Raw genomic sequence first — 182,283 nt, forward strand, 5'->3', positions numbered from 1 at the left:
GCACTCGCGCGCATAAGATCATGACGTTGCTGCTGCGTGACAAAGTCCTGGTAAAGCTTACGGACGAACTGGTCTTCCATCGCGATGCGCTGGATGGCTTGCGCCAGCAGATGGCGCTGGAGAAGGCGAAATCGGCAAAGATCGACGTCGCCCGATTCAAGGACATGACGGGAGTTACTCGCAAATACGCGATCCCCCTGCTCGAATACCTGGATCGCGAGAAGGTGACGCGCCGAGTGGGTGATGAGCGGGTGATTCTCTAGCGAGGGTGATCCTCAATTCAACAGCAGATGCTTCGCTTCGCTCAGCATGAAGCTTTTGTTACTTTTGACGCCTGTTGTTTGTGAGCTTCTGAGTTTTCGTTCTTAATGTTTCTGAGGTTCAGGTCTAACGTGTTGTCCTCCTGAGCAAGGGCGCAAGACAATCTCTTTGGACCGATATAATCAAGGTAGTTCCGTTCATCTCTGAACAAAGAAATCGCGCACGAGAAGACAAAATGCTAAAGATCCGTCCGGCGACGAGCGACGATGTCGCCCTAATTTTGCAGTTCATCCGCGACCTTGCCGAGTATGAGCGCGAGCCGCAAGCTGCGGTTGCGACCGAGCAGGACATTCTGCGCGACGGCTTTGGGCCGGAGCCGAAATTCCGCTGCGTCATCGCCGAGTGGGAAGGCAAGCCGGCGGGATTTGCGTTCTTCTTTTACAACTATTCGACCTGGCAGGGACGACCGGGCTTGTACCTCGAGGACCTATTTGTGAAGCCGGAGTTTCGCGGCAAAGGGATCGGCAAGGCGCTGCTGCTTTATCTCGCGAAGAAGGCGGTTAGCGAGAACTGCGGTCGCTTCCAGTGGCAGGTGCTCGACTGGAACACGCCGGCAATCGATTTCTACAAGTCGCTTGGGGCGGAAATTATGACCACGTGGCTGACGATGCGCGTGGAAGGCGAAGCACTCGACAGGCTCGCCGGCATGGCGGAGAAGACAGCGAAGTAGATGGCACAGCGAATCAAGATCATCGGTGGAGGTCTTGCGGGGCCGGAGGCAGCGTGGCAGTGTGCGCGACGGGGACTCGCGGTCGAGTTGTACGAGATGCGTCCTGTGCGCAAGACGGCGGCGCATGAGACGCCCGACTTCGCCGAATTGGTCTGCTCGAATTCGCTCAAGAGCGATAGTGAAAATACCGCGCCGTGGCTGCTCAAGGAAGAGATGCGGCGCTCTGGATCGCTGCTGATGGAAGTTGCTCGCGAAACCGCCGTGCCTGCCGGTCACGCGCTGGCCGTGGATCGCGAGATGTTTGCGCGGAAGGTAACGGAGGCTATCGAGCGCGAGCCTCTGATCACGGTGCGGCGCGAGGAAGTGACGCGCATCGATGAGCAGAACGAATTGACGGTTATCGCGACAGGGCCGCTGACCTCGGACGCGCTGGCGCAGGAGATTGCGCGGCTGACTTCGACCAACGCGGCAGACTCCACCTGTGCGGGCAACGACGCGCAACTGTACTTCTACGATTCCATCAGCCCGATTGTGGAGGCCGACTCCATCGACGAGTCGAAGGTGTATAGGGCCGCACGCTACAACAAGGGCACGGCGGACTACATCAATTGTCCGATGAACGCCGAGGAGTACAACCGATTTATCGACGCCCTCACAGAAGCGCAGTCGGTTGATGGACACGAGTGGGAGAAGCTGAACTATTTCGAAGGCTGCCTGCCGATCGAGGAGATAGCACGGCGCGGGCGCGACACTTTGCGCTTTGGGCCGATGAAACCCGTTGGACTTGACGATCCGCGCACGGGCAGGTGGCCCTACGCGGTCGTGCAACTACGACAAGAAAATCTGCGCGCCGATTCCTATAACCTCGTCGGATTTCAGAACCACCTGAAGTTCGGCGAGCAGGCACGCATCCTGCGCATGATTCCCGGCCTGGAGAACGCAAAGTTCGTTCGCTACGGACAGATCCATCGCAATACGTACATCAACGCGCCGGCGTTGCTGCGCGAGACGCTACAGATGAAAGAGCATCCGCGCGTGCTTTTCGCGGGCCAGATCTCGGGCGTGGAAGGTTACGTTGAGTCAATTGCTACGGGCTTGCTGGCAGGCGTGGCCGCGGCGGTGCTGGCGAAGGGCGACGAGCCTGTTGCCGCTCCGCGGGCAACGGCATTCGGTTCGCTGATGAACTACATTTGTCATGCTGAGTCGAAGCACTTCCAGCCGGCAAACATCACGTTTGACCTGCTGCAACCGCTGGACGAGGCCACTCGCCGGCGCGTGCGCGACAAAAAAGAGCGGCATCGGATGGTTTGCGAGCGCGCCCTGCAAGAGCTTGATGGATGGCTCTCAGCAGTCGGTGATTAGAAACTTGCACCTTCCCCTAAACTATCCAGACCTGGATTGCGTATCTAACCTCTGATGCCTTGCTGCGTCTGATACGAGTACGTGGGGATAGTTCGCTTATGGTCCTTCGTGATTTGATTTCGGATGTCTTTGGCACGCTTTGGTCAAACAAGCTGCGCACGGCGCTGACGATGTTTGGGATCGCCTGGGGTGTGGTGTCGATCGTGCTGATGGTCGCCGCCGGCGAGGGCATGCGCGTAGGCCAGCAGAAGCAGCAACAGAGTTTTGCGAAGGACCTGATGATTGTTTTTGCAGGGCGCACGAGCATGCAGGCGGGTGGCACTCGCGCGGGCCATCGTGTCGTCTTCGAGGCTGGCGACGTTCCTCTGGTCCAGGAACAATCACCCAGTTGCCGGTATGTAATGCCCGAACTCGGCCAGGGCAATATGCCCATCCGCAGCAATTTCAATAACGCTTCGCTGATCGTCACCGGCGCGTATCCGGAGTTCTCGGAAATCCGCAGCATCGATGTGAGCGAGGGCCGATGGTACTCGTGGCAGGACATGGAGGAGAAACGCCGTGTCGCGTTCATCGGCAGCGATGTAAGGAAGCAGCTTTTCCCTGGACGACCCGCGGTTGGGGAAACGATCTACATCGCCGACGTGCCTTATTCCGTGATCGGCGTGATGCGCGAGAAAGAGCAGGGCTCGAGTTACGACGGACGGGACATCAACAAGGTGTTCATTCCGTTCAGCATCATGTTGCAGGATCTCCCGAACGCGCCGCCGCAGACGCCGCGCAGCGTTGACCGCCTGTTAGTTACGCCCCGCTCGGTGGCACTGCATGAAGCTTGCAAAGCAGAAATACTGGGCTCGCTGGCGAGGCTGCACGGCTTCGATCCGCAGGACAAGGAAGCGGCCAACGTCTGGGACACCGTGAAGGAGGCGAAGGCCTTTCAACGCATGACCGACGGAATGAAGTACTTCCTGGGCGCGGTTGGGATTACGACATTGTTCCTGGGCGGCATCGGCGTCATGAACGTGATGCTGGTCGCGGTTCGCGAACGCACTCGCGAGATTGGCGTGCGTAAAGCCGTGGGCGCTCCGGCCCACCTGATCCTGCGACAGTTCTTTCTGGAAACGGTGGTCATCGTGACCCTGAGCGGAGGAATAGGTTTATCAATCGCCTATGGCATCTGTGCGCTGGTAAACCTGCTGCCTATGCCCGACTTCTTTGCCGGCCTGTTGCCGACGTGGCAGTCAGGTGCGCTTGCGATTGCACTGCTGGGCGCGACGGCCATTCTGGCCGCCATGTATCCGGCGCGACGAGCGGCGTCCATCGATCCGATTGAAGCGCTGCGGTACGAGGCCGGAGGCTAGAGCGCATGTTCAAAGAAATCGTCTTCGAAGCGTGGTTCGCGTTGCGGCGGAGTCCCACGAGGAGTTTCCTCACGATGCTGGGCATTGTGTGGGGCATCGTGTCCGTCACGTTGCTGATTGCTTATGGCGGCAGCTTCCGCAGCGTACTGGTGTCCAGCTTTGAAGCGTTCGGGCGCGGTGCCGTAGTCTGCTGGCCGCAGCAGACGAGCACACAATCCGGCGGACAGCGCGCGGGCAAGCGCGTGCGCTTCGAACAGGCCGACGTCGACTTCATCAAACAAACTGCGAACATGGTGAAGCATGTCTGCTTGGAAACCGTAAAGGGTCTGCCCATGGGATATGGCGAGCGCGTGGTGAATCCGGCGGTACGCGGCGTGTGTCCAGAATATGGCGAGATGCGAAACGAGGTGCCGAGCGATGGACGCTGGATTACGGCCGCCGACATGGTGGAGCGGCGGCGGGTAGTCTTCGTCGGCAGCAGGGTGAAAGAGCAGTTATTCAGCGGACGCAACGCGGTCGGCGAAACGGTGCTGATCGGCGGCATGCGATTCACCGTCATCGGCGTTATGGATCGCAAGATGCAGATGAACAACTACTTCATGCCCGACGACCGCTCGGTGTGGATTCCCTACTCGACGGCCGGTGACTTGTGGAACACGCGCTACGGCGGGGTGATCGTCTTCCAACCGATTGCCCCGCAATTCGAGAAGCGCGCAGAAGCGCAGGTGCTGGCCGCCGTCGCCGAGCGCCAGGGATTCTCGCCAACCGACAAAAAGGCGATTCAGATGCACGGTCAGGAAGAATTTCGGCCTGTGATCGACGGCATCACGATTGGCTTACAGGTTCTGCTGCTGTTCATTGGTGCGCTGACGCTGGGAATCGGCGGCGTCGGCGTGATGAATATCATGCTGGTATCGGTCGATGAACGCATTCGCGAGATAGGTCTGCGTCGCGCTCTGGGCGCGAAGAAGAGCCACATACGCTTTCAGATGCTGGCAGAGACGCTGGTACTAATGCTGATGGGTGGCGCGATTGGAATCGCCCTGTCGTATGCAATTTCGGCCGCCGTCGGAACACTGCCGATGCTTGGGCCGATGTTCGAAGACGAGAGCGGCAAGGGCGATATTCACCTGCACATCTCGGCCTTCACGGTACTGCTCTCCACTATCGTGCTGCTGCTGGTAGGCGTGGTTAGCGGAATGGTGCCTGCAATCAAGGCGGCGAAACTCGACCCGGTCGACGCGCTGCGTTATGAGTAGGTGAGTCGCTCAATAGTTCCTGATCGCAGCGATTAGCAGTTCTTGTCCTCCTGAGCGCAGCGACGAAGTCGCGCAGTCGAAGGACTCCTTTCGGAACCTCAAGTCCGACGAGAACAGTCCGTAGGGCTCCCTCGACTCGGGCTTAGGCCCTCGCTCAGGGGACAAACGACTTTACGTTGTGTCTATCCCCACTGCCGCGACCGCCTAATCCCTCTTGTTCGGGATGAAGTCGCGGCGTTGGCGCGCCCTGAGTTTGATCCAGATGGGCGTGCCGAGGAATTTAAACTCGTCGCGAATCTGGTTCTCAAGAAACCGCTGATACGAGAAGTGCAGTTTTACGTCGCGGTCGGTGAAGAGAATGAACGTCGGCGGCGAGACGTTGGACTGCGTCATGTAGTAAACCTTGACGCGGTTTTTGGCAGGAACCGAGGCACGCTCGAAATCGATCTTTCGCAGGAAGCGGTTCATTTCGCCGGTGCTGATGCGCTTGCGACGCTCGGCGGCTACGAGTTCCAGCTTCGAGAACACTTTGTCCACGTTCTTGCCGGTTGCGGCGGAGATGAAGATTATGGGCGCATAGTCGAGGAACTTGAGGTGGCGTCGCGCCTGCTCCTCGTAGATGGCGCGGTCGGCAGGCGGCTTTCCGTCGGTGCGCTCCGTCGTAATGAGGTCCCACTTGTTGATGACGATGATGATGGAGCGTCCGCTCTCGTGAGCGTAGCCGGCGATGTTGGCGTCATTGGCGGTGACGCCCTCTGTGGCATCGATGACCATGATGGCTATGTCGGCGGCCTCGAGATGCTTTCGAGCCATGACGACCGATAGCTTTTCGGCCATGAGCCTGGTCTTGCCCTTGCGCCGAATTCCCGCGGTATCGATGAAGCGGAACTTTTTGCCGTCGCGCTCGACAAGTTCATCGATGGCGTCGCGCGTGGTTCCGGCAATCGGCGAAACGATGGCGCGAGAAGTACCAGTAAGCTTGTTAAGCAACGTGGACTTGCCGACATTCGGACGGCCGATGATAGCGATTTTGACTTCGGCGGGCTGTGCTTCTTCGGCTATCTCGGCGGCGTCGGCAGCGTCTTCAGCCAGAAGCTCATCGTCAGAGACGGATGCATCTTCGGCTGAGATCTCCGGCAGGTCCGGATCGTTGAAGGTCTCCGGCACGCTGGGAACAACTCTCAACAGTTCTTCAATAAGCTCTGCGACGCCGTTGGAATGTTCGGCGGAGACGGGGAGCATATTGCGGATTCCCAGGCGGCGGAACTCTTCGACCTGCAAGTCGAGCTTAGGCGAGTCGATTTTGTTTACGGCGAGAAATAGCGGCTTGCCTGTGCGCTGCAACAAGCGCGCGAGTTCCATGTCCGGCGAGGCAAGTTCGCTACGGCCATCGACGACCATCACGATCGCATCGGCCTCATCGAAGGCAACGCGAGCCTGTCGGAAGATTTCCGCCGGGATAAGGTCTTTGTCGTCCGGGACGATGCCGCCGGTATCGACCACGCGAAAGCAGCGGCCGTTCCACTGAACCTCGCCGTAAAGGCGGTCGCGCGTGATGCCCGGTTCGTCGCCAACAATGGCGCGGCGCCGGCCCACCAACCGGTTGAACAGCGTGGACTTGCCGACGTTTGGACGGCCAACGATGGCCAGCAGGCCACCGCGTTCCGCGTTCGTAGCTAAAAAAGAATTCGTCAAACCGAAGCACCGTCCGTGAGATGCGCGTGCGTGCGCGAATATGGTCAGGGTGTGCGCATAGCGAACCGCGCAAGCTGTGCCCAATACAGCTATTATAGGGTTTCGTGTCGTCCACATCCCAACCCGGTTCTTCTGCCGCGCCTGCCGCTGCCTCTTCCGAGGCTCGAAAGCCTTCGCTGCACCAGTTCTTCGGGCCGGGAGGGCTGCTGTCACGCACACACCCGCAGTACGAGTTTCGTCGTGGGCAGTTGACCATGGCGCAGGCCGTGGAGGAGGCGCTGGAAGAACGTCGCCACCTCATCGTGGAGGCAGGCACCGGCACGGGAAAGACGATGGCATATCTGTTGCCGGTGCTGCGCGCGGGCAAGCGCGTCATCATCTCCACCGGCACCAAGACGCTGCAAGAACAGCTCTATTACAAAGACATCCCGTTTCTGGAAGCGCAGCTTGGCAAGTTGCGCGTTTGTTATCTGAAGGGGCGCAACAACTATCTTTGCAAAAAGAAGCTGTACGACCTGGCGGAGAGGCCGGTGCTCTCCGGACTCGAAGAGATTGAGCAGTACCGCGCCATCTCCGAGTGGGACAAGGGCACGGGGACCGGCGATAGGGCGGAAATCGCTACACTGCCGGAATCCAGCCAGCTATGGACGAAGCTGGATGCGCGAGTAGAAAGCTGCATCGGCTCGAAGTGCACGCTATATGACAAGTGCTTCGTAACCGAAGCGAGGCGGCGAGCGTTCGAGAGCGACATCGTCATCGTGAACCATCATCTGTACTTTGCCGACCTGGCGATCAAGCAGGCAACGGACGCGAGTGAGGGCGTACTGCCGGAAGCCGGCGCCGTCATCTTCGACGAAGCGCATGAGTTGGAAGAAGTAGCGTCGCAGTATTTTGGGATTAGCGTGAGCAATCTGCGCGTTGCCGACCTGGCATACGACATCGATGCCATGCTGCGGCAGAGCGTGATTTCCTCGGCGGGGCTGACGAATGCCGTGGCGCGAATGCGCGAACGCTCGCAGTTCTTTTTCGCGCTGATGCCGCCGGGCGATGGACGCTTCGCCTTCGAGAACCGCCGCGATTTCCTGGAAGAGAATGGCGATGAATACCTCGCCCTCCAGAATGCATTCGCGCAGATCATCTCCGAATTCAAGTTGATGACGAACAAGCCGGACGAGGCTTTCAACCTGATGCGCCGCGCGGAAGAGTTGCGGGTGCAGTTGGAGTTCGTCATGGAGTCTGAAGACCCGAACACGGTTTTCTGGATCGAGCGGCGCAGCGACCGCGGATTCCGCAGCTCGCAGCAGAATGTGTTTTTGCACGCGACGCCAATCGACGTATCCGCGATCTTGCGGCGCGTACTCTTTTCGGAGCTTGAGACGGCGGTGCTGACCTCGGCGACGCTGGCGGTGAGCAACGGATTCGACTACATACGCGGGCGGCTCGGCATCGATAACGCGCGCGAGTTGGTGGTCGCCTCGCATTTCGACTACGAGAGCCAGTCGGTGATGTACGTGCCCCCGGACTTGCCCGATCCGCGCGAGCAGAGCTTTACGGAAAAGGCTGCGGCGCGCATACGGCAGTTGCTTGAAATCACGCGTGGCCGCGCGTTCTGCCTTTTCACCAGCTATTCGCAGATGAATCAAGTGTACGAGCGGCTACTCGGAGAGCTTGAGTATCCGATGCTGCTGCAAGGCTCTGCTCCGAAGAACGCTCTACTGGAGGAGTTCCGGACAACGCCGAATGCTGTGTTGTTCGCGACAGCATCTTTCTGGCAAGGCGTAGACGTGCAGGGCGAGCAACTGAGTTGCGTCATTATCGACCGCCTGCCGTTCGCGGTACCGAACGACCCTGTGATCGCGGCGCGCATACGAGCCATCGACAACGACGGCGGGAATGCGTTTTTTCAATATCAAGTACCGTCGGCGGTCATCACCCTAAAGCAGGGCTTTGGGCGACTGATCCGTTCTCTGCATGACCGCGGCCTGCTGGTCCTGCTGGACAACCGCATTCTGAAGAAGCAGTACGGACGGGTGTTTCTGAACAGTCTCCCGAACTACGCTAAGACCACAGACCTGCGGAAGGTGGAAGAGTTCTTCGGAGGGTAGGTGGGTTCTGGTTTCGGACGCAATTACGGCAATGACGTACCGCCGTAGCCGAGGGAACGCCACACGCAGGGCTTCACGGTACAATATCTGGTTGCACATCCCCTTGTGATATCGGCCGTTCTCGGCTGTTCCTGTATGCCTGGAACCTTTCGTATCGCCAACAAAGGGGAGCCGGAGCGCGCCTTCGGACTGCGCCCCAATAAAAAAGAGGAACGATGTACGAAGTCACAGTTGAAGACACATTTGCGGCGGGTCACTACCTGCGCGACTACAAGGGCAAGTGCGAAAATCCGCATGGCCACAACTACCGGGTGCGTATCACGCTCTCAGGCAAGGAACTGGATAAGGCCGGCTTGCTTGTTGACTTCAAGGACTTGAAGCAGGTGATGAAGCACGTTGTCGACTATCTTGATCACCAGATGATGAACGACATTGAGCCGTTCACGCGCATCAATCCGTCCGCCGAGAACCTGGCAAAGTATTTCTACGACGAGACGAACAAGAAGCTGAACGACGGAACCGGCGGACGCGTCAACGTTTCTCGCGTGACCATCTGGGAGACGGACACTTCGATTGCAACGTATTTCGAGTAAGCTTTTAAGCTACTGAGCTTCTTAGCGAGTAAGGTGCTAAGCCAAACGTCTTCGGCGCAGCGACTCAGCGACTTAGCAGTTCAGCGACTTAGAGGCTTAGTAGCTTTTCTCCCATGCACATCATCGAGATCTACAAATCGTTGCAGGGCGAGTCGTCCTTTGCCGGACTGCCGTGCGTTTTCGTGCGGCTGGCTGGGTGCAACCTGCGATGCTCGTGGTGCGACAGCGAGTACACCTTCCATGGCGGCCACAAGATGTCGCTTGAAGAGGTGGAGGCCGAGGTCCGGCGAGCGTCGCCAAACGGCGGGCTGGTCGAGATTACGGGCGGAGAACCGCTGTTGCAGGAACGCGAAGTCGTGCCGCTGATGCAGGATTTGCTGGATGGCGGTTACGAGTTGCTGATCGAAACCAGTGGCGAGCGTCCGCTTACGGCGGTGCCGGCGGCCGTCCACAAGATTGTGGACGTGAAGTGTCCGGCGTCGGGCGAAGGCGGCACATTCCGCCCGGAGAACCTTGCGGCGCTTACTTTGGCCGACGAGGTGAAGTTCGTGATCGCCAGCCGCGAGGATTATGAATTCGCACGCGAATTCACCCGGCAGCATGGGCTTGAAACGCGCGTTGCAAGCGTGATTGTTTCTCCGGCGTTCCGCAAGGATGCCGCAGGTTCGCGTGGCGTGGAACACTGCTTGGTCGATCCGAGGGATTTGGCGGAGTGGATATTGGCGGACGGCCTGAGAGTGCGGCTTGGATTGCAAATCCACAAGTTCATCTGGGAGCCGCAGCTAAAGGGGGTCTAGGGACGCCCCGGCCCAGGCAAGGCGAAACACTGAGCAGTGTGACGCGGGTCCGCGCACAAGGAAGTTCGAACATGCTGGAATAGAAAGGCTTTCGGGGCAAAGTCGAGGCAGCTAAATCAGCCGGAGTACCATCGTAAGTAGCAGCAACCATAAAATAGTATGGCCGAAGTAACGAGTGCCGGTGTCAATACTGGTGTAATCGTCGTGTTGAGCGGCGGTATGGATTCGTCTGTTTGCGCTACCCTTGCGGTACATGAGCATGGCGCCGAGCACGTAGCCGCGCTGCACGTCAGCTACGGCCAGCGCACGGAGAAGCGCGAGCAGCAGGCTTTTCTGGATATCTGTGAGCGGCTCGGCATCAAGCGGCGACTCATGGTGCGCAATGATTCGCTGCGCTCCATCGGCGGTTCGGCGCTGACGGACAGCGCCATCGAGGTACCCGAAGCAGGCCCGGAGATCGGGCGTGTCGTTCCTGTCACCTATGTGCCTTTCCGCAACGCTCACTTCCTGGCGGTAGCGGTGAGCTGGGCCGAGGTGATATCCGCGGAGAAGATTTATATCGGCGCGGTACAGCAGGATAGCTCCGGCTACCCTGATTGCCGGCCTGAGTACTACCGTGCGTTTAACGACTTAGTGCGTGCGGGTACCAGAGAGGGGCGCATAGAGATTCTGACTCCGTTGATCGACATGAAGAAGGCGGAGATCGTGAACCTTGGCCTTGAACTTGCGGCGCCATTCGATTTAACGTGGTCCTGTTATAGCCGGGAAGACCGTGCCTGCGGAATTTGCGAGAGCTGCGCACTTAGACTGCGCGCGTTCAGCACCGCGGGAACTAGCGATCCCATCGCATACATGCCGCAAGCCGCGCGACAGTAGCGGAGCAGGACTGATGAGAGCTGTAGGGCGGCAAACTTCTACTGCATTCGTAAAGCAGGATTCGCTGGAGGCGGGAAATGAAAAAGCAGATCGTAATGATGATGGCGTTGGTGCTGCTCGTCGGGATGCTGGCCACCTCGTCCGTGGCTCAGATGACGGGCAAGATCCGCGGTGTGGTGAAGGACGAAAGCGGCAAACCGATCGTGGATGCGCAAGTCACGTTGACCACCGTCGATAGCGGGCGCAAAGCCACCTACAAGACAGACAAGAACGGCGAGTACTTCAGCCTCGGCTTCCAGCCGGGCACGTACAACATTGTCGTAACGAAGAACGGCCAGACCCTCGCGCAGATCAACAAGGTTCCGTTGACCAAGTTTGGCGATGAGAACGTCTTCAACATCGATCTTGCCAAGGAGCGTGCGGCGCAGGGCGCGCAGATGAGCGAAGAAGACAAGAAGCGCATGGCCGCCGCCGTGGCGGAACGGGAAAAGGTGAAGGGCCTGAACCAGATGCTGGCGCAAGCGCAGGCAGCGAAGGACGCAGGCAACTGCGAACAGGCAGTTCAAATCATGCAACCGGCCGCAACACCCGACCAGACGAAGGAGCAGATCTGGGCCGCGCTGGCCGAGTACCAGGTGTGCGCCAAGCAGTACACCCCAGCGATCGAGTCTTACAAAAAGGCAATCAGCCTCGCACCGCAGAATGGCGGATATCATAACAATCTGGGCCAGGCGTATTTGAAGAACAACCAGATTGATGAAGCGATCGCCGAGTACAACACCTCCGCCCAGATTGATCCCACAAATGCGGGTATGTACTATTTCAATCTCGGTGCCGTGCTGACGAACAAGGGCAAGGTGGACGAAGCGATCGCAGTGTTTGACAAGGCAATTGCTGCCGATCCGGCGAAGGCTGACGCTTACTACTGGAAGGGCGTCAATATGCTCGGCAAAGCCACGGTGGACAAGACGGGGAAGATGACCGCGCCTCCAGGCACCGCAGAAGCGCTGAACAAGTACCTGGAACTGGCTCCGGAAGGACCGAATGCACAGGCGGCAAAAGATCTGCTGGCCAGCATAGGCGCTTCTGTACAGACCTCGTTCGGCAAGGGCAAGACCAAGAAGTAATTCGAAAGTTCTGAAGAGAAGGGCGGCCGCGGCCGCCCTTTTTGATTGCCGAGACTCGAACCTGGCCACACCACAGCTTACGGTTGGAGCGATACAATGCGGCGAGCACGATGACCAATCTAAACACACACTCGGCTGTTGTTGATTTCCGGACGGCGCGGAGGATGGTGGATGAGTACGCACAGGGACTGCGACCCACCGGCCTCGAACGTATTCCGCTGCTGCAATCCACGGGACGTGTACTAGCCGAGGCGATCCGGGCCGACCGCGACCTGCCGCCGTTCTCGCGCGCTACCCGCGACGGCTTCGCCTTACGCGCCGCAGATGTGCAGCATCCTCCTGTCGAACTTCATGTCATCGCCGAAATCCGTGCCGGCGCTCTTTCGCCGGAGTCCCTGCCGCAGGTTAAGCCGGGCGAGGCAGTCGAGATCATGACCGGTGCTCCGGTGCCGCCCGGCGCCGACGCCGTGCTGATGGTTGAGTACACCCAGCGGCAGGGTGCTAAGGTGAGCGCGCTTCGCACGGTTTCCCCGGGCGAGAACATTGTGCCGCGAGCTGCGGAAGCCCAATCGGGCGCGGTGCTACTGCCGGCTGGTATGCGCCTCGATTACGCTGCCATCGCTGTGGCGGCTTCGGTTGGCATCTGCGAACCGGCAGTTTACAGGCGCCCGCGCGTATGCGTTATCTCCACCGGCGATGAAGTAGTAGAGATAAGTGTGCAGCCCGGCCCCCACCAGATACGCAACTCCAACAGTTACTCGCTAGCCGCACAGATTCTCGCGGCTGGCGGAGAGCCGCAGATTCTGTCCATCGCTCCAGACGAGCCGAAGCGCCTGCATGAACTCCTCGCGCAAGGACTCGACTCCGACCTGCTGTTGCTGAGCGGCGGAGTTTCCATGGGCAAATACGACGTGGTCGAACAGGCGCTCGCCAAATTCGGTGCGCGTTTCCAGTTCACAGGCGTCTTGATGCAACCGGGCAAGCCGCTCGTCTTCGGCGATGCGGCACGACCGGGCGCAGGCGACGCGCGCGAACGGCGCACGTCCGTGCGAACACCGTTCTTTGGCTTACCCGGAAATCCGGTTTCGACGATGGTGACGTTCGAAATTTTCGCACGGCCGGTCATAGCCGCCCTTTCGGGAGCTTTGCCCGGGACTCTGAGGTTGACCTTTGGGAAGCTCAACTCGCCGATCAAAACCAAGACCGGCCTAACGCGCTTCCTGCCCGCAGTGCTTTCTGGGGCGTTCAACGAATGCGTGGTTGAACTCGCTCCTTGGCACGGCTCCGGCGATATAGTGGCGACGGCGCGCGCGAATTGCTACATTGTTGTGCCGCCCGACCGCGAGCATATCGCTGACGGCGAGTACGTGGCGGTCATGCTGCGTGGAGTCGAAATCTAAATTGGCTGGCAAACTTACGCATTACGACAAGTCGGGCCGCGCGTCGATGGTGGACGTGAGCGCAAAGAAAATCACGCGTCGCACCGCCGAGGCCAGAGCCTTTGTCGCCATGAAGCCTGAGGTGCTCGCGGCGCTGCCACAGAACCCGAAAGGTGATCCGCTGGAAGTAGCACGAGTGGCGGGAATCATGGCCTGCAAACGCACTTCCGAGCTAATACCGATGTGTCATCCGGTCGCCGTCTCGCACGTTGATGTGCATATGGAGCTATGCGAGAATGGCGTCGCAATCAGCTCACAAGTGACAACAACATCTGTTACCGGCGTTGAGATGGAAGCACTTGTCGCAGCCAGTATCGCCGCGCTTACCGTGTACGACATGTGCAAGGCCTTGGACAAGGGCATAGAGATTCGCGACGTAATGCTGCAACGGAAGACGGGCGGCAAGTCAGGCGACTATCGCCGCAAACCCAACACTGTCGCAAAGACTGCGCGGGATAAGAGCGCGCGAGATAAAGGGAAGTAGGCATCATCGATGGCCGGCGAAATCAAAGTCCTGCTGGTTGACGACAATCCGATGGTGCTGGCCATGCTACGGACGGCCCTGTCTCCGCTGGCAACCGTTCGAACCGCCGTAGGCGGCGAACCTGCACTGGCGATGGCGGCAGAAGATGCTCCCGACCTGGTGGTTACCGATTACCAGATGGCCGGTACCGATGGCCGTCAACTCATTAAGGCCTTGAAGTCGAAGTCTGCGTCTGCGCACATACCGATAATCCTGCTGGCCAGCAAAAGTCACATTCACGAGAAACTGAAGATGCTTCAGGACGATGTTGAGGATTTCATCGAGAAGCCATTCTTTGTGAAAGAGGCGACGGCGCGCATCAAGCGCGTGCTCGACAAGATCGCGCTGGAGAAGATGGCGCGTGAAGCGCCGGGAGAAAGCACCCTTCGTGGAACACTGGCGCAGATGAACGTGATCGACTTGCTGCAATCGCTGGAACTCGGACGCAAGACTTGCCTGCTGAGCTTCACGAGCAATGGCGACCGCTGCGAGATGTACTTCAACGAAGGCCAGATCAACCATGCCACTTACGGAGCCGTGGTCGGAGATGAAGCCGTGTTCAAGGTGCTGACATGGCAGACGGGAAACTTCCAGATTGATTTCACGGGCGGCAGCGCCGAGCAAAGCATCTCGCGCTCCACACAGGGCCTGCTGATGGAAGGACTGCGATTGCTGGATGAGGCCGGACGCGACGCTGAACAGGACAATGTGCTCGATGCGTAGGGCCGTCGTGATCACCGTCAGCGATTCGTGCGCAAGGGGCGAGCGCCAGGACCAGTCGGGACCGGCGGTCGTGCGGACGCTGCGCGCCAATGGCTTCGACGTGACCGCAACCCAGATCGTTCCTGACGATTTCGAAACCATCCAGCGCGCATTGATCTCGTCGTGTGACGCTGCCAACCTGGTGGTGACGACCGGCGGCACCGGCATCGCCGAACGCGACGTGACGCCCGATGCCACGCGAGGCGTGTGCCCACGCATGATCGATGGCCTGGCGGAGCGCATGCGCCAGCAGGGCTCGAAGCAAACGCCATTCGCGGCACTCAGCCGCGGAGTGTGTGGAATCCGCGGGTGCTCGCTGATTGTGAACCTGCCCGGAAGCCCGAAGGCCGCGACGGAGTCGCTGGCGGCAATCGTCGATCTGCTGCCCCACGCGCTCGACCTGCTCGCCGGAAAAACACAACACGAAGCCGAACAGAAGTAGCACGGCTCTGGCTTTCCTGTTCAGGTAACGATTTGCGGCTATTATTTTGAAGCGACTGCCACCCGCTTCAGCCTGTGATTGAATGTATTCACAATTTCGACCCTGAGCGCTGCTACAAGGTCAGCACCCTTGGCTGCTCTATCAGTCTCACCGAATCTCACGTAAATCGGCCTGACGATACTTAAAGCCCTTTCAAACACTGTTTCGGGAATCGAACCGACATCTATTTGAGCTATAGTGCCTGCGCTGGCTCTTGGTCTTCTGAGATGCAAACTCACGGTAGCCATCATGACGTAAAAAAGCAGGTTGTTGCGATGGCGCCTGTCGGTCTCCGCTTTACGTAGATATGCCTCTGTTGCTTTTCGAACATGCGCACACACGCTATACAAGCCGATATCAAACTTTGTGTTAAATACTTTGTGGTAATTTGCTTTTTGGAAATATCGGGCTGGGCGAGCGCGGGCGTGATCTGGTTCTTGTAATAGAATCGCTGCTACCGCTTGCGCCAGCTCAGTTATGCCAACGACACGAGCAAGTGGCTCGTTCCTCCGGCGCCAAGAATTCTTGCGCCTGTCATAGTACAGTCCAGAAGACTTGAACACTCGCTCGATGTCCCTATGAATTGACTCCGTTGCCCACAGCGAGGCGGCGGGAATGCTAGTTTGGCTGTTTGTTGCTCGGATGATGGAATCGTGGACATCGCTGTTTGACGACCCAATAACACGTACCACCAACTCACGGTCGTCTGTCTTTTTCGCCTCTGGGTGTGACCGAAAGTAGTTGAAGATTTCTTGAGACGTTTGAAGCCCGTTGACAATCTGAGGGTCTTCGAAAATCAACTGTTTCGTGGTCGGAGTAAGTTTCTCAGCAACGATGGTAATACCATTGTTGAGCCACCAAAATTCGTTCGCACCATGGTGCTCTAGAGTTGACTTGATTCCTTCATTCACGGAAACGTCGCCTTGATAATCTCGAACATTCGATTCGAAAAGGTACGACAACAGTTCGCCAGTGTTCTCGTCGGTAATGAACCGGAGATAGTCAGACAACTTAACGAGTGCGATGGCCCCTAAACCGCACTTATCCGAAGCGACTGAGTCAGAGCATTTAAGGTCGAATGACGACTTCGGGGGCTTGTGCGCAATTTCAATTAGCTGTCGTGCACCAATAAATTTGAACGTGGCCTCGGTTATGGTCGGCAGCAATGACTTTGAGTCATTTTCTATCTCGCAGGCTTTGTCATTTATTAGTGGCGCGATTGATTGAACGTCACCTCTGGACACGTAAACATAAGAGAGGGTGAATTTCGGGAACTTCGTGCTCAACACTTTATGAGCGATCCGAAATCGGCCAATTACGTCAAGCAACGCCTCATTGTATGTCTCGGAAAAATGTTTAGGTTCAAGGTCAAGAGATAAGATTGCAGAACAAGTGTCTTTGAGTCGCAGGAGGCGCTGTAGCACGAAACTTGTTTCTCTGGTCGCCTGTATCACTATCAGGTCAACTTGAATGTTCTGTTTCAATGTCCGTAGCGCCTGCGCCTGTTCCTCATCACGAATCAATCGCCCGTTCACCAGAAGATAGATTGCATCAATTCCACCATCGGAGCCGCCTTCGCCTCGCCCTGTGATGCCGTACTGAACTTCTTCATTGTCTAGCTGCTTGTCTCTAAGGACTTGCTGGGCGGCAAAGAGTTCAAAGTAGTCATCCTCTTTCATTTCTGGCGCGAATTGAGTTCGGCTCTCAGCGAGAATATCGTCTAGAACTTTCAAATCAGTCGTAGTCATATTTTTCCGTCGCAATGCAGGCTGGATTCGGCCAACATCTTGGACTTCTCGACGCACGCAGTCAATCGTGAATTGATGGTCGGAATCCGGCACCTCGGAAGCACAACGTAAACCGAAGTCCCTCCCCGCAACACAAGCGGATCCACCTTACCTAGGACTGACTTCATGGGCTCAGGAGTGCCGCCCCTTCGGGCGGTCCGCAACGAGGTTAGCTTCCATCTTTTGACTTGCGACGGGGTGAAGTGCACACAAAAAAAAGGCGGTCCGCCCGGATATTGCGAGCTGGACCGCCCCTTTGTTAAAGCGAAAGCGTGTTCTTACTCTGTCGCGAGCTGCCAACCCTTCTTGCCGACGACGAGCTTGACGGTGGTCGATGCCGGTGCGGCGTGGTAATAATCCGCTCCGTGCTTCTGGATCACCGTAGCGCGTTGCCATGAAGAAAGTGCCTGCAACTCTTTGCCGGACGCATCGAAGAGCTCGCCCATGCTATTGGGCTCCCACTTCCATGAGTACTGCACGAAGGCGACGTTCGGACCCTGCATCGTTACCTTCTGCACTTCAAGGAGCTTGCGCGCCGCCAGCGGAACCGTGTATTCGGCAGTGCCGTCCGCATCTTTCTGCGGCGGAAATTCCGGGAAAGCGGCCAATGCCTGTTCGCCCTTCGGCGTCAGCTTAATCTGCTTGCGGGCATTTGCATCCGGCTTGCCGATGGTGACAAATCCGGCTTTTTCCAACACGGTGTAATGCGGCTCTGTTGCCGTGCTCCAGCCGATCAGCCCGGTCTGGAACGCAGTTGTCGCGGGGCCTTTGGCCTTCAGAGTTTGCTCGATGACCTGGGCAGCGTCTTCCGGCTTTAGAGTTTTCTTCGATTGGAAAATAATGTACCCGAGTCCGCCGACCACGATGAGAACCAGTGCGGCGATCATGACTACAGGACCAAGGGAGGATGACTTCTTTTCCAGAGCAATTTCTTCTTCAAACATCGGTATCCCTCCTGTGAGAGTACCAACGGCGGCCGTCTTCTTCCGTCCGATACCTTTATGATAGGCCCGGTGAATACCCTCTTCCAAGCGCTTTTCAGCCGCTGGACATTACTTTGGAGGGACGGCCCCGGCCCGGACATGTTCCAATACGAGCGTTCGAAAGGTGAGTAGCCGGTGCGCAAGGCCGTCCTGATCTACAACCCATTCGCCGGGGGCGGGCGCGGCGAGCGCCAAAATGCGATCGAAGCCGTTGCGTCCGTGCTGCGTGCGGGTGGCATAGATGCTGCGCTGGCGCCCACGCGTGCCGCTGGATCAGCCCCGGAGCAGGTGCGCGAGGCGCTGCGCGAAGGCTGCGATATGGTCGTCGCCTGCGGAGGCGACGGCACCGTTCACGAGGTGTTGCAGGGCTTGGCGGAGACGTCAAGCAATGCGTCGCTCGGCTTGATTCCCCTGGGTACCGGGAATGTATTGGCGAAGGACCTTGGGCTTCCTGCAAATCCAATTGCCGCAGCACGCTCGCTGTTGCAGTTCCGGCCGAAGCGAATCGCCGCGGGAAAGCTGTGCTACTGCAACGCTGCCGGCGAGGCCGTGGCGCGCTACTTCACAGTAGCGGCCGGCGTTGGCGCGCATGCGCAACTGATCTATGCGGCCAATGCCAACGTGAAGCAGCAGCGCGGCCTGGTTGCGTACTACACAAAGGGATTCCATGTGTTGTTCACGCATCCGTTTGCACCCTTCGAGGCGGAGGTAACGCGCGTGGACGGTGAGACCATGCGCGGCACGGTGCAGGAGATCGTCGCCATGCGCGTTCGTTCCTTCGGTGGGATGCTAAAGCGCTGGATGCCGGGTGGTGCGCTGGAGCACGACTATCTGCAACTGGTCGTAATTCGTGATGCGTCGCGTCGCGGATTGGTGCCCTACACGGCGGCAACCATACTTGGGTCGAAATGGAGACCGGCGGGAGTGGAGATCATGCCGGCGGCACGCGTTCTCTGCAAGCCTGCTGCGTGCCCCATCGGCGAGACGGCGCGCATCCACGTGCAGGCCGATGGTGAAATTATCGGGCAGATGCCGCTGGAAATTTCCATTGTGCCGAATGCCTTTACGCTGCTGATGCCGAGAGCGTAGAGTCCAAGAAGGATTGTGCGCCGGATCAATAGCGCGTGCATCCAAAGTCAATTGCGTCTAATTCCGACGGGGACCGAATAAATTGGAACCAGTCACACACTTCTTGACCGGGGCCTGTATGGCCCGCGCCGGATTCACGCGCAAAACCGCGCTGGCAACCGCGACCATGGTGCTCGCCGCCGAAGCCCCAGATATCGACATGCTGTGGTACCTCGGAGGAAGCAGCGTCGGCTTTGTCCATCATCGCGGCTTCACCCATACCCTCATTGGCATACCCGTTCTTTCCGCCTTGGTGGTCGTTTTGATGTATGCGTGGCATCGCTGGCGAAGTCGAGGCGAAGGCCCGTTTCCAAGGCCGGCTGGAGAGGCCGGGCCGCTGGCTCCGCGCTGGGGTGTGCTGTTCGCGCTTGCGTGCCTCGCCGGCTATGCCCACCTCCTGCTAGATTTCACCAACAACTACGGAGTGAGACCGTTCTTTCCGTTCAATGCGAAGTGGTATTCGTGGGACATCGTTTACATTATCGAACCGGTGATTCTGGTCGTGCTGTTAGTGGGACTCGTGCTCCCCATGTTGTTCTCGCTGGTCAATGAGGAGATCGGCGCACAGCGCACAACATCACGCGGACGCGGAGGTGCCATCTTCGCGCTGGTTGCGCTGCTGATGATCTGGGGATTCCGCGACTTTCAGCATCGCCGGGCAGTAGAGGCGCTGCGCTCGATGGTTTACCAGAACGAGCCGCCATTGCGAGTATCCGCTTACCCCTACCATACCAATCCGTTCGCCTGGCACGGGGTGGTGGAGACGGACACGTTCTACGAAACGGTTCACGTGGATTCGTCGCGTCCGGAAGTGGACCCGAATGGGCGTGCGCTGGTTTACTACAAGCCCGAGGAGACCGCCGCTATTCGTGCAGCGAAGGATTCGTATCTCGGACGTGGATATTTCGACTGGTCGGTGTACCCGGTGATCGAACAAGAGAAGCGCAACCCGGAAGGTGGCTACGTCGTGCGCTTCCGTGATCTGCGCTTTGCGACTCCGGAGCGCCGATTTACGCCGCTGAGCGCCTATGTGCTGCTGGATGAGAATCTAAAGGTGATGGACGCGGGCTTCCGTTCCAGGAACCCTGTTCGCGACCGCTTGGAAAGCGACGCGCCTCCCGAGAACGGCGGAACGCGCTGAGCTGAATACTGAGAACCGCGCCGACGTGACGTAGACGCTTGACGTAGCGGTACGGTCGTTGACAGAATCAATGTTCACAAACACGAGGTGACCATGCTGGCGTACCTGTTCGTTGTTGCTGCAATCGCACTCCGCTTCCTGCCCCACCCGCTGAGCTTCACTCCTGTTGCTGCCTCGCTGTTGTTCTTTGGCGCCAGGATGCCTCGCAAGCATGCCTGGATTCCGCTTGCGATGCTGGCTGCGAGCGACGTGATCTTGACCAAGGTTATGTACGGCTATCCGCTTACTGCCGACCACGTCCTGACGTGGGCGTGGTATGCCGCAATCCTCGGTCTGGGCTCGTTGCTGGCCAACAATGGCAGCGCGCTACGCATTGCCGGCGCTTCGTTGACGGCTTCTATCTCATTCTTCGTGGTCAGTAACTTTGCCGTGTGGATGGTCTGGGACATGTATCCGAAGACGCTGAGCGGCCTGATGACCTCCTACGTTGCCGCGGTTCCCTACTTCCGCAATACGTTAGCGTCTGACCTGCTGTTCACGGCGGTCGTGTTCAGCATCGGTATTGCCGTCGAAGCGTTTTCCGGCAAGACCGCGAACCGCTCGGCCACAGCATAGTTGCAGTAGAAAACCTGGCCGGGCTATCGACCCGAAAGTTGATAGCTGGACCAGTTGGAAATCGAAAAGCCGGAGGTTAGGGATCCGGCCCAGAGTGCTGATGAACCCCGCCGTTTTTTAGCGGGGTTCGATGTTTACGGAGTTAATTTAAATTTCGGGTGGATGGGTGGTTGCGACCCCCGTGGTTAGCCGTGCGATAACCGATAACCGCGTAGATGATCGCTCTCAACATTCTCTCTGCAGATACGAACTCTCTGCAGATACGAAGTCCTCGCAAGACGCGAGGACTTTGTGAAGTACTTGTCAGCGATCCGGGAGCGCCAGCAGTGACGGCGTTTGTAGTGCTCTTTCCAGATTCTGCGCAACCGATCGCAGTGGCAGCGTGCTTACCGCACGTCAACCTTCAAATTGATGCGCGCTTCGGCGCGGCTATCGAATGCGCTTAGCGTTTTGGAATCGCTCGCCTTGCCGTTCACTTCGGCGTGGACTTCATAATCCACATTGGGCGAGAGCGCGTGAAAACGGTAGCCGCCTTCGCTATCGGCGATGAAGGTTTTCACTGTCAGTGTTTTCGTGTTCTTCAGGTATACGATGGCACTCGGCAGAGGTCGATCGCCTTTGTCGGTTACCTGGCCAACGAGCGAGCGCATCCGCTGTTGGGCAACCTCAACCGAATCGCGCGCACCTCCGATCTGACCGGTTGCCATGGCAACAGCGGCCAGCAGCAGCACACTTACGGCGAGAGTCTTTTTCACCGTTACCCTCCAACTTTGTATTCCTTAGTCTACTCTGTTAGATGCAGGCCGACATCCTGGCGCTCATCATTCTCGATGCGCACCTCCAGTTGCGGTTGGGCCTTTCCCTTGGTCTTTACATCGGCCCACACGATATACGAAGCCTTGCCGGCCGGGACACGTTGCGCGAATTCGCCGCGGCGGTCGGAGATACGCTCCCAACGCGCTTTCTTCTCGTCTGTGCGCCGTATCTTGATGCGCACGCCGGAAGCGGGCCGATTGTCTGGCGTCCACACTGTGCCATAAATCAGGGCGTAGGGCTCTAGTTGCTTGTCCGCAGAAAACGCGGGCATTGCCGGCCCCGCAAGCACAAGGCCGAGCACAGCCAGCAGGAGTATCCGCCGGGCAGCGAAGGACGCTGCGGAACGTCGTGCGCTCCGCTCAGAAGTCACTTTCTTCCTCTTCTTCCACGGTGTCCGTCTCGTCCTTGACCTTCGTGAGTTCGAGAGGGCCGACACCGACGACTTCGAAATCGCAGCCGCACTCCAGGCACGACACGATTTCCCCCTCGTCTAGTTCGCTCTCTTCAACATCGAGATCACTTTCACATTCTGGACATAAAACCATGATTGCCTCCCAAGATCGACGCACCACCCGGTTCGACCTTATTGCCGAAGTGAAGCCGCAAAGAACCCGGGCGTCGCCGCACTTTTATATTTAGAATCACTTTCCGGCAGCGTCAAGTGCCGGCTGCAGACAAATGTACAAATTCACTTCGCCTTCAAAAGACTTTCTTTGCCAAGGAAGGGGACTCATGAATCACAGATACAGCTTTCTTTGGGTGGCCGTTCTGATGATGTCGACCGGAGTCGCGGTTGCCCAGCAGAAATCGGATGCTGCTTCCAGCACGAACCGTCCCGATGCCGCCGTTCGGAAGGCGATTACCCAAGTCGAAGCCGCGAACCTCAGGAACACTGTAGATAAGCTGGTCTCGTTCCACACACGCCACACTCTCTCCGTCGATATGCCGCCCGCTTCGGGCAAAGGCATCGCTGCCGCGCGCGATTGGATCAGGTCCGAATTCGAGCGTTACAGCAAGGATTGCGGCGGCTGTCTCGACGTGCGCCTGGACTCGTTCACCGAAGCGCCCACCGAGCGCATCCCGAAGCCGACAGAACTTTCCAATGTTTATGCGGTTCTCCGTGGTACTGATGCGGCGAATGCGAAGCGAGTTTACCTCATCACAGGGCATTACGATACTCGCGCGTCCGAGACCAACGACTTTGAAAGTGCATCGCCGGGCGCGAATGACGATGGTAGCGGCGTCGCCGTCGTGCTGGAATCGGCGCGCGTGTTGAGCAAGTCGAAGTTCCCGGCCACCATTGTCTTCATGGCCGTGGCTGGCGAAGAGCAGGGATTGAACGGCGCACGTCACTTCGCGAAGATGGCGAAGGCGGAAGGGTGGAATGTCGAAGCCGTACTCAACGATGACACGGTTGGCGGCGACAAATCCGATCCCAGGCAGGACCGCACGATCGTTCGCGTCTTCTCCGAGGGGATTCCACTTTCGGCAAATCCGCAGCAGATTCGGGCGATTCGCGCCACCGGCTCAGAGAGCGACTCCAGCTCGCGGCAACTCGCGCGGTACATCGTCGATGTCGGACGCCAGTATCTGCCGGCGCGTGGCCTCCAACCGAAGATGATCTTCCGCAGCGACCGCTTCCTGCGCGGTGGCGACCACACGGCATTCAACGAACAGGGTTATGCTGCCGTCCGGTTCACCGAGTACCGGGAGAACTACAATCATCAACACCAGAACCCTCGGACGGAAAATGGCATCGAATATGGTGACCTGCCTAAGTTTGTCGATTTCGATTATGCGGCAAACGTGGCGCGCCTGAATGTCGCGACGCTGGCTTCTCTGGCCTCGGCTCCCGCGCCGCCATCACAGGTCCGGCTCCTCACGAAGAACTTGGAGAACGACAGCACTCTACGCTGGGAAGCGGCGCCAGGTGGCCTCGCGACCGCATACGAAGTGCTCTGGCGCACGACGACCTCGCCCACTTGGGACAACGTCGAGAGGGTTGGCAGTGCGACTATGGCCACGATTCCGCGCTCCAAGGACAACGTGATCTTTGCCGTACGCTCAGTCGATTCGAAGGGGCATCGCAGCCTTCCGGTCATCCCGGTTCCGGAACGCTGATCGGCCAAGAGGTAACGCATGGCACGCATTGGTAGCACGATGTCATTAAGTTTCCCGCGCTTCACAGGCGCGGTGAAGAAGCTCGTAATTATCAATGCCGCCGTCTTCCTGCTGATGGCTTTGCTGCGGGGACTTGCGCCCGGCATTTACAGGTCAATACTACTTTTCGGCGCACTCGTTCCCGACAGCGTAGCGCACGGCTGGATTTGGCAGCTCGTCACATATTCATTCATTCACGCGGGCGTGTTGCACCTTCTGTTCAACATGCTCGCGTTGTGGATGTTCGGCTCGCAGTTCGAATCCGACTGGGGACGCAGACAGTTCCTTGAGTTCTACTTCTTTTGCGTCATCGGCGCAGCGCTCACGACCATCACCATAGGCTATCTCGGAGTCGCACTCTTCAACGCTTCGCCTGCGACGCCATTCTTCGGGACGCTTGCCAGGATTGTAGGCACGGCGACCGTCGGCGCTTCAGGAGGTATTTACGGCCTGCTGATCGCTTTTGGCATGTTGCACGGCGACCGCGAGATATTCATGTTCCCGCTGCCTTTCACCATCAAGGCGCGGTACATGGTGATGATCTGGATTTTTCTAGCCGCTGCGGGAGCGTTGCAGGAGGCGGGGGGAGTGGCGAGTTTCGCCCACCTTGGCGGCGCGCTGTTCGGCTGGTTCTACCTGCGATTCCTGCCCAGGCGAGGACTGCAATTCGCAACCTCGGAAAGCTACTACGGAATCCGGAATCGCTATTACAAATGGAAGCGTCGGCGCGCTGGCCGCAAGTTCGAGGTGTATATGAATAAGCATAAGCGCGAGGACTACTTCGATGAGTATGGGAATTTCAAAGACCCTGGCGGCAAGAATCGCGGAGATGACAAACCGCGTCCGCCCTGGGTCAATTGACCTTAGTTGAGCTGTTTGGCGGGGGAGTGTACTCGAGAGCTGCGCGCAAGTGGCGCACACGATGATCTCGGGTACAGGTCCCCCATTTCGGAGCGCATCACAGTTTCACTAAGATGGCACGCGAGTTAGGAATGTTGACAGTTCGCCGGAAGGAAAATGACAAAAGGGCTGCCGAATCGGTAGCCCTCTTGTTTTGCTGACAAATTGGATTTGCGGCTGCAAGACAAAAGATTTCTGTCCTCCTGAGCGAGGGCGTAAGCCTGAGTCGAAGGATCATCCCTTTTGCCAGCTCAGTGCTGATCAAGGGAGTCCTTCGACTTCGGCGGCTTTGTCAGGGAGACAACGAAACCCGACAGCTCAGGAACCACTTTGTGTATCAGCTTGAAGGGCACGCCTTCAGGCGTGCCTTGAGTCGCATTGCACGTAAGTTGCTGAAGAACATGGCTTGCTCCGTCAACTCCGGGCGGGCGAGGTGCATCTATAATGGTTTGCGCGAGGAGATTATGAAAACCCAAAGCAAACTCGCAATTCTCGCCCCGACCCCACGTCCCTGTGTGTTCTCCCTGCCTGACTATTAGGGTCGCCACACGTTGTCTGCAATTCCTCTAAGACTTGGAATCCGTTGAGTACGGCAGACGCGTGCTACAGGTACGACTCCGTCTGAGGCCCCGGCGCCGAAAAGCGCACCGGCAACCTTCGAGCGATGCCTCCCGGTGGGGTTTCAAAGGCAGGCGCTCCGGCTGGGTACTGGGCGAAAGCCATCGGTTCAATCATTTTGTTCGTACCGGAAAGAAGTTTTGTATGTGCTGGGTGTGGTTGGTTCTGGCAATTCTGCTGGAAGTGGCCGCAACAGTTTTCATGAAATTGAGTGATGGATTCACGAAGATGGCTCCAACACTCTTGATGACCCTGTTGTATGGCTTGAGCTTTATTCCGCTGGCGCTGGCGTTGAAGCGCATGGAAATCGGAACGGCCTACGCGGTGTGGTCGGCGCTGGGGACAGTGCTCGTAACCGCCGCCGGCGTCGTGCTCTTCAAAGAGAGCATAAGTCCACAGAAGGTTGCGTCGATCGGAGTGATCATCATCGGAGTTGTGTTCCTGAGTCTGACAACGAACACAGAAAAGCGGCAGCCCCGCGAAGCTGAGAACCGTGTCTCCGGCCCGGAGCCAGGCGGCAGCGCCGCTGCAAACAGATCAGCATGGAACGCTGGCGTGACAGAGGCTGCGGCAGCGAAGCAACCTACTACGGATGCGACATCACACCCGTGATCTGGATTCGGGAGACTGGTGATTCCAGCCCTGCGTCACGCGATTACTCGCGACGACTTACTCGCCCGCTACGGTCATTCCATCGATACGCAGCGTGGGACACGCCAAGGCGCCGCGGAATTCCAGATCGTTTCCGATTTCGGAGACGTTGTTCAGCATTTCCTTGAGATTCCCGGCGACAGTGATTTCTTCGACAGGGAAAGTCAGCTCACCGTTTTCGATCCAGAGGCCGCTCGCGCCGCGCGAGAAGTCGCCGGTTACGAGATTCACGCCAAAGCCGAGGAACTCAGTTACGTACAGGCCGTCCTTAACATCAGCGATGATGTCCTTCGGAGACTTGGAGCCGGGCTCGAGAAAGAAGTTACCAGCGCCGATTCCGGGCGTGCCGGCCAGTCCTCGCGACGCGTTCCCCGTAGTTTGCAGTCCGAGCTTCTTCGCCGTGTAGGTGTTCAAGAGGTAAGACTTGAGCACGCCGTTCTCAACAACCGTGGTGCGTCGGGTAGGGACACCCTCGCCGTCAAAGGGCGAACTGCCGAAGCCTCCGCGGATGGTGCCGTCGTCCACGACCGTGATGTTTGACCCGGCAATTTGCTCACCGAGTTTGTCGGCCAGGAACGAGGCATGGCGATAGATGCTGTCGCCGGTCACGGCTTCGAAGATGTGTTCGAGCAGTGCGCGAGAGACCTGCGGATCAAAGATGATTGGCACGCGCGCGGTCTTTACTTTCCGTGCGCCGATGCGGCGCAACGTTCGCATCGCCGCCGCCTTTCCGACCGACTCTGGCGACTCGAGTTTCTGCAGCGTTCGCGCCACCGAGAACCAGTAATCGCGCTGCATGTTGCCGTTTTCGTCCTGCGCAATCGGGACGGCCGAAACAGAGCAGTACGAACGGTTGTATTCGCCGACAAAGCCATGCGAATTCGCCAGAACCTTCGACCCGACGGCGGCGTCGAAGGTGCCACCTTCGGAGTTCGAGATGCGCGGGTCTGCCTCCATCGCTGCTTTCTCAGCCCGCCGCGCGTAGTCTATGCGGTCTTCGGTGGAGAGCGAGTAAACGTCGTCGTAATAGAGATCGAGGTCGGCGTCGATGGAACCAAGCTGCGACGGCTCAGGTATTCCGGCGAACGGATCTTCCGAAGTGACCTTAGCGAGCGCAATCGCGGAGCTAACCATCTGCGCGACGCCTTCCGCGGAGAGATCGCTGGTCCAGGTGCTTGCCGCGCGCTGGCCGGCGAAGACGCGAATGCCTAGCGCGCGACTGCCGGATTCTTTCAAGGTCTCGACATTGCCGAGGCGAACGACCGTAGAGAATTCGCTACCTTCGGTTACGACGGCTTCAGCGGCGGTAGCGCCGGATTCCATTGCGCGGTGGACAACGTCTGAAGCGAGTTGCTTGAGATTGAGTGCTGGTGCGGTTTCTGTGGTCATCGAACCTCAGCGGATGAGCCGCTACTTTGTTGTGCTGGCTGAGCGCTCGGCACCAGCCGTACCCTCCAGCAGATTACGATTTTTACGAATTCAACTCTCGCAAGCTATTCGGCGCTTCCGGTCCCGCCGACGGTGAGGCGGTCAATCTTCAGCGTCGGAATGCCCACGCCGACAGGAACCGACTGGCCATCTTTGCCGCAGGTGCCAACGCCTTCATCCAGTTGCAGGTCGCTGCCAACCATGCTGACACGCGTGAGAACGTCAGGGCCGTTGCCAATCAGAGTCACGTTTTTCAGTGGCGCGGTGATCTTTCCGTCTTCGATCAGATACGCCTCGGAGGCGGAGAAAACGAACTTGCCATTCGTGATGTCTACCTGCCCGCCGCCGAAGTTGGCAGCATAGACGCCCTTTTTAACCGAACGGATGATGTCTTCTGGCGCGTCCTCACCGGCGAGCATGTAGGTGTTCGTCATGCGCGGCATGGGAATGTGCTCGTAGCTTTCGCGACGTCCGTTGCCGGTATTCGGCATATCCATGAGCTTGGAAGACAGCTTGTCGCTCAGGTAGCCCTTGAGAATCCCGTTCTCGATGAGCACCGTGTTCGACGTGGGATTGCCTTCATCATCCACATTGAGCGAGCCCCGGCGATTTGGAACCGTGCCGTTATCGACGACGGTGCACTTGTCGCTGGCGACGCGGCGTCCGAGCAAGCCGGCGAAGGCTGACGTCTTCTTGCGGTTGAAGTCTGCTTCGAGCCCGTGGCCGATGGCTTCATGGAGAAGGATGCCGGGCCAGCCGGGGCCAAGCACAACTTCCATTTCGCCGGCGGGAGCTTCGCGAGCGTCTAGCTGGATTATGGCCTGACGCGCGGCTTCGGTGGCGAAGTGCTCGGGCGTCTTGTCGGTTTGGAAAATGTCTAGGCCGACGCGCCCGCCGCCGCCGGCGCTTCCGCGCGAGGACTGCGAATCATCCCGGGCAATGACGCCTATGCTCATGCGCGCCAGTGGCTGCACGTCCTCCGCAAATGTTCCGTCAGAACCGACGACGAGGATGCGGCGCAGCTCGTCTGCGTAGCTGGCGCGGACTTCCTTAATGCGCGGATCGTAGCCGCGAGCGGCTTTATCGGCGCGGAAAACAAGCTCCAGCTTTTCAGAAATCTCGGCATTCACGGAAGGCAGCGGGACCGGGTAGAGGTTATGCCGCTGATTCTCTTTCAAGTTGACGACCGGGTTCTGTGCCGGCCCCGTCGCGATCAGAGCCGCAGTGCGGGCAGCATGCAGAATCTTTGCGGGCGCAAGGTCGTCCGTGTAGGCGTAGCCGGTACGCTCGCCGGTTATGACGCGCACACCGCATCCGGCGGAAATGCCCTGCGAGGCAGACTTGACCATTGACTCGTCAAGGCCGAGCGCTGTGGAAGTCATGTATTCGAAATAGAGGTCGGCGTACTCGCCGCCGGCCGAAAGGGCGGCGGCAAGATAGCTCTCGACGTCCTTTTCGTTCAGGCCATATTTCGAGAAGAAGAAATGCTTTTCTGGATTCACGATACTCACGCCTTATTGGATGCTCGTGGTGGTCTGAATGGAGCAGAACAGAGGACTTAGCCCTTTATTATCCCACCTGCATGGGCAAGGCGTCTGCACACGAGACGCGTTGGTTCGTCGAGCATCCGAGGCGATCCGTCGCCTTATAGATAAAGCAGAGCCGTCCGTCGGCTTTGAGCAGCCTGTTAAGCTGCGCGGGGATCTGTATCGGCAGGACCGATCTGCGAAGCATCAATCACGGTGTCGATAACCGGGCAATCGCCTAGAACCGGAGCGCAGCCGGGGTCGGTCATCGCATTCTTTTCACGCTCATCGAAGCCATCCTGCGTGAACTGCTCCTCCTCCGTGGACCCACGCAGCGCAGTCACAGACGACGTGCTGCCCGCGATCGTCCGCGTGACTTCGTCGAAGTAGCCAGTGCCGACAAATTGCTGATGCTTCACAGCCTTGTAGTCGAAGTGGTGCTCGCGGCTGAATTCTTTTTCCTGCAAACGCGCATAGGCCGTCATGCCCGACTGAGCGTAACCGCGCGCGAGTTCGAACATGCTCAGGTTCAGGGCGTGGAAGCCTGCCAGGGTGATGAACTGGAACTTGTAGCCCATTGCGCCCAGTTCGCGCTGAAATCTCGCGATGGTTGCGTCGTCCAGCTTCCTCTTCCAGTTGAACGACGGGGAGCAGTTGTACGCCAGCATCTTTCCTGGGAACTTGTCGTGAACAGCATCGGCAAAGCGCCGAGCTTCTTCAAGGCTGGGCTCGGACGTTTCGCACCACAGCAGATCGGAATACGGAGCGTATGCAAGGCCGCGAGCGATTGCGGATTCAAGCCCGCCCTTGATGCGATAAAAGCCTTCAACGGTGCGAGCTTCACCTGTGAGGAATGGGTGGTCGTAAGGGTCGGCGTCCGTCGTGAGCAGATGCGCGCTGTTCGCATCGGTACGCGCAATTACCAGGGCGGGAACGCCCATAACATCCGCCGCAAGCCGCGCCGCCACCAATTTCTGCACAGCTTCAGCAGTGGAAACCAACACCTTGCCGCCCATGTGCCCACACTTTTTCGCCGATGAAAGCTGATCCTCGAAGTGGACTCCCGCGGCACCCGCCTCGATCATGGCCTTCATCAACTCGAATGCGTTCAGCGTTCCGCCGAAGCCGGCCTCGGCGTCGGCGACCAGCGGCACAAACCAGTTCACGCCGTTGCTGCCCTGCGCATGATGTATCTGGTCCGCACGCATCAGTGCGTTGTTGATGCGACGCACCATCGCCGGAACGCTGTCGGCCGGATAAAGGCTCTGATCGGGATACATCTGTCCGGCGGTGTTCGCGTCGCCCGCAACCTGCCATCCGCTGACGTAGATCGCCTCTAGCCCGGCCTGCACCATCTGCACAGCCTGGTTGCCGCTCATCGCGCCGAGGGCAGCCACGTAGCCGTCGGACGACATCATTTCCCAGAGGCGTTCAGCGCCCATGCGGGCCAGCGTGTGTTCAATGTGTACAGATCCGCGCAGGCGCTCGACGTCTTCCTTTCCATATGGCCGCTCGATGCCGCTCCAGCGGGAGTCGGTCGCCCAAATCTCCGTGATATCGAAGTCTCTTCTGCCATTGACTGTCACGTTAGTTCCCCTTTCGAGCAAACTTCAGAACGGATCAAACTCCTCGTTGCGAACCATCGCCTCGCTGATTCGTCTCGCTTCGCGGAACGTTTCCGGCGAACCCAAATCCTTTCCGGGATGGGCGATCAGTTTCCCCAACTCTTCATCAAACAGGCGTGCAATGTATTCCGGCGTATGTGCAACTGCTTGGCTGTTATCGCTCAAGATCGCCACGCGGTCGGAGTGGCGCATGCGTTGCGCAAGCATCAGGCGGTAGATGCGGTCGGTCGCCAGGTCTTCCATGTATCCATCCAGCAGGGACGCGCCCTTTCCGTTCAGCACGCCATTGCGATAGCGAATGACGGTGCGGATCGCTGCGCGTGTTCCCGCAAGCGTTCGCTGTCCGACGCCATCCGGCACCGGACGCAGGTTCGGATATCGCTCGAAATGTTCGCGCCGCGCATGGAGTTGGTTCGGCACGGGAAACTGGTCCACCGCAATCTGGTTCTGGTCCGGATGTCCAGTCCACGCGCCGTCCATCAGGCTGTTGGACTCGTTGCGCTTATCTTTCTCCAGCACAGAGAGTGCGCGTGCGTTCAACTCGGGATCTTCGCGGCTGGGGTACAAGGCCGTCATGCCGCCGATGGCGAGTGCTCCGTGCCTGTGACAAAGCCTTGGCAGCAGTTCGCGTACGCCCTGGAAGAAAGGCACATCGTGAGGAATGGTGTTGCGGTCGGGAAGCACCCACGCGGGGTCGCTCAGGTTGAAGTTGATGAGCGAGGCCATATAATCCCACCGCCCGAGGTTCAGACCAAGGATGTGGTCGCGCAGGTTGTAGAGGAACTCTTCTATCTGGTAGGCCAGCGGATGCGATTCCACCAGCGCCATGCACTTGATGTAGTTTTTCGGCCATCCGCGCGCTTTTGCAATCGCCTGGAAGACATCGCGCCACCACAGCGCCTCCTCGGCGGACTCCGATTTCGGAATGTAGATCGAAAGCGGATGCTTCAGCTCTTCGGGCTTCACCCGATAGGCAAGGTTCGCCAGGTCGAAGAGCGAAGCTGACGTGAGGTCGTCGGGGAATATGCCGCCCTGGTTCAGATGAAGTCCGCGCACGCGCAGCCAGATCACGGTTTTGCTCGGATTGATGCCGGCTTCTTTGTGGCGCTTCTGATCGTAGAAGCTCAGCTCACCGCGCAGCGCCTTCATGATGTTCTCGACACCGAGCATCTGGTGATCCCAATCGTTCACCGTAGAGTCTTCAAGGTCGAGCATCACGCCGGGCGCGCCGGAGTTCAGCATCTTGACGACCAGCTCGGCATCGTCCGCCGGGCCAGTCATCTGGTTCCGCTGGTCGGCACACCACTCCGGCAACTCAATGCTCCAATCCATGGTCGTCGCCTCCGAGGGAGGCAGATGGTTTGGCTTGTCGCCCGCGAGCGAACGCTTCAGCACCATCTTGCGTTTCGAAACTAACTCGCGCTGTCGCGGAGTAAAGCGCTCATGCAGCGGCGACAAAAATTCCATGAATTCCAGCGGAAATGTCTTTTGCAAATCGTGACCTGCGGGGGCAGAGTTGAGATGAAACCCAACCGTGTGCGCGACGTTGACTGTGGAAACGGCCATGCGTCTCCTTTCGCTGAGGCATCGAGATCAGGAACGCTCGGCTTTGTTCGGTACAGGAGCCGAACGCGGCTATGCAGCGTGAAAAACTTACGGAGGATTCAGCCCAACTTGGACCGGGGCAAGTCCAGTAAAACGGTTGGGGTAATAGAACTCAAAGCTCAGGCGGCGCGACGGCCGTCTTCGTAGCGTTTAGAAGCCATGCCTAAGTATCTGGTTTGCTGAGAAGTTGTAGCGATCACGTGCGTCATTCCGGCGCTCTGCAACATATCCCAGGGCTGAACAGGCGTGGGTACGTTCGGCCGCAACGTGGGATGTAACGCCTTTGAGCCCGGTTATCCGTCGTTTTCCACAGTTTCCTCTTAATTCCACAGCTTCTGCACAATCGCCTTAGGGTTTGGACTTGCTTCGCCCTACCCTCGTGGCGCAAAGTCCAACTATGCAGGAAGAGCCTACTCCGACGACTGCCGCAACCGACGTGTGTCTCACCTGCTCCGGTTCCGGCTGGAAGATGGTTGCCGCGCTCGACCAGGCTGGCCGGGAAGTGCAGAAGGCCGTCCGGTGCGACTGCCACCTGCGTGCTCGCGGCTTGCGCCTGCTCGAACAGGCCCGAATTCCCAAGCGCTACGAACAGTGCGAACTTTCCAATTTCGATTTCGAAGGGCCGCACCGCTCCCTCGCTCCTGCGCGAATGGCCTCCTATCGCTTCGTCGAGGAGTTTCCGATGGAGCGCGCCGGACTTCTCCTTATCGGGCCAATCGGAGCCGGCAAGACGCATCTGGCAGTTGGCATCGTCAAGGAACTCATCTCGCAGAAGGGAATCCCGTGCCTCTTCTACGACTATCGCGAACTGCTCAAGGCAATCCAGAACTCCTATAACTCAACGGTTCAGACCACAGAGATGGAGATTCTGCGGCCCATCTTCGAAGCCGAAGTCCTGGTCCTCGACGAGCTAGGGGCTGTAAAGCCGACCGAGTGGGTATGGGACACCGTCTCGCACATTTTGAACACGCGCTACAACGATAAGCGCACGACGATCATCACCACGAACTATCAGGACCTGCCACCTGGCGGAGCCGCCGACGAGGGGCGAAGCTACTCGGCTGCTGCCCGCGCTGCACGCGAGGAAACTCTCGGCGACCGCATTGGCGAACGAATGCGTTCACGGCTCCACGAAATGTGCAGGATCATCCGCGTGGAAGGCGACGACTACCGCATGAAGTTGAAGAGCGCGAGCTTTCGGTAGCTTGTACTCTGCTCCGTTTGCGCCCTCCATCCATGCTTGTCCTTCGAAACTGCTATAAACTTTCCCCGTGCTCTCTATTCGACTTGAGTTCTCGCCCGCCTCTGACGCGGAATTCTTTGCTGCGCTGCCGGCCTCTCCGGCTGTGTTTCTATTGCGCGGCGATGACGCGAACTCGGAACCCTACATAACGAAAACAGCAAGCCTTCGCCGGCGTCTGCTGCGCCTGCTCGGTCCCGCCGACTCGGCGTCGAAGCGTCTGAACCTGCGCGAGCGCGTTCGCAACATTGAGTACTCTCCGACTGCGTCCGACTTCGAATCCGGATTTCTGCTCTACAAGGTTCTGCGCGAAACGTTTCCGCAATCGTATGCCGATCGCCTGCGCTTGCGTCCCGCTCCGCTGATCAAGCTCATTCTCGATAATGCTTATCCCCGCGTTACCGTCACATCGCGCATCAGTAGCATCCGCGCGGGTAACGCGTATTTCGGGCCGTTTCCGACGCGTACGGCGGCCGAGAAGTTTGCAAACGATGCGCTCGACTTCTTCGGGATGAGACGCTGTACCGACGACCTTGCGCCCGATCCCACTTTTCCGGGGTGCGTGTATTCCGAGATGAAGATGTGTCTTGCGCCGTGCTTCAAGGGTTGCAGCGACGAGAGATACGCGGAAGAGGTTGCTCGCGTTCGCGCGTTCCTCGAATCCGGCGGACGCACGCTCACGCACGAACTCTCCGCCGAGCGCGATCGCGCCAGCGAATCTCTCGACTTCGAGAACGCTGCCGCATTGCACTCGAAGATTGAGAAGCTTCGCGGCGTATGCCAGCAACTGCCCGAAATCGTTCGCGCTATTGATCGCCTCGACGGCGTTCTCATTCAGCCTTCAAGCGAAACCGATTGCGTGCGCCTGTTCAAGATCGTCGCCGGACGCATCGCCGACCCTGTTGACTTGAAACTCGGAGCACGCCAGGCATTGGCGGAGAATGTTGCGCCGCAACCGGGTCGGTCGCGCATCCCGCAGTCGATGGAGTCGCGCATTGCCGAGGCTCTAGCGTCTGCACCTGCGCCCCTGGCGCAATCAGCGCAAGAGTGGATGGAGCACCTCGCCATGCTCAAGCGCTGGTATTACCGCACTTCGAAAGTTGGGGAAATATTTCTCGCGGACGAAAAAGGCGATCTACCTATGCGCCGTGTGGTGCGCGGCGTCTCGCGAGTATTCAAGGGAGAAAAGCCTCAGGCGGACCTAAGCGAATCGGCCCGCGATTACTGGATCAATCGCGGGAGGGAAGCTCAGCTTGATTCCTGACTCGTACTCGCGGTGCTGCTATTCCTCTCCGACGGCCTTGTCGAACGCCGTTTTCCCCGCTTTCCTGCCAGCCTCGCCAGCCATTTCGCGGCCACGTTCCTTGCCTCGGCTCTTCATCTCTTCTACCTTGTTGGCGATCCGGTGTCGTGTTTCTTCGCCGCGTGAAGGCGCAATAACCAGGCCCACTCCGATACCTATCATCAACCCCAGTATGAAGTTCATTCCATCTTCCCCCGCGCATTAAACGAAGCGTCATCAAATGAGCGAAACTTTGTCCAACGAATCTGATGCCGCAGCGAGGGTCAGGGCTTGCCAGCTTCGGCCGCGTTGCCGTGTTCCCTGCTGTGCTTTCTGAAGATCACGCGCACACCGTCACGCCAGTGTTCGTCGAGTCCCAGCAGTTTCCATTCGATCTCCGGAGACAAGTAGCGCAGCAGAGTATCGGTTGTTGGATGGACGTGCAGCGACGGCGCGGCCATGATGAGTAGCGGACGCTCGCTCGACAACTCGCGTCCGGCGAAGTATCCAAACTTCTGAAATTCTCCGCGCTCGTGATGCCAGCGCACTCGCGCCCAGTAGTCCAGGCCTTGAAGCGGAAGGTGCAGATCTTCATCGGCCTTGAGTTCAATGACGGCGAGCCGTCCCTCGCGCGTGACCGTCAGCACGTCGATCATCGCGCGGTCACCGCCCGAAAAGGCCGGAACCTGCGAATACACGCGGTGCGAATCCAGGCGCTCATCCAGAGCGTTCACGTCGCGCATCACCATCGACTCCAGCCAGCGCTCGGGCTGAATCCTGTAGAGAGTCTCGGTGCGGTTGCGTAGCGCACGCTCGTGCCATAGACGCTGCCAAAGCTCTCGGAAGATCGGCATCGTCTCGTCGCTCAAAGGAATCTCAGCCGCGCCCGGACCGAAGAATATCTGCTCGCCCATGCGAAAGCTTCCGGGCATCGGCTCAACACGCGCACGCGCAAACTCCAGACCATGCAAACGAAAGCTGATTTCTGCTGCGGATGCGATGACTACTTCTACACGTGGACATATCTGCTGGATTTGTTCGATGGACGCTGCGAACCTGGAACGCGCTGCGTTCAGATCCGGAGCGTGAACCAGCCGTGTCGCGATGTTTCCGGTGTCGCTGGTGTCAATCTCCTCTATGCGCTCTACGGCTTCGTCGAGTTCGAAAAGCTGCCACTTCGCCGCCGAGCGGTTCAGGTGAGCCATTCGCATTCGCACCGCGGCCGAGCGGCCTGCGGGTAAGAACATCCGCAATCCCTCGACGTGGAGCTTGCCGGCCAGTCGCTCGCGGCAATCGTCCATCCATAGAATTCCGGTAGAGAGCGCGCCGTCCACATTCGCCTGCGACTCCTGCGCGTTCACTCCCACGATGGCGAAGGCAGAATTTCCGTGTCGCACCAACCCGCGTACCACCGTTGGACCAAACGAATGCTCCAGGGCTGGAGCCGACGTCAGCTTCTCTAAGCGCCAGCCAGAGAAGTCCCGGTCGATCATGCGCGTGAGCAAACGGAGATATGTTGCACGCGCAGCCTTTTTTGCGGAAGGCGTACGCCGGTCGGCGTCGGCGCAGAACTCCAGCTTTGAGGGCTTCGCTTGCCCGAAGCGCATGACCGCGAGTTTTAGCACGCCGGCTCTCGATTCCGCACTTACCACGCGCCGAACGATGTTGCGCTCTTCCGACCAGATTTGCAGAACGCATTTGTCGTTATCCGGCGCGAGCGAGTAGTGCGCAGACGAGAAGTCGAACAGCGCGTGCCCATCTTCAACGACGACGGCGTGCGGCGCGTCGGCGAGAAAGCGCTCGATCTGTTCGGAAAGCCGCTGGGCGAGAGAGCCTGTCGTCATAGAGGCCGTGGGGCGAAACACGCTGAAAGCGAGAAGCGGTGATGTTACATCAGGGCTAACCTTCGACCAAACTCGTTGTCAACGAGAGACGAATCAACGGGCAACAGGCCAGTCTATTCGAAAAAGATGTGGTCATGAAGTCGCCCCTATCGTACTTCCTGCGTCACTGGATCATAGAGCGAATAAAAGGCGACTTAAGCGTCAAATGCCGGTGCTCTCTTCGACAAGCTGCAGGCATCCAACAATTGCGGCTTTAATTCCTGCGCGCCAGCAATTCTATGGACCGCTATCTCTGTATTCATTGCCACTTCTATCAGCCGCCGCGTGAGAACCCATGGCTCGAAGCGGTTGAGCTTCAAGACTCGGCCGCGCCCTACCACGACTGGAACGAGCGCATAACCGCCGAATGTTATGCGCCGAATTCGGCGGCTCGCATTCTGGATGGGAAGGGCCGCATACGCCGCATCATCAACAACTACGCCAATATCAGCTTCAACTTCGGACCTACGCTGCTTTCCTGGTTGGAAGAGAAGGCACCCGACACGTACGAGGCAATTCTCAGGGCAGACGACGACAGCAAAAAACGTTTGTCTGGACATGGAAATGCTCTGGCTCAGGCATATAACCACATGATCCTGCCGCTCTCATCGCGACATGATAAATACACGCAAGCGTTGTGGGGCATACGCGATTTTGAACACCGCTTCCGTCGCCCGCCGGAAGGCATGTGGCTGCCGGAGACCGCGGCTGACACGGAGAGTCTCGAAGTGCTGGCCGACCTCGGCATCAAGTTCACCATTCTCGCGCCGCACCAGGGGCGGCAAGTCGAGAAACTCGGCACCGCTCGCAGGCGCAACGTGGAGGGAGGCAAGATCGATCCCACCCAGGCCTATGCCTGCCTGCTGCCTTCTGGACGAACGATCACTCTCTTTTTCTACGATGGACCGATCTCTCGCGCCGTAGCCTTCGAGGGACTACTGTCGAATGGCGACAACTTCGCCAACCGCCTCGTTGGCGGGTTCAATGAACATCGCAAGTGGCCGCAGCTGGTGCACATCGCAACTGATGGCGAAACCTACGGGCACCACCATCGACATGGCGAGATGGCTGTTGCGTACGCGCTACACCAGATCGAGTCCAATGGTCTCGCGAGGATTTCTAATTACGGCGAATACCTTGAGAAGTATCCGGCGACGAATGAGGTCGAGATTATCGACAACACTTCATGGAGTTGCGCGCATGGCGTAGAACGCTGGCGCAGCAATTGTGGATGCAACACCGGCATGAAGCTGGGGTGGGAACAGGAGTGGCGAGGACCGTTACGCGCGGCGCTCGATTCACTTCGCGACAATCTATCTGAGGTTTATGACCGCCTCGCAGGCGAAGTGCTGGATGAGCCCTGGGCGGCACGCGACAACTACGTTGACGTTGTGCTCGATCGCTCGGCGGAAAACGTTGCGCGGTTCTTCGAGAGTTTCGCGAAAGAACCACTCAGCTTGCAACAGAAGGTGCAAGCCCTCAAGCTGCTGGAAATGCAGCGACACGCAATGCTGATGTACACGAGTTGCGGATGGTTCTTCGACGAACTCTCCGGTATAGAAACCGTGCAGGTCATCATGTACGCGGGGCGCGCCCTACAGCTTGCGCAGGAGTTGACTGGCGACCATCTGGAAGAACGATTCCTTGCAATGCTGGCGCAGGCGCACAGCAACATCACCGACATCGGCAATGGCGCGAACGTCTACAACCGCTGGGTGAAGCCGGCGCAAGTTGACCTGCTGAAGGTGGCGGCTCACTACGCCATCAGTTCCGTGTTCTATGAATACGCCAAGGAGAGCACGATCTTCTGCTACGAGGTAAAACTGCACGACCACCATCGAACAGACTCCGGACGCGCACGGCTCGCCATTGGTCATGCGGAGGTTGCTTCGCGGATTACCTTGGAGTCGCAGCAAATCAGCTTTGGCGTGCTGCACTTTGGCGATCACAACGTCAGCGCCGGTGTTCGAACTTTCCGCAACTTGGAGAACTACGCTGTCCTGATGAGCGATGCCGAGGCCGCCTTCACGGCAGTCGATCTTCCCGGCACCATTCGATCTCTTGATCGTAGCTTCGACGGAATCACATACTCGTTAAGATCTCTCTTTCGCGACGAGCAGCGACGCGTGCTCCGCCATATTCTTCGTTCCGCAATGCTCGAGGCCGAAGCCAGCTATCGCCAGCTATACGAACACCACGCGCCGTTGATGAACTTCCTCAGTGACATCAACTCCCCGATGCCTCGCGTGTTGGGCGTCACGGCCGAGTTTGTTCTGAATGCCCTGCTGCGCCGCGCTTTCGCCGAAGGTGATCTGCACGTGGAACGAGTTGCGACCATACTGGAAACAGCGAAGCGTGAAAAGGTGCCGCTTGACGTCGATGACTTGAGCTTTACGCTGAAGCGACGGCTGGATAGCATGGCTGGCGAATTGGCGGTGAATCCGCGCGAGCAGACGCTGGCGCAATTCAATGCCGCTATCGCGCTCGTGCGCACGCTGCCGTTCGAGGTCGATCTCTGGAAATTGCAAAACGTGTATTACCACCTGCTGCGATCCGTCTATCCGGAGATGCGTTTGCACGAAGGCGATGGCTCTCGCGCTTGGTCGCAGGAGTTCGAGGAGCTGGGCGTGCAGTTGGGGATCGAGGTAGAGTCGCCGACGACGGAGGAGTTACCTAATGCCGCGTGAATATGCCGAGTGTGCCGGCAGCGCGGACTCCTTGGTTCTGGTTCGTAGAACCTGCTTGACATTGGCCTGAATCGGTAGCTAAATGCTTGCCGCCAGGTAGAACCTGCCAGGAGCGAGCATGAACAAAGCCGATTTAATCGACAAAATCGCGGCCTCTTCAGGCATCAGCAAATCACACGCCGCCACCGCGATCGACTCCATGATTGACGGTGTAACCGCTGCCCTTAAAAAGGGCGACCGCGTGACGCTGGTGGGCTTTGGAACCTTTTCCGTATCACAGCGCAAGGCGCGTAATGGACGGAACCCGCAAACAGGAAGCGTGATTAAGATTGCTGCACGCAAAGTCGCAAAGTTCACGCCCGGAATCGATTTGAAGAAGGCCGTGAATAAGAAATAGCTGCACGATTTTGTGCCGGCCCAGGTTCGAGCGGCGGTCACCCCGCCGCTTTTGTTGTGCCCCGAAAACGTTGTGCCCAAAAATGTCTTGCCCGAAAACGCGACTGGAGAGCGCTTCCCGTAGATGGCGTAACGTACTGCACCGACCGTATCTGTGGCTCCGCTATGGCTGCGGGGTTGCGTAGAAGGGCTGATTCCGGTAGAATCAGTGTTTCGCGTAGAGGTTTTATTGAGTTATGAAAGCAGCCACCCATCCGACGTACGACGAAATCCGCGTGCATTGCGCTTGCGGCAACGTGTTCCTGACCCGCTCGACACATAAGGGCGACATCCACGTGGAAATCTGCTCCGCCTGCCACCCGTTCTTCACGGGCAAGCAAAAGGTGATGGACACCGCAGGCCGTATCGAGCGCTTCCGCCGGAAGTACGCAAAGAACGAAGCCGCGAAGAACGAACCCGCAAAGCCTGAAGGCGAGACCAAGTAGGCTTCTACTTCTAGCGCGAAAAGCTCAGGCCTCCGCTTCGGCGGAGGCTTTGTTTTTGCGTGGCGAAAGTATCACCCTGCCAAAGGTAAAATAGAGTCGTGGGGAAACAGTTCGACAATTTGGTCCAACGCATCGCTCCTAGAGGCGCGCGCGTACCTGCTTCCTATGAGGTGGGCGGCGTGAAGATCGCCCCTGCGACGGTACTGGCACCCATGGCTGGCGTGACCGATACGGTCTTCAGGCGCTTCATTCGCCAGATGGGCGGGTGTGGCCTGCTGATGACCGAGTTCACTTCTGCCGACGGCGTTCTTCGAGGCAAGGACAAGAAGGCAAAGCGCTACTTGCATTTCTACGAAGACGAGCACCCCATCGCGGCCCAGCTCTTTGGCTCCAATCCGGAGACGCTGAGGGAGGCGGCGAAGATGATCGAGGGACTTGGCTTCGACATGGTGGACCTGAACCTGGGTTGTCCTGCGAAGAAAGTCGTGAAGTGCAATGGCGGCTCCGGATTGCTGCGCGATCTGCCGCTCATTCGTCAGATATTCGAGAGCGTTCGCGCGGCTGTGAAGATTCCGTTTACGGTAAAGTTTCGCGCCGGATGGAATGAAAAGGAACTCGTTTTCCTGGACCTTGCACGCATAGCTGAAGACTGCGGGTTGAACGGTGTCGCCATTCATGCGCGCACTCGCGAGCAGGGCTACAGCGGCAATGCGAATTGGGACTGGATTCGTGATCTGAAACAGGCGGTGAAGATTCCTGTCGTCGGTAATGGCGACATCCGCACGCCCGAGGACGCGGCGGCCATGGTGGCGCACACGGGTTGTGACGCGGTGATGATCGGTCGCTCGGCAGCTTCGAATCCCTGGATATTCCGGCAAATCGAGGCGTACACCGCGACCGGCAAATATGAAGTGGCAAGCGAGGCTGATCGCTACGACATGATTGGTCGCTACTTCCGGATGTTGATCGAAGAAGGATACAGGGACGCGCCCGGCAAGATGAAGCAGTTCGCCTCCTGGTTCACGCATGGCGTGTACAACGGCAGCCATTTGCGTAAAGCCATATACGAAGCGAAGGACGAACACGAAATTCTCTTGGAAGTCGAAAAGTTCTTTGAGAGTTCGCTGGCAGCGCAGCGCCCGGTTGCGTCCGCAGCAGCGGCGATAGAGCCCTTGCCCAACATGATCGACTGCGGCTGATTCGATCTTGGGCGATTCCACTCCTGAATTACCGACGTAATTTGTCTCGTTCCCCAGTTGTGCTACATTTGCTTACCCATCCCCCAGAAGACCCTGTATGGAAAACGGAAGCGAGTACTCCCAGGTGCGTCAGTGGGCGCGCGTTCAACTGGAACTGCGCGTCAAGATCAGCTACAGCCGGCACAACGTTCTGCAGAGCACACATGGCCGGTCACACGATATCGGAGAAGGTGGCTTTTCGATTTACGTACCCTGCGAACTGATAGAAGGCGAGCACGTCGAACTGGAATTCACGCTACCGGCCTCTCGCACCCCCATTCGCGCACGAGCAACGGTACGTAATCGCGAGGGATTTCGCTACGGCATCGAGTTCGTCACGCTCACTAAAGCACAGCGCGACGATATCGCGCGGCTCTCCAAGGCTTACCCTGCACTCACAAGAAATACAGGTGCAGCTTCATAGCTGCCCACAGAAATCACAACTTCACTGAGAACGCGTGTCATCCTAAGGCCGCGCTCGTTTTGGCACGCCGAAGAACCTGCTTCTATTTCAGCAGTGACATGAAAGCTTTACGCCGTTACAGCCTCGCGTACTGGCTTTGCCGCGAGCCTTCCCTGTTCATCTGCCCCAACGAACGCCCATGGAATCTTAGGATCGTGCGTGAAAATCGTAAGCCAGCGCTGCGGCAGAGCGTCGTCGTAATAGCGATGCCGGCTCTCGATCGTCTCCAGCGGAAACAGGTCGTAGGCCATCACCCACGTTGGGTGCAGGTGCGCCGCGGTGGGAATCAGGTCGCCGATATAACAAGCAGTGTGTCCTCCGCTTTTGAAGATGACGGCCTGGTGATTGCGCGTATGCCCCGGAAAGACGCGCACCGATACGCCGGGGACAATCTCCTGGTCGCCTCGCAACAGCTGCATCTGACCGTTCTCAACCAGCGGGTTGTAGTTGTCGCTTATGTAGCTGATACGATCGCGCTCGTGCTGCATATTGGCGTGGCGGAGCTCACCTTCTTGCGCGTAGTACTTCGCTTTGGGAAACGTGGCAACAACTTTCCCGCCGCGCAAGAAGGTGTTCCATCCACAATGATCGAAATGTAAATGCGTGTTAATAACAACGTCGATCTCGTCCGGCGCGATCTTTGCTTCTTCCAGCGCGTTCAGCAGGCGAGCTTCATTCTCGTAGATGCGCAGCAACTTGTCCGGCAGCTTGTTGCCAATGCCGGTTTCCACCAGCACCGTGTGCTTGCCCGTGCGAACAACAAGCGTGTTGAGACCCAATCGCAGGCGGTTGAACTGGTCGGGAGCAAATTTCTTCTCCCACATAGGCTTTGGGACGACGCCGAACATCGAACCGCCATCCAGATAATAGCCACCGTCAGAAATCAGGATCAGTTCAAAATCGCCTAGCGTAGTTCGGTGCAATGTCGCTGTCTCCTTCAGAATTCACTACATCAGATGCAGCGAACCACGTCGTGGCTCCACCAGTTTTGGATCTGCCACAAAGTCTGCAAGGGCGTCCGACGCGAAGCACGACGAAGCTGCCTGGCACGACATGGGATGCTGCGAACGTAATGAAACGGTGCGGGAAGGCGCCGTTCCCCTTGAACACATGAATATCTATATATATAAATCTATTGGCGAGGTACCATATCTGATTGGCACGAGCCGTATCAGGTACGTTCGCCTACGGCCCCCGCGCACATTCCAGATATACACTGCACCAGAGCTGGCAGGAGCGCCAAAGCTGGGTGGAGCAGGCCTTCAGGCCTGCTCCACTTTAGTGGAAGGAAGCGGCTTTAGCCGCTGAGGTATGCTCGACACCGCGCTCCAGCGCGCGCCTCAGCGGCTAAAGCCGCATTACATTCAGTGCGACTTACGGCACGCCTGAAGGCGTGCCCCTTCAAGGAATTTCTGCAGCTTGTAAAGCCGCTCCAAATCCCACTGCAGACCTGGAAGGCGCAATGTTTTCCGCACACCTCTCATGGAGCCTAACCGGGATCGCTGTTGCTGTTGCTGCGAGAGAGATGTTCCACGTGGAACATCTTGACAACGACACCAGGATCACAAGGAAAAGGGCCGGATGATCTCTCCCCCGGCCCTTCCGATCTAGCTCGAAACTAACGCTTCGCCCCAAGCACCTCGACGATACGGTCGAAATCTTCAAGCGAGGCGTACTCGAGCATTATCTTGCCCTTACCCTTCTTGTCTGTGATTGTGACCCTCACGCCAAGCGAGCGCTCAAGCTCGCGTTCGGCCTCGCGCACATTCGGGTCCAACGGACGCTCCGGCTTCGACTGCTTCTCAGCCGGGTGCATCAGGTTGTAAACCGCCCCTTCGGTCTGGCGAACCGACATTGAGAGCGTAACTACCCTCTGCGCCAGTTTCTCCATCGCGTCGGGCGAGTCCAAGGTCATTAGCGCCTTGGCATGGCCAAAACTGAGCTTTTCGGCCTCGACCAACTCCTGGACCGTAGGCGGCAGCTTCAGCAATCGCACAAAGTTAGCGACCGATGAGCGATCCTTGCCAGTGCGCTGCGCCATCTGCTCTTGTGTAAGCCCGAATTCGCGGCCCAGACGCTCGTAAGCCCTTGCCTGCTCCATTGCATTGAGATCCTCGCGCTGAAGGTTTTCGACGATGGTCATTTCCATCGCCTGCTCGTTCGAAACCTGGCGAATAATCGCGGGTACCGTCGTTTTCCCGGCCCGTTGCGAAGCCAGCCAGCGCCGTTCTCCGGCGATCAACTGGAAGCGTCCATCCTTCTGCGGCCGCACGACGATGGGCTGAACCACGCCGGACGCCCTGATCGACGCCGCTAGTTCGTTCAGCGCCTCTTCCCCGAACTTGGTGCGTGTCTGGTATGGATTGCGGTCGATTTGCTCGACTGGGACTTCCCGCACGAGATCGCCAGACATTGCGGTTGCTGGCGCCGCTCCGGGTGCCGGAGCCGTTGCACGCGATGCGGGCAGCAGAGTTTCAAGTCCACGGCCGAGTACCTTCTTCTTGTCATTCATTTTGCGATTCCTGCATCGGTCTGTACGCCGACGGTTGTAACTTCCAAGGGAGTAGTTGAGTGCGACATTCCGCGTTCCATAATTTCCTTCGCCAAACGTATATAGCTTTCAGCCCCTCGCGAGCGCGGATCGTAGAGGAGTGCCGGTTTTCCGTGACTTGGGGCTTCAGCCAAACGCACATTGCGCGGGATAGCCGTCTTGCAGAGCGTGTCGCCGAAGTACTTTTGCAACTCCGAGGTGACACTCTGGGCCAGATTTGTCCGTTCGTCGTACATCGTTAGCACCACGCCTTCGACGCTGAGTCGGCTGTTCAGGCTCTGGCGTATTCGGTCAATGGTATCAAGCAACTCGGAGACGCCTTCCAGGGCAAAATATTCGGCCTGCATAGGAATCAGCACCGAATCCGCCGCGACTAAGGCGTTCAGAGTGAGCAGATCGAGGGCGGGCGGGCAGTCCAACACGATGAACTCGAAACGCGGACGAACCTGCTCAAGAGCATGCCTGAGCCGATATTCCCGGTACTCAGCACCGACGAGTTCGATGTTGGCGCCGATGAGATTTTTGCTGGACGGGATAACCCAGAGGTTCTCGACCGCAGTCTGCAGCATCACCTGGTCGGCCGACGCATCGCCCATAATGTATTCATAGACGCTCAGGCGCTCCGGGTCTTTAACGAAACCGACTCCGCTGGACGAGTTGGACTGGGGATCGCAATCCACGAGCAGCGTCGGAACCTCGGCTGCCGCAAAGGATGCGGCCAGGTTGATGGAGGTCGTGGTTTTACCTACGCCACCCTTCTGATTGGCGACTGCTATGACGCGAGCCATGGGACCCTTTCGTGGTGAGAGTTGAGCCTACAAGACGCGTCGGTCGATAGCAACGGTGACTTGCTGTGCAGAGCTGTGGATTCGGTGGATAACGGGAAATAAAAGCCGGAATTCGTCAGCGCTGGGCAATGTTCCACGTGGAACACGTCGGCAAAGCAACAAACCAGCCAGTAAACGTACAACCCAATTGTTCCACGTGGAACATCACGAGGCGAGCTTTGGCCGACAAACCGCCAGCACTCGCGCCGCCGACCCCGGCACCATGATTGGAAGCTGCCACGCTCCGGGCACAAACTGGTGAGCCGCCTGAACCTGCGCGGAACCAATCAGCATCGCGAGTCTCCCGCCGGGCGACACCAGGCGCGCAGCGGTGGGCGCGATGGATTCAAACTTCTCGACAGCGCGAAAAGTGACTAGCTCCGCCCTAAGCCCAACTTTCTCGGCCCGTACATTCAGAACCTCAACGTCGCTCAAAGACAGTTGCCGAACGATTTCCTTCAGGAACGTAGCCTTCTTGTTTTGCGATTCGACCAACATTAGTGACAGCCCTGGTGCGAAGATCTTTAGCACCAGGCCGGGAAAGCCGGCTCCGGAACCGACATCTATGACCGAGCAGCGCGAGTCAGCCGAGAGCAGATGGCGAGCGGCGAAGAGCGACTCGCCGAAATGACGCGAGATCATCTCGTCACGCGTACGCACGGCCGTTAGATTCATGCGCGCATTCCACTTCATCAGTATATTTACATATGTGGATATATTCTCGGCCTGCTCCGAGGTCAATGTGTTGGCATCGCCTAGATATGGCGCAACCAGCTCGACGATGTGTGCTGTATCCACGCCTGGAAAGATTATCTCAGCGGCCGCTCAGCGCGGCAGATAAAAGCGACCGACAAAGCGGTTACTAATTCCACCACTAAGATTCAGTTGAGCCGCGCGCGTTGGAGTCGTTATCATTGCATAGCCGCGCGCGTGGGGCGTTCGGCCATAACTTCCTTCAACACGACTACGACAAGCATGAGCGAAGCGACTGTTTCCACCTATGTCACGATCACGGGCCTGCCTCTGACGATCGAACTGGCCTGGCCTTTTCACCACTCAACCTCCGGCGCGGATTTCGAGGTACTGCATGGCATCCTGTGCGTTGCGGACGGAAGCGGGCTGCATGCGGATGTCTCCGTGCATGTTTCGCAAACAGTCCGCGAGGCACTCCCCTCTCTGGAGCCGAGAGATGCTCACGCCGTCGTGATCAATGCGCTGCGAAAGGAGGTGGACGTAAAGCAGCTAGAGTTTCTGAAATCTGGCAAGCGTCAACCAGTGCCACTTTCTACGCGCTTCATGCACTTCCGCACGCGGCGTTGGCAGTTCAGTTCCGCGCCGGAGACTGCGATTGCGCTCATGCTGCGCGACCGTGTGTATTGGGCGGCGCACAAGATGGGTGCCGGGCACGTGAAGGTGATCGATGCATGCGAGGCGATGTACGTGGGCTCCACCATCGAGACGATCGCGGAGGTAGCGCGCGGCCTCGCCCGGCAGGAGTTGATCGCGCTAGACGGCGAACACGCCCTGGCAACCGATAGTCTCATCGCCCTCGGCGCTGAGATCGAGCGCCGGAAAGAAAATGCGCTTGCTTCACTCCAGCAGAAGCATGAGTACGAACAATCGAAGACGTAGGCCGGGCTGTGCATCCCCGAAGTTGTCAGAGGTCAGGCGTTCCTTTGGAGCGAACGCCAATCCAGAGCACGCGTCATTTTCGCTCAGCAGCTTAGCAGCTCCCAGTGCCTAGCAGCTCAGAGTCCCGGGTGCGAAGCCTGATTTGCGCTGGGTACGAGTTGCATGTAGAGGTCGCGCGGTATGTCGGTATCCCAATACCCGGCTGTCTTGGCGAATCCGACGAGTCCTAAGAACACGAGCGCGATTCCCGCGGCGAGCGCCACGGGAGAAAGCCTGCGCTGTGGCTTTGGCGCTATCAATGGAACTCCGACTGCAATCTGCAACGCGCCTTCCGCCGGGCACACCGCCACGCATTCCAGACAAGCCGTGCACTCTGCCGAGCGTATCTGCACCAGCTTATCCACCGGAAGCTGCGACGGGCACGCTTTCGCGCACTTGCCGCAATCTATACAAGGCTCTGCATTGCGATGAATTCGCGCCGGGCTGAACAAAGCGGCGAGCCCCATGAGCGCACCATACGGACACAAATAGCGGCACCAGAAGTTCTGCACAAAGAACGACAGCACGATGATGACGCCAACCACAACTGCAGCCGTGGTGCTCATGAAGCGAAAGAAGTTGAGCATCTTAACGTCGGCGATCAGTCCATAAGGCGCAGAAAGGAATTCGGCGATTGCCTCCACCGACATTGCTCCGATGACGTACACGAAGAAGCCGAGCAGGAGGTACTTCAGTCCGCGCAAAGGAATATCGGCCCACCGCGGCAGGCTGAAGTTGCGACGAAATGTGCGGCGACCGAGCTTCCACAGATACTCGGAGATCGTGCCGATTGGGCATAGCCAGCTACAGAAAGACTTGCGGAAGACCAGCGATATCCCCAGGAACGCCACAAGCAGAAACATTCCCGCCGGATGGATGCTCGGCACGTGTCCGGTCAAAACCAGATACTTGAGGTTCATCAGGGCTGCGATCGGCAGCCATCCCTCAACCCCGGCCGGTCGCTCGACAAAACGCGTCGCGCCAGCGGATTCGAAATGACGAACCCACATATAGAACAACACGCCAACATAGGCGTTGAGTACGAGGAATGCGATCTGGAAGTAGCGGCGCAGTTGCTGTGAACGATCTGCGTCGGTCCGGCGAATCAGCTTCTTCTTTGTCTTAGGACTTTCGGGATGAATGCTCCCCGCACTGAGCGTGCCCTGATCCGTGATGTTTGGCTGAGCCGACATATTCTTTTCCTGAAGTAAGGATAGAAATGCGGGTGCCTGCCTACCTATGACTTTGGTCACAAACACAGGGATATCAGCAGATTTCCTACTGAACGGCTTTTTCGGCCTGACTGCGCCGGCGCGCCTGTATCTCTATGTACACGTTAATCAGCGAGATGGCTGCGGGAGTGACGCCGGGGATTCGGCTGGCCTGACCGAGGGTGACGGGTCGCACGCGACGGAGTTTCTCGTTCATCTCGCGCGAAAGTCCGCTTACCGAAGAGTAGTCAAACCATGCGGGGATGGACTTCTCTTCGGACTTCTTTAAACGCAAGATTGCCTTCTCTTGCTGATCGAGATAGCCTGCGTACTTTATCTCCGTTTCCACCGACTTCAGTTCATTGCGAACCGCCGACGACAAACCCACGCCAGCGGACGCCGAGGATTCCCGCTCGAAGAAATCCGGCAACAGCACCACGAGCGCTGGGACGAAATCTTCGATGATGACTTCGGGACGCTTTAATAACTGGGCATACGTTGAGCCGGTCACGATACCGACTTTGGCGGCAAGGGCGCAAGGCAGTTCGCCATCGACGCGCGTGTTCTCCAGCAGCTGCTTTAAGGCCTCCATGCGCTGCTGCTTCGCAAGATGTTCACGCCAGGCTTCGTCGTCGATGAGACCTACGCGTCGTCCGTAGGGAGTGAGGCGACGGTCCGCATTGTCTATGCGCAGGTGCAGCCGAAATTCAGCGCGCGACGTGAACATTCGGTAAGGCTCGTTCGTGCCCTTGCTGATGAGGTCGTCGATGAGAATGGCCGTGTACGCCTCTGTGCGGTCGAGCACCAGAGGCGGCTCGTTTTTAATGGCGAGCGCGGCGTTGATGCCAGCCATCAGTCCCTGGCACGCTGCCTCTTCGTAACCGCTGGTTCCGTTGATCTGCCCTGCGAGATACAGGCGCGCAATCTTCTTTGTCTCGAGCGTGCGCTGTAACTCCGTCGGATCGATCGCGTCGTACTCAATGGCATAGCCGGGGCGCAGCATCTCGGCCTTCTCAAGGCCCGGAACTGACTTGATCATCGCGAGTTGAACATCGACAGGCATCGATGTACTCATGCCATTTACATAAATCTCGTGCGTGTGCAGACCCTCGGGCTCGAGATAGAGCTGGTGCGTTTCCTTGTCGGGGAACTTCACGAACTTATCTTCAATCGATGGACAATACCGCGGTCCGATGGACTGTATCTGGCCGCTGTACATTGGCGAGCGATGAACATTCGCGCGGATGATGCGGCCCGTCTCTTCGGTTGTGAACGCGATGTAGCAGGGAACCTGCGCTTGGGTAATCTTCTTTGTGCGAAAGCTGAAGGGAGTTGGGTCGGCGTCGCCGGGCTGCTCTTGGAACTTGCTCCAGTCAATCGTGCGACCATCGAGGCGCGGAGGTGTGCCCGTCTTCAGACGGCATCCACGAAGGCCGAGCCTCTTCAGTGCCTCGCCGAGCAGATGAGAAGGCGGCTCACCGCTGCGTCCTGCGGGATAGGTCTTCTCCCCGCAGTGAATCAACCCGTTCAGGAAAGTCCCGGTCGTAATAACGATGGCCTCGGCGCCTACGGTTCGGCCATCGCGAAGACGAATACCGCGCACTCGCCGGCCGAGATTCGAGTCGCCATCACCGTCCTCAACAATCAGCTCAGACACTTCCGCCTGTTTGACGGTGAGGTTCGGCTGAGACTCCAGTAGCTCGCGCATTTTCACGCGGTACTGCTGCTTATCGCACTGTGCGCGCGGAGACCACACGGCCGGGCCCCGCGAGGTGTTCAGAAGCCGGAACTGAATGCCAACGGCATCGGTGACTTCGCCCATGATGCCGCCCAGCGCATCCACTTCGCGTACGAGATGGCCCTTCGCGATTCCACCCACGGCAGGGTTGCAGGACATTTGCGCGATCAGGTCGATGTTCAGCGTGAACAAAGCGGTCTTCAGGCCCATGCGCGCCGCCGCCACGCCAGCCTCGCATCCGGCATGGCCAGCACCCACGACCGCGACATCGTATTGTTCGCTAAAGTTTTGTCCCGTAATGGCGGAACTCACGCTGCAATCCTCTGACGGCGCCCACACGCGTCGAAACTCCATTTTAGCAAGGGATTGAAAGTACCCGGTTCGGAGGGAGGGCTTTGAAGCTGCTCAAAAACTCGAAAGCAAGCGGGGGTCATCCTGAGCGTAGCGAAGGATCCGCTGTTCACAACAAAGGCAGATCCTTCGTGCGCGCACAAGTGACCTCAGGATGACTCGATATAGCTTTTTCAGCAGCCTGTTCAGCCGCCGGGGTAAGCCGTTCCCCCCTGTGCCCCATTCAAAGACCCGAGCTCTGCTCTACTGCGCCGCGTTTGCTTCGCGAAAGTTTTGTCGCACGGAGGCGATGAAATCCCGCGCCTGCGGCGGAGCAGGAACCTTGCCGGTCAGCAACGTTCGGAAATCGTAGTCCTGTTTGTAGAACGCCCGCGTTGAGTCGTCGTCCTGACGCATATTCGCGCCGCTCAGGGTCAAGCCGGCGAAGACACCGCGTGTGCGAGAGTAAGTGAGTACTTGCGCTCGCAGTTTCCAGTCGGTGGATGCTGCGGCTTCACGACCGACGGGACCTGCTGCGATTGCTCCCTCACCGCCGAATTTCCAGTTGGCGCTTAGAAGCTGGTTCATCCCTGCCTCATTCATAACTAGCAAGACAAGATCGACGGACTCGGCCCCGATCTGCGCGCCCCAGCTACCGCCGGTCAACGTGAAGAATGCGGGAGCAGACCAGCCGTTAGCATTGCGGCACGTTGCCACGCCACGTCCGTGCTGGCCGCCAATGACGAAGCCTCCCTTAACCATGTCGGGCACGATGGCGACGCACTTAGCTTCTTTCAAAACGTTCTCCGGAATGCCCTTATCCGGGGCAGCCGTCAATTCGTTCAGAACTTTGCCGGAGTCGGTGAGCCGGTTCAGCACTTCTGAGCGCTCCTGGGAGACCGGCTGTCCAGCAGCATTGACTCGTGTGGGCTGTTCATGCCGGGAGCAGCCTACGGCCACAAACATCAGCACCAAAGCGACCAGCAGCAATATCAACTTTCTCATGTTGTAATTCCCTCCCCGTGCGACGTCCGTGAATTCTGCACTTAGGTTTCAGGTAGTTGGAGGGTGATTTCGCAGCAGGGGTTTGCAGAGGAAGTCAAGATTTGGCGAGGTTCTTGCTGAGCCCGGCCCCGCGGAACAGTGCTGCTGGGCGACGTTCAGCGGCAACCGGCAGGAACTTAGAACCAGCCTTTTCGGCGGAAGTACCAGAGGATGAGCAGCGTCGATATTCCCATTAGACCAACGGCGTAAAGAGCGCCGTGCGGATTGCTCGTCCAGGGTAGATGCAGGTTCATCCCAAAGAAGCCCGTGATGATGACCATCGGCAAGGCAACCGTGCCATAGACCGTAAGTACCTTCATCACCTCGTTGGTGCGATTAGCCACGGCCGACAGGTAAATGTCCAGCGAGCCGGTCAGCAGATCACGATAGGTCTCAATGAGATCCACGGTCCGGACCAGGTGATCGTAGATGTCCCGGAAGTAGGGATCGAGGTCATCGCCCATCAAGCCGCCTTCGCGGCGTATGACAGAGTTCACCACCTCGCGCATGCCGCTCGCAATGCGCCGGAAATCAATCAGCTTGCGCTTCAGGACGAAAATGCGCCGGAGCGTTGGGGGATCCGGCGTCTCCAGTACATCGGTCTCAAGCTCGGATGTTTCCTCGGCAATCCCGTCGAGCACCGGCATGTATCCGTCAACGACCGTGTCTAACAATATGTAGAACACGCGATCTAGACGCTGAACATTGTCTTGTATCGCCCGTTGTCGCACTTTTTCGACAAAGGAGGAATCCTGACTGCTTACGCTGATGACGAAATCGCGCCCGAGAAAGACATCGAGGTCATCGAAGTTAAGGCCGTCATTCGCGTGCAGGTGTTTCAGGACGAAAAAGATATAGCCTGCGTGCTCTTCTGATTTCGCACGCTGCGGGCGATGCCGGCAATCTTCGATCTGCAGTTCGTGGAGATGAAAACGGAGTGCCAGTTCGTCAAGCGCCGGCGACGAAGGGTCGTCGATGTGGTACCACTCGAGCGACGGGATCGGCTGCGCGGCAGTGCTCAGGGCGTGGCGCATGGCTTACGCCGGCTTCTTTCCCTTCGCGCCGTCCGGCGTCTGCCAGGGTCGCATTGGGCGGTCCACCTGAGGCTTGTCGCGATCCCTGACGCGATCGTAGACGTAGGTTTCGCTTACCGAACCCAGCGACTCGTTATACAAACTGGTCGCACCGATGGCTTCCTTAAGCTCCTCAGAGAACCGGTGCAACGCTCGCAGATGGTCCTCCGTCGCGGCGATCTCAAGCTTGCTGGTCCGCAGAAACTTCTGGTAGCCACGATCGACGAGCTTGGAAATCTCTCCGCCGACGAGGCAGCCCGGATAGGCAAAGAACTTTGCCGTACCGTCTTCCGCTTTTTCAATCGCTGCGGAACAGTTGTACTTCTTCAGGAAAACGCGGTTAGCTGTGCCGGGAGCTTCCAGCACCTCAAAACCATGGTCGCGTAGCCATGCCAGCGAATCTTCGTAACTCTTCTGCTTGATCGTCTTTGCCATTTCCCCTACTTCTGATGCGTCGCAGGCGCACAGGGCTACTCACCCGCCCCGCCGCTCTGACCTTGCGGAGCAGAGAGCGCAATCAATCTGCCCGGCATCGAAACACTTCTAGACTATAAGGCCATTGAGTCGATAACTTTCGCACATTGCAATCTAATACAGCAACTCAGGTGTTACAACGGGCAGTGCATATGCTTGTGATAGGCAAGGCTGAATACGAAGACATCCGTTGCCACGGCGAGGAGCGCTATCCTCACGAATGCTGCGGCGTGCTGCTGGGTGCAATCAGCGGCAATCGCAAAATCGTGAGCCGCGTCGTTCGCTGCACGAACACCCGAGGACAGGCTGCGCGCACGCGATACAACATCGACCCGCGCGAGTTGATCGATATCCAGCGACAGGCGCGGGAGCACGGCGAGAGCATTCTCGGCTTTTACCACTCGCACCCCGACGCGCCCCCGCACTGGTCACGCACCGATCTGGACCAGGCCTACTGGCCGGATTGCTCCTACATTATCGTCAGCGTTCTGGCAGGCAACGCCTCGGAGATGACTTCCTTTGTGCTTGAAGGCGCCGATGCTGATCGTCGCTTCCTCACGGAATTGTTGGAAGTGGTGGAACACGACCGACGTGAGCGGAGCGCCATCATTGATTACAATCAGTGACTACAGTCTGTGCACTGACGAAGTAACTGCGCGGAAGGATCTCACGACTTGTGATGGAAGTGAAGGAAGTGAAGAAAGTTCGTTTGACGGAGACGGTCAAGGCTGCGGGTTGAGCCAGCAAGCTCAGTCCGGCGGCGCTGGACTCGGTGCTTGGGAAATTAGCCCGGCAACAAGACCCTAACGTCCTCGTCGGCTTCGATAAAGCCGATGACGCGGGTGTGTATCAACTCACGCCAGAGCTGGCGCTCGTTCAGACGGTCGACTTCTTTACGCCCATCGTGGACGATCCCTACGTCTTCGGACAGATTGCGGCGACCAACGCGCTGAGCGATGTGTATGCCATGGGCGGACGCCCGCTGAGTTCGCTCGCGATGGTCTGCTTCCCCGAAAAGGGCGACCTATCAATCCTCCAGGAGATTCTTGCGGGCGGTCTTAGCAAGATGACGGAGGCTGGCTGCGCCGTCATTGGCGGACATTCCATTCGCGATCCCGAAATCAAGTTCGGCTACTCAGTTACCGGAACGATCAATCCTCGGCGCGTGCTCACGAATTCAGGGGCAAAAGCGGGCGACCACCTCGTGCTCACGAAGGGCCTTGGCACGGGCGTCATCTCAACGGCGATCAAGCGGGGCGAAGCGAAGCCGGAGTGGATTGAGGTGGCAACGCGCTCCATGACGACCCTCAACAAGACAGCAGCCGAGATAGCGCAGAGCTACGATGTCCACGGCATGACGGACATCACCGGCTTTGGCCTGATCGGCCATGCGCGGGAGATGGCGTTGGGTAGCGACGTCAGCCTCATCATCTTCAGCTCGGAGCTTCCGCTGCTAAATGGCGCACTCGACTGCATTCGCGCCGGATTTGTCCCGGGAGGACTGAAGGCGAACCGCGAATTCGCCGAATGCGCAGTCGAGTACGACGGCAACGTTTCAGAAGAACTGCGCACCGTGCTCTTTGATCCGCAAACTGCGGGTGGCTTGCTTATCTCGATCGAAGCCGCGCAGGCGCAGAAACTTGCCGAGGAACTTCGTGCCGCCGCCCTGCCCGCCCGCATCATCGGCCGAGTCATCGCCGAGAAGAAACCGCTCATTAGCATCTCCTGAGAGCTCATCGCATCGCCTTAGTTTGATGACAGAGCCAATTCAAAGCAAACGTTATGGCGTCTACGCTTCGCGCCTTCGGCGCGCGGTCGACATGACGCTCTATTTGTAAGCAAACAAAGGCGACCCGAAGGCCGCCTTTGTTCTCCCATAAATCTGGATTATCTCAACCGATACTCAACCACCCGTGATCACGCTTGCGCCGGCCGTTCGCCGGGATTCCTGACTGGCTGGCGATTCGGCTCGGGCTTGAGCACCTGCTGCACATTGCCACCATCGTTGTCAGACGAAGGCGTAACGCGAGCAGCAAGCTGTTTGCCTTCGATGATCGCCTGGAGTTCGTTGGCGTCGAGCACCTCACGCTCCAGCAGCGCCTTGGCAATGTTGTGCATCACCTCGTGGTTCGAGTTCAGAATCTCGTACGCGCTCTGGTAGCCGTTGTTGACGAAGCGCTTGACCTCTTCGTCGATCTGGATTGCAGTCGCCTCGCTGAAGTCGCGATGCTGGCTGATCTCGCGGCCAAGGAATATCTGCTCTTCCTTCTTGCCGAACGTTATGGGCCCCATCTTGCTCATGCCGAACTCGCACACCATCTTGCGCGCCAGTTCAGACGCCTGCTCGATGTCGTTCCCGGCTCCGGTGGTCATCGTCGTCAGGAACAGCTCCTCGGCGATGCGGCCGCCCATCATGATGGCCAGACGCGTCTCGAGATAGTCACGCGTGTACGTGTGTTTGTCGTCGATCGGGAGTTGCATGGTGACGCCCAGCGCCATACCGCGCGGGATGATGGTCACCTTGTGCAGTGGGTCCGAATGTTTCATCTTGACCGCAACCAGCGCGTGCCCAGCTTCGTGATACGCCGTGACGCGCTTCTCCTCGTCCGAGAGAATCATGGACTTGCGCTCGGCGCCCATCAGGACCTTGTCCTTTGCGAGCTCAAAGTCGTACATCAGAACCGTCTTGCGGTTCTGGCGCGCGGCATTCAGAGCAGCTTCGTTAACCATGTTGGCCAGGTCGGCACCGGAAAAACCCGGTGTGCCACGAGCCAGGACGGAAAGATCAACGTCGTCGTTCATCGGAATCTTGCGCGTGTGTACGCGCAGGATTTCTTCACGCCCACGAACGTCTGGACGGGAGACAACCACGCGGCGATCGAAGCGGCCGGGGCGCAGGAGCGCCGGGTCCAGCACGTCAGGACGGTTCGTCGCAGCGATAAGGATGACGCCTTCGTTCGATTCGAAGCCGTCCATTTCGACCAGCAACTGGTTCAGTGTCTGCTCGCGCTCGTCGTGTCCGCCGCCGAGGCCTGCGCCACGATGACGTCCAACGGCGTCGATTTCGTCGATGAAGATGATGCAGGGAGCATTCTTCTTGCCCTGTTCGAACAGGTCACGAACGCGGCTTGCGCCCACGCCTACGAACATTTCGACAAAGTCAGAACCAGAAATACTGAAGAAAGGCACGTTGGCTTCGCCGGCAACCGCACGCGCAAGAAGGGTCTTGCCCGTTCCCGGAGGTCCGACCAGCAACACGCCTTTCGGAATGCGTCCGCCCAGCTTCTGGAATTTCTGCGCCTCGCGCAGGAACTCGATGATCTCGCGCAGTTCTTCCTTAGCCTCGTCTACGCCGGCAACGTCCTTAAACGTCACCTTCTTCTGCTGCATGGAGAGCAGGCGAGCGCGGCTCTTGCCGAAGGAAAGCGCCTTGTTTCCGCCGGTCTGCATCTGGCGAATCATGATGAACCAGAGAGCGCCCAGCAGAATGAGCGGTGCGAGATTGAGCAGCCAGGTGCCGTAGCCGCCAGTGCTGTTATCGCGAACCGTGATGTTGACGCCCTTTTCCGACAACTCTTTGTACATCTCAGGGTAGTTGTTCGGCGGGACCGTGGTGTGGAATGTGGCTTTTTCGTCGCGATACGTACCGCGAACTTCGGAGCCCTGAACGACCACGCTCTGAACCTTGCCCTGGTTCACCTGTGACCGGTACTCCGAGAAGTTGATTTCCTTTTCCTTAACGCCAGATCCACCCGCCTTGACGACCTGCCAGAGCAGGACGCCAGACAGTACAATCACCAGCCAGAACACGACCTGTTTAACCGTCGAATTCACAGAAGCTCCTAATATTTGAGGGCGACCGTATCAATACGCAAGCACCCAGCAGTTTAGATGCCTGCCAAGCTGCTCGGATTTACGGAATTTGCTCCCCTTATAGATTGTAACCGTTTTGGAGGGAAAACAACGCGCAGAAGCCTTCAAATAGAGGGCTGCAGGTCTTCATCGGCAGAGGCAAGATAAGCCAGATTCCGGCCAAGCAGGGGCCCTCCCAGGCCATATCCGATCACATAGCCCTCGTCGATCAGGAAGCCAAAATAGTCCGGTTGCAGCAGCACCCTGCGCTGTGATGGGCGATCCACCATTACCGCCAGTCTGACCGAGGCCGCGCCACGGGCAGTGAGATTTCTAATCAGGAACTCGGTCGTGATCCCCGACTGCATCAGGCCCTCAACCAGGAGGACGTGCTTGTCTCTGACTTCCAATTCTGGAGCAAAGAAGATTTCCGTCGTGGCGATGTTGCCTTGCAGCATCTCCCGGAAGTACGGCTTTACAAAGTTGCAGACCAGAGAAAGGTCAAGAGCGCGAATGAGGTCAGCCATAAAAACAAAGCCGTTCTCCAGGACGCCGATGACGTGCAGTTCCTTTCCTTCGTAGTCGCTCGAAATCTGCCGGCCGATGTCCCGGATGCGCTTCTGCATCTGTTCGGCAGTAACTACGGTCTTCATGCTGTGGGGCAGTCCTGTTTCCTTGGTCAAATGAACCTCATTCCGAGAGTTCTTCGATAAGTACCGCCTGCCCCGTCTGCTGCCGGAAAGCGTGCTGCACGGCAACCGGGAACCCGCGAACCCAAACGATCGAATCGCCGCTCACCACAACCGGCCACAAAGCCTTGTCCGGCTTTAGCACCTTCTTCTCCTGAAGGAGGCGCTTGAGTTTCTCCGGCGACCTGCTGCGCACGGGATGAAAACGGTCTCCCGCTTTCCAGTTGCGCACAACAAGCACAGACGCCAGCGAGCCTGGATTGAGCAGCGCTGCGGGATTATACCCCTCACAGCTTCCGGTGACGGTAACCAATCGCGTCCGGAGCCGTAATCCAGCTTCCCGTACCACCACCTCGCCGGGAACACCTAGGTGATACTCGTAGTCTTCGACCACGACTGTAGGAACACGCGGCTTGATAACCAGTTCTCCGCCTCGCCGCTCCGCAAAATAGCCATTCGGCAGCACACACCTTGACGTAGTCCTCTCCGCGACGGACAGCAGTTCTTCGATATGATGGAAATCAAGGGCAAGACCGGCCTGCTCGGCAGCGAAACGGATGAGGCGACGTCGCAGCGCCAAGGGATGATGTGCGAGCGCAGAAATGCCGACCGCCGCTCGACTCTCGCCCGAAGTAATGACATCAACAGAGAGGCTACGAACTTCAGCGTCCCAGAAATCTTCCTCCGCACGCGCGATTTCGGCAGACTCACTCAGCACCCTGCGGATCGAAGGGTTGTAATCGCGCTCCAGCAGCGGGAGCAGTTCGTGGCGTACGCGGTTGCGAAGATACCGGCGGTCGCGGTTGGTGGCGTCTTCGCACCAGCGCTGGCCGATGCTCTCCAAATACTGCTCAACCTCGTTCCGAGAAATCGACAGCAGAGGCCGGACAACTCCCGACTCCTCTCGTTCGCCCAATGACAAGCGGGGGTAGATTCCCGCCAGGCCACGCGAACCTGCTCCGCGCATCGTGCGCAAGAGCACGGTCTCAGCCTGGTCGTCTGCCGTGTGCGCAGTCGCGACTTTGTCGAGCAGATTGCGGCGAATGAGCGACTCGAAGAACTGGTAACGAAGCTTGCGGCCTGCGGCTTCCACGCCCATCGCGTGCTCGCCGGCGTACGCAGGAACGTCAACGCTCTGCTGATGACACTCCAGTTCATGCTCAAGGGCCAGGTCGCATACGAACTGCGCGTCGGCATCGGCCTGCGCGCCCCTGATGCCATGGTGCAGGTGTACGACGGAGAGAACGGCGCCAAATTCCGTTCGCAACTCAAGCAGCGCCCGCAGCAGTGCCACCGAGTCCGCTCCGCCCGACACCGCTACACCCACGCGGTCGCCCGGGCGCACCAGGTAAAGTTCACGCACATAGGCCAGCAGCTTGGTCAGCACCCGCTTATGGTACATCGACCGCCGCCGCCAACGGTCGAGCAGGTTCACCAGCGCGTGTAGATGCGCTCGTTACCCCTGTGCTCGCCACGAGCACTACTGCCAAGGGACGGCAGCACCGCGAATGCGCCGGACGCGATCATCGCGGCGAAAAACAGAAGCGTGAGCGCAGCGGGAAGAAAGAACTCGATACTTGTTAGCCAGAGCAAGGCAAAGATGGTGAATACGATCCACATAGGGAACGATCCTGGGCCTGGGCAGACCTGGAGCGTTGGAGAGTAGCTGGCGGCGTTTGGTTGCCGCGCGCGCGACGAGTTCACGGTCGAAAAACAAAAGGCCCGGAATTTTCTCCGGGCCTCTCAACTTCGCAGCCAAGGATGGCTGCTCAACGCGCCACTTTTACTGAAGTAACGTCGGGTCTTCTTTCTCTTGCTCTTCCGAGGGGATAACGACAGCGGCTGCAACCTTGTCGCCGCCTTCCAGGCTTAGCAGGCGAACGCCCTGTGTGGCACGTCCCGCTTCGCGAATGGAATCCGTACCCATGCGGATGATCTTGCCGAATTGCGAAATCAGCATGGCCTCGTTCTCTTCCGTGACCAGCAAGATGCCGACAACTTTGCCGTTCTTCTCGCGGGTCTTGACGTTAATCACGCCCTTGCCGCCGCGCGTCTGCAGACGATATTCGTCAACCGGCGTGCGTTTGCCGTAGCCGTTCTCTGTCACGGTGAGGATCAGGTTCGGTTCCGGCTTCTCACCGTCTGCGTCTTTGCGTCCCTTGGCCTTGCCGTTAGTCTTGCCATTGGCTTGCGGCGCATCCTTCGGCGTTACCGCCATCCCGACGATGTAATCCTTCTTATCGAGGTCCATGCCGCGAACGCCGAATGCCGGACGCCCCATCGTGCGAACGTTGTCCTCGTCGAAGCGGATCGCCATGCCGTCATGCGTTGCGAGGAACACAATCTGCTGGCCGTCCGTGCAGGCGGCTGCAACCAGCTCGTCTTCGTCCTCGATGCCGATAGCGATAATGCCGCGCGACATTACGTTCGAGAAGTCCTTCAGCGCGGTCTTCTTTACCGTACCCTTGCGCGTGACGAAGAATACGTACCGGTTCTCTTCTTCCAGATCGCGCACTGGCAGCATGGCTCGCACCGATTCGCCGGGTTGCAGCGAGACCAGGTTGCCGATGTGCTTGCCTTTACCGGCAGCGCCGACGTCCGGAATCTCGTACACCTTCAGCCAGTACACGCGACCGGTGCTCGTAAACACCAGGATGTAGGCATGAGTGGAGGCGATGAACAGCTTCTCCACGAAATCCTCTTCGCGCGTCGTCATGCCCTTGCGCCCTGTTCCGCCACGCCGCTGCTGACGATAGGTCGAGATCGGCGTGCGCTTCAGATATCCCGAGTGCGATACCGTTACCGCTACCTGCTCGTCTGCGATTAAGTCTTCGAGCTGAATCTCTTTCGCCTCGTCCACGATCACCGTGCGGCGCTTGTCCGCGTAATCCTTGCGAACCTGCGCCAAATCCTTCACGATCACGTCGCGAAGTTTCTTTTCCGATACGAGAATCGATTCGTACTCCGCAATCCGGTCGCGAATTTCCTTCAACTCGTTCAGAATCTCGTCGATGGAAAGCCGTGTCAGGCGGTGCAATTGCAGTTCGAGAATCGCATCTGCCTGCCGTACGCTGAACGGCTTCCCCGGGTTGATTTCCGGCGGAGCGCCTGTGGTGTTGATCGTGATCTTCTTGCCACCGAAGTATGCGACCAGGTTCTCGCGCGCTTCATTGCGGTTCGCGCTGCCGCGAATGATGGCTATCACGTTGTCTAGATGATCGAGCGCCGCCTGGTAGCCCTCAAGGATGTGCTCGCGGTCGCGTGCCTTGTTCAGCAGGAAAGCCGTTCGCCGGCGCACCACATCGATGCGGTGATCGATGAAGTAGCGCAGCGCCTGGATCAAGCCCATTTCTTTCGGCTGGCCGTTGGCAACGGCCAGGAAGATCATGCTGAAGCTCTCCTGCATCGACGTATGCTTATAGAGCTGGTTCAGTACGATCTCCGGCTGCGCCCCACGCTTCAATTCGATTACGATGCGCATGCCGTCGCGATCGCTCTCGTCCCGGATATCGCTGATTTCTTCGATCACCTTCTCGTTCACCAGACTGGCGATGCGCTCGATCAGCCGCGCCTTGTTCACCTGGTAAGGGATCTCGGTGATGATGATGGCTTCGCGCTCCTTGGTAATGTGCTCCACTGCGGCCTTCGACCGCATGAGGAAGCGCCCACGCCCAGTGCGATATGCCTCGTAAATTCCCTTCTTGCCGTAAATAAAAGCACCCGTTGGGAAGTCCGGTCCCTGCACCACCTGCAAAACCTCTTCGAGCGTGGTCTCAGGCTTATTCACCAGCATGATCGCGGCGTCCACAATCTCCCCAAGGTTGTGCGGCGGGATGTTGGTGGCCATACCCACGGCGATACCGTTCGATCCGTTGACGAGGAGGTTCGGAATCTTCGCGGGAAGAATAGTCGGCTCGACCGAGGTGTCGTCAAAATTAGGAGCAAAGTCGACTGTGTCTTTATCGATGTCGGCGAGCATTTCTTCCGCGATAGCGGTGATACGTGCCTCAGTGTATCGATAGGCTGCCGCCGGGTCGCCATCAACCGAGCCAAAGTTGCCCTGCCCATCCACCATTGGATAACGCAAGGAGAAGCTCTGCGCCATGCGCACCATCGCGTCGTAAACCGCGGTATCACCGTGCGGGTGATAGGAGCCGAGCACGGCGCCGACGACTTTGGCGCACTTCACGTGCTTGCGGTTATGCAGTAAGCCCATTTCGTTCATCGCGTACAGAATGCGCCGATGCACTGGCTTCAATCCGTCGCGCACGTCGGGCAGTGCACGGCCGATGATCACCGACATTGAATAGTCGAGATAGGAACGCTTCATCTCCTCTTCAATGTTGATGGGCTGCACGTTGGCGGCGCCGGGTATTCCGGAGTCGCCCAAAGGAAGTTTCGGATTCGTATCGTCTACCATAAGAAACTTGGTCTCAGTCCTGCGCGCTCAGTCCCTCATCGCAGAGGGTTGAGTCGGCTGCGATTGCTCTCTGTTCTCCAGCAGCAAAGGTGATTTGCGAACGCACGTCGTGCTCGGCAACTGCCTCGCGCGCCTCAGCGAATCACACGTAAACAACTGCAAATACAGGAATTTAGCCGGAAGATGAGCAATCTCGATTATACCACGATGGAGGTCTGCTGGAGTCCGTAACAGGCTGAGGTTACAAGCGTTTACAAGCTGCCGACAGGTTACTTTGACTTTGCCGACGGGACGTGGAAGCTCAGACCGCGGAGTTCGTTGGCCTCGCGCGTCGCCACAAGGTCAAGTTCACTAAGAGGAATTTTAGAGTGCTCCCCCGAGAGGACGAACAGGGTCGAGCCCATGATGGCGTAGTTCGCGACCTCGCTCTCGTGGCCGTCGCGGAAAACGAGCACCGTCGGCGTGATCTCCTCTACCGGCTGTGGGCCAGCATCCTTCGCTGCTTCTGCGGGCGCGCTTGGCTCGGGTGCCTGAGCTCTCTGCGCCTCTTCCCGGACAACTTCGCGCGCAGCCTCACGAGCGGCTTCGCGTGCGACTTCTCGCGAGTCGGAATAGTAGCCGTCGTCAGATGCCCCGCGATCAAACGTGCCCGCACCTTCCACCGATTCGCCCGGAGGAATCACCGCCATTGGATAGTACGGGTAATAACCCATGGAATAGGAGGGCACGAAAACGGGAACGACCTGCGTTTGACCAAAGCCGAAGCCCCCGAAGCGGCGACCCCCGAAACCGCCAAAACGACGGCCACCAAAGCCCACCTGAAAGCGCGGATTGTGTCCGAAGCCGCCGCCGAACTTGACGCCGAATCCACCGCCGAAGCCGTTGAATCCGCCAAATCCGTTGCGACAGCATGGGAATCCGGAGAAGATGCTCGCGCCCGGCGCACCGAGATGTGTCCCGCCACCGGAGAAGATAGACGCCGGTGGCGCCAATTGTGCTGCCGCTCGCACCGGCAACATCACTGCTGAACTAGCGGCAACGATCACCGCAATCAACGCGACTTTGAACCCGTGCCGCATCACGACAATGATAACCCCGAAACGGTCCGGAAGTAGCGGTCCCTCGGCGGCCGAATCACCGCAGACCGCGAGTCAACTGTACAAGTCCATAGATGCTAAGAACTGCCTGTGTGGCCAGCACGCCGGCGACAATACCGAGCGCAACGCTCGCTCGCGGCGTCTCCAACAGGTCGGCGAAAACACCTGAAGCAAAAACGATGAGGAACGGCAAGGCTGCGAACAAGAACAGCAGTCCGGCAACGTGCGCCATCAGAATGCCGAGCACGACGAGAGTTGCGGCCACGATCAGTGGAACAGAGTTTCCGAAAAACCGCGCTCGTTTCCAGCGCAGATACGTGGTGAATGCGATCAGCGCCATCAGCGCAGTCGCCGCGGCATCTCGCACAAAGAAGCCGCCGAGCAAACCGTAGATCGCCTGGCTGGCAAACATCCTTGGTACAAAGCCCAGCCATTGTGCCCGCGCCAATCCATCGATAAGCACGCCCACACGGAAGCCGTACACACCCCACAACAGCACGAGTGCCACCAACGTCGAGGAGGTGAGGATCAGCAGGGCCGCCCCGCGGCGATGCGGTACCGCCCACCACATGAACCCAAGAGCCAGCAACAGCAGCCATACCAGAGAGAACTGTGCGCCCACGGTCAGGAAGATGCAGAAGCCGAGCAGCAGAATGCGTCGCCAGTTCCACAGCACCACTTCGCGAGGCGCGTACAACGTATGCGACACCGCGATCGCCGTGAATATCGTCCCAAACAATCCCCACGTCGCGATGATCTCCGGTGTCGCCATCGAGCTCCGAATCACAATTCCGGGAGAGAATGCGTAAAGTCCCAGGGCAATATATCCGCCCGCGTTGCCGTATAGCCTTCGAGCTACGTACCACAGCGAGGCGCCAAGCAGCAGGCCCGCCAGCACAAACGGCGCGCGGATCAACCAGCGGTAGCGATCCAGATACGATGAATCCCAGGCTGAAAACGAAGTCGGCGCGCTGCCTAGCTCCGCGTCAGCGTTTGTCATGCGCCAGCGCATCAGCATCTCGGCTGGCGCTCCTGCCAGCATCGGTACAAGAGGCGAATGCATTTGACGGCCCGCTACTTCAGCGCGACCCGCTCCGGGACGCAGCGCCATCCAGCCAGCCTGTATGTAGTTGGCCTCCACCTGCGTGAGCGGCACGCGCGAGATGAACCACGCGCACTGACCGAGAAAAAGCAGCAGCAACACGACTGCGATGACCTGCGGCGTACCGTAACGCTCACGCGTGAATAGCTTAGATTTGGGGGCGAAGGACATTCGAGCAAAGTTGTACCACGACAGGGCAGCTTTTCGCCGTGCCAACTGGGTTCCGGCTTTGCAAGTTCATCATCCCGAGGGAAAGCTAAAACTCGAGGAGGAAGTAAAGCCCCCAAAGTAAAAGCCCCTCTACAGCGAGGGGCTTGATTGCTACAAACAACATCGCAGATTTAGATGTCGAGGTTCTTCACATCCAGCGCATTGTCTTCGATGAATTTTCGGCGGGCTTCGACGTTTTCGCCCATTAGCGTTGAGAAGATGTTTTCCGTCTCCGCAATGTCTTCCAGTTTCACCGAGAGCAGCGTACGGCGCTCGGGATCCATGGTCGTAGCCCAGAGCTGCTCGGCTGACATTTCGCCAAGACCTTTGTAGCGCTGCACGCTGTAGTCCTTACGTCCTTCGTTCAGTACATGCTCGAAGAGTTCGCGCAGGTTCTGCTTCTCGACAACTTCCACTTCGCCGGAGCGGCGCTTTGGAGCGGCCACCTTTACGTTCTTCTTCTCGGCTTTTTCCTGATCGGCTTTCTCGGTGTCGCTCAGTTCTTCCTGCTGTCCGTTGGTTGCAACGCCGCGCGACTCCACGATGTAGGGTGGCTGTGCGAACTCGCGAATCTGGGCGTACTTCGACATCATCTGCCGATACTCCGGAGTGGCCACCAGTTCCCAATTCAGCCGATGCTCGGCACCCTGCGCGTTCACAAGGTGCACGAACCACAATTCGTGCTCTTCGTCGAACCTTAATTCCACTTCCCTGAACTCGTGTTCTTTCGCGATTGCCTTCATCTGCTTCTCGAGTTCGATCAGCTTCTTTGAAGCTTTGCCGTCTGCGCCCTCGAAGTCCACGCGCTTGGAGATATCCAGCTTCGGCATCATCTCGCTGACCTGCTCGTCGCGTATCCGCTTATCGACCTTGTCGAAGAATCCGAGGTACTCGTTCAGCCGCGTCATGAACTGCGTCAGCGGAGCGCCTTCCAGCCGCGCCGCGCCTTCGCCGTAGCGTATGACAATGCCCTCGGCTGCGCGCTTCACCATCAGGCGAACAAACTCGCGCTCGTCTTTTACATACTGCTCGAACTTCCCCTTCTTGATGCGATACAGCGGGGGTTGCGCAATGAACACGTTGCCGCGCTTGATCAGTTCCTGCATGTGGCGGAAGAAGAACGTCAGCAGCAGTGTGCGAATGTGCGATCCGTCCACGTCGGCGTCCGTCATCAGGATGATCTTGCCATAACGCAGTTTGGAGATGTCGAAGTCGTCTTTACCGATGCCGGTGCCCACTGCGGTAATCAAGGCTCGAATTTCTTCTTGACCCAGCATCTTGTCGTAACGGGCTTTCTCTACGTTGAGAATCTTGCCCCTCAACGGGAGAATCGCCTGGTAACGACGATCGCGCCCGCCCTTGGCGGTGCCGCCGGCGGACTCGCCTTCGACCAGGTAAACCTCGCAGCGTTCCGGTTGGCGTTCGGAGCAGTCGGCCAATTTCCCCGGCAGCCCGCCGCCATCCAGCGCGCCCTTGCGACGCGTCAGGTCGCGCGCCTTGCGTGCAGCTTCACGCGCGCGAGAGGCATCGATTGCTTTGTTGATAATCTTCCGTGCCACCGGTTGATTCTGTTCGAAGAACGCGCCCAGGCGCTCGTTGACGAATGCCTGTACCTGTCCGGCAATGTCCGAATTCAGCTTACCCTTGGTCTGCCCTTCGAACTGCGGCTGCGGCAACTTCACGCTGACCACGGCGACCAGGCCTTCGCGGACGTCGTCGCCCGAGAGGTTTTCCTTCACGTCCTTAAATAACCCGAGTTGCTGGCCCGCGTTGTTGATGGTGCGTGTCAGCGCTGTCCGGAAGCCAGATAGATGCGAGCCGCCATCAACAGTGTTGATGTTGTTGGCGAAGCTGAAAACGGTTTCAGAGTAGGCGTCGTTATACTGCAACCCAATCTCTAAGGCGAGACCATCCCGCTCCGCTTCCATGTAGATCGGCTTGTCGTGCAGCACAGCCTTGCCGCGATTCAAATGCTTAATGAATTCTGCAATGCCGCCGTTGAACTTGAACTCGACAGTCTTCGGTTCGCCGGTCTTTGGATCTGTAGTGCGCTCGTCGGTCAGCGTAATGAGCAGACCTTTGTTCAGGAAAGCCAACTCGCGCAGACGCTGCGCCAGGGTGTCGAAGTTGTATTCCGTCGCGGTGAAGATTTCGTTGTCAGGGACGAAATGAACCTTGGTGCCGCGCCTCTTGGTCGGCCCGGTCCGCTTTAGCTTCGTCTGCGGCTCGCCCTTGGAGTACGTTTGCTCCCACACGGATCCGTCGCGCCAGATCTCAAGTTCCAGCAAATGCGAGAGCGCATTGACGCAGCTCACGCCGACGCCATGCAGTCCGCCGGATACTTTGTACGTGGAGGAATCGAACTTGCCGCCTGCGTGCAACACGGTCATGACGACCTGCGCTGCGGGCACTCGTTCCCCATCCATGTCCATCTCGTCCACGGGAATGCCGCGGCCGTTGTCGACGACGCTGATCGAGTTGTCGATGTGTATCGACACATCAATCTTGTCAGCGTACCCGGCGAGCGCCTCGTCAACGGAGTTGTCCACCACTTCGTACACGAGGTGGTGAAGGCCCAGGTCACCGGTCGAACCGATATACATGGCCGGACGTTTGCGAACAGCCTCCATGCCGCCAAGCACTTTGATGGAATCGGCGTTGTAATCGCCGTTTCCGTCGGAAGCATTACCATTCTTTTCGTTTTTGCCGTTTTTCAGTTCAGCTTCCACTTTGCCGTTCTTCTCTTTTTCCAAGGCGATTGCGGTACCTGACTGGGTTTCTTTGGGGGCCATCCTGCTCCGTTCGTAAGACGACGCGACCGCGAATGCGTTGCCGCGTGCCGTCGCGTTGTAAAGACCTTTGCCCCGCGCAAACCGCGTAGACGAAAGGCATATATCGAGCGCGAGAAGAGCCTGGAACGACTCGCCGCAAGTGACTTCAACCACTTGAAATTCAGTCACTTAGTTGCTACTCGAGTTGTTATGATTTTAACACAGGTGAGCCGCTTCCGGCAGCCCCTAAGATCTATTTAAATGCACGCCGCTCAATAACATACACAGACCCAGCAAGATCCCTTTATGGAGGGTCGGCAGAGCGTCTCAATCGAAACTCCAAGCCTGCTTCGACCTCTGATATCGGCTCGCTACAAGGTCCTGAGTTCCTGAATCCGCGTCATCCGGGCCGAGTCACGTTGCCTACTTGATCGTTACGTAGATCGTTTGCTTGAAGGTAAGCCCGGAACTGTCTTTTGCTTGCACGGTCACTCTGCGGGTACCAACAGCCATACTAAGATTGGTATCGAGCGACGACGCATATACCTGGTACTTCTTTACGCCATCAACGTAAACCTGTAAATAGCTGATGGAGTTTGTCGAGCGCGCCGCGGCGGCGATGTGTACCGGGTTAGAGATTGCAGCGTTATTAGCCGGCGTGCAGATGTTCACGGAGGACGCCGTGCTCGCCGTGCAGGTTGTTGTTGACGATCCGGCATTGACGTAAATCGTTCTCTTGAATATCACCCCTGCGTCGTCCTTCGCCTGCACCGTGAGTTTCCGCGTGCCGCTGGCCATGGTGATGTTTGTGTCCAACATCGGACTGTACGCGGTGTACTGCTTCACGCCATCGACGTACACCTGCACATAATCCACGCCCTTGGAAGACGTCGTTCCGGCAACAACACGAACAGGCGACGTGACGGTTGCATTATTCGCGGGCGTGCAGATGGTCACCGAAGGATCTGTCGTGCTCAACGGGCAGGGTGCGCTGGTCGAGGGCACCGGGTAGAAATCCGTCTGCTGTGAATACCCGGCGTTCACTTTAACGCCGCTCCGGGTCTGGCTGACATAGCCAGACGCAGTCACGGTCACGTCATTCGAGTCAGGCAGCAGCGATTGCAACCGGAAGCGCCCAGAGGCGTCACTGGTGGCGGTTGTCGTTCCGGCGGTTACTGTTGCTCCGGCCACTGCAGTGCACGAACTTGTGCGGACTTTCCCTTCGATTGCGCCCGTGATCTGGGTGTTGCTGTCGTTCGTAAGCGGCAGAGAGAACTGGTACGCCGAAGTCGTCAGCCAGGAGTTCAGGTAGGGCGAATACGTTGTCACGTCCACGCGGTTCTGTGACGGATGGAAAGCGAGCAGTCGCAAGTAGCCTTGCCCGCCGCTCGGCCAGTTCTGGAAGTTCGTAAATATCTGGTTGACCACGTTGCCATTCACGCCGAGGTCCGTGCGATGCGCAGAACTTGTGGCGACGAGGTGCCCACTGACCGCCAGCATCGCGTTTCGCTTCTGGCTGAGGAACTTCAGCCACGACGACTGAGCATTGTTGCCCGTGGTACCGCTCATGTCATGGGTGTCGCACTTGTCGCCGCGAGTACCATCCGTGTACAGAAAGCTGTGCGTTACCAGCATGATCTTGGCGTCCGGGTTAGCGTCGATCACCGATGAGGCCCACGTGAGGATTGCATCGCGCGGATAATACTCCAGCGCCAGCACCATGTAGCGCTGCGTCCCGACTGTTAAGAACGTGTAGAAGTTCTCGTTGCTGCCGTTGTAGTTGCCGCCATACCACGAGTATCCCTGGTATCGCGACGGCCCAAAGTGCTGATTGAAGGCGATGGCGCTGCGCTTCGCGGGCTCTACTCCCTCATAATCGTGGTTGCCAATCGCCATCGCATAGGGCACCTTGCCGTCCAGGACGTTCACGGCTGCCTCCGCGTTATCCCACTCGGTCGGCGAGCCGGGGTTATTGACCATGTCGCCTTCGCCAATCACGAACCTGATATTGCGCGCCTGCGCGTTATTCACGATCCATCGCGTCTGTTGCTTGAAAATCGCCGGATAGAACTGGGAGTAGTTCTGGGGATCAGGGATGAGCGCTACAGTGAAGTCCTGTTCAGTGGTTTGAGCCGCGGCAAGAGCCGTAATCGCGATCTCGAAGAGCAGAAGAATGAGGAGAAAACAGCCGTCCCGTCGGCCTCGAATCGTAGAAATGGAGTGCAACATACTCTCGCCCCGCTCTCACGCCTCGCTGCACTCAGGATTCCAGCATCACCGTTCAACTCACGAATATCTACGCCAATAGTTACTAATCCATCAACTACTTACGGAATTGTTCCTCCCGAGACCTAACTTCGGCTCGATCGGCATTGAGCTTGCAGGCCATTATGCGGCACTCGCCTGCCACTCCGTTCCAGCCAAGTTCCACTTGCTTGAAACTAAAATCGCCCGAAACCGTTGTCAGACGCGGCTTTCCACGGAACGGCCCAGTTGAGCCGTACAGTACGCACAACGCGCAGCGCCGATCGGAATCTCACTCAGACACTCGGGACACTTCATCGTCGTAGGCTCGGCAACAGGGGCGCGCTGGACGCGGCTTAACAACGCATTCACAGGGACAACCACGAAGAAGTACACCGCGCCAGCGACCAGCACGAACGACAACAGTGCGTTCACGAAGTTTCCGTACATGAACTTCGAGCTGTTCACCTCGAAGTAGAGAGCGGAGAAGTCGGGCTTGCCAACCAGAGCGGCGATCAACGGCGTGAGTAGATCCTTCGTGAAAGACGCAACGACAGCGCCAAACGCAGCGCCGACGACAACACCTACCGCAAGATCGACAACATTACCGCGAAGTAAGAACTGGCGAAATCCTTTGAACATGGCACCCCTCCATAACGTTTGTGGCAATGTAGTCTCGTCAGAAACTCACGTCAAATGCGTAAAACCTTGCTGCTTCTGGTCTTCGATTAAAAAGTAATTTCTCAAAACAAAAAGCACCCCGCAGGGTGCTCTTGCCCGAAACCAACTACTCAGATCCTCATCGGCATGACGACGTACCTGTACTTGAACTCGTCCGCTGCGTCCTCCGGGCGCAGTTGACCGGCTGACTGAGCATCCTTGAATTCCAGGCGAACCTCGTTACCGTCGGCGGCCTTAAGGAAATCAATGAGGTATTGCGAGTTGAAGCCGATCGTCATCTGATCGCCTTCGTAGGCCGTCTCAATCGAATCTTCCGACTCCCCCGTCTCCGTCGAAGAAGAAGAGAGTTTCAATTCGTTCTTGTCCAGGCGGAACCGAATCGCACCCGACCGCTCGTCCGCGAACTGCGCCACGCGCTGAATAGCCGAGCTGAGTTCATCGCAACGGATGATGATGAACTTCGTGTTCTCCTTCGGCAGAACGGCTTCGTAATTCGGGAACTGGCCCGTCAGTTGACGCGAGGTCAGCAGGCGTCCGCCGATGCGGAAGAACAGGGTGGATTCGTCTTTCGCAAATTCAATGTGCTCGAAGTCGACGTTCCCCAGGAGCGACGACAGTTCAGCCATCGCTTTCTTTGGCACGAGAGTCTTCAGTTCGCCAGATACTTCGAATTGCGTGTTCGGCCGCTCTATATGCGCCAGACGATGACCATCGGTCGCGACCATCGTGATCGACTCCGGCTTCAACACCATCAGAGCGCCATTCAGTGTGTAGCGCGACTCTTCATTGGAAATCGCAAAGATCGTCTTTCCGATCATCTTCCGCAACGCTTCGGCGGGAACCTTCACCACGCCGGCAGCGGGGAACATGGGCAGACTTGGAAAGTTCGACCGCGCCATGCCTACCATCTTGGTATTCGAGCGCCCCGAACGAATATTCACCCAGTGGTTCTCAAGCAACTTGATGGAGATTTCGCCATCGGGCAGCAGCTTCACGTAATCGTAAAGTTTGCGTGCCGGGATGGTGCAGGAACCTTCCTTCTTTACCTTAGCCGGGCAAGACGTGCGCAGGCTTAGGTCAAGGTCTGTCGCCGTGATGGACAGCTTGTCTCCCGCCGCTTCGAAAAGGAAGTTCGACAGGATGGGAATCGTCGTTTTGCGTTCTACGACGCCCTGCGTTGCAGTGAGTTCTCTCAGCAGATCGAACTTGCTGACTGTGATCTCCATAGCCGTCCCCTGCGCAATGCCTGCTTCAGCTGCCATATTCACCTGTATTGGCTCTTGGCCATTCGTAGTTACGTACGGCCAGAGCCTGCAGAACTAGGGTCCCTATTCTGCTCTGTCTTATATCAAATGAAAAACAATCAATACCAGTAGTAACAGTAGGCGCTCTGGAAAAGTGGAAAACGGCGTTGAAACCCCAATTCCACTGCTCCCTCCCCTGATTCTACCGCTGCAAATCTACCCGGCACCGCCGGCCGGCCGGTGCAAGATTTTGGGGCGTTCTTCCCGAACCCGATTTCTTCCACCGCTTGCACAAGCTTCCCACAAGCTGTTTCAAGAAAACCCGTCACAGCAGTGGAAATCGAAACGCAAACCGCGTTCTAGCTGCTCAAAGTCTCAGTCAACTTGTTCAGAAGCCTGTTCAAATCTTTATCGCTCTTCCGCGCCTCTTCGATCTTATCGACCGAGTGCAGAACCGTCGTGTGGTGCTTCCCGCCGAATTGCCGTCCAATCTCAGGCAGCGACGCTTCCGTCAGATGTTTGGACAGGAACATCGCGATCTGTCGAGGATAAACAATGGAGCGCGAGTTGTTCTTAGCCTTGATCTCATTCGAGCGAAGCCCGAACTGTTCCGCCACGGCCTTCTGGATCGCTTCGATCGATACCTTACGGGTCTGCTGATCGATGAACTGCTTCAGGCACTGTTGCGCCGTAGACAGGCTGATGTCGGCGCCAGTCAGCGAAGCGTAGGCAACCAGGCGAATGAGCGCACCTTCCAGTTCGCGCACGTTGCTGCGGATGTTGGAGGCGATAAAGAGAGCAACGTCGGTCGGCAACGCCACGTGTTCGTTGTCGGCTTTCTTTTGCAGGATAGCGACCTTCGTCTCCAGGTCCGGCGGCTGAATGTCGGCGATCAAGCCCCACTCGAAGCGGCTGCGCAGGCGGTCTTCCATCTCCGCGAGCTCCTTAGGCGGACGATCGCTGGCGATTACGATCTGCTTCATCGACTCATGCAGAGCATTGAACGTATGGAAGAACTCTTCCTGAGTGCGTTCCTTCTGGGCGAGGAACTGGATGTCATCGATCAGCAGCACGTCCACGGTCCGGAAGCGGTCACGGAAGCTCGTCATGCGGTCGTACTTGATCGAATTGATCATCTCGTTCGTAAACTTTTCGCTGGAGACGTAGCAGATCGCAGCCTCGGGGTGATGCTTCTTCACCTCATGGCCGATGGCCTGCATCAGGTGCGTCTTGCCCATTCCAACCCCGCCGTAGAGGAACAGTGGGTTGTACGCCTTCGAAGGCCGCTCGGCAACGGCGCGTGCCGCTGCGTGAGCGAACTGGTTTCCGCTGCCAATGACAAAGGCGTCGAACGTGTAACGGATGTTTAGCTGTGCCGCGCCGTCCCAATCGAAGCGCGACTGCGAAGCGCGGGCGCCGCCGTTGGCCGGAGTCGCCGAAACCGAAGCTGAACCGAACCCGCCATCATGCCGCACGGGAGTGTTCGCCGGGTTCTCTTCCGCCGTGACGAACTGAACATCGTCATATTCCAGTCCAAGGTTTTCAATGGCTTCCTGGATGAGGTCGGCGTATTTCTCCCCGACGTGGCAGAACTCGGAGGTGGGAACGCGAATGAACAGCACGGCACCTTGCGAGTGGCTGAAGCGAGTCGGCTTCAACCAAGTGTCGTAGGAATGGCGATTGATCTTTTTTTCCAGCGCATCAAGAATGCGCACCCACGGATTCGCGGAAGCAGTTGCAATAGAAGCGGACATGACCAACCATGTTTGGCCCCCGGGAAAGCACACGGCGACCAGAATCTTTCATAAGAAAAACTGTACCGAGCGTGTGGAAAAGCATTGCATTTCCACAGACGGCAAACTTTCAACTCAATGAATCGAGCGCCGATGCGGCACCATTGGAGCTATGCACTGAAACTTGGGCAACTTATATTTATGCGACTTCAGGGATACTAGCACGAAAAATTCACGCTCGGGGAAGAGTAGAGAATAAGAAAAAGGCCGCATGGAATCAGCGCTTTTACGCATCTATCCCCCTGCTGTCAAGTGGCGAATTGTTAACTGCAACGCGAGTTGTGCAACAAACGACGGACACAAAAATCGGGACCGAGGCTTTCTCGACAAAACGCAACTTTGAAAGTCCGGCCGGCGACACGGGAGCCCTACATCTGCACAAAACTTTATCTCGGTCATCCGGAGGTCACGCCGTTGCACGTGGTTTCGACTTTTCAGCCGATTGTAGGCCGCTAAGGCTTGCCGTCGCGAGCGCCTGCATTGCCGCATCTGCTGAGTTCGTTTATACTTTTCGTTTGCTCAGACATTATTTTCACAGTTAGGAGCGCAGTTCTCGAATGCCAAAGCGCACATTCCAACCGAACCGTCGTCACCGCTCGAAGACGCACGGATTCCGCACTCGTATGAAGACCAAGAGCGGACAGGCCGTACTCTCGCGTCGTCGCGCCAAGGGCCGCAAGCGCGTGTCCGTCAGCGCTGGTTTCCGCGATAAGTAAACGCTACCACTTCAAAGAGGCTGATCTGGCGTCTGTTATGCGATTAGGCTCGAGTCTTGGCGCCGGAAGGGCGCCGGCAACGGTCAGCGTCGCTGGATCGGATAAGCCGTGAGCGGCACTCCAAAGCTCAAGTTTCCGAAGTCGGCGCACCTGCTCAAGCATGCTGATTTCAAAAGCGTGTATGAAAAGGGAAAGCGTCATTTTTCGGCGAATCTGACTGTCTTTTATCTTTGTCGCGATTCTTCCGCGACGGACGCCATGGGACCGCAGTTCACCGCGCCACCTCGTGGCGCCGTACGTATTGGGTTTACCGTGGGGCGAGTTTTAGGGGGCGCCGTCGTTCGCAATCGCATTCGTCGCCGCACCCGTGAAGTCGTGCGCCAACACTTTTCCATGCTGCACGGCGGAGTGTCTGTCGATGTCGTCATACATCCCAAGAAATCGGTGATGACGCTCGATCACGGTATTTTGACCGAAGAGATCGTGCGCGCTTTCACCGTCATACGCCAGCGCACGCAGGGCGAACGCAATTCGAAAGCGGCGCAAGAAGGAACCAGGTCGGCATGAAGTCGTTGCTCATTGGCGCACTCGGCGGATACAAGCGGCTGATATCGCCCATGCTGCCTCATGCCTGCCGGTTTGTGCCCACATGCTCGGAATATGCCATAGAGGCCGTCGATCGCCATGGCGCGCTGCGCGGCGCCGGTCTAGCTTTTTGGCGTCTGCTGCGTTGCAATCCGTTCGGCCGCAGCGGGTTCGATCCTGTCCCTGGTACTTCGGCCCCTTTGCACCATATCGACATCGATGTAACGGACGGGGCGCTCAGGCACTCTTGTCCTACTTCCAAGTGATCACCGCTGGGCGGTCAACGCCGGCGATTTCGGATCGGTAAAAAGCTTTGAGCGAGTTCCATAATCCACAGCAAGAACCAGGCACCGAGAAGAGGCTCATCCTCGTCTTCGTCCTGACCTTCATTGTCATCATCCTGAGCCAGCAACTGCTCTTTAAGAACAAGACTGGTTCGCAACAGCAGCCTGCGGAGAAGCAGCAGCAACAGCAGCCTGCCGCCGCTCAGACCTCAGCGGTCTCGTCCGCGCCGGCACAACCCGCCATTCCGATGGCGGAGGGTACAAAGGTTGCAAGCGCCGAATCTGAAACCGTTATTGAGAATGACCTCTACCGCATAGCGTTCACAAATCGCGGCGGTCAGGTACGCTCCTGGATTCTGAAGAAGTACAAGGACAATCAGGGCAAACCGCTCGAGTTGGTGCATCAACAGGCTGCCGCGCAGTACGGATACCCGCTCTCACTGTGGACCTGGGATGAGCAACTTCGCAACAAGCTCAACTCAGCGCTGTATGTCCCCAGCACGACCGGCAATGTCGCGGTCCCGAATGAACTGACCTTCGAGTATTCCGACCAGGACATCTCCGTGCGCAAGACCTTCCGCTTCGACCACTCGTACACGGTGCAGATGCAGACGGCTGTAGCGCATGGCGGCAACTACGTCTCGGCGCTCCCGGCGTGGCCGGGCGGCTTCGGAGACCAGATGGTTCCCTCCGCCTATGCTACGTCCAGCGTCGATTACCAGGTGGCCGATAAGATCAACCGCCTGAAGGCCAAGAAAGTCAGCGGCGGCAACACGGTTCGCGGCCCATTCCACTGGGCCGGAACGCTGGACCAGTATTTCGCCGCCATCTTCCTGCCGGACGATCCTGATAATGCCGCTCTCGTCACTCTCCAGGGGCAGGTTGATGTCCCCAAGAGTGCGAGCAAGCCCGATCCTAAAGATACGGTCAAGGAGCCGGTGCTCGGTGCAGCCGTCGGCAGCTTGACAGGCATTACGAATCAGCGCCTCTTCGTCGGGCCTCTCGACATAGACGTGCTCGATGGTGTGCACGCGGTCGCCAGCGGCGGCACGGAGGGACCGAATCTCCGTGGGGTCGTTGACTTCGGCATGTTCGGCTTTATCGCACGGCCGTTGTTCATGTGGCTCAAGTGGACGCATGAGCACTGGGTCAGCAACTGGGGATGGGCGATTGTTATTCTGACCCTCATCATCAATCTCGCGCTGCTGCCGTTGCGCGTCATGAGCATGAAGTCGGCGCTCAAGATGCAGCGCATCGCTCCGCAGATCAAGGCCGTGCAGGAGAAGTACAAGAAGTACGGTATGCGCGATCCGCGCAAGGCGGAGATGAACACGGAAATCGCGGCTCTCTATAAGCAGCACAAGGTGAACCCCGCGGGCGGGTGCTTCCCCTTGCTCATACAGATGCCGTTTCTGTTCGCGTTCTATGCCATGCTGCAAGTGGCAATTGAGCTTCGCCACGCGCCATGGCTCTGGGTATCCGATCTTGCTGCGCCGGATCGCATGATGATTCTGCCCATCGGCATCGTTCTCACGACGGTGTTCGTGCAGAAGATGACGCCTCAGGCCGGCATGGATCCTGCCCAGCAGCGCATGTTCACCTTCATGATGCCGGTCTTCCTCGGCTTCATGAGCTGGTCGCTGGCCGCCGGATTGAGCCTCTACTGGACAATCGGAAACCTGATCGCCATCGCCCAGCAGTGGGTCATGAACCGCACCGAGCTGGGGCGCGAAATGCGAGCACAGATGGAGAAGCGCGAACGCAAAAAGCAGTTGAAGTAATATCGTGGGCGGCCCTGCGCTAAGATCAAGCGGGGCCGCCGCTGCATCACAGGTTTAACAAGACAGACTTGACCCGAACCGCCGCAACCGAGTTACAAAAGCAGAGTCGCTACAACCTATGCCTATCCAAGACAAGATCGCGACCGCAAAGAAGATTAGCGAGCTCCTCAATCAGATAATCCAGCACGGCGCTTTTCGGTTGAAATACAAGATCACCGTGGACCCGCCGATTCCGGACAGCCGGGATTGGGAGAAGCCCGTCATCCTGGTCGAGCTCTCCGGAGCCGACAGCCCGCTGATGCTGGAGCGTGGCGCGGAAGTGCTGCGCGCCCTCGAGTGCATCGTCATGGAGTCGCTGCGCCTCTCGTCGGAAGACCACGACAAAGTCGCTTTCGATTGCATGAACTTCCGCCAGGCGCGCATCGAAGAACTCCGGCTCGCCGCATCCGTAGCAGCCGAAAAGGTCCGCCACACCAAGGAGCCCTACTCTTTCGCGCCCATGTCGTCGCGCGAACGCCGCGTGCTTCACCTGGCTCTGCGCGACGAAGCCGACCTGCGCACGGAGAGTGCCGGCGAAGGCCCACAGCGGCACCTCATTCTTTACCCCAAGGACTACAAGGGCAAAGCCGTCGCCGCGCCGACCATGCGCCGCCGCCGCTAGCTGCATCAGAGTTCATTGGAGCCCCAGCCAACCCCGCGCTGGGGTTTTCTATTGTGCGCCGCTTTCGAAGCTCAGGCCTCTTGGCCACAAAGCCCAGACCTTTTGACCGGCAGTTTGTGGTTAAATCCTTCCAGTGAACCTTGACGACACGATCGTTGCGATTGCGACGCCTCCCGGCCGAGGCGGCATCGGCGTCGTGCGTCTCTCTGGACCCGATGCTGTGGCGATCGCGCGCCCCACGCTTAACCTCGGAGGCCATCGCCAGCTTGAAGCAGGCCGCGCTCTCTTCGGTGAACTCGTCGAGCCCGACACGGACGAGCGAATAGACGAGGTCGTCGCCACCTACTTCGCCAAGCCGCACTCCTACACCACAGATGACGTCGTGGAAATCTCCTGCCACGGAGCACCTGTCGTTCTGCGTCACGTCGTAGAAATCGCGCTAGGCCGAGGTGCGCGGCTTGCGGAACCAGGCGAGTTCACCATGCGCGCCTTCCTTAACGGACGCATCGATCTCACGCAGGCCGAGGCCGTGCGCGACCTTATCGAATCGCAGACGCTTTACCAGGCAAAGGTTGCGGCGCAGCAGCTAGAGGGCGCGCTCTCACATCGGCTTCAACCTATCAAGCAGAAGCTCGTCAACCTGATCGCAATGCTTGAGGCCGGCATAGACTTCGCCGAAGACGACGTATCGATCATGACGGGCGAGCAGATACTAGCGCGCATCGCCGTCACTCGCGTGGCGCTTGGGCAACTCCTGGCTACGTTCGAATATGGCAAGGTCGTCCATGAAGGCCTGACGCTCGCAATCGTCGGCCGTCCCAACGTCGGGAAATCAAGCCTCTTCAACTGCCTGGTCGAACGCGAGCGCGCCATTGTCACCGCGACACCGGGCACCACCCGAGACCTCGTCACCGAAACAGTCGCTCTCGGCGGCATCCCCGTGCGCCTCGTCGATACCGCCGGAATCCGTAAGGCCCTCGACGAAGCGGAAAGCATCGGCATTCGTAAATCTATGGAAGCCCTCGCCGACGCCGACCTTGTTCTTGTAGTGCTGGACGCTTCGCAGTCTCTGGAGAAAGTTGATTACGAGTTACTGGAACAGGTGCACAGCCGCAAGGCGATCCTGGCGCTGAACAAGAGCGATATGGGTTCACGCGTCGGGCTCACGTCCAGCTTCCCTACGCTGAAAACCTCGGCGACAACAGGTGAGGGCATCGCCGAGCTGCGCAGCGAAATCCTGCGCCATATCGGTGGTGAGAACGGAACGCAACAGGAGAGCGGCTTCCTAACCAACGTCCGCCAGCAGGACCTTGTAACGAAGGCCATCGCGGCCCTGAACTCCGCGAGCGCAGCCGCGTCCGCGAACATTCCGCACGAAATGCTCCTGCTAGACCTCTACGGAGCACTCCGCCCACTAGACGAAATCACCGGCGCAACCGCCGCCGACGACATTCTCAACCTGATCTTTAGTAATTTCTGCATCGGCAAATAACCGGCCTTCCAGCGACGTCCGATGATGTCTATCAACCTTCGACAATTTCCGGCGGAGTAGCTAACCCCCGACAGTGTGAGAGAAGCGAGATACTTTGAGCGTAAAGCGTCTTCCGTTTCCGGACTTCCAGCCGACAAAGCCATCGAAGTGATACGTAAACACATTAAAAAGACGGCCAAAAAGGAGGCGCACTAATATGCTCACTCGAGTTCGCTATCGAGTAGTTTCCGCCTTGGCTGTCATTTCTTTCCTGATCTCGTCTCCGACATCTAATACCATATGTACTTTGAAACTAAGAAACCTTATGAAAACAACAATACTGCGTCTTCTAGTCTTGATTGGACTTCTAGGAAGTCCGGTTTTCACCAGCACCGCGCTTACACTTGCACAGCAAGCAACCGAAGATAAGGGATGGCAGCAGACACCAAAACCAGCCGCAAGTGCACGCCCTGTTAGTGAGGCGGTACGTCAGGCGAGGGACCAACACTTCGCGCCCTACTCGTCTCCCACACCACTTGACGACCCTGAAGAGCGTAGTAGCAGCACGAATAGCGCCATAATTGGTGGCACCTTAAGCGAACCGCGGATTATCAAAGGATTGCCCGTATGCCAAGTTGCAAACATATTTGTAGCCACGATAACAGACTTTCAGCCTTTCCTGTCGAATTCTCGGACCGCACTCTACACTGAGATGTATTTTCGGGTTGATCAAATTATCAAGAGCCCTAGCACTGACAGTACTGACAACAAGCTTTCAGTCGGAAGTGAAATAACTACATTGCTGCCAGGCGGAAGTTTTGCATTACCTAACGGCCGCATCATCACTCCTCGCCAACCACAGAAAAGAAGCCGTTTACAGTCTGGTCAAACCTACGTTTTCTTCGGGGACTACGTACCCAGCACAGAATCGTATTCACCTCTGAAACTATGGGAAGTCGAGCGTGGTTTAATGAAGCCAGTAAGTGAAGACGATACTCTATCCGAACAACAAGGACGCTCACATCATGCGGGCTCTACCCTAGCCGAGTTCCTGGACATCATAGAAAGCCAGCGTAATCTATGTGACAAATAGTGATAACAAGGGCCAGCTTAGTCGACTTCATATCTTCTATTCTTTGGCTGCAAGATAGGGCCAACTTTGAATAAAATCACCTACTATGCTCTCTTGCTTGTAGTCGCTGTATTGCCGAGATTACTCCTAGGCCAAACTCCCTGCCCTCCAATACTTCAATGTTCGGATTCAGGGTGCAGGCTGTCCGGCGCCTGGTTGGGTATGCCGGGCCGGGCGTGTCTGTTGGAATCCCGGCGGCACCGGGTAGCCAGGCTTGCCGAACTGGTCCATGGGGAAGTTCTTGAAGCCAAGCGCCAGTGCGGGCGATCCCGCTTTGACGGTGTAGTCACCCTTCGCAGCGTTCGCGAACTGCGGATCAGCCGTAACCGAATGCTGATCCAGCTTGTACTTATCCCACGTCTCCCTGGCGATGATTTCACCACCGACGCCACTGTCGATCAGGAGCGTCACTGGGCCGCCATTGTTCCAGAACACATTGTTGTCGATCATCCCCGTGTTCGGCATGAAGTCCCTGGTCCTGCAGTAGTACGGAGTCTTGCTGACGATAATGTTGTTGGCAACGGTCTTCCGCATATCCGGCAAATTCCACTGGTGGAAGACAGGCCGCGAATTGATGATGATGTTGTTCGTGATCGTGTGGTCGAAACCGTGTTGCGACTTCACTGAGCAGTTCACGAGGAGGTTGTTGTAGACAAGGTAGTTGGTCGATCCGTCGTCCAGGTCGATGCCGAACAGAAGTCGACGCTCCTGCCCGGGTGCCTCGTTATCTTTCGCGGGCCCCCGTCCTCCATCCTGCGTGGCGCCCTCGCTGGTACCTACCATCTGGGGCAATTCCACCGGTTCCATGTGGAAACGGTTGTTGCGGATCGTATTCGGTTGGACCATATCAAGCATTGCGTACTTCCGGGCATCGGCACCGCTCATTCTTCTCCACCAACGGTCTCTTCCCCACGAGTTAAAAGGCCCGTGGTCGCCCGTCTCTCGCACCTGATCGAAGACGTCGTTGTACTCAATCACATGGCCGCCAAACGTGCCGTCCTCGATATTGATTCCCGCTCTTGGCCCGTGATGCGCGGTGCAATGGCTCACCGTAACCCCCTGGCTGATGGAGATTAGCACCGCAGAGGTCTGCTTCTCGAACATGCCGTTGTCGTACATATAGCAGTAGCTGACGGTGATGTTCTTCGGATAGTTTTCAGTGGCTGGGCCAGGAGTCAGATTCGTCGGCGCCTGCTTGTCATTGCTCCAGTTGCAGTAGTACCAGGTCGAACTGGGCAGGCCTGCTATGGCGACCGCCGTCGCTCCGACATGGACGAAGTCGCAGCCGGTCACAACGTTGTCCAGATTGTGGCCGCTCATGAATATGCCGTTGCCGCCCAGGTTCGTGAAATTGCAGTTCCGGATCTCGATGTTCTCCGAATCCTGCAGATACATCGCTCCTGCTCGGACAATGGTCCAGTCTCCCTGCGAGAGACCTTCGTACGGTCTGGTGAACAGTGTCCTGTGAGTGTGAGCCAGATTGAAGCCGCAAAATTTCAGATACTTCACATTTGCATTCGGCTTGCCAACCACACGGATCAGTTCTTCCTGGGTCGCTCCCACCAGGTAACTCGAAGAAAGGTTGGCTCCGGCGGGAGGATAGACGTAAAGCTTCCCCTTCGCTTTGTCATAAAACCATTCTCCCGGCGCATCGAGTTCTTCGAAGATGTTCTCCGCCACCTGCTCCTTCGGATTCACAGTGCTTCCGCGATTGTTGTCGCCCACCCACTCCAGATCCAGTTTCGTCCCGTTCTTGCCCTTGATCCTGAACGATTCTCCACCCCATTCGCTGCGGTGCAGAGCGCGGATGAATCCTCCCTCCGGATTACTCCAGTTGGCAACGCGTTCGGAATAGTCGGCGCATCCCTGCAGCGGCAATTTCGTCGGGTCGTAATTAGGATAGCGAGCCAGTGTGAGCAGCCTATCTCCACCGAGGAACAACATGTCAAAGTCGTAGCCGGTCCCGATCGTGGCCACCTTGATGCCCCCCGAATAGTTCGACCAGGTGGGATTTAGTACCACTCCGCCACTGAGGATCACGGTCTCATTGGGATACGCTGAATAGGTGATTGGCGCCTTCGCTGAACCACTGTCCTCCGGCCCGAATACAAGCGGTTGGGCCAGATAGTAGGTTCCGCCCCGTACCCAAACTGTGATGGGTTTACTAACCGGCTGCAAAGCCCGCACAGCAGCCTGAGCCTTTGCCAGCGTTTTGAAGGGGGCTACCCGCGTACCGGCGCCGTCGTCATCTCCGTTAATCGCAACATACAGGTCCGTTGCTTTGGGGCGGAGATTGCCGCCACGCTGCAGCGGAGGTTCAGCAGCATGCGCCAGGGGTGAAAGTCCACCGAGCAGGTCGCCCGCTGCAATGCTGGATCCGGCGAGCGTCATAAGCTTCAAAAACTTGCGACGGGACGTGGGGTGCGCGCAGACAAATTCTGGAACGCGTAGCATAGGCTCTATTCCTGAGTACGAGAATAATGCTGCTCATTATAGCGATAAAGGCCCAGCTATTTCGGTCCGTTCCCAATAAGGATTGTTCCATCGCGGAGTAAGAGACGAACCATGAAGAGACTCGCCGTGCAGTGTTGATCAGCGCCGTCCGGAAATTACTCTGTACAAGTGACATCGGAAGCGCTTTCAGTGGTTCGGCGCTTTTAACTGCGTTCGGCTGCGGACTTGCCGCCTGGTTCGTCTCTGGCATCGATTCCCAGAGTCGTCTCGGCGCTTCGCTCGGCTAACCTAGTCACCCGAGCAGTGAAACCTTTAGCTGCTCAGTCGTATAAAGCAGTGGCGGCCGACACGGCTGGAATCACATTCAGCGCACCATAAGAGACTACTCGATTGCGTCCCGCTTTCTTCGCGGCATACAGCGCCAGGTCGGCGCGCGCGAGAGCAGGGTCGACGATAGCCTCTCCCGCCAGAACTTCCGACACTCCGATGCTAATGGTCATCGGCGTCGGGAGTCTGTCAATCGTCAGGCTTTCGACCGCCGCTCGCAACCGTTCCGCCAGCGCCAGCGCACTCGACGTACTCGTTTCGGGCAATAAGATACCGAACTCCTCGCCGCCCAGTCTGGCCACGATATCTTCGTGCCGGATCATATTTCGGCACAGCTCGGCAAATGCCCTAAGGGCCAAGTCACCGACCTCATGGCCGTGCGTGTCGTTGATGCGCTTGAAAAAGTCTATGTCGATCATGAACAAGGCGAGCGGCCGCTTGTACCGTGCAGCTCGATTGATCTCCTCCGACGCAGCGGTGAAGAAGCGGGCGCGGTTCGGCAATCCGCTCAAGGAGTCGGTGGTAGCCAGCAGTTTCATAGTCGCTTCGACTTCCTTGCGGCTGGTGATGTCGACAAGGATCATCAGAATGGCTTCCTGACCAGCGACTCCTACGGTCGTTGCCTCCAACAGCACATCTCTCACGGAGTCGTCCGGAAAATAAATCCGAGTCTCAAATCCGGAAGCCTGCCCTTCTGCACGCAGTTTCAGGGCTAGTGCTGGCCAATGGCGGTGATCAATATGGCTTTCGATTCGAAATGGGTCTCTCAGAAGATCGGCCCCGAAATAATCCCGGGCAGCGTCATTGGCCTGAATAAGTTTGCCGCTGTTTTTAGCTGTGATAATCAGTGGCGCAGGAATGGCCTTCAGCATTTTCCGTAAACTGTCGCGATGTTCGGCCAGCTCCGCGTTCGCCACACGCTCCGACTGTGCTGCGGCCCATTCAAGCCTCCGCAGCCTGTTCGATTGGCTGAGCACCAGGATTAAAACAACGTTGCTCATCAGCATTCCCGCCAGTAGGCCAAGACTGTTTCTGCCGAACGCACTGGGAGACATATATGCTGCCAATGTCGCCGCACTGGAGCCTGCCCCGAAGGCCAACGCCAATCGAAAAGACACCGGAAAAATCAGGTAGAAAATGACGGGCAGGATAAACGTCGCAAGCAGGGCAATGTCGGTACCAGGGAATACCAATACCGCACCTGCAGCAATGACCGGACAAAACCACGCCACACAGACGAACTGAAGATGACGGAAGCTGCTAACCTTGGCAACAACCGCAAGACACACAAGAGACACTCCCACGATTACACCGCGGGCTGATATCGCGAAGTAGAAGTGTGGATGACCAAAAAATCTCCAATCACTGAAAAGAAACACCAGGTTGAGAAAGATCGCATATCGAAAGCTCAATCGGGCCTGTCGAATGTACTCTGGCAAGCGCTCCGCCCGATACTGTGCTTCGCGCGCTTGCTCAATGAATTCGCCACTGCAGGAAGAAACACCTGATTGCATGGCAAGAATTATAGAAGAACAGAGAAGAACCCTCTCCGCACCCCAAACCAGAGCGGCAGGACAGGCACAAGACTCCGGGGGAACTCGTCAAAAAATTCAATTGTGATGCTGGGCATAGGTTCCGTTCTCGCCGCTCGCGACGACATCCGCATCGCTCCACGCGCTTCACGCGATTAGTCAGCAACCTGCCTTTCTGAACGACGAAGATGCCAATTCTGGGCAGCAGACTGCCATGCGGCCGGAGCTGAAATTCTTGCAAGCTCCTGAGCCTCAGCCAAGTTCAACAAGGGCACGAAATGTGCAGCAACAAGGGGGAACAAAAGGGGAGTGGAAAGAGTTCGGTCTTCAAGAGCCAAGTAGCTCGTGTTCGCAACTCGCGGTTTCAGTTTCAAGTGTTTCCCGCTTTTCTTCGCACTGATCTTGGTCGGGGAGGCAGCAAATGAGGAACACTATCTACTTGGGGCTCGTTCTCGCGCTGCTCGTGTGCAACCTGGTTGCGCAGCAGAATACAGCACAACTCAACGGCACGGTTCAAGACGCATCCGGTGCAGTCATTCCTGGAGCCACCGTATCGGTCTCCAGCGCTGACACCGGGTTCCTCCGAACTACGCAGACGAATGAGAGGGGAGCCTACACGCTGCCCTTCCTGCGTCCGGGAACATACAGCCTGAAAGTGGAAGCAAAGGGATTCTCTACCGTTCTCCGCCCGAAGGTAGAGTTGGCCGTAGGACGGTTTGCTACGGTAAACGTGACGGTCCAGCCAGGATCGGAGACTCAGGTCCTGAACGTAACCGGAGAAGCGCCCCTGGTCGATACCTCACGATCGGAGATTGCCGGCAATGTCTCGCCTCTCGAAGTGCGTGAGTTGCCGATATCTGACCGAAACTTCTCGGGACTTATGTCACTGGTTCCGGGTGTGCGGCCTGCCGAAGGATTCGATCCGACAAAAACGCGATCGGGCAATGTGTCGGTGAACGGAAGCGACGGACGCTCAATCGATTACAACGTCGATGGCGGGGACAATAAGGACAACGTGATCGGGGGCATTGTCCAGAACTTCACCATGGAGGGAATTCAGGAGTTTGGTGTCGTCGTCAATCGCTACTCGGCTGAGGCCGGACGGGCATCGTCAGCAGTAGTGAACGTCGTCAGCAAGTCTGGTACGAACGCGGTTCACGGCACTGCTTTCGGCCAATTCCAAAACAGTGCTCTCAACAAGAACAATTTCTTCCGCTTGCAGAATTGCAAGGATCTGAGCATCGCTGAGGACAATTGCCCTAAACCTCTGTTCCATCGTTATCACTTCGGAGGTTCCATCGGCGGGCCGATCGTCAAGGACAAGTTCTTCTTCTTTGGCGCGTACGAACAAAAGCGAGAGCCGGGTAAAATTCCGGTCGACAACGACGCGTTCAGTGAACTCAGTCTCTTCCCGCTGGCCGAGCCGGTCCGCCAAGTGCCCTTCCCGTATATCGATCACTTGCTGACGGTCAAATTGGATTACCACATCAGCAATCAGCAGACGGCATACATTCGGTACGGCAGGGAGAAATGGACCAACCCCAACGATCAACTTGGTAACCCGATCGTGACGGACATCAGCCAGGCGAACTCCGATACGAATCAGTTCCATGATTTGGCGATCGGGCACAACTTCACCTTCGCCACAAACAAGGTGAATTCGCTCACGCTTCACTTTCAGGACTTTGTGAATGCCATTCTCGCTGCCCCAGGCCGCACGTTTACGTATCCAATCGCAGGCGGTGGCGAGGCAACGAACCCAGAGATCTGTTTCATCCCGGATCAAGGGTGCGGAAGCGGCACGGCACCTGAAATCGGCCAGAACGTAAACGTCCCCCAGCAAACTCTAATCCGGAAGTATCAGGTCCGCGATGATTTCAGTTGGACCGTAGGACGACACAACCAGAAGTTTGGAGTGAACTGGATCTACCTGGCGAAACTGGGCGGCTTCTTCTTCTTCGGAGCCAACGGCTACCAGATCACGTTCTTTGACAAGCCGAGCGACATTCTGGGGAACACGGCGAAGTATCCGCAGGGATTCGCTACGCCGGGAGCGGTGCAGTCCATCCTGTTCAGCGGCGGAAGTGGTTCCACCGCGCAACCGCCAGCCCATTCGATTGCTCTGTACTATCAGGATGACATCAAAGTCACACCCAAACTAACCCTGAACCTCGGAATTCGCTGGGATGCGAATCCACGCTTCCTCGTGCCCCAACTTGGCAACTCGTTAACAAACACCAATCGCGCGATCGATATTCTGCGCACAGTGGTTGCGGCGAATCCTTCCAGTGCCGCAGCACAGGATGGACTTGCGCGCGCCCGCTTCTTGGCCGGGGATGACGAACTTCTGCGCAAACGGCAGACGAGTTGGAAGGAGTTCCAACCGCGTATCGGCTTTGCGTACAATCCAACCGGATCGGGAAAGATCGTGATTCGCGGCGGATATGGCATCAGCCGTGACCAGGTCTTCCAGAACCTTACGCTGTTCGCGATTCAGCAGACGCAGCCTACGATCTATCAGACCGTCATCGATCTTGAGGCGTCACATGCGCCCCCTTCCTGCGCGGGCGACCCATTCGTTTGCAGCTTCCGCTTCGGCATCGATCCCTTGCCTGCACCGGCTCCGGGAGTTACCGACCTTGCAGTGGGCGCAACAGGGCGCATCCTCGAACCGCGTATCACCGATCCCTGGTCACAGCAGGCGTCCATCGGCACGGCCATTCAGTTCGGAGAGGATCTAGCCGCTTCCGTCGACTACTACCATGTGCTCGGGACGCATGAACCCCGCGTCCTGCAAATGAACCCAATAATTCGGCCAATCTGCGACCCAGCTTTCCCGGGTTCCAACCCGTCGGATGCGCGTTGCGTCGCCGGGGCCGACACCCGGTTGCTCGACGCCGCCTTCGTGGCAGCAGGACTGGGCGCTAATCGAATCTCCGAGCTCAGAGCGTACGGTACGAACAACCGCTCAATCTTCGATAGCGTCAACTTCCAACTGCAAAAACGGATGTCCCACAACTTTACCTTCCAGGCAAGCTACGTGCTCTCCTGGTCCAGGTCATGGGGCGGACGACCGACATCTTCGTACTCCGGCAGTGGAATCGTCATCACGCCAGAACAAGAGTTCAGGCCGGAGGAGTTCGGGCCGACCATCTTCGACGAACGTCACCGCTTTGTGGTCAGTGGGGTTTTGCAGCTTCCCGCCGGATTTGTAATAGCGCCCATCTTCCAGGCGTCCTCCGCTAGACCCTACTCATTCAATGCCTCAACGGACATTGATGGAGATGGCAGAAGCACCATCGATCGTGTGTGCGAGGGAAGCACGCCGCAGAATCCAATTACCACTACGGGATGCACACAGGTGAAGCCGAACTCTCTCCGGGGCGATCCGTATGTCAACCTCGACCTGAGAACATCGAAGGCTTTCAAATTCACCGAACGTGCGCAATTGACAGTGTTTTGGGAGTTTTTCAATCTCTTCAACCGGGATAACTTCTGCAACGATTTCTCCGGCAGCGCATCGGAAGTCGCACTGCGACAGCCGCAGGGCTATTGCGGTGGACAGGGATTTGGGCCGGCATTCGGTAGCCAGTTCAAATCGCAGTACGGATTCCGCTTCGCATTCTAGAACTGGAGAACAGCGGGCCGTCCCGTTTATATCCACTGTCGACCGATTCACCGCCCAGCCGGGTGGTGACAAGAGTGGGGAACTTAGCGCTTCTACTGTTGCACGTTCCAGAACATCGCAAAAAACCACCCCATGCAAGCAAGGCTTGCATGGGGTGGTTTGCACTGCGTGTTTTGCTGCCTAGCGTTCGGCGTTTGCTCGGACCATGCGAATTCCAAAGACGGTGGAAATTGCAGTTCCATTCGTCGCTTCGAAGCGCACAGTTACTTTCTTCTTGTCTTTGACGAGGTCCGCAGGGAGCGAGTATTCGACATCGAAGAAACGCACCTCCTGTTCAGGACTGCGCCTCTCGCCTGTCTGCTCTCCCACTTTCTTGCCGTCCACCAGAATGTCGAATGTGTTCTTCCGGCGTCCATCGTTGCTGTAGGTGATAAACAGAGTCATCGGGTGAGCGGGATCGACGGGAATATCGAAGGAGAACCATTTCGTTCCCTGTCGCCCGAAACGTCCCGCCAGTTGGACCGGCGTAGTATCTTCGCCCTGCTGTGCGAAATCGCGCTCCGACTGCATTTGGCCGGGTTGCGCGAAGGCAACTGTCGCCGCTTCGAGTTTCTTCTTTTTCTCCTGCTCGGCCGCGTATGCTTCGGACTTCTTCTGCCACTCCTGTGGAGTGAACATGTCCCAGTAGATAGCGTATCTGCGCCGTGGCAGCTGGTAGAACGGAACGAAATCTACGTCCGTAGCCAGGCTGACACCAGTGGTGCGGAACGTTCCCGGCTTGTTAGCGGCGGGCTTCAACCACTTCTCTATCGGCTGTTCCGGAGCTATAAACACAGGCGCGGCTGCGGCATTGGCGGCATTGCGGCGGTTTTCCCGGTCCAGCTCCGGCCCCAAGTCTCCGGCCAGCACCAGCGGACCCCACATCAAAGCCATGCGATTCGGGTTGTCGGGCAGCGGCTCCTTGCGGAGTGTCTTTGGCAGTACCAATTCCACTTTGTCGCCGGTCTTCCACGTGCGTGTGATCTCGACGTACGAGTCGGCTTTGGGAAGAGCCTTAAGGGCGCGACCATTCACTTTGACGCTGAAGCCTGTGCCTGCCCAGTAGGGCCGACGCAAAGCCAAAGTAAATTTCTTCGGCGACTTGGAAGTGATCTTCAGCGAGGCCGTTTGGCCAATCGGAAAGTCAGTGCTCGTTTCCAGTTTCACTCCGGCCGCTTCCCAGTCCGCGGTGGAGGGGGCATAGATGCTTACCCAAAGTTTGTCCCCGGATTCGTAGTAGATGCCGTATCCGTGAAGGGCGTGGCTTTCCATGGCAGAGCCGACGCAGCAGGTGAAGTCCTCGAACTTGTCCTGATACTCGTGCTGCACGCCACGGCCAACGGGCAACATATAGCTGACCCGGCCATCATCGGGATCCTGAGACGCCAGGATGTGATTGAACAATGCGCGCTCGTGGAAGTCGGCATAGCGAATATCCGGCTCGATAGAGAAGAGAGTGCGCGCCATCTTGATCATGTTGTAGACGTTGCAGGTTTCGGCCGTGCGTCCGTCCACCATGTCGTTCAACTTGTCGGGGACGCCAAAGTACTCGTTCTTGCCGTGTCCGCCGGTAGCAAAGGTATGATGTTGCGTAACCCGGTCGAAGAAAAACTTTGCGACCGTGCCATCGCTTTCATCGCCCGTGTAGACGTATCGCATCAGAGATCCCAGGACCTTGGGGACCTGCGTGTTTCCGTGCGTGCCGGAGAGGATGTCTTTCTTGGCGGCCAGCGGATCGATGATCGCGTGGTGCTGAAACTTGTCGGAGAGCGTCAGCCATCGCTTATCGCCCGTATCTGCGTAGAGATCGGCCAGGACCTCGTTCATCCCGCCAAACTCGGTGGCCAGCATCCGCTGTATCTCTTCGTCGCTGAGCTTGGAAAGAATTCCCTCGGCCCAGGCGGAGAACTTGATTTCCACATCCAGGGCCGTGCGGTTACCGGTGTAACGGTAAGCGTCCCGCAGTCCGGCATAGATCTTGTGCTGGACGTACCACGGCGACCATAGGCCATTCAAATCGAAGCCGCCCGATTTGATAACGCCTTTGCTCAGGTTCTGGAACTGAACCTTGCCATCAACGCCGTCCTTGTCCATGAGCGCGCCGAGGTAGCCATCGCCTTGCGCGTCCTGGATCTTCTTCATCTCGTTCACAATGTAGTCGGCACGATCCTTGAAGCGGGCGTCACCGGTGGCGGCCCACGCAAGGCTCACGGCCGAGAGATAGTGTCCGGCAATGTGACCTGTCAGTTGCCGTCCGCCGCCGTCCCACCCGCCGTAGCCCTTGGCTTTAGGTTCCAACCCGGCACGCTGGCGCATGAAGGCCAACATGCGGTCGGGTTCAAGTTCAAGCAGATACTTGGCATCCAGGTCCTGTGCGTTTTTAAGAGGACCGCCAAGCAACCGAACGCTGCTCAGAGGCAGGGGTCGGGCTTTAATCATCTTCGCTTCGGAAGCTTTTGCTGCGTTCTGTGTCTGTGCAAAACCAAGACCTGCAAAAAGCAGAATCAATGCAACCAAGCCGTAAATAGGTTTTTTCACAAGCGTCTCCTGGAGCCTCGGATAAAATATACAATCCCGGAGTAGCCGTTGTCCCTATCGAAAATCCCCTATATTCACTAAGGGGGGCTTTACAACCGCGAATGCCAAAACGGCGATCGGCGGCCAGATTGGCCGCCGATTCGTTTTCCTCTCGGGTTGCAAACTGTTGTTCGCCGGAAACTACAATGCGCGCTTCCAAAAAGCGAGCATCGCGTTGTCTAAGTGAATGCGCGCAGGCTTATCGGAGAAGCCGTGCTTGCGCATAGGGTACACGAGACTTTCGTATGGCTTGCCGGCCTTGATGAGTGCATCCATAAATGCCTGTTCGTTCTGCGGATGCACGTTGTCGTCATATGTTCCGTAGATGATCAGAAGCGATCCGTGCAGGTCGCCGGCACGTTTCACAAGCGAAGTGCGATCGTAAACGGCGGGGTTGTCCTGCGGTGTTTTGACGAGCGCCTCCGCCCACTTCGAGTCGTAGTAGCGCCAGTCTGTGACGGGTGCTCCGCTGATGCCGGCCTTGAATTCCTGCGACCGGGTCATACAGTTGAGCGTATTCGTGCCGCCGCCGCTCCAGCCATAGACGCCGAACCGGTCGGGGTCCGCCCATGTTTGTTTCTTCAACCATCGAATGCCGGCCACGAGGTCGGCGGTTTCTGAGGCGGACGGATTTTCTACAAGCGTGTTCTCCAGCTTCTTGCTGATTGCCGTGGCCGCTCGGTTATCGATCGCCGCGACGACGAAGCCGTTGTCGGCTAGCACGTTATAGAAGAGCATGTCGCGCTGCCATGAATTGCTAACGGTTGGCGCTGACGGCCCACCGTAGATGTGCAATATCACGGGGTATTTCCTGGCAGGGTCGAAGTTCTTCGGCTTCAGGATCTCTGCCGGCAGGGGGAACCCGTCCTCCGCCGGTATGGTGAGCAGCTCGGGAAACTGCATTCCCGACGGCAATAGCTCCGGACGGGGTTCGGCCAAAATAGAGACCCGCTTGCCATCGGAAGTGTGCAGCGCCAGGGATGGAAGCGTGCGGATATTCGAGAAGCTGTCGAAGTAGAAGCGCGTATCCGGCGACATCGCTATGCGATGTGTGCCGTTTTCGGATGACACCTTCGTCAAACCCGTTCCATCCATGTTCACGCGATATAACTGCCGCTCGGTGGAGACATCCTTCAGCGTGGTGAAGTAGATCCAGCCATTCTTTTCGTCGATGCCGGTAACGGCTTGTCGTACCCAGAAGACGCTGCCAGACGAGGCCATGGCCCAGTCGCCCTTCGTGAGTTCGTTCACGAGGGTGCCGTCCATCCGGTAGCGGTACAGATGCATGTAGCCAGTGCGTTCCGATGCCCACAGAAAACTCTGACCATCTTTAAGAAAGTAAAGGTCGTCTTGAACGTTGATAAAGCCGGGATCGGTCTCTGTGATGATGCGCTTGGACGCGCCGGTGTTCGCGTCGGCAAAGTGCAGCCTGAGTTCTGTCTGCAAGCGGTTAAGCGTTTGAACCGCGACCCGCTTTGAATCCGGCAGCCACTTCACACGCAGAAGCCATTCGTAGGGGTCGCTGATGGCGATCCACCGAGTTTTCGGGTGCCCAACGCCGACAAGGCCGACACGGACGCTCGGGTTCTTATTTCCGGGCTTGGGATAGACCTGGCGAATGGTGCGCGGAGTTTGCGGCTGGAAATCTACAAAGGTATCTACGGGAACTCCGGAGACGTTGGTCTGCAAGTACGCGATGGATTTTGAGTCGGGTGACCACCAGTAGGCAATGTCTTTGCGTCCGAAGACTTCTTCCCAATAAACCCAGGTAAGCGTTCCGTTAAGAATGTTCTCTGAGCCGTCACTCGTCAGGCGCGTTTCCTTGTTCGCGCTGATGTCGTACACATAAAGGTCGTTATCGCGCACGTACGCCAGCAAGCGGCCGTCAGGCGAGAAGTGAGGGGACTTCTCTTCGGCAGCCGACTTTGTGACACGGGTGAAGGTCGCCGAAGGCAGGTCAAGCAGGAAAACGTCGTCGCTGAACAGATACACGGCCTTGCTCGCCGTCGAATCGAACTCTTCCGGCCATGCGAGAACTCTCTTGTCGTCGTCCGCCTCAGCCTCGGGTTTTTGTGGCGAGGGCTCCAGCTTGCGGAGCGATGCCAGTGCCTGCGCCATGTTCAGGATGGATCGCCGCGTTCCCGTCGCGGGATCAAAGCGCTCGAACGTACGCTGCGCTTCCGGTGTGCGTCCATCATAGATCAGGGCGGAGTTATCGGGCAGCCATTCTACTTTCGGTACCCTGGCGGCGTTGCCGACCTGGTCGCTATGGATCTGATCGATGGTGATCTGAGGGCTTTGCGCAACACAGATAGAGGCGAAAAGCAAAAGACAGGCAACGCGTAATGTGATAGCCGGAGATCGCATCGTAACGAGCCCTCCTGGGCCGCAGATTTGGATAGCATTCTAGTGGGCACCGCCCAGAAGAATACTGGCAAAGCCAGTCAATGATCGTACGTCATCCTGAGATAGCGCCATTATTGACACGAGTTTGTCAGCAAACTGACTGGGCCTGCGGCCCAGAACGTCCGCGGTCCGCCTTTGCCTTCCGCCTTCTACTTCCACGGACTGCTGCCAGCGATTTCTGTCGCGATGACCTCGAACACTCCGCCTAACTCGCTGGCGTCATCCTTGTCGGCCGTAAACTTCGCAAATTGCTTTTCGCCGGACTCGTACGGATCGAGTAGCGTCAGCTCTTTGATTTCCATTGTCTTCTGCCCAGTGGGGTAGATGTATTCGTCCCACAAAGCGGCTTGCGGAACGTAGGCGTGGCCGCGCCAATAAAGAATGTAAGGACGACCTAGCGCGAGCGGCACCAGCACGCGATCGCTCGTTCCGGGAGCAGATTCCTGCCAGCGCACTTCGAGGCGGAACTTGCGGCCATCTTCCAATACATACTCGCCTTCCACCACGCGCGCCAGCGATTCCAAAGTGCCGGCGCTATTGAGGCAGAGCGCACCGCCGTTCGCCTTGTCGACCCAGAACTTTTGTCCAAGGGGGACGCCCTGCTTCAGTAAAGACATCTCCAGCGCCGCGGCCCACGCCCAGTTCTCACATTTTTGCAGAGCCGTTACGGAAGGGATATTGCGAATTTGTGCCGTCTGGTCAGGCACCTGTTTCAGGCTGAAGGGAGGGCTTTTCTTTTTACTACCGGCGTTCGCCGCAACCGCGCAAACGAGCAGAACGCTCCAGAGAAGAATAACGATAGTCCGGCGCAAGGCTGGATGCATGGGAATACTCTAATCCAAGTTACCCGTCTCTCAAGACAGTTGCAGCTCCATCTAATTACTTAGCAAGTACTGCCATAGCTTGCCGGAATAGCTGATCGAACGTGCCGTTCTCGTTCGCGCGACGCGCAAACGTGAGCGCCTGTTCGGCCGACGCACGCTGATATCCAAGATTCATCAATGCCGAAAGCACATCCTCGTCCATGGGAGAGAGTCCGGCGGTCGCTGGCATGGCGGCCTTCACCGCACCGAACTCCTCCAGCTTGTCTTTCAACTCCAACACCATGCGCTCGGCCGTCTTTTTCCCGATGCCGGGAATCTTCGTCAGCTTGGCGACTTCGCTTGCGCGGATTGCGCCGACCATATCTGAAACGGGCATTCCGCTCAGTATTGTTATCGCCAGCTTCGGACCAATTCCGCTTACGCTGATCAGCCGCTCGAACAAGCGCTTCTCCTCCGGATGCAGAAATCCGAATAGCGCAAGCTGATCTTCGCGAACGTGCGTATGAATGTGCAGCGCGACTTCCGCGCCAGCCTCCGGCATATCGCTGAAGGTCGGCACGGTAATGACGACGTCGTAGCCGACGCCGCCACATTCCACAATGGCTTGATTGGGATGCTTGGTAACGAGCTTTCCGCGAAGATGGGCGATCACGAGTGCATTGTATCGGCCCGACCGCCCACTTCAACAGACAAACTCGACTACATTCCGCTGCTCACGCCTTGCGCCTTGGATTGTTCGCCTGCGGGCGTTCCCAGTTGCTCGAACACGGCCACGAACTTCGGCTTGCGGCCCTGCGTATAGAGAACGTAGCAGGCGCCGAAAAGTGCGAAACCGATCGTGAACAGGCCGTTGCCGCCTTCTTTCTCAATCTCGACCAGGTTCTTCACAATGGCCCAAACAATGCCGGTGCTGAAAGCCAGTCCTTCAGACTTCATCACCGACAGCGTAAAAAAGATTACGTCGCCGAAGACAACGCTGGCGACCGTCAACGCCAGCACCAGTGCCTGTCCGGTCCTGTTGATCTTTCCAATGCCGGCGAACACCGCTTTGGCAACGATCCACCCTATGCCGACGGCACCCCAGAGGAAGATTCGTTCGATTGCATAGGCGACGCCGCCCCACGCTACGCTTCCAGCGAGAGCAGCAGCAACGCCAAAGAGAACTCCGCGTGGCAGATTTGTTTCTTTCGCGTCGTACTCCTGCGACACGGTCTGCTGCTGGTACTGCGCCTGGGACTGGCAACTCGCGCAGTAGTAGCCGGGCACTCCGTTGTAAAGCATCAACTCGGAGCAAGCGGTGCTTGCGCACATGTCACATCGCGTTTCAAGCGGCGACGCAACGCTCTTGATGGCCTCACAGATAGCCGATTGCAATTCCGCAACTTTGTCTGCCGAGTGCTTGCGGAAACTGTAGTTCCAACGGAAATAAAGGAAGTCCGCACCAACCGTAAGCTGTTTTTTTAGCCCGGAACTCCACTTCTTCTCGCCCAACGCTTCCAGTACCTGGGCGCTGTTTTCAATGGCGGCCGTCACAAGCGTCGAGTCCTCGACCTTCTTGAACCGAAGAAAAAGAGAGACCGCGTTTTGATTGTTCACGAGAGTCGGCGCCGCTGCCGTGACGTACCCGCCACGAACGCCGATGACCGCGCCTTCTTTTGTTTGGAAAGGGCCCTGCTTGGGGTAGTGCGGCAGGCCTGTTGCCTGCGACAGTTCTGAGTAGTAATCAGCCATGGCGCCTCCAGCTAGGGTTGAGCGCCACACACTACCCGCAAGAAGTCACAATGTAAAGTGAGTTGCAGGTTACGAAGATGCTACTGACGCCGCTTGTAATACACGGCGAACTCGAATCCCGGAGGCGGCGGAAACAGTTCCGCAATTTTCCGCAGGCGCTCGGCCATCGGATTCGGAGCCAGCAACGGGTAATCCCGTTCGCGCAGATCGTGATAGTCCACGTCTACGTAGAGCGACAGGATGTATATCGCAATGGCGTCTGAGAATGCTGCTTCCAGATACTCGTTGCGCGCCTTCTCTGCTTCCGGCCCGCCTGAGGTCGCGACTTTGCGCAACTCGTAAGCGTCGAGACTGGTTTCGCCACGCACTTTGTCCTGCGCCTGCTTCCAGGCGATCTCGGCGAAATCCTTGGACACGCCGGCGCGTTCCACGAACGCATGTCCCACGTTGATAAAGAATTCGAACCCGACCGAGAATCGGTCATCCATCAGCCGGGTTGAGATAAACACGCACTGGGCATCGCCTAGCGTCAGGTTTCGATGGCAAACCGCGTTATCGCTCAGGGCGATGTCATAGCGTTCGGCAACGATCGTCTCATTGCCTTCGCAAACCGTGAGCGGGACGAAGTAGTAGGCTTTGCGCTCCAGGGCCGCAGCAACTGCGGCCGGGACGGCGGAAACCATGCGCTCCAGGTCAGAGGTCGAGACCGTAATCTCCCCCATCGACCCGAAGCAGATCCCGTTGGGTGCCTGCTGTACTGGCGCGAGTGTGAGTACTTCTGCAGGCGTATGCGTTGTGACCGGAGTTGTTTGTGACATGCGAGTCCCTATTTTAGCGCAGCCGTTCGACGCGCCATTCTAACGCGGCGGCCGCAAAAAACCTGTGGCCCAAGCAAGCCGGCTTTGCTTTCATGGGGATCACGGCTGCATCAGAGCGCAAAATGTTGTAGTGTTTTCTGTTCGTGGAGGTCAGCCGAGTGTACGAAGATGTCTCTGTACCTGCGCGTCCCAGCCGATTGATGCTCTTCTTCATGAAGACCTTTCGCGTCATCCTGCTTTCGCTCATGTTCGCCGCGCTCGGCATGGGGTTGGGTTTGTTGATGGGCATTCTGGGTACGGTCGCCTATGCCATTGTGAACCATTCGCATCCGGACGTAACTGTGGCCTACCGCCTGGTTGCCATTCCTTTGGCAATCATCAGCGGATTAGTCGCGCTGCTGTACACCGTCTTCAACGAGATACGAACAGCTTTGCGAACACGCGCCTAGGGCGTTTGTTTGACCCCTACCCCCAACGTCTCTAAACTGAGTAGATTCCGGGCGATTCGACTGCACATCCCTGAAGTGGGCTGTAGCAGCGGTTGCCAAGGCGTTTTTATATGGCAGATCAAATTAAAGTTAAGCTCCCCGACGGCAGCATCAAGGAAGTTCCGCAGGGCACCACCGCCCTCGACATTGCCCGTTCCATCAGCCCGCGTCTGGCAGACGCCGCTTTGGTCGCGAAGATCGCGCCCTTCGATGGAAGCAAGAATGGCACTGACATCGTAAGCAGCGATGTTGCCAGGAATGTAAGCGACAGTGTAACCAGCAATGGAGATGGCGAACTGGTCGATCTCACTCGCCCGATCGAGAACGATGCCGCGCTCCGCATCCTCACCGAGAAGGATCCCGAGTCGCTGGAAGTTTTCCGCCACTCGTCGGCGCACCTCATGGCCGCCGCCGTCCTGGAACTCTTCCCGGAAACCAAGCTGGGCCATGGCCCCGCCACCGAGAATGGATTCTTCTACGATTTCTATCGTCCAACGCCGTTCACGCCCGACGACCTGGCGAAGATTGAAAAGAAGATGCAGGAGCTTGTGCAGCGCAACGAACCCTATGCGCGCGAATTCCTGCCACGCACCGAAGGTCTTGAGCGGTTCAAGTCCGAAGGCGACTTCATGAAGTGCCACTTCATCGAGCAGTTCACGAAGCCGGACGAAAAAATCTCGCTCTACAAGACCGGCAAGTTTGTGGACTTCTGCCGCGGCCCCCACATTCCCTCAACTGGGAAGATCAAGGCATTCAAGCTGCTCAACATCGCCGGCGCCTACTGGCTCGGCGACGAGAAGAACCCGCAGCTCCAGCGCATCTACGGCACCTCATTCTTTTCCAAGAAGGATATGGACGAGTACATGGCGCGACTGGAAGAGGCCAAGCGCCGCGACCATCGCGTGATTGGCCAACAGCTTGATCTGTTCTCGATCCAGGAACTGGCCGGCCCCGGGCTCATCTTCTGGCATCCCAAGGGCGGCCTCATGCGCACGCTCATGGAAGACTGGCTTCGCGCGGAGTACCTCAAGCGCGGTTACTCGCTCGTCTTCACGCCGCACGTTGCGCGACGCCAGCTTTGGCAAACTTCCGGTCATGAAGGCTACTACTCGCAGAACATGTTCGACACCATGGAACTGGACGATGCGGAATATCGCATGAAGCCCATGAATTGTCCGTTCCACATCCTTATCTATAAGGACTCGCTCAAGTCTTATCGCGACCTGCCTGTGCGACTGGGCGAACTCGGCACCGTGTATCGCTACGAACGGTCAGGCGTGATGCACGGACTTCTGCGCGTGCGCGGCTTCACTCAGGACGATGCCCACATCTTCTGCACTCCGCAGCAGATTGAGGACGAGGTAGTCGCCTGCATCGACTTCGCTCTCGCCGTGCTCAACACTTACGGCTTTGAGAAGTACCAGGTTGAGCTCTCTACCTGGGACCCGAAGGACCGCAAGAACTACGCCGGCACCGATGAACAGTGGGACCTCGGACAGCGTTCGCTTGAGAATGCACTGCAACGTCGAGGCATTCCTTACAAGACGATTCCCGGCGAAGCAGCGTTCTATGGGCCGAAGATCGACGTCAAACTTGTCGATGCCATCGGACGGCTGTGGCAGCTCTCGACCGTGCAGTTCGACTTCACCCTGCCGGAACGCTTCGGCCTGGAGTACGTCGGCGAAGACGGCCAGCGCCATCAGCCATTGATGGTGCACCGCGCACTTTACGGTTCGGTCGAGCGCTTCTTCGGCGTCCTCATCGAGCACTACGCCGGCGCATTTCCTGTGTGGCTCTCGCCAACGCAGGTTGCACTCGTTCCGATCGCCGAGCGCCACGTTGACTACGCAAACAAAGTGGCCGATCAACTGAAGGCCATCGGCGTTCGTGTACACGTTGACGCTCGCAACGAGAAGATGAACGCGAAAATCCGCGAGCACGCGATGCAGAAGGTCCCATTCATCCTCGTGGTTGGCGACAAGGAATCCGAAGCCAACGAGGTCAACGTGCGCGTCCGCGGCCAGGAGAAGGCGGAAGGCACGTACCCGGTCGCCGACTTTGTTGAACGAATCAAGAGGTTGATCGAGACGAAGGCCCCGACACTGGCATAAATACACCAGCCGAAAAGAAGATGCCCGGACGTTTCCGTCCGGGCATTTTCTTCTGGTTACGCTATACTTCGCCGCAGAAGTAGCGCGTGAGTGGGGTGCTCATGTCGGAAGTCAGAGAGTTCGAAGGCATTAAGTTCGATATGTGTTGTGCTGCGCGAATCCTGTATCGGGCGGGGCTCAGCGTTGCCAATGCTGGGCACCTCAGCGTTGCCATCGGCAGCGACAGGATGCTGGTGAACCGCTTCGGCCCGTCGTTCGCGACCCTGACCGCGTCGGACATTCTCACCGTCAGCTACGATGGCAAGATTCTGGATGGCGAGGGCGTCGTCAATGACACCATCGTGCTGCACGGAATCATCCATCGCGAGAATCCTGACGTCACAGCGGTAGCGCATACGCATCCACCTGCCACTGTCACCTGGAGCGTCTTCCGCACCGTACCTCAAATCTATGATCAGGAAAGCTGCGTGCTCGCCGGCGATGTCGGTGTCATCGAAGAAGATTACGAGGGCATCGACGCCACCGAAGATCGCGTGATGCCGTTGGCGCGCAAGGTCGGAGAGTATCGCGCGGCTATCCTGCCCAACCACGGCGCAGTTACCAGCGGGCCCAACATTCAGATTGCAACGGCCTTCATGCTCTTGCTCGAAGGCATGTGCTTGCGCAATATATCCGTCGCTGTCGCTGCGCGCGCAACCGGACTTACCCCGGAGCCTATCAAGTTGGAGCACGCGCTCACAGCAAAGCGCGAGATCGCGCGTATCCCATTCCTTCAGCCACTATGGGCAGACTTCCTCAAGCGCCTGCGACAGACCGATCCCGAGCTCTTTAGTTAACACGGCCGTCAGCTTTGCTTGGACAAACGTGCTCGCAATCGAGTTACTCCCCGGTAAAAACAACTCATCCTGAGTACGCGCATTCTGCGTGTGAGCATTGTTCTACAAACGACTTCTACTTACCTGTGGAGAGCAGGGCAAAAATGTGAGTTGTACGTGGCTGCTTAATTGCTTTTCAGGGTAGCTAGCTAGAGAGCAAGCTCAGTCCCAATAAAGAGGCGCAACTGTGACCATCAACTCCGCTCGATTCACCGCCCTGCTCTTCCTTCTACTCGTCATTTTTGTTTCGGCTTCGGCATTTGCCGACTGCGCGGCACCGTCTACGCCGGGCTTGCGAATCTGCTTTCCGTCACAGGATTCCAAGGTCACGTACGCAGCTGGCATCGAGATGGGAGCAACGGCGAAATCCGGCTCTATCGTCAAGTCCGCCGTTTACGACAATGGAAAACTTGTGGATTCTTTCGACTTCCTTCCAGGCACGCTCTATGACTACGGGATGATTAATGGGTTGCATAACATAGTCGTTAAAGCCTGGGACAGTGCCGGTAACGCCTACCAGGCCAGTCGCTCCTTCAGGGTGGTCGGCTTTGGCGTTGGATTTTGTAGCACACCCAGTGAGCCCGGAATCAATTTCTGCTGGCCTAAAAGCGATAGCTCGCAGCCCAACAGCAGTGTCAGCATTTCCGCCACGGCTCGCGGCGGTGGCTCCAAGATCAGGTCGCTCAGTGTTTATGTGGACGGCATCTTCCGGGTCGGCAGTTCCAATAACTACATACTGACCAGCGTCGGCGTCGCAGCTGGATCGCATCGTGTCGCCATCGTTGCCAAAGATTACGCAGGCCACACCTTCAAGTCGGTACACAATATAAAAACTTTCTACGACTACACCTGCAATCCGAAAACCGGGGCATGCTCGCCGGGCATCGTGATTCACAACCCGACAGGCCCAGACGTCTCTTCGTCTTTCCGCCTTGACGCGCAGGTTGTCAATAACCCAAAGCCGACCACTAGCATGAAGGTCTATTTGGATTCCAAAGTGATCGCGACATCGACGGGCCCCGGTATCACCGCCCAAATTAACTTGCCGAAAGGGACGACACATATCGTGGCAGTAAAAGCCTGGGACACAGAGGGAAAGACATATGCCGCCTTCCAGAACCTCTATGTCCAATAGGAAGTTCAACAGGAAGTAATGTGGTGGACATTACCCCAGCGGCTTTACAGGCTGCGTCGAAACCACATGCAAGAAGTGGGGTCATCCTGAGCGTAGCGAAGGATCTGCTGTTCACAACAAAGCAGATCCTTCGGACTCGCACAAAGCGGCGTGACCTCAGGACGACCCAAGATAAAAATTCAGAGCCCCGCTCAAACGCCCTGTCTACTCCACCCAGATCCGTCTCCACAAAATCTCCCCGTCGCGCTTACCATGTAAGCATGATCGAAGTCGTTAATCTCACGCGTAAATTTGCGCGTCGTTCGACGACCTGTGGTCGCCAAAGATCGCGGGCGAGCTGAACGACAGCTACGTTAAGCTGGCGAAGCTAAAGGGAGAGTTCGTCTGGCACCACCACCAGAACGAGGACGAACTTTTCCTGGTCGTGCGCGGCACCCTTCACATGTTCATCCGCGAAAACGGCCGCGAGCGCGAGTTGCGAATCGAGCCCGGCGAGTTTGTCGTCATCCCGCGCGGCACCGAGCACCTGCCTTTCGCAGACGACGAAGTCGAAGTGATGCTACTCGAGCCCAAGACAACGCTTAACACCGGCAACATACGTAACGAACGCACTCGGACGGAACTCGACCGAATTTAGCGACCCGCGCACGCAATTCGTCTAAGTCACTGAGCCGAACGCTGCCGCTATGGTCTACTTCTTAGTTGCTCTGCGTGTAAATTTGCCGAACTCCCGATGACCTTGCAACAAGCTGCAATCCTCTTTGTAACCGCGCTCGTCGGCGGTGCTGTGAACTCCGTTGCCGGGGGCGGCAGCTTCCTGTGCTTTCCTGCCCTGGTTGTGACTGGTATGCCGCCCATCAACGCGAATGCCACGAACACGATGGCACTGTGGCCGGGCACGCTCGCCAGCGTCGGAGCCTATCGCCGCGAACTAGCGGGCGAGGGGCGCAACATGCTGCTCCCGCTTGTCGTCACCGGGTTCATCGGCGGAGTGCTCGGCGCGGTCATTCTGCTCAAAACTCCGCAGGCGACTTTCCTTCGCCTAATCCCGTACCTGCTCGCGTCCTCCACGTTACTTTTCGTTTTCAGTGGAATCATCAGCAAGTGGATCCGTCAGCGCAGTGAGCACATGAAGAACCGCACTCGCCTGGCGATGCTTGGTGGCGCGCTGGTACAGTTGTGCATCGCGGTGTACATAGGATTCTTCGGTGCCGGAGCCGGCATCCTTATGCTCGCCTTGTTTGCGATCCTCGGGGTCGAAAGCATCCACACCATGAACGCTTATAAGACTGTGCTCGCCACCATTTGCAACGGCGTGGCGATTGTCACATTCATCATCGCCGGAGCCGTGGTGTGGCCGCAGGCGCTGCTCATGCTGGTCGGAGCCGCGGCCGGCGGATACTACGGCGCTTTTTACGCGCAGCGCATGAATCCCGCACACGTGCGCTACGCCGTCATCGCAACCGGCGCGGCCATGTCGCTCTACTTTTTCGTGAAACAGGGTTTATGAAACAGGAATTTTGATTTCCGCGCTCTACTGCCCCTAGCGCGAGCTCTCAAGGAGAAAGCTGTTTAAAATGGCGGTTCTGTTTACCATCGTAGGATTTTTAGCCGGAACTCTTACAACCGTGGCCTTCATGCCACAGGTACTGCATACGTTCCGTTCCAAGTCCGTGAAAGACCTCTCGTATGCCATGCTGATTAGTTTCAGCGTGGGCGTCGTGCTCTGGGTCATCTACGGCATCTATCTGAACTCCTGGCCCATGATCATCGCGAATGGGGTTACTTTCGTCTTCCAGGTCCCACTCATTTTTATGAAGGTGCGTTACTCGCGACACCAGCCATTGCCATCGCGGAATTCGTAGAAAAAGTTTTCGAAATCGGAGGCTCGCTGCTTGAAACTAAAACGCCTTCAGGTGTGCCGTAACTCGCACTGAATGGAAGTGCGGCTTTTGGCCTTGAGGGTTGATGTCTCCAAAAGCCTGTAAGTTCACACCAGGTGCTTCATTGATGACAACAGTGGTGTAGGCTGGTGGTTCTGATGAGGGTGTCTTTCTCGATTCCCAGCAGCTTGGGTTTGACGCTGTGGCTCCGAACAGATAAGATTCAATGGTTTGCCTGTACTATCAGGTCCCGGCAGGGACACCCCGAAGTCTGGCCGTCTCGGCCAATGTAGAGAACAAGAGGTTCCGCTCTCCGGGGAAGTGCAAGCGCACAGTTTCGACTCAGGTTCTCCATGCAGGCAGAAAGCTTGCGCTGGAGCGCAAGTTTACGGAGGCATTGCTATGTACGCGGTAATCCGCGCCGGGGGAAAGCAATATCGCGTCGCACCCGGGGACGTAATCCGAATTGAGAAGACTTCGCCTGCGAACGGCGATCCAACGATCGAGTTCAGCGATATTCTCGCTGTCAGCGGCTCGGAAGGCCACGTCGGCAAGGCGTCCGATGCTCGCGTCGTAGGTCAGGTGCTCGGCGACGGTCGTGCCGACAAGATCCTGGTCTTCCACTTTAAGCGCAAGAAGCAGTACAAGAAACTGCGCGGCCATCGCCAGGCTTTCACCGAGATCCGCATTTCCGAGATCAGCTTCGACGGACAGACGTTCAGCGCGCCCGAACTGCCGGCCAAGAAAGTGAAGGCTCCCAAGGCCGAAGCTTCCAAGGCTGAAGTCGCCGCTAAACCCGCTGCCGAAGCGAAACCGAAGAAGACCGCTGCCAAAAAGACGGCGGCGAAGAAGACAACAAAGAAGTAGTGTTTCCGCGTCGCGACCACAGCCTCACGGCTCGGTCCCGGCGGATTCAGCTACAAGATTGGGATTTCAGCTATGGCACACAAGAAGGGTTTAGGTAGTTCCAGAAACGGCCGTGATTCGAATGCGCAGCGCCTTGGCGTGAAGGCCTTTGGTGGCCAGGTCGTCACCGGCGGCACGATCATCATTCGCCAGCGCGGCACTCGCATCAAGCCGGGCCTTAATGTAGGCCGCGGCAAAGACGACACCTTGTTCGCCAAACTTGACGGCACAGTCAAGTTCGTCGATCGGGGCCAGTTGGGCAAGTTCGTTCACATCGATCCGATCCCGGAAGCGTAAACATTTCGATGCGCCTTGCGCATCGGGCTGTTCAGGCGTGGCGAGGAATCCCTTTTCAGCACCGCCTCGCGTCGGCTCTAGTAGGTTAAGGTCAGCCCGGCCTCAGCGCCGGGCTGTGCGTTTTTCGCATGTGAAAATTCCGGGCTGCTACTGGTGGGTTGCTGCGCCCGGAATTTCTTCACGACTGTGTTTCCTTCCCGGCGGCCACGCATCTGTCAAAAAGTGTCGAATCTATGTTTGTTGACGAGGCAAAAATCCGTGTAGCGTCCGGCGGTGGCGGAAACGGCTGCATGGCCTTCCGCCGCGAAAAGTTTGTTCCGCGTGGCGGTCCTTCCGGCGGCGACGGCGGCCGCGGCGGCGACGTCCTTATGGAGGCCAGCGAGCGCCACAACACGCTCGTGCATTTTCGTTTCAATCCCGAGTACAAGGCGCAGCGCGGACGCCACGGCGAAGGCTCCAATCGAACCGGCGCCGAAGGCGAAAGCATCGTCCTCAAGGTTCCCGTTGGGACGATCGTCTATGACGCCGAGACTGGCGAGCTGGTACACGATTTCAGGCGTCCGAATGATCGCATCGTTATCGCCAAGGGCGGACGCGGAGGACGAGGCAATGCCCGGTTCGCAACGGCGACGCATCAAGCGCCACGAGAGTGCGAGCCCGGACGCGCCGGCGAAGAACGCCTCCTTCGGCTTGAACTCAAACTGCTGGCCGATGTCGGTCTTCTCGGTTATCCGAATGCGGGCAAGTCCACGCTTATCTCGCGGATTTCCGCCGCACGCCCCAAAATCGCCGATTATCCGTTTACGACCTTGCAGCCCAATCTCGGCGTGGTCGCCGTCGGTGAAGAACCTGACCAGGTCAGCTTCGTCGTCGCAGACATTCCGGGCATCATTGAGGGTGCCAGTCAGGGTGCCGGCTTGGGCGTACAGTTCCTGCGCCACATCGAGCGCACGCGTTTGCTCGTGCACCTGGTCGATGTTTCCGATGCCAGCGGCCGTCCCGATCCGGTGAAGGACTTCGACGTCATCATGGGAGAGCTGGAGAACTTCGGCGCAGGACTTGCCGCGAAGCCGATGTTGCTCATTGCTTCCAAGATTGATGCCGCCAATGAGGAAAAGCTCGCGAAGGTGAAGAAGTTCGCAAAGCGCAAGAAGTTGGAGTTCTATCCCATTTCGGCTGTCACCGGAGAGGGCATCGAGGAACTCAAGTGGGCCATGGCGCGCAAGGTGCAGGAGGTTCGGGAAGCTGCCGCTGCCGAGGAGGCCGTGGATAACTTTGGTGAAACAAGCACCTCGTCCCGCTGACCACATGGGCAGGCAATTCACTGCGTCGCCCTGACATCACAATAGGCAGTTGCACAGCAGGCGGGGTGCGGCAGAGCTCCCCCCGTTACGTGCGGGTTACGCCCCGGGTTTTCTGCTTGATCATTGCCGGTTGCACAACGGACACTAGCCACGGGACGTAACCTTTTCGCAGAATGAATATCGCAATTTTCGGTGGCACCTTCGATCCGGTTCATCACGGTCACCTCGCCGTCGCGCGTGCTGCGGCAGAACGCTTCCAGCTTGGGCGCGTTTATTTTGTGCCCGCAGACATTCCGCCGCACAAGCAGACACAAGCAATCACGCCTTATTACCACCGCTATGCCATGCTCGCGCTTGCCCTGGCCGGGGAGAAGAATTTCGTCCCATCGCTGCTCGAATCGCCGGAGATCATCCAGGCGGAAGGCAAGCTTGCCAGCTACAGCATCGACACCGTTCGTCGCTTCAAACAGCGCGTTCGCAAGGTTGACCGCCTCTTCTTCATCATCGGCATCGACGCCTTTATGGATGTTGCCAAGTGGCGTAGCCCGGTCGAGTTGTTGCAGGAGTGCGAGTTCATCGTCGCCAGCCGTCCCGGGTATTCGCTCAACGACGTCGCCTCCGCACTGCCTGAGACGTTGCGTCCAGCAGAACAGGTGAGCAGACTTTTCAAGCAGCAGCCAGCTGGCGGCGATATCGTTCTCGCCGGGACGACCATCCACCTGCTGGACGAAGTGAAAGAAGCGGTCGGCGCCACCAAGATTCGCTCCGCCGTCGCGACAGGCAGGCCAATTGCCAACTTCGTCGGCCCAGAAGTGGCTGAGTACATTCGTAAATTGCAGCTGTATAAGCCGGGGAAACCGGAGCCCGGCAACCCCGAGCCCAACCGCCTTGAAACATTGACAGTGCGAACCAACGGCGGACAGGCCGAACATCGCAAACAGTTGCACGTAGTCGGTGGCCGCAGCCATCGCAAAAACCCCTGAAGCAGGGATCGTGCAGCAGCTCGCACACACTATAAAGACGAGGACTGATGAAGCAGAGCGAAGTCAAGAAGCAGGTTCGAACCGTACTCACAGCCGCGAATGAGAAGAAGGCGGAGAACATCACCATCCTGGAGCTTCCAAAAGAATCCAGCGCCTTCACCGACTATTTTGTAATTTGCACGGGTAGCAACCCGCGACAGGTACAAGCCATCTCCGATGAAGTCGAGCAGAAACTCTCGAAGCTCGGCGTGGAACCGAATCATCGCGAGGGCCACGATACCGCCGAGTGGATTCTTCTCGACTACGTGGACTTCGTTGTCCACATCTTCTCGGAGAACGCTCGTAAGTTCTACGATCTGGAACGGCTTTGGAAATCCGCAAAGCGCTGGACCGAATCCGAGCTGAAAGCCGTGCCAGCGAAAAAGGGAACAGCCTCCCGGAAAACTGCCGCTGCGCGCAGAAGCGCAGCACCCGCGCGCAAGACCGCAGCCAAGAAAACCTTGGCGAAGAAGACCGTGGCTCGCAAAGCTGTTGCTAAGAAAACCACCAAGAAACCAGTGTCGAAGAAGCCGCGTGCGCACGTGCGTACGACGAAGGGCTAATCACGATGCCGCGCCGGACTGACGCGTTCGGCGCCGGCGTACCTTCGCGTTCAATCGATACTCCGTTACCCGACACTCCGCCCGCTTCTACTGGCGTTTCTGACAACGCCATTGGAGCGCTTACTCCAGACGCCGTGCTCGGTTCGTTCGTTGCGTCAGATGCCAGCAGTCTGCGCCTGCTCGAGCAGATTCGCAGAGTCGCGGCTGCCGCATCCACGGTGCTCGTGCGTGGCGAGAGCGGCTCCGGAAAAGACCTCGTTGCATCGCTTCTGCATTACCTCGGCACCAACGCCAACGAGCCTCTTCTCAAGATCGATTGCGCCAGCCTGCCGCAGGAACTTCTTGAAAGCGAGCTGTTCGGCTTCGAGAAAGGCGCCTTCACGGGTGCCACGCAGATGAAGCGCGGCCGCCTGGAGAGCGCCGGAGCTGGAACCATCATCCTGGATGAAATCGGTGCGCTTACCATCTCAATGCAGGCCAAGCTCCTGCGCGCCATCGAAGAAAAGCGCTTCGACCGACTTGGCGGACACCGGCCCATCGCCTTTCACGCCCGCATCATCGCCCTCACCAGCATCGATCTGGAAAGCGCCGTCGCTCGCCGGACCTTCCGCGAAGACCTTTATTACAGGCTCAACGTAATCCCGCTCGTCATCGCGCCCTTGCGCGAGCGCCCGGCAGACATCGCGCCTCTGGCTCAACATTTTCTGCTTAAGCTCGCCACCATGCATCGCAAGCCGCACCACTGCTTTGCGCCGGAGGCTATCTCGGCCCTCGAGGAGTACAGCTTTCCAGGGAATGTACGCGAACTGCGCAACATCGTCGAACGCGGTATCATCATGAGCACATCGCCAGAGATTGGACCGGAAGACTTGCCGGCATACGTGCGCCGAGGTAGTTCGACTTCCAGCAGCAAACTGACGCTCGAAGAACTGGAGCGCGGCTACATCGAGGAAATTCTGGATCACACACGCGGCAAGAAGTCGAAGGCTGCAGCCATTCTGGGTATCAGCAGAAAAACACTTCTGGAGAAACGCAAGAAATACGGTCTGCGTTAGCTACGCCCCTGCGCTACATCGCTAGCCTCCCGCTCCTCGTGCCGTTCTTTCGCAGGTTCTGTAGCCTCAGGCGCTTGCCAGCGCCAGCGATTCACCCGAAGCAACGCCAGCACCACGACCCCTACGAGGCCAAGTCCGAATAAAGCCAGCAGAGCCAATCTATTCTCCCGCCGTATGTGCGTGATGGCCGTAAGGGCCTAGTGTAGTGATCACTTCGTGTACCGTATCTACTTTCCAGTCCTGTGGCGCCTCGATCTTCATCTCGCGCCGGATCTGTTCGTTCATCAAGAGGCGCTTCATCAGCCCAAGTTGCATGCGCAGCGCGCCCGGTTTCAGATCCTCAAGGCGGTCTTCAGGACGCAAACGGTCTTCCGGCACGCCCGTGCCTTGGGCAATCATTTGCAGAATTTTCCGCACGTCCTCCGCCGGGATGCCTGACCTGGCATAGAAGTGCGCGTAGAAATCTTCGAAGGCCATTGGCGCCCGTTGCTGCCAGATGGTCATGACGCCTGTGTTCACCAGCCGGCTCTCCTGGCTCATGCGCCGAAAAATGGCGAATACGATGAATAAAACGACGCCGAGCACGATCCATTTCATAGCCCGTCTCCGATGCGACTATACGCCAGCATCACCGAACTGATAGCCTCGTTCCCGTGAAGCTTCGCGTGGCATGGGTTGGCAAGACGAAGGAAGCGGCCATCCAGTCGCTCACGGCCGAGTACGCCAAACGCCTGGCGCGCTACGTCCCAACTGAAACGCACGAACTCCCCAGCGAAGTCGCCGTCCTCAAACTGGCCGACAAAGTGGCGCGCACCGCGCCCGTCATGGTCCTGCTCGATTCGCGTGGTAAGCAGCTCAGCTCAGAGGAGTTAGCCGATCTTATTCGAGACTATCAGGACTGCGGCACGCAGGAGTTGCTCTTCGCCATCGGTCCTTCGGATGGATGGAGCGAGCCGTCGCTAAAGGCCGCCACAGTTCGCCTCTCCCTTGGACGCATGACCCTGCCCCACGAACTCGCCCGCGTCGTTTTGCTGGAACAACTCTACCGAGCATTTACAATCCTTAAGGGACATCCGTATCACACGGGGCACTAGCGCGTTTGGGAGCCGCGGATGAACGCGGATTGAGCCGAACGACATTGTCACGACGAAGCTTGAGAGCCGTGTAGCATTAGGGATCCTTCGACTCGGGGTGGGCTCCTCGCTCAGGAAGACACGAAAGCTACGAACGCATCGGAGGTTAGTGTTTGCGAATGAGAACTGAAATCCGCGTTGACACACCAGAGCCTGCGGCGGTCTTGCCGTGAGCGATGTCCGCAAAGGCCTCATCATCGTCAACACCGGTCCCGGTAAAGGCAAGACGACGGCCGCCATGGGAACCGCTTTGCGGGCCGTCGGCAACGGTCTGCGCGTCCTGATGCTTCAGTTCCTGAAGGGCTCGTGGCACTACGGCGAACTGGATGCCGTCCAGGCGTTTGGCGACCGGTTTGTCATGAAGCAGATGGGACGCGGTTTCGTGAAGGTTGGCGGCGCCGAGACCGATCCCGAAGACATCCGTCTGGTGGAAGAAGCCTGGGCGGAAGCGGCGCAGGCAATCCTCTCTGGCGAGTGGGATCTCGTGGTGCTCGATGAGATCAATTACGCCATCAGCTACAAGATGCTCGATCCGGAGAGAGTACTCGAGGTTCTGAAGCGGCGTCCGGAAATGGTGCACGTGATCTTGACGGGGCGCAACGCACACCCCACAATTGTTGACTTGGCAGATACCGTGACCGAGATGCGTGAGGTCAAGCACGCATACCAGAAGGGCATTCAGGCCCAGCGCGGCATCGAGTACTAGAATTCATGGCGTGCTCTCAGCGCCTTCATCCCCAAGCCGTCGGTCGCAGCCGCGGCATTCCGTTCCCGGTCGGCAGCATCGGCTGGTTTAGCTGAGAACCGGGAACCGAGAACTGAGACCTGCTTTTATGACGTGGTTTAAGCGGCAATCGCAACAGTTAGACACATCGGGCGAGAAGAAAGTCCGCACCGAAGGGCTCTGGGTCAAGTGCGACCAGTGCCGCCAGATCATCTGGAAGAAAGACCTCGAAGAGAATCTGAACGTTTGCCCCAAGTGCGACAAGCACTTCCGCGTGGACGCCCGGATGCGCCTGGCGCAACTCTTCGACGACGGCGAGTTCCAGCTTGAAGACATCAACCTGTCTTCCACGGACCCGCTGAAGTTTACCGACCTAAAGCCCTATGCCTCGCGTCTCAAGGCAGCGAAACAAACGACGGGCCTCAAGGACGCCATCGTCAACGGGCGCGGCAAGATCAACGGACACCCGGCCATTGTCAGCGCCATGGAGTACTCGTTCATCGGCGGCAGCATGGGCGCTGTTGTTGGCGAAGTCATCACCCGTGCCGTAGAGAAGGCCACCAAGGAACGCCTCCCGCTCATTATCGTCGCTGCCTCGGGCGGCGCCCGCATGATGGAAGGCGTTGTCAGCCTCATGACCCTGGCCAAAATTTCTTCTGCGCTTGGACGCATGGACGATGCAAGGGTTCCCTACATAGCCGTCCTGACCGATCCGACGACTGGCGGCACGACGGCATCCTTCGCAATGCTCGGCGACCTCAACATCGCCGAACCGGGCGCGCTCATCGGTTTCGCCGGACCGCGTGTCATCGAGCAGACAATTCGGCAAAAGCTTCCTGAAGGCTTCCAACGCAGCGAATTCCTCATGCAGCACGGAATGCTCGACGCGGTCGTTCACCGCCGTGATCTCAAGGGCTACATCGCGCGCGCAATTGAATTCATGATGCCAGTCCCAGCATAATCGCCGGCAAGTTCCGTATCCAGATCCGTTCAGCAAAGGACGGATCTGGACGCGACTTCTGACCGCACGTGCACTCGCAAAACATCAATCCCTCACAGATCGCGCTGTTTGTCCGTCACAGATTCCCTACCCTGGCTTCCCTACAATTAACAAACCAAGGAGAGCCATCATGTCCACACCCTCCGTTTCACCGAATACCGCAGTCACCATCCAAAACCTCCAGGCAGCCTTCAACGGCGAGAGCAATGCCGCTGCCAAGTACGCGCTCTTTGCCAGCAAAGCCGGTGAAGAAGGGTACGCTCGCGTTGCCAGCCTCTTCCGCGCTGCTTCGCGTGCCGAGCAGATACACGCCGCCAACCATGCTCGCGTTCTCGAGAAGCTCGGCGCCAAGCCGGAAGCGAAGATCGAAACGCCGGAAGTGAAGTCGACCGCCGAAAATCTCAAATGCGCCATTGCCGGGGAGGAGTACGAGCGCGATGTCATGTATCCGGGCTTCATCCGCGAAGCCAAAGCGCAGAACAACTCCGCCGCCTTGCGCACGTTCCAGTTCGCGCTCGAAGCCGAAGCCGAGCACGCCAGCCTCTACACGGTGGCCCTCAACTCGCTCGAGCAGCAACGGACCGCGACGGCCTTCTACGTCTGCGTAGTGTGCGGATACACGACGGCCGATGCCGAGCTGGTCCGCTGCGCCATCTGCAAAGCGCCGCGCGAGAAGTTCGAATCAATCATTTGAGTTTGCAAGCCATGTATTTCGAGCGCTGGCACCCGGTTTCGGGCGCCGTTGTCCTCCTGAGCGAAGCGACGCAGTCGCGAAGTCGAAGGACCCCTTCGATCTGCGCGGAGCTGGCAAAATGGATCCTTCGACTTCGGGCTTGCGCCCTCGCTCAGGAAGAGAACGGGGCTCTTGCTTTCGGAAGCTTGGCGTCTCGCCGAAGGTCCGCCATTCGTGTATAGTTCGGCATCTGACCGGAGGGAAGAAAGATGCGGTTGCAAAGACTGGTTGTGATCGGACTTGCGCTGTCGCTGGCTACGCCGCTCGCGCTCGCGCTCGCGCAACAGACGACTAAGAAAGACGGCAAAGCTGCCAAGACGGAGCAGAAGTCCGCCGCTCAAGGGCCTCAGAGCAAGCCTGAGCAGAGCGCTCCGCAGCCCTCGGACGAGATCAAGAAACTGGCACGGCACTTCGTAGGACGATGGAAAGTCACCGGCAAGGTATTGGACGAGAACTGGATTCCCGGTGGAGCCGAAGGCTCCGGCATGGAGGTCGCGCGACGTGGTCCTGGCGGCTTCTCGGTGATCTCGGATTCGCGCATGGATTTCGGTAAGATGGGTCCGTTCGCCGGACATGGCGTCACGTACTGGGACGCCAGCAAAAAGGCCTACTCCGGTTTTTGGTGTGACGCCTGGGGGCCAACTTGCGAACCGGTCGGCGAAGGAAAGTGGGAAGGCGACAAACTCGTGTTCACCGCTGAAATGAAGATGGGCGATCAGACGATCCCCACCCGCCAGACCTACAGCAACATCACTCGCCAGGGTTTCGACTGGTTGATGGAGAGTGGCGACGGCAAGGGCGGATGGAAGCCCTCAATGTCCATGAAATATGAACGGGCGCAACGTGGCGGGCGTGGCATGGGCATGGGACATGGCGCAGCATCCGACAAAAAACCAGCCGAAAGCGCGCCGAAACAATAGCTTCACGGAGCCTTCGCCTCTCGGCGGAGGCTCCATCCTTGGCTGGCGATCGAAAGCTAGTCATTGGAAGCTAGCCGCTATAAGCTTAGAAGCCGGGCGACTGACTAAGTCCTCCCTCTCATAGCCAATGCTTCCCTACTCCACTGCCGTCGACCGCCTTTACGAACTCGGACACGAGTTATACCGAACACCTTCTCACAAGTTCGATCTTGCGCATATGCGCGTCCTGCTCGAACCGCTCGGAAACCCTGAACGCCGCTTCCCCTCTGCGCTCATTGCCGGAACGAACGGAAAAGGCTCCACGGCCGCGACGCTCGCATCCATTCTTCGCGCCGCTGGGCACCGCACTGGCCTGTACACGTCGCCGCACCTGGTGCGCATCAACGAACGCATTCGCATCAACGGTGAAGCCATTTCCGACGGCGACTTCGCCGCGGCCTACGAGCGCGTTGAGGACGTTGCCGAGAGGCTCGTGAGAGAAGGCAAACTTCCCTGGCATCCCAGCTTTTTCGAGATGCTCACCGCCATGTGCTTCGAGTATTTCGGGCGCTCCGGCGTGCAGGTTGCCGTGCTCGAAGTCGGCATGGGCGGACGCCTCGATGCCACCAACGTCGTCGAGCCATGCGTCTCCGTGATTACCGACATCGCGCTCGATCACCAGAAGTACCTTGGCGACACCATTGGCGAGATCGCGAAAGAGAAAGCCGGTATCTTCCGGCGCGACCGTCCCGCCGTAACGCTTCCGCAGCATCCCGAAGCGAATGACGTTCTGGGTCGCGCCATGATCGACGCAGGCGCTAAGGCCGTGAACGCCACGCGCTACATGCCGCCCATGTCTCCCGGAGCGGCCAGCCTGTTCGATGCCTCCGCACCCGAGCGCACGCAATATTGCCTGACAGTAATGGGGCGGGAGATTTTTGTCGACTCGCCCCTCGTCGGACGGCACCAGATTCGCAATCTTGCGCTGGCCATCTCAACCGCGGAAGAACTTTCCGCCTGCGGCATAAGCGTCAACGCCGACGACGTAGAGCGCGGCGTCCGCGAGACGCAGTGGCCAGCGCGCTTCCAGTTCGTCGCCGCCGACTCATCCCGCAACACGCCCGATATCGTGCTCGACGTCGCACACAATCCCGCCGGGGCCTGGGCGTTGCGTTCGGCGCTCAGCGAACGGTTCCCGGACCGCCGCCTCTTCTTCGTCTTCGGCGCCATGCGTGACAAAGCCATTGCCGAGGTTGCGGAAGTGCTCTTCCCGCTTTCCGAACACGTCGCCGTCACCACCGCCGCGAATAATCCGCGCTCTGCGACCGCCGCCGAAGTCGCCGAAGCCGCTGCGCGTACCGGTGCCGACCTGACGCAAACCGCATCGGTCGCGGACGCGCTCAATGTTGCATTCACTCTCGCGCGCGACGCCTCGGCAAAACCGCTACCGATGACGGGCGCACCCCTTGTCGTCATCACAGGTTCTATCTACATCGTTGGTGAAGCGATAGGAATCTTGCGAATCGGATAGCTTGTAATCGGGTAATTTGAAACCAAGGCAACGGCCTCGAAGCTCTGCGCTCCAAGGCCGTTGATTCCAATTACACATTTCCCGATTACCCGATTACAAATCGCCTTTAGTGTCTGTGCAGGTCCTTGTGCATGATCTTCCGCGTTTCGTGCAGACGATCATCCGCTGGCAGATCTACAAGTCTCTGATTCATGCCTTCATCCTGCTGCTCACGCAACAGGTTGGCGACGTAGTCCACTACCTCCGTCGGGAACAGTCCATCGCGCTCGTACAAGCCGCGCTTCTCTTCCAGCACCCGTGCCGATTCCACACAACTCTTCGGCAGTGGTTTCAACGAGTTCAGCAGCTGTTCGTCCTTAAAGATGTTGCCGCGGACGTAGAGCTTTTCCGCAATTTCCAGCGACTCCGCGTGGGTCATGCCCCACTCTGCCGCCATCGTTAGTCCGGCCAACAGCAGGTGCACGATTGCCGAACCATCCGGCGAACGCAGCTCCACCGTTTGCCGGCCATCGCGTTCCCTGAACTCGCTCGTCTGTTGCGGATTCAGCTTGCCCGCCAGGTGCTGTAGCCGTCCCCAGCCGAGCGGCACGCGAATCATCGCCGAGCGATTCATATCGCTCCAGCAGATGCGCGTCGGCGCTTCCTGGTTCGGCACCAGCCGCAGATACGCCGAGCTCACTGTGTTCCCGAACGCCGTCAACGTATCGGCGTACGTGCACAGCCCGCCGATCAGCTTTCGCGCATCCGTCGAAAGTTTTCCTGTGTCGTCGGTCATTACATTGCGGCCATTCTTCAAGATTTCCATGTGGATATGGAATCCGTTCCCCGCCACGCCTTCCTCAATCTTCGGCGCAAATGTCGCGACACACCCGTGCTTGTAGGCAACGTTGCGGATCAGCCACCTCGCCATCGCAAGATGGTCGCCCGCATCCTCTACCGGCGCCGGAAGGAATTCAATCTCCAATTGCTCGGCGCTCTTACCCTTGATCTCGCCGAGGTCGCTACGCACGCTGTCGATGTAGCCGACCTCGCTATGCGCGTACTTCACCACGCCGGTGATCTGTGCGATATAGCGCATCATCTCGTTCACGATGGCGCCGCTCTTCACGAACGGTGCGGACGCGTGGTATCCGCGCTGCTTATCTGCCGGAAACAGGTGCGAAGGCGTATCGCTCAGCAGGAAGAATTCCAGCTCGCCGAGCGCGTGCAATTCAGCGCCCGTGCGCTGGGTGAATAGCTGCGAAGCATTGTGCAGAATCGTATCCGGGGCGAACGGCGCCATCTGCCCATCGCGCGTCAGGTAGCGGCACGTCAGGTCGAGGCTTCCTTCATCGAATGGATTCAGGAACGCCGTCTTGTACAGCGGCACTACGTAGAGGTCGGAGAGCGCGGTCTGCACCATGCCCTTGAAAAGTGAAGAGCCGTCCACGCGTTCGCCGTCGGCCAGGATGCGCTCGGCCTGGTAGCGATTCGCGATAGGAATCTTCAACTCTTTGTATTTGCCGTCGAGCGCTGTGTAGTGCAGCGTAATGCGCTCGATCTGGCGCTCTTCGATGACCTTGATCAGGTCTTCGCGCGTGAACTCCTCACGCGGCTTGTCAACGATCAGCGAAATAGGATTTGTGAGTGCGTAGCTCTGTCGAGTTAGTTCTGCGGTTGCGACCATATAAGCTCCGAATCTAGAAGCAAAGCAGGATACCAACGCCCCCGCAACCTGTCACGCACACCCGTCACACCCCTCGGTAGCTATCGCACACGGCCGTTGTGCTGGTGCAAACCTCTTTTTCATTTATCCTAAGCTCAGGCTGATGAGTTCATCGACACACAACAAGACCGCTGCGCGCCGCTGGCTTTGCTACCTGGTCATCGACCCTCTCGTGTATCTCTATACGGTGGTACTCGGCACGCTATCGCTGCTGTCGTCGTTTTTCGATCGCAGCGGACGCATCCAGCATGGCTTCGCGCGTCTCTGGTCATCGTTCATTCTGCGCACAGCGGGCTGCCCCGTTTCCGTCGAAGGCCTCGATAAGATCGACACATCGCGTTCTTACATCTACGCAGTCAATCACATTTCGGCGCTCGACATCCCCGCTCTTTACATGGCAATGCCGTTTCAGTTCCGCATTATGGCGAAGCGCGAACTGTTTCGATATCCGTTTCTTGGATGGCACCTAAAGCGCTCCGGGCAAATCCCCATCGAGCGAGAGAATGCGCGAGCTTCTCTTCGCAGCCTCATTCAGGCCAGCGAAGCTGTGCGCAATGGGATGCCGCTTCTGGTCTTTCCCGAAGGTGGCCGCTCGCCCGACGGGCAGATCAAGCCGTTCCTCGCCGGAGTCTTTTACGTCGGCATCAAGGCCGCCGTGGAAATCGTGCCCATGGCGCTAGTTGGCACCTATGAAGCCTTGCCGATGAATACCTGGGTCATCTACCCGCGCCAGTTCCGCCTGGTAGTAGGAGAACCCATTTCCACAGCCGGTCTGGCCCCGCGCGATATGGAGCAACTTGCGGCACGCACCCAGAAGATCATCGAGGACCTCTACTACGCGCACTCCGACGTCCCCGACCCGCGCGCACCCGCCACCGCCCAAAACGCGGAACTCCATCGCGCGTCGGAATAGCGAAGGGAACTCGGCACATCGCGCCACACAGCATTACAATCTAGGTTTACGAATACGCAACACGATTTACTAATCACTCATCACTGGCTTATGAAACCCCGAATCGCCATTCCGACGCCGAACTCCGATGCCGCGTATTCCACACGCACTCTGCCGAAATACATGGGCGCCGTCGAACGGGCGGGCGGCGAGCCGGTCGAAGTGTCCATCCTGGCGACGCCTGGCGAAATCGCTCAGCTCGGCAAAACGTGTGACGCCGTGTTGCTTCCCGGCAGTCATGCCGATGTGGATCCGCAGCGGTTCGGCGCCGAGCGCGACCCGCGAACCGCTGCGCCAGACCCGCGCCGCGAAGATGCAGACGAGTTACTGATTCAGGATGCCCACAACATGCGCAAGCCGATCCTCGGAATCTGCTTCGGCATGCAGTCGTTGAATGTCTGGCGCACGGGCACTCTCGTCCAGCACATAGAGTCGCCGGTGCGGCACGCGCGGTCGAGCGGCGTGCCCACGACTGAGTCCATCACGCACCCTGTCGTGGTCGAGTCCCATTCGCTGCTCGCGCGTATCCTGGGTCAGCAGCACGGCTCGCCCAAGATCACCGTCAACTCCAGCCACCACCAATCGGTCCAGATAGCAGGCGACGGACTTCGCGTGTGCGCCCGTTGCCCAGACGACGGCATCATCGAAGCCATAGAGAACGTCTCGCCCGCGCAATTCATCATCGGAGTGCAGTGGCATCCCGAGCGCACCTATGACGAGGACGAGCAGTCCAAAGCCATCTTCCGCGCGCTCATTGAGGCCGCACGGCAATGGCATGAGCGCATGATGAACGGCGGCAAGCCAGACTTTGAATCCATCGGTCACTAAAACCCAGTCCAGCAGCATCTTGTTTCCTGAAATGCGTGCCCTCCAAGGACGAAAAGCCGGCTGTTGCGATGGCCAATGACTGTTGCTCCCTCAGCCGTTGTTATAATTCGCGGCGGATGCCCGTCACACTCTCTTTATCCGATCAGGTCGCCATCGTCACCGGAGGCTCGCGCGGAATCGGCGCAGCCTGTGTTCGCATGTTCACCGAAGCCGGCGCGCGCGTCGTGTTCAATTATCAAAAGGCCAAGGACGCCGCCGACGCGCTGGTTCGCGAGTGTGGCCCCGACCGCTGCCATGCCGTGCAAGCAGAACTCGACGGTAGCGGCACCGAGCAGCAGTTGGTCGAAGAAGCCGTTCGCCGCTTTGGACGCGTTGATGCGCTCGTGGTCAATCACGGCATCTGGCCGCCTCACGAGCAGCCCATCGACACCATGCCGGAGCAGCAGTGGCGGCGCACGCTGGCCATCAACCTGGAAAGCGTTTTTGCTCTCGTCAAGCATTCCGTCGCGCAGATGAAGAAGCAGGCGCAAGGCGGTCACATCGTCGTCGTCAGTTCCACGGCAGGTCAGCGCGGCGAAGCCTTCCACTGCGACTACGCGGCGTCCAAGGGGGCCGTCATCAGCATGGTCAAAGGCCTTTCGACGGAGCTCGCGCGCGATGGCATTTACGTGAACTGCGTTGCTCCCGGCTGGGTAGCAACCGACATGTCTGCGCCTGTGATGGCGGACCCCGTCGCACGGGAAAAAGTTTTCGGCAGCATTCCGCTCGGCCGCATGGCTAAACCGGAAGAACTCGCTGCGCCCATTTTGTTCCTGTGCACAAAGCACGCGGGTTTCATCACCGGCGAGGTCTTCAACGTCAACGGCGGTGCCGTGCTGGTTGGCTGAAGCTTCCTGAAGCGGGAGCTCTGAGTGCGCATCTAACTTATGACAGTCCTTATGAAGAAGCTCGCAATTTCGCTACTCCTGTGTTCCCTGCCGGCTTGCGCGCAGACTGTTCCGGCAGCGGCATCGTCGGCACAGAGCACCGTACCTGTCGCGGTAACGCAAAATGCCGATCCCAGCGCACAGAAAGCGCGCGCGCTTCTGGAAAAAATGATTGCAGCGCTCGGCGGCCAGTCCTACCTGACGTTTCAAACAAAGACCGAGCAGGGGCGCACCTACGGTTTTTACCAGGGACAGCCAACTGGCTCTGGCACTCAGTTCTGGCGCTTCTGGAAGTTCCCCGACAAAGATCGGACAGAGTTGACGAAGAAGCGCGATGTCATCTACATCGTCAACGGAGACCAGGGCTACGAGAAGACATACAAGGGAACAGCCGCCCAGGAACCGGACATACAGGAAGACTATCTTCGACGACGCACGCACTCCCTGGAAGTCGTCCTGCGGCAGTGGCTGAAGCAGCCGGGAACCATGCTCTTCTACGACGGTGCTGCGACGGTCGAGCAGAAACTCGCAGACCAGGTCAGTATCGTCAACGCACAGAACGATTCGGTCACTATCGCCATCGACCAGACGAATTCGTTGCCGATCAGGCGACTCTTCACCTATCGCGACCGAACCGACAAGCTGAAAAATGAAGACGCTGAGGTCTACGGTAACTTCCGCATGATCGAAGGCGTGAACACGCCGCTTACGATCTCGCGCATGAAGAACGGACTTATGACAAACCAGCGCTTCCTGAACGAAGTGCATTACAACGTCCCGATGCCGGAGTCCATGTTCGAAGCCGGGGTTACCTACGACCCCTACAAGCTAAGTGGCCCACGCAGATGATGCTGCCCGCCGAGAGCGTAACGCCCCTTTTCGGGGGCGCGTAGTCGATCTGACGCTCAGGACACCCTCCGAGTCACAGAATCTCACCTCCGGCCAGTTCCTATTTGCCACGGATGTTGCTTTATTACCACAGCTCCGACATGAAACCTGACTGGTAATCTGTTTAGAGGCACAAACATACGAGAGTAGACGTTTGAGTTACGAACAGACAATCCGTTCGGCGGTTGCATGTAGTGGTGTGGGCCTGCACAGCGGAGCGCCCGTCACGATGCGCATTCTGCCTGCCCCTGCAGGCTCTGGAATTCTCTTCCGCCGTGTCGATCTGGACGGATTCATCCTGGAAGCCAGCGGCCGTAACGTCGCGCGCGTCAGCTACGCGACCAGTTTGATGAAGAAAGGCGTCCTGATCTCGACGACGGAGCACCTGCTCTCGGCCTTCATCGGCGTAGGTATCGATAACGCGATCGTTGAACTCGACAACCTCGAAGTACCGATTCTCGACGGAAGCTCGCTCCCCGTCGTGGAGATGGTGCTGGGTGTCGGCGTCAGGCGGCAACGCCGTAAGCGCAGCTACCTGCGGATTCTTCGTGAGTTCGAGCTTACGGAAGGCGACAAGTTTATCGCCGTCTACCCGGCGGAAACCTATTCAGTTTCTTACACGATCAACTTCCCTCACCCGCTCATTGGCCGCGAAGCTTTCGAGCTCGAACTCAGCAATGGCAGCTACCTGCGCGAGCTGGCGGGAGCCCGCACATTCGGCTTCCTGGAGCAGGCGGCAACGTTGCAGAACATGGGACTGATTCGTGGCGCATCGGAAGAGAACGCCATCGTCCTGACACGCGATGGCCTGAAGAACGGACCGTTGCGCTACCCCGACGAGTTCGTGCGCCACAAGGTGCTGGACCTTATCGGCGATCTCGCGCTGCTTGGTCACCAACTGCTTGGGCGCGTTGTCGCCGACCGTGCCGGCCACGCCATGCACACCGCACTGGTGTCGCGCATTCTTAAAGACCCTTCCATGTGGGAGCTGACCACCATGGCAACCCCCGACGAGCAACCCGCGCCAGAACACGTCCATGCACTCGAAGGCTCACTGTAGAGCCTCGCCGTCCGTAGCACTTCTAGAATCCAAAGTTGATTAATTAAAGTTAAAGAAGATTATTGTGGCTGTTCTTCGGCTGGCGTCTTGCGGATTCTGCGCACCTTCGCGCCATCGTGCGGAAGTGCCGCAAACAGTTCGCGAATCGTCTTCTTGAATACAGGATGGCGAGCCTCGGGCGCAATTTCGGCAAGCGGCTCGAGAACGAATCGGCGTTCGTGCAGCGCAGGATGCGGAATCGTTAGTATTGCCGTGTCTATCATCGAAGTACCGAACAGCAGAATGTCGATGTCGATTACGCGCGGTCCCTTCGGCACTCCGCGGCGTCGTCCCATCGCTTGTTCCACGGCGAGAGTACGCGTGAGCAGTTGCCGCGGCATCGCATCCGTGCGGAGTGCAACTGCGCAGTTGAGGAACCAGGGCTGCTGAACGTAGTCTACCGGTTCGGTTTCGTAGAACGATGAGATCGCCGTTATGCTGCCGAGTTCGCGCAGGCGCTCAATTGCTGTCTCCAGGTTCGCAACGCGATTTCCCAGATTGGAGCCGAGCGAAAGATAAACGAGCTTCTGCACGCAGCTATGGTAACGCGAGTGCGCGCAAGCGTGCAGAACCGTGAGTTGGCAGCAATAGCCTGTGTTCATGCGGGTCCGCGCACGATATGTCAATGGTCAAGAGAAGGGCAGTGCTGGAATGCGGATTTGTAGCCGCGTCGCAAAGGTGCGTGGACAGAGGCTTTGCGAGACCGGCCTGTGGAAAACCCGCATGAAATCAGCGCAAAAATGCTTCTCAACCTGTACATGCTGTTATAAGATACGTCGCACTGAGTAGCTGTATGTACTCACTCAAGGAGGATTTTCCAATGGCAGCAGGCATGACCAAGACTCAGCTGGTGCGTTTCATGGCGGAGAAGCTCGAACTCAACAATAAGACCGCTGCGGCGTTCCTGCAGACTCTGGCGGAAGTTGCGGTCAAGGAAACGAAGAAGAACGGCGTGTTCGTAATTCCGGGCCTTGGCCGCCTGGTGAAGTCCGCACGCAAAGCCCGCATGGGCCGCAACCCCCAGACCGGCGAGCCCATCAAGATCGCTGCGAAGACCGTTGTGAAGTTCCGCGTGGCGAAGGCCGCGAAGGACGCGATCGCCCCGAAGAAGTAAAACACTTCAACATTCTGTGCCCAAGGGCCGGCTAGCGCAGCCGGCCCTTCACTTTGTTTGCAGAACCCCATTTGCCAGCAGAACCGCGATTCACGAATTGCCGTAGCAACTCGCGTCCTCACTGCAGGAGCGCGACGAGACATAACCGGCGAGCAACATCGCATCTGAATTGTAATTCCGAATTGGAGCGATTCAAATGCCAGGCGTTCGCGCGAGCGGAGTCCGGTTGCGATGGTTGATTGCGGTCACTTCTTTGGCGCTGCTGTTGGGCGGTTGCGGCGGAGACTCTTCATCGCCGTCTGCTAACGCCGGTGGAGGCGGGACACCCACTGGCGGTGGCAATCCGACGGGTGGCGGCGGTGCCGTGACGCTTGCGACTGAGGTGGTTGCCAGCGGACTCACCGTCCCATGGGAAATGGTTTGGGCGCCAGACGGACGGATGTTCTTCACGGAACAACCTGGCCTATTGCGCGTCATGGTGAATGGAAATGTGCAGGCCGCGCCCGTACTGGATTTGACGTCGATTGTTCCGGGCGGGGAAGCCGGAATGCTCGGTCTCGAACTCGATCGCAGCTTCGCTTCCAATCACTTTCTCTACATCTTCTACTGTCTTACAACCGGCGGAGTACACTGCCGTGTAAGTCGCTTCACGGAATCGAACAACTCGATTGCACCCGGGAGCGAGCAGGTGTTGATCGAAACTGCTGCGGGCCCGCATCACGAAGCAGGGCGCATCAAGATCGGCCCGGATGGATTGCTCTACGTGGCGGTTGGCGATGTTTTCGACCCACAAACGGCACAGGACCTCACGCGCAATGAAGGCAAAATCCTTCGCATGAATGTGGACGGTTCGGCTGCCGCGGGCAATCCGTTCCCGGAGAACCCATTCGTCTACACGTTGGGACATCGCGACCCGCAGGGACTTGCGTTTGATAGTTCGGGACAGTTGTATTCAACCGAACACGGTCCAATCTCGAATGACGAGGTCAATATCATCAACGCAGGGAAGAACTACGGATGGCCGACATGCATCGGAAGATGTAACGATCCGCGCTTTGTGGATCCGATCAAACTATTTTCGCCAGAGACGGCCGCGCCATCGGGCGCTACGTTCTACAACGGCAGCGCGATTCCGCAGTGGAACGGCTCGCTGCTGTTTGCGACGCTCGGCCTCGCTGGCAACACGTTCGCGCACCATCTGCACCGGATCAAGTTCGATCGTCCCGGCGGGACGAACATCGTGGAAGAGGAAGTTCTGTTCAGAGACGCTTTCGGCAGGTTGCGCAATGTTGCTGTGGGACCGGACGGTTTTGTTTATATCTCCACGAGCAACGGCGGCGGACAGGACAAGATCATTCGGATTCGTCCGAAGTGAAAAACACCAGTAGCATGTGAGGCGAATTACAGCAGAACGATACTGATGCCCTTGTTGCCGCGGCCTAGATCGCGGTCCTGCTTCAGTTCAGGATATTTGCGAAGGAGCGCCCACGTGGTTTCGTCGGAGATGCGGAAATCTTCACCGGCGATGAACGCCCGCAGTTGACCTTCGCGAACACGTGCCGCGAGCGATCCCTGAATCGCAACGCGAATGGCGCCGCCGACGCCTTTCGATCCGTATCCATGCACAAGTTTTAGCGCCTCAATGCCATTCCTGCGGGCTTGCTGGAGTTCTCTAAACAGGAGGGTGCGGGCCTGCTCGACCGTAGGGAGGCCCTCCTCGAGGTTCACGAGTTTCATCTTCAGCGCGCTACGTGACATGGTTCAGTTGTCTGATATGCGATTTGTTCGTACTCGTTCTTGTACACCTGCCCACCCCTGATCACAAATGCTTGCACGCTTGAAAAAAGAAGGCACAGCAGAAATCTGCTGTGCCTTGAACCTGACCCTCAAAGTGAGTGAGCGCCGAGTTCTGCGTGTCTCTACTGCCCCGGTTGGCCGAGGTTGTCTTCGAAGTGCTTCAGCATGCGGTTGTAGAGGTGGACGCGCGCCTTGAAGCCGCCAATGCCGTGCGTCTTCTGCGGGTAGAGTTGCAAGTCGAACGGCTTGCCGCCGTTGATCATGGCATTGATGAACTGCATAGAGTTCTGCATGTGCACGTTGTCGTCGCTGGTGCCGTGCACGAGCAGGAGCTTGCCACTGAGGTTAGGGGCAGAGTTGATGATCGATGCGGAGTCGTAACCTTTCGCGTTCTCCTGCGGCAGGTTCATGTAACGTTCGGTGTAGATGGAATCGTAGTTGCGCCAATCGGTGACGGGCGCAACGGAAACGCCAGCTTTGAAGCGGTCTGTATGCGTCATGGCGTAAGCCGTCATGCTGCCGCCATAGCTCCATCCCCAGAATCCCGTGCGTTTGGCATCCAGGACAGGGAACTGCGCGATGGCCTGATCGAGAGCGCTGAGTTGGTCGCGGAGTTCGACATCGCCGAGGTGGCCATAAGTGGCGGCGGCAAACTTGAGCCCGCGATTGCCCATGCCGCGGTTGTCGACTTTCAGGACAGCAAAACCACGACGCGCAAGGATCTGATCGTAGGCATTGATCGTGCTATACGAGTCGCGCACGGATTGCCCATGAGGACCGCCGTAAGGATTCAAAATCACCGGCGACTTGCCGTTGACCATTGCTGGGCCTTGTTTAGGGAGCAGGATGACGCCGTGTAAAAGCGTTCCGTCTTCGGCCTTGAAGTCTACGAACTTCGGAGCCAGCATCGGGCCAAACTGCTCTTCGAGGCTCTTGCCTTTCCACACTTCACTGCATTCGCCGCCGAAGGTTGCGCAGAGAACCATGCGGGGCGCAGTGGCCAGGGAGGAGTATGTATCGACGTAGTACTTCACGTTTTCTGACATAGAAGGCGAATGGCTGCCCGGCGCGCGAGTGACTTGCGTGATGGCCGTGCCATCCAGCTTCACGGAGAAGAGGTGGGTCTGGCGGTAATCGCCCTTGTTCGCCGTGAAGTAAACAATGCCGGCAGCCTCGTCCACGCCCTCAATGCCACTCACCTGCCATTCGCCGCTCGTGATCTGCTTTTCAAGCTTGGCGGCGGCGTTGATGGGGTTGTTCTTATCGAAGCTGTAGAGATACAGATGGGTGTGTCCGTCGCGCCAGCTCGGCCAAAGGAAGCGATCGCCGGACTTGAACATCTGTATGCGATCGGTTACCTCGAGGTACGGATCGTTCTTCTCCGTCAGCATGAGGCGGCTTTTGCCGCTGGCGGCGTCGATGAAGTAAAGGTCGGCTTGGTTCTGGCGACGGTTCATCACCATGGCCCAGATGACGCCGGGCTTCACCCAGCCGAAACGTGGGATGTATATATCGGTTTCCGTGGTCGGGGTGATCCAGCGAACCTTGCCATTGAGGTCGGTGACGGCGAGCTTCACTGTGGGATTCTTGTCACCAGCCTTGGGATACCGCTCTTTGTCCAGGGTCGGATGGGTAGGAATCCAGTCAACGATAGGGTAGGTTGGGACGGGTGCCTCGTTCATCTGGAGGAAGACAATCTGCTTGGAGTCGGGAGACCAGAAGTAATTGCTGCGAACGTCCAGTTCCTCGGAGTACACCCAGTCGACTTCGCCATTGAGGATGTTCTCGTCGGTGTCGCTGGTGAGCGCTTTTTCTACGCCCGATCCGGTGGGCCTGATGAACAGGTTGTGATTGCGGACGAAGGCGATGTGGCTTGCGTCGTCGGAAAACTTGGGATCGCTACTGGCATCCTGCGAGTTGGTCAACTGGTGGGCTTTGCCGGCGGCGAGGTCGTAGAGCCATAGGTGGCCGAGCGCATCGAACAGGATGCTCTTGGAATCAGGCCCCCAGTGATAGGCGGCGACACCGAAGCGCGCGCGGTTCTCGCGCTGGCGCTCATCCTTCAGGTTCGAGGTGGGCGGCACAAGAGCTGCAAGCTTTTCCGCGGCTACCAGGACGGCCGACTTGCCCGTAGCAGGATCGAGATAGTAAAGCGAAACTTGCTCACCCGTGCCGGAGCGCTGAATGAAGGAAATTTTGGTTCCATCCGGGCTCCACTTCATGGATTCCGGGCCGCGGCTTTGCATCATCGTGCCTGGCGAGAACATGGCCTCAATCGTTAATTCCTTGTTCTGCGTTGGCGCTGTTTGCGCCTGTTGAGCGACGGACGACAGAGAGGCTGCCAGACACAGCAGTATTAGGACGGCGACGGGAAACCGTTTCACTGGGTGCTCCTGACTTTGCTTAGACGAGAACAGCAGAAATGTATATCGTTCGGCGGTGCAAAATGCAATTCGCCGGACACCGGTGATTACCGGAAAAGCAACCAGATACGAATCATCTCGTAGGTTGCGACGAAGATGCCGATGCTGAAGTAGAGATTGCGGGCGGTTTCCGGGGTGGGAGCGGAAGGTAGAGGGACCCCGCGCTGGCGCGCGATCGCTACCAGCGAGCGCTCCTGCTCGAGAATGAAAGCGGCAAGTGGCCGGTGGAATAGGGCAATCAGCAAGCCGAACACAAGTCTGGTTACTTCCACCAGCATAAGCTGGATACTAACGTCGCTCATCAGGGCGCTCCATACGGCGAAATGCTTAAGTGGACGAAGTTTTGGGCGCTAGCCGCCGGATCGATTTTCCGAAGCGGAGCTGAGATCACGAGGATTTCACCCAAGCGTGCTAGAATTTTCCACAGCCACAATAGTCCACTAAATGAATCCTGACCTTGTAAAACTCATTGAACTGCAGAAGGTGGACGCTGAAATCACGCGTCTAAACGCTGAAATTGCAGCACTGCCCAAGCGCGTACAGGCGATCGAGGCGCAACTCGCGGACTCCAACGACCGCCTGGAAAAGGCAAAAGCTGCCATCAAGGCCGATGAGGCCGCGCGTCGTAAGTACGAATCTGAAATCCAGTCACAAAACGACAAGATTTCCAAGTACCGCGAACAATCGCTTGCGGTGAAGACCAACGATCAATACAAGGCTCTCATGCAGGAGATACAGTTCGCCGAGCAGAACATCAAGGCTCTGGAAGATAAGATTCTGGAGACTATGCTCGATGCCGACGTGAAGGAAAACGTCCTCAAGGCGGCCGAAGCAGAGCTGAAAGCAGAGCGCGCCGAAATCGAAAAAGAAAAAGAGCACGCACGCACGCGGACTGCCGTGGACGAAAAGGCTTTGGCGGAGCAGAACGCGAAGCGCAACGATCTTCGCAGCGGCGTGAACCCGAACATCCTCGAACATTACGAGCGCTTGCTGAAGGCGCGTGGCTCGGGAATTGCGGAAGCGCGGGAACAGCGCTGCACGGCCTGCCAGGTGTTGCTGCGTCCGCAGATTTATAACGAAGTTCGCGGCAACGAAGGGGTGCAGATTTGCGATTCCTGCAGCCGCATTCTTTACTATGACCCGGCGAACGAGCCGGCAGAAGATCCGAAGGCGAAGACTGGCTCCAAGGCTGGCGGCGCCATCGAGCGGGAATGGGTTTACCTTGACGAAGGCGAGAACGGGGTTTTCGCCGTGCTGGTGAACTCCAAAGGCAGTTGCAGTCTGCGCACCTTTGACCGCCGGACTGGTTTAGCCTTGGCTCCTCCGAAAGTTGTGAAGGGGCAGAGTTTCAGACAGGCTTTCCGTGAATATATCGAAAACGGCCGGCCGCTGTTCCTGGATCATAACCCGAACCTGGAACAGGACTGCAAGGACGCCCTACCGCCGGAATTGCTCACTGAGTTACAGCGGCAAGCACCGAATCGTACAGTCACTGAAAACGGACAGTAGCTGGCTGGGAGCCTCCTCCTGATGCGTAGTCGATGCGCGCTTCTCGTAGTGCTTTTTATCGCCTGCGCCGCTCCTGCGCTTGTCGCACAAACCGCTACCGCTCAGATGGTGACGTTCCGCATAAAGCTCACGCTCTCCGCCGACAATCGACAGCAGGCGGGGAGCTCCGCACAACCAGGAGTTAATGCTCAGGAGCGCAGCGGTCCTGGCGTAGCGTATGTAACAGGCGCCGGGACAACAATGCAGATTCGTATCCAGGTCATCGACGAGAATGGGTCCACGCTAGGTGAGCAGTCCCCCGACAGCGAGGGCTCGGCCACTTTCGAGGTCGTCGGCCAGATACAGAAGGGCAATGTTCGCATTTATCCCACCTATCGCGTACGGGTCTTCGGTCCCGAGATCGAAGAGGTATGGGCGGAAGGCGTGGAGCCCGGGCGCTCCGATCGTATGCTGATGATGCAGGTGCGCCGAAAGGGAGAGAAACCCGCTACTGCGAAGGACAAGTCGATGGTTTCGGCCTCAGCCCTAAAGATACCCCGAAAGGCGCAGAAGGAACTCGACGCTGGCAATGAAGCGCTAGGGAACGGCAAGCTCGACAAAGCTCGCGAACACTTTGATCGCGCAACGCAGATCTATCCGCAGTTCGACCAGGCGTGGAACAACCTTGGCGTGGTACGGATGAAGCAGGGAGACCGCGCAGGTGGACAGCAGGCATTCGAGGCCGCGCTCAAGATTAATGACAAGTTTGCACGAGCGTATGTAAACCTGGCGAGACTGGCGCTGCAAGACAATGACTATAAGCAGGCAAGCGAGTTGCTGAAGAAATCGCTTTCGACTGAACCGCTCAATGCAGAGGCGCTTTCGATGGCGTGCCAGGCGGACTTTCTCGCCGGCAACCTGGAACAGGTAGTGAGCAACGCGCGGAAGCTTCATACGATTCCGCACGACGGCCAGGCGCTTGGCCATTACGCTGCGGGTTCCGCGTTGCAGCAGTTGAACAGACCTTCGGAAGCGATCACCGAGTACACGCTATTTCTGAAGGAAGCACCCCAGAGTCCGCTCACGCTGAAAGCGCGCGAGGCAATCTCTGAACTCGGAAAACAAGTACAGGTCGAATCCCACTGAGCCGCACGTTTACACCTACGACAGATACAAGCAACAATCCTCGCGTGATCGTGAGCCCTCGCGGAGCAGCCCGCCTGCGCAGCGGACACGTATGGGTTTACCAGTCCGACATCAAATCAGCACGCAACATCGCTCCGGCTTCCACGGTGTCAGTTTACGACGATCACGCGAGCTTCTACGGCACAGCGCTTTATAGCAGCACCTCGCAGATCGCGATTCGCATGTTGGGCTCGCAAGCGATACCGGCGGAGCGCACGGCGGAGGTGGTTGCGGAGCGCGTGCGCGCCGCCATCCACTACCGTCGCAACGTGGTGCGCGATACCAATGCCTATCGCGTCGTCTTCAGCGAGGCGGATTTTCTGCCGGGACTGATCGTGGACCGCTACAACGATATGCTTTCGTTGCAAGTGCTTACGCAAGCGATGGATCAGGCACCGGTGCGAGAAGCGGTGCTGCGGGAACTTGTGCAGGAACTCGATCCGGTATGCATCGTGGAGCGCGTGGAGCCTCGGATTCGCGAACTGGAGCAGCTGCCGCCGCTTGAGGGTGGCGTTATTTGGACCAGGGACGGCGCGCAGCCCAAGAGCAGCACAACGTTCACTATGAACGGCCTGAGGTTCCAGTACGACGCACACGGCGGGCAGAAGACCGGCGCGTTTCTCGATCAGCGCGAGAACTACTCGGCGGCGGAAAGGTATGCGCATGGCCGGGCTCTGGACGTCTTCTGCTATCAAGGCGGCTTTGCGCTGCATCTGGCGCGGACATGTGAGCAGGTGACGGGTGTGGACGCGTCGCGTCCGGCGCTGGAAATCGCCAATCAGAATGCAGCATTGAATGCCGGCCTCTACAACGGGCGCGAAATCGAGTGGGTGGAGGCAAACGCCTTCGACCTGCTACGCGACTACTCCGATGGCGGCGAGGAGTACGACACTGTCGTGCTCGATCCGCCGGCATTTGCGAAGACGAAACGGACCCTCGACACGGCCGTTCGGGGTTATAAGGAACTGAACCTACGGGCATTGAAGATGGTAAAGGCCGGGGGAGTGCTCGTAACCTGCTCGTGCTCCTACCACGTGAGCGAGGCCGAATTCCTGCAAATGCTGACCTCGGCAGCCGTGGACGCCCGGCGTCAGGTCAGAATTCTCGAAAAGCGAGTTCAGGCGCAGGACCATCCAGTTCTGCTTACGGTACCTGAAACCAGCTATCTGAAGTGCATCATCTGCCAAATCACCTAGAGCTATTTGAAAAGCAGGAAACAAAGCGCCTTCAAGGCGCTTTTTCTGTTTGTAAGCTGTTGAATAAAAATATTACTTCCTCAACTTGACAGCGATGCGCTCATATTTTATGCTATTTGTACGCTGAACCAGAGATTCGCGCTTGTTCAGCATTTGCAACAATGACATTCAAGTTGCGTTTTGGAGGTAAAAGATCATGGCGATGCTAACGCGTTGGGAACCTTTCCGTGAGATTTCCACTTTGCAGGAACGGATGAACCGTCTGTTCAACCAGCAGTACGGGAGCGGGATGGGCTCCGAGGATAGCCTGACTGCTACCGCATTCATGCCTCCGGTCGATGTATATGAGGATGAGCACAGCGTACAGTTGCGAATGGAAGTCCCGGGGATCGACGAGAAGGACATCCACATTCAATTGGAGAACAATGTTCTGACAGTGAGTGGAGAGCGCAAATTCGAGAAGGACGAAAAAGAAGATAACTTCCGTCGCGTGGAGCGTCGTTACGGCAACTTCTCTCGCCAGTTCATGTTGCCGAACACGGTGAACAGCGAAGACGTGAAGGCCGACTATGACAAGGGCCTGTTGAAAATCCGCCTGGGCAAGCGCGCAGAAGCCAAACCGAAGCAGATCAAAATCGGCGGTGGCGGCAAGACGCTGGAAGCAGCATAACTGGCGCACCAAAAATAATAACGGCGCACGAAAAGCGGCGGACGCGAATCGAACGAATGGGGAGATGGGGGGCAAACCTTGTCTCCCCGCAATTTTGCAAAAAGGAAGTAAAAGGTACGGAGCTTAGAGATGGCGATACGTTGGGACAAGTTGACGGTGAAGGCGCAGGAGGCGGTGCAGCGCGCGAGCGAGTTGGCGTCCGAGCACGGCAATCCGGAGTTGATGCCGGTACACGTGCTGCTGGCGCTGTTGGAAGATCGCGAAGGCATTGTTGGGCCGTTGCTCGCAAAAATCGGAATTCAGGCGCTGGCATTGTCGGCGGCAGCGACCAGGGAGATTGAGCGCCTTCCGAAGCTATCGGGCGCCTCCGCCCAACCACATCTTTCCGATTCGGCGTCGCAGCTGCTGGATAGCGCTTTCAAGGAGGCGTCAAACTTCAAGGACGAGTACGTCTCCACCGAGCACATGTTGCTGGCGATACCGCAATTGAAACGCGACCCAGCGCAGAAGATCCTGATCGCTGCGGGCGCGACCTACGAAACCATCCTGAAGGCCTTGAGCGTAGTGCGCGGAAGCCAGTCGGTAACGGACCAGAACCCCGAGGCCAAGTACCAGGCGCTTGAGCGATACGCTCGCGACCTGACGGAGCTGGCGAGGAGGGGCAAACTCGATCCGGTGATCGGGCGTGACGAGGAAGTCCGTCGCGTTGTCCAGGTGCTGTCGCGCAGGACTAAGAACAACCCTGTGTTGATCGGCGAACCGGGCGTTGGAAAAACAGCGATTGTCGAGGGCCTGGCGCAGCGAATCGTTTCAGGCGATGTGCCGGAGCAGTTGAAGAACAAGCGCGTGGTGTCGCTCGACCTGGGCGCGATGCTGGCAGGCGCGAAGTATCGCGGCGAGTTTGAAGATCGTCTGAAGGCCGTGTTGAAGGAGATTGAGGAATCCGAGGGAAGAATCATCCTGTTCATCGATGAGCTGCACACGCTGGTGGGCGCGGGAGCCGCCGAGGGCGCGATCGATGCCAGCAACATGCTGAAGCCAGCGCTGGCGCGCGGTGAACTCCGCGCGATTGGTGCGACCACGCTCGCCGAATATCGCAAGTACATCGAAAAAGACGCCGCGCTGGAGCGCCGCTTCCAAATTGTTTTCGTGGGCGAGCCGAACGTGGAAGACACCATCGCCATCCTGCGCGGGCTGAAAGAGAAGTACGAAGTGCATCACGGCGTCCGCATCAAGGATTCGGCGATTGTTGCGGCGGCAACGCTGTCTCATCGCTATATCACCGACCGGTTTCTGCCGGACAAAGCGATTGACCTGATCGATGAGGCGGCAGCTTCTCTGCGAATTCAGATTGACTCGATGCCAACGGAAATCGATCAGCTTGAACGCCGCGCTACACAACTGGAGATCGAGCGCGAGGCGTTGAAGAAGGAACAAGACCCGAACTCGAAGGAGCGACTGCAGGTATTGGAACGAGAGCTTGCGGAACTTCGCGAGCAGGCGAATGTCTTAAAGGCACGGTGGAAGAACGAGAAGGAATCCATCACGCGAGTGCGCGAACTGAAAGAGCGCATCGAGAACCTGAAGCTGGAAGAGCAGCGCGAAGAGCGCTTCGGCAATTACGAGCGCGTGGCGCAGATTCGCTACGGCGATCTGCGGCAGGCCGAGGCCGAGTTACAGGTTCTGAATGCAAAACTCGACGGGGCATCAACGAACGGCAGTGCGCGTATGTTGAAGGAAGAAGTGGATGAAGAAGATGTCGCGCGCATCGTCAGCAAGTGGACTGGCATTCCAGTGTCGAGGATGCTGGAAGGCGAAGTTAAGAAATTGATCGAGATGGAGGATCGGCTCCGCCGGCGCGTGATTGGGCAGGATGCGGCGCTGCAGCACGTGGCGAACGCGATACGACGTTCGCGTGCCGGACTGAGCGATCCGCGGCGTCCGATCGGTTCGTTCATCTTTCTGGGGCCGACGGGCGTTGGTAAGACGGAGCTTGCGCGTGCGCTCGCGGAGTTCCTGTTTGACGACGAGCATGCAATGGTTCGCATCGACATGAGCGAATACATGGAGAAGCACGCAGTGTCGCGGCTGATCGGCGCGCCTCCGGGATACGTTGGCTACGAGGAGGGCGGGCAGTTGACCGAGGCTGTGCGGCGGCGTCCCTATTCGGTCGTGCTGTTTGATGAGGTCGAGAAGGCGCATCCGGATGTGTTCAACGTCTTCCTGCAGATCATGGATGACGGTCGGCTGACGGACGGCAAGGGCCGCATCGTGGACTTCAAGAACACGATCATAATCATGACTTCGAACATAGGATCCGTGTATCTGCAGGCGGAAGGCTTGCGTACTCCCGAAGCGTTTGAGGAAGCACGCAAGCGCGTGATGGACGCGTTGCAGGAACACTTCAAGCCGGAGTTCCTGAACCGCGTGGATGACGTGATCATCTTCAATCCGCTCGGAATGGAGCAACTGTCGCAGATCATAGAACTGCGACTTGAGGACGTACGCAGGCTCTTGGCGGGCCGCAAGATTTCGCTGGAGCTGACGGATGCGGCGAAGCGCGTGCTCACTACATACGGGTACGATATGAATTACGGTGCGCGTCCGCTGAAGCGGGCGATTCAGCGACTCGTACAGGATTCGTTGGCGCTGAAGATCCTGGATGGGGAAGTCCTCCACGGCGACCACGTGGTGGTGGATGCCGACGGCGACAAGCTTACGTTCAAGGTGGAGCGCCACGCCGAGCGCGAGCCGACGGCAACGCGAGTGTGAGCTACTGAGCTGCTTAGCTACTGAGCTGCTGAGCCTTTGTGCTCTCGTGTGTCTTCCTGAGCGCAGCGACGCAGTCGCGGAGTCGAAGGAGCCCTTTCATCTGCACGGAACTGACAAAAGGGATCCTTCGACTCGGGCTTACGCCCTCGCTCAGGAAGACAAATTGGTTGTGCAGTGACTCAGCAGCTCAGTAGCTCAAAGACTCAGCAGCTCAGTAGGACGACACACGAGAGCACAAAGCGGGCAGGAGGAGCGCTTCGTGTGCATCGAGAGAGGAACGCTTCGTGTGCCTCGAGAAAAGTAAGGCCCGCAATGACGGCAATTGCCGTGACACCGGTGGGCCTTTCGTGTGTCTGCGCGACGCTCTTATGCGAATCAAAGTTAAGTGAAATCAAAGTTACGCGAATCGAAGTTAATCAAATCAACCGCTAGGCGAGATCGAAGAGAAGGACCTCGGCGTTCTCGGTCGCTTTCAGCGCGAGCTCCGGTTCTGCTTGCACGGCAACTCCATCACCCTGCTTCAAGGCTACGCCGTTCAACTCGACTGAGCCGCGCGCAACTTGCAGCCATGCATATCGTGCGGCGTCGAGCGTGTACGGAATTTCGTCACCGGCGGTCAAGTTGGCCACGAACAGCTTGACATCCTGATGAACGGTGACCGCACCGTCGGCACCATCGCGAGCGGCAATCAGTCGCCAGCGTCCGTGCTTGTCCTCCGGCGGAAACGACTTCTGCTCGTACTCAGGCTTCAGGCCCTTGGTGCTGGGCATAATCCAAATTTGCAAAAGATGCACGGTGTCCGTTCGCGAGGGATTGAACTCGCTGTGAACGATGCCCTTGCCGGCCGTCATTCGCTGTCCGTCGCCGGGGCGGATGATGGAACCGTTGCCGAGCGAGTCGCGGTGTTCGAGCGCGCCCTCGAGGACATACGTAACGATCTCCATGTCGCGGTGCGGATGTTTGCCGAAGCCTTGACCGGGCGCAACAAAGTCTTCGTTGATGACGCGCAGCGCGCGGAAGTGCATGTGTTCGGGATCGTAGTAATCAGAAAATGAAAACGTATGATACGTCTTCAGCCAGCCGTGATCGAAATGGCCGCGTTCCTCCGCGTGTCGAACCCTAATCATGTCTCACCTCAACCGATAATTATTCGATTCATTCCGCGAGCGGAGGATTCAGCGACGCTGACTGGCGCCAGGGGAGCGCGCAACCTCGCACTTTTGCAACCGCGTCTGATTACTTTGGAGGCTAAACCACATGGCAGGAACGAAGAAATCGAGTTCGCGGTCCTCGGGAACAAAAGGCGCAACGGGCAGAAAGAGCACAGCGTCACGCGGCGGAAGCAGTTCGAGCGCACGCAAGACCGCAGGGCGAAAGACCGCGGGGCGCACGGCGTCAGCTCGCAACACGTCAGCTCGCAATACGACGGCTCGCAAGATGGCGGGCCGGAAGACCACTGCGCGCAAATCGGCATCCGCCGGTCGAACCGGCGCAGGTTCCGCGCGGGCCGCTTCTCGCGCCACTGCCAGTCGTGAATCCAGCACTTCAAGCCGAAAATTAGTGAACCGAACAGCGGCATCCCGAAAATCGGTGTCTCGAAAGTCGGCGGCTTCGAATCGTAGCGGCGAAACGCGCAGCAGTGGTCGTCGGCGTAACACGGGATCGAAGCCGACGGCGCGTTCGCGACGGTCAACACCGCGGTACGGGCCTAAAGCTCAGGAGGAAGTAGCGACCGAAATGCGGCATATGAAGCAAGGCCGCCATAGCGCGCGCAATCCAAAACAAGCAATCGCAATCGGATTGTCGAAAGCCCGGCGCGAGGGTGCGAAAGTTCCGCCCCGCAGAGCGGCGTGACGCGGCGGCGGCATCGCTCGGAGCTGCTGAGCTGCTGAGTCTCTGAGCTGTTGAGCCACTGAGCCAATAAGCACTGAGTTGCTCCAAAACCAATTGTCTTCCTGAGGGAGGATCCCAACCCGAGTCGAAGGAGCCCTCTTGCCAGCATCATGCCGGTCGTAGGGGCCCTTCGACTCCGCGACTCCGTCGCTGCGCTCAGAAGACAATGAGCGGCGGACTCAGTGATTCAACGATACAAAAGGCCACGGACAAGCCGTGGCCTTTTGTATCGACTTTACAACTAATACAACTGAACGGTGCGAGCGCGAATGTCCGGCTAGCGGGCTGATGCCGCCGGGACCTTCTTTGCGTCCTGAACCTTCCGAAGTTCGTGTCCGGTGTAAACCTGCCGTGGGCGCGAGATCTTCTGCTCGGGGTCACGCATCAGTTCATCCCATTGCGAGAGCCATCCGGCGGTACGCGCGATGGCGAAGAGGACGGGGAACATCTCCGGCTTGAATCCCATGGCTTGCAGGATGATGCCCGAATAGAAGTCCACGTTCGGGTACAGCTTGCGTGCAACGAAGTACTCATCTTCAAGCGCGATGCGTTCGAGTTCAAGCGCGATGTCGAGGCGGGGATTGCGTCCGGTGACCTCGAAGACCTGCGTTGCTACCTGCTTAATGATGCGGGCGCGCGGGTCGTAGTTCTTGTAAACGCGGTGTCCGAAGCCCATGAGCTTGCCGCCTCCGCCTTTGACCTGCGCGACGAAATTGGGGACATTACCAACCGTTCCGATTTCGTCGAGCATACGCAGCACGGCTTCATTGGCGCCGCCGTGCAATGGCCCGCTCAGCGCGGTTGCTGCCGCCGACGTGCAAAGGTACGGATCTGCCTGGGTACTGCCGACGCTACGCATGGTGTTGGTGCTGGCGTTCTGTTCGTGATCCGCGTGCAGTACAAAGAGAATGTCCAGCGCGCGGGCGAGCACGGGGTTGGCCACGTACTTCGGCTCGACCATCTTCCACATCATGTTCATGAAATTGCCGGTGTAGTCGAGATCGTTGTCCGGAAAGACGTACGGAAAACCGAGGCGGTGCCGATAAGAAGCGGCGGCAATGGTCGGCATCTTGGCAATGAGGCGAACGATCTGGCGGCGCCGGACAGCGGGGTCTGTGACCTTGGCAGCTTCCGGATAGACAGCGGACAGCGCAGCAACGGTGCTGCACAGAATCGCCATCGGGTGCGCATCGTAGCGGAAGCGCTGAATGAACTCGCGTACCGTCTCGTGCAGCATGGAGTGGCGCGTAATTTCGTACGCCCACGCTCCGCTCTGTTCTCTTTCGGGCAGTTCGCCGTTGAGCAGCAGGTAGGCAACGTCCAGGAAGGTGCAATGCTCAGCGAGGTCCTCGATGCTGTAGCCGCGATAGCGCAGGATTCCGCGATCACCGTCGATGTAGGTAATAGAGCTTTTGCAGGAGGCCGTGTTAGTGAAGGCGGGGTCGTAAGTCATAAGGCCGAAGTCGTCAAGGTCGGTCTTGATCTGGCGCAGATCGATGGCTCGGACGGTGCCGTTCTCGACGGGGAGCGAGTAGTTGATGTTAGTGCGATTGTCGATGACCGTTAGGGTGTCGTTCTTCATCACGGTTCCTCCTGGGGCACTGCTTGCTTGATGCGCGACATACACGAACGAACCGTATGGCGCGTGGTTCTGGCAGGGATGCTCGGCATCCCGGTTTAATGAGTTCGATTCGTACAGGTCTGCGGACCGGTCCCCACGGATCCAGCGCAAGCTTATGGTGGCGACCGTTACAAAGACACGAACGTTTTTGCGAATGCCAGCAAATCCGATGGCGGCAAATTCTGGTCGAATTGCGCACGAGATTCTGTGAGCGCCATCACTACTTCTAGTGACGTTCAATTCATATCACATCATCCGGGCTGCGTAACCCGGCTTTGTCAATTGCCGGCGTTTCGAAGTCCTTTACTAAGTAGTCATGAATACAAACTGCTAGCCGGAGTAAAATTTCCACCCGCCTCCGGTCGCCGCCGGGCTATGGGCTGGGCTGTCCGGATTCGCGCTTTTCGTCGACCTCGGTAACTTTCCTCCGCGCCAGTGTTGCAGGAACATTGAGCTTCGCTCGGCGTATGTCGTGCCGTGCTCAGTTGGCGCTAAACGTGCAATTTAAGTGCGTTGTTTATGTTTGGAGGGCAAGAATGCGACGGAAATTATTGTGGATGTCGGTGGCGGCCGTGTTAACGATCGCTATCGCCGTGGGTTGCGGTGGTGGTGGCGGTTCTACTAGTACGCAGATGGCTAGGGTGAATCTATCTCTCAGCGATCCGCCGACATGCGCGGGGCCGAGTGGTGCTTTCGGGCATGTGTACGTGACGATCAAAGACGTGAAGATCCATACCAGCGCGTCGGCAAATGAGAATGATGGCGGCTGGGTGGACCTGACGCCGGATCTGAGCAAGGCGCCACAGCAGGTCGACCTGCTCGGCATCGCAAACAACAATTGCTTCCTGGCTATGCTGGGTTCGCAAACAGCGTTGCAGCCGGGCACGTATCAGCAGATAAGGGTTTACCTGGCGGACGATGCGGCGGCGGGAACAATTACGGGCAACAAGTGCAACGGCGCGGCGAACTGCGTTGTACTGGCGGCGGACAACAGCGTGCATGCGCTGGACCTCTCGAGTGAATCGCGCACAGGAATCAAAATTCCTTCAGGGCAGCTAGCCGGGGGCAAGTTCGTTATTGCCGCGGGCGAGACGAAAGATTTGAACATCGACTTCGACGCGTGCGCCTCAATTGTGTCGCAAACTGGCGGGCGCTTCCGGCTGAAGCCGGTTCTACATGCCGGCGAAGTTAAGCTGACGTCCAGTTCCGTGAGCGGCAAACTGGTGGACCAGACGACGAATGCGCCCATCGTAGGCGGCAAGGCGATCGTGGCGCTTGAGAGCCGCGATGCCAGCGGAGTGAATCGCGTCGTCATGCAGGTGACGCCGGACGCGAGCGGCAATTTTGTTCTTTGCCCAGTTCCCACGGGTACGTATGACGTGGTGGCGGTTGCGGTGAGCGGCTCGGGAGTCGCCTATGCGGCTACGGTCGCAACGGGAGTGCAGCCCGGCAATGCCTTGGGGAATATTCCCATGGTGGCACAGACGGGCACGAGCACGGCACCCGCTTCGATCACAGGGCAAGTGACAACGACGAAGGGAACAGCGACGGTTGCGGACGTGACGCTTGCGACGTTGCAGTCGATCACGGTGGGCGGCACGACGGTGAACATCGTGGTTCCCCTGGCTCAGCAATCTTCGGCAACGGCGACGGTGCCGACCACTACGGATGCAAGCTGCCCGGCCAACACCGCATGTGCGAGCTACACGCTATCCGTTCCGGCAATGCAGCCGAACGTCGGCACGTTCGCAGCCGCTGGGACGACATACACGCAGGCGACGACGACGCCAGTGGCGTACTCAGTGAACGCACGGGCTTTCGTACAGGGTTCCGGTGCTACGCCCGACTGCTCGCCTTCCGAGGTCACGGTTGCGACACTAGCAGGCGGAGGCGCGCTGACGGTGACGCCAGGAGCGAGCTCGGCGGCGTCAACAGGGACGTTTACGGGATGCCAGTAGAAGTGAATCGCTGAAGACGGTGAAACGGGAATAGGGGGCACGGAGAAATCCGTGCTCCCTATTTTTCAGAGGCAGATTTCGCGGCAGCAGGTGAGCCGGAGGAGGTTTTTGCCTCGGACTTCGATTCAGGCTTCGCCGCAGACTTCGAGTCTGAGCTGGAAGCGTTGGCTTCGATCTTCGAGCCATTCGATCCGCTGGAACCCTGGCTGGAGTTCTTCTTGGCGTAATCGGTCACGTACCAACCTGAGCCCTTGAACTGCACGGCAGGGGCGGAGATCATCTGCTCGACCTGTTCTTTGCCACACTCCGGGCATTTGGTGACGAGCGGATCGGAAAATTTCTGGATCTTTTCAAAGCGATGTTGACAACTCTTGCACTGGTACTCGTAAAGCGGCACAGAGACTCCCTCAAAAGCGATAGAACAAGCGTTCCACTGTAAGCGGCTACTCACTTTGATTCTAGGTCGATGAGAGTTGGGCGTCAATTTAGGGGGCAATCGCACGGCAAGGCGAGGTGCAGCAGTGGTAAACTTCGCGGCAATGGCGAACAATGGTTCCAGCCCGCAGCGGCAGCCGAAGAGTCCGGCGCTGTATCTTGTTGCCACACCCATCGGCAACCTGGAAGACATCACATTCCGCGCCGTGCGTACCCTGAAGGAAGTGGACCTGATCGCCTGCGAGGATACTCGGCAGACGCAGAAGCTGCTGAACCACTACGATATCGAGAAGCGCTGCATCAGCTATCACGAGCACAACGAACTGACACGTGCGGCTGAGTTGATCATGCAGTTGGAGCAAGGCTCGTCGATCGCGATGGTGACGGATGCGGGCATGCCCGGCATCTCCGATCCCGGCTTCCGGTTGATCTCGCTGGCAATTCGGCATCACATCCCGGTGGTGCCCATCCCGGGTGCGTCGGCATTTCTGGCGGCACTGGTCGCGAGCGGCCTTCCGACCGACGCGTTCCGCTTCAGCGGATTCCTGCCGGTGAAGAGCGGACAACGCCGAAAGTTGCTGGAGAGCGTCAAAGATTCGCCACGAACGCAGATTTTCTACGAAGCTCCCCATCGTTTGCTTGACTCGCTGGAAGATATCGCCGACGTGCTAGGTCCGAATCGACATGTAGTTGTCGCACGGGAAGTGACGAAGATTTACGAAGAGTTCCTGCGCGGACAGGTGGCCGAGGTGCTGGAAACACTGAAAGCGCGCGATGAGATTCGCGGCGAGATCACACTGCTGATCGGAAAGGCCGAGGACCAGGGTGCGCCTGTCGTCACGCAGAAGAATGTGCGCCAGCGCGTTCGCGAGCTGATGAAGACTGAAGACGTCGATGAAAAAGAAGCGATGAAGCGCATCGCTAAAGAGATGGGCGTCAGCAAGAGCGAAGTCTATCGGGAGTTACAGAAGACGAAGCAGTAAGCTGCTGAGCTACTGATCTGTTAGGCCGCTCGACTTTGTCTTCCTGAGCGAAGGGCGTAAGCCCGAAGTCGAAGGATCCCTTTTGTCAGCTCCGTGCAGATGAAAGGGGTTCTTCGACTCCGCGACTGCGTCGCTTCGCTCAGAAGACAACGAACCTGAACTTCTCAGTAGCTCAGGAGCTCAGCAGCTCAGAGACTGCGACGTCCTATTGGCCGGACGAGTGGTCGTGAATGATCTTCCAGCCCTCTGGAAACTTCCTCATGATAAGCGTGAACACGCCGTGAGGTTCTCTGGTAGTCAACCTCAGGTGCCAACGTCCGCGCACAAGAGCGGTGTCGGCACTGAGGAAATTGACGTTGATCTCCGGGAAGTCGAGTTTGCCCATCTCGCGTCCGGGACTCTGGTAGATGCGCCTGTAGTGATCGAGAATCTGCTGGTATCCCTTGGTAAACGAGGCACCCCCGCCGAAGGTGACGTCCGGCGAGTTCCAATAGATTTCCATGTAGCCTTCGAGACTGCCTTTGTTCCACTCGGCGGTAGATGAGTTGAGGGCATTGCGGATTGCCTGCTGCTCTTGCGCATCCGCCTGTGTGGTGTGTTGAGAAGGGGTTGCGGCCGCCGGCGTCTGCTGTGCCGCAGCGTCGAAAACCAATGTAAGGACGACTGAGATAAGCGCTATGCGCAATAAAACCTGCATGTTTTCCCCCTGCTGACGTTTTGCAACTTATCCTTCTGCCCGCACAGGATAGTACCGGAAATACGAATTTCATCCTATACGTCTTTGGGAAGAGCAGATTGAGCAGGAAGTTTGGACAGATGACATTGACGAATGATTCGCGATTGCTGTAGGTTTTGCCGCTATGCTTCGTCTGCGCGGCGAAGGTGCTGGTCGCCCCCAACGGGCGGAACGCGAGCTTGTTTTGCGCTGTGACGGAGCAGTACTTGCGGTTGAGTGATACAGTGTTCGCTCATCGGGCCCGATTTGCGAAGCGAGTTAACCACCATGTCTAAGCCAGTTCCGGTCGGCGCGCGTGGAATTTGCGAAGAACGCGTGAAATTTGAAAACACTTTGACGGCCCACCATCATGAGCTGCCGCCGGTCTATTCCACGCCTGACATGATCCGTCTCATGGAGACCGCGGGTTTCCATGCGTTGAAGCCATTCTGCGAAGAGGGCGAGATCAGCGTAGGCACAGCCATCAACATTGAGCATCGGGCGCCTGCGGGAGTGAACACGGTAGTCAAAGCCGAAGCTGTGGTGGAGTCGTCCGACGGCAGGTTTTATGTGCTGCGAGTGACTGCGCGCGACGATCAGCAGGAGATAGGACGAGGCACGATCACGCGGGCCATCGTGAGCACCGGGAAATTTCTGGAAAAGTACGGCATCACAAAAGACTGATTCGCAGCATCGTGCGCGATCACATCCACAACAACGCTTGCATAAGGCTTGCCTGCCATTGGTGAAACCTGGCCCTCGCCGGAAAAATCGTTTGAACCCCGCTCGCTAAAAATCTCCTGCATTTTTTTGCTACTTTCCTCTGCAACCAGCATCTCTTGTTTAGCTGTACACGCATGTAGTTGTGTCCCTCCGCTGGTACGCATTGCGCAAGGGACGGTGCGTTGGACGTACGTTAATGCCCGGCGGCCTGTGGGGGGCCGCCGGTTAGTTTGCTGTCTGCGACGGGGAGAGCCGCTGAATGCTTCAGATGTCGCGTAAGTGTGTGCCGTACACGCCGATGGCGTCACGGCTAGCGGATCTGAACATTGCGATTGTTTCTTCCACCGGCATCTACCTCGAAGGCCAAACCCCGTACAACAACGAAGGCGACGATAGCTACCGCGTGCTGCCGGGCGACATGAACGTTGCCGACATTCGGTGGAAGCACGGTCACTACGACACCTCGAACGCGGAGCGCGATCCTAATGTCGTGTTCCCGATCGAGCGCCTCCGAGAACTGGCGGCGGAAGGCGTCATCCGCGGGGTTGCGAATAAGCACATCGGTTTCAAAGGTTTTTCAATGGACCTGAAGCGCCGGTACGAGCACCTGGCGCCGGCAATCGCGAACGAGATCGAGCGATCGCAAGCGGACGCGGTGCTGCTGACGGGCGGTTGACCGGTCTGCCATAGGGTCATCGTTGCGGTGCAACGAGAGATTGAAGCTAAGGGTATTCCGACCATGCTTATCACGGTCGTTCCGGCGGAATCGCGAGTTATGCGTCCGCCCCGCGCCATCTCTCCAAAAGGGCATCAACTGGGGCGCGTTCTGGGTGATGCTGGCGATGTGGGACGGCAGCGGCGCGTGCTCATGGAGGCCTTGAGCAGGCTCGAGCAACTCGACCTGCCCGGCAGCATCGTCGAAGTAGAACTCTGACGAGCCCGCTGCCGCACTTCTGAGAAGTTGTTCTGGAAGTAAAACTCTGCACCGCCGGCCAGGTCAGCCGATGACAGCCATGAACCGGGTCAAACAAAAATTCATCGGCGTCGCTGTGAAGAAGCTGCATCTAGGCATCAGCACGCCTGAAGGACGGATCGATGCGAAAGCTGTCCTTGCCAGCCTGGTTACCTATTCACGCCGATTGGATCCGCCACTTCACGCGAGTCCAGCTTCGGATCATTGCCATTGTGACGACGTTTCTCTGCTTCGCGCTCCTGGAGATGATCCACTGGCTTGTGGCTCCGAGATGGCGTCTTGAGGGCGACTATGTCCTCCCGGATATCGTCGCCTCCCTGCTGCTAGGTATTTTGGTATCACGAGTTTTATCGTTGGCGTGGGAGCGCCGGCAAATGTTGCTGCAGCGGCTGGATGTGATCGCCGAGATGAACCACCACATTCGCAACGCGCTCGAGATGATCAATCTCTCAGCCCACCAGACGCATGATCCTGAGGCCATCAAGCGCATTAGCGAGGCGTCGAACCGCATACAGTGGGCGTTGCGCGAGATACTACCTCAAGACGTGCAAGACCAAAAGGATGGGCAGTTGCAGGAACGACGCAACGCGGGGCGGCGCAACCACTGAGTCTTATACAATCCAAGACAATATGTCCTTTCGCTTCCAGGTAGAAGCCACGTGCGGGGCCGCGCGCGCCGGCCGTTTTGTAACGCCTCATGGCGAGGTGGAAACGCCTGTCTTTATGCCTGTCGGCACGCTCGCGACAGTGAAGGCCGTGCCCCAGGACGTACTTGAGGAACTCGGCGTACAGATCCTGCTGAACAACACTTATCATCTCTATCTGCGACCGGGAGTGGAGCAGGTTCGGAAGCTCGGCGGGACGCACAAGTTCATGTCGTGGGATCGCTCGATTTTGACTGACTCCGGCGGCTTCCAGGTATTCAGCCTGAGTGAGCTTCGCAAGATCAGTGAAGACGGAGTGGCTTTCCGCTCGCACCTGGACGGCTCATCACACTTCTTCAGCCCGGAAAGTTCTATTGCGGCCGAGATCGGATTGGGCGCCGACATCATCATGGCGTTCGACGAATGTACGGAGTATCCGGCGGATCGTGCGCGGGCACGGCACTCGATGGAGATGACGTCGCGCTGGGCGCGTCGCAGCAAAGACTACTTCGAAGCACACAAGCACGAGGTCCCGTGGTTTGAAGAGAAGGCGCTTGAGCACGGCTCCACGCAGGAGCAGGCACTATTCGGAATTGTGCAGGGCGGAATGTACACGGATCTCAGGCGCGAGTCGGCCGAGCGAACCGTCGCCATGGATTTTCCGGGATACGCTATTGGCGGCCTCAGCGTCGGTGAGCCGCGTGAACAAACGTGGGATGTGGTCAACGCCACGATTCCGCTGTTGCCGTCCGACAAGCCGCGCTATGTGATGGGCGTGGGCACGCCGGAAGAAATCGTTCAATATGCGTCCATGGGTGTGGACATGATGGATTGCGTTCTGCCGACGCGCGCAGCGCGGCATGGATTGCTATTTACGTCCGAGGGCAAGGTCAATATCAAGAACTCGCGCTTTGCGCTGGACCAAGGGCCAATCGATCCGAATTGCGAATGCAAAGTTTGCCGGCGCTACACGCGAGCGTACCTTCGCCACCTGTACGCTTCGAACGAGTCTCTGGCCCAAGTGCTAAACACCGTGCACAACCTTGCCTATTACCTTGACACTATGCGCCGGGTGCGGCAATCTATCCTACTTGGGGAGTTTGCAAGTTCCCGTTCTGCTGTTGAAGCGCGGCAGTCAGATGCTGATTAAAGCAGTTGGCTGTTGCGGACCCAGAGTGATGACTCCGGTAACGGCATAGCGCGAAACCTATGGCGACCACCCACCGAGCGAATGCTTGGCGGGACCCAGCTTAACCGCGAGCCAGCTTGCGGGAGAGTTTCAGGCGGGTACCCGCCCGGGTGCTTCAAGTCCCCTTTTACAACGAGAAAAGAATAAGCCAGTCTCCATCCGTGCCATCACCCCGGGCCTGTTCTCGGGTGCGCTGATGGCAGGAGGCTGGGATACATAGCTCGATTCTAAGTGAAAAACACGCCATATCCCGGTGAGGGCCCTGAGCGGTCCGGTTACGAAAACGGGTAAACTGGCTGGAGTGTACGCTCGAATGACAAGTTACTACGCAATGCTGATGCAGCAATCGGGAAGCGGGGGCGGGCTGATGATGTGGCTTCCGTTCATTTTCATTTTCGCCATCTTCTATTTCCTGATGATCATGCCTCAGCAGAAGCGACAGAAGAAGTGGCAGCAAATGCTGAGCAATCTGAAGAACGGTGACAAAATTACGACCAGCGGCGGGCTGCGCGGTACGATCATCGCGCTCCGGGACGACTCGGTGCACCTGCGGGTGCCGCCGGATAATATCAAGGTCGAAGTAACCCGGTCCTCCATTGTTTCGGTTGCACAAGACGAAGTTATCAAGTCTCAGTAGGTGGTCGCGGTTTCCATGAAGAAGAACCTGCTCTGGAAAACAGTATTCATCGTTGTAGTTTTGCTGGTCTTTGTGTACGGCATTTTTGTCGGCAGAGACCCTGCGCGCAGCCTCAGTGCCATCAAGCAAAACGGCCTGGTTGCAGGGCTCCAGCAGAGTATTCATCTCGGACTGGATCTGAAGGGTGGAACGCACCTTATCCTGCAGGTCATGGTCAATGACGCCGTCAACGCCGACAGCGATCAGGCTATCCAGCGACTCAAGGAAGACCTGAAGCAGGCGAACGTTCCCTTTGGCGATATCACCAAGGGGGATCCGGCAAATGCTCCCGATCGCATAGCGATCAAAGGCGTTCCCCCAGAGTCCTCGGGCGAGCTGCGCCGTGTCGTACAGGAGCGCCTGCAGGAATACGATCTGACTTCCGGCACCGAGAATAGCTGGACCTTGGCCATGAAGCCGAACGTGATGAGCGATCTTAAGAATCGCGCGGTCACGCAGGCCATCGAGACCATCCGAAATCGAATTGATCAGCTTGGCGTCAGCGAGCCGACCATCCAGGAGCACGGATTGGGCGAGCACCAGATTTTGGTGCAACTCCCCGGCGTGGATGACCCCGCGCGCGTGAAAGAGATTATGCAGTCCACGGCGATGCTGGAAATCCGGCAATCGTTGGGAGGTCCGTATTCGAGCGAGCAGGATGCGATGTCGGCACACAATGGCGTCCTTCCCCCCGACACCGTCCTGGTGAAGGGGCGCAGCTCTCGTGGCGGCTCGCAAGAAGGTCCGCAGGACGTGTATTACCTGCTTTCGCGCGCTTCCGCGGTGACCGGACGCGACCTGCGTTCTGCTCAGCCCGGACGTGACGAGAATGGTCGTCCCGACGTCATGTTCAACCTGACCGGAGAAGGTGGCCGGCGCTTTGGTGCGTTCACGGGCGCGCACGTAGGCGATGCGCTCGCCATCGTGCTCGACAACAAGGTGCAGGAAGTCGCGAACATCCAGGAACAGATTCGCGATCAGGGTCGCATCTCTGGCAGCTTCACCGAGCAGCAGGCACAGGATCTCGCGATGGTGTTGAGATCCGGCGCACTGCCGGCCGGTATTCGCTACCTGGAAGAGCGCACGGTTGGTCCGTCGCTCGGCGCTGACTCGATTCGGCAAGGTGTGCGTGCCGCTCTGTACGGCATGATCGCCGTCATGGTGTTCATGCTGATCTACTATCGCGGTGCCGGCATCAATGCCAATTTGGGCCTGGTTCTGAACCTCGTGATCCTGCTCGGATTTCTCGGCTTCACCGGCGCGACGCTGACGCTTCCGGGAATCGCGGGAGTGATCCTGACGGTAGGCATGGGCGTGGACTCGAACGTTCTCATCTTCGAACGCATTCGCGAGGAACTGAGGAACGGCAAGACGCCGCCCAGCGCAGTGGAGCAGGGATTTGCGCACGCATGGTTGACGATCATCGACACGCACGTGACGACGATCGTATCGGCGGCCATCCTGTTTATCTTCGGCACCGGTCCGGTTCGTGGTTTCGCCGTAACGTTGACCTTCGGTCTTCTGGCGAACCTGTTCACCGCGGTCTTTGTGTCGCGCGTGATCTTCGACAGCATCGTGAACCGTCACCAACGCGGTGAGGCTCTGAGCATTTAAGCATCTCGGCCGAGCCGGGCGGCTCGGCCAGGCCCCCGCCTGGCAGCGCCCGCCGGGGAGCATTACAGAAAAGTTCTCGAGGGTTCTAACGTGGAGTTATTTCGCAACCCGAATATCGATTTCCTTAGCAAGAAGTGGGTCTTTGTTTCCCTGTCGCTCGCTCTCATGCTCGTCAGTATCGCCTCGATGGGCATTCGATACGCAAAGACCGGATCGATTCTTCCATGGGGCGTGGATTTCAAGGGCGGCACGCTGGTTTATGTAAAGTTCACCAGTACTCCGAACGAAGACCATATCCGCGCGGCTATGGATCGCGCCGGTCTCCGGAATGCCCGCATTCAGCGCTATGGCCTCGCCGCAAACAACGAAGTGCTGATCGCTCTCGAGCAGAAGGAAACCACGGAGCAGGCGCTAGACCAGGGCAAGAACCAGATCATCAAGGCCCTTGACACGAATACACCGGAAGGCAAGCTGGACCTTAACAACATAGGTTACAGCAGTTTGCACCGGTACCTGCTTGAGAAGGATCCAATGCGCGCCGGCACGAACGCCGAGCAGACTTATAGCGAGTTAGCCCGCACCATCGTTGACTACCGTGACAAGACTCGCGGTGGCGTCCTGAACTCAGTGGGCGATATCGCGGGCGTGGTTCCTGCCCAGGTTACGCAGCTACTTCAGGCCGACTTCTTCACGTCGGGATTTGGCGTCAGAAACGTCGAGATCGTTGGCCCGCAAGTCGGAGCGCAGCTCAGAAAACAGGCCCTGCTCGCGACCCTCTACGCGATGCTGGGCATGCTCGCGTACCTGTGGTTCCGCTTCGAGTTGATTTACGGTGTGGCCGCGGTGGCAGCCGTTTTCCACGACACCATCATCACCTTGGGCGCGTTTTCGTTGCTGAATATGGACATCTCGCTGACGGTGATCGCCGCGATCCTTACGTTGGTCGGCTACTCGATGAACGACACGATTGTCGTATTCGACCGTATCCGTGAAAACGTGAAGACGCTACGACGCGAGAAGCTGGGGAACATCGTCAACCAAAGCATTAACCAGACGTTGAGCCGAACCGTCCTGACCTCCGGCCTGACGTTCCTGACCGTGCTTTCCTTGTTCCTGTTCGGGGGTGAGGTGCTGCGGGGCTTTTCTCTCGCCCTCGTTATCGGCATGCTGATTGGTTCGTATTCCTCAATCTTTGTTGCCTCGCCGATGCTTGTGGCTTACCAGGAGTGGCGCGCCGGGCGTAGCGGCCGAGCGGGTAAGCCAACGCCTCCGGAACGTCGCGAGCGCGCGAAGGCGAAGGCATAGCAAAGCACTGTAAGTGCAGAGGTTTAACCGTGGACGTGCCAGTCGGGCGTCCGATAGCAATGTTCGAAGCAGTCACTGGGTTGCGAGATGAAGCTGCAGCTCAGGGCCATGTGCACATTTTTACGGAATCTTGCGATTTTGGGAGCAAAGTGCACAGGCTTGGTGTCTAAGAAGTTTAGTAGGACGGAGAAACAGGCTTATGTTTGAAGATAGCCTTCTGGAATCGGGCGGAAGAATGACCAAGAGGAGCCCTTGGACGACGCTGCTGTCGTTCATGCTTCAGGTGCTCCTGATCGGCGTTCTGGTCCTCATCCCCCTGATCTATACCGAAGCACTTCCAAAGCAGCAGTTGATGACGTTCCTGGTGGCCCCGCCGCCGCCGCCGCCGCCGCCTCCGCCTCCGGCGGCCAGCGCGCCGGTTGTCCGGGCCGTCAAGGTTCAGAGCGAAATCAGCGACGGACAGTTGCGAACCCCGACCGCGATTCCTAAAAAGATCGCGATGATTAAAGAAGAGGAAGCCCCGCCGCCGAGCAGCGGTATGGGCGGTGTCGTTGGCGGTGTCCCGGGTGGTGTCCCGGGTGGCCAGTTGGGTGGCGTGATCGGCGGTATCATCTCGTCAACAACGCCCGTTGCCGTCCCCAAGATTGCGGCTCCGGAGCGCGTCCGCGTTTCGCAGGGCGTTTCGGAAGGTTTGCTGATCCACAAGATCACGCCGACGTATCCGCCACTGGCGCGTCAGGCCCGGATTCAGGGATCGGTGGTGCTCCAGGCTCTCATCAGCAAAGACGGCAGCATTCAAAACCTCCGTGCAGTGTCTGGGCATCCTATGCTGACGCCCGCAGCGATCGATGCTGTGAAGCAGTGGCGTTACAAGCCCTACTATCTGAACGGCTCCCCGGTTGAGGTGGAGACGCAGGTAACTGTGAACTTCACGCTCGCTGGCGGTTAAACCCGGGCTACCGCGAGTTTGCTTTTGCAAGCGGTGCTCAACGATAGCCGCTCCGCACCGGACCGGAAAATGCCGCGAGGCGAGACCTTCCCAAGTGCTGGCGCATTTCGAATGTGATGTAGGCGAGAGTCACTCTCGTAAAAAGTTTGGATAGAGTTCTGAGGAGGAAAATCAACTCATGCTTTTCGCTAACCTTGCAACCGTCGTTTATGGCAACGCTCACACCGTTGCTCTCTGGATGTTCCAGGAAGCCCAGGTAGGCTGGGATCCAATTTCCCTGTGGAAGCAGATGGGCTGGCTGGCCCGCATCGTCGTCATCGTCCTGTTCATCATGTCCGGCTGGTCGATTGGCGTCATGATTGATCGCGCGATGGCGTACAGCGCCGCCCGCAAGCAGTCGCGCACGTTCGCTCCGGCCGTTGCCGGTGCCCTGCGCGAAGGCAAGATCGATGAAGCGATCAAGGTCGCCGAACGCAACAAGAAGAGCCATCTGGCGAAGGTCGTCACCGCTGGCCTTCAGGAATTCAAGGCTCACGGCGAATCGACGGAAATCCCTGGCGAGCAGGTTGAAGCCAGCAAGCGCGCCCTCGAGCGTGCCGAAGCCATTGTTCACGCCGAGCTGAAGCGCGGCCTGGGCGGCCTGGCAACGATCGGTTCCACGGCTCCGTTCGTGGGTCTGTTCGGTACCGTGGTCGGCATTCTGAACGCCTTCCAGAGCATCTCGAACGCTAAGACGACCGGCCTTGGCGCCGTCGCCGGTGGTATTTCGGAAGCCCTCGTAACGACCGCTATCGGTCTGTTCGTGGCTATCCCGGCCGTTTGGATGTTCAACTATTTCACCAACCGCGTAGAAGCGTTTGACGTGGAAATGGACAACAGCTCGAGCGAGTTGATCGACTATTTCTTGAAGCGTCGCAACGTTCGCCGGTAACGTGATCGTCTTGTTGGGAGAGAAGTAATGGCAAAAAGCGACAAGAAGAGGGGCGGAGGAGACGTCAGCTCGGACATCAACGTAACACCGATGGTCGACGTGATGCTCGTGCTACTCATCATCTTCATGGTCATCACGCCAATGCTCCAAAAGGGCGTCAGCGTGGATCTGGCGAAGACCGACAATCCGGTACAGATGCCCGACGCGGACAAAGAAGACTCACTGCTGATTGCAGTTATGAAGGACGGCACGATCTTCTTCGGGTCGGACAAGATTGCTGCAGACCAGCTCACCGCCAAGGTCAAAGACAAGATTGGTACGATGACCGACAAGCGGGTGTTTATCAAGGCCGATGCGCGCGCCAAATACGGTGCAGTTGTAGAGGTCGTTGACAACGTCCGCTCAGCAGGTGTGGACACGCTAGGTCTTCTGACCGAACAGCGAAAGTCGGGCATGATGGCTCCTCCGCCGACCGGTGCTACCGGCGGCGCTGCGCAGTAGAGAGGCTTTTACTATGTCTATGAATGTTGGAGGAGGGAAGGGTGGTCCCTCCGCAGATATCAACGTAACCCCTTTGATCGACGTTCTGCTGGTGCTGCTGATCATCTTCATGGTCATTACGCCACTGACGCCGAAGGGTCTTGACGCGCTGGTACCTCAGCCGCCGAAGAACCAGAATGCACCGCCTCCGCAGGGCGACCGCACGATCGTGGTGCAGGTCTTGAAGTCGTCGGGCGATCGTCCGGCGCTCAAGATCAACCAGGACGACGCGACGTGGGAAGACATACAGGGCAAGCTCGCTGACATCTTCAAGACGCGCGCCGAGAAGGTCATGTTTGTCAAGGCGGATACGGATCTGCCGTTCGCTGACGTTGCCCAGGTAATCGATAAGGGGCACGCGGCGGGCGTTGACAAGGTTGGTCTGATCACGGCCAGGATCGAAGCAGGGCAGTAGTCGCGCGCACTCCGGGCCTGTCCGCGTTGGTGCGGGTCGGGACCGGTTGCGCCGCGGCATCGGGCCGAGCCGCGGCAATCCCTGAGTAAAGAGCAGTCGCCAGCGGTGTGTAGAGGCGCCTGAGCTGCGGGCGAACTGACCCGGAATTTGTAACGGAAGGTGATTTCTCATGAGCAGAAGCGTACGAGTGCTGGTTGGCCTTGTGGTCCTGATGGCGCTGCTTGGGGCGTCTGGTTGTACCAAGCTGAAAGCGCGCGACCAGTTGAACAAAGGCGTCCAGTCTTATAAGAACGCCCGTTACGAAGAGGCGATCGAGCACTTCAAGAATGCTGTTGCATACGATCCGACCCTGATCAATGCTCGTCTCTACCTCGCGACGGCCTATGCCCAGCAATACATCCCCGGTGCCGACACGGAAGAGAACAACCGCTTCGCGCTGTCCGCTATCGACGAGTTCAAGAAGGTTCTTGACCAGAGCCCCGCGCGTGAGGCACAGGTCGGTAGCCTGAAAGGTATCGCCTCGCTGTACTTCAACATGAAGAAGTTGGAGGAAGCGAAGGAGTACAACCGCAAAGTGACAGAACTGGATCCGAACGATCCGGAAGCGTATTACTCCATCGGCGTTATCGACTGGACGCAGACCTACGCGCCGCGCATGGAAGAACGTGCAAAGCTGGGTCTGTCACCGACAGACGACCTGAAAGATAAGAAGGTTTGCGCCCTGCTTAGGGACAAGAACCAGGCCAAGGTCGACGAAGGCATCCAGGCTCTGGAAAAGGCTCTTCAGTTGCGCCCGGATTATGACGACGCGATGGCGTACATGAACCTGATGTACCGCGAGCGCGCAGACTACGAGTGCGATGATCCGTCCGCCCGCGCCGCCGACAAGAAGACGGCAGATGAGTGGGTTGACAAGACCATGGCGACCAAGAAAGCCAAGGCTGAAAAGCAAGGTGCCAGCGGCATCGTGATGGAGCAGTCGCAGTAACACCAGTTGCGCTCCTGCGTGAGCGCTTTGGCGAGTCGCGCAACCGCAAGGCTGCGCTGCGAAAGACACAGTCAACGAGCGAGCCACCCCTCGTCCGTAAGATGTACCTCCTCAGAACAGAGCCCCTCGGCAGAGGGGCTCTCGTTTTTGGCGGCGGCCGCGCATTGATGTCCCGTAGGCTTGTGGACGGCGCTCTGGATTAGAATCGCACTCCTTGTTACCATCCTAATCAGCTTCCCGATTGTTTAAGCCGGGTGCACGGAATCGCCTGTTCGTGGGGTACTGGGGATCGCCGTCATGTTCAGCAGAATTCTGATCGCCAACCGCGGTGAGATCGCCGTGCGTGTAGTCCGTGCTTGTCGCGAGATGGGCATCGAGTCGGTCGTCGTGTTTTCGGACGTTGACCGGCGCTCGCTTGCGGTTCGCAAAGCGGACCATGCTTATCACCTCGGCCCGGCGCAGGCGAGCGACTCCTACCTGAATATCTCCAAAATTCTCGATGTCGCGCGGCGCAGCGGCGCGCAGGCCATTCATCCTGGCTATGGATTTCTTTCGGAAAATCCACGGTTCGCGGCGTCATGCGCGGAGGCGGGGATCAAGTTTATCGGTCCGAGCGCGGCCGCGATGGAGATGATGGGCTCGAAGACCCGCGCGCGCCAGGCAATGAAAAAGGCCGGCGTACCGTTTGTTCCCGGCTCGGAGAAAGGCCTCGACTCATTCGAACAGGCGGAGCGGTTGGCCGAACAGATCGGCTACCCGGTGATGTTGAAGGCTGCCGCAGGCGGTGGCGGAAAAGGCATGAGACTGGTGCACTCGCTAGGGGAGTTGCGCTCGGCACTGGACGGAGCGCGGAGCGAAGCGCAGCGCGCCTTTGGTGACAACGAAGTTTATATCGAGAAGTATATCGAGAACCCAAGGCACATCGAGATGCAGGTGCTCGCCGACGAGCACGGCAATACCGTGTATCTGGGAGAGCGCGAGTGCTCTGTCCAGCGGCGTCACCAAAAAGTCCTGGAGGAGTGTCCTTCGCCGATCGTAGACCCCGATATGCGGCGGCGCATGGGCGAAGTGGCCCTTCGAGTGGCGCGGGCGTCCAACTACACGAATGCAGGCACGGTCGAGTTCCTGGTCGACGAACAAAAGAATTTCTACTTCCTGGAGATGAATACGCGCTTGCAAGTTGAGCATCCGGTCACGGAACTTGTGACGGGTCTGGATCTTGTTCATCTCCAAATTCGAATCGCGGCCGGCGAGCCACTCCCGTTTACGCAGGAGGACGTCAAGCTGCGCGGCCATGCAATCGAGTGTCGCGTGTATGCGGAGGACCCGGACAACAATTTCTTTCCTTCGCCTGGGCGCATCACGCGGCTCATTTCACCGTCGGGACCGGGCATACGGCGCGATAGCGGGATGTATGAAGGGTGGAACGTGCCGGTTGAATACGATCCGCTCCTCGCGAAGCTGATCGGCTACGCATCCTCTCGTGAAGAGGCAATCGCGCGGCTGCAACGCGCCCTGATCGAGTATTTTGTCGGCGGGATCAAGACCAACATTTCTCTATTCCCGCGCATTCTGGGCGATCCGGAGTTCCGTGCGGGGAAGGTAAATACAGGATTTCTCGACCGCCTGTTGAAGGAGCCTGTTCCGCAGTTGGATGCGCACGATGAGGAAGTTCAGATTGCAGCAGTAGCGGCAGCTATCTTCGCGGCGTCCGCGCCCGACGACCGGCGAACCGTGAATGCCGGTGCCCCCGGCGCATCTGTCAACGGACAGCGGCCCGCGGATTCGTCCGGTTGGAAGCGTACGGGGCGTGTCGAAGCTATGCGCGGCGTTTAGCATTAGGAGCACATGGATGACCTACGACGTCGTAATCGATGGAGTTACGCATCGGGTGCAACTGGAGAAAGGCGAGAGCACGTGGTTGTGCCGGGTCGATGAGCGTGAGCTCGAAGTGGATGCAGCTCTCACGGCACGTGACGTTCTGTCGGTCATCCTTGGCGGGAAGGCTTACGAGATAAAACGCGAACGCTCGCTCACCGGCGAGATACATATGATAGTAGGATCGGCGCGCTATGCGGCCGAGGTGCACGATCCGCGTTCGCTGCGAAGCCGCCGTGCCGCCGCCGGCGTGGGGGAAGGTCCGCAGAAACTGCTCGCGCCGATGCCAGGCAAGGTGGTTCGAATCCTAGTCGCTGAGAAGGACGAGGTCAGGGTCGGGCAAGGCTTGATCGTTGTGGAAGCGATGAAAATGCAGAACGAGTTGAAGTCGCCGAAAACGGGCATCGTTCAAAAGATCATGGTGGCAGAGGGCGCGAACGTAAATTCTGGAGACGGGCTGGCCATCGTGGAATAACCTCGCTTTCGCTCGCTCTCTTGTATATAAAACCGTAGAATGCAAAACAAAACCGCTCCGTTGCCGGAGCGGTTTTGTTGTCAGTGACGTGTTCGGTACGAACTACTTCGACGCCGAGTTCTTCAGAATGACGTCGGCGAGGTAGTTGTCGATCGAAGCATTGTTGTGCAGCGACTCGTAGTACGCAGCTTTCAGCAACTGCTCGCGCCGGTCTCGAAGCTGTTCGCGGATAGCCTGCTGAACGCGCGGGTCGTTGATCTCGCGCTGTCCCGCGGGTTCTTTGGAAAGCAAGCGAATGACGCGATACCCATAAATCTTTCCGCTTTGCGGCTCGGTTGCAGCGAGCGCGGCCGTGTACTGGCCGGGCTTGAGCCGCGAAATGGCTTCGAACGCCTGCTTGTCGCCCTTCATGGACGACTCAGGGACGAAACCAAGATCGCCGCCATTGGCTGACGTCTCCGGCTGCTCGCTGTAGTTCATCGCGACCGACCCGAAATCCTCGCCGCTGTCGAGGCGATTCACGATCATCTGGATCTTCTTGCGGGCCTCGGCTTCGTTCTGCGCCTTGTCGTTCTTAAGATTGCGGACCTGCGGGTTGGGCTGGCTCGTTACCAGGATCTGGGCCAGATGGTACTGCGGCTCTATCAGGTTGAACTCGGCCTTGTGCTGGTTGTAGTACGAAGAGATATCGCCGTCGCTGATGTTGATCTTCGACGTGATTTCCTTGTTCAGCACCTTGTCCACGGTGATGGAGCGGCGAAGGTCGCGCTTGAAGTCCTCGGTGGAGATGTTGCGCTCTTTGAGGCGCTTGTCGAATTCTTCCTTGGTGTAGGGCGCCTTAATCTCGTTCAGCTTGCTCTCGACCTCTTCGTCGGTGGCAAGCAGCCCGAGCTTTTCGGCGCGCTGCATCAGGACTTCATTATCGATAAGTTCGCGCAGGATGCTGAGCCGCAGGCTCTGCGACTGTTCCTCCGAGGGCTGCTGTGGCGAGCCTTCCGTCTGGTTGCGATAGTACTTATCGACTTCCGTTCGCGTGATCTTGCGTCCATTAACGCGTGCGAGTACTTCATCGCCACCCTGTTTGCCGGGGCAGCCAAGCAGGCTGAACATTGCGACAGCAGCGAAGAGCAGCGAACCTGAAGTGGCGACACGTACGGATTTAGCAGTGCATCTCAAAGTGGATCCTCCCACAGACCCTAGATTATGTTGGCTCGTCACGCGCCTCCTGGTCGGCACGGAGATACCCGCAGTTACTTCCCGGCGGCAGGTGCGGCCATGCTGGCCGCAGGCGCTTGCTCGCCGACATCGCGCAATGCCTGATCGATGACAGCCTTCAGTTCCGGCGCTGGAACTGCGCCATCAAGCTTGATCCCATTTACGAAGATGGCAGGCGTCGCGTTCACTCCAACGCTCTCGGCTTCCTTAACCGACGCCTGGAGCGCTTCGCTGGGCTGTTCCTTCACACACTGCTGGAGCTTCGCAAGGTCAACGCTGTGCTTCTTGCCGAATTCCATGGTGATGCGATCAAGTTCGGCAAACTGGTTTTCCATCGGGCGCTTGTCGCCGCTGACGGCCTTGCCATTGTAGTGGAGGTAATCAGCCAAATCCCAGTATGCGCCGTTGTTCTGCTGCGCAAGGCATGTCGAGTTGATGGCGGCGCGCCCAGCCCAGGGATGAATCTCAAACAGCGGGTAATCTTTATAAACCACTTTCACGCGGTCGCCATAGGTCTTCATGACATCGTTAAAGATCGTGGCGTGCATGCGCGTGCAGAACGGGCACTGGAAGTCGTCGTACACAACGGCGACCACTTTGGCGTCTTTGGCTCCACGCCACGGGCGGCCCTTAATGTCGATCTTCTCCATGACTTCGGCGTAAGGATCTTTGGTGAGATCGAGCTTGGTCATGGAGATCAGGGTCTTGCCGTCTTTCGATATCAGGAACTCATGCGTCTGCTTCTGCTCGCCGCTAATGAAGTCAAGGTTCACGGCGTCGTAATTAGGGAACTCGCTCGCCTTGCGAGGGCTCACCTGTACCTTCACGTAAGCCGGAATTCTGAAACTGGCCCGAACCTGCTTCTCGATCCGCCGGTCAAGCTCAGGCGCGGACGACTGCGCCGAGCAGCCCAGACAGAGTAGAGCCACCAACACAAACAAACGCCGTAACATAAACACTGCAAACCGCCTGAAGTGGAGAGACATGGACTGTTGATTATCTCACGCCGGCGTTCTGCGGGACAGGATTTAAGGGCCTGTTCAGGGCTCCGAGCGCCGGACGCTGGAGATCGTTTCGATTGGCAATAGCGCGTTCATCGATCCGGACCGGAAGCCTTCCAAATCGAGCGTGACGAACTTGAATCCAAGAGACTTGAAAATACGGGTGAACTCGGCGGCCATTTCGGGGGAGAGGGCGCGTGGAAGTTCATCGGGCGCTATTTCTATGCGGACGATGTCACCGTGGTGTCGCACGCGGAACTGCCGGAAGCCGAGGGAGCGCAGCGCGTCTTCTCCATGCTCAACCTGCAATAAGGCTTCAGGAGTGACAGATCGCCCGTACTCTATGCGGGACGATAAGCAGGCGGCGGCAGGTTTGTCCCAGACGCTGAGGGAGGCGGCGCGGGCAAGCGCGCGTATGTCTCCCTTCGTCAACCCAGCCTCAAGCAAAGGGGCGGAGACTCCGTGTTCCCGGGCAGCCTGCTGGCCAGGACGGTAATCGCCCTGGTCGTCAACGTTTACCCCATAGGCGACGGAGTTGAATCTGTTCGAATCCCTGTATTGCTCCATTACGCCGAACAGCTCGTCCTTGCAGTGGAAGCAGCGGCGACCGTCGTTGCGTACGTAGTCTGGCCGGTCCATCTCCGCAGTGGCGATGACCTGTACGGGAAAGTTCACCTCTTCGGCGAATGCGAGCGCTTCGCGCAACTGCGTCCGCGCCAGGCTGGGCGAGTCGGCAATGACTGCGAGCATGGCGTCGCCGAGCGCCTGCCGAGCTGCCCACGCGAGGTAGGCTGAGTCCACCCCGCCGGAATAGGCGACCAGTAGGCGACCAAGCGAGCGCAGGTGCTCGTAAAGCCGAAGCTGCTTGTGGCGTAGTTCCTCAGAAATAGTGATGGGCTCAGACGACATACCAGTATGTTACGACAAGCGGACGGCGGACGGCAGACCTCGGACGGCAGCGCAAGACCTCAGAGAAAGACGGCAGACAAATCACAACCAAGACGGCAGGCGCTGACGGCAAATGCTGCGCATCGGCGGTGACGTTGGCACAACCTGACCTGCGACATCGGAGGACGACGGGCATTCCGAAGTAAGATTCCAAATCCGCCATCTCACCTCTTCGGATTTGCGTATCTTAGACTCCCGTCTGAAGTCCGCCCTCTGTCGTCTGAAGTCTGCCGTCCGCCTTCTGGGTCTAGCGTCTAACGTCCGCCTTCTGCCCTCGACTCCATTCGCGGATTGAGCGGATTTCATCTACGGGAATGTGGAGGTACTCCAGGAACTCCTGGTGTTCCTCCGGTGCGTTCTGCTCAAACTGCACATGCCAGCGATGCATATCGTCGTCGCTGAATCCGGCGGCACGCATAATGGATACCCACTTTTCTTTTGTGATCACGTCTGTCCTCCATAGAGACTCGTCGGCTTTCAAGAGCCGAAGAATCGCTGTTTGATGTTCCCGAAGTGCCTCAATCTCCTTGTCCAACTCGACCAACCGCCGCTTGAGGACCGCCGACGCGTCGTTGATATGGGAGTCAAGGAGCGTGCGGATGTCATCCAGTTTCAGTCCCGCATTCCGATACGCGCAAATCTGCCGCAAACGTTCGAGTTCTCTTTCGGAATATTTGCGGTAGTTGCCGTTGGAGCGGAAGGCAGGGACAAGAAGCCCTATGGACTCGTAGTACAGAACCGTGGTTCGGCTGAGTCCGCAGCTTCGAGCGAGTTGTGAGACCGTAAGCATCGGAGGACACTTACTTTGAACCCTACAGCGATAGACAGGTCAAGAAGTAATTGGCACCAATTTACCAGAGGCGCAAAAGCAGATCCTTCACTTCGCTCAGGCTGACACCTCTGTTTTCTACGCGTGGATAGATTGCGTTTAGCGCATTCAACACCAAGCTGTCACAGGCGCGGACGCCGCCTTTGATCGTAGATCAGATAGTCGTAGATCAAACGACGACTACAACCACGTGGCTGTCACACGTTGTGCCGGGGACGAAGTTCACATTGACGAATGAGTTCAGCAAAAATTGATTGCTGATGTCGCCGCAGAAGTTGAAATCCCTTGCAGTACCAGCATTGATCAGCGTAACGAAAGTGATATCCGTGTGGCCATCGATGACCGTGAGGCGGACGATGCTGACGGAGCCTGTCGCAAAGCCCACACGGGAATTGGCCGACGTGAAGCCGCCGACAAATACGCCATCGCAGCTTGAAGCGCCGAGAACGACAGCGAGAAGAAGAATAGAGGCGATTGTCTTCACAACACACCCGCCCGAACTCTCACATCTTATTCCGAATCCAGAGCTGAAGGGCCACCACGAGGGAACGTGGTGGCCCGAACGGGTTGAGGAATGCAGTGCTGATTTAGAGTTTTAGATCCTTGAGCCAAGTTCGGAGTGGGCCACCAAGGTCGGGGCGCTTGAGCGCAAACTCGACGGTCGCCTTCAAGAACCCAAGCTTGTCGCCCGTGTCATGGCGCTTACCTTCGAAGGTGTAGCCGTAAATCTTTTCTGTCTTCAGCAGCTCGCGAAGGCCGTCCGTGAGTTGCAGTTCCCCTCCGGCCCCGAGCGGCGTTCGTTCGAGCGCGCCGAATACGCCGGGCGTAAGCACATAGCGTCCGATGATAGCGAGGTTCGAGGGCGCTTCTTCCGCCTTTGGCTTCTCTACAAGGTTCTTCACTTCATAGAGGCGGCCGTCCCAGGGTGTTCCATTCACCGGTTCGACATCGAGCACGCCGTAAGCTGATATTGCCTTTCCATCAACGATCTGCGTCGCGATGACAGACGATTGCGTCTGGTTGAAGATGTCCACCATCTGCTTAAGGCATGGCACTTCGGAGTCCACGACGTCATCAGCAAGGAGGACGGCGAAGGGTTCGTTGCCCACCAACTCTTTCGCCATGAGGACGGCATGTCCGAGGCCGAGCGCCTCTTTCTGGCGCACGTAGGCTACGTGCACCATGTCGGAAATTTGCCGCACGATGGTGAGCAGATCCGTTTTGCCGCGCTCTTCCAGCATCTTCTCGAGTTCGTAACTGACATCGAAATGATCTTCGATTGCATTCTTGCCGCGACCGGTAATGATGAGAATCTGGTCGCAGCCAGAGGCCATGGCTTCTTCGACGCCGTACTGGATGATCGGCTTATCGACAAGCGGCAGCATCTCTTTGGGCTGCGCCTTGGTTGCGGGAAGGAAGCGGGTGCCGAGTCCGGCTGCGGGAAAAACTGCTTTGCGTACGCGCATTGACATAAAGGCGTTATGTCTTCCTTAAGTTCTAGTGCGGTTCCGATTAGAACAGCTCAAGCCCGAGCAGTTCAGTGATCAAAGCAGTTATTCAACACCCAGAATGGCAGGCTGACAACTCTGAGATGCTGCTCGGGCGTGCTCTCCCTTCAAATGCGCCTTTCGGCTGATGCTAAAGCGTGGGCGAGTTGTCGCCGAGCATTGACTTGCGAATCAACTTGAGGGGCGCGACACCCTGCTCCATGAGCTGATCGTGGAACTCCTGAAGGCTGAACTTGGCGCCACGCTGTTTCTTGTAGTCTTCGCGGAGCTTGATGATCTCGAGCTTGCCAAGTGTGTACATGAGGTACGTGGGATCAGAGGTGCCGCGCCTGGCTTCACGCACGGCGCTTGCGCGCGGTTGATAGCCTTCCTTCACGAAGAACTCAACGGCCTGGTCGTAGGTCATCTGGCCGGTGTGCATCTCGATGGCGGCCACGTAGCGAGCGTTCCGGAGCAGCGCGTCCTGTAGCTGTCCGAGGCGCAGCTTCTGGAATTGCTTATCGTCGGCTTCGGGCAGAGTTGAGGTGCGGCCATACCCTTCGTCCAGCATCATCTGCTCTGTGTAGTGTGCCCAGCCTTCCACGTTTGTACCGGAAAAGTGCGCGCCCGTTGTGCTGAGGTCGAGCGAGAGAAATTGGCGGATCTTCGACGGCACGCGCGCGTTCCAAAGGTACTGTTCGTAGTGGCCCGGAAACGCTTCATGAATAGCCGTGCTTGTGATGACGCCATAGTTGAAAACGGCCATATGTTCCTCAATCTGCTGCGGCGTCCAGTTCTTTTCCGGAAGCGTCACATTGAAGAAAGCCTCGCGAGCGCGTTTCTCGAACGGGCCGGGCGTGTCCATGGAGGCGAAGGTAAGGGCGCGCATAAAAGCGGGCGTCTCCTCCACGATGGGCATGGTGTCTGCCGGCGTGGTCATGATGTGTTTCTCACCAATGTACGAGCGCAAGCCAGCGAGCCGGTCGCTGAAGGTCTTGAGCAACTGGTCGGGCGCCGGATGCTCCGATTCAAGCGCAGCGAGTACCTGTTGCGGCGTCTTGGACGGATCGATGCGCGCGGCAGTTTCCTTTGCGAGTTGCTGATTGCGCAGCAAGTCGTCGTAACCGATCTGCAACAGACGATTGAGCGGTGTGTCTACAATCTCCTCGTAAAGCAACTTCTTGCGATATTTGTCCGCGCCCAGGCGGAAGTTGCCCTTCGAGCGCGGCAGCAGGTTTGCCTTGAGAAACTCGAGATAACCATTGAGCGCCTGCACGACCTGCTGGTTGGCAACGCGGAACTCTGACTGGAGTTTTGCGTCCGTCACGTCGGCGAATGCGGCGGGAACGTCCTTCTCGAAGAAGTTGACGATGCCGGGCAGTTGCTCGATGGCGATCTCGGTGTAGATCCGCGGCGGGTTTTTCAGGTTCGCGCGCGCTTCGGCAAAGATCTTCGGCATCTGGCGCTCGCGTGCGACGAGTGCCGCAAGGCGTTCGGCCTTCGGGGCGAAGTTGCGCCCCATGAGCACGAACGCGCTGTCGGTGGCCACGGCGGAGTAGCGGTCCGGATCGATCTGCCACCACGGATGCGTCTCCAGGTCGAAGATGGCTGCATGGGTTCGCGCAATCATCATCTCCCGATCGGCGGCTGCCACGGGCGAGAGGCCCTTAGCAGGCAACTGCTCGAAGCGCGCCAGCAATTGCTTGTACTCGTCAATCTGTCGCAGTATGCGTTGGCGCGAAAAGTCTTCCATCTCCATGTCGTACTGGTGAACCCCCGCCCGCGTTCCTGCGCTCGGCGTGAAGCGGAAAAAGCTCCGCATGAATTCATCAGCGACTTGCTGGAGTTGCGCGTCGGGGCCAGGTTTCTGCTGCGCTAACGTTGGGGCAGCCATGAACACCAAGAGAGTGGCGATGATGAAAGAGCGCATCGATCTAACCTCAGTTCAGTCGTTTGCTTCACAGCGCTGAATAGCTTGGATGCAAGTAGTACCCTGCATCGGTTTGCAAGGTAATGCCATCCGCTTACCAGAGCGATGTCCTGAGTCGAGCCTTAGGCGGCGAATCGCCGTCGCTGATGCAAGTCCGTCAAGCCGGAAAGGGCGCCGACGCTACGCCTTCACCGGCAAGTTGCTCCAACACCTGCTTCAGAGCCGCAAGAATCTCATCCGGCCGGTTGGACTTCACCGTGAACTTAAGCACGCCCTGTGGCGTGAACTGCGAACCGCGGCTTGCGGCGACGAACTGCGCCAGCTTGCCCGGGTCCACTTCCGCCTTTTCCGTGAACTTGATGCTGACGAGATCGCGGCGGCGTTCGATGGCGGCGACCCCAACGCGTTCGCAGAGCAACTTGAGCGCGGCGTATTCCAGCAGATTTTGTACCGGCGCGGGTTGCGGGCCGTACCGGTCCTGCATTTCGGAAGCGACGTCGGCCAGTTGAGTTTCGTTCTCGATGCCCGCGATGCGCTTGTACATGCGCAGGCGCTGGTTTTCCTGCGGGATGTACTCGGCGGGTATGCGAATGTTCAGGCCAAGGTTGAGTTGCGTCTCGACTTCGTCGGGTGCCTGCTCGCCCTTGATTTCGCGCACGGTGCGTTCGAGCATCTGTGTATAGAGTTCAAAGCCGATGGCCTCGATGTGTCCGCTCTGTTGTCCGCCGAGCAGATTGCCTGCGCCGCGAAGTTCGAGGTCGAGCGCAGCGATCTTGAAACCCGCGCCGAGGTCGCTGAACTCCTTAAGCGCAGCCAACCGGCGGCGTGCAAGGTCCGTGAGGTCGCGATCGGCAGGGATAAGCAGATAGGCGTAGGCACGGCGGTTCGAGCGCCCGACGCGTCCGCGCAACTGGTATAGCTCCGAGAGGCCGTGGCGGTCTGCGCGATTGATGATGATGGTGTTGCACAGCGGAATATCGAGTCCGTTCTCGATGATCGTGGTCGCCACGAGAATGTCGGCTTCGTGACGCATGAAGCCCAACATGACCTTCTCGAGTTCGCCTTCCGAGAGTTGCCCGTGCCCTACGAGCACTCGCGCGCTGGGCACAAGTTCGCGAAGCTTCGCCGCGATCTCGTAAATCGTTTCAACGCGATTATGGACGAAGTACACTTGGCCGCCGCGCTCAAGCTCCTGCTCGATCGCGGACCTGATGAGCTTTTCATCCCACGCGGCCACCACGGTCTGGATGGCCATGCGATCCTTGGGCGGAGTCTCGATGACGCTCATGTCGCGAAGCCCGACAAGCGACATGTGCAGCGTGCGCGGTATTGGCGTCGCCGACATCGTGAGCACGTCCACTTCCTTCTTCAATTGCTTGAGCCGCTCTTTGTGGCGCACGCCGAAGCGCTGCTCTTCGTCAACCACGACCAGGCCCAGATTGTGGAAGGTGATGTCCTTGGAGAGCACGCGGTGCGTGCCGATAAGGATGTCCACCTTGCCCTGTTCAACTTTCTCAATGATCTCCTTCTGCTGCTTCGGAGTGCGGAAGCGGCTGATCATCTCTATGGTGAGCGGGAAGGCGGCGAAGCGGCGCTTGAATGTTTCGTAATGCTGGAATGCCAGGACAGTTGTCGGAGCCAGCACGGCGACCTGGCGATTGTCGCTGATGGCCTTGAATGCCGAGCGCATCGCAACTTCCGTCTTCCCGTAACCGACGTCGCCGCAGAGCAGGCGATCCATCGGTTGCGTGGATTCCATGTCTCGCTTGATATCGGTGATGGCCGAGAGCTGATCGTCCGTTTCGTTGTATTCGAATGCATCTTCGAATTCGCGCTGCCATTCGGTGTCGCCAGGGTATGCGTGTCCCTCGGCGGTCTTGCGCTGGGCATAGAGCTTCAGGAGTTCGTCGGCCATGTCCTGCATGGCCTTCTTGACGCGCGCCTTGGTTTTGTCCCACTGCTGCGTGCCAAGACGGTTGAGTACTGGCCTGGCGCCCTCTTGCGAGCGATACTTCTGCACCAGGTCGAGCCGCGTGAGCGGGACATAAAGTCGAGCGCCTTCCGCGTACTCCAGAATCATGAACTCGGCCTTGCTGCCATCTGCCTGCGCGATTTCTCGAAGACCTTGATACTGGCCAATGCCATGCTCTACGTGCACGACGTAGTCGCCGACGGCGAGGTCGCGGAAGTCCGAGAGAAACGCAGAGGTCTTCGACTTCTGCTTGAGCGGGCGATAAGCGACCGTCTCGGATTCGTCGAAGAGGTCGCGCGTGCCGTAGATGACGAGCGCGGAGTCGGGCAGCACCACGCCATCGGGCACGAAGGCCTTGGCGAGCGTGGTTGCCGAGAAGTCCTCGGCGAAGTAGCCGGCTTCGCCTGCGTACGTTTCACCGCCACGACCGGTACGGCTGCCGAGACGGTACGGCAGTTTGTACTCGGCAAAGATGTCTGACAGGCGTTCAAGCTCGCCGGTCGAACCGGCGCTGAACAGCACTCGTTTGCCTGCGGCCGTGAGTTTGCGGATCTCCTCGGCCGCGGCCGGAACCGACCCATGGAAACGCGTCGTCGGTTGCGACGAGAAGACAACGTGCTCGCCATCCGACGAACTGATTATGCCGAGTTGCTCAACCTCCGCGCCGGGAATCTGCTCGACACGCGCTCGCCACGCTTCCGGAGTGAGATAGATATCCTCAGGACGGATGAGCTTGCCGATGCCGCTGCGCTCGTGGGCAGAGTTGACGCGATCCCACCAGGCGTCAAAATCGCGATGGATGAGCTCAGGCTCGTCGATGAGCACAGGCGAAGCGGGAAGCAGATCGAAGATCGTGCACTGCTCCCGAGCGGCCACAGGGGAAAAGAACTCCCATCCGGGGAAGACGGTTACGCCGCCGCTGCGCACAGCTTCTTGCACGGCCTGCTCGTCGCCTTCGATGCGGCGTCCGGAAAGGCGCGCATGGATAGCCCCAAGTATCTCTTCCGTGACTGGCGTTTCCGTGAGGGGCAGCAGTACCGCTTCATCGCCTTCCGTTGATGAGCGTTGCGTGCCGGGATCGAACTTGCGAATGGACTCGACCTCATCCCCGAAAAGCTCCATCCGAAGTGGGCGATCTGCTTCTGGAGGGTAGACGTCCAGAATGCCGCCGCGCAGGGCGTACTCGCCGGGCATCTCGACCATGTCCGCCGAGGCGTAGCCAACGGTGTTCAGATGCGTAAGCAGGTCGTCGACATCGAGGGTGTCGCCCTTGCGCACGACACGTGCAAGCGAGTTGTAGAATTCAGGCTCGCGCAAGCGCACGGCCGACGATGCAAACGGCACGATGACGATTGAAACGCTGGAGGTCGCAATGCGCCACAGAGCCTGTGCGCGAGCTTCCTGAATTTCCGGGTGAGGGGACAGGTTTTCGAAAGGAAGCACGTCGCGTGCCGGAAGGTAAGCAACCGAGTCGGGGTGAGCGGCGCCTGTAAGTTCACAGAAACCCTGGACCACGGGCAGCAACTCCTCTGCCGAGCGATTGTCCGTTACAAGCAGGATCAGCGGCCGTCCGATGGCGCGGTACAGCAGCGCGTAACACAAGGCCTTCGCCGTCGGGGTGAGTCCAGACAGACGAATACGCCCCGTGCCGGACTTCAGATGGGTGGCGGCACGCGAGAAAGCTGTGGAATTTTCGGCGTCCGCGAAGATTTCGCGAACGAAGGGGAGAACCATTGCTTTTTCATTCTATCAGCCCGGAAACAGCCAGCATGGGAGGGAATCTTGAGCGGGCTGGCAATGACGATCTGCAAATTGTTGTTGTCCTCCTGCGCGCAGCGAAGGAGCCGCGGAGTCGAGGGATCCCCTTTATTACGCCCAGATCTGTGGAACCGAAAGGCAGAGGCGCAGTAGGGCTTCTTCGACTCGGGTTGACCTCCTCACTCAGGACGACAGTGAATTTCGACTCGCTGTTGCTATAGTGGATCGTTCCATAGATTCGCCGCCTCCAATACCCCGTCGCAGCAGGCGCGTGGAATACGAAGGCGTGCACGGCAAGGATCACAGATGGCCCGCAAACTTGAAATCTCCCGCGAACTACAGAAGAGAGCTGAACAGTACATTCCCGGCGGAGTGAACTCGCCAGTACGAGCCTTCCGCGCCGTTGGCGGCGACCCGCCATTTCTGGTACGCGGCGAGGGCTCGCACGTGTACGACGCCGATGGCAACGCCTACATTGACTACGTTGGCTCGTGGGGGCCACTACTCCTAGGCCACGCTCGGGCGGAAGTGGTGGAAGCCGTTGTGGCCGCCGCTCGCAAGGGCACGAGCTTTGGCGCTTCCACGCCGACAGAGGCCGATCTGGCCGAGGCCGTGGTGCATGCCGTGCCTTCCATCGAGAAGATACGGTTCGTAAGCTCCGGGACGGAAGCGACGATGTCGGCAATCCGCCTGGCGCGCGCGTACACGAATCGCAAGTACGTGGTGAAGTTCGAAGGCTGTTACCACGGCCATACCGATGCCTTGCTGGTCAAGGCCGGCTCAGGCGTGGCGACGCTTGGCATTCCGGGCTCGGCAGGCGTGCCGGAGGAGTTCGCAAAGTTCACGCTGGCACTGCCCTATAACGATACGAAGGCAGTCGAGGAAGCTTTCGACAAGCTCAAGGGGCAGATTGCGTGCGTTATCGTGGAGCCGGTGGTGGGCAACATGGGTTGCGTGCCGCCGAGTGCCGGCTACCTGCAATTCCTGCGCGACGTCACCAAGCGTGAAGGCACCGTGCTGATCTTCGACGAAGTCATGACGGGCTTCCGCGTGAGCTACGGCGGAGCGCAGGAGCTCTACAAGATCAAACCTGATCTGACGACGCTCGGCAAGGTGATCGGCGGCGGACTGCCGGTGGGCGCCTACGGCGGGCCGGCGGAGATCATGAACATGGTCGCGCCGCTCGGGCCTATGTACCAGGCCGGCACGTTGAGTGGTAATCCGCTGGCGATGGCCGCCGGACTCGCAATGCTCTCCGCCCTCGCTGACAATCGCGAAGAAATCTACGGACGGCTGGAGAAGCTCTCCGCGATGCTGACGAACGGCGTTCTCGAAGCCGCCCGCGAATCGGGCATTCCGATGACTGTAAACCGCGTGGGGTCCATGTTTACGTTCTTCTTTACCGACAAGAAAGTCACGAACTGGGAGACGGCGGCAACGTGCAGCACAGAACAGTTCGGGCGCTTCCATCGCGGCATGCTCGATGCCGGCGTCTGGCTGCCGCCATCGCAGTTCGAGGCGGCCTTCTTGAGCGCCGCGCACACCGATCAGGACGTGGAAGACACAATTGCCGCCGCCAGAGAGTCGCTGGCGCTGGTGACTGCTTAGTTTTTCTCGAAAGAGATACAAGCACATGAACGAGCGTCTAGCCGCCATTGCAGTTCAAGGCGGCTTGCGTCAGCGCCGGTAGATACCGGACTGAGCCTGCGGTGAGGGCTCACCACCAATCGACCAAGCCGTTTTATCTTGTTGAGCCACTGCTCCTTCCCTACAATTTTGCCGAGATGAAGATTGCATGCTTGCTCGCAGCTACGCTACTTGTTGCGCCTGGTGTTCTCGCACAAGCACCAAAACTTGTCGCGGCTCGCGATACCCCTGATCGCTCTACTTTGTCTTCACAAAAGGTCGATATCCGAATCGACCCAAGGAAGCCATTCGTGTATCTCGTGCCGATTCGCGTCGGCGCTCGTCAGCCGCTGAAGGAGCACGAGCCAGACCAGGGCATCTATTTCCAACTGGTGAACAACTGTAGGCTTCCAATCACCGTAATGGCATTCAAAAGGCCGGAAGATCGCACAAGGGCTTTCACGGGGCTAGAAAACGAGATCGTCGACAATGCACGCGAGCGTGGAGCTGAGTCCGTCGGCTCTGTCGTCATGATCGATAAGGACGTGAAACCTTATCCTGAACTTCTCGACCACCCAAACGAACACGAGGCGCAACAACGAGAGGCAGTGAGAAAAGCAAGTCAGCCCCGAGCAGGCAGAGCTGAAAGACCTCATGGCTACAATTCGGGCTTTCAGCCTGGATTCGAAGTGCTGATGCTTCTGCTACCCGGGGAGAAGATCGACTTTAGCGTTCCCAAGAATCATATCGGCGAAGGCTGGCATTTTGAAGTGCCGTTCCGCTTCGCGCTAACCGAAGAAAGCGGAATGCGCCAACCCTATAACTATATTCCGTTCTTCCTTACGGACCTCCCCAAAGCGATGAGGGAGTCTTTGGAAAAATAGTGTCCGCAGCCGGGGGGTCGGGGCTGACCCTTTTTGTTGTGTGTACGCGCCGATAGAGAGCGGGAATCAACTTAGCGCAAGTAACTCCTGAGTTGGTGGCATAGTCAGAAAAGGGACAACAATGACGAAGAGACGTCCTGTCACTTCGCTTGAGAAAGTAGGCGCATTTTGCATCGGCATTTTGTTACTCGTCGTCGCCTATTATGCCCCGCTGCACGGCCTCTTCGGAAACCGGGTTAGAGGGAGACTCTTAGCGCTCGGATTCCTGCTATCGGCTGGCGGGGCTTGGACCTTCTATCGCAAAAGAAGCAGCCGTGGTTAGCTGTCGCAATCGCCTTACAGCAGTAGTCCATCGAATAGCAATCCCCGCGCAATCTTTCGACCACGTCGCCAGCAAGGCCTGAGTGCTCCGGTTCAGTTGGCGTCTGCCGCCGGGCGTCCGACGTCTGCTCTCATCATTTCGGGCACGGTTACGAACCCGTATCCCTGCGCCTTGTAGTGCGTAATCAGATTGTCCGTCGCGCGCACGGTGTGCGAGCGGTCGATGCCTATGCGTTCATGCCCGCCGTCGTGTAGGAGGATGACGTCCCCGCCCCTGATCTGCGCGTGTGCTTTGGCTTCGATCGACTCGTTCGACACGGCGTCCCAGTCGTGGCAGGTGACGCGCCACATGATGACTGCCATGCCATACTTTCGCGCGACTGAGAATGTTCCGGGGCGGCGGCCTCCGTAGGGTGGGCGGAAGAGTTTCGGCGTGACACCGCAGGCGTCTTCGATCGCTTTAGTCGTGTCTTCGATCTGGCGCCGAAGTTCGGCAGGCGAGGCGAAAATCAGGTTCGGATGCGACCAACTGTGGTTGCCGATGGCGTGACCGGCGGCAACGATGTCGCGGACAATTGCCGGTTTCTGGCGAACGAACTGGCCGAGCAGGAAGAACGTTGCCCGCGCATCATGTCGCGCCAGAACGTCGAGCATCTGCGGCGTGTAGGGATCGTTGGGGCCATCGTCGTAGGTGAGTGCGAGTTGCCGCGAGCCGGGTGCGATGCCCGTGAAGTTGCGTCCGTAGAGCTGCGACCACGGAACCATGGTGTGCAGTCCCGCGAAACTTGCGGCTGCTGCTGCTCCGGTGATGGCTGCGATAGCTCCGAGCATCCTGAGCAGATTGTAACCTGCGCAGAAACGAAAACGGCAGCCGCTGCCGCAGAACTCACGTTCAGGAACTAAGCTCGATTCTTAACAGCCTGCCAAAATCGCCAGCCGTCGAGCGGACGGAATGGGAGCAGATTGGAGACGCCCAGCACGAGGTTCGACAACGCCAGCATCTGGTTCATCGTGCCGGAGAATGAAACAAAAACTATGTAAAGCGCCAAGTTGACGGAGGGTCCGGCCAAAGCCGACTGCGCTTCGACGATCCATCGGTTGGAGTGCTCACGCCGGGTGTATGCGCCACGGCCGTTCAGTCCCAGCGCCTTCACCTTCACGCCGTGATGCATAGCGACAGCGATGTGTGCGACCTCGTGCAATAGGATGGAAGCCATGATCAGCCCCGAGGCCAACGCGGCCTGAGCCCAACCCAATATCCCGGCCAGCGCCAAAGTCAGCACCGCGAAGATCCATAGCGCCGAAGCTTTCCATTCAAAGCGCAAGTTCCCTCCCTCGCCGCACACGAAATCCTTCGCGAACCCTTTCACGGAGCGGGGTTGTAGAGACTAATGTTTTTTACGATTTCTGTTAGGTTAGAGTTTCATTGGATTGGCCCTGTTGCCCTCATTGGAACGCCGTAGCCGCTTGCGTATTTCTACTTACTCGCAGGTCGGGCGTACACCTTAGGCGTGCAAGTTGCAGCCCTTTGTCGTGCTGATCCGAAGGCGGATTCGGAAGCAAAAGTTTACTCATCGCGCAATTGTGTGGAAGTGGCAAGGCGAGATATGCTGCGCACTTGATTCCTCGATTGGACAGGTGCTTATGCATGCGGCAGTCGAGGACGCGCTAATAGAATCATGGCTAATTTTTTCGAACCACCCCGTTATATCGCTGTGGAAGGCCCAATACGCGTCGGGAAGTCGACGCTCGCCAGGGTGATTGCCGAACAGTTGCACGGACAGCTGGTGCAGGAGCCGGAAGACAATCCGTTCCTCGGACACTTTTACGACGGTGATTCCGGAGCGGCATTCCAGACACAGTTCGCTTTTCTTATTCAGCGTTATGAGCAACTGCGCGCACTGGAAGTGGGCCCGAACTCCCGCAAGATTGTGGTGGCCGACTACATCTTCGAAAAAGACAAGTTGTTCGCCTGCCTCAATCTAAGCGATCCCGAGTTGCTGGTCTACGAGCGCTACTACAAGCTCTTCCAGGAACAGGTTCCCACGCCCGATCTTGTGATTTACCTCCAGGCTTCGACCGACGTGTTGAAGAAACGCGTGCGGAAGAAGAACGCCTCGACGGAGAAGGCCATCAGCGAGGACTACCTCGATGAAGTCGTTAAGGCCTACGAACATTTCTTCTTCCACTACACGGCGAGCGATCTGCTGGTGGTGAACACCAGCGAAATCGACTTCGTGGAGCACTCGGAAGACCTTCAGCAGTTGCTGCGGCGAGTGAGCGAACCAGTGAAAGGCACTCAGTACTTCCTCCCACTGGGCGGGGACGAACGAGGAGTAGGGGCGTGAGTAGAGGCAGTTCATATTGAGGCGACTGATAGCGTTGTCGCGCGCAGTGGTTTGTCAGGCCGATTGTTTCCGACTACAATTCATGCGGCTGCATCCTAACAAAGTAGCTTTCTTGCTGGAGCTGTAAAAGGGTGCTGTTCAAAATGGCGGGATCCCCAACCCGCATCAATAACCGGGGCCGTACGGGCGATCCGTGCTAAGGCACTGATTCCTGTACCAGGCGGTATCTCCGAACGGAGAACTGCACTGGAGGTCATGTGAGCCTTACGACGGGCGATTTCCGCTCGAAAGTCACCACCCATACATTGCTGGAAAAGAAACAGCGCGGCGAACGAGTCACCGTGCTGACGGCGTACGACTACGCGAGCGCGCGCCTGGTAGACGAGGCCGGCATCGACGTAGTGCTGGTCGGCGATTCGCTGGCGCAAACCATGCTCGGATACGAGAACACTCTATCGGTCACCATGGACGAGATGATGCACCATGTGAAGGCCGTGCATCGCGGAGTGAAGAACGCGTTCCTGATCGCTGACATGCCCTACGCTTCGTACCACGTTGGCACGCGGGAGGGCTTGCAAAACGCCGCGCGCTTCATCAAGGAAGGCGGGGCAGAGGCAGTAAAGATCGAGGGCGGCGAGAAGCGCGTGGACCTCATCCGCCGTATGCAGGATGCCGAGATCCCCGTCGCGGGACACATTGGCCTGACGCCGCAATCGCTGCACGTGATGGGCGGCTACAAGGTGCAGGGTAAGTCGCTGAACGCCGTGGAGCATCTGATGCGAGACGCGGAAGCGCTGGACCGTGCCGGCGTGTGCTGTCTCTTCCTGGAAGGGATTCCGCGCGAAGTGGCCGCCATGATCACCAGTGAGGTCGAAACGCCGACGATTGGAATCGGGGCAGGCCCTGATTGCGACGGCCAGGTGCTGGTTTTCCACGACATCCTGAACCTGACGTTCGCGCCTCCGGCGAAGTTCGTGCGCCGCTACGGCGACGCGGGTGCGCTCATCACCGACGCCGTGACGAGCTTCAAAGACGACGTGAAGACAGGCGCGTATCCGGCGGACGAAGAGTCTTATCATCTGCCGAAAGAGACACAGGCGGCACTGGAAACGATCGCCGCGCGAAAGCGCACGATGCGGAAGTAGGTCGTGGAAGTAAACTGACTGCATGAATAGTCCTGCAATAGTTGCGCTGCTTCTGCTGCTGACAATTTCTGTGTTCGCGCAGCAGACTCCGTCGGGAACTGCGGCGAAGAAGCCGACGTCGTCTCGTGCCCCCTCTGTGCCAGCAGCCAGCGCCAGCGATGACTCTGCCACTAGCGCGAACCCTGGCGGAGCTGTCAAATCTGACACTTCTTCTTGGCCGCAGTACTGTTCGGACGAAGCCGGGTTCTGCGTCAATTACCCGCAGAATTGGAAGAGGCTCGGGGAGGTCTTCCAGGGCGCGGGCATGGTTGTTGCGCTTCCGCAGGCAGGAGTGGAACAGGAACTTTGGACCCAGGTCACAGCCGCAGCGGTCGCATTGCCGGACGAGCCTGAGGGCAAAGAACGTCCCGCATTCGAAGACGTTGTGAACGTCGTATTGGAATCGGTTGAGCCGGGAAGGCAAAAACAAACGCTGCATCGTAGTGCACTGACATTGGATGGATTCTCGGCGCAAATGGTGAAGGTTCAGTACGCTGACGCGGGCGGCAAACCGTGGGTGGAAGAAGTCGTGTTCATCGATGGCGATGACGTCATCTATTCGTTAGCGTTGCGCTGCGCACCGAAGGACGTTGCCGCTGTGGAGCCCGTGTTCCTGGCAATGGTTGATAGCTGGAAGGCTTCTGCCAGTGCTCCGAAGACCCCACCGGCGCCGCCTGCTCGCACGACCAAACCTGCCGCCGCGGGCAAGGCAGGCACTCCTGCGCGAACTGCCACACCTTCAGGCCAGACACGAACGCAGCCTTCTGCTCCATCACTATCTGCGCCGAAGCCGCACTGATCTCCGCAAACGACCGTTAAGCAACACCTCGCGCAGCCGATCACATCAGAGCAGGAATGACCCGATGGAAAGTTTCCAGGCTGCTCGCGGCCGTAGTGTTTGTCTTTGCGCTGCTTCTCTCGAATCCCGCCGCTGCGCAGGTGAAGATCGCACAGATCAGCGATTCGCACATAGGCCTGGCCAGGGCCCCCGAGGGTTCTGACAATCTGCGAAAAGTGGTGCGGATGGTCAACGATCGCAATCCGGACATTGTGGTCGTCAGCGGCGACATCGGCGAGCGGCCAAGCGCATGGGATGATGCACGCAAAATTCTGGGCGGACTGAAGGCGAAGGTGTACTACATCCCCGGAAACCACGACGTACACTCAACGGACGTGGATCGTTACCGCCGGGCTTTTGGCGATGACTATTACAAAATCCGCGTGAAGAACGTCGTGATTTATGCGCTCGATTCGCAGTTGCTGGGCAACTGGGATAAGTTCGAGGCACGCACCGAGCCGCCCGTTCCGAAAGAAACGCAAGCCGAAGCCGACAAGATGCTGAACTGGTTGAGCAGCGATGCAAAAGGCGCCGCCGAGGATCGCGGCGAGGGTCGGGACAGAGACAAGGGCCGCGACAAAGACAAGAACAAAGGCCGGGGCGATAAGGATAAAGGCAGAAAAGACAATAAGGGTGAGGGACGCGGCGACGCGGGTGACATAGTTCTAGCCATGCAGCACGTTCCGGCAGTGCGCGCTGGTGGCTTTCCGAACGACTCGAAGCCGTACTGGGTGGTCAACGACCCGTATCGTTCTCGCGAACTCGATGCGCTTAAGAAACTCGGGGTACGACACATACTGGCGGGTCACTGGCACAGGGGCATGGTGTTCGACGCCGCAGGATTTACTTGGCATGTCGCCCCAGCGACAAGTTGGAGCCCATTCGGCGCGAAGCTCGGGTTCGCGATGCACACGGTCAGCCCAGACGGAAAGGTGAACACTCAGTTTGTGTATCTGGACGGCAGCACGGAGTAGAAGCAAACGGGAAAGGTGAGGCGGCCTTGAGGGGCCGCTTTTTCCGTTGTCCGCGACGATTAGCGTACGCCGCGAGTTACACTGTTCGGCGATGAGGATTCTGCACACAATCGCTGACATGCAGGCTGCTTGTCATGAGCTTCGGCTGGCTGGCAAACGCATCGGCTTCGTACCCACTATGGGCGCTCTGCACGCCGGACATATGTCGCTGGTGAAGGCCGCACGCGGACAGTCGGACGTGGTGGCTGTATCGATATTCGTGAACCCGCTTCAGTTCGGGCCGAGCGAGGACCTGGCGAAGTACCCACGAAACTTCGAGTCCGATCGACAACAGCTTGAAGCCGCAGGCGTAGCGCTGCTTTTCGCTCCCGAAGCCAGCGAGATGTATCCGAAGGACGCGAGCACCCTCGTTTACGTCGAGGGCTTGAGCGAGAAACTGGACGGGGCTTCGCGCCCGGGACACTTTCGCGGAGTCACAACCGTAGTCGCGAAGCTGTTTGAGATCGTGCGCCCGGAGCGCGCGTTTTTCGGTCAGAAGGACGCTGCACAGGTGGCAGTCATTCGCAAGATGGTGCGCGACCTGAACATGGATGTCCAGATTATCGTTTGCCCCATTGTGCGAGAGCACGACGGTTTGGCGATGTCTTCGCGCAATGCGTATCTCTCTCCCAAAGAGCGTCAGCAGGGGCTTGTTCTGTATCGCGCGCTGACGCGCGTGCAAGCGTTAGCAGATCGTGGTGAGCACGATTCTTCCCGGCTGGTTGCAGCAGGCCAGGCGGTCATAGCAGATGAACCGGGCGCGCGGCTCGATTACTTCCAGATCGTCGATCCCGACACGCTGAACCCCGTGACGGACGTGAGCCATTTCGCGCTGGTAGCGGTCGCCGCGTGGTTTGGCTCGACGCGGCTGATTGACAACTTGCTACTGCAAACGGGCTCGGCCGCAGGCGGGCCTTCAATGGCGGGCGAGCAAGGCGAGTGATACTGGGTAGGTAGAACGCTGGGTTGCTGTTTTGTTAGAGCAGCTGGCGCACTCGCCGACTCGGCTTCGCCTTTCGCGTTAGCTGACTCGCTTACCGGATACCAGCTGACTTCCCGCCACAATATAGCGCAGGGGATGATCAACGGCTTTCGTGATTCCGATGCGAGGGGTTTCTGCGATTCGCGCAGGCTGGTAGCCGTCGTCGGCCAACCACAGGTCTGAGCGGCGAGGGCTTGTCATGTCTTTACCGTTATCGCGCAGGCGCGTGATAGCGAACGCATGAGCAAGGCGACCGGGGCCGCTGGTGAGCTGTCGCAACTGCGTGGCGCGTGGCGCTGGCGACAACTCGACATGGCGCAGGCGCGCCATCTCGGCCAGGCCCGCGACCGGCTCAAGTGCGCGAAAGAGAACGCCGCCAGCTTCCCCATCTGGAAGGCAGGAAACGTTCAGGCAGTAGTGATTTCCATAGATGAGATAAATGTAAGCAAAGCCCGGCGGCCCAAATAGAACGGCATTGCGAGCCGTTCGGCCCGCGGCAGCGTGCGCGGCGTGGTCATCCACGCCAAGGTAGGCCTCGGTCTCCACGATGCGTCCGGCAAGTATGCGCTCCCCATGACGCCGGATAAGCAGCTTACCAAGGAGTTCGCGTGCGACCTGTCGCGTGTCCCGATTGAAGAACTCGCGCGGCAAGGGGTGTGTTTTGCGCAAATCGAACAAGCCAGGCGAAGGGCTGAGCGCCACGGGCGCCGTGGTGTTCTGTGCCGCCGAGGCGAGAAGATTGTCGACGCTGGCTTGCCTGCCAGCTTTAGAGCTAAGCCTCTGCCTTCGCATTTTTCAATCCAACAAGCGTCTAGAAACTTTTAGCCAGCGTCCAGACAAAACTCAAGACTCAATCTTTGAAGGGGCACGCCTTCAGGCGTGCCCTAAGTCGCACTGAAGGAAAGCGGCTTTTAGCCGCTGAGGGTCAATGTCTTCAATTGCAGGCCTAAAGGCCTGCTCCACCCAATCTCTCTCCTGCTGTTTCTAGCTGGCCTTCGCTTGCGCAAGAACCTCTTCAGCGTGTCCTTCGGGCTTCACCTTGCGGAAGACGTGCACGATCTCTCCCTCTGGACCGATTAGAAAGGTCGTGCGCTCGATGCCAATGACCTTCTTGCCATACATGTTCTTTTCCTTGAGCACGCCGAAGGCATTGGCCATACTCTTGTCTGCATCGGAGAGTAAGGTATACGGCAGGTCGTATTTCTGTTTGAATTTCAGTTGCGCCGCAGGCTTGTCGCCGGAGATACCGAGGACCACGAGGCCGGCCTTCTGCAGTTTTTTGTATGCGTCGCGGAACCCGCACGCTTCAATGGTTCAGCCGGGTGTATCGGCTTTTGGAAAAAAGAAGAGAACGACGTTCTTGCCCCGAAACTGCTGGAGCGAAACCGTGTTCCCGTTCTCGTCGGGCAGACTAAAATCGGGTGCTTTCTCATTGACGTCCATGACTGAATATCTATACCTCAAGATGGTGAAGGAAACCATGCGTACGTGGCAGGTACTGGCATTAGCCACCATGGTTCTGATCTGCGCTCCGTTCGGGCAAGCGCAGTACCGCGCCAAGCCTAAGCCGAGAACCTCGCCGAGAGCAGTCGCCGTTCTGGAGATCCTGCCGGGAGGTGCAGCCCGCCTTTTCCCCGTGTCGCTCCTGCTGGATGGCAGGTTCTACGACGCGAGCCTGTATGCGGCGAAGCCGGCTCCTATGTCGCTCTACGTCGATACAGTGTACGAAGCTCAGAAGACTGGTACACCGGTCGGTCTGTTCACCGTGGCAGGTGCGCGACGCATGGGCGACCTCTGGTGGGGTGAAGGCACTTGGACGCCCTTCGCGAGCGGCGAGTCAAAAGATGCTGCACAAGACAAGACGGCGGGGCAGTCCGGCGAAGTCACGGTTAAGACCGCCACTACTGATAAGCCGAAACTGAAGGACGATGACGATCCCGACCGCCCCGTTCTGAAGAAGCCTCCTGCGCAGAATGCGCCCGAGGATAAGGCGAAAACTCCGCAAACGGCGGGCACTGCTCCAAAATCCGCCGAGAAGCAGCCGGACGATCCAGACCGTCCAACGCTGCGCCGTGGACGCAGCACCCACAATGACGAGCCCGTCGAGCCACCGACCATGACGCTGAAGCCGGGCACGCCGATGGCAAAGCCGATCGACGTGATGGTGGCCGTCAGCGACCCAGACCCTACTCAGGGGCATCCGTTCGACTTCCTATGGAGTGACCAGGAAAAGCAGCGTTACACACGGGAGATGACGTCGCTCGCAGCAGCAGAGTTGCGCAAATTTTCCGCAGGACGTAATGGCCCGATGCTGCCGACCTCATTCACCTTCACCGAAGAATCGATACGCGCTCTCGACGTCGATTACAGCAATTCGCCGGAATTGGTATTCACAGGGCGCTACGCAGTTCCGGGCGGTTGGAAGGCAGCCGGTGCCGCTTCCGCTCGCGAATTCGAGTTATACGTCACTGTCATCGGTCGTCCCGACTACGACAGCAATGTGCACAAGGGCTTCGCAGTCGCGACCGACTCGGCGCACCTGGACGCGTATCCACGCCTGGAATTGGTCGACGGCGTTGATGCCGATGGCGACGGTCGCGGCGATTTGCTGTTCCGGCGGATCACCGACGTGGGTCGCAGCTACATCCTCTATCGCGTGTACTCCGGGCAGGTGCAGAAAATGTTCGAGGGCGGTTCGGGACAGTAGCGAAACGGTAATCGTCATCCAATGTGTGTCATCGATGTGACACCAGAAACGATAGGTCATCTTGAGGTTGCGCCCGTCATTGGCGCAGCCGAAGATATGCTTATGCTTTGTTCTCAGTAGCGGCAAAAAGCAGATCCCTCGCTCCGCTCGGGATGACACTTCTCTTCCACGTTCACAAGATTGTTTACCGATTCCTCATCTCTCGATTCTGCTTGACAACTGAACAGCGTTCATCATAATGAACGCTGTTCATTATGACTTCTCTTTCCAGACGCGATCAGCAACGCTCGCAACTCCGCCGCGAAATCCTGGATGCCGCGAGCGCCGCTTTTGCGAACAAGGGCTACGAGCAACTCTCCATGCGCAAGCTGGCGGCCCAGCTGGCGTGCTCGCCCGGCACGCTGTATCTCTATTTTCGCGACAAAGACGAGCTGCTGCACGCCGTGGTCGAAGGGAGCTTTGCGGAATTGCTGAAGGGTCTGCGTGCAATTCCAGACGACGGCGACCCGGTCGGCTTGTTGAAGACGAAACTGCGGGCGTACATCGAGTTCGGGCTACGCAACCCCAATCACTACAAATGCGCGTTTGTGCTGCCGCCCGGGCAGGATCGCAAGCGGCCCTACAAGCCTCATCCGGCTTTCGATGAACTGGTGCAAGCGCTGCGGCGGTGCGTGGAGTCTGGCCTCTTGCCCGAGGCAGACTTGGCAACGACAAGCCAGGTCGTCTGGTCGTGCATCCATGGGTTAACGTCGTTGTTGATCGCGAGGCCGGCGTTCCCGTGGGTGGACAGAGAAAAGTTGATCGATGAATTGATCGAGACTGCAACGGCCGGGATCGCTTTCCGCGCCGTGACTGCAAGCAAGAGAGAAGGAGGGCGCAATGGGAGCTCCCGCTCTAGGTCGCGAAAGTAAGACAAAGGAATCTTTGGGAGTAGGGCACCGGGCATGGCTGCTGCTGGCCACGGCTGGGGCGTTATTGCTGGTTGCGAACGGCCGCAACACGATTCCGCTGGCGGCTTGGCTTGCGCCCGTGTTCCTGCTGCGCTTCACGCGTGGAGGCCGTGCCTGGGCTCGCCTACTGACAACATTCTCGGTGCTATTTGCAACGTGGCTCTTCCAGTTTCGTGGAATGGTTCCTGCGCCAAGGCCCATTGTCATCGCCGTTGCAGTGGCGTTCTCGCTGGCGCTGCTTGTGCCGTATGCGATAGACCGTGCGCTCTCGCCACGGCTTCGCGCGGGATGGGCGACGCTGGTCTTTCCGGCGGCTTGGGCGGGGACGGAATACCTCGTAAGCATCGTGTCGCCGTATGGCAGTTGGGGCGCGGTGGCATATTCGCAATTTGGCGAACTGCCGCTGATGCAGCTTGCTTCTGTTACGGGACCGTCCGGGATCACCTTCCTCATGGGATGGTTCGCTTCGACAATGAATCTGGCGTGGGCGCGCGACTGGATCTGGCGCGATGTTCGTAAGCCGGCTGCAGCGCTTGCAGTGACATTCGCGGCAGTGCTGATAAGCGGTGGAGTTCGACTTGCGTTCTTTCCTCCCGATTCGGCAACTGTAAAAGTAGTTTCGCTATCGCGCGGGAACTTCCCAACTGCGCCGACAGAAGACCTGGAACGGAGCCTCTTCCGCAACCTGCCGCTGACGGATGCTGAAGTGGATTTGATCCGCAACAGCACGCATCTTGGCACGGACGATCTGCTGGCAAGAACCGAACGGGCCGCGGATGCAGGCGCGAAAATTGTCTTCTGGAGCGAAACCGCGGGAGACGTCTTTAAGGAAGAGGAGGCGGCGCTGATCGCACGGGCTCAGGGACTGGCGAGCCGTAAACAAATCTATCTCGGGCTCGGACTTGGCACATATCAACGTGGTGCCGCGAAGCCGCTCGAGAACAAGATCGTGCTCATCGCGCCGAATGGCCAGATAGCATACGAATACTGGAAGGCGCGTCCAGTGCCCGGGAGTGAAAAAAACATTTCGAGCCAGCTCGACGGCAAAATCAAGACGGCCCTGACCCCTTACGGACGTGTCGCGTCGGCCATCTGCTTTGACCTGGATTTCCCGCAACTGCTGGCGCAGGCGGGGAAAATGAATACCGACATCCTGCTCGCGCCTTCCAACGACTGGCTGGCCATTGATCCGTGGCATACACAGATGGCGGCGTTCCGAGCGGTGGAGCAGGGCTTCAACCTCGTGCGGCAGGTGCGCACGGGCCTATCAATTGCCGTGGATTACCAGGGCCGCGTGCTGGCGCAGATGGATGATTTCGTTTCGCCTGACCGCGAGATGACGGCGTACGTGCCCACACGCGGCGTCCGCACCATATACTCGCGGATAGGCGACGCGTTCGCATGGGCATGCCTATTAGGGCTGGCGATTCTGCCGCTCGCAACGCGGAGGCGTTCCTAACGAAAGTATCCGTACGCACGTCTAAGATACGGACGGTACTCATCATCATGCGCAAGACAGCCATAGCAGTACTAACAATGCTGCTGCTGAGCATATGTGGAGTCGCGCAACAGTACACCACTAACACCAGCCTCACCACAAGCAAGCTTGCCGAGAATGTCTACCTGATCCAAGGCGAAGGCGGGAATGTTACGGCGCTGATCGGCGAAGACGCCATTCTGCTTATCGATTCGATGTTCCCGGAAACAGCAGCGGGCCTCGATGCGGCGCTGAAGAGTCTTTCGCCGAAACCCGTTCGCTACGTCATCAATACGCATTGGCACGCCGATCACACTGGCGCTAACGAGTACTTCGGCGGGCGGGGCGCAACCATTGTGTCCAGCGAACCGACGCGCGCGTGGTTGGCTTCGCGCGGAAACGACTATCGACCAAATGCTAAAGCCATACCCACGCCAACCGCTGGCCTTCCGGTGGTCGCCTTTGGTGAGGACTCGACGTCTATTTCAGCGGCGAACGCCTGCAGCTGCGTCGCCTCGGAACGGGGCACACGGACGGAGATGCGGGAGCGTTCCTGACAAAAGCGAACATTGCAGCAATTGGCGATACGTACTTCGGGGCATTCCCGACACGGAACGTGCTCGCCGTGCAATCTGCTATGGAGCAATTCCTGGCGATGTTGCCGGACGATGTGCAGATCGTTCCCGGGCACGGCAGCGTGCTTCGAAAGCAAGAACTGGTCGAGTACTGCACAGCGCTGAAGGAAAGCGTTCAATTGATGCAAGCGGCGATTGCAGGCGGCAAAACGCTGGACCAGGTACGCGAGGAGAAGTTGCTGAGCCGGTTTAAAAAGTATTCAGCGCCGTACATGCCTCTCGAGAAATTCGCGTCAATCCTGTTTCGCGAACTCAGCGAGAGCGAACATCCGTAAAGGGCACAGCCACGCAGCACGGGGGGGAAGCCCATTGTTTTTATCGGCCCTCGAGCTTCTTCGATAATAGAGCCTCGAGCAGTGCCGGATTCGCTCGGCCTTTGCAGGCTTTCATCACTGCTCCCGCGAAGTATCTGGCGACCGTCTTCTTGCCTCCGCGATACTGATCGAGCTGCCTGGGATTCGCGGCGATGACGTCATCAATGATTTTCTCCAGCGCGGACGCGTCCGTAATCTGCTCCGGCTTCTCAGCTTCGTACACGGCAGGGAAATCCTGACGACGCTCGAAGCACCGATTGAAAAGGTCTTTCAGCATCTTGCTGCTGAGGGTGCCTTGTTCCACGAGTTCGGCCGCGCCAGCAAGCCCCTTGAAGCTGATTGGAGACTCATCCAGCCGAAGGCCAGCGGCGTTCAGTCGCCCGAGTAGTTCGCCCTGAATCAGATTTGCGACACGCTTGGGACTCCTCGCCGCACGCGCGACCGTCTCGAATTCGTCTGCCATGTTCTTCGTCATCGTGAGCGTGTACGCCGCCTGCTCGTTGAGGCCATAGTCGGAGACGAAACGGCGACGCCTTGCCTCCGGCAACTCGGGGAGGTGCTCGCGAATCTGCTGCTGCCATTCCTCATCAAGGACGAGCGGGAGCAGGTCCGGCTCCGGAAAATAGCGATAGTCGTGCGCGCGCTCCTTGCTGCGCATGATGAAGGTCTTGCCTTCGGCGGCGTTGTACAGCCGCGTCTCCTGCTCGATTCTGCCGCCCGCGTCGAGGACTTGTTCGTGACGCGCTATTTCGTACTCGATCGCCTGTCGGATAAAGCGGAAAGAATTAACGTTCTTGATCTCGGCCTTCGTGCCCAACTCCATTTCGTGGCGCCGCCTGATGCTAACGTTAGCGTCGCAGCGCAGCGAGCCTTCCTCCATGTTGCAGTCGCTCACGTCTGTATACAGCATGATTTCCTTCAGTCGCGTGAGGTATTCGTAAGCTTCGCCGGCGGAGGCGAGGTCGGGTTCGCTGACGATCTCAATGAGCGGCACGCCGGAGCGGTTGAAATCGACGGAAGTAAGCTCGGCGCTGTCTGCCAGTCCGTCGTGCATGCTCTTGCCGGCATCCTCTTCCACATGCAGGCGCGTGATGCCGATGCGCTTCACACCGCCGTCGGTGGCCTTGATTTCTAGGAATCCGTGCTCGGCCAAGGGCTCGTCATACTGCGTGATCTGATAACCCTTGGGAAGATCGGGGTAGAAGTAATTCTTGCGTGCGAAGACCGAGCGCTTATTGATGCGGCAGTTCAGGGCCATGGCGGCGAGCGCGGCCAACTCGACAACCCTGCGGTTCAGCACCGGAAGCGCGCCCGGCAGACCAAGACAGACCGGGCAGACGTTCGTATTCGGCGGTGCGCCAAACCTGGTCGAGCAGGAACAGAAGATCTTGCTCTCCGTAAGTAGTTGTACGTGAACTTCCAGCCCGATGACTGGCTCGTATTTCGATTGCGCAGTTACAGGAGTCTCCGGCATCCTGGCCATAGTCGGGCATTATAAGCGCGCTTGGCAGCAGGGTTTCGGCTTGCATTAGCAGGCAGCATCAGAAAACGGCGGTGCCCCAGGTTGGCGCCCGTCGTTGGCGCTCATAACCTGAGATATATATATCTGTCTCTGCCATCGCCCGCCTCGGCTTGCATTGATGCCGTGAACGTTGCCCATGCAATCCCTCGGATGCTCAATTCGAAGTCGACTTTACCTTATCGATGGCCACCCCTCCCGCCGCCAGTTCCACTACGGGACAAAAGGCAATAGCGTGTGTCCGTTAACAGTTGTGCGTTGACACCACGGTTGGGTAGTCTTTCGCCGATGTTTCCGATCCGTTTCCAGTTGTTGTGTCAGACCAGCCGCTCTCGCGGGCCAAGCTGGGCGCTGTGTAGCAGCAAAGATCAACCTTGGAGACATACTGATGAAGGCATTCATATCTGCTCTAGTCGTGGCGCTGTTAGCAGCGCCACTTTTGCTATTTGGGCAAGACCAGGCCCCCACCTCCAGCACAACATTTGTCAGGCGGCAAAGTACACAGCCGCCGAAACACATCAAGACGCCCGAAGAACGCGAGGCGCTTCTCTACACAGCCTTCTTCCAAAGCGTGTTACGGACCCAGAGGCAGAACGCGAGGAGGGGCAACCCGCGATTCAACATAAGTTCCGGGGTTGTTCATACGAGACACGAAAATAGAACCTTACGCGGTTAATCAAGATGAGCTCGGGAGATTCTTAGGAGACATCAATTATGCTCCATAT

162 protein-coding genes and 2 pseudogenes (1 of these 164 cut by a window edge) are annotated in these 182,283 nt (G+C 58.1%); 100 read left to right on the forward strand and 64 right to left on the reverse strand.

Annotated features, from left to right (window positions below):
* From selB to VN622_11515, 5 genes are all read left to right on the forward strand, one after another.
* A protein-coding gene (gene selB / locus VN622_11495) for a selenocysteine-specific translation elongation factor (GenBank protein HWR36483.1) crosses the window boundary here: on the forward strand, window positions 1–263 show its 3' end. The gene continues 1,630 nt to the left of window position 1, outside the view; only the last 263 of its 1,893 coding nucleotides appear in the window; its start codon lies off the left edge, out of view; it ends in the stop codon at window positions 261–263.
* Window positions 264–496: 233 nt separating this feature from the next.
* On the forward strand, window positions 497–991 hold the full coding sequence (locus VN622_11500; GenBank protein HWR36484.1) for a GNAT family N-acetyltransferase: 495 nt from the start codon (window positions 497–499) through the stop codon (window positions 989–991).
* Window positions 992–2,353: a methylenetetrahydrofolate--tRNA-(uracil(54)-C(5))-methyltransferase (FADH(2)-oxidizing) TrmFO gene (gene trmFO / locus VN622_11505; protein ID HWR36485.1), complete on the forward strand. Its 1,362-nt coding sequence runs from the start codon at window positions 992–994 to the stop codon at window positions 2,351–2,353.
* Window positions 2,354–2,451: 98 nt separating this feature from the next.
* Complete coding sequence (locus VN622_11510; protein ID HWR36486.1) at window positions 2,452–3,711, forward strand: ABC transporter permease; 1,260 nt, start codon at window positions 2,452–2,454, stop codon at window positions 3,709–3,711.
* A gap of 5 nt (window positions 3,712–3,716) precedes the next feature.
* Window positions 3,717–4,970, forward strand: a complete 1,254-nt coding sequence (locus tag VN622_11515) for an ABC transporter permease (GenBank protein ID HWR36487.1) — start codon at window positions 3,717–3,719, stop codon at window positions 4,968–4,970.
* A gap of 204 nt (window positions 4,971–5,174) precedes the next feature.
* Here the strand turns inward: VN622_11515 and der are convergent, their stop codons facing one another.
* Complete coding sequence (der, locus tag VN622_11520) at window positions 5,175–6,665, reverse strand: ribosome biogenesis GTPase Der (protein HWR36488.1); 1,491 nt, start codon at window positions 6,663–6,665, stop codon at window positions 5,175–5,177.
* Between the two features lie 104 nt (window positions 6,666–6,769).
* On the opposite strand from der, the gene VN622_11525 reads away from it, so the two are divergent.
* From VN622_11525 to VN622_11565, 9 genes are all read left to right on the forward strand, one after another.
* Entirely contained in the window at window positions 6,770–8,770 is a 2,001-nt protein-coding gene (locus VN622_11525; GenBank protein ID HWR36489.1) for an ATP-dependent DNA helicase, read from the forward strand.
* A 215-nt stretch (window positions 8,771–8,985) separates the two neighbouring features.
* On the forward strand, window positions 8,986–9,363 hold the full coding sequence (gene queD, locus VN622_11530) for a 6-carboxytetrahydropterin synthase QueD (protein HWR36490.1): 378 nt from the start codon (window positions 8,986–8,988) through the stop codon (window positions 9,361–9,363).
* Between the two features lie 113 nt (window positions 9,364–9,476).
* The gene (locus tag VN622_11535) at window positions 9,477–10,160 is read left to right on the forward strand and encodes a radical SAM protein (protein HWR36491.1); all 684 of its coding nucleotides are present in this window, start codon (window positions 9,477–9,479) and stop codon (window positions 10,158–10,160) included.
* Between the two features lie 159 nt (window positions 10,161–10,319).
* Window positions 10,320–11,036, forward strand: coding sequence for a 7-cyano-7-deazaguanine synthase QueC (queC, locus tag VN622_11540; protein ID HWR36492.1), 717 nt, complete (start codon window positions 10,320–10,322; stop codon window positions 11,034–11,036).
* A gap of 77 nt (window positions 11,037–11,113) precedes the next feature.
* On the forward strand, window positions 11,114–12,163 hold the full coding sequence (locus tag VN622_11545; protein HWR36493.1) for a tetratricopeptide repeat protein: 1,050 nt from the start codon (window positions 11,114–11,116) through the stop codon (window positions 12,161–12,163).
* 110 nt (window positions 12,164–12,273) lie between these two features.
* Entirely contained in the window at window positions 12,274–13,563 is a 1,290-nt protein-coding gene (gene glp, locus VN622_11550; GenBank protein HWR36494.1) for a gephyrin-like molybdotransferase Glp, read from the forward strand.
* 1 nt (window position 13,564) lies between these two features.
* Window positions 13,565–14,086, forward strand: a complete 522-nt coding sequence (gene moaC / locus VN622_11555) for a cyclic pyranopterin monophosphate synthase MoaC (GenBank protein HWR36495.1) — start codon at window positions 13,565–13,567, stop codon at window positions 14,084–14,086.
* A 9-nt stretch (window positions 14,087–14,095) separates the two neighbouring features.
* Window positions 14,096–14,848 (forward strand): DUF4388 domain-containing protein, encoded by a 753-nt coding sequence (locus VN622_11560; protein HWR36496.1) that lies wholly within the window; start codon window positions 14,096–14,098, stop codon window positions 14,846–14,848.
* On the forward strand, window positions 14,841–15,329 hold the full coding sequence (locus VN622_11565; protein HWR36497.1) for a MogA/MoaB family molybdenum cofactor biosynthesis protein: 489 nt from the start codon (window positions 14,841–14,843) through the stop codon (window positions 15,327–15,329). The genes VN622_11560 and VN622_11565 overlap by 8 nt, the downstream gene beginning before the upstream one ends.
* A 41-nt stretch (window positions 15,330–15,370) precedes the next feature.
* On the opposite strand, the gene VN622_11570 is transcribed toward VN622_11565, so the two are convergent.
* Both VN622_11570 and VN622_11575 read right to left on the reverse strand, forming a co-directional pair.
* Window positions 15,371–17,116 (reverse strand): AIPR family protein, encoded by a 1,746-nt coding sequence (locus VN622_11570; protein ID HWR36498.1) that lies wholly within the window; start codon window positions 17,114–17,116, stop codon window positions 15,371–15,373.
* Window positions 17,117–17,433: 317 nt separating this feature from the next.
* Window positions 17,434–18,099, reverse strand: coding sequence for a hypothetical protein (locus tag VN622_11575; protein ID HWR36499.1), 666 nt, complete (start codon window positions 18,097–18,099; stop codon window positions 17,434–17,436).
* 174 nt (window positions 18,100–18,273) lie between these two features.
* Between VN622_11575 and VN622_11580 the strand changes: the two genes are divergently transcribed.
* The 3 genes from VN622_11580 (at window position 18,274) to VN622_11590 (ending at window position 21,022) form a co-directional block, all read left to right on the forward strand.
* A complete protein-coding gene (locus VN622_11580; protein HWR36500.1) occupies window positions 18,274–19,227 on the forward strand; it encodes a diacylglycerol kinase family protein in 954 nt (317 codons plus the stop codon).
* 82 nt (window positions 19,228–19,309) lie between these two features.
* Window positions 19,310–20,407: a metal-dependent hydrolase gene (locus tag VN622_11585; GenBank protein HWR36501.1), complete on the forward strand. Its 1,098-nt coding sequence runs from the start codon at window positions 19,310–19,312 to the stop codon at window positions 20,405–20,407.
* Window positions 20,408–20,500: 93 nt separating this feature from the next.
* Complete coding sequence (locus VN622_11590) at window positions 20,501–21,022, forward strand: DUF6580 family putative transport protein (GenBank protein ID HWR36502.1); 522 nt, start codon at window positions 20,501–20,503, stop codon at window positions 21,020–21,022.
* A gap of 386 nt (window positions 21,023–21,408) precedes the next feature.
* Here VN622_11590 and VN622_11595 read toward each other — a convergent pair whose 3' ends face one another.
* The 3 genes from VN622_11595 to VN622_11605 are packed head-to-tail and all read right to left on the reverse strand — an operon-like array spanning window position 21,409 to window position 22,383.
* Window positions 21,409–21,777: a carboxypeptidase-like regulatory domain-containing protein gene (locus VN622_11595; GenBank protein ID HWR36503.1), complete on the reverse strand. Its 369-nt coding sequence runs from the start codon at window positions 21,775–21,777 to the stop codon at window positions 21,409–21,411.
* A gap of 29 nt (window positions 21,778–21,806) precedes the next feature.
* Window positions 21,807–22,208 (reverse strand): hypothetical protein, encoded by a 402-nt coding sequence (locus VN622_11600; GenBank protein HWR36504.1) that lies wholly within the window; start codon window positions 22,206–22,208, stop codon window positions 21,807–21,809.
* Window positions 22,198–22,383 (reverse strand): hypothetical protein, encoded by a 186-nt coding sequence (locus VN622_11605; protein HWR36505.1) that lies wholly within the window; start codon window positions 22,381–22,383, stop codon window positions 22,198–22,200. The genes VN622_11600 and VN622_11605 overlap by 11 nt, the downstream gene beginning before the upstream one ends.
* A 187-nt stretch (window positions 22,384–22,570) precedes the next feature.
* Between VN622_11605 and VN622_11610 the strand changes: the two genes are divergently transcribed.
* The 3 genes and pseudogenes from VN622_11610 to VN622_11620 all read left to right on the forward strand — a co-directional run bounded on the left by VN622_11610 (window position 22,571) and on the right by VN622_11620 (window position 25,966).
* A complete protein-coding gene (locus tag VN622_11610) occupies window positions 22,571–23,959 on the forward strand; it encodes a M28 family metallopeptidase (GenBank protein HWR36506.1) in 1,389 nt (462 codons plus the stop codon).
* An 18-nt stretch (window positions 23,960–23,977) separates the two neighbouring features.
* Entirely contained in the window at window positions 23,978–24,859 is an 882-nt protein-coding gene (locus tag VN622_11615; GenBank protein ID HWR36507.1) for a rhomboid family intramembrane serine protease, read from the forward strand.
* A gap of 801 nt (window positions 24,860–25,660) precedes the next feature.
* Window positions 25,661–25,966, forward strand: a pseudogene (locus tag VN622_11620) (multidrug efflux SMR transporter).
* Between the two features lie 219 nt (window positions 25,967–26,185).
* On the opposite strand, the gene VN622_11625 reads toward VN622_11620, so the two are convergent.
* The 4 genes from VN622_11625 to VN622_11640 form a co-directional block, all read right to left on the reverse strand.
* Window positions 26,186–27,556, reverse strand: coding sequence for a TldD/PmbA family protein (locus VN622_11625; GenBank protein ID HWR36508.1), 1,371 nt, complete (start codon window positions 27,554–27,556; stop codon window positions 26,186–26,188).
* Window positions 27,557–27,660: 104 nt separating this feature from the next.
* Window positions 27,661–29,106: a metalloprotease TldD gene (gene tldD, locus VN622_11630; GenBank protein HWR36509.1), complete on the reverse strand. Its 1,446-nt coding sequence runs from the start codon at window positions 29,104–29,106 to the stop codon at window positions 27,661–27,663.
* Window positions 29,107–29,282: 176 nt separating this feature from the next.
* Window positions 29,283–30,707: an isocitrate lyase gene (aceA, locus tag VN622_11635; GenBank protein ID HWR36510.1), complete on the reverse strand. Its 1,425-nt coding sequence runs from the start codon at window positions 30,705–30,707 to the stop codon at window positions 29,283–29,285.
* A 24-nt stretch (window positions 30,708–30,731) separates the two neighbouring features.
* The gene (locus tag VN622_11640; GenBank protein ID HWR36511.1) at window positions 30,732–32,312 is read right to left on the reverse strand and encodes a hypothetical protein; all 1,581 of its coding nucleotides are present in this window, start codon (window positions 32,310–32,312) and stop codon (window positions 30,732–30,734) included.
* Between the two features lie 436 nt (window positions 32,313–32,748).
* On the opposite strand from VN622_11640, the gene VN622_11645 reads away from it, so the two are divergent.
* Both VN622_11645 and VN622_11650 read left to right on the forward strand, forming a co-directional pair.
* The gene (locus tag VN622_11645; protein HWR36512.1) at window positions 32,749–33,555 is read left to right on the forward strand and encodes an ATP-binding protein; all 807 of its coding nucleotides are present in this window, start codon (window positions 32,749–32,751) and stop codon (window positions 33,553–33,555) included.
* Window positions 33,556–33,622: 67 nt separating this feature from the next.
* On the forward strand, window positions 33,623–34,855 hold the full coding sequence (locus VN622_11650) for a UvrB/UvrC motif-containing protein (protein ID HWR36513.1): 1,233 nt from the start codon (window positions 33,623–33,625) through the stop codon (window positions 34,853–34,855).
* An 18-nt stretch (window positions 34,856–34,873) separates the two neighbouring features.
* Here VN622_11650 and VN622_11655 read toward each other — a convergent pair whose 3' ends face one another.
* Both VN622_11655 and VN622_11660 read right to left on the reverse strand, forming a co-directional pair.
* Entirely contained in the window at window positions 34,874–35,077 is a 204-nt protein-coding gene (locus VN622_11655; protein ID HWR36514.1) for a YtxH domain-containing protein, read from the reverse strand.
* 80 nt (window positions 35,078–35,157) lie between these two features.
* On the reverse strand, window positions 35,158–36,717 hold the full coding sequence (locus tag VN622_11660) for a hypothetical protein (GenBank protein HWR36515.1): 1,560 nt from the start codon (window positions 36,715–36,717) through the stop codon (window positions 35,158–35,160).
* A 278-nt stretch (window positions 36,718–36,995) separates the two neighbouring features.
* Here VN622_11660 and VN622_11665 point away from each other — a divergent pair, with 278 nt between their 5' ends.
* The 5 genes from VN622_11665 (at window position 36,996) to VN622_11685 (ending at window position 41,986) form a co-directional block, all read left to right on the forward strand.
* Window positions 36,996–39,443, forward strand: coding sequence for a DUF3536 domain-containing protein (locus tag VN622_11665; GenBank protein HWR36516.1), 2,448 nt, complete (start codon window positions 36,996–36,998; stop codon window positions 39,441–39,443).
* Window positions 39,444–39,561: 118 nt separating this feature from the next.
* A complete protein-coding gene (locus tag VN622_11670; GenBank protein ID HWR36517.1) occupies window positions 39,562–39,840 on the forward strand; it encodes an HU family DNA-binding protein in 279 nt (92 codons plus the stop codon).
* Window positions 39,841–40,075: 235 nt separating this feature from the next.
* Entirely contained in the window at window positions 40,076–40,324 is a 249-nt protein-coding gene (gene rpmE, locus VN622_11675) for a 50S ribosomal protein L31 (GenBank protein HWR36518.1), read from the forward strand.
* Window positions 40,325–40,422: 98 nt separating this feature from the next.
* Entirely contained in the window at window positions 40,423–41,523 is a 1,101-nt protein-coding gene (gene dusB / locus VN622_11680) for a tRNA dihydrouridine synthase DusB (protein HWR36519.1), read from the forward strand.
* Window positions 41,524–41,620: 97 nt separating this feature from the next.
* Window positions 41,621–41,986, forward strand: a complete 366-nt coding sequence (locus VN622_11685; protein HWR36520.1) for a PilZ domain-containing protein — start codon at window positions 41,621–41,623, stop codon at window positions 41,984–41,986.
* Window positions 41,987–42,093: 107 nt separating this feature from the next.
* Here VN622_11685 and VN622_11690 read toward each other — a convergent pair whose 3' ends face one another.
* The 4 genes from VN622_11690 to rsmG all read right to left on the reverse strand — a co-directional run bounded on the left by VN622_11690 (window position 42,094) and on the right by rsmG (window position 46,201).
* Window positions 42,094–42,948: an MBL fold metallo-hydrolase gene (locus VN622_11690; GenBank protein ID HWR36521.1), complete on the reverse strand. Its 855-nt coding sequence runs from the start codon at window positions 42,946–42,948 to the stop codon at window positions 42,094–42,096.
* A 695-nt stretch (window positions 42,949–43,643) separates the two neighbouring features.
* Window positions 43,644–44,537 carry a ParB/RepB/Spo0J family partition protein gene (locus VN622_11695; GenBank protein ID HWR36522.1) on the reverse strand — a complete coding sequence of 298 codons (894 nt, stop codon included), beginning with the start codon at window positions 44,535–44,537 and terminating at the stop codon, window positions 43,644–43,646.
* Window positions 44,534–45,364: a ParA family protein gene (locus VN622_11700; protein HWR36523.1), complete on the reverse strand. Its 831-nt coding sequence runs from the start codon at window positions 45,362–45,364 to the stop codon at window positions 44,534–44,536. The genes VN622_11695 and VN622_11700 overlap by 4 nt, the downstream gene beginning before the upstream one ends.
* Window positions 45,365–45,568: 204 nt before the next feature.
* The gene (gene rsmG / locus VN622_11705) at window positions 45,569–46,201 is read right to left on the reverse strand and encodes a 16S rRNA (guanine(527)-N(7))-methyltransferase RsmG (GenBank protein ID HWR36524.1); all 633 of its coding nucleotides are present in this window, start codon (window positions 46,199–46,201) and stop codon (window positions 45,569–45,571) included.
* A gap of 177 nt (window positions 46,202–46,378) precedes the next feature.
* Here rsmG and VN622_11710 point away from each other — a divergent pair, with 177 nt between their 5' ends.
* A complete protein-coding gene (locus VN622_11710; protein ID HWR36525.1) occupies window positions 46,379–47,035 on the forward strand; it encodes a hypothetical protein in 657 nt (218 codons plus the stop codon).
* Between the two features lie 116 nt (window positions 47,036–47,151).
* On the opposite strand, the gene VN622_11715 is transcribed toward VN622_11710, so the two are convergent.
* The 5 genes from VN622_11715 to VN622_11735 all read right to left on the reverse strand — a co-directional run bounded on the left by VN622_11715 (window position 47,152) and on the right by VN622_11735 (window position 52,905).
* Entirely contained in the window at window positions 47,152–48,267 is a 1,116-nt protein-coding gene (locus VN622_11715) for a 4Fe-4S binding protein (protein HWR36526.1), read from the reverse strand.
* 85 nt (window positions 48,268–48,352) lie between these two features.
* Window positions 48,353–50,335 (reverse strand): tRNA uridine-5-carboxymethylaminomethyl(34) synthesis enzyme MnmG, encoded by a 1,983-nt coding sequence (mnmG, locus tag VN622_11720; protein HWR36527.1) that lies wholly within the window; start codon window positions 50,333–50,335, stop codon window positions 48,353–48,355.
* Between the two features lie 282 nt (window positions 50,336–50,617).
* The gene (locus tag VN622_11725; GenBank protein ID HWR36528.1) at window positions 50,618–51,358 is read right to left on the reverse strand and encodes a lipid-binding SYLF domain-containing protein; all 741 of its coding nucleotides are present in this window, start codon (window positions 51,356–51,358) and stop codon (window positions 50,618–50,620) included.
* A gap of 176 nt (window positions 51,359–51,534) precedes the next feature.
* Window positions 51,535–52,431, reverse strand: a complete 897-nt coding sequence (locus VN622_11730; GenBank protein ID HWR36529.1) for a magnesium transporter CorA family protein — start codon at window positions 52,429–52,431, stop codon at window positions 51,535–51,537.
* Window positions 52,432–52,434: 3 nt separating this feature from the next.
* Window positions 52,435–52,905 (reverse strand): hypothetical protein, encoded by a 471-nt coding sequence (locus VN622_11735; protein ID HWR36530.1) that lies wholly within the window; start codon window positions 52,903–52,905, stop codon window positions 52,435–52,437.
* A gap of 191 nt (window positions 52,906–53,096) precedes the next feature.
* Here VN622_11735 and VN622_11740 point away from each other — a divergent pair, with 191 nt between their 5' ends.
* Window positions 53,097–53,570 carry a M67 family metallopeptidase gene (locus tag VN622_11740; protein HWR36531.1) on the forward strand — a complete coding sequence of 158 codons (474 nt, stop codon included), beginning with the start codon at window positions 53,097–53,099 and terminating at the stop codon, window positions 53,568–53,570.
* 59 nt (window positions 53,571–53,629) lie between these two features.
* Window positions 53,630–54,673, forward strand: coding sequence for a selenide, water dikinase SelD (gene selD / locus VN622_11745; protein ID HWR36532.1), 1,044 nt, complete (start codon window positions 53,630–53,632; stop codon window positions 54,671–54,673).
* Between the two features lie 188 nt (window positions 54,674–54,861).
* On the opposite strand, the gene ftsH is transcribed toward selD, so the two are convergent.
* The 12 genes from ftsH to dnaA all read right to left on the reverse strand — a co-directional run bounded on the left by ftsH (window position 54,862) and on the right by dnaA (window position 73,008).
* Window positions 54,862–56,778, reverse strand: a complete 1,917-nt coding sequence (gene ftsH / locus VN622_11750; GenBank protein ID HWR36533.1) for an ATP-dependent zinc metalloprotease FtsH — start codon at window positions 56,776–56,778, stop codon at window positions 54,862–54,864.
* 143 nt (window positions 56,779–56,921) lie between these two features.
* A complete protein-coding gene (locus tag VN622_11755) occupies window positions 56,922–57,479 on the reverse strand; it encodes a phosphoribosyltransferase family protein (GenBank protein ID HWR36534.1) in 558 nt (185 codons plus the stop codon).
* Between the two features lie 7 nt (window positions 57,480–57,486).
* Entirely contained in the window at window positions 57,487–58,887 is a 1,401-nt protein-coding gene (gene tilS / locus VN622_11760; GenBank protein ID HWR36535.1) for a tRNA lysidine(34) synthetase TilS, read from the reverse strand.
* Window positions 58,888–58,916: 29 nt separating this feature from the next.
* Window positions 58,917–59,105 carry a hypothetical protein gene (locus VN622_11765; GenBank protein ID HWR36536.1) on the reverse strand — a complete coding sequence of 63 codons (189 nt, stop codon included), beginning with the start codon at window positions 59,103–59,105 and terminating at the stop codon, window positions 58,917–58,919.
* Between the two features lie 163 nt (window positions 59,106–59,268).
* Window positions 59,269–61,905, reverse strand: coding sequence for a DNA gyrase subunit A (gene gyrA / locus VN622_11770; protein HWR36537.1), 2,637 nt, complete (start codon window positions 61,903–61,905; stop codon window positions 59,269–59,271).
* A gap of 269 nt (window positions 61,906–62,174) precedes the next feature.
* Window positions 62,175–62,984 carry a hypothetical protein gene (locus VN622_11775; protein HWR36538.1) on the reverse strand — a complete coding sequence of 270 codons (810 nt, stop codon included), beginning with the start codon at window positions 62,982–62,984 and terminating at the stop codon, window positions 62,175–62,177.
* Between the two features lie 55 nt (window positions 62,985–63,039).
* Window positions 63,040–64,320, reverse strand: a complete 1,281-nt coding sequence (locus VN622_11780; protein ID HWR36539.1) for a hypothetical protein — start codon at window positions 64,318–64,320, stop codon at window positions 63,040–63,042.
* Window positions 64,321–64,445: 125 nt separating this feature from the next.
* Window positions 64,446–67,106 (reverse strand): DNA topoisomerase (ATP-hydrolyzing) subunit B, encoded by a 2,661-nt coding sequence (gene gyrB, locus VN622_11785; protein ID HWR36540.1) that lies wholly within the window; start codon window positions 67,104–67,106, stop codon window positions 64,446–64,448.
* A 402-nt stretch (window positions 67,107–67,508) separates the two neighbouring features.
* Complete coding sequence (locus tag VN622_11790) at window positions 67,509–69,314, reverse strand: Ig-like domain-containing protein (GenBank protein ID HWR36541.1); 1,806 nt, start codon at window positions 69,312–69,314, stop codon at window positions 67,509–67,511.
* A gap of 234 nt (window positions 69,315–69,548) precedes the next feature.
* On the reverse strand, window positions 69,549–69,971 hold the full coding sequence (gene mscL, locus VN622_11795; GenBank protein ID HWR36542.1) for a large conductance mechanosensitive channel protein MscL: 423 nt from the start codon (window positions 69,969–69,971) through the stop codon (window positions 69,549–69,551).
* Between the two features lie 149 nt (window positions 69,972–70,120).
* Window positions 70,121–71,272: a DNA polymerase III subunit beta gene (gene dnaN / locus VN622_11800; protein ID HWR36543.1), complete on the reverse strand. Its 1,152-nt coding sequence runs from the start codon at window positions 71,270–71,272 to the stop codon at window positions 70,121–70,123.
* 341 nt (window positions 71,273–71,613) lie between these two features.
* Window positions 71,614–73,008 (reverse strand): chromosomal replication initiator protein DnaA, encoded by a 1,395-nt coding sequence (gene dnaA, locus VN622_11805; GenBank protein ID HWR36544.1) that lies wholly within the window; start codon window positions 73,006–73,008, stop codon window positions 71,614–71,616.
* 596 nt (window positions 73,009–73,604) lie between these two features.
* Here dnaA and rpmH point away from each other — a divergent pair.
* From rpmH to VN622_11840, 7 genes are all read left to right on the forward strand, one after another.
* On the forward strand, window positions 73,605–73,763 hold the full coding sequence (gene rpmH / locus VN622_11810) for a 50S ribosomal protein L34 (protein ID HWR36545.1): 159 nt from the start codon (window positions 73,605–73,607) through the stop codon (window positions 73,761–73,763).
* Window positions 73,764–73,871: 108 nt separating this feature from the next.
* Window positions 73,872–74,330, forward strand: a complete 459-nt coding sequence (rnpA, locus tag VN622_11815) for a ribonuclease P protein component (GenBank protein ID HWR36546.1) — start codon at window positions 73,872–73,874, stop codon at window positions 74,328–74,330.
* Entirely contained in the window at window positions 74,327–74,614 is a 288-nt protein-coding gene (gene yidD, locus VN622_11820; GenBank protein HWR36547.1) for a membrane protein insertion efficiency factor YidD, read from the forward strand. The genes rnpA and yidD overlap by 4 nt, the downstream gene beginning before the upstream one ends.
* A gap of 47 nt (window positions 74,615–74,661) precedes the next feature.
* Window positions 74,662–76,413, forward strand: a complete 1,752-nt coding sequence (gene yidC, locus VN622_11825) for a membrane protein insertase YidC (GenBank protein ID HWR36548.1) — start codon at window positions 74,662–74,664, stop codon at window positions 76,411–76,413.
* 118 nt (window positions 76,414–76,531) lie between these two features.
* Window positions 76,532–77,074 carry a R3H domain-containing nucleic acid-binding protein gene (locus VN622_11830; GenBank protein ID HWR36549.1) on the forward strand — a complete coding sequence of 181 codons (543 nt, stop codon included), beginning with the start codon at window positions 76,532–76,534 and terminating at the stop codon, window positions 77,072–77,074.
* 133 nt (window positions 77,075–77,207) lie between these two features.
* Window positions 77,208–78,566, forward strand: a complete 1,359-nt coding sequence (mnmE, locus tag VN622_11835) for a tRNA uridine-5-carboxymethylaminomethyl(34) synthesis GTPase MnmE (protein HWR36550.1) — start codon at window positions 77,208–77,210, stop codon at window positions 78,564–78,566.
* Window positions 78,567–78,870: 304 nt separating this feature from the next.
* A complete protein-coding gene (locus tag VN622_11840) occupies window positions 78,871–79,638 on the forward strand; it encodes a hypothetical protein (protein ID HWR36551.1) in 768 nt (255 codons plus the stop codon).
* A 168-nt stretch (window positions 79,639–79,806) separates the two neighbouring features.
* On the opposite strand, the gene VN622_11845 is transcribed toward VN622_11840, so the two are convergent.
* Both VN622_11845 and VN622_11850 read right to left on the reverse strand, forming a co-directional pair.
* Window positions 79,807–82,131, reverse strand: a complete 2,325-nt coding sequence (locus VN622_11845; protein ID HWR36552.1) for a right-handed parallel beta-helix repeat-containing protein — start codon at window positions 82,129–82,131, stop codon at window positions 79,807–79,809.
* Between the two features lie 320 nt (window positions 82,132–82,451).
* Complete coding sequence (locus VN622_11850) at window positions 82,452–83,972, reverse strand: diguanylate cyclase (protein ID HWR36553.1); 1,521 nt, start codon at window positions 83,970–83,972, stop codon at window positions 82,452–82,454.
* Between the two features lie 439 nt (window positions 83,973–84,411).
* Between VN622_11850 and VN622_11855 the strand changes: the two genes are divergently transcribed.
* Window positions 84,412–87,618, forward strand: coding sequence for a TonB-dependent receptor (locus VN622_11855; protein HWR36554.1), 3,207 nt, complete (start codon window positions 84,412–84,414; stop codon window positions 87,616–87,618).
* A gap of 180 nt (window positions 87,619–87,798) precedes the next feature.
* Here the strand turns inward: VN622_11855 and VN622_11860 are convergent, their stop codons facing one another.
* The 6 genes from VN622_11860 to VN622_11885 all read right to left on the reverse strand — a co-directional run bounded on the left by VN622_11860 (window position 87,799) and on the right by VN622_11885 (window position 96,013).
* Window positions 87,799–90,195 (reverse strand): beta-L-arabinofuranosidase domain-containing protein, encoded by a 2,397-nt coding sequence (locus VN622_11860; protein ID HWR36555.1) that lies wholly within the window; start codon window positions 90,193–90,195, stop codon window positions 87,799–87,801.
* A 180-nt stretch (window positions 90,196–90,375) separates the two neighbouring features.
* Complete coding sequence (locus VN622_11865) at window positions 90,376–92,601, reverse strand: S9 family peptidase (protein ID HWR36556.1); 2,226 nt, start codon at window positions 92,599–92,601, stop codon at window positions 90,376–90,378.
* 188 nt (window positions 92,602–92,789) lie between these two features.
* Window positions 92,790–93,464 carry a hypothetical protein gene (locus VN622_11870; protein HWR36557.1) on the reverse strand — a complete coding sequence of 225 codons (675 nt, stop codon included), beginning with the start codon at window positions 93,462–93,464 and terminating at the stop codon, window positions 92,790–92,792.
* 55 nt (window positions 93,465–93,519) lie between these two features.
* Entirely contained in the window at window positions 93,520–94,116 is a 597-nt protein-coding gene (ruvA, locus tag VN622_11875; protein HWR36558.1) for a Holliday junction branch migration protein RuvA, read from the reverse strand.
* A 47-nt stretch (window positions 94,117–94,163) separates the two neighbouring features.
* Window positions 94,164–95,195, reverse strand: coding sequence for a hypothetical protein (locus tag VN622_11880; protein ID HWR36559.1), 1,032 nt, complete (start codon window positions 95,193–95,195; stop codon window positions 94,164–94,166).
* Window positions 95,196–95,275: 80 nt separating this feature from the next.
* The gene (locus VN622_11885; GenBank protein HWR36560.1) at window positions 95,276–96,013 is read right to left on the reverse strand and encodes a hypothetical protein; all 738 of its coding nucleotides are present in this window, start codon (window positions 96,011–96,013) and stop codon (window positions 95,276–95,278) included.
* 158 nt (window positions 96,014–96,171) lie between these two features.
* On the opposite strand from VN622_11885, the gene VN622_11890 reads away from it, so the two are divergent.
* The 13 genes and pseudogenes from VN622_11890 to VN622_11950 all read left to right on the forward strand — a co-directional run bounded on the left by VN622_11890 (window position 96,172) and on the right by VN622_11950 (window position 107,652).
* Window positions 96,172–96,462, forward strand: coding sequence for a hypothetical protein (locus VN622_11890; protein HWR36561.1), 291 nt, complete (start codon window positions 96,172–96,174; stop codon window positions 96,460–96,462).
* 110 nt (window positions 96,463–96,572) lie between these two features.
* On the forward strand, window positions 96,573–98,612 hold the full coding sequence (gene thrS, locus VN622_11895; protein ID HWR36562.1) for a threonine--tRNA ligase: 2,040 nt from the start codon (window positions 96,573–96,575) through the stop codon (window positions 98,610–98,612).
* Window positions 98,613–98,713: 101 nt separating this feature from the next.
* A complete protein-coding gene (locus VN622_11900) occupies window positions 98,714–99,448 on the forward strand; it encodes a class II aldolase/adducin family protein (GenBank protein ID HWR36563.1) in 735 nt (244 codons plus the stop codon).
* Between the two features lie 226 nt (window positions 99,449–99,674).
* Complete coding sequence (locus VN622_11905) at window positions 99,675–100,622, forward strand: hypothetical protein (protein ID HWR36564.1); 948 nt, start codon at window positions 99,675–99,677, stop codon at window positions 100,620–100,622.
* 263 nt (window positions 100,623–100,885) lie between these two features.
* Window positions 100,886–101,259, forward strand: a pseudogene (locus VN622_11910) (cupin domain-containing protein).
* A gap of 96 nt (window positions 101,260–101,355) precedes the next feature.
* Window positions 101,356–102,132, forward strand: coding sequence for a sulfite exporter TauE/SafE family protein (locus VN622_11915; GenBank protein HWR36565.1), 777 nt, complete (start codon window positions 101,356–101,358; stop codon window positions 102,130–102,132).
* A 67-nt stretch (window positions 102,133–102,199) separates the two neighbouring features.
* The gene (locus tag VN622_11920) at window positions 102,200–102,487 is read left to right on the forward strand and encodes a SemiSWEET transporter (protein ID HWR36566.1); all 288 of its coding nucleotides are present in this window, start codon (window positions 102,200–102,202) and stop codon (window positions 102,485–102,487) included.
* 420 nt (window positions 102,488–102,907) lie between these two features.
* Window positions 102,908–103,372, forward strand: coding sequence for a 50S ribosomal protein L21 (gene rplU, locus VN622_11925; protein ID HWR36567.1), 465 nt, complete (start codon window positions 102,908–102,910; stop codon window positions 103,370–103,372).
* 72 nt (window positions 103,373–103,444) lie between these two features.
* A complete protein-coding gene (rpmA, locus tag VN622_11930) occupies window positions 103,445–103,708 on the forward strand; it encodes a 50S ribosomal protein L27 (protein HWR36568.1) in 264 nt (87 codons plus the stop codon).
* Window positions 103,709–103,941: 233 nt separating this feature from the next.
* Window positions 103,942–105,012, forward strand: coding sequence for a GTPase ObgE (gene obgE, locus VN622_11935; GenBank protein ID HWR36569.1), 1,071 nt, complete (start codon window positions 103,942–103,944; stop codon window positions 105,010–105,012).
* A gap of 173 nt (window positions 105,013–105,185) precedes the next feature.
* The gene (gene nadD / locus VN622_11940; GenBank protein HWR36570.1) at window positions 105,186–105,995 is read left to right on the forward strand and encodes a nicotinate-nucleotide adenylyltransferase; all 810 of its coding nucleotides are present in this window, start codon (window positions 105,186–105,188) and stop codon (window positions 105,993–105,995) included.
* 47 nt (window positions 105,996–106,042) lie between these two features.
* The gene (rsfS, locus tag VN622_11945) at window positions 106,043–106,597 is read left to right on the forward strand and encodes a ribosome silencing factor (protein HWR36571.1); all 555 of its coding nucleotides are present in this window, start codon (window positions 106,043–106,045) and stop codon (window positions 106,595–106,597) included.
* 5 nt (window positions 106,598–106,602) lie between these two features.
* Window positions 106,603–107,652, forward strand: coding sequence for a sigma-54 dependent transcriptional regulator (locus VN622_11950; GenBank protein ID HWR36572.1), 1,050 nt, complete (start codon window positions 106,603–106,605; stop codon window positions 107,650–107,652).
* A 159-nt stretch (window positions 107,653–107,811) separates the two neighbouring features.
* On the opposite strand, the gene VN622_11955 is transcribed toward VN622_11950, so the two are convergent.
* Entirely contained in the window at window positions 107,812–108,249 is a 438-nt protein-coding gene (locus VN622_11955; GenBank protein ID HWR36573.1) for a hypothetical protein, read from the reverse strand.
* A gap of 68 nt (window positions 108,250–108,317) precedes the next feature.
* Here VN622_11955 and VN622_11960 point away from each other — a divergent pair, with 68 nt between their 5' ends.
* From VN622_11960 to VN622_11985, 6 genes are all read left to right on the forward strand, one after another.
* On the forward strand, window positions 108,318–108,746 hold the full coding sequence (locus VN622_11960; GenBank protein HWR36574.1) for a 23S rRNA (pseudouridine(1915)-N(3))-methyltransferase RlmH: 429 nt from the start codon (window positions 108,318–108,320) through the stop codon (window positions 108,744–108,746).
* 208 nt (window positions 108,747–108,954) lie between these two features.
* Entirely contained in the window at window positions 108,955–109,491 is a 537-nt protein-coding gene (gene cobO, locus VN622_11965) for a cob(I)yrinic acid a,c-diamide adenosyltransferase (GenBank protein HWR36575.1), read from the forward strand.
* 127 nt (window positions 109,492–109,618) lie between these two features.
* Entirely contained in the window at window positions 109,619–110,470 is an 852-nt protein-coding gene (gene accD, locus VN622_11970; protein ID HWR36576.1) for an acetyl-CoA carboxylase, carboxyltransferase subunit beta, read from the forward strand.
* A 169-nt stretch (window positions 110,471–110,639) separates the two neighbouring features.
* Window positions 110,640–111,203, forward strand: a complete 564-nt coding sequence (locus tag VN622_11975; GenBank protein ID HWR36577.1) for a rubrerythrin family protein — start codon at window positions 110,640–110,642, stop codon at window positions 111,201–111,203.
* Between the two features lie 248 nt (window positions 111,204–111,451).
* On the forward strand, window positions 111,452–112,162 hold the full coding sequence (locus tag VN622_11980) for a DUF1579 family protein (protein HWR36578.1): 711 nt from the start codon (window positions 111,452–111,454) through the stop codon (window positions 112,160–112,162).
* Window positions 112,163–112,289: 127 nt separating this feature from the next.
* Window positions 112,290–113,672, forward strand: coding sequence for a folylpolyglutamate synthase/dihydrofolate synthase family protein (locus VN622_11985; GenBank protein ID HWR36579.1), 1,383 nt, complete (start codon window positions 112,290–112,292; stop codon window positions 113,670–113,672).
* Window positions 113,673–113,778: 106 nt separating this feature from the next.
* Here the strand turns inward: VN622_11985 and VN622_11990 are convergent, their stop codons facing one another.
* Window positions 113,779–115,338 carry a glutamine synthetase family protein gene (locus tag VN622_11990; GenBank protein ID HWR36580.1) on the reverse strand — a complete coding sequence of 520 codons (1,560 nt, stop codon included), beginning with the start codon at window positions 115,336–115,338 and terminating at the stop codon, window positions 113,779–113,781.
* A gap of 142 nt (window positions 115,339–115,480) precedes the next feature.
* On the opposite strand from VN622_11990, the gene VN622_11995 reads away from it, so the two are divergent.
* From VN622_11995 to lpxC, 5 genes are all read left to right on the forward strand, one after another.
* A complete protein-coding gene (locus tag VN622_11995) occupies window positions 115,481–116,290 on the forward strand; it encodes a lysophospholipid acyltransferase family protein (GenBank protein HWR36581.1) in 810 nt (269 codons plus the stop codon).
* A gap of 90 nt (window positions 116,291–116,380) precedes the next feature.
* A complete protein-coding gene (locus VN622_12000) occupies window positions 116,381–117,157 on the forward strand; it encodes a gamma-glutamyl-gamma-aminobutyrate hydrolase family protein (protein HWR36582.1) in 777 nt (258 codons plus the stop codon).
* 116 nt (window positions 117,158–117,273) lie between these two features.
* The gene (locus VN622_12005; protein ID HWR36583.1) at window positions 117,274–118,044 is read left to right on the forward strand and encodes an SDR family oxidoreductase; all 771 of its coding nucleotides are present in this window, start codon (window positions 117,274–117,276) and stop codon (window positions 118,042–118,044) included.
* A gap of 51 nt (window positions 118,045–118,095) precedes the next feature.
* Window positions 118,096–118,932, forward strand: a complete 837-nt coding sequence (locus VN622_12010) for a hypothetical protein (GenBank protein HWR36584.1) — start codon at window positions 118,096–118,098, stop codon at window positions 118,930–118,932.
* A gap of 193 nt (window positions 118,933–119,125) precedes the next feature.
* Window positions 119,126–120,031 (forward strand): UDP-3-O-acyl-N-acetylglucosamine deacetylase, encoded by a 906-nt coding sequence (gene lpxC / locus VN622_12015; GenBank protein ID HWR36585.1) that lies wholly within the window; start codon window positions 119,126–119,128, stop codon window positions 120,029–120,031.
* Window positions 120,032–120,090: 59 nt separating this feature from the next.
* On the opposite strand, the gene folK is transcribed toward lpxC, so the two are convergent.
* Window positions 120,091–120,672 (reverse strand): 2-amino-4-hydroxy-6-hydroxymethyldihydropteridine diphosphokinase, encoded by a 582-nt coding sequence (gene folK / locus VN622_12020; GenBank protein ID HWR36586.1) that lies wholly within the window; start codon window positions 120,670–120,672, stop codon window positions 120,091–120,093.
* Window positions 120,673–120,890: 218 nt separating this feature from the next.
* Between folK and VN622_12025 the strand changes: the two genes are divergently transcribed.
* Entirely contained in the window at window positions 120,891–121,184 is a 294-nt protein-coding gene (locus VN622_12025) for an HU family DNA-binding protein (protein ID HWR36587.1), read from the forward strand.
* Window positions 121,185–121,380: 196 nt separating this feature from the next.
* Window positions 121,381–122,559 (forward strand): PQQ-dependent sugar dehydrogenase, encoded by a 1,179-nt coding sequence (locus tag VN622_12030; GenBank protein ID HWR36588.1) that lies wholly within the window; start codon window positions 121,381–121,383, stop codon window positions 122,557–122,559.
* Window positions 122,560–122,585: 26 nt separating this feature from the next.
* Here the strand turns inward: VN622_12030 and VN622_12035 are convergent, their stop codons facing one another.
* The 3 genes from VN622_12035 to VN622_12045 all read right to left on the reverse strand — a co-directional run bounded on the left by VN622_12035 (window position 122,586) and on the right by VN622_12045 (window position 125,706).
* Entirely contained in the window at window positions 122,586–122,942 is a 357-nt protein-coding gene (locus VN622_12035; protein ID HWR36589.1) for a Smr/MutS family protein, read from the reverse strand.
* 161 nt (window positions 122,943–123,103) lie between these two features.
* Window positions 123,104–125,365, reverse strand: a complete 2,262-nt coding sequence (locus VN622_12040; GenBank protein ID HWR36590.1) for a DPP IV N-terminal domain-containing protein — start codon at window positions 125,363–125,365, stop codon at window positions 123,104–123,106.
* Window positions 125,366–125,451: 86 nt separating this feature from the next.
* A complete protein-coding gene (locus VN622_12045; protein ID HWR36591.1) occupies window positions 125,452–125,706 on the reverse strand; it encodes a hypothetical protein in 255 nt (84 codons plus the stop codon).
* Window positions 125,707–125,848: 142 nt separating this feature from the next.
* Here VN622_12045 and VN622_12050 point away from each other — a divergent pair, with 142 nt between their 5' ends.
* The 5 genes from VN622_12050 (at window position 125,849) to clpB (ending at window position 132,715) form a co-directional block, all read left to right on the forward strand.
* Complete coding sequence (locus VN622_12050) at window positions 125,849–126,913, forward strand: C4-type zinc ribbon domain-containing protein (protein ID HWR36592.1); 1,065 nt, start codon at window positions 125,849–125,851, stop codon at window positions 126,911–126,913.
* Window positions 126,914–126,934: 21 nt separating this feature from the next.
* Entirely contained in the window at window positions 126,935–128,038 is a 1,104-nt protein-coding gene (locus tag VN622_12055; protein HWR36593.1) for a tetratricopeptide repeat protein, read from the forward strand.
* A 50-nt stretch (window positions 128,039–128,088) separates the two neighbouring features.
* Complete coding sequence (locus VN622_12060) at window positions 128,089–129,273, forward strand: class I SAM-dependent rRNA methyltransferase (GenBank protein HWR36594.1); 1,185 nt, start codon at window positions 128,089–128,091, stop codon at window positions 129,271–129,273.
* Between the two features lie 196 nt (window positions 129,274–129,469).
* Window positions 129,470–129,943 carry an Hsp20/alpha crystallin family protein gene (locus VN622_12065; protein HWR36595.1) on the forward strand — a complete coding sequence of 158 codons (474 nt, stop codon included), beginning with the start codon at window positions 129,470–129,472 and terminating at the stop codon, window positions 129,941–129,943.
* Window positions 129,944–130,072: 129 nt separating this feature from the next.
* A complete protein-coding gene (gene clpB / locus VN622_12070) occupies window positions 130,073–132,715 on the forward strand; it encodes an ATP-dependent chaperone ClpB (GenBank protein HWR36596.1) in 2,643 nt (880 codons plus the stop codon).
* 428 nt (window positions 132,716–133,143) lie between these two features.
* On the opposite strand, the gene VN622_12075 is transcribed toward clpB, so the two are convergent.
* The gene (locus VN622_12075; protein ID HWR36597.1) at window positions 133,144–133,842 is read right to left on the reverse strand and encodes a pirin family protein; all 699 of its coding nucleotides are present in this window, start codon (window positions 133,840–133,842) and stop codon (window positions 133,144–133,146) included.
* A 93-nt stretch (window positions 133,843–133,935) separates the two neighbouring features.
* On the opposite strand from VN622_12075, the gene VN622_12080 reads away from it, so the two are divergent.
* Both VN622_12080 and VN622_12085 read left to right on the forward strand, forming a co-directional pair.
* On the forward strand, window positions 133,936–134,250 hold the full coding sequence (locus VN622_12080; GenBank protein ID HWR36598.1) for a hypothetical protein: 315 nt from the start codon (window positions 133,936–133,938) through the stop codon (window positions 134,248–134,250).
* On the forward strand, window positions 134,153–134,569 hold the full coding sequence (locus VN622_12085) for a DUF6496 domain-containing protein (protein HWR36599.1): 417 nt from the start codon (window positions 134,153–134,155) through the stop codon (window positions 134,567–134,569). Before VN622_12080 ends, VN622_12085 begins: the two co-directional genes overlap by 98 nt.
* A 316-nt stretch (window positions 134,570–134,885) precedes the next feature.
* Here the strand turns inward: VN622_12085 and VN622_12090 are convergent, their stop codons facing one another.
* Window positions 134,886–136,190: a citrate synthase gene (locus VN622_12090; GenBank protein ID HWR36600.1), complete on the reverse strand. Its 1,305-nt coding sequence runs from the start codon at window positions 136,188–136,190 to the stop codon at window positions 134,886–134,888.
* A gap of 575 nt (window positions 136,191–136,765) precedes the next feature.
* Here VN622_12090 and VN622_12095 point away from each other — a divergent pair.
* The gene (locus VN622_12095; GenBank protein HWR36601.1) at window positions 136,766–138,187 is read left to right on the forward strand and encodes a DUF4382 domain-containing protein; all 1,422 of its coding nucleotides are present in this window, start codon (window positions 136,766–136,768) and stop codon (window positions 138,185–138,187) included.
* A gap of 58 nt (window positions 138,188–138,245) precedes the next feature.
* Here the strand turns inward: VN622_12095 and VN622_12100 are convergent, their stop codons facing one another.
* Window positions 138,246–138,584 carry a zinc ribbon domain-containing protein gene (locus tag VN622_12100; GenBank protein ID HWR36602.1) on the reverse strand — a complete coding sequence of 113 codons (339 nt, stop codon included), beginning with the start codon at window positions 138,582–138,584 and terminating at the stop codon, window positions 138,246–138,248.
* 124 nt (window positions 138,585–138,708) lie between these two features.
* Between VN622_12100 and rsmI the strand changes: the two genes are divergently transcribed.
* The gene (gene rsmI / locus VN622_12105) at window positions 138,709–139,605 is read left to right on the forward strand and encodes a 16S rRNA (cytidine(1402)-2'-O)-methyltransferase (protein ID HWR36603.1); all 897 of its coding nucleotides are present in this window, start codon (window positions 138,709–138,711) and stop codon (window positions 139,603–139,605) included.
* Window positions 139,606–139,810: 205 nt separating this feature from the next.
* Here the strand turns inward: rsmI and VN622_12110 are convergent, their stop codons facing one another.
* Complete coding sequence (locus tag VN622_12110; protein HWR36604.1) at window positions 139,811–140,302, reverse strand: nuclear transport factor 2 family protein; 492 nt, start codon at window positions 140,300–140,302, stop codon at window positions 139,811–139,813.
* 306 nt (window positions 140,303–140,608) lie between these two features.
* On the opposite strand from VN622_12110, the gene VN622_12115 reads away from it, so the two are divergent.
* The 15 genes from VN622_12115 (at window position 140,609) to VN622_12185 (ending at window position 153,620) form a co-directional block, all read left to right on the forward strand.
* Window positions 140,609–141,004 (forward strand): hotdog domain-containing protein, encoded by a 396-nt coding sequence (locus VN622_12115; protein HWR36605.1) that lies wholly within the window; start codon window positions 140,609–140,611, stop codon window positions 141,002–141,004.
* A gap of 298 nt (window positions 141,005–141,302) precedes the next feature.
* Window positions 141,303–141,719, forward strand: coding sequence for a glycine/sarcosine/betaine reductase selenoprotein B family protein (locus VN622_12120; protein HWR36606.1), 417 nt, complete (start codon window positions 141,303–141,305; stop codon window positions 141,717–141,719).
* A gap of 27 nt (window positions 141,720–141,746) precedes the next feature.
* Window positions 141,747–141,977 (forward strand): hypothetical protein, encoded by a 231-nt coding sequence (locus VN622_12125; GenBank protein ID HWR36607.1) that lies wholly within the window; start codon window positions 141,747–141,749, stop codon window positions 141,975–141,977.
* Window positions 141,978–142,138: 161 nt separating this feature from the next.
* On the forward strand, window positions 142,139–142,624 hold the full coding sequence (locus VN622_12130; GenBank protein ID HWR36608.1) for a hypothetical protein: 486 nt from the start codon (window positions 142,139–142,141) through the stop codon (window positions 142,622–142,624).
* A 22-nt stretch (window positions 142,625–142,646) separates the two neighbouring features.
* The gene (tgt, locus tag VN622_12135; GenBank protein ID HWR36609.1) at window positions 142,647–143,810 is read left to right on the forward strand and encodes a tRNA guanosine(34) transglycosylase Tgt; all 1,164 of its coding nucleotides are present in this window, start codon (window positions 142,647–142,649) and stop codon (window positions 143,808–143,810) included.
* Between the two features lie 352 nt (window positions 143,811–144,162).
* A complete protein-coding gene (gene yajC, locus VN622_12140) occupies window positions 144,163–144,486 on the forward strand; it encodes a preprotein translocase subunit YajC (protein ID HWR36610.1) in 324 nt (107 codons plus the stop codon).
* A 15-nt stretch (window positions 144,487–144,501) separates the two neighbouring features.
* Window positions 144,502–146,139: a protein translocase subunit SecD gene (gene secD / locus VN622_12145; protein ID HWR36611.1), complete on the forward strand. Its 1,638-nt coding sequence runs from the start codon at window positions 144,502–144,504 to the stop codon at window positions 146,137–146,139.
* A gap of 90 nt (window positions 146,140–146,229) precedes the next feature.
* Window positions 146,230–147,444, forward strand: a complete 1,215-nt coding sequence (secF, locus tag VN622_12150) for a protein translocase subunit SecF (GenBank protein ID HWR36612.1) — start codon at window positions 146,230–146,232, stop codon at window positions 147,442–147,444.
* Between the two features lie 199 nt (window positions 147,445–147,643).
* Complete coding sequence (locus VN622_12155) at window positions 147,644–148,393, forward strand: energy transducer TonB (GenBank protein HWR36613.1); 750 nt, start codon at window positions 147,644–147,646, stop codon at window positions 148,391–148,393.
* Window positions 148,394–148,571: 178 nt separating this feature from the next.
* The gene (locus tag VN622_12160; protein HWR36614.1) at window positions 148,572–149,324 is read left to right on the forward strand and encodes a MotA/TolQ/ExbB proton channel family protein; all 753 of its coding nucleotides are present in this window, start codon (window positions 148,572–148,574) and stop codon (window positions 149,322–149,324) included.
* A gap of 27 nt (window positions 149,325–149,351) precedes the next feature.
* A complete protein-coding gene (locus VN622_12165; protein ID HWR36615.1) occupies window positions 149,352–149,825 on the forward strand; it encodes an ExbD/TolR family protein in 474 nt (157 codons plus the stop codon).
* Between the two features lie 13 nt (window positions 149,826–149,838).
* Window positions 149,839–150,279 (forward strand): biopolymer transporter ExbD, encoded by a 441-nt coding sequence (locus VN622_12170; GenBank protein HWR36616.1) that lies wholly within the window; start codon window positions 149,839–149,841, stop codon window positions 150,277–150,279.
* Window positions 150,280–150,448: 169 nt separating this feature from the next.
* On the forward strand, window positions 150,449–151,267 hold the full coding sequence (locus VN622_12175; GenBank protein HWR36617.1) for a hypothetical protein: 819 nt from the start codon (window positions 150,449–150,451) through the stop codon (window positions 151,265–151,267).
* Window positions 151,268–151,564: 297 nt separating this feature from the next.
* Window positions 151,565–153,103 (forward strand): acetyl-CoA carboxylase biotin carboxylase subunit, encoded by a 1,539-nt coding sequence (gene accC, locus VN622_12180; GenBank protein HWR36618.1) that lies wholly within the window; start codon window positions 151,565–151,567, stop codon window positions 153,101–153,103.
* 16 nt (window positions 153,104–153,119) lie between these two features.
* A complete protein-coding gene (locus VN622_12185; protein HWR36619.1) occupies window positions 153,120–153,620 on the forward strand; it encodes a biotin/lipoyl-containing protein in 501 nt (166 codons plus the stop codon).
* Window positions 153,621–153,722: 102 nt separating this feature from the next.
* On the opposite strand, the gene VN622_12190 is transcribed toward VN622_12185, so the two are convergent.
* The 8 genes from VN622_12190 to mfd all read right to left on the reverse strand — a co-directional run bounded on the left by VN622_12190 (window position 153,723) and on the right by mfd (window position 164,736).
* Window positions 153,723–154,796: a SurA N-terminal domain-containing protein gene (locus VN622_12190; protein ID HWR36620.1), complete on the reverse strand. Its 1,074-nt coding sequence runs from the start codon at window positions 154,794–154,796 to the stop codon at window positions 153,723–153,725.
* 74 nt (window positions 154,797–154,870) lie between these two features.
* On the reverse strand, window positions 154,871–155,764 hold the full coding sequence (locus VN622_12195; GenBank protein HWR36621.1) for a thioredoxin domain-containing protein: 894 nt from the start codon (window positions 155,762–155,764) through the stop codon (window positions 154,871–154,873).
* A 111-nt stretch (window positions 155,765–155,875) separates the two neighbouring features.
* Entirely contained in the window at window positions 155,876–156,745 is an 870-nt protein-coding gene (gene larE, locus VN622_12200) for an ATP-dependent sacrificial sulfur transferase LarE (GenBank protein HWR36622.1), read from the reverse strand.
* A gap of 286 nt (window positions 156,746–157,031) precedes the next feature.
* Window positions 157,032–157,574 carry a MerR family transcriptional regulator gene (locus VN622_12205; protein ID HWR36623.1) on the reverse strand — a complete coding sequence of 181 codons (543 nt, stop codon included), beginning with the start codon at window positions 157,572–157,574 and terminating at the stop codon, window positions 157,032–157,034.
* A gap of 208 nt (window positions 157,575–157,782) precedes the next feature.
* Window positions 157,783–158,097 (reverse strand): hypothetical protein, encoded by a 315-nt coding sequence (locus tag VN622_12210; GenBank protein HWR36624.1) that lies wholly within the window; start codon window positions 158,095–158,097, stop codon window positions 157,783–157,785.
* A gap of 103 nt (window positions 158,098–158,200) precedes the next feature.
* Complete coding sequence (gene galU / locus VN622_12215; GenBank protein HWR36625.1) at window positions 158,201–159,085, reverse strand: UTP--glucose-1-phosphate uridylyltransferase GalU; 885 nt, start codon at window positions 159,083–159,085, stop codon at window positions 158,201–158,203.
* Between the two features lie 166 nt (window positions 159,086–159,251).
* Window positions 159,252–161,030 (reverse strand): DUF885 domain-containing protein, encoded by a 1,779-nt coding sequence (locus tag VN622_12220; GenBank protein HWR36626.1) that lies wholly within the window; start codon window positions 161,028–161,030, stop codon window positions 159,252–159,254.
* Window positions 161,031–161,187: 157 nt separating this feature from the next.
* The gene (gene mfd, locus VN622_12225) at window positions 161,188–164,736 is read right to left on the reverse strand and encodes a transcription-repair coupling factor (protein HWR36627.1); all 3,549 of its coding nucleotides are present in this window, start codon (window positions 164,734–164,736) and stop codon (window positions 161,188–161,190) included.
* 330 nt (window positions 164,737–165,066) lie between these two features.
* On the opposite strand from mfd, the gene hemL reads away from it, so the two are divergent.
* Together hemL and VN622_12235 are read left to right on the forward strand one after the other, a co-directional pair.
* Window positions 165,067–166,368, forward strand: a complete 1,302-nt coding sequence (gene hemL / locus VN622_12230) for a glutamate-1-semialdehyde 2,1-aminomutase (protein ID HWR36628.1) — start codon at window positions 165,067–165,069, stop codon at window positions 166,366–166,368.
* Between the two features lie 191 nt (window positions 166,369–166,559).
* Window positions 166,560–167,270: a hypothetical protein gene (locus tag VN622_12235; protein ID HWR36629.1), complete on the forward strand. Its 711-nt coding sequence runs from the start codon at window positions 166,560–166,562 to the stop codon at window positions 167,268–167,270.
* Window positions 167,271–167,684: 414 nt separating this feature from the next.
* Here VN622_12235 and VN622_12240 read toward each other — a convergent pair whose 3' ends face one another.
* Window positions 167,685–168,422 (reverse strand): polysaccharide deacetylase family protein, encoded by a 738-nt coding sequence (locus tag VN622_12240; GenBank protein HWR36630.1) that lies wholly within the window; start codon window positions 168,420–168,422, stop codon window positions 167,685–167,687.
* Window positions 168,423–168,490: 68 nt separating this feature from the next.
* Complete coding sequence (locus tag VN622_12245; protein HWR36631.1) at window positions 168,491–168,916, reverse strand: hypothetical protein; 426 nt, start codon at window positions 168,914–168,916, stop codon at window positions 168,491–168,493.
* Between the two features lie 354 nt (window positions 168,917–169,270).
* Between VN622_12245 and VN622_12250 the strand changes: the two genes are divergently transcribed.
* The 5 genes from VN622_12250 to panC all read left to right on the forward strand — a co-directional run bounded on the left by VN622_12250 (window position 169,271) and on the right by panC (window position 173,917).
* Window positions 169,271–169,939: a deoxynucleoside kinase gene (locus tag VN622_12250; GenBank protein ID HWR36632.1), complete on the forward strand. Its 669-nt coding sequence runs from the start codon at window positions 169,271–169,273 to the stop codon at window positions 169,937–169,939.
* A gap of 257 nt (window positions 169,940–170,196) precedes the next feature.
* On the forward strand, window positions 170,197–171,084 hold the full coding sequence (gene panB, locus VN622_12255; GenBank protein HWR36633.1) for a 3-methyl-2-oxobutanoate hydroxymethyltransferase: 888 nt from the start codon (window positions 170,197–170,199) through the stop codon (window positions 171,082–171,084).
* Window positions 171,085–171,106: 22 nt separating this feature from the next.
* Window positions 171,107–171,922, forward strand: coding sequence for a hypothetical protein (locus tag VN622_12260; protein HWR36634.1), 816 nt, complete (start codon window positions 171,107–171,109; stop codon window positions 171,920–171,922).
* A 56-nt stretch (window positions 171,923–171,978) separates the two neighbouring features.
* A complete protein-coding gene (locus VN622_12265) occupies window positions 171,979–172,935 on the forward strand; it encodes a metallophosphoesterase (GenBank protein ID HWR36635.1) in 957 nt (318 codons plus the stop codon).
* Window positions 172,936–173,026: 91 nt separating this feature from the next.
* Complete coding sequence (gene panC, locus VN622_12270) at window positions 173,027–173,917, forward strand: pantoate--beta-alanine ligase (GenBank protein HWR36636.1); 891 nt, start codon at window positions 173,027–173,029, stop codon at window positions 173,915–173,917.
* A gap of 78 nt (window positions 173,918–173,995) precedes the next feature.
* Here panC and VN622_12275 read toward each other — a convergent pair whose 3' ends face one another.
* Window positions 173,996–174,748, reverse strand: coding sequence for a DNA-3-methyladenine glycosylase (locus VN622_12275; GenBank protein HWR36637.1), 753 nt, complete (start codon window positions 174,746–174,748; stop codon window positions 173,996–173,998).
* A 192-nt stretch (window positions 174,749–174,940) separates the two neighbouring features.
* On the reverse strand, window positions 174,941–175,399 hold the full coding sequence (gene bcp / locus VN622_12280; protein HWR36638.1) for a thioredoxin-dependent thiol peroxidase: 459 nt from the start codon (window positions 175,397–175,399) through the stop codon (window positions 174,941–174,943).
* Here bcp and VN622_12285 point away from each other — a divergent pair.
* The 5 genes from VN622_12285 to VN622_12305 all read left to right on the forward strand — a co-directional run bounded on the left by VN622_12285 (window position 175,398) and on the right by VN622_12305 (window position 180,000).
* A complete protein-coding gene (locus VN622_12285) occupies window positions 175,398–176,663 on the forward strand; it encodes a hypothetical protein (GenBank protein ID HWR36639.1) in 1,266 nt (421 codons plus the stop codon). The two genes, bcp and VN622_12285, sit on opposite strands and share 2 nt — an antisense overlap.
* 254 nt (window positions 176,664–176,917) lie before the next feature.
* Window positions 176,918–177,574 (forward strand): TetR/AcrR family transcriptional regulator, encoded by a 657-nt coding sequence (locus VN622_12290; protein HWR36640.1) that lies wholly within the window; start codon window positions 176,918–176,920, stop codon window positions 177,572–177,574.
* Window positions 177,543–179,072, forward strand: a complete 1,530-nt coding sequence (locus tag VN622_12295) for a nitrilase-related carbon-nitrogen hydrolase (protein HWR36641.1) — start codon at window positions 177,543–177,545, stop codon at window positions 179,070–179,072. Before VN622_12290 ends, VN622_12295 begins: the two co-directional genes overlap by 32 nt.
* Before the next feature lie 77 nt (window positions 179,073–179,149).
* Window positions 179,150–179,647 carry an MBL fold metallo-hydrolase gene (locus tag VN622_12300; GenBank protein HWR36642.1) on the forward strand — a complete coding sequence of 166 codons (498 nt, stop codon included), beginning with the start codon at window positions 179,150–179,152 and terminating at the stop codon, window positions 179,645–179,647.
* Window positions 179,648–179,715: 68 nt separating this feature from the next.
* Window positions 179,716–180,000, forward strand: a complete 285-nt coding sequence (locus tag VN622_12305; GenBank protein ID HWR36643.1) for a hypothetical protein — start codon at window positions 179,716–179,718, stop codon at window positions 179,998–180,000.
* A gap of 40 nt (window positions 180,001–180,040) precedes the next feature.
* Here the strand turns inward: VN622_12305 and gatB are convergent, their stop codons facing one another.
* A complete protein-coding gene (gene gatB / locus VN622_12310; protein HWR36644.1) occupies window positions 180,041–181,522 on the reverse strand; it encodes an Asp-tRNA(Asn)/Glu-tRNA(Gln) amidotransferase subunit GatB in 1,482 nt (493 codons plus the stop codon).
* Between the last annotated feature and the right edge of the window lie 761 nt (window positions 181,523–182,283).

It is taken from the genome of Clostridia bacterium (assembly GCA_035561135.1).
In the GTDB taxonomy this organism is placed as follows: Bacteria; Acidobacteriota; Terriglobia; order Terriglobales; family Acidobacteriaceae; genus DATMYA01.

What these genes read in the sequence shown, in the direction of transcription:
- VN622_11500 (HWR36484.1), top strand. Translation starts at nt 497, where the DNA reads ATGCTAAAGATCCGTCCGGCGACGAGCGACGATGTCGCCCTAATTTTG.
- trmFO (HWR36485.1), top strand. Translation starts at nt 992, where the DNA reads ATGGCACAGCGAATCAAGATCATCGGTGGAGGTCTTGCGGGGCCGGAG.
- VN622_11510 (HWR36486.1), top strand. Translation starts at nt 2,452, where the DNA reads ATGGTCCTTCGTGATTTGATTTCGGATGTCTTTGGCACGCTTTGGTCA.
- VN622_11515 (HWR36487.1), top strand. Translation starts at nt 3,717, where the DNA reads ATGTTCAAAGAAATCGTCTTCGAAGCGTGGTTCGCGTTGCGGCGGAGT.
- queD (HWR36490.1), top strand. Translation starts at nt 8,986, where the DNA reads ATGTACGAAGTCACAGTTGAAGACACATTTGCGGCGGGTCACTACCTG.
- VN622_11535 (HWR36491.1), top strand. Translation starts at nt 9,477, where the DNA reads ATGCACATCATCGAGATCTACAAATCGTTGCAGGGCGAGTCGTCCTTT.
- queC (HWR36492.1), top strand. Translation starts at nt 10,320, where the DNA reads ATGGCCGAAGTAACGAGTGCCGGTGTCAATACTGGTGTAATCGTCGTG.
- VN622_11545 (HWR36493.1), top strand. Translation starts at nt 11,114, where the DNA reads ATGAAAAAGCAGATCGTAATGATGATGGCGTTGGTGCTGCTCGTCGGG.
- glp (HWR36494.1), top strand. Translation starts at nt 12,274, where the DNA reads ATGACCAATCTAAACACACACTCGGCTGTTGTTGATTTCCGGACGGCG.
- VN622_11560 (HWR36496.1), top strand. Translation starts at nt 14,096, where the DNA reads ATGGCCGGCGAAATCAAAGTCCTGCTGGTTGACGACAATCCGATGGTG.
- VN622_11565 (HWR36497.1), top strand. Translation starts at nt 14,841, where the DNA reads ATGCGTAGGGCCGTCGTGATCACCGTCAGCGATTCGTGCGCAAGGGGC.
- VN622_11570 (HWR36498.1), bottom strand. Translation starts at nt 17,116, where the DNA reads ATGACTACGACTGATTTGAAAGTTCTAGACGATATTCTCGCTGAGAGC.
- VN622_11575 (HWR36499.1), bottom strand. Translation starts at nt 18,099, where the DNA reads ATGTTTGAAGAAGAAATTGCTCTGGAAAAGAAGTCATCCTCCCTTGGT.
- VN622_11590 (HWR36502.1), top strand. Translation starts at nt 20,501, where the DNA reads ATGCTGGCGTACCTGTTCGTTGTTGCTGCAATCGCACTCCGCTTCCTG.
- VN622_11605 (HWR36505.1), bottom strand. Translation starts at nt 22,383, where the DNA reads ATGGTTTTATGTCCAGAATGTGAAAGTGATCTCGATGTTGAAGAGAGC.
- VN622_11610 (HWR36506.1), top strand. Translation starts at nt 22,571, where the DNA reads ATGAATCACAGATACAGCTTTCTTTGGGTGGCCGTTCTGATGATGTCG.
- VN622_11615 (HWR36507.1), top strand. Translation starts at nt 23,978, where the DNA reads ATGGCACGCATTGGTAGCACGATGTCATTAAGTTTCCCGCGCTTCACA.
- VN622_11625 (HWR36508.1), bottom strand. Translation starts at nt 27,556, where the DNA reads ATGACCACAGAAACCGCACCAGCACTCAATCTCAAGCAACTCGCTTCA.
- VN622_11640 (HWR36511.1), bottom strand. Translation starts at nt 32,312, where the DNA reads ATGGCCGTTTCCACAGTCAACGTCGCGCACACGGTTGGGTTTCATCTC.
- VN622_11645 (HWR36512.1), top strand. Translation starts at nt 32,749, where the DNA reads ATGCAGGAAGAGCCTACTCCGACGACTGCCGCAACCGACGTGTGTCTC.
- VN622_11655 (HWR36514.1), bottom strand. Translation starts at nt 35,077, where the DNA reads ATGAACTTCATACTGGGGTTGATGATAGGTATCGGAGTGGGCCTGGTT.
- VN622_11660 (HWR36515.1), bottom strand. Translation starts at nt 36,717, where the DNA reads ATGACGACAGGCTCTCTCGCCCAGCGGCTTTCCGAACAGATCGAGCGC.
- VN622_11665 (HWR36516.1), top strand. Translation starts at nt 36,996, where the DNA reads ATGGACCGCTATCTCTGTATTCATTGCCACTTCTATCAGCCGCCGCGT.
- VN622_11670 (HWR36517.1), top strand. Translation starts at nt 39,562, where the DNA reads ATGAACAAAGCCGATTTAATCGACAAAATCGCGGCCTCTTCAGGCATC.
- rpmE (HWR36518.1), top strand. Translation starts at nt 40,076, where the DNA reads ATGAAAGCAGCCACCCATCCGACGTACGACGAAATCCGCGTGCATTGC.
- VN622_11685 (HWR36520.1), top strand. Translation starts at nt 41,621, where the DNA reads ATGGAAAACGGAAGCGAGTACTCCCAGGTGCGTCAGTGGGCGCGCGTT.
- VN622_11695 (HWR36522.1), bottom strand. Translation starts at nt 44,537, where the DNA reads ATGAATGACAAGAAGAAGGTACTCGGCCGTGGACTTGAAACTCTGCTG.
- VN622_11700 (HWR36523.1), bottom strand. Translation starts at nt 45,364, where the DNA reads ATGGCTCGCGTCATAGCAGTCGCCAATCAGAAGGGTGGCGTAGGTAAA.
- VN622_11710 (HWR36525.1), top strand. Translation starts at nt 46,379, where the DNA reads ATGAGCGAAGCGACTGTTTCCACCTATGTCACGATCACGGGCCTGCCT.
- VN622_11715 (HWR36526.1), bottom strand. Translation starts at nt 48,267, where the DNA reads ATGTCGGCTCAGCCAAACATCACGGATCAGGGCACGCTCAGTGCGGGG.
- VN622_11725 (HWR36528.1), bottom strand. Translation starts at nt 51,358, where the DNA reads ATGAGAAAGTTGATATTGCTGCTGGTCGCTTTGGTGCTGATGTTTGTG.
- VN622_11730 (HWR36529.1), bottom strand. Translation starts at nt 52,431, where the DNA reads ATGCGCCACGCCCTGAGCACTGCCGCGCAGCCGATCCCGTCGCTCGAG.
- VN622_11735 (HWR36530.1), bottom strand. Translation starts at nt 52,905, where the DNA reads ATGGCAAAGACGATCAAGCAGAAGAGTTACGAAGATTCGCTGGCATGG.
- VN622_11740 (HWR36531.1), top strand. Translation starts at nt 53,097, where the DNA reads ATGCTTGTGATAGGCAAGGCTGAATACGAAGACATCCGTTGCCACGGC.
- tilS (HWR36535.1), bottom strand. Translation starts at nt 58,887, where the DNA reads ATGTACCATAAGCGGGTGCTGACCAAGCTGCTGGCCTATGTGCGTGAA.
- VN622_11765 (HWR36536.1), bottom strand. Translation starts at nt 59,105, where the DNA reads ATGTGGATCGTATTCACCATCTTTGCCTTGCTCTGGCTAACAAGTATC.
- gyrA (HWR36537.1), bottom strand. Translation starts at nt 61,905, where the DNA reads ATGGTAGACGATACGAATCCGAAACTTCCTTTGGGCGACTCCGGAATA.
- VN622_11775 (HWR36538.1), bottom strand. Translation starts at nt 62,984, where the DNA reads ATGCGGCACGGGTTCAAAGTCGCGTTGATTGCGGTGATCGTTGCCGCT.
- gyrB (HWR36540.1), bottom strand. Translation starts at nt 67,106, where the DNA reads ATGGCCCCCAAAGAAACCCAGTCAGGTACCGCAATCGCCTTGGAAAAA.
- VN622_11790 (HWR36541.1), bottom strand. Translation starts at nt 69,314, where the DNA reads ATGTTGCACTCCATTTCTACGATTCGAGGCCGACGGGACGGCTGTTTT.
- mscL (HWR36542.1), bottom strand. Translation starts at nt 69,971, where the DNA reads ATGTTCAAAGGATTTCGCCAGTTCTTACTTCGCGGTAATGTTGTCGAT.
- dnaN (HWR36543.1), bottom strand. Translation starts at nt 71,272, where the DNA reads ATGGCAGCTGAAGCAGGCATTGCGCAGGGGACGGCTATGGAGATCACA.
- dnaA (HWR36544.1), bottom strand. Translation starts at nt 73,008, where the DNA reads ATGTCCGCTTCTATTGCAACTGCTTCCGCGAATCCGTGGGTGCGCATT.
- rpmH (HWR36545.1), top strand. Translation starts at nt 73,605, where the DNA reads ATGCCAAAGCGCACATTCCAACCGAACCGTCGTCACCGCTCGAAGACG.
- yidD (HWR36547.1), top strand. Translation starts at nt 74,327, where the DNA reads ATGAAGTCGTTGCTCATTGGCGCACTCGGCGGATACAAGCGGCTGATA.
- VN622_11830 (HWR36549.1), top strand. Translation starts at nt 76,532, where the DNA reads ATGCCTATCCAAGACAAGATCGCGACCGCAAAGAAGATTAGCGAGCTC.
- VN622_11840 (HWR36551.1), top strand. Translation starts at nt 78,871, where the DNA reads ATGAAAACAACAATACTGCGTCTTCTAGTCTTGATTGGACTTCTAGGA.
- VN622_11845 (HWR36552.1), bottom strand. Translation starts at nt 82,131, where the DNA reads ATGCTACGCGTTCCAGAATTTGTCTGCGCGCACCCCACGTCCCGTCGC.
- VN622_11850 (HWR36553.1), bottom strand. Translation starts at nt 83,972, where the DNA reads ATGCAATCAGGTGTTTCTTCCTGCAGTGGCGAATTCATTGAGCAAGCG.
- VN622_11855 (HWR36554.1), top strand. Translation starts at nt 84,412, where the DNA reads ATGAGGAACACTATCTACTTGGGGCTCGTTCTCGCGCTGCTCGTGTGC.
- VN622_11865 (HWR36556.1), bottom strand. Translation starts at nt 92,601, where the DNA reads ATGCGATCTCCGGCTATCACATTACGCGTTGCCTGTCTTTTGCTTTTC.
- VN622_11870 (HWR36557.1), bottom strand. Translation starts at nt 93,464, where the DNA reads ATGCATCCAGCCTTGCGCCGGACTATCGTTATTCTTCTCTGGAGCGTT.
- VN622_11880 (HWR36559.1), bottom strand. Translation starts at nt 95,195, where the DNA reads ATGGCTGATTACTACTCAGAACTGTCGCAGGCAACAGGCCTGCCGCAC.
- VN622_11885 (HWR36560.1), bottom strand. Translation starts at nt 96,013, where the DNA reads ATGTCACAAACAACTCCGGTCACAACGCATACGCCTGCAGAAGTACTC.
- thrS (HWR36562.1), top strand. Translation starts at nt 96,573, where the DNA reads ATGGCAGATCAAATTAAAGTTAAGCTCCCCGACGGCAGCATCAAGGAA.
- VN622_11900 (HWR36563.1), top strand. Translation starts at nt 98,714, where the DNA reads ATGTCGGAAGTCAGAGAGTTCGAAGGCATTAAGTTCGATATGTGTTGT.
- VN622_11915 (HWR36565.1), top strand. Translation starts at nt 101,356, where the DNA reads ATGACCTTGCAACAAGCTGCAATCCTCTTTGTAACCGCGCTCGTCGGC.
- VN622_11920 (HWR36566.1), top strand. Translation starts at nt 102,200, where the DNA reads ATGGCGGTTCTGTTTACCATCGTAGGATTTTTAGCCGGAACTCTTACA.
- rplU (HWR36567.1), top strand. Translation starts at nt 102,908, where the DNA reads ATGTACGCGGTAATCCGCGCCGGGGGAAAGCAATATCGCGTCGCACCC.
- rpmA (HWR36568.1), top strand. Translation starts at nt 103,445, where the DNA reads ATGGCACACAAGAAGGGTTTAGGTAGTTCCAGAAACGGCCGTGATTCG.
- obgE (HWR36569.1), top strand. Translation starts at nt 103,942, where the DNA reads ATGTTTGTTGACGAGGCAAAAATCCGTGTAGCGTCCGGCGGTGGCGGA.
- nadD (HWR36570.1), top strand. Translation starts at nt 105,186, where the DNA reads ATGAATATCGCAATTTTCGGTGGCACCTTCGATCCGGTTCATCACGGT.
- rsfS (HWR36571.1), top strand. Translation starts at nt 106,043, where the DNA reads ATGAAGCAGAGCGAAGTCAAGAAGCAGGTTCGAACCGTACTCACAGCC.
- VN622_11950 (HWR36572.1), top strand. Translation starts at nt 106,603, where the DNA reads ATGCCGCGCCGGACTGACGCGTTCGGCGCCGGCGTACCTTCGCGTTCA.
- VN622_11955 (HWR36573.1), bottom strand. Translation starts at nt 108,249, where the DNA reads ATGAAATGGATCGTGCTCGGCGTCGTTTTATTCATCGTATTCGCCATT.
- accD (HWR36576.1), top strand. Translation starts at nt 109,619, where the DNA reads ATGACGTGGTTTAAGCGGCAATCGCAACAGTTAGACACATCGGGCGAG.
- VN622_11975 (HWR36577.1), top strand. Translation starts at nt 110,640, where the DNA reads ATGTCCACACCCTCCGTTTCACCGAATACCGCAGTCACCATCCAAAAC.
- VN622_11980 (HWR36578.1), top strand. Translation starts at nt 111,452, where the DNA reads ATGCGGTTGCAAAGACTGGTTGTGATCGGACTTGCGCTGTCGCTGGCT.
- VN622_11985 (HWR36579.1), top strand. Translation starts at nt 112,290, where the DNA reads ATGCTTCCCTACTCCACTGCCGTCGACCGCCTTTACGAACTCGGACAC.
- VN622_11990 (HWR36580.1), bottom strand. Translation starts at nt 115,338, where the DNA reads ATGGTCGCAACCGCAGAACTAACTCGACAGAGCTACGCACTCACAAAT.
- VN622_11995 (HWR36581.1), top strand. Translation starts at nt 115,481, where the DNA reads ATGAGTTCATCGACACACAACAAGACCGCTGCGCGCCGCTGGCTTTGC.
- VN622_12000 (HWR36582.1), top strand. Translation starts at nt 116,381, where the DNA reads ATGAAACCCCGAATCGCCATTCCGACGCCGAACTCCGATGCCGCGTAT.
- VN622_12005 (HWR36583.1), top strand. Translation starts at nt 117,274, where the DNA reads ATGCCCGTCACACTCTCTTTATCCGATCAGGTCGCCATCGTCACCGGA.
- VN622_12010 (HWR36584.1), top strand. Translation starts at nt 118,096, where the DNA reads ATGAAGAAGCTCGCAATTTCGCTACTCCTGTGTTCCCTGCCGGCTTGC.
- folK (HWR36586.1), bottom strand. Translation starts at nt 120,672, where the DNA reads ATGAACACAGGCTATTGCTGCCAACTCACGGTTCTGCACGCTTGCGCG.
- VN622_12025 (HWR36587.1), top strand. Translation starts at nt 120,891, where the DNA reads ATGGCAGCAGGCATGACCAAGACTCAGCTGGTGCGTTTCATGGCGGAG.
- VN622_12030 (HWR36588.1), top strand. Translation starts at nt 121,381, where the DNA reads ATGCCAGGCGTTCGCGCGAGCGGAGTCCGGTTGCGATGGTTGATTGCG.
- VN622_12035 (HWR36589.1), bottom strand. Translation starts at nt 122,942, where the DNA reads ATGTCACGTAGCGCGCTGAAGATGAAACTCGTGAACCTCGAGGAGGGC.
- VN622_12045 (HWR36591.1), bottom strand. Translation starts at nt 125,706, where the DNA reads ATGAGCGACGTTAGTATCCAGCTTATGCTGGTGGAAGTAACCAGACTT.
- VN622_12050 (HWR36592.1), top strand. Translation starts at nt 125,849, where the DNA reads ATGAATCCTGACCTTGTAAAACTCATTGAACTGCAGAAGGTGGACGCT.
- VN622_12055 (HWR36593.1), top strand. Translation starts at nt 126,935, where the DNA reads ATGCGTAGTCGATGCGCGCTTCTCGTAGTGCTTTTTATCGCCTGCGCC.
- VN622_12065 (HWR36595.1), top strand. Translation starts at nt 129,470, where the DNA reads ATGGCGATGCTAACGCGTTGGGAACCTTTCCGTGAGATTTCCACTTTG.
- clpB (HWR36596.1), top strand. Translation starts at nt 130,073, where the DNA reads ATGGCGATACGTTGGGACAAGTTGACGGTGAAGGCGCAGGAGGCGGTG.
- VN622_12075 (HWR36597.1), bottom strand. Translation starts at nt 133,842, where the DNA reads ATGATTAGGGTTCGACACGCGGAGGAACGCGGCCATTTCGATCACGGC.
- VN622_12085 (HWR36599.1), top strand. Translation starts at nt 134,153, where the DNA reads ATGGCGGGCCGGAAGACCACTGCGCGCAAATCGGCATCCGCCGGTCGA.
- VN622_12090 (HWR36600.1), bottom strand. Translation starts at nt 136,190, where the DNA reads ATGAAGAACGACACCCTAACGGTCATCGACAATCGCACTAACATCAAC.
- VN622_12095 (HWR36601.1), top strand. Translation starts at nt 136,766, where the DNA reads ATGCGACGGAAATTATTGTGGATGTCGGTGGCGGCCGTGTTAACGATC.
- VN622_12110 (HWR36604.1), bottom strand. Translation starts at nt 140,302, where the DNA reads ATGCAGGTTTTATTGCGCATAGCGCTTATCTCAGTCGTCCTTACATTG.
- VN622_12115 (HWR36605.1), top strand. Translation starts at nt 140,609, where the DNA reads ATGTCTAAGCCAGTTCCGGTCGGCGCGCGTGGAATTTGCGAAGAACGC.
- VN622_12120 (HWR36606.1), top strand. Translation starts at nt 141,303, where the DNA reads ATGCTTCAGATGTCGCGTAAGTGTGTGCCGTACACGCCGATGGCGTCA.
- VN622_12130 (HWR36608.1), top strand. Translation starts at nt 142,139, where the DNA reads ATGCGAAAGCTGTCCTTGCCAGCCTGGTTACCTATTCACGCCGATTGG.
- tgt (HWR36609.1), top strand. Translation starts at nt 142,647, where the DNA reads ATGTCCTTTCGCTTCCAGGTAGAAGCCACGTGCGGGGCCGCGCGCGCC.
- yajC (HWR36610.1), top strand. Translation starts at nt 144,163, where the DNA reads ATGACAAGTTACTACGCAATGCTGATGCAGCAATCGGGAAGCGGGGGC.
- secD (HWR36611.1), top strand. Translation starts at nt 144,502, where the DNA reads ATGAAGAAGAACCTGCTCTGGAAAACAGTATTCATCGTTGTAGTTTTG.
- VN622_12155 (HWR36613.1), top strand. Translation starts at nt 147,644, where the DNA reads ATGTTTGAAGATAGCCTTCTGGAATCGGGCGGAAGAATGACCAAGAGG.
- VN622_12160 (HWR36614.1), top strand. Translation starts at nt 148,572, where the DNA reads ATGCTTTTCGCTAACCTTGCAACCGTCGTTTATGGCAACGCTCACACC.
- VN622_12165 (HWR36615.1), top strand. Translation starts at nt 149,352, where the DNA reads ATGGCAAAAAGCGACAAGAAGAGGGGCGGAGGAGACGTCAGCTCGGAC.
- VN622_12170 (HWR36616.1), top strand. Translation starts at nt 149,839, where the DNA reads ATGTCTATGAATGTTGGAGGAGGGAAGGGTGGTCCCTCCGCAGATATC.
- VN622_12175 (HWR36617.1), top strand. Translation starts at nt 150,449, where the DNA reads ATGAGCAGAAGCGTACGAGTGCTGGTTGGCCTTGTGGTCCTGATGGCG.
- accC (HWR36618.1), top strand. Translation starts at nt 151,565, where the DNA reads ATGTTCAGCAGAATTCTGATCGCCAACCGCGGTGAGATCGCCGTGCGT.
- VN622_12185 (HWR36619.1), top strand. Translation starts at nt 153,120, where the DNA reads ATGACCTACGACGTCGTAATCGATGGAGTTACGCATCGGGTGCAACTG.
- larE (HWR36622.1), bottom strand. Translation starts at nt 156,745, where the DNA reads ATGTCGTCTGAGCCCATCACTATTTCTGAGGAACTACGCCACAAGCAG.
- VN622_12205 (HWR36623.1), bottom strand. Translation starts at nt 157,574, where the DNA reads ATGCTTACGGTCTCACAACTCGCTCGAAGCTGCGGACTCAGCCGAACC.
- galU (HWR36625.1), bottom strand. Translation starts at nt 159,085, where the DNA reads ATGTCAATGCGCGTACGCAAAGCAGTTTTTCCCGCAGCCGGACTCGGC.
- VN622_12220 (HWR36626.1), bottom strand. Translation starts at nt 161,030, where the DNA reads ATGCGCTCTTTCATCATCGCCACTCTCTTGGTGTTCATGGCTGCCCCA.
- mfd (HWR36627.1), bottom strand. Translation starts at nt 164,736, where the DNA reads ATGGTTCTCCCCTTCGTTCGCGAAATCTTCGCGGACGCCGAAAATTCC.
- hemL (HWR36628.1), top strand. Translation starts at nt 165,067, where the DNA reads ATGGCCCGCAAACTTGAAATCTCCCGCGAACTACAGAAGAGAGCTGAA.
- VN622_12240 (HWR36630.1), bottom strand. Translation starts at nt 168,422, where the DNA reads ATGCTCGGAGCTATCGCAGCCATCACCGGAGCAGCAGCAGCCGCAAGT.
- VN622_12250 (HWR36632.1), top strand. Translation starts at nt 169,271, where the DNA reads ATGGCTAATTTTTTCGAACCACCCCGTTATATCGCTGTGGAAGGCCCA.
- VN622_12260 (HWR36634.1), top strand. Translation starts at nt 171,107, where the DNA reads ATGAATAGTCCTGCAATAGTTGCGCTGCTTCTGCTGCTGACAATTTCT.
- VN622_12265 (HWR36635.1), top strand. Translation starts at nt 171,979, where the DNA reads ATGACCCGATGGAAAGTTTCCAGGCTGCTCGCGGCCGTAGTGTTTGTC.
- panC (HWR36636.1), top strand. Translation starts at nt 173,027, where the DNA reads ATGAGGATTCTGCACACAATCGCTGACATGCAGGCTGCTTGTCATGAG.
- VN622_12275 (HWR36637.1), bottom strand. Translation starts at nt 174,748, where the DNA reads ATGCGAAGGCAGAGGCTTAGCTCTAAAGCTGGCAGGCAAGCCAGCGTC.
- VN622_12285 (HWR36639.1), top strand. Translation starts at nt 175,398, where the DNA reads ATGACTGAATATCTATACCTCAAGATGGTGAAGGAAACCATGCGTACG.
- VN622_12290 (HWR36640.1), top strand. Translation starts at nt 176,918, where the DNA reads ATGACTTCTCTTTCCAGACGCGATCAGCAACGCTCGCAACTCCGCCGC.
- VN622_12295 (HWR36641.1), top strand. Translation starts at nt 177,543, where the DNA reads ATGGGAGCTCCCGCTCTAGGTCGCGAAAGTAAGACAAAGGAATCTTTG.
- VN622_12300 (HWR36642.1), top strand. Translation starts at nt 179,150, where the DNA reads ATGCTGCTGCTGAGCATATGTGGAGTCGCGCAACAGTACACCACTAAC.
- gatB (HWR36644.1), bottom strand. Translation starts at nt 181,522, where the DNA reads ATGGCCAGGATGCCGGAGACTCCTGTAACTGCGCAATCGAAATACGAG.